This is a genomic window from Ignavibacteriota bacterium, from assembly GCA_013285405.1.
Taxonomy (GTDB): Bacteria; Bacteroidota; Ignavibacteria; order Ignavibacteriales; family Ignavibacteriaceae; genus IGN2.
In genome coordinates, this window is the sequence record CP053446.1 from 2,731,714 (window position 1) to 2,962,399 (window position 230,686).

A 230,686-nucleotide genomic window follows, 5' to 3' on the forward strand; every position below is an offset into this window, starting at 1 on the left:
TGCTTACTGGCAATTGATAACTGATTACAGTACTTGGATTAAATGGATTCGGATAGTTTTGGAATAACTGAAAATCAGTTGGGTTATTTTCTTCATCCACTATTCCTGTAGTATTTGAATATTCATAGCATCCAATATCAAAACCATTTCCTTGCGGACGAATTATCCCATCTTTATCAACGGTTGGTGCAAGAACAGAACTTCCGGCATCAACAGCAGGACTTGTAATAATTAAATGATAATCTCCATTTCCTCCGGATGGATTTACAAAGTAATTCGAAGCATTATTCATTGTAATTTCTATATTATGATCTTCAGATACGCCACCTGAAAATGAAAAATCTGTAGAAATATTATTTCGCACAGTAACTCCTGATGAAGGCGTTCCATTTTTATGATCGGTAACCATAATCCATGGGTCAGGTGATGGTGTTAAATCATTATCCACAACAGTATTGTTTATTATTTTACAATCAATAGCGCCGTAAAAAGAAATTCCATGCCAGTGATCAGTTATAATCAGATTGTTTTCAACGAGCCAGTTCTCAAACATTCCATCGAACAAACCAATTCCCTGAAGGTTACTTCTGTATGGCTGGTTTGGATCTTCAAAATTTATAATTGTGTTTCCGCGCAAAATAATATTTTTAACAACACCAGTACCAACACCACCCGGACCAACTGACCAGGATTGAAATCCATCATCGTGATTGTCATCTACATCGTACGAATTTTTTATTAAGTTATATTCGTAATTCGCATCGTCACCCAAACCTCTTATCCCATCTCCACGAAAATTTGATATGATGTTTCCGGAAACCAATGTGTACTGAGCACCATTTGAAATTCCATGATCAACTACACTGACGAGATTATTTTTGACGGTTATATTTGTTCCATCCATTGTAATACCATTACCTGCCTGGGAAACCCAATCAGAATCTGTCCAGCCAGAAATATCATCTGAATAATTTATGTTACAATTTTCGGCAGTGAGATAATTACCGTCTAACCTCAATGCATTTTTACCGTCTGCACCGCTGGTGTATCTTGGTTTGATATAAACGCCGGATAATTTCCAATAGCTGCAATTGCTAATATTAATACTTGAAAAAATTGCTGTAGCTCCTGTATTTGATCTGATAACAACAAAAGAGATGTTATTCTTTCCGGAGATTGTGAGGTTATCATAATTACCACTCAGTAGGCTGATTGTATCTCCACCTTGAACATTGTTAATAGCGTTTTGTAATTCCGTTGAATTGGATACTATAAATTCAGCAGCTCTAATCGATTGAATATTGTAAAATGATACAATTCCAAAAAGCAAACCAAGTAAAGATATTTTCATTATACATTCTCCTATTTAATCAGCAACATAGATTTAGTTTGAATAAAATCATCAGCAATCATTCTGTAATAATAAACACCGCTTGATAGACCTGTGGAGTTAAAAGTAACTTTATAAATGCCGGCAGATTTTTCCTCATCGACTAATGTTGAAATTTCATTTCCTAAAATGTCATAAACTTTTAAGATAACATATTGCCGACTGCTGATTGCATACTGAAGATTGGTCGAGGGATTAAATGGATTGGGATAGTTCTGATAAAGAATAAAATCATCAGGAATATTTCTTGGTGAAATTACTTCACTAGTACTACAAGGATCATGTCCATAAATAAACCGATAACCAGCCGGGATTCGACTAATATTAACATCATTAATTTCTCCCGGGGGAGAGGACGGATCAAATGGAGGCCATTGCAAAGAACAAAAATATTCTGGCTTGGTGCTTCTGAAATAACTTACCGGAATATTGTGATCAGTAATTGAAGGATCCCAAATAATTAAATTGTTTTTATAATCATAGTTACCATGTCTTATCATTGATGTTTTTACATTATGATCAAGTTCCTGCAAACCATTTCCTGTTGCGTATTGACCGATATAGCTTGGAGGAGATGTTGGTCCCCAGGTCCCGGTAAAACCATTGTTACCCATGTTTGGGAAACCTAATTTATAAATTACTTCATCTGAGTAACTGAATGGAGTTTCTGGTTGATACAAACCGTTCGGATCGAACGTACTTGTCCCTAAAATATTCCCAACGAGATTAAAATAATTATTCCATCTTCCAATATTAACTGCGATGAGATTTTCATTTGCTGTTGAATGAGTGGCTGTAAACCAGTTTCTTAAAACAGTAATGTGACTTGTTGAACCAAAGTAACCATCACTGCCCATTCCTCCTGCAATATTTCCTTCTACTAAGTTCATCAGGTTATGAGGTCCATGACTCACGCTGATATCCATTCCAGCCATATCCGAAGAGCCCGTATTTGCGTTATAAGAAAAATTATATGCAATTACGTTTCCGGCACACCCACCTCTTGAATCACCTAAAATAATTCCCGGAAATCCTCCGTTGTATGTGATGTTATCTTCAATAAGATTGAATGAGCAATCTTCATATAAATCTATTCCTTCGTGATTTGGACCACCACCGATCACCGAATGAGTATAGTTATGTCTTATCTCTCCGGAAACAAAACAGTACAAAAACATTTGACGGTTTGTTGAATTTTTTATCTCAACATTTTTTATCCAGCATCCCCAGGCTTGATCAAACTGAATTCCAACACCACTTTGAGAATTACAGTCAATTGTTAAATCTTCAACACCAGTACTTACCAAAGGAGAAATTGCATATTGAACAAGAGTTGGAGAGTCAGTAAAAGTAAATGGTATTGGAGGTGTTAGTGTAACAGTCGTTGCAGTTTTTGAAACAACTCTGAATGTTGCAGATAATAATCTGTCATTTGTAGTTGGAGTTGAAACATCAATTACAAATGGCAAATCATCCTGTTCAATTCTTACAAGGTTTCCAACAATTATTGATGAAGTATTTGAAACAGTAACGACACTGCTTCCTGCAAATGCACCGGCAGTTATTGCTAATCCATTTGCAGGTCTTGGCCAATCAGCAGTACCTAAGAGAAGCATTTGACTAACTGACGTTCCGGCGATTAAAATTGTATTCCCAACTCCGGCACCACGAATCGTGATGTTATCAGCATAAGCCCGATAAACACGATTATCCAATCGATAAATTCCTGATGGAATATAAACGACTTGTCCTTCCGGACATTGATCGATCGCTGTTGCAATTGCAGATGAAGCATCAACATTTCCATTTCCATAAAGAACGGAATCTATAACTGCACCAATAATTGTTCTGTTTGGAATTCCTTCGGGAACTCCAACATTATTTTCCCAATCATACAACCGTTCTGAAGGAATTATTTGAGGAATTAATGTGTCGATTGAAATTAAAAAAAATAGACACAAATGAATTTTTAATATAGAATATTGTCTCAACATTTTCATTCTAAACTTTTTTTAAATTTGAATTATTGCTATTTGAGTAACGTCATTTTTATTGTCTGAATAAAAGAATCTTGCTGTAGTCTGACAAAGTAAATTCCACTCGATAATTCTGAAGCGTCAAACCGAACTTCATATTTACCTGATGATTTAAATTCATTTATGATCGTTGCAACTTCGTTTCCTAATACATTATAAACTGTTAATGATACAAATCCTGAATTTTCTAATTGGAATTTAATTGTGGTTGAAGGATTGAATGGGTTTGGAAAGTTTTGGAACAACTGAAATTCATTTGGAATATTTTCGTTAGCCACTTCAGTTGTTGAGGTGTATTCATAACTACCAATATCAAAACCACTTCCCTGTGGACGCGAAACATTATCGAGATCTTCAAATACTGTTGGAAGAACTAAATTTGTTCCTGCATCAACAGCTTGTGAATTTTGAAGCAGATGATAATTTGCATTTGAATAATCAACAAAAATTTGATTTTCAGGATCAGCAATCATTGAGTGAGTATCATATCCCATCGTTTGCCATTGAGACAATGTCATATTCGAATTGCCATCATCATCACTTAATCTGTTTACAAGAATATTGTAATCACTAACAAATCCTGTAACAGATGCAGCATCAATCGAAATACTTCCTCTGAAACTGTGATGATTAATCAGAATATTATTATAAAGTGTATTACCGGTTGATCCATCGACAGCAATCACACACCAACGTCCATCGGAGGGCTGGATGATCGTGTTGTTATAAACTTTATTATTCTTCGAAGCATCTCCACCATCTATCTGATACATCGCAATACCAGTTGCGTGATTGTTGTAAATAAGATTATTAAATATTTCAGAACTTTGGACTCCATCCATATTTATTGCAGAACCGCCTCCATAACCGTTATCATGTAAAATATTTCCTTCAACTATTGCATCACTTATGATACCATCACCACCCATTGAGATATCGCCATTCATATGAATTCCGCAACCGTTATTATTGAATGAATGATTGTTCCTGATGATTGGTCTGTCACTGCTGTTAGAAACATAAATTCCGTGTTCATCTTCGCTGAATGAGCAAGTATTATTTTCAATTAGAATATCATCCGTAAATCCTGTAAAAATACCCCAGCGATAATTGTTGTGACAATAATTATTTTTTATTGTAATAAAATCAGAAACAGCAGCACGAATTCCGGCACGTGGCTGATCGAGAATTTCAAAACCATCAATTACAATCCAGGAAGCATTTTCAATATTAATTCCATCGGGAGTAACAGAATTTGGTTGATCAATAATTACATTATCTTCTGTTGCTTTAAATGTGATAGGATTATTTTGAGTTCCATTCGATCTGATATCAAATCCAGTATAATTTCCTTCAAGAACTAAAACCATATCTCCTGCAGCAACTAAATCAGCAGCATATTGAAGAGTTGCAAAAGCTGTTTGAGGTGTTAATCCGTTGTTGCCGTTGCTGCCATTCTCTGAAACGTAATAAGTGGTTTGCGAATAAATAATGTTCCAGCTCAACATCATTAAAAAAGTTAGTGAAATTCCAAATCTGATAATCATTGTTAACTCCGTTTGTTATTTTATTGATTCGAACAGACAATAAGAATACCAGATGATTGTTATCTGAGAATTTCCTTGAGAGTGATTTTCAGCAAATAATTGATTTCTTAAAACGACAATTATTACATTTTGACCGTCTTCTGTGGTAATTTTACGATGTTTTTATAGTAATGCTTTTGACAGCAATTTAATGTTTTTATTGGAGTAAAAGATGAATTTTAACCTTATTAAAAAATCTGAATTCGATAAAGTAAGATCGATTACAGCCGATTGGGAAACGAAGATACAGCTCTTTGCTGATATGTGCAGATACAACACATTGGTTGCCGTGAAGAAAGCTGGTTCTGGTCATCTTGGTTCATCACTCAGTGCAATGGATATCACAACTTATCTTTATTTAAATGAGTTGAATGTTTTAGAAGTTGGTCTCGATTCGCCCGATCGTGATATTTATTTTTCTTCAAAAGGTCACGATGTACCCGGATTGTATTCTCTCTTTTATGCACTCGGAATTATTCCCGAAGAAAAATTATTATTGTTAAGAAGACTTCACGGACTCGATGGTCATCCAGAAGTTCGTCAACCGGGAATCGAAGCAAGCACTGGTTCACTTGGAATGGGAATTTCAAAAGCAAAAGGAATGGCATGGGCAAAAAATTACAATAAGAATAAAGGTCACGTTTTCGTTTTAACTGGTGATGGAGAATTCCAGGAAGGACAGATTTGGGAATCGTTACAGGCAACAGCTCACCAAAAAATTAATGATGTGATTGCAATAATGGATCACAACAAATACCAGACAGATATGTTAGTAAAAGATGTTAATAATATTGAAGATGTTGTTGAAAAAGTGAAAGCATTTGGATGGTATGTTGTTCGAATTGATGGACACAATTACAAAATGCTGAAACATACTTTCGATGCAATGAAAAAGTTAGTTGATAAACCAAAAATGATTATTGCTGATACCATTAAGGGAAGGGGAGTTTCTTTTATGGAAAAACCTCTCACTGAAACTTTCCAGGGAAAAACACTTTACAAATGGCATTCAGGTGCACCAGATGACGAAAGTTATGAGAAAGGATTAACTGAATTAACTGAAACGATTAATAAACTTGCAGAAAAACTTGGTGTCGGGAAAATTCAAATTCCAGAAAACAAATCTGAGGGGAAACAAATTACAAAACTCGATAAAGAATTTGTTACTGTAGCTTACGGCGAGGCATTAGTTGAACTTGCAAAGACAATTAAAAATTTTGTTGTTCTGGATGGAGATCTTTCGGCTGATTGCAAACTTCGTAACTTTGAGAAAACTTATCCTGACAGATTCATTGAAAACGGAATAGCAGAACAGGATATGGTTTCAATGGCTGGTGGAATTGCGAGAATGGGATTGATACCAATCGTAAATACATTTTCAAGTTTTCTTTCTGCAAGAGCGAATGAACAGATTTATAACAATGCCGGTGAGAAAACAAAAATAATTTATACCTGTCATTTTTCAGGAATGATTCCGGCGGGACCCGGAAAGTCACATCAAAGTGTTCGTGATATTTCTTTGTTCGGTGCATTACCAAATGTTACAATTATTCAACCTTGCAATGCAGAGGAAACAAAATGGGCAACAGATTATTGTATAAACGAAGCTAAAGAAAATTGTGTTTTAAGATTAGTAATTGGACCTTCTCCTGAAAGAATTCAGCTTCCGAAAGATTATAAATTCAAAATTGGGGTTGGAGTAGAACTCACTCAAGGCAGTGATGCAATTTTATTTGGCTACGGACCAGTAATGCTTCACGAAGCTTTAGTTGCAGCAGAATATTTGAAAAAAATCGGTTTCGGTTTGAAGGTTATTAATTTGCCATGGTTAAACAAGATAGATAAAGATTGGTTGAGGAATATAGTATCAGATCAGAAAAAAATATTTGTGTTGGAAGATCACTCAGCTATCGGTGGATTAGGTGACAGGTTATTAAATCAATTCGTGTCGATTAGTGCAAACTTGCCTGACGGCAGTCAGGTTGGTGGCCTAGAATTTAAAAACTTTGGATTAACCGAATATCCAGAATGCGGAACACCACTTGAAGTACTTGAATTTCATAAGCTGGATGGAAAATCTTTAGCTCAAAGAATTTCTGGAGTAACTAATATTGGAACCGCAGAAGCAGTTGAGCAAAATTACACTACAGATGCGCCGCAGTAATCAAATTAATTTACTCAAACAACTCATTCAAATTGTGAACATATAACGCAAGCCCGGTCATCTTTGTTTCAGTCCAGTCATATTCAAAGTAATTGGTATTATAATATATAATATCTATATGATCACGGAGAAAATCTGTTATTGAATTTTTTGCCCATAACGCTGATAACTTAAATAATCCCTTTGCTCTCAATTCGTATCCATTTGTAATTTCCGAATAAAAACCACGTCCGGAGAAGTGACCAAAATAAAGTGCAACCGATTCAACGAATTCCAGTTTCGTGCCTGCTCGTGAGACAATTTTTTGAGTTCCTTCAATTTTGATAATGTTTTTCCAGAATTGTAAATCGCTTAAAGTTGGTTCATATTCGGAATTGCCTGTAGAGTCACGCGAAACCAAAAGATCTTCTGCTTCAACTGTAAAAGATAAATTAAATGCATTGATGGAAAAGTTATCAGAAATCAAATCAAATCCTGCTGACAATCCATAACCTGTTCTGTCTGTTCTTGGAAGAGGATCTGACTGAACAGGATCAACATAATATATTTCGTCACCAATATTTGATTTTGAATAGCCTAATGAGAAATCGAAAGTTGGTTTGCCATTTAATTTTCCATCGATGGGTAATAACAGGTTTTTATTAATCAACTTAATTACAGGAACATTCAGAAGAATACCAAAATCATTAACTGTGGTTTCAGCAGAAAATTCATTTGATAAAACTGATTTTACATTTTTAATTGTGTATCCGATGCTTAATTGAACATAATAATCCATCCCTAATCCAAATGAGTATGCATTGTAATAATCTTTAGCTTCAAATTCACCAATTTTATTTCCATTTTCATCATTCCTATTAAAAGTACCAAAATTTAATTCCGGATTTGAATAACCAAAACCAAAACTCAGCGGAAATCCAATTAAATCTTTAAAATTATAACCTGCGTTAAACGCTAAAGCACTTAGTTCACGATCAAGATTAAAAGATGGAATCCAGTCAACCGGTGTTGGATAAAAAATGAAAGTTAAATTATTTGTCTGGCTAGTATATCCTAATTGTGCCGGGTTCCATAGAAATCCAAACGGATCATTTGTTGGAAGCGCTGAACCAGTTGCGCCCATTGCACTTAGTGAAGGTGAAGGATTCAATAATAAAAATGGAACAGCAGCTTCACCTTGTGCGTACGATTTGACTGCAAAATTTAGCAGAAAAACAATAGCGGTTAGAAAGGATGTAGTTTTCATCAAGCTTCTCCGATAATATTGAGGATAAACATAGATTAATTCTACTGAACAAACATACACGAAACTATTGATTGAGCAAGGGTATTTTTTAGTGACAGATTAGATAGTGATTGAAGATCGAAAAGCCAGATGCCCTCTGTTGATGAGGGAAAATTATAAAATCAGATTATCTATAGAAATAAGGATCCAGCACACTGACTTCTATAATATTATCCACCGGTAATCCATTTGCTTCAGCAGATTTTCTTATTGCTTCAGGTGATGGTGCATCGTAGATACAGAATGTTTTCTTGTGATCCATTGTAACATAAGAATGAACCCACGATACATTATCTTCTGCATTAACCGAAACAACATTCAAACACATTTTGCTTCCTTCCATATTTACAGGAATTTCCAAACCATCAGGAAATGTTCTTTCAACAAGATAACGATGCATTACAATTTTTTTACTGCTATTATCCTGTGCAAGAGAATTATTTGTCATCACTGTGACAACAAGAAATGCAACAAAGGAAATGACTAACGCTTTCATCGGGCCTCCGAAAGTTTTTTAAATTATTAGTTAATTATTGAAGTTACATTACAATTCTTTGTATAAATTGTATTAGAAACTTGCTGCACAATAATAGAATAAAATTATTAGCTTGTCGTAAAAATTTAGTTCAATAAATAGTAAAATTGATTCATCCGGTTTGAAATTAAATCAAACGAGGAAGTTGATTGATAGGTTATGTTATCGAGTTAGCATATTCAGAAGGAAGAATGCCGAATCTTTTTTGAAAACATTTTGAAAAATATGCTGGGGTACTGAATCCTGTTTCAAATGCAATTTCGGAAATATTGCCGTGTTTATTTGAAAGTAATTTTAATGCTCTATTCAATCGATAATTCTTTATGAAGTCATTTGGAGATTGTCCGGTTAGTGCGATAATCTTTCTATATAGTTGTGCTTTGCTTAAACCAATTTTTTTACCGAAATCAACAACATTAAAATCTTCATCATTCCAGACTTTCTCAATTAACTCCATTAATGAATTTAAAAATTTTTCTTCAACCGGATTTGTTATCCTCACCAAATTCTTTTTGGACATTGTTTCTTTTCGAACAAATTCATTTTTAAAATCATTTGATAATACAATATTATTTTCCTTTGCAATTTCACTTAATCTTTTTGCAAGTAACACCGTTTCGCCAAAAAAATCATTTCCATTTGTAAATGGATAACCACTGCTTAAACCAATTGATGCCAAAACTTCACAGCCTTTCAACTTGTTGTTTATTTCACTGATTCTTTTTTGAATTTTCAATGCGCAGTTGATAGATTTTGAAATTGAAGTGAAGGAAGCCATAATTCCATCGTGATTAATTTTCACTTCGGTGCCATCAAACTCATTTAAAGCTGGTCTGATTACATTATTCAGTATCGCACTTATTTCGGTTTTTTCATTTGTCGATAATTTTGATTTTGTAATTATTCTTTTACAGTCTATAAATAAAATGATGCGGAATGCAGTTTCGTTTATGAATTGTTCAGTATGATTAACCTTTGCAGGATCGGCAATTCTGCCAAGAAAAAATTCAACTACATTACTTTGAACCTCGATGATCTGATTTGGAATAAGTCCATGAGAATTTCTGTGCATTTCCTCAACTGCTTCTTTATTCGGAGCTTCTATCAGGCAGAATGCAATTCGCTTTCCTTCTTCGTACCAATAGGTTAGTGCCTTACACTTGAATTGTTTCTGAATTTTTAGATCCATTTGATGTGCTTCAGCAACCGACTTGGCAGTTGCATTCAGTCCGATGTGACGATCCATAAATAACGGCATTAAACCTTCCAGCATTTTATAGTAATCAGAATAATACTTGTGTCCTCAGAATGGTTAGTTAAACTATAAAAAAGGAATTGAATGAAAACTAAAAATTTATTTTAATATCGGCAAATGCAGTTAGATAGTAACAAACTAAAACTTCCCAATAAATCAACTGCTATGGTTGAGTATTTGTTCGTTTTAGTTTTCTTACAATTTTTTTACTCAGAAAGATTAGTAAAACGATTGCAATTAATCCTGCAATCACCGGAAGAATTATTGCAAGTAAAGACAATCCGAATGAAGATCCTGCTTCTATCGTAGAGACAATCGGATTTGCTAAACCACCCGTTGTTACGGTAGAAGTCGCACGAGTCAATGTTGTTCCGCTTTGAACAATTCCTGCAGCACCGCTTCCTGCAATTATGGCTAACGCCCATTTTGCTAATGGTGGTAATCCACTTACAACAGCTATCATTAAAATTGCACCAGCAATAAATGCTGCTGGTGTTGCAATTGAATCCAGCAAATTGTCAAACCACGGAATGTAGTAAGCAGCTATTTCGAAAATAGTCGCAGCGCCGAATGCAAAAAGAGCAGGATATGTTCCTATCCATTCAAATGAAGGTGATAGTGGTAAGTAACCGGAAATTGAAGCTATGCTTGCAACAAAAAACGGAACAAAAATTCTGAATCCTGTTGCAGCGCTAAGTCCGATTCCTAAAAGTATTGAGGCGATTGTTTCCAAATAGTCAATTGTGTTAAAAGTTTTACAAAAATTACATTTATTATTTAAGAATGGTTTTGAGCTTTTCAACCTGGTATTTCCCGTAAACAGGCTGTACTATTTGTAACCCTTTCTCAAATGGCTTTCCGATTTTGAAACCTAAATCTTTCAGAAGTGATTGAATTTTCTTCAGTTCAATTTTACCTTTTACAACCAATCGAATCTCGTAACCTTGTTTATATGCTTGTCCCTCTTTCTTGCGACGAGTTTTATCAGGCAAACGGAAATAGTATCTTCCATTAATTAATTTTATAAAGTCATTTTTCAGCGAAGATTTCATTATTGCAATACCTTTAATTTTTTTTAAATGACTATGTAAAAGATAACCATTCTATGAAATATTCAAACAGTCAATCAAGTTTGAATTTTGTTAATCCTCTTTCAACAGAAATGTAAAAAATAATCAAATATTTTATTTTACAATATTTACATCGTGAAGTACAGGAGCTCTACCATGTATTAAAGGATTTATATATTCAATTTTGCAATTCAAAATAAACATCGACAACCATCCAAATATTTAACAATTAAATCTTTTATCTTTGTATCAGAATTAAATTATTATTCTTTGGACATAAATTGAAAATACACAGTAACCATCCAGTAATCAGCGTAGATGAAATTGTTCGTCCAACAAGAGTTGAAGTGGATCTGAAAATTCTTGCAGAAAATTTCAAAGCAATTAAAACTCATGTAGGAAATACTAAAGTTATGCCCGTTCTTAAAGCAAATGCTTACGGACATGGTCTTGTTCGAATTGCACAACTTTATGAAGAACTTAAAGCTGATTATCTTGGAGTTGCTGTTGTTGAAGAGGGAATTTTGCTTCGTGAGATAGGAATTAAAATTCCAATTCTCGTTTTAGGTGGTGTGTGGGGAAATCAGATTCCATTATTTTTAAAAAACAATCTTGCAATAACAGCCTCTTCAATAGATAAGTTGAAACAGATTGATGAAACTTCTGCTCAGATGAAAACCAAAGCTGTTGTTCATTTGAAAATTGATACTGGAATGGAAAGAGTTGGAGTTCATTATTACAATGCAGAAAAATTTTTAGAAACAGCTCATTCATTAAAAAATATTATTGTTGAGGGAATTTACTCCCACTTTGCAACTGCTGAATCTGATGACCTGACTTTCGCAAAACTTCAGTTCGAAAGATTTAGTGAAGTGCTAAATTATTTTAATAAGCATTCCATTGAACCAACAATCAAACATATTTCAAACTCAGGTGCAATTCTGCAATTGCCAAACGCGAATCTTGATATGGTTCGACCGGGAATAATGTTGTTTGGTGTTTATCCATCGAAGAATATTCAAAAAACAATTTCTGTAAAACCTGCACTTACCTGGAAATCATTAGTTGTTTATTTCAAAGTGATAAAAGCGGGAAATTCTGTTGGTTATGGTTTAACATTCAAATCAAACCATAACATTCGCGCAGTTACTGTTCCTGTTGGATATGGTGATGGATATTTCAGAAGTATGTCACACAAAGCAAAAGTTTTATTGAACGGAAAACTTTATCCTGTGATTGGAAATATTTCAATGGATCAGATTGTTGTGAATATTGAAAATGATTCTGCGTACAATGGTGATGAAGTTATTCTACTTGGAAGCGATGGAAAAAATTTAATCACTGCTGAATACCTTGCTGAATGGGCGGGAACAATTCCTTATGAAATTCTTACCAACATTAACACTCGAGTTCCAAGAATTTATTTGGAGTAAGATAAAATTTATAGAAAGCAGATGACACAGACCTGCCTTGCCGTCAAGCAGGTTGAATCGATCTGCGCTGATCAGCTAAATCGACGATATCAGTGTACAATTCTTTTATACTTTCCCGATCACAACTGTCCACGATCTGATTTCCCACTTTGTTATCAATCCATTTTTAACATACGGATCTTTCCTGATGAATTCTTCAATTAAAGATTTATCATCAACTTTAAAAATTAACAATGCCTTATCCGGTGGATCACTGAAAGCACCCGCAAGAATCAATTCACCTTTTTCGTTTGATTCACTTGCAAGTTTCAGATGCTCTTCACGGAATTGTGTTCGTCTTGTCAAATAATCATCAACAAGATGATAGATGAGTGCGTAATAGTTCATAAAATTTTTCCTTTTATTTTTTGAATATAAAGTTAACTGATGCATGTTTTGAATTCAAATATTTGATCAAGTATAACTTTGTGTCTTCGAGACTTTGTGACAAAATTTTCTCTTATGCCACAAAGACACAAAGTCACGAATTTTTTTTTAATTCTATAGTGATACCCCTATTTTTACAACCAAAATTATTAGTCATCGGAGGGAAAATTGAAGTCACTTGCTTCACGTATATTCAACAAATCACTTGATTACATCGAAAGAACTGGGAACAAGCTACCCCATCCTGCAACGTTGTTTGCATTGATAGCAGTCATTGTTGCAATCGCCTCGATGATCGGAAGTTGGGTAGGACTCACTGCTATTCATCCCGCTGATGGATCTGTTATTAAAGTTCAAAACTTACTTAACGGAGATGGACTCAGATGGATTTATGAAAATGTAGTTCACAACTTCGTAAACTTTCCTCCGCTTGGATATGTGCTTGCAGTAATGATTGGAATTGGTGTATGTGAAGGTTCAGGACTTTTTAATGCGGGGATTCGCGCTCTTGTTTTGAAAGCTCCGAAAAGATTAATAACAATGTCAGTCGTTTTAGCCGGAGTTTTATCCCACGTTGCTTCCGAAGCCGGATATGTAATTCTTATTCCTCTTGGTGCTATAATATTTTATGCGTTGGGAAGACATCCGATGGCAGGGCTTGCAGCAGCTTTCTGTGGTGTAAGTGGTGGATTCGGTGCAAACTTTTTAATTGGTTCAATCGATCCTGTTCTTGCAGGACTTTCTCAATCTGCTGCTCAGATAATTGATCCATCGATGAAAATAAATGCTGCAGTAACTTTTTATTTCAGTTTCGTATCCGGTTTTTTGATTGTGATACTTGGAACACTAGTGACAGAAAAAATTGTCGAACCGCGTTTGAAAAAGTATGAAGGTAGTGCAGAAAAAATTCCTGTTGAAGAAATTACTCCTCTCGAAAAGAAAGGATTGATGTGGGCTGGGATCTGGTTATTTGTTCTTCTTGCTGCATTAGCATTTACTGTCATTCCTGAAAATGGGCTGTTCAGAAATCCTGAGACGAAAGAAGTTCTCCACTCACCATTCTTTGATGGAATTATTACAGGCATAATTATTTTCTTTTTTATCCCGGGACTTGTTTATGGAATCGTTACCAAAACAATAAAGAACGATACTGAAATGATGAAACACATCATCAAGTCAATGAGCACTCTGGCAACTTATGTTGTGCTTGTATTTTTTGCAGCACAGTTTGTTTACTTCTTCCGTTACAGCAACCTCGGACTCATCATTGCAATTGACGGTGCAGAATTTTTAAAGAGCATTGGCTTTACAGGAATTACTTTGATCGTTTCTTTCGTGATTGTTTCTGCATTTATAAATTTGTTCATGGGAAGCGCGTCTGCAAAGTGGGCAATTATGGCTCCGGTTTTTGTGCCGATGTTTATGCTTCTCGATTATCATCCTGCATTAACACAGGCAGCTTTCAGAATAGGGGATTCGGTTACAAATCTAATCACACCGATGATGAGCTACTTTGCACTCATTGTTGCTTTTGCACAGAAGTATGATGAAAAATACGGAATAGGCACAATCATTTCTACGATGATTCCTTACACTGTTGTCTTCCTGGTATTCTGGATTGTGCTTTTAATTATCTGGATGCTTCTCGGTTTGCCTTTAGGTCCGGATGGACCGTTGTATTTGGTGAAATAAGTGTAGTGTTTTGTCCAATTACAATTTTATAAATAATTGAACTCACCCTCATCCCTCTCTTAAAAAGAGAGGGACTTCTTCCAGGTAAATCTTTAGATTAAAATTTCCGACAGAATATTTGTTGGAACGAAATCACTAACAATAATCCCTTCTCTGATTAAGAGAAGGGTAGGGATGAGTTTAAACTACCTTTATTACCTGATGGACCGCTGTATTTGGTGAAGTGAATGAATTATTAAATGCCAGGTTATTAATCAAGAATGAAATCTTTATAATATTTTTTAATCTCTAGTATGCACTCCTCCATTCTTAATTTATAGTAAGGACGAGTTTTCTTTTTTAATCTTGCACCAGCACAAAGCAGTTTATAGACAATGTGAAATTCAGGATTCCTCAAAGCAATCTCTAATGGTCCGAAATCATCATAGTAGGATGCATTTACGTCCACGCCATTTTGAATCAGATAGTCAATTATCTCCAATTTTGATGTTCTGATTGCTTCACTCAATGCTGACCCAAACTGCTGATCAAGATAATTTATATCTCCACCGGCTTTAATTCTTTCCTTTAATAGTTCAAGATTACCGGAACGCGCTGCAAAGATTGTTAATTGATGTATTGAAAACTCTGTCATAATTTAAAAAATTGTTTGACTTACGAGTAATATAATAAACTCCATCATTTTCAAATATGGATGCTTCTCGGTTTGCCATTAGGACCGGATGGACCGTTGTACTTGGTGAAATAAGTGTAGTGTTTTGTCTAATTATAATTTTATAAATAATTGAACTCACCCTAATCCCTCCCTGCCTTTGCCGGCAGGCAGGTCTTACAAAGAGAGGGACTTCTTTTAAGAATATCTTTAATAAAAAAATCCTGTCAGAATATTTGTTGGAACGAAATCACTAACAATAATCCCTTCTCTGATTAAGAGAAGGGTACGGGATGAGTTTAAACTACCTTTATTACCGGATGGACCGTTGTATTTGGTGAAGTGAGTATGCGTTTATCTACGACTTATCACATCGTTAAACTTTATAAAGAATTATTAATTGATCACGGTTAGGACAAGGATACAGGATCCTTAACTATCTTTATCAGATGATTTATTAATTCCCCCAGCACTCTCCTCATCGCTCTCAGCGATAATATCCTCAATTCTTCTCGTTTGCTTAGATTTAATTGTGAAAAGTTCCTTTTGAAGAGCTAAGTTTTTATTCCCTGCCCTTAACTTTTGTTCTCGAAGCAATGCTATTTGTTTGTCAAGGCGAACGTTTTTTCTTTTAAGTATTTTAATCTCTGCTTCAAGGCGATTACACTTTTCGTTAAGAGATTCTTTTGCTCTTTTATTCATAAAAATCCTAATGAGAATTATTAAAAATTAAGAAATTCGTAGAATTTATTGCTTGTTAAAATTGGCTTTATTGTCTCGACGTATGAGTCTAACAATAATGAACTATCTATGTTCACATCCATAAATTTTTTATGTTTTTCACGTTCCAAAAAACTTGCCTGAAAAAGTGTTTTGATCGGTACGAACCCAATGAATAGTTTAAATATCTTTATACCATCTTTCGATTGGGATACTAAAATTTTCAATCCATCATCAAACTTCATTTGGCAAAAGCACTGATTTGGATTCCCAGACGAAAGATTATTGTACTTAATTATTTCAGCCATCGCACTCCCAGTTAAATTTAGTTATATTGAAATTATTAATGCTTCTTAAAAGGAGCCATTAAAATATTACCAACGATTTCTAATACAGGTAAAACTTTCAAAATGAATCTAATGATAAAAACCATTATCGCATATTTCCAATTCAATAGAATTAATGAAAGAGCTAGTAACCAGTTTAACCAGTATAAATATGCAACCCATTTCGGCAAAGATCGTTCATTTATTCCTTCTCTTTGTGCTTGGATAATCCTTATATCAAAAGTTTCTATTGCCGAAGTAAAAAAATAAATAATCGTGATGACAATTATGTAAAGTGAATCAATGGGAGTATTGAACCATTCCATTTTATATAAACAATCTTAAATTTAAAATATATAAACCTAATTAGTTAAGAATCATTCAAATACGCTTAAAGCATTATTTCAAAATTTGTTTTTGTAGAATAATTCATTTATCAACATTTAAAACTTAAGCCAAATTTACAAAAGCTTCAATTGACCCGTCTATTTCCATTGTATTCGGCTTTAAATAACACCATATTTGTGCCTCATTTTTTAAGGATTAAAAAGAAGAAAACCATTGAAAAAGATAAGAAACATAGCCATAATAGCCCACGTTGACCACGGTAAGACTACTTTAGTTGACCAGCTTCTTAAGCAAAGCAACGTATTCAGAAAAAACCAGGTCGTGCAGGACTGCTTCCTCGATTCAAACGACCTCGAACGTGAAAGAGGAATTACAATCCTAGCAAAGAACATCAGCATTCCCTACAAAGATGTAAAAATTAATTTGATTGATACACCGGGACACGCAGACTTCGGTGGTGAAGTTGAACGTGTTCTTAAAATGGCAGACGGAGTTCTGCTTTTAGTAGATGCATTTGAAGGACCAATGCCTCAGACAAGATTCGTACTTGAAAAAGCTCTTCATCTTCATTTAAAACCGATTGTTGTGATAAACAAAATTGACAGACCGGATAACCGTCCTCAGGAAGTGCTGAATGAAATTTATGATCTATTCATTGATCTCGGTGCTGATGAAACACAGCTTGAATTTCCTGTAATTTATGCGAGCGGAAGAAACGGCTGGGCTGTAAAAAATCTGAAAGATGAAAGAAAAGATCTTGTTCCTCTTCTTGAAAAGATTGTTAAAAAAATTCCTTCACCGAAGGTTGAAGACGGAACTGTTCAGATGCAGATAACTTCACTTGATTACAATGACTATGTTGGACGAATTGGTGTTGGAAGAGTTTTTCGCGGAACACTTAGGAAAACAGATCAGCTTTGCATTATAAAAAGAAATGGTGACATTCATCCAATCAGCATCAAACAGCTTTTTGTGTTTGAAGGAATTGAACGAACAGAAGTTGACGAAGTTATTTCGGGAGATATTTGTGCAATTGTTGGTGTTGAAGATATTGATATCGGTGATACAATTTCAGATGCAGAAAATCCTGATCCACTTTCAATCATCGATATTGATGAACCAACAATCAGTATGAACTTCACCGTAAATAATTCTCCTTTTTACGGAAAGGAAGGGAAGTATGTTACATCACGACATCTTCGTGACAGACTTTTCAAAGAGCTCGAGAAAAATGTTGCCATGCGTTTGGAAGAAACCGGTTCACCGGATACTCACAAAGTTTCAGGAAGAGGCTTGCTTCATCTTTCAATTCTTATCGAAAATATGAGACGTGAAGGATATGAGTTTGCTGTTGGTCCGCCGAAAGTTATTTATAAAGAAATTGATGGAAAGAAAGCTGAGCCAATTGAAATTCTTGTTGTTGATGTTCCAAACGATATGACAGGAAAAGTTATTGAACTTGTCGGACAAAGACGAGGAGTGATGACAAAGATGGAACAGAAGGGAAGTCTGACAACTCTTGAATTCCATATTCCTTCAAGAGGATTAATGGGATTGAGAAACCGATTGCTGACCGTTACTTCCGGTGAAGGAATTATGCATCATCGTTTTTACCAGTATGAATTTTTTAAAGGATCAATTACTCAAAGATCTAATGGAGTTTTGATATCAATGCATGAAGGACAATCAACTTCGTACGCAATTGATTCGCTACAAGATCGTGGAGAATTTTTTATCAATCCGGGAGATGTTGTTTATCGCGGACAAATTGTCGGCGAATATAATAAAGACAATGATATTGAGGTTCATGTTCAAAGAGGAAAGAAGCTTACGAATATGAGAGCTTCAGGTTCTGACAAAGCTGCGAAGATTGCACCCGCAATAAAATTTTCATTGGAAGAATCGCTTGAGTATATAAAAGATGATGAGCTTGTTGAAGTAACACCAAAATCAATCCGGATGCGAAAACTTCATCTCGATCCTAATGAAAGGAGAAGATATAATCTAAAGGATGCGTGATTATTCGTACAACTGCCCGGTGTTGGAGGATTCGTGGCTGATGCAATTTTTGTTTGCTACTAATTCAGGAATATAGATGTATAACTGTTCAAATTATTGTTCGATGAGACCAAATGAAAATATCATTCGGGCAGAAATTCCATAAAAAACAGAAATCTCTTCATTGATTAAGTCTTTAGAAATAAAAGGTGAGAGAACCAGAATAAATCTTGGGAGTATGGTGGAACCCAGATTAAATCCAACAGAAATCATTCTCGTATCGATAGGTTTTGAATTCTGAGGTACGTTTGCTGGCGCAACTGAATTAAATCCATATAACAGTTCTATTGCACCCATCCAAAAGAATGATTGCGACTTAATAAAAGTTGGGTAGAACCCCGCACCAACTAAAAAACCAGAAGAATTCATTTTTGCGTTATTATAGTTTTCCTCTATACTCCCTGCTTGATAACCTAGCAAAAATTTTATATTGAGGGTAGGATTGTGTCTCTTCAAATTAAAGGCAAAATGAAATGTAGTTGATGATGATTTAGTTTTACCATTTATATCAACTGTTCCAGTCGAGAATTGCAAACTTAAATCTATTGTACCAATAAAGGTAATAACTCCTTCAACGCTTGAAGATTTAGATATATCGTTAGCAGAATATGTATACGCCGCACCGATACCCAAGTTATTACCAGTCATAAATTCACTTTGACTATAAGTAAGAGAATAAAATATTAAAAGCATGAAGATAGATTTCATTTTAATACCCGCTAAATAAAAAATTAATTTAATCAGAATTATAATTAATTTATTGTGCGGTTCCTCAACTTCATTAAGGAATTATTCGTGAATTCGAGGCTAGTTATTGTCTGCCAAGAATGCACGAATTATTTTCTAATTCTTTTTCCATTCAGGAAATCTTCCCGGTGTAAATGGTGCACCAGATTGCTCGAGCACATCTTCAACTTGTTTTATACTCAAATCAATTGACAGTAATGAAGCTGAAATTTCATCGAACTTACTGGCTGCAATATCATAAGAAGTAATAAATGTATTTGTCGGAGCCGCAGTTGTACTCCACAAAGCACCTGTAATTAATTCTACTCTTTGTTTTACTGAAGTTGGTGTTGCACCTTCATATCTTGTCCTCAACTGATCTCCGTTTAATTCGCGATTTAATTCTCTCAAATCAGATTCAATATTAATTATAGTTGTATAAGTATCTTCAGGAACTCCGGATGTTTCAATTGAAGCTTTTTTCAGATATACAAGTTTATCAACAAGTTCTTGTCGATAAGCATCCAATCCTGCTATTGCTCTCGTAAGTTCTGCAACTTTTTTATTGAAAACATCAAGAGCTTGTTTATCCTGAGCTGGAATGGAAGTATTATTCAATGGTACACAATTAAATTCTTTTGCAGAAACAAGCTCAGTAAATTTTCCATCCTGAAATTTAGAAAGTGAAACAAAATATTTCCCGGGAACTACCATAAATCCTTTATCCGGTTCAGACCACGGAACAGAGTCATCAAATGGTTCTAATGATATTGGAGTTACCGGAGAATATCTGAAATTCCAGACGATTCTGTTTACGCCTTTGTTAGCATCAGTTTTTATTTTATGAACAACATTGCCAGTTGCATCTGTAATTGTGAAGAGCAGATAAGATGCCGGTTCTTCCTGTTCATTCATCAAAGTTGTATATGATGGATATTTTACATCTTCACCTTTTTTCTGTTTTTCTTTTTCTTCATCTCTTCTTTTTTCTTTAAGCGATTTGAATTCATCTTTTAAATAATATGTGAACACTGCACCAACTTCTGGATTCGGTGCCGAATAAAAACTCGCACCCATAAATGCTACGCCTCTGAAACCTAGTGGGTTTGATTGAATGAACATCAATGCGTCTTTGATTGGAAAAATTTCTGCTTCCTTTTGTAAAGTTTCTTTTGACATATATCTGAGTGGTGAATAATCATCAAGAATATAAACTCCTCTTCCGAAAGTTGAAACAACAAGATCACTTTCCCTTTTTTGAATTTGAAGATCCATCACGCAAGCCGGAGGCATTCCATTATCAAATTTTATCCATTCATTTCCACCATCATTTGAAAAGTAAACTCCGAAGAGTGTTCCAAGAAATAATAAATTTTTATCAGCGTGATCTTCAGCAATTGAAAATGTACTGCCGGGTTCCGGAAGATTATTACTAATCGCAAACCAACTCTTTCCACCATCATTTGTCTTATAGATATATGGTTTATAATCACCACCGATATAATTATGACAAGCTGCGTAAGCAACATTCACATCAAAATTTGATGCGATGATGTGATGAATTCTTGTGTATTCAGGTAAACCTGGTGTTGATGCTGTCGTCCAGTTTGTTCCTCCATTTGTAGTGAAGTGAATTAGTCCATCCGCAGAACCTACAAATAAAATTTTTTCATCAATCGGCGATTCTGCGATAGTTACAATCTGTGCCAAAGAACTTTTTTTTGCAAGCTGGTCAATGCTCCAGCTTTGTCCCATCAACTTTTGCATTTCTTCCGGAACTCCTCTTGTTAAGTCAGGACTAATTTCTTTCCAAGTATTTCCCTGATCATCACTTCGTAAAAGTTTGTTTCCGCCAAAATATAATCTGTGATTATCGTGACTTGAAATTACAAACCCTGCATCCCAATCGAATCGGTAGGCTGAATCAGCAAAATCCTGAGGCTGTATAAAAAGATTTTCTCCACTTCGTTTATCGAATCGAACGAGTCCGCCAAATTGTGATTGCGAATAAATTATATTCGGATCTTTCCAGTCAACCTGAGTTTCAAAACCATCACCGGCATTTGTGAACAACCAATCGCTATTCACTATTCCTGCTGAGCTAATTGTTCGTGATGGTCCACCAAGACTATTATTATCCTGAGTCCCGATATAAACATTATAAAATGGTTCTGCGTTGTCTGTTGTTACTTTGTAAATTTCTGCAATTGGAATATTGGGTTTAAAATCCCAATTTTTTGCTCTATCGAAAGTTTCATAAACCCCTCCATCGCAACCGGCAAGAATGTGTTTATTATTTTGTGGATCAATCCAGAGTGCATGATTATCAACATGCTTTTTATCATCGCCGAGATTTTTCCAAGTTTTACCACCATCGATTGTAACCTGGAGGAAAGTATCATTGCTATAAACTCTTTCCAATTCAATCGGATCACAAATTAATTCATGATAATAAAATGGTGCACTTGCATTGTAGCTGCTTTGTTTTGTCCAACTTGCACCACGATCAGTACTTTTGTAAACACCTTTATCTTTGTCAGTTGCTTCAATTATTGCACAAAGATAATCAGGATTAACAGGAGATATCGCCATTCCGATTCTTCCAACATCTAATGAAGGCAATCCGCTTTTTAATTTTTCCCAGGTCATACCGAAATCAATACTGCGATAAATTCCACTTTCAGGACCACCATAAACTCCAGTGTATAAATTTCTCATTCGTTGATGAGCAACTGCATACAAAATATTTGAGAATCGTGGATCCATGTGAACCTGATAACAACCGGTGTACTCACTAATGTTTAAAACTTTTGCCCACGCTTTTCCACCATCAACAGTTTTATAAATTCCTCTTTGTCCGCCAGAATTTCTTGATGAACCATAAGCTGCAACGTAAACTATTTGTGAATTATTCGGATCGATTACAATTCCTCCGATCTGGTCAGAACTATCGAGTCCCATATTCTTCCAGCTTTTTCCACCGTCTTCACTTTTATAAACTCCATCACCAAAAATCACATTATTCTGATTATTGTTTTCACCGGTTCCAACCCAAACAACATTTGGATTTGTTGGATCGATTGTAACACACCCGATTGCATAAGATTTATTAGCATCGAAGATTGGTGAAAAAGTTATTCCACTGTTTGTAGTTTTCCATAAAGAACCATGACCGGAAGCAACATAATATTCACTGTGATTAAATGGGTTCACAGCAATATCAACAACTCTTCCACCTGTCACAGCAGGTCCGATACTTCTAAACGAAAGTCCTGCAAGAGAAATATTTTTTAGTGAATCTGGTTCAGATTTTTCCTGACCGAAAGTGATTGATGAAAGTGTGAATAGAATTGTCAGGACAAAAATGGTTAATGATTTTTGCATTATAATACTCCAACAATATGCTTGAATGGTTGTATGAATGTATGATTGTATGAAAATTTGTTAAATAAACTGCGATAAATTAAGGGATAATGTAGTTGAATTACAATCTTTTGAAGAAAGATTTTGATGGGTGGGGATTTATGTCTGTCAAACGAACAAATACTTCTTTCACCCTTTTAAGTTGCGAATGTTATTACTGAATTAATAAGAAATGCTCAACATTATAATTTCTTGCGGATTGAAATTTATCATATTATCATAATCGGAGTGCGAACCAATCCAGAACCAGATTATTTCATCTTTTTGAACTACTCCTAATGCCCGATAACTTCTTGAAATTCTAATAGAAAAAATTTGTTGTTTGGAATGAATTTGTTTAAAGTGTAAACTTGGATGAGATGATTCTATCTGGAATAATTTAAATACTCTCTTTGCCTTCTTCTTAACATCAACTGGAAGTAAATCATAACTCTTCCAGAAATTTTCATTCGTCCTCGAAATCAAAGCTTTTTTGTGTCTAGTTGATTTGTTTTCCCATTTTCATATTGTTCAATTGTTTCTTTAACAAGGATATCCAAAACATCTTCAGATTCAGAAAAACTTTTTTTCCATTTTCTTTCGCTCTCAAGTTCTTCCAAAAGCCATTTAGCTATAATATTTTGTTGATCTTCAGAAAGTTCAGCAGCTTTTCGAAATGCCTTTTCTAATAATTTTGTCATTTTATTTTCTTAATAATTTTCCTTTTATAAATATAACTTTATGCTTTCTTTTATGCAATCAACTAATATTGAAGATAGTTAATTTGTCCAAAAAGCTATGATTGAGGTTTTGCGGATTGGGGAGGAAGGTTTCAGATTCCGGATCAATCCGGCAGTTGCCGGATCGTCCGGAATGACATTTTTTATTTAATTATTTTCTTTTCTCTTAAAACAGTTTCAATTGTATTCTGACCAATTTCCTGCAGTTCGTAATTAACTCGTGTGTATGGTTTATTAATTTTTATATATCTGCTCAAATCAATCGGAGTTCCAATCACGACTGAATCACATTCGGTTCTGTTAATTGTGGTTTCCAGATCTTTCATCTGTGCTTTCCCATATCCCATCGCCGGCAGAAGTGTTCCGATATTAGGATATTTTTTGAAAGTATCCGAAATCGTTTTAACAGTATAAGGTCGAGGATCTACAATTTCCATCGCACCAAGTTTTTGTGCTGCGATTGTTCCGGCACCGTATTTCATTTCTCCGTGAGTTAACGTCGGACCATCTTCAACTACAAGAACTTTCTTTCCTTTGATTACAGATGGCTTATCTACAGTAATTGGTGAAGCTGCTTCAATAATTGTTGCGTTCGGATTTATCATCTTTGTGTTTGCGATTACTTCGAGTATGTCATCGTTATCAGCCGAATCAATTTTATTTATTACCGCAGCATCAGCCATTCTTAATGAAGTGTTACCGGGATAATAATAAAGTTCATGTCCCGGTCTGTGAGGATCTACAACAGTGAAGGTTACATCAGCTTTGTAAAATGAGAAATCATTATTTCCACCATCCCAAAGAATTACATCTGCTTCCTTTTCTGCTTCACGAAGAATTGCTTCATAGTCAACTCCTGCATAAATAACCCCACCACGAGCTACGTGTGGTTCATATTCTTCAATTTCTTCGATTGTACATTTATGTTTTTTCAGATCTGCGTAAGTTGCAAAACGTTGAACTTTTTGAGTTGCGAGATCACCGTAAGGCATTGGGTGCCGGATTGCTACAACTTTTTTTCCGGCTTCAGTTAAAACATTAACCACTTTTCTTGAAGTCTGAGATTTCCCGGCACCGGTTCTTACTGCTAAAACAGCAACAACTGGTTTCTTACTTTTTACCTGAGTTTCTGCTGCACCAAGAAGTCTGAAGGAAACTCCGGCAGCATTTACGACTGATGCCTTTGCCATTACATAATCGAATGGAACATCTGAATATGAAAAAACAACTTCATCTACTTTCAAATCTTTAATTAATTTTTCAAGATATTTTTCTTCATAAATTTTTATCCCTTTCGGATAAAGTTTTCCTGAAAGTTGTCTCGGATAAGTCCTTCCTTCGATATTTGGAATTTGAGTTGCAGTGAAAGCAACAACGTTGTATGATCTGTTGTTTCTGAAAAACACATTAAAGTTGTGGAAGTCGCGACCAGCCGCACCCATAATCAGAACATTTTTGCGGGCCATAAAAATTCTCCTTCGGTTTGTTGATTTGATTAAATCTTATAAAATCATTGTCAAATTTAAGGCTTTTTAGCGAGAAAATAAGCTTTTTTTAAGTAACTTGAATAAAGAACTACTCATCACTAATTGAGTATTTTTGAATTAAATGTGGTTTCGGTTTATTTTCAAACTGATTTTCTTAAACCAGTTTCACACCACACCAGAAAATTGATTATTATTTAGAGATATTATTTAATCCCGGAAACCGATATCTGAATTAGTGAATCTATCATTCAGTCTGTTTAAAAATCAATATCTTTGTATCTGTAAAATCGAATTATCAATGAGAGAGGAACAACAATGAAAAAGTTTGCTATTATTACTTTCTTTACTACACTTCTAACTTCATCAGCAATAAGTCAGGAATTCGAAAATTTCAACAAATATTTCCTTGATGAAACAATGAGAATAGATTATTTCCATGTTGGTGAAGCAAAAGATGAATTTATTACACTTGATCAGATTTATAAATACGGTATATGGGCTGGAAGCAGGGTTCATCTTATTGATAACATGAATCTTGGCAGATATTGTGTTAAGATTTATGATGCCGCTTCTGGTGAATTAATTTATTCAAAAGGATTTGACAGTTACTTTGGCGAATATAAAACCAGCAGTGATGGAATGGCAGGAATTAAAAAAACCTTTCAGGAATCTGCTGTCATTCCTTATCCAAAGAGTAAAATAATTTTTTCTATTGAAAGAAGAGATAAGGAACAGAATTTGTTTGAATTTTTCAGAAGAGAAATTGATCCTGCTGATATAATGATAGTCAGAGATAAAATAAAAGATAAGATGGTAAAAGTTTATAGCGCTGATTCAAACGGTGATCCGCATAGTCGGGTTGATGTTGTGATACTTGGTGAAGGTTATACTCAGGACGAGAAAAGTAAATTTGAAAAGGATCTAAAATATTTTACTGATGTTTTTTTTAAGATGGAACCTTATAAATCGAACCAGGATAAATTTAATATTCATGGGGTTTACAAACCTTCGGAAGACAGCGGAATTGATGAACCACCAGCAGATCAATATGCGAATACAGTACTTAGTTGTACATTTAATTCGATGGGTTCCGAAAGATATATCCTGACTGAGGACAATAAAGCTGTTAGAGATTTAGCAGCTCACGCTCCGTACGATGCAATTTATATAATGGTAAATCATCCCCGTTACGGCGGTGGTGGAATTTATAATTTCTTCTGTACGTTTACCACTGACAATCAATTCAGAGATTATTTGTTCCTCCACGAGTTTGGTCATTCATTTTCGGGACTTGCTGATGAGTATTATACTTCGGATGTTCAGTATAATGATTTTTATCCGCTGGCAATTGAACCTCTCGAACCGAATGTAACTGCATTACTCAATCCACCATCTGTGAAGTGGAATGAATTTCTTTCACCCGGAATCGAAATTCCGACCCCATGGGACAAAGCCAAATACGACTCTATGGATTACAAATGGCAGGCAGAGCGAAGAGAGATGAACAAACGAACCGCTCAATTGAAAAGAGAACGGCAGTCACCCGAAATAATAAAAGCAGCAGAGGATGCCTACGCGAGAAAGGACAAAGAGCATTCGCAACTTGTTGATTCGTATTTAAAGAAAAATTCATACTATGGTAAAGTTGGCGCTTTTGAAGGAGCCGGATATGTTGCATCCGGAATGTACCGCCCGATGCTGGATTGTATTATGTTTTCAAAAGGTGAACGACCATTCTGTAAAGTTTGTGAAGCGCATATTATTAAAGTAATTGAGCAGTACACCGAATGAGAAACTCAGATTAAGATTATGAGTAAGAGAAAGAGCAAGATTTAGTTTCAATCTTACTCTTACTCGTAATCTTTCTCTTACTCTATCTTATCAATACCATCCCTGCCTGCCGGCAGGTTCTTTGTGCTTAATCATTTGAGTAGAATCATTTTCTTCGTCTCCGAAGACTCGCCAGCTTTTAGTTGATAAAAATAAATTCCATCGGAAAGCCTCACCCCGTCCCTCTCCGAAGGAGAGGGCAGAACGATTTTTCAAACTTCATTTTATTAAAACTAATTTCTTAGTATCACTAAATCTCTGTCCTGAGCCTGTCGAAGGATCACGTGCAGTTAATCTGTAAAAGTAAACTCCACCAGAAAGACTGCTACCATCAAATTCTATTTCATATACACCAGATTGCTTTTCTTCATTTACAAGTACTTTCACTTCCCTTCCTAAAATATCGTAAACTCGTAATTGCACTAAAGTCCCTCCTTTGGAGGGATTTAGGGATGCCGGTATTGTATATTTTATTTTTGTGCTTGGATTAAAAGGGTTGGGGTAGTTTTGAAAAAGAGCAAAGTTTGAGGGTAACTTATTAGTCTCATTTATAAAGACCGGACTATCAACTTCATCGGCTCCTTTATAGGGTGAAATGAGATGCCTTAATTCACCATCTATATCAGTTGTAATTCCACTAATAGGAATTCCAATTAACAAACTGTCTCCAATAGAACCGCCAGTTAAATGCAAATCGGTATCAGAAACAAAATTTACATCCGTACTCACTGAATTCGGATCTCGATTACTCAAAATTTTCCATTCCTCGATATTTGAAGCATAAGTGTTTATCCACTTCCCGATATAATTATTTGGCGGAGTTACATAGTGATTATTGTAGTCATAATCTGCTGAATAATAAGGATCATTAGAATCAATAGCCAAATGTATTCCATTACCTGATGTATTCACTCTATTATTTACAAGAATGTTATTGAGTAAATACCATGGTGGGTACAAAGAAGGATTTTCAGTCAAAGTCCAATCCCTTTTAAGGCAACTACTACCCTCAGAACTTTCACAATTTCCAAAAATATTAATTGAATTATAATAGAAAAAATAACCAATAAATAATTCTCCCTTTAAATAAATTCCAGTAATAGATGATTGTTCATTACCTGAAAGAGAAATAAAATTATTGTCAACAACTCCGCCCCAACCTCTCGGAATCTTTATCCCATATACATCATTTGAATTTAATTCACTTGAAATCAAATTATAGATTTTACACTTACTTATTGTCACATGCCTAGCGTAGCAATTAATTCCCGATAATGAATTACTTGATACTTCAAATTCATTGTGTATAATATTCCCGATTAGCGACGAATTATCTGCAATGTGAATTTCTATTCCGGCTTTTTTGAAATTTTTAATTTCACAATTTATTACAGTATGATGAGAACCACCCTGACCACTTTGGAAATCATTAAAAATTTTTATCCCAAACGAAGGTAAGTTATTATCATAATTTGCAATTAGACAATTTGCTAAAGTGTTATTAGTATTATTGTAAGGTTTAAATGAAACTACACCATCTGTTGAACTTGTATCGCTGCCAAGAATGTTACAATACATAATAGTATTAAAATGAGTGCTATCAAGGAAAAGAATTGTACTGGAACTTAAAGATGTATTTATAAGTGATATTTCCTTTTCTTCACCAATTCCACCCGGCCTGCCATCAATTGTTGTAAAAGTAGCATTCTGAAAAGTAAAGATTATTGTATTGCTGATGAGATTAATATTTGTTGCATTTTGAGCTGGACGAATAGTAATAATATTATTCTGTGAACTTCCATTTATAAAAGGAATCTCTATAGGAAAAATTTCATTTGTGGCATTGTATGTATTTAATAATTCTAAAATTGTAGGAGAGCTAATCGATTGATTCTCTAATGATTGAATCGCTTCTGTTATAGTAAGAAAATCACCACTTAATCCAATTGATAAATTGGTCGGAAATGTATTTTCAATGATAACTAATTTCGGATCTGTGAGTAAAGAATCTGGATATATAGGTGGTCCGGTTAAATCAATTTTATAACAATTCCCGTCAACCAAGTTGCCAGCAGTTGCTTCAGCAGAAATATCATAAGCTAACCAGTAATAATTGGTTGCATTATTAATCAGATAAGCACCTGTTATATTATTGATTTCAAATAATCCTGATGGGTTTGTGTATGTTTCTCCTATTTGATGATTGTTGCTAAAATAAGGTGATGAACCCGTGGAAAATAATTTGACATTTACAATATCATTTAGATTGGTAGTCCCGTAAGTATTGAAATAAAATTTTAATACTTGTGGTGGAGTCAAAGCTCCTCCATCATGACTTGGAATTATAATAGCAATAATTTTCTGATTTTGATTTCCAACAAAAACACTATCTGGAGTTTGGTACAATTTTGACCCATAATAGTGATATTGTTGAGGTACAAAGCTAAGAGTCAGATTTTCCGGTAAAAGAGAAAGGTCGTAGTTATAATTGTTGGCAGTTGTAGTTGATACTGTAAAATTATAAATAAACTGCATCGGCGTAACACTAATGAAATTTCCGGTACCGCCAATATGATTATTCATTCCAACTGAAAATTGAGAACCAGACGAAGTTCCAGGCCCATACATGAAATCGATTGTTCCATCCAATTCCCAAATCCTCACCTGAAAACTTTTCCTTAATGGGCTACCATCATACCAAGTTAAGTCTTTCCATTGAATGACAAATATTCTTGCAGGATATTCTCCGATGGTTTCATATCTTATCTCACTTTGTGAGTCAGCATACAAATCACTCCATAAGGGGCAAATCAAGGGTTTCTTTACAGTACTCTCAAGTTCATTAAATGCACCAGGACCGGTGTAAGTTTGTCCCATCTCAATCCAACCATTAACAGAAATTCTAGCAGTTGAATACGTAATCCCCATGTATTCAAAAGGAAATGGAAGATTTATATTCTCCGCTCCATCGTTTCCAATTGCAGTACTAATTGTGCCGTCTGTAAGCTCAGAATAATTACCATACGCAGTAGGAATAAACATGTAACCTAAATAGGTGGCTTGCGCGATTGACTCTGAATTAATTATACCTATTATGAATACTGATAGATAGTTTAAAGTTCTCATTTCTATCGCCGTTTTTTTACAAACTAAATAATTATTCTTTTTAAAGATTTTCGTTTACTCTATCTTATCAATACCATCTTTCTTGTTTGAACAAAAGTGCCTGCTTGAAATTGATAAAAATAAATTCCATCGGAAAGCCTCACCCCCGTCCCTCTCCGAAGGAGAGGGCAGAACGATTTTTCAAACTTCATTTTATTAAAACTAATTTCTTAGTTTCACTAAATCTCTGTCCTGAGCCTGTCGAAGGATCACGTGCAGTTAATCTGTAAAAGTAAACTCCACCAGAAAGACTGCTGCCATCAAATTCTATTTCATATACACCAGATTGCTTTTCTTCATTTACAAGTACTTTCACTTCCCTTCCTAAAATATCGTAAACTCGTAATTGCACTAAAGTCCCTCCTTTGAAGGGATTTAGGGAGGCCGGTATTGTAAATTTTATTTTTGTTGTTGGATTAAACGGATTGGGATAATTTTGAGATAGAGAAAACTCAGTCGGCAAATCCATTTCGTCTTCAACATTATTCGGAATTGTGATAGTGAAAAAATTATTAGATTCATCATACGCACAAGGAAAATATCCTACTCTGATTAAACAACTATCTGAATCTATTTGAGGAACTTGCCAGCTAAAACTATTATAAGGGGATGGTAAGTTATCGCTAATAACTGACCAGTTCATTCCTGCATCAGATGAATACCACAATTTTCCTGGAGGTAAAAAACTATTTGTCCATGTAATTAGAAAATTTTCACCGCTAATTAATGTTTCTCCACCGTTAGGTGATACAACTTGATATGTTGGCCAGGAGAGAGGTCCGTCATATTGAACACCTAAGATAATTTTATCAAGCGAGTCGATGTAATAAGTTGCCGGATTCCCGAAATCAATTGTTTGCAAAGTGTGTCCTGAATATGGATTAATAAATGTTACAGAATATATCATTTGCCAATCCCAAATAATTTCTATCGAGTAACCTGATTCAATATCAACTAAATATTCATGATAATCAGGTCGTCCACAACCAAACCGAAAATCTTTCTTCGTATAAATGGAAGTATCTGAAGGCAATTGAAATCGAACTCCAAAAGTTCCTGGAACCTGAGGAACGATCACTTCACCAAGTGTAGGATCCAGACTATCAGTTGCAAAAGAATCATAACCCAAAATTAACGTATCGGGTGTGATTCCCAATTCTAAAAAAATGAATGGTGATTCAAAATGTACAGGATTTTGCGAAAGTATTTTTGTCGAAATAAAAATTACAATCAGGATAATCTTTTTCATTATCAATCTCTGGATTTTTTCTGCAAACTAAATAATTATTTCAACCAAAAGCAAGGATTAGAGTAATTTTGTTTATTTTTCGCCCAGAATGAAAACAAAACTTGACATCGCAAAAAGCTGGCTTCACAGATACACCGGAACGAAGATAGATGAGTTTGGCGATTATATGCTGCTCACAAACTTTGCAGACTATGTTGAAAAATTTGCAAAAAAATTTAATACAGAAATCAAAGGCACCGGGAGACCTATGCAGACAGCTACAAACTCAGATGGTCTTTCAATAATTAATTTTGGTATTGGGTCAGCAAATGCTGCAACAATAATGGATCTGCTTTCTGCCCGCGCACCTAAAGGTGTTTTGTTTCTTGGTAAATGCGGCGGACTTAAAAGATCAACTGAGCTTGGACATTTTATTCTTCCAACTGCAGCAATCAGAGGCGAAGGAACAAGCAACGATTACAAACCACCAGAGGTTCCTGCACTTCCATCTTTTAAGCTGCATAAATTTGTTTCTGATAAAATTGTTCAAAGAGGTTTTGAATACAGAACCGGTGTTGTTTATACAACCAACCGGCGGCTTTGGGAATGGGATGATGAGTTTAAAAATTATTTGCGCAAACTTTCCACAATTGCAATTGATATGGAAACTGCAACTCTCTTTATTGTCGGATTGGTAAATGAAATTCCACGCGGTGCTTTGCTTTTAGTATCTGATATTCCAATGCTTCCCGAAGGTGTGAAAACTGAAGAATCAGATAAAGAGGTAACTCTAAAATATTCTGACGTTCATCTTGAAATTGGTATCGAAGCAATGACAGAAATCGGCGAAAAGGGTGAACACATTAAACATTTTACATTTTAAGTTACAGTACCTGCTGAGATCTTTTCTGCAGATCGCTCGCTTTTTTAATGTATCGTTCAACAAACCAGCATAAACATAACCATACTAATCCCAAAGACCATCCGGCAACTACATCTTTTAGTGAATGAATTCCTGGTAGTATTCTGCTGATTCCAATTAAAATTATTAGAACAACCCCTGATATAATAGTCAATCTTTTTGTTTTACTTGAATGTTGTCTTCTGGAAATCGTAACAGCGAGTGTCAGATAGAAGATTGTTCCCATCATTGCATGCCCGCTTGGCAATTTATATTCAGTTGCATTGAAAAAATCGAATTGCTCTGACTGAACATCCGGGGCAAAAAAATATTTCGCAATGAGCAAAATCAAGCCGCCTCCAACTATAATAAAAACTAACCTCCATAATCTTTTTGATTGTTTGCGCAGGTTGTAGTAGATAAGAATAATTGTCATGAATGTTAATAAGACTGGTAATCCTGCGAGTGCAGCTACATCACGATTTATACCGATGAACCATTCGGGACCATACCAGAGGCTCCATTTATTTGTATATCCAAGCTGTCTCAAAAGATAATGTGATACGTAAGTTGAAAGCGTATCTAAAAAACCTAATGCAGTTAAAACAAAAATTATTAGGCTGAGTGCAAATATGAATAAGGCTTTAAAACTGGTTTGTTTCTCAGGTTTTTCGTCGAATGCGCGCAAATTTTCGAGATATGATTGATTTTCAAGATTCATTTTTTAAGTTGATTTTTTGGAACTCAAAAATAAAAAAATAACAGTAATAATCTCAGATAATTCTTCAATTAAAGTTGGTAAATATTTGTTGATGTATCGAATGAAATTCAAGAAGAATATTCCGTGATTTATGGTAATTAAAAAGGTACATTATTTAATAAAATTATTTTTAAAGTTTGTTAAGTTGTAATCTGAGATATAATGAAATCAGTATTAAGATGAATATTTATATCGCTTTTACAACTTTTTATGTTATGAATTATCTGAAAGGAAAAAAAATGTTACGAATGCTCATCCCTTTATTAATGATATTAATATTATTTATCAGTTGTTCTACAGAACCAAAATTATCAGATGGATTTGGCTATTTACCGGAAACGGTTTCACCGGGAGAAGAAGTTACAATTTTTTATAATCCGGATAGCACAATACTTGCCGGAGAAGATAGTATTCAATGTTTAGCTTACCTTTTTAACAAAGATCTGATTAATACCGTTGATGTAACTTTAAAAGCTGAAAAAAAATATCTGAAAGGTACAGTTCAAACAAATGACAGCACATTTGGATTGATATTAAAATTTAAATCAGATGATCTGACCGATAATAATCAAAAAGCTGGTTATGTTATTTATTTGACAGACAAAAACGGGAAGCAGCTTCCTGGAAGTTTAGCCGGCTATGCAGTGGCAATTAACAGTTGGGGTGCGTACTATCTTGATTTAGACAGGAATAAGGATAAAGCACTTCAATTATTTGATGAAGAATTTAAAAATAATCCTGATCAGAAAAATAATTTCCTCCAGCCATATTTTAATGTTGTTTATGCTGTAAAGAATAAAGATAGTGATGTAATTATTAACGATGATTTAGCTAATCTGGGAAAAAAAGAAAATAAAACTGAAGAAGATTATACTGTATTAGCTGCATGGTATTCAAAACTTGGCGAAGATAAAAAAGCAATAGAATATGAAAAAATTATTTCGGAAAAATATCCGCTGTCTGAATATATTCAGTCAAAGAAATATTCTGAATTCAGACAACTCGTTGATGTAAATGATAAAATAAATTTTCTAAAAGAATTCGAAAAAAATTATCCTGAAAGTCAATACATAGAACCGATGTATGATATAATTACAAACTATTACAGGGATACAAAAGATTACAAAAAAGCTTTTGATTTTCTTACCGAAAATCAAAATAAAGTCAGCACATTCAGATTTTATTCAGTTGCTGATCGAATGTTAAAAGAAGATGCTGATTATGATCTCGCTTTTCAAATAATTAATCTTGGTGAGCTTAGGAACAGAGAAGAAGTTACATCACCAAAAGGTGAAAAACCGAAATACTATTCTGAATCTGAGTGGCTTCAGGATAGGAGATATATGCTCGGACTGACACTTTTTGTTGAAGCGCAACTGCTTAACAAAATGGGCGATGAACACAATGAATGTCTTGCTTTATCTGAAGAAGCTGTAAATCTTACAAGAGGAAGAGAAACTGATATCAATATATTCTATGCAAAGATATTGGTTAAAGATGGCGAGTATGATAAAGCTATTTCGAAGATTGGTGAGTTTTATAAAACTGGTTTTTCATCTCCGAAGATGAAAGAGTATTTACTCGAAGCATATATTGGTCAAAAGGGAAGTGATGCCGGCTTTGAAGATTTTGCAGCAAAGTTTGAAAGCGCTGGTAATGAAAAGCTGAATCAAAAATTAAAAAAAGATTTGATATCTGAACCAGCACCAGACTTCACTTTGCTTGATGTGGATGGCAGAAAAATTTCACTTTCTGAATTGAAAGGAAAAGTTGTTGTGTTAGATTTTTGGGCAACGTGGTGTGGACCTTGTCTTGCAAGTTTTCCTGGAATGAAAAAAGCTGTTGAGATTTATCAGGATGATTCAAACGTAAAATTTTTATTTGTTAATACCTGGGAAAGAGTAGATAACGTAAAACAAAATGCGATTGATTTCATTAAAAAAAATAATTATCCATTTCATGTTTTACTCGATGATAAAAACGAGGTGATAGAAAAATATAAAGTAAGTGGAATCCCGACGAAGTTTATTATCGATAAAAATAGTAACATAAGATTTATGAATGTTGGATTCGAAGGTTCGGATGATCAATTAGTTTCAGAATTGTCAGCAATGATTTCGATGGTTCAGTAGGAATTAAAAACAGAAGATTAAAGTGTTAAATTCTTCTTCTGAATCCTTCACCTAAAACTTCGAAAACATTATTTACGGTGACGAAAGCGTGCGGATCTATTTGCTTTATTATACTGGTAAGTTTTCCTAATTCTCTTAAAGCAACAACTGTAACAAGAATTTCCCGTTCAGTATTTCTGTACAATCCTCTTGCTTTAATTGCTGTTGCACCTCTGCTGAAATCATTCATAATTATTTTTGCAATCTCATCATTCTTATCAGAAATAATATAAGCAGCACGTGCATAATCAAAACCATCGATAATAGCATCGATCAATCTTGCGGAAACGAAAAGCAGGAATAGTGCATAAAGTGTAAGAGTCATTGCACTTCTGTCTCCTGCCAGATCTTTGAACTCAATTATAAAACCAGCGATAAGAATAACAAAAAAATCGATTATCATAATTGCCATCCCGGGTTTAACTCCAAACCGTTTTTGCATGATTGCTGCAACAATATCACTTCCTGCTGTTGAACCACGGAATTTGAATATCAGCCCCAAACCAATTCCCAGCAATGCAGCACCGAGTAAAATCAAAAAAAGAAAATCATCCTGACGGAGTTTTAAAATTGTTTCTGTGTTTTGAAGCTGGATAAAACTGAAACCGGGAGTTTCACCTCTGAAAAAATCGATGAAGAAAGAATTGAGTGTAAATCCAAAAAAAGTTCTCGCACCAAATTGAGTCCCGAGCTCTTTTACACCCCATATAAACAATGGAATATTAAAAAGCCAGATAGTTATACCAATCGGGAATGCGCCACCGGTGAGATAATAAATCGCCATTGATAAACCGCTTACACCACCTGGAACCACTTTAGCATCAACTAAAAAAATACCGATGCCGATTGCCATAATTGCAGCACCTATAGTTATAAAAATATAATCACGGATAGCTTTTTTGTTGAATTGGATTTTCTTTGTGTTCATCACAAACATTTTATTCCTTTCTAAGTAATAATATTTTGTTGGATGCAAATATCAGTAATAATTCAATAAAGAAATATTGTTTTGGACTCAGATTGTACTAGATAAGAAAGCGGGTCGGGACGAATCAGAAATAAAAACCGAACCAGGTACCTTGTGATGAAAAACGGATTGTTGGCAAAGGAAGACGTAAAAAGTTTACTTCACTCTTTAAAAACTTTAAGAAATCTACTTCATCAAGTATGGGAAGTTTTCTAAGATCAACATCTAAACCAACAAAATATTCTTTGTAACCGCCCCAGGGATAAATTCCAATATCTTTTGCGCTGATACCGAAAGCAATTCCAAGTGGTGCAAGCCATTCAGGATAAGTTTTCTTCCAGCTTTTAGGAAAGTAATGATGTGGATTTACTGTAACCCAAAAAGTCATTCCTTCATAATCTTCGATTAATGCTTTTGGATCATGATTATATCTCATTTCTTTCCAAGCATCGGATTTGTGCCAGCTAAATTTGGGATGAATTCCACCAAGCAAATCGTAATTAAATTGTTGAAGCACATAAAATGTTGAACCAGCGGTATTAGCAAGCATATCACCCCAGCTAAATCCCCAATCTGCCATGAATGCATCATTTAATTCTATTTCCAACATCCACAGCCAGCCTGTTAAAGCACCCAGCCAGACTGAAGTGTTGCCAGAAATTCCGGACCAACGATATACTTTTCCTGAAAGATCACTTGTGAAATATGCATCCATGAAATGACCGAATTTATCCATCTGCTGATATTTTCCCCAATCCTTACTAAAATCAAGTGAGTGAAAAGTATTTGTTTCTTCAGTGTACCAGATATCCATCTGATAATCTAATGCAATTATATTTGCAGTAAGCATCAGTCCAGCCATCGAACTCAATCTCAAATAGTCAACATCAGATTTTTCTCTCCAGAGCGTTCCATCGATCAAAGGTCTTTCACTGTTTACAAATATTGGCTGACTGGCAGCCCCGAGCCTGAGTTGAGGTGAACGAATTATTTTATTATTTGATGATATAGTTTGTAAATATTCTGCAGGTATTTGTTCTGAAGAAGAGACTAAATTGTCCGCACGAATGTGTACTATGGCTGAATCCTGTGCAAATAATTGTGAACAGAATAGAGAGAATGCAAGGAATATGTTTATTGTTAATCTCACAATATTGAATATTTATTTCTTAAAACATATTTGAAATAAAATATAAATGCAAGATTTATTCCACTGAAACCATAAGAATATCAGTCGTTTCTAAGTTCATTGGTTATATACTGATACATTTGACCTAAAAAGATAGTAATTTTCGTATAAGAATTTTACAAATATTCTAAAAGACTCAATCACTTAATCAAATATGAAAAAATTGTTGCCATTTTTCAGTTCAGCTTTTCATAACCCGATTATCATTTACCAAAGATCAAAAAGAAAATGTTTCAGCTTAAACAATACATTTAATGATGTTACAGTAGAATCAAAATAAATTTCAAGAGGAAATAGAATGAAAAAATATATTCAAATCATTATAAGCCTTGTGTTACTTTTCTCGGTAAATATCCTGGGGCAGTATCCAAATATTTTGGTGGATAATAATGGAAGTCCGGAAGAAGTGACCATCGCAATAAATCCTCTCAATCCAAATATTTTAGCTGGCGGAGCAAATATTGACCACTTCTATCGTTCGACGAACGGTGGATTAACATGGATTGAGTCTCAATTGGTTTCAAATAACCTTGGCGTTTGGGGAGATCCCGTAGTTCTTTTTGACAGCTCTGGTATTCTTTATTACGCACATCTTTCCAACCCGGTATCAGGTTGGTGGATTGATAGAATTGTTGTCCAAAGATCAACTGATAATGGAATTAGCTGGAACGATGGAGTTGGAGTCGGCTGGAATTCTTATCCAAAAGCTCAGGACAAAGAATGGATGGCAGTTGATCATTCACAGTCACCGTATCGAGGTCATATATATATGACATGGACAGAGTTTGATGATTATGGAAGTTCTAACCCGAATGACAGTTCACGGATCAGGTTTTCAAAATCAACTGATCAGGGATTAAGCTGGAGTGATGCAGTCGTAATCAGTGATGTAAGCGGAGATTGCATTGACAGCGATAACACAACTGAAGGGGCTGTACCTTGTGTCGGACCAAACGGTGAAGTTTATGTTTCCTGGGCTGGTCCCCTTGGAATTGTTCTCGATAAATCTTTCGATGGCGGACAAACCTGGGGTCAGGATATTTTTGTTTCTGATATGCCCGGTGGTTGGGATTATGAAGTTTCAGGAATTTACCGATGCAACGGACTTCCAATTACAATGTGCGATATCAGCAATTCACCTTATAGAGGAAATGTTTATGTGGTTTGGTCAGATCAAAGAAACGGTGCAACTGACACAGATATTTTTATGGCACGATCTACTAATAGTGGAAATACCTGGACTGCGCCGATAAAAGTAAATGATGACAACACTGCTCGTCACCAGTTTTTTGTATGGTCAACAATAGATCCATCATCAGGTCATCTTTGGTTTGTTTTTTATGACAGAAGAAATACAACCGGTGCTGCTACCGATGTTTTTGTAGCTAAATCAACCGATGGTGGAAATACATTTGAAAATTTTAAAGTGAGCGAATCATCTTTCACACCAAATTCCGGAGTGTTCTTTGGTGATTACAGCAACATTGCTGCATGGAATGGAAAGATTTATCCTTTCTGGATGAGACTTCAGAGTGGGCAGTTGAGTGTCTGGATTTCTGCTATCGAAGATTCAGTAACAATCCCGGTTGAACTTAATAATTTTACAGCAAGCACAGATGACGGAAAAGTCTTTTTATCTTGGCAGACTGCGAGTGAACTAAATAATCTCGGATTCTATATTGAAAGAAAAGATATGAATCAAACAGAAGAAGAAAGCGGATGGATGGAAGTTGGATTTGTTGAAGGGCACGGTAATTCTACCGAAAGAAATTATTATCAGTTTGAAGATGATCCTTTTTATGATGGAACTTATCACTACCGGTTGAAGCAGGTTGATTATAATGGCACAGTAAATTACACAAATGAAGTTGAAGTAAATTTATTTATAGTGAAAGAATTTGAACTTAGTCAGAATTATCCAAATCCGTTCAATCCAAAAACTACAATAGGTTTTCAACTGCCCGAAGCTTCTTTTATCACTTTGAAAGTGTTTGATGCAATCGGAACAGAAGTAGAAACTATTGCAGAAGGAAAATATCCCGCAGGAGTCCACGAAGTAGTCTTTGATGCAGAAAAATTAAGCAGCGGACTGTATATGTATAGAATTATTTCCGGAACGAAAGAATTAACAAGGAAGATGATGCTGGTTAAGTAAGTTGAGAGCAAGTGTAAGTTAAAGAGAAAAGAATAATACTCAGACATAGAAAGCAGTATCGTGTATTGCTGAAATGATTTTGGTACTTTATTTAATAGTTACGAACTAAGTTTGAACAGTCGGCGTTATTTAAATCTTCAGACTAATGAGATTTCAAATTAAAAAATTTTGTTATGTCTGTTTTTGTGGAATTCTGCAATTCAGTATAATTTGCAATACAAACACCAAGATCCTGAAGCAATCCATCTTTTATATCATAAATCCAACCATGAATAGTCAAAGGTTGATTTCGTTTCCAGGCGTTCAATACAATATTTGTACTGCAAACATTATAGACTTGCTCAATCACATTTAACTCACAAAGTTTACTTATCTGCGAAGAGTCATCAGGATTTTGCTCAAGTAAAGTTGAGTATTTTTCTTTTATCAGTTTCAAATTTGAAAGCCAGTCATCGGTAAGTCCTAATTTCGAATTTTCAAGGACTGCTTTTACTCCTCCGCATCCGTAATGACCACAAACAATAATATGTTTTACCTTTAATACATCAACGGCAAACTGAATTACAGATAAACAATTTAAATCATTTTCCACAACAAGGTTTGCAACATTTCGATGAACAAAAAGTTCGCCCGGTAGAAGTCCAACAATTTCATTTGCCGGAACTCTGCTGTCAGAACATCCGATCCACAAGTGCTCAGGTTTTTGCTGAAGAACTAGCTTGTTAAAAAAATCCGGATCAGATTTTTTTCTGTTATCAGCCCATTTTCGGTTGTTGTCGAATAAATGTTTTAAAACTTTCATCTGTTCTACGATTAAAAATAAAAATTAGATTACAAATATTGTTATGCAGTTTGATCTTCCCTGCCACAAATTTAAAATGAATCCTGATAAATTTATTCAGTACTCATCAGGATTTAGGAGATCTTTTTAAAAAATAATCTTCAGCTTTTAATGCTGCGATTGAAAACAAATATCCAAATCCTGCACCGATTAATGCACCACCAACTACATCTGAAGGATAATGAACACCAAGATAAATTCTTGACATAGAAACTAAAGTTGCGACTATCAGGAAAACCCATTTGTAATTGGGAAACAATCGTAATAAAAAAACGGCTGCAGCAAAATTATTTAGTGCATGGTTTGAAGGAAAAGAAAAACCTCCGGAACAACCGATGGGAGTCAGGACATCACTTAGTGCGTTACAAGGTCTGACTCTTTCAATAGTTTCTTTCAACAATCTGTAACCGGTTTGATCAGTTACGATAATTAAAAGTATTAATCCAATCACAGCAATCTTACCTCTTCTTCCGCCTTTAAAAAATGCAATTCCTAAAAGTATTGCATAAGCGATATACCACTTAGTAACATCAGTAATTATAGAAAAGAATTTATCCAGAAATCCTGTAGAAATGGTATGATTGAAAAAGTAAAATATTGCTAAATCAAATGAATACAATAAGTCCATAATGGCATTAAATGTGAAGTTTCATTTTGATAATTTTAATGATTTATCGATTTATTCCGGCGAAATAAGGTGATAATTGAACTCAATAAATATAAATAAAGGCTCTCAATTTACCTCAGCTATCAGCGCTTCGATTTTTGAATTTATTTTTCAGAATAAATTCCCCCTTTCAAAAGAAAAATATAAAGAACTGATTGAACAACTGGAAAAACTTCTTTATGTACCGCTGCGTATTATGTCCGTGCTGGTAGCTTTATTCGGATCATTCGCAATGATACTGGAAATAAAATATTTTCCGGATTATTCACTGGAAATATATTTCATTCGACTCACCTCTACTCTTATTGCTTTTCTAATACTTGCAACTTCCAGTGCTGGAACATCAGTAAAAAGATCAATAATTTTAATTCATATTCTCTTACTCAGCATAATTATTTCATCAGGTCTGATGATTTATATGATACCTTCGACTATACTTGTAAATTCAAGTATTGTTGGTTTGATGATATTTTCATCTGCACTTTTTTTGAGCTGGGAAATTAAACATCAGATAATTGTCGCAATTTATTATAACTTAACTTTTGCCGCTTCAATACTATTCAATAATCACAGCATATATTTTCTTCCAAACATGAAAGAATCAGTGATTTTCGTTTTATGTCTGAGTGTGGTTTCGATAATTGCGTGTGCAGTGAATTTCAGGATGCGGTTTTTTCTTGCCGAACGAAATCTGCAAATAGAACAATCAGATATAAAATACAGATCAATCATTGACAACTCACTGGAGGGAATCTTTCAATCAACTCCCGATGGTAAACTGCTTACTATAAATCAGACATTCACAAACGTGCTCGGATACTCTAGCAGCGTTGAGTTAATGGATTTGAATACTAAGGATTTATATGTTGATGAAGAGGATAGAAAGAACCTTATAAAAGAGATGTTGGAGAAAAATAAAGTTGAGAACTATAGGGTTAGGTTAAGAAAGAAAGACGGTTCAATTGCTGTTGTAAGGTTAAATGACCGTGTTGTTAAGGATGATAATGGAAACATTTATTTCGAAGGAAATATTTATGATATCACTGAGCAGGTAAAAATAGAAGAAGAACGAAAACTCGTTGCAAAAATGTTGAAGGAGGAAAAAGAAAAGAATGAGAAACTGGCACAGGAAGCTATCAGAATTAGCGGAACAAAAAGTAAATTTCTTGCAAACCTAAGTCACGAAATCAGAACTCCAATAAATGGAATTTTAGGGTTTCTTTCTTTGATAGAAGCAGGTGCTTATTCAAATGAAGAGGAATTAAAATTCTTCTCAACAAACGCCCGTCAGTCAGCGGAATCATTGCTCGACATAATAAATTCGATTCTTGATCTTTCAAAGATTGAAGCCGGAAAAGCAAAAGTTGAAAATGTTCGCTTCAATTTAATCAACGTAATAGATCAATCTATCTCTGTAATATCACTCAAAGCGAGTGAAAAAAATGTCAGGATCATAAAAGAAATTCCTGAATCAATTGATTCTCAATTAGTCGGTGATATAGTTAAGCTAAGACAAATATTGACTAATCTGTTGACAAATGCTGTTAAATTTACATCAGATGGTGAAATCACAATCGCTGTAAAAACTAAAAAGATAAATAATTCTGACGCTGAAGTTTCTGTATCTGTCTCTGATACCGGAATTGGAATTCCTGAATCAAAGATTAAAGAATTATTCAAACCTTACTCACAATTAGGTGATTTCTATGAATCATTTGCGCACGGAACGGGTTTAGGTTTGGTGATTAGTAAAGAATACGTTGAATTGCTCGGTGGAAAAATAATTGTAAAAAGTATTGAAGGTGAAGGAAGTTCATTTAGTTTTACTATCGTTTGTAAAGTTCAGACTGAGCGTGATGCATTAACTGAGAGCCAAACTGAAAAAGAAACATTTGAGACACAGTTCCTCGGCAGTGTTGAAAATTTTCGTGGAAATGGATTCAAGAAAAAACGAGGGAAATATAAAATACTTCTCGCTGAAGATAATCTGATAAATCAAAAAGTAACGATTAAAATTCTAAACACTTTTGGTTTTAATGTTTCGGCAGTTTGTGATGGTCTTGAAGCAGTAAATGCTGTATCAAAAGAAAACTATGATCTGATACTTATGGATTTGCAGATGCCAAATGTTGATGGATTTGCAGCGACTGAAAAAATTCGTTCTTTCACAAGTTCCAAAAGAGATATTCCAATTATTGCATTAACAGCACATGCTCTGATGGGGGATAAAGAAAAATGTCTGAACGCAGGTATGACAGATTATATTTCAAAACCGGTGTCTGGTCAGGAACTCGTAAAAAAAATAGATGTTTTGCTTGATATTCGGCGAGATGAAGGTGTTGTAAATGAAGTTCAACAAAAGCAAAGCCCGCTTCTTGATACGGATAGATTAAAAAATGTTAGTCTCGGAGATAAAGAATTTGAAAAAGATCTACTTACATCCTTTCTCTCTGATCTTGATGATAAATACATTCATCTTACTGACCTTTTAACTAATCATGATCTGGCAAAGATAGTCGAAACTGTTCACTCCATTAAAGGCTCGAGCTATTCAATCGGTGCAGTAAAAGTTGGTGATGAAGCTTATGCTATCGAACTATCAGGAAAGAACAATGATTGGGTGAGCGTAAATGCAAGAATAGAAAAGTTCAATAAGATTATTGAAGAAACGAATAAAGAAATAAAAAATTATATCAACCAAAACTAAAAAAGCCCTCGTAATGAGGGCTTCATAATTAAGCTTCAACCGCAGTCATTTCGTGTTCAAATTTCATTAAAACTTTTCTGATTGTATTGATTGCAAAATCAATTTCATCTTTAGTTATAACGAGCGGAGGTGCAAAGCGGATAATATCTCCGTGAGTTGGTTTGGCAAGCAAACCATTTTCTTTAAACTCAACACAAACATCCCAAGCAGTTTTTCCTGATTTAGTTGGTTTAATTATTATCGCATTCAACAAACCTTTTCCTCTTACCATCGAAACAATTTCAAGTTCGTCAACTATCTTTTGCATTTCCTGTCTGAAATATTTTCCAAGCTTATCAGCATGTTCAGCAAGATTTTCTTCTTTAAGAACCTTCAGTGCTGCAATAGCAACTTTAGCGGCTAATGGATTTCCACCAAAAGTTGATCCGTGCTGACCGGGTTTAATTGTAAGCATTATTTCGTCGTCTGCAAGAACAGCAGATATTGGCATTGCCCCGCCTGATAATGCTTTACCAAGTATTAAAATATCCGGTCTTACATTTTCATGATCACAAGCGAGAAGTTTTCCTGTTCTGCATAATCCTGTTTGAACTTCATCAGCGATGAATAAAACATTTTTAGATTTACAGAGATCGTAAGCTTTTTTCAGATATCCATCATCCGGAACCATAACTCCTGCTTCTCCCTGAATTGGTTCAACAAGAAATGCACATACATTTGGATCCTGAAGTGCTTTTTCCAAAGCAGCAATATTGTTGTAAAGAATTAATTCAATTCCGGGAAGATAGGGTCCGTATCCTTCTTTACAATCAGGATCATTGGATGCAGAAACAGCCATCATTGTTCTTCCATGAAAATTTCCTTCACAGAAAATAATTTTCGCTTTATTTTCCGGAATACCTTTTACTGTGTAAGCCCATTTTCTTGCAAGTTTGAAAGCAGTTTCATCACCTTCAACTCCGGTATTCATCGGAAGAACTTTGTCATAACCGAAATATTCAGTGATGTATTTTTCGAATTCTCCGAGGCAACTGTTATAGAATGCACGTGAAGTTAATGTTAACTTTTGTGCCTGTTCAATCATGGCATTAATTATTTTCGGGTGACAGTGTCCCTGATTTACTGCTGAATACGCTGAGAGAAAGTCTAAATATTTTTTCCCTTCAACATCCCAGACCCAAACACCCTTACCTTTATCAATTACAACATCTATCGGATGATAGTTATGTGCGCCATATTTTTCTTCCAGTTTTATAAAATCTTGTGATGTCATGTCGTTCCTCTTTTTAATTTTGAAATAGGTTTACAAATTTAACCTTACGCACTAAGACTTCCAATGAAAATAGGAGTGTACAAACAATCAGACATAAAAATTTGTAACTTTATGCAGTTAAAACTTTGTTAGTTTGGAAAGTAATACATGGAATTAGAAACCTATTCAATTAACATTTCTACTAAAGGAAATTGTGATATAACCGATATAACAGACCAGGTCAGCGATCTTATTTTAAAAAATAATTTTATTGAAGGAAACGTTCTTGTTTTTGCTGGTGGTTCGACTGCGGGAATTACAACAATTGAGTTTGAACCTGGTTTGCTGAAAGATTATCCAAAATTTTTTGATCGGATAGCTCCTGAGAATATCAATTACGAACACGATAATACCTGGCATGATGGTAATGGACATTCGCACATAAGATCATCAATTCAAGGAGCTTCATTGACAATTCCATTTTCAAAAGGTATATTATTATTAGGTACATGGCAGCAAATAATTTTTGTAGATTTTGACAACCGGTCAAGAAGAAGAGAGATAGTTATTCAAATTACCGGCAGGAAAAAATAAAATTTAAAAGAGGAATGAATGAAAAGTTTAATGACGATTTTACTTGTAGTTTTTTTTATTTCTACAATAAATGCGCAGATTGTTGTAACAACTCCGGAGTATCCAACTCAATCAGACAGTATTATAGTTTTGTTTGATGCAGCTCAGCCTGGTGCAGAAGAACTCTTGAATTATACAGGAACAGTATATGCGCACACAGGAGTTAATACAAACTATGGTGATTGGCAGCACGTAATTGGTGACTGGGGGAATAATCAGAATCAGCCAGCACTTACAAGATTGGGAACTAACCTTTACAAATTGACGATAGGATTTCCAAGACAATTTTATAGCGTTACCAATCAATCAGAACAAATCCAGGAAGTTGCAATTGTTTTCAGAAGTTCTGATGCAGCCAAACAAACTCGTCCGGATATTTTCATTCCGCTCTTTGAGCCCGGGCTTAGTATAGTATTTAAAAATCCGGTTGTCTCAAATAATTTTGGGGATCCGCTGAGATCACCTGCATTTGTTAGAAAAGATTCTTCAGTGCTGATTGATGTCAGGGCAGTTGAGATCGGGACAGAGTTATCTCAATTAAGTTTATTTATTGATGGGTCATTAGTAACTCAAACTTCAGCAGACTCAATAATTTTTCTTTTCAGTTATGGTAATTACACTCCCGGTCCACACGATGTTATAGCTATTGGGCTCGATACATCTGGTCAGGCTGATAGTGCTCACATTGTGATGTTTGTTAATCCGCTGGTCATTAATCAATCTCCACCGCCGGGAATTATACAGGGAATCAATTATAACAGCGGAACCAGCGTGACGTTAATGTTATTTGCACCATACAAAGAATTTATTTACCTGATTGGTGATTTTAATGATTGGAAAGTTGAGACAAATTATTTCCTTAACCGATACGAATACGATAGCAATAAAGTTGTTTGGTGGATAACTCTTGATAACCTTACAATAGGGTTTGAGTACGCATTTCAATATTTAGTTGATGGAGAAATACGAATTGGCGATCCATACACAAAAAAAATTCTTGATCCATGGAATGATGAATTTATTTCTTCACAGACTTATCCAAACTTAAAACCTTATCCTCAAGGAAAAACTGCAGAGCTTGTTTCATTATTCCAAACCGATCAAGCTGAATATCAATGGCAAAATCCAAATTTCCAAAAACCGGATGAAGAAAAACTGATTATTTATGAATTACTGTTGAGGGACTTCATCGCAGAACATGATTATCAGGCATTAAAAGACACATTAAATTATTTAAAACAATTAGGAGTAAATGCAATTGAGCTGATGCCAGTGATGGAATTTGAAGGCAATCTGAGTTGGGGATATAATCCGTCATATCATTATGCGCTTGATAAATATTATGGTCCCGCCGATAAGTTTAAAGAGTTCATTGATCAGGCTCACGGAATGGGAATAGCTGTTATTATGGATATGGTTTTAAATCATGCTTTTGGTCAATCACCGATGGTCAGGTTGTATTGGGATAAAGTTAATAATCGTCCCGCTGCAAACAGTCCGTGGTTTAATCCAATTCCACGTCATCCTTATAATGTTGGTTATGATTTCAACCACGAGAGTGCAGCAACAAAATATTATGTGGATCGGGTGAACAGACAATGGCTCTCCGAATTTAAAATTGATGGATTCAGATTTGATCTCTCCAAAGGGTTTACACAAACTTTTAGTGGTAACGATGTTAATCTTTGGGGACAGTATGATCAATCCAGAATTAATATTTTAGAGAGAATGGCGGATTCAATCTGGGCAGCATTTCCGGATGCTTATGTAATATTGGAACACTTTGCAGTCAACAGCGAAGAAACTGTTCTTTCAAATTATGGGATGATGTTATGGGGAAACATGAATTATGAATACAATGAAGCAACAATGGGTTATTCATCAAATCTTACAGGTGCAACTCACAAATCACGAAACTGGAGTGATATGCATCTTGTATCGTATATGGAAAGTCACGATGAAGAACGGCTTATGTATAAGAATTTATTGTATGGTAATTCGAACAGCAACTATAATATTAAATCTTTCCCGACAGCTATTCAGAGAATGAAATTAGCTGGTGCATTTTACTTAACCATACCCGGACCAAAAATGATCTGGCAATTTGGTGAACTTGGATATGACTATTCAATAAACTATCCTTGCGGAACTCCTGATTGCAGGTTAGATCCAAAACCCATACGCTGGGATTATTTTAATGATGGTAACCGAAAGAATCTATATTTAGTGTGGCAAGCATTAATAAAATTAAAAAACTATCAGGCTTTCAACAGTGATGATTATTCGTACAGTCTTTCCGATTATGCAAAAAGATTAACTATACTTGATTCCACGATGAATGTGAATATTGTAGGAAATTTTAATATAAGCCAATTAAATATTAATCCTCAATTTCCAAATACAGGTTGGTGGTATGATTACTTTAGCGGAGATAGCATATTAATCACTAATACACAAACGGAAATTTCATTAGCTGCAGGCGAGTTTCATATTTACACTACTGTGAAATTGCCAACTCCGGAAATTGGTTTAGTATTAGCAACTGACGATATTCAAAATTTAAAATTGCCGACTGAATATTATTTAGAACAAAATTTCCCGAATCCATTTAATCCAACAACCAAAATCCAGTATGCAATTGGCAGTAGGCAATTTGTAACACTAAAAGTTTATGATGTTTTGGGAAATAAAATTGCTACACTTGTTAACGAAGAAAAACCTGCCGGCACTTATGAAGTTGAATTCAGAAGTCATTCTGACGAAGGTCAGAATCTCACGAGTGGTGTGTACTTTTATCAGTTGAGAGTTGGAGATCCTGAGACAAGTTCCCAAAATGGGCAGGCACGACAAGATTTTGTTGAAACAAAGAAGATGTTGATGCTTAAGTGATATCACTTAACCTGCTGGTTGGCAGACAGGTCAGAAATCCCGCATTGCGGGGATTTAGTTAAATTGAAAAGTTGCTTAAGAGTAATGAACAACCCTCTTCATATAGAAGGGGGTTTTTTATTTTAAAACATTCTTGCCTTTTAACATTCTTCATCATTAAATTTATAATATGATTATTGCAGGTAAGAACGGAAAAATTTATCTGGCATTTCTCTTATTTATAAATTTCTCTGCAAATCTTTTTTCTCAGGATTTAAATTTTAAAAATCTTTCTGTGAAAAATGGTTTGTCAAATAATAAGATCAATGCAATCCTTCAGGATAAAACCGGATTTATCTGGTTTGGCACTGAGGATGGCTTAAACCGTTTCGATGGTTACAACTTTAAAGTTTATCGTAATGATCCCACCGATTCAAATTCAATTTCACACAATAATATCTGGGCAATTTTTGCAGATGAAAATGACAATATCTGGATCGGTACTAAAAGCGGTGTGTTGAATCTTTATGATCGTAGATATGATTCATTCAGACACTGGACGATTAAATCAAAGTTTGTAAAGGAAAATAGCATCACTGCAATTTATAAAGATAGAAACAACTCGCTCTGGATTGGCACTTATCAATCAGGACTTTTTAAATTTAATCCCGAAACCGGTGAATCAAAAAGTTGGAATTATAATCCTGAAGATCGGAACAGCCTTTCTAATAATTTCATCACTTCAATTATTGAAGATGCAGCAGGGAATTTATGGATCAGCACTTACAATGGTTTGAATAAATTCATACCGTCAGCCAATGAAAATTATTTTTTCAGATATGAGTATAATCCGTTAAATCAAAATAGTCTGAATAACAATCTTGTTTGGTCAGTTCAACAATCACATTTCGATGAAAAGAAATTGTGGCTCGGAACAGCAAACGGTTTGGCATCTTTAGATATTCGAACAAATGTAATTACAAGAATAAATTTACCGATAGCACAAGGTTTACAATTCAGCAACAGTGTTTCATCAGTCGTCGAAGAAGATAATGATGGCGAAAAGATTTTATGGATGTCAACTTACGCCGGAGTGATAAGAATGAACTTAAATACTTCAGAAATCGTCAGGTATTTCAGCGATGAGAGAAATCCCTCAAGTATAATTAATAATCAGGTAAATGAAATTATTAAAGATAAATCAGGTGTCATTTGGTGTGCAACCGAAGGTGGAATTAGTTATATATCCCCAAAGGCATTGAAGTTTAATAATCCTTTCAGTTCAGGATTTAGTTCAAAAATGCTTAATGATTTGAAAGCTAAAAATGTGAGATCTGTAATAACCGATTCACATAGTGATATGTTCTTTGGCACAGACGATGGAGTTTATCAATTAATAAATTCAACTTCTAAATCTGAACCGATAAAAATTTCATCAACCAATCAATTCAATGTTTGGTCTTTAGAACCCGGCAATAATCATGACTTATGGATCGGAACCTATGGACAAGGATTGAAACAGCTTTCATTAAATAACGGAGAAATTAAAAGCTGGAAAATCGAGAGTCCAACTTTTAAAACCACTGCCTTTGATTATATAAAATCATTGCGACTGGATGAAAATAATATTCTCTGGATTGGTTTCTGGGGTGGTGGATTTTCAAAACTTAATACGATCAATGGAGAATACGAAATCTGGATTAGTGAAAGTAAAAAACCTCAAAGCATCAGTCATAATGATGTCTGGGATATCCATCGCGACCGCAAAGGAAGATTATGGCTCGCAACAAACGGCGGCGGATTAAATTTATTTGATCCCGAAGATGAAGGAAAGTTTCTCCAACTAATTGATCTTAAAAATTCTGAATTAAAACTTAGCAGTAATAGTTTGTTCACGATTTGTGAAAAGAAATTTTCGAGTGGAACAAATACAAATGATGAAACAGTGCTTTGGATTGGAAGCAGTAACGGTCTGAATAAGCTTTCAATTAAAAATTTAACTTTCAGGGGAGATTACAAATCACTTGAATGTGATGTTGAAGTATTTAATTCAGCAAATGGTTTAGCTGATAACTCAGTAAAAAGTATTGTTGAAGATAACAGAGGTAATCTATGGATAGGAACAAATGCTGGCATTTCCTATTTCGATAGTGAGAAAAAATTATTCAGGAACTATTCAACTTCAGATGGATTAATCGGCAGCGAAATGAATTCAGGTTCAGCAGCTAATTCATCAAACGGATTTATGTTCTTTGGCAGTAGTGATGGATTAAATATTTTCGATCCTGAAAAAATAACCCAATCAACTTACAGACCGTCCGTAGTAGTTTCTGATTTTCAGATTTTCAATCAACTGGTAAAAATCGGTGATGATTCTCCTTTGTCTGAATCAATTTTAACTGCTAAAATAATAAACCTTGCTTACTCTCAAAATGTGTTTTCATTTCAGTTCTCTGCTTTGGATTACAATGATCCTGAATCAATTCAATATACATACAAGATGGAAGGTTTTGATAACGATTGGATAATTTCAGGAAATCGGAGATTTATTACTTACACGAACCTCAATCCTGGCAAATATATTTTTAAAGTGAAAGCCACGAATAGTGATGGTATCTGGACAGGAAACGAAAAAAGTATTTTTGTTAACATCGGAGCCCCATGGTGGCGAACCGGCTGGGCTTATGCAATGTATGTAATTATAATTTTCGCAGGAATATTTTCTATTAGAAAAATCGAAATGAATCGTTCAAAACTTCGAAACGAATTAAAGATGCGCGAATTTGAAGCTAAGAAACAACGTGAACTCGAAAATATAAAATCAAGATTTTTTGCAAACCTTTCGCACGAATTCAGGACTCCGCTTACTCTTATCCGCGGACCAATAGAAGAACTGATAAACGGAGACACAGTAGATAATAAAGAAGAGTACTATGAATTAATTAAGCGTAACAGCGAAAAACTTCAGGAACTGATTGACCAGCTTTTGGAACTGACTCAACTGGAAAATGCTGCAATTCCGTTAAAAGCAAAAAAGGAAAATCTTGTAAGTCTTGCAAGAGGATTGCTTTTTGCATTTGAAGCGCTCGCGAAACAAAAAGAAATTAAACTTTCATTTTCATCTTCTTCAGAAAAATTTATTTGCTGGATTGACAGAGACAAACTTGAAAAGATAATTAATAATCTTTTATCAAATGCGATTAAGTTTACACCGGCAAACGGAGATGTGTCAATAAATATTCAGTACGCGAAAGTAGATGGAAATAAATTTGCTGTTGTGGAAGTATCCGATTCAGGTATTGGAATTCCTGAAGACAAGCTTGAAAATATTTTTAATCGCTTCTTTCAGGTGGATGATTCTTCACGGAAAAAATATAAAGGATCCGGGATCGGTCTTGCTCTGGTTAAGGAACTTACTGATTTACACAAATGGAATATTAGTGTTGTCAGCGAATTGGGAAAAGGAACAATCTTCACTCTTCGGATTCCACTATCGGATCATTATTTAAGTGAAGATGAAAAAGTAATTGGCTCGGAAGTTTATGCTAATGAAGAAACTTATCAGTCAGAAATATCAGAAGAAAAGAAATCAGATGAGTTAGATAAAGAAATCGAACAGGAACTTATAGAAAAGAAAAAGAAACTCGAAGCTAAACCAACTATTCTGATTGTAGAAGACTCAGAAGATGTTAGAACTTACTTAACAAGTCTGTTGAAAAATGAATTTCAAATGAACGAAGCAGTTGATGGTGAAGATGGAATAAAAAAAGCAGCCGAGTTTTTGCCCGATCTGATTATCAGCGATGTTATGATGCCCGCGATGGATGGTTTTGAGTTCTGCAAAAAAATAAAAACTGATTGGCTTACAAGTCACATACCTGTAATTCTTCTTACTGCAAAAGCAAATGTTGAAAGTAAAATTGCCGGACTTGAAACAGGTGCAGATGATTATCTGACTAAACCATTCAGCTCCAAAGAATTATTTGCACGAGTTAAAAATCTCCTCGAACAAAGAAAAATACTACGTGAGAGATTCAGCAAAGAAATCAAAGTTGAACCAGCTTCAATAGCTGTTAATTCTATTGATAATGAATTCCTCGAAAAAGCTTTTGCAGTTGCTGAAAAAAATCTTTCAAATACTGAATTCAATTCTGAATATTTTGCTAAAGAGATGTTTCTGAGCAGAAGCCAATTACACCGTAAAATATTAGCAGTTATCGGGCAGGCTCCGGGTGAATTTATCAGAACATTCCGATTAAAAAAAGCCGCCTCATTAATTCTTGAAAAAAGATTAAGCATAACCCAGATTGCATTTGAAGTCGGATTTAGCAGTCCGTCTCATTTTACAAAAGCCTTCCGGCAGCAATTTAATTGCCTCCCAACAGAGTTTACAGAGCGAACTAAATTTTAAGTTCGTTTAACTCCAAATACATACTTTTCGCAACAAATCCGCTATTTATTGACACACCTGCGACAGCAGCCGTCTGCTGGAGAAACTAACTTTACCCAATCAATTAATAATAATTTTTTAAGAAGAGGTTTATGATGAATCGTTTTTTACTAAAGAGGAATATTAGTCAATTTCTGCTACTCGTTGCGACAATAACTTTGTTGTTCTTTTTTGATGTCCTATCTCAGCAGCCTCAATTGATCTGGTTAGGTACGCTTGGAGGAGATGATAGCGAAGCTCGTGCAGTTTCAGATAATGGTTCGGTTGTGGTTGGTGTTTCACAAGATGCGAATGGAAATCCACGGGCATTCAGATGGACTATACAAACTGGAATTCAGGATTTAGGTACGTTGGGCGGAAATGGGAGTGTAGCGGCTGATGTTTCTGCTGATGGTTCAATTATCGTTGGATGGTCTGATGATGCTAATAATATTTATCGTGCCTTTAAATGGACCGAGTCAACAGGAATGCAGGATTTAGGCGCTGGTGATTACAGCACAGCTCATGGAATCTCTGCAGATGGAACAGCTATTATTGTTGATATATATCCAAATGCTTATCGCTGGACTCAAGCCGGAGGTCTTCAAGACTTAGGAACTCTAGGAGGCAGTTCCTCTGGTGCAAATGATATATCGGCTGATGGTTCAATGATTTGTGGTTATTCTTATGTCAGTGCAGGTGATCCATACGCTTTTCGTTGGGTTGATACACTTGGAATGGAACAGATTGGCACTTTCTACAGTTTTGCATTAGGAATATCTGGAGATGGAAATACAATCACTGGATTTGAAACAGGCAGTGCAGGGTTATACAAAGCTTTTCGCTGGACACAGAGTGGTGGTTTTGAATTTGATATTGCTGGAAATTTCAGTCAGGGAAATGCTGTCTCGGAAGATGGAAGTATTATTGTTGGTTCATTTGGCAATGGTGCATTTCGGCTTTCAAATGTAGGCGGGCTGGAAGAATTAAATCAAACCTATTCAAGTTTATTAACATCAGGCTCTGAATTATCAAATGCATTGGGAATTTCTTTAGATGGTCAGTTTATTGTTGGAGAAGGAACTAATGGCATAACCTCTCAGAATGAAGGATTTCTTTTAGCTGTAAACGGAATAAACTCTGTCGATGAATTATCGGATTATCCATCGGGATTTCATTTAAATCAAAACTATCCAAACCCATTTAATCCTTCAACAACAATTTCGTTTTTAGTACCGAATGAAGAATTTGTTTCACTAAAAGTTTATAACTCATTAGGCGAAGAAGTTGCAGAATTAGTGAATGAAACAAAACCTGCAGGTAATTATTCGGTTACATTTGATGCAAGCGAACTAACAAGCGGAATCTATTTTTATAAACTTTCTGCAGGCGATTTCACACAAACGAAAAAAATGATTTATCTCAAATAAAAATTTTCAGGAGGATAAAAAATGAAACTCAAATCTCAATTAATATTTACGTTGATAATATTTATCACAATTTCAATTCGGATTAATTCACAATCGTTTACCTGGTTGGGTACATTGGGCGGTGATGAAAGTGAAGCCTTTGCTGTTTCGAATGACGGTTCTATTGTAGTTGGTGAAAGTAAAAACAGCAATGATGAAGATAGAGCATTTCGTTGGACTGTTAGTGGAGGAATGCAGACACTGAGTGGAACATCGAATATTGAAAGCATGGCAAGTTCGATTTCGTCAGACGGAACAATAATAGTAGGAACAACCGAAGACGAATTTGGAACCGAGAAAGCTTTTCGTTGGACTGAGACAAATTCACTTGAATATTTAACGCAATTAGGCGGTGATCCATTCATAGAAAGTGATGCACAGGGTATTTCTGCTGATGGCTCAAGAATAGTTGGTCAGATACAAAATACTTCTGGCGAATACAGAGGGTTTATATGGGCTGAATCTTTTGGTATGAAAGAACTGGATGTGTTAATTGGTGGAGATTCAACATCACTAGTTAATTCCATTGATGGTGATGGCAGTTTATTAGTTGGATGGTCGTCAGATGAAAATTATAATCAGAGACCTGTTGATTGGAGAGATTACATTAGTAATGCAATGCCTATTCCCGTAATATCGGGTAATGGTGTAGCAGAGGCGATTTCTGAAAATGGAACCTACGCAGTTGGCAGAATTATAATGAACGGAAACGAAATGCACGGATTCAGATGGCACAAAGTACCACCTGGATATTGGGATCCCGAGGTCGATCTTGGATTTTTGTCAGGTATTACCAACCCGGAAGTTTGTTATGCTCTCGATGTTTCAGATGATGGTCTTGTTGTTGGTTTTACTACAGGGCAAAATCCTAATGGAATAGTTGCATTTTTATGGGGACAAATAAACACTTTAACCAATGTGATGTACGATCTGAATGTTGTTTATTCAAATCTAATAAACCAATCAGGATATTTACTGCAAGCAAACACGATCACACCGGATGGAAGATTTATAGTTGGACAGGGCTATCGTCCGTCTTTACAGAGGTATGAAGCTTTTTTACTCGATAGGGGAGAGCCGACATCTGTTAATGAATCAAATTTAGCTTTAGATAAATATTCTCTAGAACAAAATTATCCCAACCCATTTAATCCTTCAACAACAATATCATTTTCAATTCCAAATGAAAGTTTCGTTTCTCTAAAAATTTTCAATTCATTGGGAGAAGAAGTGGAGGAGTTAGTGAATGAGACTAAACCAGCTGGTAAGTATTCAATAGACTTTAATGCAAGTGAGTTGACTAGTGGAGTGTACTTTTATCGATTGAGGACGAAAGGTCCTGAAATAAATTCAGAACAAGGAATAATCCAGACAAGGAAGATGATTCTTGTTAAATAATAAAAGAAACAAAACAGCAGGGGAGAAAACTCTTGAAGAAATTCAAAGCAGAGAAAAAAAAGCGAGACTTATTATGATGATAATTTTTTTCATCATTGGGCTGGCTGCTATGATGATAATACTTGGTATTTTAAGTTCATTATGAAACTGCTGCAAAAACATATTTCGAAAATCATTTATCTTTTAACTCTTGTAATTCTCATTCTATTTCTTGAAAGGATCATTTAATATGAAAAACATTCTCTCAACAATTACAATAATATTTTTAATTATGAGTGTTGTATCCAAAGCACAGGATATAACCAATACACTCGCACCAAATGGAAATTTCAAAGTCAAAGACAGTTCAACAGATTATCTAAACCTTGATCAGACAACTGGCAATCTTTCATTATTTAGAAACTTTATTTTATCTGAAAACAGCGGAGGTTTACAATTAGGATTTGTATTTAAAGGATATAATAAATTTATACATACGTATTACGGCAATGGCACTGCCGGTCTAAATACTTTTATTGGAATGAATTCCGGAAATTTTACAATGGGAGGTACAGTTACTTCTGGCAGCTATAACACTGGTGTTGGGTATGAGTCACTTACATTTAATACAACAGGTTCATGGAATTCTGCTTTCGGAACATTCTCACTTTCCAACAACACAACAGGATACAATAACTCGGCATTCGGTTATCAGTCCCTTGGCTCAAATTCAACAGGAAGTAATAATTCAGCTTTCGGAGTCCATTCACTGTATAACAACAACGCAAATGAAAATACTGCATTCGGAAATAACAGTTTATATTCAAACACGACAGGTGTAAACAACACTGCAGTTGGGTTCAACGCCTTATACGATAATGAAACCGGTTGGAATAACACTGCAGTTGGTCATCATTCGTTAGAAAATAATACTGGCAACTACAACACAGCAATTGGTTATAATGCTGGTTCAAGTGTAACTACTGGTCTTAATCTAACTTTGATTGGTATTGATGCAAATCCATCTTCACCAACAGCAACAGACCAGGTAACGCTTGGAAATCAATTCGTTAGTTCTCTGCGCTGTAATGTTCAGACTATTACAAGTCTTTCAGATGCAAGAGACAAGAAAAATATAACTGACTTAACTCTTGGGCTTGACTTTATCACAAAACTAAAACCAAGACAATTCAACTGGGACAGGAGAGAATGGTATGAAGGAGGAATATCAGACGGAAGCAAAATACAGGAAACACCAACAGCAGGATTCATAGCGCAGGAATTCGATGAAATTCAAAAATCTGAAAATGCAGAATGGCTAAATCTTGTATTAAAAGATAATCCTGACAAATGGGAAGCAACTTATGGAAATCTACTGCCTGTGATAGTTAAAGCAGTTCAGGAGTTGAAAGCTGAGAAAGACGAGGAGATAGCTGAATTAAAAATTGAAAATGAAAAATTGATTGAACGGTTAAATAAATCTGAGGAAGCTCAATTAGTACTTATAAAAAAGTTGGAGCAGATCGAAACAAAAGAAGAACTATTCAAAACTGAATTTGTAAACCACGAAAATAATAAACAATAAAACTTTTCAGGAGAAAAATGAAAACCATCGCATTAAAAATTATTTTCTCAGTACTTGTTGTGTCATCAATTATTTCGGCACAAAACATTACCAACACACTTGGAACTAATGGTTCATTTAAGATTAAAGACGGAACCACAGACTATCTAAATCTTGATCAGACAACTGGAAATATTTCTCTGCTTAGAAATATTGAGATTGGTGGCGTAATTAATAGTACAAGCACGAGGGGAGTGATTACAAAAAACGGACAAAGATTTATTCATAACTACCAGGCTCCCGGTACACTTGGTTATAATACGTTTATCGGAGTAGCTTCGGGAAATTTCACTCTTAGCGGTAGTGGAGGCGCAAGCAGTTACAATACGTCTGTTGGTTATCAAAGTCTATCTTCATTAACAACCGGAAGTCAAAACTCATCTTTTGGCGCTTTTTCACTTGCCATAAACAATTCTGGTAATAATAATTCGGCGTTCGGCTACTCTTCGATGTTCAATAACAATACTGGGTCGGATAATTCATCATTCGGACGATATTCGCTTTACAATAACACCGGCGGCAACAATAATTCTGCATTCGGATTTCAATCGCTAAATCAAAATTCTATTGGAAACAACAATTCAGCTTTTGGATCCAGTTCATTGTTTATGAATACTGGTAATAATAATTCAGCTTTCGGATATGGTGCACTTACAAATAATACCGCTGATGATAATTCAGCATTCGGTTATCGTTCATTATTCGTAAACACTACAGGAATTTGGAACTCATCGTTCGGAAGTTCTGCTCTGTCCTTTAATTCAACGGGGTCAGGAAATTCTGCATTCGGATTTTTTTCACTATATAATAACAATACAGGTTTCCAGAATGCTGCATTTGGGAGCTTATCGCTTCGGCAAAACACCACAGGTGCAAATAATTCAGCGTTTGGTCATTCTGCACTTTATAATAATTCTATTGGTTCGGGTAATTCAGCATTTGGCTCGCTTGCACTTTCCTCTAATACGTCAGATTATAATTCAGCATTTGGCTTTAGTGCTCTTTATACTAACACAAATGGCTACTCAAATTCTGCATTCGGTTGGAATGCACTACGTAATAGCAATGGAATTGGTAACACAGCGGTTGGCACAGAGGCTCTTTTCACCAAAACCGCCGGTGATCAAAACACATCTATTGGCTACTTCTCTGGGTACAATATTACCACAGGAAGTAACAATATAACTATTGGATATAATGCACAGGTGCCGAACAATGCTGGTAGCAACCAAGTTCGCATTGGTGATGTTTCAATAAATTATGCTGGTATCCAGGTAGCATGGACAATAACAAGCGACAGAAGATGGAAAGAAAATATACAGCCATTAAATCTTGGGCTCAACTTTATATCAGAACTCAATCCCGTTTCTTACACAAGAACGAATGATGAAAGTCATAAGAATGAATTTGGATTAATAGCTCAGGAGATAGAAGAAGTTCTTGATGAGTACGGAATTGAAAACACAGGTATGCTGACCAAAACAGAAGAAGGAATGTATGAATTACGTTATAACGATTTGCTCGCACCGATGATAAAAGCGATACAAGAACTTAAACTTGAAAATGATAAACTCAGATCAGAATTAGAATCACTAACAGGTTTAAAAGAAGAATTGGTAGAAATAAAAAATGGAATAGCTCAGTTAATAGTTCATCAAACTATTAAAGATGAAACTGGCCGATTTTCTACTCTAAATCAAAAGATGAGTGAAGAATGAAAAATTTTGTTTTTATTGCACTCATACTCAGTATATCAAAATTTTTGACAGCACAAAGTTCGATGATTTATGAACCAGGAAGTTCAATTGAAGTAACTACGGGTGCTGATATTTGTGCAGACAATGTGATGATTCAAGGGACTTATACTGGTTCAGGGACCTTGTGTAATGGTCCACTACCTGTTGAATTAACTTTATTTACGGCAGCACTGAATAAAAATGAGATTAATCTTTTCTGGAAAACAGAAACGGAAGTTGACAATTTTGGTTTCAATGTCGAACGAAGAGTAAAGGAAAGTGAATGGACCAAAATTTCATTCATCGAAGGACACGGTAACTCAAATTCACCAAAGGAGTACAACTACACGGATAAAGACCTGTTTGCTAACGGAAGTAAATTTCAATACAGGCTGAAGCAAATAGATACAGATGGTCAATTTGAATATTCCGATATTGTTGAAGTCGAGGTAGTCCCGACACAATATGATCTGTCACAAAACTATCCAAATCCATTTAACCCAACTACTACAATCAGATTTTCATTGCCGCAGGCAGAGCAGCTAAAAATTAATTTATACAATATGCTCGGTGAACTGGTAAAAACTTTAGCTGATGGAACTTATGAAATTGGATATCACAAAATTTTAGTTGATGCAGCAAGTCTTCCGAGTGGAACTTATGTCTACAGAATAGAAAGCCCAGGCTTTGTTCAGGTAAAAAAGATGGTATTGTTAAAATAAAAAAGAAGTAAAGCTGATATGAATAATACCTTTAAAGAAATTAGAAGCAGTGAAAAGAGTGGAAAGCTTGTGATGATGGTAATCTTCTTAATTATTGACTTTGCAACTATGATGATAGTGCTTGGCATTGTTAGCTCATTCTGAAAGCAAGAATAAAATTAATATTAATTATTCTGAATTAAACGGAGGTAAAATGAAAAACATTCTTTCAACAGTCGTAATAATTTTTGTGCTTGTAAACTTTATATCCAACGCACAGGACATAACAAACACACTTGCACCAAATGGAAATTTTAAAGTCAAAGACAGTTCAACAGATTATTTAAATCTTAATCAGGCAACAGGTAATCTCTCTTTGTTCAGAAATTTTGAGCTTGGTGGTTATCCGAATTCAGGAATTAATTATGGTGTAATTACAAAAGGCGGGATAAGATTCATACACAATTACCAGGCATTTGGAAGCGATGGATATAATACTTTTATAGGTCTGAATGCAGGAAACTTTACTATGAGCGGTACCGCTGGGGAGTCAAGTTACAACACTGCAGTTGGTAATGAAGCACTTCAAAATTTGACAACAGGCTATTGGAATACAACAGTTGGTACTTATTCGCTCTATAATAATACAAGTGGGTATGGTAACTCTGCATTGGGATTAAATGCATTATTTTCAAATACTACCGGAGTTTTCAATACCGCAGTTGGTCAAGGAGCTTTATTAAATAACACAACAGCTAACGATAATACTGCAATTGGGTCTAATTCTTTAGCATATAATACAACAGGAGAACATAATACATCTGTTGGAGCTGCTTCTCTATATTTAAATAGTACTGGCAGTGAAAACTCAGCGTTTGGTTTTAATACATTAGCGTCAAATACAACAGGTTCATTTAATTCTGCTTTTGGTTCATCATCACTTCTTACAAATTCAACTGGTGCAAGTAATTCTGCTTTTGGATTTGAGTCTTTGAAACTGAATACAACCGGTATTGGAAATTCAGCTTTCGGTTATTTATCGCTTTTAAGTAATACAACCGGTAATGGAAATTCAGCTTTCGGATATATTGCACTTCAATCAAATTCAACTGGGTTTTTTAATACTGCCATTGGGCAAGGAGCCTTAGCAAACAATACTACTGCAAATGATAATACTGCGGTTGGTTCTAACTCCCTTTTCACAAACTCAAGTGGTAATAATAACTCTGCCTTTGGAGGCGCTTCTTTGTATTCAAACACCACTGGAATAGGCAATTCTGCATTTGGATTTAATTCTTTGGTTTCAAATGCAATTGGTCACAATAATTCGGCATTTGGAACTTTTGCACTACAAAATAATTTGAGTGATTATAACTCAGCATTCGGATTTAACGCTTTGTATGCAAATACAAGTGGATATTCTAATTCAGCTTTTGGATGGAATTCTCTAAGATTCAGTGAAGGCGTAGGAAATACAGCGGTCGGTACAGAGTCATTGTTCAATAAAACAACTGGTGATGGAAATACTTCCGTTGGTTATTTTGCCGGTTATAATATCACATCTGGTAACAACAATATAACAATCGGCTATGATGCTCAAGTTCCGAGCAATACCGGAAGTAATCAGGTTCGGATTGGTAACTCTTCAATAAATTATGCTGGTATCCAGGTATCTTGGACCGTGACAAGTGACAGAAGATGGAAGGAGAATGTTCAACCAACAAACCTAGGACTCAACTTCATATCAGAACTCAATCCTGTTTCCTACACAAGAAAGAATGATGAAAATCAAAAAACTGAATATGGTTTGATCGCTCAGGAAGTAGAGCAGATTTTAGAAGAGGAAGGAATTGAAAATACAGGTTTGTTGAATGTCACTGATGAAGGAATGTATGAATTACGTTATAACGATTTGCTTGCACCGATGATAAAAGCCATACAGGAATTGAAAGAAGAAAAGGATTTTGAGATAGCAAAGCTTAATGAAGAAAATGAAATATTAAAATCAGAAGTTGAAAATCTTCAATCATTAAAGAAAGAATTTACTGATTTACAAGAGCTGAAATCTGAACTTATCAATCAGATAAATATTCTTAGAGAAAAAAATTCTGAAGAAAAAATAAAATTTAGTTCAATAGAAAGTGAAAAGTGAATAAAATGAAAACAATACATTATTTAATCATAGCGTTGTTTTTAACAGAAATAGTTTTTGCTCAGAGCATAGTAATAGGTACCGGGTCGGTATTAGACATTGGCACTGGCTCTGATGTTTGTGCAGGTGTTTATGGAAATATTCAAGGCACAGTTACAGGAAATGGAACGCAGTGTGGTCAATCCCTTCAGCAAACATTTCAATTGACTGTTGCTGTTTCAAATGGCTGGAATATGGTATCTGTACCAGGTTTGCATCCGATTAACCAGAACGTGGATACCTGGTGGGCATTCAGAGATTTGTCTGCAAACGTATTTAAGTACGCAACTGGTTATCAAACAGTAACAGACGTAACACCGGGAATTGGATACTGGATGAAACACGCAGGAAACAGAACATACAACACAGGAGATGAATGGCCTGCAGGAGGAATACAAATAGTTACACACGATCCTGTAACAGCAGCAGCAGGATGGAATATGATTGGCGGATATGAATTGAGTGTAACAGCTTCACTTGTGTCAACCAATCCACCTGGATTACAGAGCGGACCAATTTATAAATATTCAAGTGGATATTCAGTTGCAACAACACTCGATCCGGGATATGGTTACTGGATAAAGCTGACGGGTGCAGGTCAGATAATAATACCTGAGTCATTGTCAAAAGAGGACAAACAAAAAGAATTTTTCCCTGATAGCTGGGGAAAGATACTTCTGACAGATGCGGAAGGCAGGCATTATACTTTGTATGCAATTAAAGAAGACTCACCAGATAAAGGGAATAGAGTTGACTTAGCGCAATATGAACTTCCGCCATCACCGCCATCGGGAATGTTTGACATAAGATATGGAAGCGGAAGAATAGCAGAAGATATAAACAGTTCAACGAAAACAATAGATATGTCCGGAGTAACATATCCTTTAACGGTAAGAGTAGAAAACATTGATTTAAGATTTCAGGATGAAACTGGAAAAAATATCAACTCTGTATTGAAATCGGGCGAAAGTTTGGAGATAACAAATCCGCTGGTAAATAAATTGAATGTAACAAAAGATATATTACCCAAAGAATATACTCTTGAACAGAACTATCCTAATCCGTTTAATCCAACTACAACGATTCAGTTTTCAGTACCCAAACAAACTCAATTAAAAATAAACATATACAATACACTTGGTGAACTTGTTGCAACAATAGCAGATGGAATGTATCAAGCCGGATATTATAAAATAATGTTCGATGCAAGTAAACTCTCAAGCGGAACTTACATTTATCGTCTGGAAAGCAGCGACTTCGTTGAGGTTAAAAAAATGATTCTTATCAAATAGAAAGGAATAAATAAAAATGGAAAAAACGTATAATCAAATAAAGAAGAGAGAGAATTGTCTCATTTGTCGCAACCATTATCGTGTTTATTGTCGGCTTATCAGTTATGATGATAACGCTTGAAATAATCAGTTCACTCTAATCAAATATAAATATATAGGAGAAAAGAAGAATGAAATTAAGATTTACAATTCCTGTTGTTCTAATCTTTATAGCCGGATTATCTTTTGCACAGCAAAAATCTTATAAAGATAAACAGATGATAATTACACCTGATGGTAAATTACTATTACGCGCAGACGGAAGTATTATTTCTCAGGATTATAAAAAAGAAATTACCAACCAAATTCAATCGTTTAATGATGCCCCAATCGGTACACCTTTTAGCTGGGATGGAAATCTTGGTTTTTCTGCAGCCGGTCCGGATTATAATGTTCGGGCAATTGCAGTATCGGGTTCTGATGTTTTTGTTGGAGGAAGTTTCGTTGATGCGATAGCAGATGCAAATGCTGACCATATTGTTCGTTATAATCAGAAAAACAATACATGGCAATCACTTGGAACAGGATTAAACAACACCGTGCACGCAATAGCAGTTTCAGGAAATGATGTTTATGTTGGAGGCGAATTTACTGATGCAGGCGGAAATTTAAATGCAGATTATATCGCCCGCTGGGACGGAAGTAGTTGGAATGCACTTGGAACCGGATTAAATGATGTTGTTTATGCAATAGCAATTAGCAATAATAACGTTTTCGTTGGTGGAGATTTTACAAGTGCCGGAGGAAATTTTGAAGCAGATTATATTGTCGAATGGAACGGCACTTCCTGGGATCCAATGGGGCAATTAGATGGTTCTGTTTATGCGCTTTGTCCTTACGGATCCTCAGTTTTTGTGGGAGGAGCTTTCACTTCTTCCAGCGATGCAACAGCTGATTATTTTGCAATGTATGATGGCACTGATTGGGGCAGCCTTGGAGGTAGTTTAAATAACAAAGTATATGCAATTGCCGTTTCAGATAATAATTTATATATAGGCGGTGCTTTCACAAATGCTGATGGGCATCCAAATGCTGATGCGATTGCGCGTTTTGATTTGTCGAGTTTTTCCGGTTGGGATGCATTAGGCACTGGCTTAATAACAAATGAGTATCCGGATTTTTCGGTAAGATCATTAGCAGTCTCAGGTGATGATTTATATGCTGGTGGATACTTTTACAGCCCATACAATTCAACTTTTACATATACTGCTCAATGGAACGGAACGACTTGGAATTCTCTCAGCAGTAATGTTGGGAGGTGTGAAGCCCTTGCACTTTCCGGTACAGATTTATTTGTTGGTACCGTGTACGGTCTTATGAGATGGTTCGGTGCTTACGCTGAAGGTTTGTACAGTGGTGTTCAAAGTCCTCATACTCATGGGACAGGGTTTTTAGAATTCAATACCTTAAATGATTCAACATCAATTAGTATTGAACTTAATTCTGGTAGTGGTCTTACAGGTGTATTTAATGTTTTTTGTTATGAAAATAAACCGGTAAACGCTGATGGTTCGATACTTCCAATTGCTAATCATCGCTGGATAATTCAACAAAAGGGAATTCCAGACGATCAGATTGCAGGCAACATAAGAATTAAAATTGTTGATTTGCCGGATAGCAGTGGAATAATATATCCGGGTAACAGTGGTATAGGTATTTTTCATCGCCTTACACCTGGTCGTGGTCAATTTACTGATTTAACGCCCTGGACGGACTATGATTATAATACTGGTGAGTACGTTACTTCTTTTTCAGGTACAGGTGAATTTTCAATTGGTTTACAAAGTACCATTGATGGATTAATTGATAACGATGAGTATGGTTTTCATATCGAAGGACAGAATATGATTACAAGTGATGGCAAAACATGGTATATGAAATCTGATGATTATTTTTTCTATATCGGTATTAGTAATTATACAAACAGTTCTGAGGCTATAAATTTTTATCTGGATAATTCAGGCATTTACCCGGTTAATTACCCTGACAATGATTTAGGAACGATTACCGGTTCACCTGAAGAAGGAATTAACTCCAATCTTCCTTTCAGAGCTGATTTTTTTGCGTATATAAAACCAAGTTATGATGAATATAAATATGCTAATCAGTTTGGAGGATGGGGCCTAATTAATAGTGCTACTAATAGTTTTGTAAAAAATTACAGCGATCCAAATAATGTTTTTGAATTTGCAATCCCATTATCGAGCTTACCTGTTTCAACAAATCAGTCTAATATTCCTTTAGAATATTATAATTGGCTTGGATTCATCACAAACACTGTTTCAATTTCTTCACGAGTTCCATCGAATATTAATCCTTCGGGGATTGCAAACGATCTGGTATGGTATTATCAATCTTCAATCTATAATTCTTCTCCATTTACTGATAATAGCTATACACATATAGGTCCTTCAATACCAGCAATGGGAAGCTTTAATTGCAAGGATTTTACTTTTTACTCACCAGGGAAAGCTATTGACAGAACAAGCGGTGTGTGGAATATAGATGGTGATTTATGGATGTATGATGGAATACTGACATTTCAGAACAGTGATTCAGTGAATACTGCTTCATTTATGATGGGAGGTGGAACAACAAACTTCTCTTACGGTTCCTCCGATGCACCGTTATTTATAGAATATAATCTTTGGCAGTGGGAATTGGGAGGTACAATTAATATAAACAGCGGGCATTATCTGACATTTGTTACACCACCATTTGGAGGTAGTGGTATTTTCGATAGTCGGGAGGTTTTTCAGAATATTAGAATTAATAATCCCGGCGGAGTGCATCTCCAGAACGATATGAAAATAAAAGAATCTCTCAATTTGTTGAACGGAAATATTCAGACAATTACGTATGATACCTTTTATGTTATTTTAGATACGAATGCTGTTTTCAACAGCAGTGGTGGATTTATCAATGGTGGATTAGTTAAATATATACCGCTTTCACCAGGTCCAAATGGAGGAGATTCACCGGATAATCTCATAACCACTTTCTCGATGGGAACTCAGAACGGTCCTTCGCCGGTTACAATTGATTTCAGTAGTGTAACTTCACCCGGCAAATTAATAGTTGAAGTTTATCAGAATAACCACCCAAACACAGTTGATTCTTCTGAAGCATTGAATCGTTTCTGGAGGATTACCAAAGATAATAGTCTTACATTTACAACTGCGAACATAACTTTTGGTTATCAGCCTGAAGATTTTAATGGTGTTACTTTTGTTGAAGCAAATGATGAAGCAGCTATGGTTGTAGGTAAGTATGATGCTGGCAGCTGGTCGTTCCCAAATATTTCTTCACGCGTACCAGGCGGCAGTAATGATGGTGGATCAATATCTGTTTCCGGTATTACTTCCTTTTCGGATTTTACTTTCGCAAAAGATCCATCTGCTTTGCCTGTTGAACTTGAGTCGTTCACTGCAAAAGCTTCGGGGAAAACAATTCTTTTAAATTGGCAAACCAAAACTGAAGTAAATAATTTTGGTTTCAATGTCGAACGAAGAATAAATGAAGGAGAATGGAATTTCATTAAATTCATCGAAGGACACGGTAACTCAAATTCACCAAAGGAGTACAACTACACGGATAAAGACCTGTTTGCTAACGGAAGTAAATTTCAATACAGGCTGAAGCAAATAGATACAGATGGTCAATTTGAATATTCAGATATTGTTGAAGTCGAGGTAGTCCCGACACAATATGATCTGTCACAAAACTATCCAAATCCATTTAACCCAACTACTACAATCAGATTTTCATTGCCGCAGGCAGCGCAGCTAAAAATTAATTTATACAATATGCTCGGTGAACTGGTAAAAACTTTAGCTAACGGGACTTTTGAAATCGGATATCATAAAATCGTAGTTGATGCGTCAGACCTTCCGAGCGGAACTTACATTTATCGTTTAGAGAGCAGTGAGTTCGTTCAGGTGAAAAAGATGATACTGCTCAAATAACAAAAATGACGGAAAATTTTTAATTAAAATAAATTCGTGGAAATGTATATGAAGAGAACATATCAACAGATAAAGAAGAAAGAAAAAATATTAAACATTACTTATAGTACGATATTTTTCCTTGTTGGTTTTGCCATTATGATTGCCATAATGAGCTTTATCACTTCAATCTGATAAAATCAGAAATCGTAAACTGAGTTGAGCAAACAATTCCTCAGGTCTGGAGACCTGAGTTACGAGTTGAGAAATGAATTCTCGCGCAGCAGAGTTCTCCTGAACTGTGCAAACGTTACAGAGGACTTGAGTCGTGTGTAATGAGAGGTAAAATATTAGAAGTAAAATATTAAAGGAGTCTTTTCGGATAAAGGCGGTCATCGATCGCCTTTTTTATTTTGTCAACTGGGCGAGCAGTACAGCAGATGCTGAAGCAACATTCAGCGATTCTGCGTCCCCGATTTTTGGGATACAGATTTTTTTATCACTGATTTTCTCAAACTCTTTTGATGGTCCGTGAGATTCACTCGAAAGTATTAAAATTTTTTGTCTATCACTTTTGTAAGTAAAAACATTTTCGCCTTCAATATCCGCGCACAAAATTTCACACCCTGCTGCTTTAAGTGAAGTCAGATGATCGGCTAAAATATTTTCAAAAATATTAACGTGAAAAACAGAACCCATTGATGAGCGGATAACTTTTGGATTTGTGAAGTCAACTATGTTGTCACTTAACAAAATATTTTTTACTCCGAACCAATCACAAGTTCTCAAAATTGTTCCAAGATTGCCGGGGTCGGAAATATTATCGAGCATCACAATTAATTTTTCATTTGAAAGTAATTCCGGTGAAAATTCCAGTTCAGATTTTGCAAATACCGCTGCAATCCCTTGTGGAGTTTTTGTATCCGAAATTTTTTCAAACTCTTTTTGTTTTAACGAAATAATTTTCGTTCTGACATTGCTTAATTCTGAAATTACATCGTCATCCTCATCAGCAAACTTGTGAGTGATGAAAATGATTTCACAATTATAACTGCTGTTTAATCCTTCTGATACAGATTTCTTTCCTTCAACAATAAATTTCTTTTCAGATTTGCGATGCTTTTTTGTCAGAAGCGAAGAATAATATTGGAGTTCATTTTTGGAGATCATAGAAGAGTATCATAGTCCTGCTTCTTTTCGGATGCCTGACCTTTGTCTAATTCCTGTAAATATTCATAAGTATAAATACCTGTATTATGTCCGTCTTTCCATGTAATCTGGATAGCGTACTCACCGACCACCTCAATATTCTTAATCAAATACATTTCGGGTGTTATCATTTTTTTTACCGGTGAACGATATGTTTTAAGAAGCACTGTTTCGCCTTTACAGGTTGCACATGGACATTCATCTCTTAAATATTTAAGATCAATCAAGCTAATGCTTTCATCTTCCCACAATATTTCAAGAAAGGATTTATCTTTCAGTTTAATTGTTCTTGGTATCATTATTTCTCCGAAACTATCATTTTTGAACAATCAATTTTAACCAAATAGAGATTAGCATTCAATTAGTCTTATATTATTAATCACAGCTTATTTATCTTTAACCGTGAAAAATGAATATATTCTAATCTTCATTGAAGATGATCATCATCCCGATTCGATAAAAAAATGAGTTTATACATAGTTGAATTAGTCGTTTTTATCATTTCAGTTTTCTTTGCCGGATTGATTACAGCCGGAGAGATTGCGCTGTCATCTTTCGGTGAGAACAAAATAGATGAACTTAAAGAAAGAGGAGATAATATCTGGCAAAAATTCCAGATAGTTCACAAAAACCCCGAACCTTATTACGGAACAATTCACTTATTGTATTTAATATTTATTATTTCATCAGTAGTATTTGGATTTCTTCTTAGTGCTAAACTGATTAACCCCGATATTACGGAGCCAACAGTAGGTTTTTATGATAATTCATTTCGTTTAATTATTTCTTTTGTTTTAACGATTGTAACGATTGCTTCTCTGCTGACAATATTCAGCTATCTGATTCCAAAAGCACTAGGATTCAAGTATTCGAATTTTTTGGGAAGAATATTTGTAGTTACACTTATCCCGGTGTCGAAGTTATTCATTGTTCCTGCAAGACTTTTGAATAAAATTAGTGATATCATTCTTCTTCCTTTCAAAGAAAGAACAAACTTTGCGCAGACAAAACCATCTGAAGATGAAATACTGGATATAATTGCTGACGGAGTTAAATCGGGAGCGATAGATGAGAAGGAGGAAGAAATAATTCAGAACATAATCGAATTTAATGATTTGAAAGCCGGTGAAGTAATGGTTCCCCGTACTGAAATGATTTCAATAGATATTAATGAATCTGATGAAACATTATTGAAAGGAATAATTTTAAAAGGTCACACACTAATTCCGGTTTATGAAGATTCAATTGACAATATTGTTGGAATACTACATAGTAAAGATGTAATAAAACTTCTGATTGAATCAGGTTCAATCTCTTCCATAAAAAATTTAATACGACCGGCTTATTTTATTCCTGAAACAAAATTGATCTCTGAAATTCTTACAGAGATGCAGCAGCGCGGCGAAAGACTTGCAATTGTATCTGATGAATATGGCGGAACTGAAGGTGTTATTACCATTGAAGATATTCTTGAAGAAATAGTCGGCGAAATAAAGAACGATTCAATCACAGAACAAAAAGAATATTATAAATTTCCTGATAACAAATATTTTGTTCTTGGTTCAATGCAGATTACAGATTTTAATGAAGTGTTTAATCTTTCTCTTCCTGAGTCTGACGAGTACAATACAATTGCCGGATTTATTGCAGAGCAATCAGGTAAAATTTTAAGCTTGAACGAAACAGTTGAATACGAAAATGTAAAATTTGAATTGATAAAAAAGATCAGGCAGAAGATGGTGCAGTTCAAAATTTATTCTGAAGTCAAAGAGTTCAAAGAAAAATAAATTGATAAATAATATTCGATGAAAAAATTTCTTATACTGACAGTATTAATAGTTTCGGTTCTTGTATTCGTATTCTATCCGGAAAAAACTATTACCTATCCGGCAGGTATTACAGCACCGGATCAGCCACAGCAGGTTAATTTTCTTGAAGCAAAAGTGTGGAGTAAAGATGGATTCAATTTTAAAGCCTTAGCAGAGTACAAATTAAAAGCCCGGGTACTTAGCCGGAATAATTTTTCTACAGGCAAAGAAAGCGAAATATCTCCATTCGACTTAGCACTTGGTTGGGGCTCAATGTCTGATCAAAAAATAATTGATGAAATTGATATTTCACAAAGCAATAGATGGTATCATTGGAATGCTGAAGCTTTACCGATTCCGTCAAGAGAAATTAGTTTGAATAGTGCAAACGTTCACATTATTCCGAAAGATGAAATTGTTGAAGAAAAATTTGATAATGTTTACAAGGGAAGTTTAATTGAAATGAAAGGATTTCTTGTTGAGATAACAACAACTGATGGCTGGCGATGGAAAAGTTCGATGAAAAGAGATGATACAGGTGGTGGAAGCTGCGAGTTGTTCTGGGTCGAAGAACTAACTGTTCTCGATAAATAAAAAATATTACAGAGATTTATTCTTGTTTAGATTAGTAGAAAATGATATTTTTGGCACACAAAAAATAAGCTGGTGTAGCTCAGCTGGTAGAGCAGCTGATTTGTAATCAGCCGGTCGGCGGTTCGAATCCGTTCACCAGCTCTCAAAACCTCGAAAATAAAAAAAGTTTTCGAGGTTATTTTTTTTAAATTGTAAACGAAATCTCTTGGCGGTTCTTCCGGAGGAATCCCTTTGGGAGAATCCGTTCACCAGCTCCCAAAACCTCGAAAACAAAAAAGTTTTCGGGGTTTTTTATTTTAATTGGTAAATATAACCAGTCGGCGGTTCTTCCGAAGGAATCCCTATGGGAGAATCCGTTCACCAGCTCTCAAAACCTCGAAAATAAAAAAAGTTTTCGGGGTTTTTATTTTAATTGGTAAACATAACCATTCGGCGGTTCTTCCGAAGGAATCCCTATGGGAGAATCCGTTCACCAGCTCTCAAAACCTCGAAAATAAAAAAAGTTTTCGAGGTTATTTTTTTTAAATTGTAAACGAAATCTCTTGGCGGTTCTTCCGGAGGAATCCCTTTGGGAGAATCCGTTCACCAGCTCCCAAAACCTCGAAAATAAAAAAAGTTTTCGAGGTTATTTTTTTTAAATTGTAAACGAAATCTCTTGGCGGTTCTTCCGGAGGAATCCCTTTGGGAGAATCCGTTCACCAGCTCCCAAAACCTCGAAAATAAAAAAAGTTTTCGGGGTTTTTATTTTAATTGGTAAACATAACCATTCGGCGGTTCTTCCGAAGGAATCCCTTTGGGAGAATCCGTTCACCAGCTCTCAAAACCTCGAAAATAAAAAAAGTTTTCGAGGTTATTTTTTTTTAAATTGTAAACGAAATCTCTTGGCGGTTCTTCCGAAGGAATCCCTTTGGGAGATTCCGTTCACCAGCTCTCAAAACCTCGAAAATAAAAAAAGTTTTCGGGGTTATTTTTTTTAAATTGTAAACGAAATCTCTTGGCGGTTCTTCCGGAGGAATCCCTTTGGGAGAATCCGTTCACCAGCTCCCAAAACCTCGAAAATAAAAAAAGTTTTCGAGGTTATTTTTTAAATTGTAAACGAAATCTCTTGGCGGTTCTTCCGAAGGAATCCCTTTGGGAGAATCCGTTCACCAGCTCCCAAAACCTCGAAAATAAAAAAAGTTTTCGAGGTTATTTTTTTTTAAATTGTAAACGAAATCTCTTGGCGGTTCTTCCGAAGGAATCCCTTTGGGAGATTCCGTTCACCAGCTCTCAAAACCTCGAAAATAAAAAAAGTTTTCGGGGTTATTTTTTTTAAATTGTAAACGAAATCTCTTGGCGGTTCTTCCGGAGGAATCCCTTTGGGAGAATCCGTTCACCAGCTCTTAGAAACCCTCTCAGGACGAGAGGGTTTTTTAATTTCAAATTAGAAAATACCAGAAATTGTTTTATGAATAATTGGTTTGTGTCTTCTCCCGGCTTAATCCATACCTGGGAAATAAATTAAAAGGAGGTGAACTATTTGATCTGAGTGAATCTCCACTTGCCTATAAAAATATTGATGAAGTCATTGAAGCGGAATTAGATCTATTCAAACCACTTGTTAAATTGAGACCGCAGGGTGTTGTTAAAAGATAATGCTTTGATGCAGTTTATTAGTGTTTGTAGATTATTTGCAATGAAATACCGACCACAAAAACTGATAAAGTTTTTGGTGGTCGGATATTAATATCTTAAGTATTTTTTAGCTTAATGCAAAAATGATTAGGCTTGCACCCACACCGGAACCAACATAAGTTGTTTCCAGAAATACTAAGCAAAGAATCATAGCAAGTTTCATTTATACTCCAATCTTAATTTGCCTCACTTGGAATGATAAAAGAAAGTGCTCCTCTTTTAAGAGCAAATTGAATTATTTATTTGCGAGGGAATTATCAGGAAGTTTATGACACACTTTCAAAAATTTGCCCTCTTGCTGTCAGCTAATTAAAAAAATATTTTTAGATTGTCAAGTAGAAAATTGAATAAAATTAAAAAAAATCCTTCACCAGGACCACTTGCTCATTGACTATCCCAGATTTGTTTCCCAGTAAAACTTGTCGTCAAATTAGATAATTTTGCTTACAATTAGCTTAATGATTAATTTTGAATTGGTAAAAAAGTAGTTAAAATTTGAAGAATAACTGAATAAATATATCTTTAGTAATGGCATTTTAATTGTCATAAACACATTTTCTAAATAATCTCATAAAATATGGTGGTATAATGAAAAGCATATTTAATAATACAAATTGGACAGTGTTCATCATTCTTGTCCTGTTTTTTTCATCAATGTCTTTTGCCCAGTTTAATGATTACACAGCAAAAATCGGATTACAATTTAATGGGCTTCTTTCTGACACAGAATTTGACAAGGATCTTAAACCAGCCGACGCCGATTTCAAATTCTCATATCTTGCAAGAGCTTTTTGCAGATTTGAATTCTTTACACCTGTACTGGAAACTGAAATAGGTGCTGGATTTGGTCAATTGAGAGGAGTTGATTTTAATAATCAGGAATGGAATACAAATGTAATTCCAATAGATCTTAGATTTATTTTATCGCCATTTGATATGGATGTTTGGGATCCGTTTATTTATGGTGGTGCTGGTGGATTATATTTTGATAATGATAAAAAGCCTACTACTGTTGAACCAGAAAATATGCCAGAAAAAGAAAAAGCCTGGACAGCATTCTTCCCCGTTGGTGGTGGTTTTGATGTGGCTGTCTCGGATGCAGTTCTTCTGGATTTTTCTGCAGGCTACACTTTCACACGTAACGATGATATAAACGGCTACAACAATAAACAAAATAACAAAGAAGAAGCTTATGATGGTTACTACAATGCAGGTATCGGATTAATTTTTGTAAGTGGAAGCGGTTCATCCGATAAAGATGGTGATGGACTTACAAAAAGTGAGGAAAAAGAACTTGGAACAGATCCAAATAATCCGGATACAGACGGTGATGGTTTAAAAGATGGTGAAGAAGTTAGAACCTATATGACGAACCCGCTCAATACAGATACAGATGGTGATGGTTTACTTGATGGTGAAGAGGTTAGAACCTATTCGACGAGCCCTGTTAAAGCTGATACAGATGGTGATGGTTTGTCTGATAATTTAGAAATTAAAACATACAATACAGATCCTCTGAAAGCTGATACAGATGGTGATGGTTTATCAGATGGTGACGAAATTAGTAAATATAAAACTGACCCTCTGAAAGTTGATACTGATAATGATACTCTTTCTGATAGTGATGAAATTAATCTTTACAAGACCGATCCGTTAAATCCAGATACTGACTCTGACGGATTAAAAGATGGTGAAGAAGTTAATATGTACAGGACTGATCCTCTCAAAGCAGATACAGATGGCGGAACAATTGATGATTTCACTGAGGTTAACAGAGGTACTAATCCATTAAATCCTGATGATGATGTTGTGAAGATTAACGTACCAATTGTTCTTGAAGGAATTACCTTTGAAACAGGTAAAGCAGACATTACACCAGAATCGGAATCTGTTCTGCAAGGTGCACTGAAAACATTACAAACTTATCCTGATATTATAGTTGAAATAAGTGGTCATACAGATAATGTTGGAAGCAGTGCAAGCAATCAGACGTTATCACAGAGACGTGCTGATGCAGTGAGAGCATGGCTTATAATTAAAGGTATAAACCCTGACAGATTGATAGCAAAAGGATACGGTGAAGATAATCCTCGGGTACCAAATGACACTGCAGAAAATAGGAGACTGAACAGAAGGATCGAGTTCAAACGAATCAGATAAAAGAAGAAAATAACTAAGTAAAAACCCCTCAGTTGCGAGGGGTTTTTTATTTTAATAGTATTTTTAACTAAAATATTTTTGATTCACTGCTTGACTCTAATTATTTTTTTGTTATTTTATGTAATAAAATTTTCATTTCTAATAATAGATGTAATACTATTTTCAAATGAACACGGATTATCTCATAGATTTATTCATTCGCATCGCAAAAATTGATGCTCTTTCCGGAAATGAAAAACCCCTTGCTGAGTTCATAAAATCTTTTCTTTCTAAGTTTAATTACAACATATCTGAAGACGATTCAAAATTATTTTCAGGAAGCAATACCGGTAACCTGATTTGCAAAATTGGCGAAGGTGGCAGCTTTATTATGACTGCTCATCTGGATACTGCGCGACCAACTTTGAATATCAAACCAAAAATTCTGGAGGATAAAATTGTTTCTTCCGGAGATACAGTACTTGGAGTTGATAATAGAGCGGGTGTAACAGTGCTTTTATTTTTACTTGAAAAAATTGCAAAGGAAAAAATACCCGTCAAAGATTTTACAGTTGTTTTTACTACTTGTGAGGAGACTACACTATTTGGTTCAAAATATTTGGGGGTAAATGGAAATATTAAATACGGTTTTGTATTTGATTCAGGTTACAGACCCGGAAATTTCATTTATTCAGCTTGTGGTGCGATGGGATTTAAAATGAAAGTAATTGGCAAAGCTTCTCATTCCGGAATTTCACCTGAGAAAGGAATAAATTCATTATTAATTGCATCAAGAGCAATAAATAATCTTCCACTTGGTAGAATTGATGATGAATCAACAATGAATATAGGCATACTAAAGGGCGGAAGTGCTGTAAATGTAATTCCTGAAATCACTGAACTCAATGGTGAAATAAGATCTTTCGATTTGCAGAAAGTTGAACATTATTTAAACGTTACTATTGCCGCATTTAGAAAAGAAGCAGATATTCTTGGTGGAAAAATTGAAGTCGAATCGTTTTGGGATTTTAAACCATATACAATTCCAGAGAATTCATTTGTCTTCAAAGAGATTGTCAGAGTCATGAAGCAAGTTGGATTAAACCCAATTCCAAAAATTTCACTCGGCGGCAGTGATGCAAATTCATTAAATGAAAAAGGTATTCAATCTGTAAATCTTGGAATTGGCGCACAAAATCCACATTCAAATGATGAGTTTATTTTTATTGAAGACCTCGTTAAATCTGCTGAAATAGCTCTTGAATTGGTTAAAAAATAAGAGGATGCATGAAAAAAACTTTACTGTACACCTTCATTTTCATATCAATAATTAGTATAGTGGTTTGTTCACAGAACAAAGGTCACCTTGTAATAATTGGTGGCGGTGATAAACCATCCTATCTTATGCAAAAAATTGTTGATTTTGCTGGCGGAATAAATTCTAAAATTATTGTCATTCCTAATGCGAGTTCTGAACCTGAAGAATCAGCCAAATACAATGTAGAGGAATTTAAGAGTCTCGGTTGTTCAGATGTGCAGTACATCATGTTCAACAGGGAAGATGCAGATAATGATTCACTTGTTGATAAACTATCCGGAGCAACAGGAATATTTTTCTCCGGTGGTGATCAAAGTTTTTTAACGCGTGATATGCTTGGAACGAAGTTATTAGATAAAGTTTATGAGATCTACAACAATGGCGGTGTCATTAGCGGAACAAGCGCCGGTGCTGCTGTAATGAGTGAATTGATGATTACCGGTAATGAATTAATTAATAAAGATTCATCTGACATATTCATTTCAATTCAAAAAAATAATGTTGAAGTAAAAGAAGGATTTGGATTCATTAAGACTGCCTTTATCGATCAGCATTTTATAAAACGAAAAAGACTTAATCGTTCAATAAGTGTGGTACTTGAAAATCCGGATTTGCCAGGAATTTGCATTGATGAATCCACCTGCATCATTGTATATCCTGATGATACTTTTGAAGTTCTTGGTGAAAACCAGGTGATTGTTTTGGATGCAGCCGGATGTGAAAATATCAGAACTGACAAAAATGGAAATCTCGGAGCTGAGAATTTAAAGATGCATATACTTTTAAGCGGAGATAAATTCGATTTCAAAACGAAAGAAGTGATTGAATGAAATCCGCAGAAAAAAAATTCAGGCTGAAAGTCCCGAACACTTATTTGCTGATTTTTTCTCTGTTAGTTGTGATTGCTGCGATGACATGGATTATTCCTGGTGGTGAATATGAACGAACGATCGTAAACGGCAGGGAAGTAGTTGTTCAGAATTCATTCAAATATGTTGAGAACGAACCTCAGGGTTTATTTTCAATTTTTATCGCACCTTTAAAAGGATTTGTAGAAGCAGGAATGATTATTGGATTTATTCTTCTTGTAGGCGGTGCATTCAACGTACTTGCAAAAACAGATGCCATCAATTCCTTTATTAATAAGCTTGCAAAAGCGCACCGCAATTCGAATACACTCAGAAAACTTTTCGTACCGGTTTTAATTTTTATGTTCTCAATCGGAGGCGCAACATTTGGAATGAATGAGGAAATTATTCCGTTCGTTTTAATAATCGTTCCGATTTGTCTTGCACTTGGTTACGATTCGATTATCGGTGTGGCAATTCCTTTAGTTGGGGCTCATGTTGGTTTTGCAAGTGCTTTTCTCAATCCATTTAATGTTGGAATTGCACAGGGTATTGCTGATGTTCCAATCTTTTCAGGTATTGGTTATCGTGTTATTTGCTGGCTGATTTCAACTTTTGTCGCGATCTTATTTATACTTTATTATTTAAGGCGATTAGAGAAAAATCCAAAAGCAAGTCCGACTTATATTCAGGATGAAGAGCGAAGAAAGACAGAACACTTTGATCATATCTATAATAACACTTCTCATTTTTCTTTAAGACATAAAATAGTACTGCTGACATTTGTGTTATCTCTTATTATGCTCGTTGTTGGTGTTATTGAATTCAAATGGTTTATAGAAGAAATTTCTGCAATGTTTTTTATAATGGGAATTGCAGTCGGAATTATGGGCGGTTTGAAAAGCGATGATATCATTAAAGGTTTTCTTGATGGAGCAAAGGATTTAGTCGGAACTGCAATCATAGTTGCGCTAGCAAGAGCGACACTTGTAATTTCAAGAGATGGACAGATTATTGATACCATTTTGTACGGACTTTCGCCGTTTATAGAATCTTCATCTCCAATTTTTGCGTCACAAAAAATGTTTATAGTTCAGGCAATAATTAATTTCTTTGTACATTCAGGAAGCGGACAAGCTGCACTTACAATGCCCATTATGGCGCCGCTTGCTGATCTTGCAAATGTATCAAGACAAACAGCAATACTTGCTTTTCAATTCGGTGAATACACAAATATAATTATCCCTACTTCTGCTGTTACTATGGGTGCATTATCAATGGCTCGTGTTCCGTGGGAAAGATGGGCGAAGTGGGTTATACCTTTACAAATAATTTTAATGTTACTTGGACTTTTGCTTTTAATTCCGCCAAACTTAATGGGCTGGCAATGATCTTCTTAAATAATAAAATATTCAATCACAAATAAAAGAGGTGTGCTATGAAAAAAATGTTCCTAATCGGTGCATTGGTTTTATTAAGTCTAATTTGTTTTAATAAACCAACATACTCACAGGTTGATTTATATCTGGATGAGATAAATGTTTATGTTTCTACATACGGAAGGATTGCAGTGTATTCTTTACCAGATACAGTTCGTCAAATTTATCAGGCAACAATACTTGTTGGTACCGGTCCAACCACAGTTTTTGATTTGCAGAATGATGTTGAAGTCGAAGATCCTGTTCAATTATTATCAACTCCTTCATACGGAGATTATGAGATATATGGTAGTTTCAATAATGATTACTCTGCAAACCCTCCTAACGTACTGGAAAGGATAAATGTTTATTGCTGGCAGAATATGAATTCGTTTTTGATCAAATTTACAGTTATTAATCGGGAAGCAAACTCAATTGATGCGATTGTTGGTTACGAGTATGTTCCTGAAGTAGAAGGATCAAATGGCGGCGAAGATACGGTTACATTTTCTGTTCTCGATAATATTATACGAGTTAGGAAGCATGAATCAGTTGGTTTTCTACCTTTATCTGAAAATCTTAAATCGCTCGGTGCTTTTGTATGGTATGATGAATATTGGTTGGGGGACACAACGCTCTACAATTGGTTAAGCTATAGTTCTTTTGATTCATTATTTATTACCGATCCGAATGATCCTAACGTAGATAGTCCCACATTAATTCCTGCTTATAATTCCGTAAATATTGCACCTGGAGATTCAATAGTTCAATATGTTGCTATTTCATACGGTGTTAATGAGACAGCGATGTTAGCTAGCCTGCAACAAGCTCAGCAAAAATATTATGAATTAACTTCTGTTGAAGCAGACTATAAGACAATACCTGATGGATATGTACTCGAACAAAATTATCCGAATCCGTTTAATCCATCAACAAAAATAAAGTTCGGAGTTCCGGAAGCTTCTAACGTAACCTTGAAAATATTCAACACACTCGGTGAAAAAGTTGCAGAACTTGTAAATGAATATCTTGACGCAGGTACTTATACCTATAATTTCGATGCATCTCAGCTTCCATCTGGAATTTATGTTTATACATTGCAGACGGGTAAACAAGTAATTTCAAAGAAGATGACGTTAATCAAATAATCAGGAGTTAAAAAAATGAAAACTAAATATTTTTTATTAGTTATTTTTTTTGTTTCTATGCTTTGCATTGACCTTTCATCACAAAGTTTTTACACAGGAAATATTGGAGTGACTTTAAGTAATTTTGGAAGAATACGTGTTTTTTCTGATAATTTAGTCACCTGGCAAATTGATAGAGGTTCACTTCTAGTTGGTGTTAATCCAACCGCTGTGTTTGACTATACTCAGGATGCTGGAACAGTTACACCAGCGAGTACGGTTTCTTCACCATCATTAAGCGATTTTGAAGTAACAGGAACAATTGATAACTCTGATTCAAATTTACCACCTGAGATAACAGCTATAATTAATATATATGGATGGACGAACGGTGCGTACCTTTTGGTAAAAATGAATGTTAAAAATGATGATGTTTCAGGTGTCAGTGCTATTATGGGCGGGGAGATTATTTCTTCTGTCGATGATACATATGAAAACGATGTCATTCAATACAATGCTGGTTCTCAAACCGTATTGATGAATGAAACTAATTGGGTTGGATGGAAACTGTTTTCTCCAACCACAACGTCGTTTAATGTAATTGACTGGGTTTCTGGTTATGCAAACGATGCTTCATTTTATTCCTGGTTAACTCAAAATAGCTTCGATCCACCGTTAACTTCTACTGTAGATGGTGCAGTTGCTGTTCAGGGTTCTGCGCCGATTAATTTAGGACCAGGAGCATCATACAACTTTTATTTTGGAATATCTTTGGGAACAGATCAAACATCCTGCTTAAACAATATGAATGCTTGCGAAATCAAGTATAATCAAATTGTCCCGGTTGAATTAACATCTTTTAAAGCAACAGCAAATGGTAATTCAGTTCAGTTAGATTGGTCAACTGCAACTGAAATAAACAATGCCGGATTCGAAATTCAGAGAAAGACATCTTCTGATCCGGATTGGGCTGCGATTGGTTTTGAAGAAGGAAGAGGTACAATAACTGAAGTTCAATATTATTCTTATGTTGACGATATAACTCATCTTCAAAGTGGGAATGTAAGTTATCGACTGAAACAAATTGATTTCGGCGGCACATTTAGTTTCAGCGATGTAGTGAATGTTGAAATAGATCCTTTGCCAAACCAATTTGAACTTTTGCAGAATTACCCAAATCCTTTCAATCCAAATACAAAAATTACTTTCAGTGTACCTGAAAAATCCAATATCATACTGAAAGTATTCAATACATTAGGTGAGGAAGTTGCAGAATTGGTAAATGAAAATCTTGAGGCAGGGATCCACACTCAAAATTTCAATGCTTCAGAATTACCATCCGGTATTTATTTATATACCTTGCAAACAGGTGATCAATTAATTTCAAAAAAAATGACGTTAATTAAGTAGGAAAATTTCGTAGCACAGATTAAAAGTCTGTGCTACATTCTTGTTTATTTGTATGGAACGATATAAAGAAATAACCGAAAAAATAAAAAGTAAGTACAACTCACTTCCAAAAAATCATCGGAAGATTGCTGACTATTTTATCAACAATTTTGACAGGATTCCATTTTTAAATGTGCAGGAATTGTCAGAGTCAACCGGTGTAAGTGTCGCATCGATTGTAAGATTTGCTCAACGTTCTGGTTTTAAAGGGTTCAGCGAACTACGGGATTCGGTTGCAGAATCTTTTCAGGAAGGTTTGAAGAATAAAGAAATTTTTCCGCTTCTTAAAAAACGGAAAGATGAAGATGATTTACTGACTCAGGTAGCAAACCTCGATATAAAAAATATTAATGACACGCTTAACCTGATAGAGCAAAAATCTTTTAATTACATTATCGATAGAATTCTGTTTGCAGACAGAGTGATGACAGGTGGTCTTGGAATTTCATACTTGCTTGCAGAAATACTTGCTTACCAGTTAACACAAGTCGGAATTGATTCAAGCCCATTAAAGCATACGCATACACTTTTTCACGAAAGCGTACTTTTTCTTAAATCTAAAGATATCCTGATCCTGTTTTCATTTCCGCCATACTCAAAAGAAACGGTTGATCTTGCAAGATTTGCAGAAGAAAGAAAAATAGACGTAATTGCAATAACAAATAAACCAGCGTCTCCAATTACTTTTTATTCAAGAGCTAATCTGATTGTGGAAAGCCGTAACATGCTTTTTACAAATTCGTTTGCTGCTATTTCCGTTTTGATAAATGCTATCGCAACCGCATGTGCAGTTAAAGATAAAGTGCGTGCAAAGAAAATCTTAAAAGAATCGGGCGAAATTGCTATTAGCCAAAATCTGATTATTAGCGGGAGTTAAATATGAAAAAATTTTTACTATTACTATTAATCTCAGGCCATGTTATTTATGCTGGTACAACCGGTAAACTTTCAGGCTCAGTAAAAGATTCACAGACAGGAGAACCGTTAGTTGGTGCCAACATTATAATTGTAGGAACTGAATTTGGTGCCGCAACTAATCTGGATGGAAATTTTGTAATTCTCAACATTCCACCCGGCAGTTACTCAGTAAAAGTAAGTTACATCGGATATCAGGTAAGTCTTTTCAATGATTTACAAATAATAGTTGACCAGACAACACAATTACCTGCTGAGTTAACTCCTGAATCAATTCAAGTTGAAGAAGTTATTGTTACAGCAACTACACCCATGATTCAGAGAGATGTTACGAGCAGTGTTTCCGTTATCCGGAGAGATCAAATCGAAGCACTTCCCGTTTCCACTTTTACTGATCTACTTTCACTTCAGGCTGGAGTTGTTGAAACCGGAAGTAATAATTTACACATAAGAGGAGGTCGATCTAATGAAGTTGCATATCTCGTTGATGGAGTCTATGTGAAAGATCCACTTCTTGGCGGATTAAGTCTTGAGATTAGTAATGATGCTATTCAGGAAATGAGTTTACTTAGCGGAACATTTAATGCTGAATATGGTAATGCACTCAGTGGCGTAGTCAACATAGTAACAAGAGATGGCGATGAGAATTTCTCAGCAAAGGTCGAAGCAAGAACCAGTGAGTTTGGAATTGACAGATATTCTGAACTTCATGAATCAAGAGTTAACGGAAGTCTCAGCGGTCCGTTCTTTCTGAATAAATTAACTTTTTTTGTTTCAGGTGAAATGGATAATCGCGGAAGTTATCTGCCTTTTGGCTATAACAAATTAAGTTCAATTTTTACTAAGTTAACATTAACCTCAATACCTCTTGTTAAAATCTCAGTACAAAACAGAGGAAGCAAAGGAAACAATCAAAACTATAGTCACTCTTATAAATATATTCCTGAACGATATCTGAAAGTTAATACTGATAGCTGGCAAAGCTCGCTAACTTTTACTCATACAGCAGCTAACAATTTTTTCTACGATATAAGAGCTTCATATTTTAACCAGGGATACTATTCAGGACTTCATAAGGACACATCAGATTATTTACCTACTGGTCAATGGGAATATTTCAGTGAGTATGGAGATGGATTTGAATTTTACAAAAAAGCAGATCCAGTTGAACTATGGGATAGCCGGACAGTAACTGCAGATACTAAAATTGATGCAGTCTGGCAGATCGATGAAATAAATGAAGTTAAAGCCGGTGCTCAGTTCCAGCAGCATTGGCTGGATTTGTTCTATGTTTACGATCCGCAAAGAAATTTCCCTTATTATAATGATTACAATACTGAACCTTTCGAACTTGCTGCCTATTTACAGGATAAAATCGAATTACCATATCTTGTACTGAACCTGGGATTGAGGTGGGATTATTCAAATGCTAATGTAACATTCAGAAAAGACCCGCTTAATCCAAACACAATTATTACCGCAGATTCAAGATCACAGTTCTCTCCGAGAATCGGAATTGCACATCCAATTTCAGACAGAACAAAACTTCATTTTGCATACGGTCATTTTTTCCAGATTCCTGAATTTCAATATCTCTTTGAAAATAATCAATATGATTTAAATGTGAGAGAGCCCTTGTTCGGTCAGCCTGATCTTGATGCGGAAAGAACAATCTCTTACGAAGTTGGAGTTTCTCATCAGTTCTCCGATCGGGTTGCAGCACACATCAGTGCATATTATAAAGATATTACCGGATTAATAGGAACACGGTACTATTTTCCATTTGTTGATGGAAGATACACTGGTTACACTCTTTATGTGAATGACGATTATGCAAACGTTAAAGGATTTGAATTTACTCTTGACGTGAGACCTGACAGATATTTCTCGGCAGGACTGACTTACACATATATGGTTGCAAAAGGCAGTGCATCTTCTGAACAGGAACAATACCCGGGAACCTCGGAATCCACACAATTATATTATCTTGATTTTGACAGAACTCACGTACTCAATGCCTCAGCTACTTATCAAATCCCGGATGAGGAAGGACCGAAAGTTTTCGGTGTCCCGATTTTTGAGAATATTGATCTAAGTCTGATTATCAAAGCAAGTTCCGGCGCACCTTACACTCCATCAGGAAGAGATGTTGGATATGTTGAAAAAAATTCTCTTCGGCAACCGGGCGTTTACAGTATTGATATGATTCTTGGCAAATCATTCTTCATTTATGAAAAACTCGAGATGAGAATATTTACTGAAATTTATAATCTGACCGATCATAGAAATATTCGATATATTTATCCTGATACAGGCGATCCGGATTTTACATTTGAAGGTGGTTATTCTACTGAGTATATGCAGGATCCTTCTAATTATGGTCCGCCGAGAGTAATTCGGTTGGGTGCTTCAATCAGGTTTTAATTGTTTATCAATGGAATTGGAATTAATATGAAAACAAGTGTATTATTTTTTTTGCTGATAATCTCTTCAGTAATTATCAATGCTCAGGTCGGAAGAGATGGAACTGAATTAAATTATGATGACTTCCAAAAAGTATTGGGAATTGAAGATCGTGCTGCTGGAATACACAATGCCAGCAACATTGGATTATTCTTTGAGAATAGAGGAAAACTTTATCCGAGAAGAATAACTCAGGGACCTTCGGGTGAATTCCCAATTAACAGTACCAAACACTATATCTATCGTATCAATCAATTCGCAGGAATTCCGGGTAATGTTGTTCAGGGAAGATATACAACTAACGAAGAATGGGAAGCTGTTGGTGGTTATCATCTTCGTGATTCCGCAAAAATTGCTTTCAGCGATAATCCAATTTACTGGAACCCAACTCTTGGCTGGCCTGTAAAAGATGCAAACGGAAACAATTTAATTTTATCTGATCAGGATAGTTACTGTGTTTATAATGACAGCAACAATACAGTTTCCATTTTAGGTATTCAGATCGCTCAGACAGGTTATGCTTACGGAGTAACCTTTGCAAAAAATATTCTCTTCTATAAATATGAAATTACTAATCATGGAGAGCAAGACCTGAACGACTTCTACTTCAGTTTGTATGTGGATATAGATGTTGGTAATGTTGAAGGCGGGGCTCCTGAATACGGTGATGACAAATTGAATATCATTAAGGACCAAAACCTTGTCTATTTTTTTGATGATGGAATCTCATCAGAATGGCCGGGCGGTAAAACAGGATTTTTTGGAGTTATGTTTGTCAAATCTCCTGAAGTAAATGGTAATGAACTGGGCGTCACTGATATGCATTACAATATTTATGATGATGATTTTGATATTGATACAGTTCAATATGGGATTATGTCCAGTGATCCTGATCTTTATAACTCTACTCTCGGTCCAAAATTTTTTCACATAGGCGGAAACCCGGATTTACATTTCGATGATCCGGCAACTATCCCGGCTTCAGGTCTGGATTTACTTGCAAATATGAGCTCCGGACCTTATACACTCGGAAGAAATGATACTTTGGTTTTTATAACTGCAATAGTCGCCGGAGAAACTGAAGAAGAGATGCTGCTATCTGCAGCCACAGCAAAATCAACAGTAGAAGCAAACTTCCATTTGCCAAAACCTCCGGTGCGTCCAAACCTGTCAGGAATTTCAGGAAACAAGCAAGCAACTTTATACTGGGATGATATTGCAGAGTACACTCTGGATGAGTTCAGTGGTAATTATGATTTTGAAGGTTACCGGTTGTACAGAAGCAATGACAAAGGAATTAATTGGACAAAGCTTTCTGATTATGATTTAAGCAATTCAATTGGTGATAATACCGGACTGCAATACAGTTACACCGACACTACTATAATAAATGGGTTTGAATACTGGTATTCGATCACATCTTATGACAGAGGTGACACTCTTGTCGAAAGTCTTGAATGTCCGTTAGGAACAAATATCGATGCAATAAATCTTGTATCACTAATTCCAAGAAGTGATGCAATCGGAAGAACTCCGGTTTCTGTTGCTCAGACTCAATACATCGGTTCGGGAGAATCAAATTATCTGCTCAACATTGAACCAATTGATGATCAATCTCTTGCAGGAAATGAGTACAGAACTGCTTTCGGGTTCATATCAAAAAAGGAAAATGGAAATCTGACAACCGCAGTAAATATCATTATTACAGATTCTGCATCAACTCAGCCTTACAAATATGGACTCAAGTTTAACAGCTCCTCTAATTTCGATGTAATAAATCTCAGCACTAACGAAGTGATAAGAGCTGGATTCAACTATCCGGTGGGAGGAAGGGAAGTGAATATAACAGGTCATGGTTTAAGAATCGGGATGGTTGATGACCCAAATGCTACTGAAGATGAACGTCCGCAAACTGGAGATTTAATAGTAATAAATTTTTCGATAACGGTTAATCGAAATAATGAGTTGAATGTAATTGAGAATCGTGGTTTTATGATTGATCAGACTCAATCAACAAGTGATGGTGTTATTTTTTCTTTAACACCTCCGGAAATTATTCAGTCAGTATCTAGGATCGGCGGTAACGATAATGTTGAAATGACTTTTGAAGTAGTGGATGAAACATTAGTAAAGGAAGCTCTTTATATTATTTCCATTGATAATAGTGGTACAGATACATTAAAGAAAGGCTATGCAGTTATTTCAGTTTCAGGAACACCTATCGTTGCTGATACACTTTATTCATTAGATACTTTTGAATTTGATGGTATTCAGGGAACAATCGAATTTCCAACATCAAGACCGCCATCTCCCGGAAATAAATTTTCTGTTCAGACAGTAAAACCGAAACTACCTGACATAAGAGATAAATTTTATTTCCGTTTGGACGGAGCGAAAGTTAATAATGCTGAGATATCGCAGAGTATGAATAAAATAAGAGTTGTTCCGAATCCCTACGTTGTTGCTTCACTTTGGGAACCTGAATTCGGTGAACTTAGAAGAGAGCCTCTAAGACAAATTCAGTTTATTAACCTTCCGCCGGAATGTACAATTTACATTTTTACAGTTGACGCAGATTTAATTAAAACAATTTATCATAACTCAACAAACGGAACGGAAGTTTGGGATTTACGTGCAGAAGGCGGCAGAGAAATATCTGCTGGAGTTTATATTTATCTTGTGAAGACACAGGATACCGAACATCTCGAACGATTCGCTGTAATAAAATAGTTACACGAAATTATTCAGGAGAATTTTATGAAAAAGTTTTTACCGGTTCTATTCAGTTTAATAATTGCGTGCTTCACTTATGCTCAGAATCCAAATCTTGGTACTGGTGGTGCACAGTTTCTTCAAATTCCAATTGGTGCAAGAGCAGAATCAATGGCTGGTGCAGTAGTCGGATATATTGATGATGCTTCAGCAGTTTTCTGGAATCCTGCCGGAATTGTTAAGGTCAGAAACGTTGAAGTTTTCTTTTCTTATATGGATTGGCTGACGTTATTTGATCACAGCGCTGCATCGATTGTATATAATGTTGAAGATGTCGGTGCGTTTGGTGCCAGCTTAATTATGTTTAACACAAATGAAATGGAAATTACTACGGAGTTGGAACCAAATGGAACAGGCAGATTTTTTGACGCAGGTGATATGGCAATTGGTGTCAGCTTTGCGAGATACCTGACTGATAGATTCAGTGTTGGTGTAACTGCTAAATATGTTTATCAGCAAATATGGAATGAAACAGCGAGCGGGTTGGCTTTCGATATCGGGACTCAATACAAACTTGATTTTCAGAATCTTGTTATCGCGATGAGCATGTCTAATTTTGGCGGTGATTTGAGATTCGATGGTCCTGATCTTGATATTAACTATGAGCGGACAGATATTAATCCACAGTCACGCATAGTCCCCGGTAGAATGCAAACTGAAGATAATCCTCTTCCACTACATTTCCAGGTAGGAATCGGCTTCGATGTTTTTGAATATGATTTTGTTAAAATGAGAGGCGCTATTGATGCTACGCATCCAAATGATAACAGTGAACGTGTGTTAGTAGGAACTGAGTTTTCATTCTTTGACAGATTCTATCTTCGTGGAGGTTATAAATTTAATTTTGATGACCAGAAAATTGCTTTCGGTGCAGGTGCAAATGTTCCGGTTTCATCCTCAGCGGTTTATTTTGATTATGCGTATTCTGTTTATGATTTATTACCGAGCGTTCACCGGATTTCAATAAAGCTATTATTCTGATGTGATTAAAATTATTTTCACAATTTTAACAATCTTCACTTCGCTGATTTACTCACAAGGTTATGTTTGTGCTATTGGTGGTGGTTCAGAAGATTATAATAGCTGGAGCGATGAACCTTATAGCTGGGTAGTTCAAAAAGCTGACAGCGGAAAAATTATAATCCTTGGAGTCAGCAGTGCAACGTCCTGGCTTCCAAATTATTTCATGTCTTTTGGTGCTGACACTGCTTACAACAAAACAATTTCTTCCCGCAACTCTGCAAATCTTCAGGAAACATACGATGAAATAATAACAGCCAAAGCAATTTTCATTCGCGGCGGTGATCAATGGGATTATATTAATTTATGGAAAGGTACCAAGCTCGATACTGCAATCAACTTTGTTTTTCAGAATGGGGGAGTCGTTTCTGGAACCAGTGCCGGACTTGCAGTTCTCGGTGATGTTGATTTCAGTGCACAGAATGGTTCTGTCTATCCTGATGAATCTTTACTCAATCCATTCAATTCATATATGAAATTTGAAGATAATTTTTTGAATCTTGTTCCCGATGTGTTATTTGATTCCCATTTCATTGAACGGGCAAGACACGGAAGATTAATTGCAATGCTTTACAATCGATATTTTCAAACAGGCAGAGAGTTGATTGGAGTTGGTGTTGATGATAGAACAGCTATCTGTATTACTCCGGATGGAATTGGTGAAGTAATGGGTAGTGGTGCTGTTGCAATTTTCACTATTGATAATGAAACAGTTTTTGAGCAAATCAACTCTGGTAATTACACAATTGAAAAACTGAAGTGTGAGCAGCTCACAAATAACTGGAAGTATGATCTGACTAACAAAGAAATAGTTTATATACCTCCATCAGCAAAAGCTGTTGATACTCAGCGAGTCACTGAATTTCCATTGACAAACTTATGGCTTACAGGTTCTGAAAATATTTCACAGCATATTCAAACTAACTTTGTCAGTTACATTTCAAATAATAACTCAGACAAAACAATTATTATTTCTCATCCGGGATTTACTTCTCAAATAACACCCATCACAAATTATTTAGATCAATCTTCGTTAGACTATGAAGTAGTTTATCTAACTTCATCAATTTTAAATGATGCATCAATTGTTCAGAAAATAAATTCAGGGACTAATTTTGTTTTTGCCGGTGACTCGTTGAATGTACTTGCAATGTTAAATGATTCTTCAACATTGGCTGGTGAAGTATTCAGAGAGAAGACTGTATTCTTTAAAACACCAGTTTTCTTCTTTGGTAAATCAGGGAAGACAGCCGGACAATTTTATACAGATAGACTTTATACAGACATTTATGCAGCATATCGTGGTAAGATGACTAATAATTCCGGTCTAAATTTAGTCGGAGATATGTTATTCGAACCAACTTTATTTGACGATAGTGATTTATATGAGAACAGGATGTGTTCTGTTTTGTGGGGATTGATGAGAAACCGAAAACGTTTTGGAATTTATCTTGATGGAAATGCAATGGCAGTTTTTAATCACGACCAAAAAACAGTAAAAGCTTTTGGAAGTATGCCTCCAATTTACATTGATGCAACACAAACAAGCTGGGTGGACTCATCAACTTTTATTGGGAACGGTGGTATCGGACCTCGTCAGGTTGTCGCAATGGATAATCTCCGGTACAACATTACAACTTATAATGACTATGCTTATAATATTGAACAAGGAAAATTTGAAGGCAGTGTCTCAGTTGATGCTAATTTCAAAATAACTGCAAAAGATTTTGAATTATACCAAAACTATCCGAACCCATTTAATCCGAGTACTGTGATCGGTTATCAGTTACCAGTAAGCAGTGATGTAACATTAACAATTTACGATGTGCTCGGTAATGAAGTTGTCACATTAGTGAATGAATACAGACCTGCAGGAAGTTATGAGGTTGAGTTTAACACATCAGAATTACCAAGCCGATCAGGCTCGGCCTTGACGAGTGGAGTTTATTTTTATCGTCTGTCAGCCGGAAATTATTCTGAAACAAAATCAATGATCCTTTTAAAATAATATTATGAAAATCATTTTATATTTTTTACTCTTTTTAATCCCCCTTGCTGCACAGCAAACACCTCTTGAAAAAAATAATTATCAAGAACTAACTAATTACGATGAACTTACAAACTTTGTATATCAATTAGACGAACAATCAGATTATTTGAATGTTGAAGTTATCGGAAAATCAGTTCATGGAAGAAATATTTATGGAATGTTTTTTTCTGATTCTGAATTTGGGAAAGATACTTCCAAAATAAAAGTTTTGATATTTGCTCAACAGCATGGTGATGAACAATCCGGAAAAGAAGGAGCTTTAATCTTTTCAAGAGAATTACTCAGACCAGAGAGAAAATATCTATTAGAAAAAATAGATCTGGCTTTAATCCCTCAAATGAATCCGGATGGTTCAGAGATAGATACAAGGTTTAATTCGAATCAAATGGATTTAAACCGCAACCATCTTATTCTTACTGAACCAGAAGTAATTGCACTTCATAAATTGTTCGATAAATATTTATTCGAAGCAACGATGGACGTGCATGAATACTATCCTTATACTGAAGATTATTTGCAGTATGGCTACATCAAATATTTTGATGAACAAATTGGCACATTAACGAATCCAAACGTTTCAGAGAGGATAAGAAATTTTAGTAATAAAGAATATCTTCCATTTTTTAAATCATATTTGAAAGAAAAAAAATTTACTTCGCACAATTACATTCCGGGTGGACCACCTGAAATAAATTTAATTAGGTACAGTACTTATGACATAAATGATGGAAGACAAAGTCTTGGGATACTGAATTCATTTTCTTTTATTCAGGAAGGGAAAAACGGAATAGATTCAATTGAAAATATTCAAAAAAGATCTGAAGGTCAGGCAACAGGAATGCTTGGATTTCTGGAATTTGTTTTTTCATATAAAAATAAAATTAAAGCATTAGTGAATGAAGAGCGAAGTAATTTAATTTCTGGTAAGGTAAGTGACTCCGTTGCAATTCAGATGGAACACGTAAGTAACGGGGAAAAATTAATAGTTCCATTAAGATCAATTTATACAAACACGGATTCTATAATTACTGTTACTGATTTTCGGCCGGTTGTAAAATCTATTTATAATGTTGAACGTCCTTTGGGATATTTGATCCCTAAAGATCTTCCTGAACTTTATGATTGGGCAGTACAACAGAATTTAATTATTTCAGAATTAACGCTATCACAGGATCGTCTCATTCAGGAATATTTTATTAGCGAGATAGACTCGATTGATTTTGAAGGCGATATCGTTGTTAATCCTACTGTTGAATTAAAAGATGCAAGATATAAGATCAAACCAGAGGACTTTTATTTTATTCCAACAAACCAATTAAAAAATAATTTAATCGTGACAGCTCTTGAACCGAAATCAATTTTAGGTTTGGTAACTTATAACCAATATGCACATTTACTCAAAGCAAATGAATTCTTTCCGGTTTTGAGAGTTGTAATTAAAAAATAAATAAAAAGATTACCTGTAGTCCAGATTAGTAATCTGTGCTGCCATAGAGAATGAGACAACGTGTTAGAAAAAATTCCCCGAATAAAACTGTCAAATCTTCCCACACCTTTAGATGAGCTAAAAGAACTCAGCAAAAAATACGGTTTCAAAAAATTATTAATCAAACGTGATGACCTGACTGGATTTGCCGGAGGTGGAAACAAAGCAAGAAAACTTGAATACGATTTTGCTGAAATTATTAAAAGTGATCATGATGTTGTTTTAACTGCTGGCGGAATACAATCGAATCATGCGAGAATGACTGCTGCGGCTGCGCGAAAACTTGGGATCGATGTAAAGGTTGTTCTTGGAGGACCGGACTTCAAAAAATTTAAAGGTAATTTGTTGCTCGATGTTTTATTCAGTGCAGAAATTAGATATTTAGTTAATGACGATTCAAACGATCATCTTACTTCTGAAATGAATAAGTGGGCGGATGAATTGAAACGTGAAGGACGGAAACCATTTGTTCTTCCAATCGGCGGAAGTACTGGCTTAGGTGCTTTGGGTTATGTGAAAGCAATGCATGAAATTTCTCAGCAATTGGCTGATAAAAAAGTTCAGATAGTTATGGCTGTTGGTTCGTGCGGTACTTTTGCAGGCTCGATACTTGGTGCAAAAATGTTTTTTAATGATGCAAGAATAATCGGCATTAGTGTTTCAAGAACTTCGCAAGCAATAATTGAAAGAACGAAAGAAATTATTTTGGAATCATCTGAAATTATGAAACAAAAAATAAATATGAATGAAATTAAGATTGAATGTTACGATCAATATTATGTTGAGTACGGACTTATCACAAAAGAGGGGAAGAATGCAATTTTAGAATGTGCGAATCTTGAAGGTATTATTCTCGACCCGATTTATACGGGTAAAGTAATGGCTGGTATGATTGATCTTGCACAAAAAAATATTATTGACAAAAAATTAACGACAATTTTTCTTCACACAGGCGGTTTACCAATTTTATTTTCATTCGAAGATGAGTTTGATGAGCTGGCAAAATGCAATAAAATTTATAAAAAAGTTCAGTGATGCATTCAATTGAAATATTTTCAGTATAAGATGATGTAAAAAATGAAATTCATTACATTGTCTCTTATTCTACTTTTTCTTTCAGTACTAAATTTATTTTCACAGGAAAAGAATATCAAAGTTGAAAAAGATATTCTTATGATAATCAATGAGTTCGACGATGAAGATCCATATCTGAATGGTGAAGCAGTAAATGAAATTGTAAAGTATGGTAACGATGCGGTTGATTTTCTGATTGAATCTTTACAAAGTCAAAACAGTAATGTAAGATGGTGTTCAGCGATTGCACTTGGTAAAATTGCACCTGAGGGCGAAAAAGCAATTCCTTATTTAACTCAAGCTTTATCGGATAGTGATTCAAATGTCCGATGGTGTTCAGTTATTGCACTTGGAAATTTTGGTCAATCCGCTGAAGGAGCTATTGCTCAATTGGTAAATCTCTTAAATGATAAAGATGAAAATGTAAGATGGGCTATGTTTATTGCGATAAAAAAAATTGATCCTGAATATAACTTCCAACCACCAAAATTATCAGATGTAATTTCAATAATTGATAATGATCTTCCTTCTTTAATGAAGGATTACATAGTTCCGGGAGTTTCAATTGTTTTGATAGAAGATCGGGAAATTGTTTTCAATAAAAGTTTTGGAGTTAAAGATGTTAGAACATCTGAACCAGTAAATGAAAACACAATGTTCGAAGCTTGTTCGATGACAAAGCCAGTTTTTGCGTTCATCGTTTTTCAACTTGTCGAACAAAATAAACTTGATCTTGATGAACCACTTTCCAATTATCTTGATGAAAAAATTTTTGGAGAAGATTCAATTTATAAAGAGATAACCGCACGAATGATTCTATCACACACAAGTGGTTTACCAAATTGGCGAAAAGGAGAAGAAGAAAGAAACGGACCACTGCCGGTTTACTCTGCTCCGGGTGAAAGATTCAGCTATTCGGGTGAAGGATATTTCTATTTGCAAAGAGTAATTGAAAAAATAACAGGAAAATCTCTTGAACAAATTGCTAAAGAGAATTTATTTATTCCATTAGAGTTGAACCATAGTAGCTTTTTATGGACTGAAGAATGCGATTCACAAATTTCTTGTGGTCATGATACTTCAGGGAACTTTCTGGCGAAGTCAAAATATGTTCACCCGAATTCCGCATATTCGCTCTACATCACAGCGGAAGATTATGCTAAATTTATAATTGAGATATTGAATTCAGGTCAATCACAATCTGCATTATTAACTGAAAACTTTAAATCAATAATGTTAGAACCACAAGTTGATGTATTAGTTCGTGATCCAATTGAAAGACCGGGAAGGGCATTAGGATTTTTTACATATTGGTCTCTTGGCTGGGCGATTGATTCAACTGCGTACGGAAATATTTATTATCACAGCGGTGCGAACAGAACCGGATTCCGATGTTATTCTCAATTCAACCTTGAAGAAGGAAACGGAATCGTGATTATGACAAACAGTTTAAATGGATCCGAACTGTGGATGAGATTAATAAAGAGGATTGGTGATTTCTGAAAAGTTACTGAAGCGTGTAACTACTGTCAACAAAAACATCTTTTCCTTCAAATAAAGTCATAAGCACTTTTGCTTTATAAATGTCTGTTACCGGAATCTCAAATAAATTTTTATCAAGCACAATTAAATCTGCTTTCTTTCCAACTTCAATTGAACCTGTTTCCTTTTCGAGAAAATTTGCATAAGCTCCATTGATAGTAAAGCTTCGTATCATTTGTTCGAGAGTAACTCTTTCTTCAGGCCAGAGAACTTCGCTTGAATCTGTTGTATTAAATTCACTTCTTGTTATTCCAAATTGGATCGCTTCCAAAGGATTGCAGGGAATCGTAACAGGATAATCACTCGAACTTGCAGCAATAACTCCTTCGTCAAAAAAACTTTTCATTGGATATTCTTCGTCTGCACGTTTTTGACCGAGATAAGGAACCTGAATATTATAATAGTAATCATCTTTGCTGAACCAATATGGCTGAGGTACAGCGATCACACCAAGTTCTTTGAATTTTTTAATATCTGATTCGTCAACTAACTGAAGATGCGTAATAGAATTTCTTGAATCTCTTTTCCCGTTCTGAAATTCTGCGGAAGCAAAAGCATAAAGTGTTACAGATGTTGCAGCATCGCCAATTGCGTGCACGTGAATCTGAAAATGTTCTTTATCCAAAGCCGAACAGATTTTATTAAGGGAATCAATTTTCCAAAATATTTCCCCATAATTTTTTGGTTGATGCTTGTAAGGTTCTTTCAGATATGCTGTACTTCCTTCAACAACGCCATCAATAAAAATCTTTGCAGAATTTGTCTGAAATAATTCACCTGAATTCTTTTTTCGCTCTTCAATCAGCGATTTGATTTGCTCAACACTTTTTTCAGGATCAATGTAAAGTGAAGCACGAAATCTCATTTTTAATTTATTATTTTTCTCCAGATTTCTGAACGCATCAGTTTCATTACTTCCAGCATCGAGATATGCATCGTGGACAGTTGTTATTCCAAATGCTGAAACCATTCGTTGATATGCTTCAAGTCCATCCATTAAATTTTCTACTGTATAAGCCGGGAAAATATCCGCAACAAGATCTGCAGCATTTTCGCGAAGCGTGCCGTTAGGTTCATTCGTTCCGGGATATCGTTCAATATTTCCGCCTTTTGGATTTTTTGTTGAATTATTTATTCCAGCCAGTTCAAGTGTTTTTGAGTTAACCCATTTTGAATGTCCCCCATCTGAAGAAAAAGAAACAGGAATATCTTTTACAATTTCATCGATTATTTTTTTATCAGGACCAATCCCGGGAAAATCTGTATCGCTCCAGCCTCTGCCTTTAATATATTTTGCATCAGGATGTTCGGATAAATATTTCTTAATTGCATTTTGGATATTTTCTTTCGATTTGAGTCCGTAAAGATTCAACTCATTGAAATAACGGTAAGAACTTATTGAATGACAATGCGCATCAACAAATCCGGGAAGAACCATTTTGCCATTTAGATTTATAACTTTTGTCTTCTCGCCAATATATTTTTGAACACTGTCATTATCTCCAATGAAGATGATCGATTTGTCTTTAATGGCAACTGCTTCAGCTTTTGAATTTATACTATCAACAGTGTAAACAAATCCGTTTGTAAAAACAGTGTCAGCTTTTTCATTCTGGTTTGTGCTGCAACCAACAATGAAATAAAATAAAATAATTATTGTAACTAATGATTTCATCTTATTTGTTCGGATTAAATTCTTTTTTTCTGATTGTTACTTTTTCAAGTTTTTCCAGATTTACTTCAACACCAATTCCCGGTTTTGTTGGAACATCCATCGTTCCATCTTTATTAACTGTGAATTCAGGTTCAACAATATCTTCTTTATAATATCTTTTGCTTGCTGAAATATCTCCCGGTAAAGTAAAGTTTGGGAGTGATGCAAGAGCAACATTTCCTGCGCGACCAATTCCTGATTCGAGCATTCCACCATGCCAAACCGGAATATTTTTTGAAGAGCAATAATCGTGAATTAATATTGACTCGGTGAATCCTCCGACTCTTCCGGGTTTAATATTGATTACTCTGCAGCTATCAAGTTCGATTGCAGCACGGGTATCATCGAGTGAATGAATACTTTCATCGAGACAAATTGGAGTTTTCAATTCCCGCTGAAGTTTTGAATGATCATAAATATCTTCGTACCCCAGTGGTTGTTCAATAAGGAGCAGATTATAATTATCCATCTCTTTAAATAAATTAATGTGTTTTAATTCATAAGCTGAATTCGCATCAACCTGCAAAAGAACATCAGGAAATTCTTTTCTCAATGCTTTTACAAATTGGATGTCATATCCGGGAGAAATTTTTATTTTAATTCGTTTATAACCTTCTTTCAAATAATTATTCACTGTTTTTATCAAATCAGATTCAGATTTTTGAATTCCTATACTCACACCAACATCAACTTTACTTCTCGTTCCACCAAGCAATTTTGAAAGAGATATTTTTTTTGATTTTGCAAAAACATCCCAAAGCGCTGCTTCAAGTCCGGCTTTTGCCATCATATGTCCGCGAACTTTGGAGTAAAGAGAAATTGCTTCATCAATTGAAGAAAGATTTTTACCCAATATCGATGGGATTAAAAAATCTTCGAGTATATGCCAGGCTGTTTGAACGGTTTCGTAAGAATAAAAAGGTGTTCCTTCAGCAACCGATTCACCCCAACCGGTAAGACCTTCAGCATCAACCCTAACCATTATATGTTCTTCATCGTATTCAGTTCCCATTGACGTGGTGAATGGTGAAACGAGTTCCATTTTTGTGTGATAAAGTTCTACTCTTTTAATTTGCATTTTTTTACCTGACTAAATATTTATTAAAGTTTCGGAGTTGCAATGAAGTTAACACCAGCGGGAATTGTTTTCAGATCAATATTTTCTGCTTCACATTGGTAACCAAACTCTTTTAAAATTTTTAATGATTCAATTGAAGATTCAAAATGATCTCCACCCAGTTCTAAATATATTGTTGGTTTATGTTTTTTAATTGTCTCTTTAGCACCTCGTAACACTTGAGGTTCATATCCTTCGGTATCAATTTTTATAAAAGAAATTCGTTCCGAGATATTATTCGAAAATTTATCAAGAGTTGTAATCTTAATTTCTTCAACAATAAAATCATTTTTATCCTGTGTGACTATCGAACTTAAACCGGACTGTTTTGGATTGAAGTAGAGCGAAGTAGCGCCTTCCTGTTCACCTAGAGCAAGATTAATGATCTCAACATTTTTAAGATTATTTATTTTTACAGTAGATGACAATTTTTTACTGAGTCTCCCTGATGGTTCGAATGAATAGATTTTTCCCGAATCATTCATCAAATTGTTGAGGATCAACACAAAAAATCCCATATTGCCGCCAACATCAATAACTGTATCACCCTTCTTAATATATTTTTCAATTTTATCTCGCTCTTCATTGAACATTCTATCCCAGCAGGCGTGATATAATATTTCACCCCGGTCTCTTCGATTATAAAAATTGAAATAATAATTACCATGATTGACTGTTATGCTTTCATTACCAATTCCTTTTTTCAATTCTAGTTTAATACCGGTAAAAAAACATTTTGATTCAAAGCTAATCGTATTAAAGATTGCATTTAACGTATTCGACAAACCCCTTTTCTTAATACTGGAATTAATTTTTTTTATTGCATTTATCATCTATAAAACAGCTCATCTTGAACAGAAAATTATTAGAACTAAATTTAAGCTATGTAAAATTAACGAATTTTAGATTGCCGGGTTAATTTTGAAGTAAGTTTTTTGATATTCTTACTTGAATCAGATTACTGTTAAGCTAAGGTAATTTCTGAAAAAGTTTTTGACGAATGCAATTAAAAGATAAAAACAAAGGATGATAAACTCTTCGGCGAATATTTCCTTGCCTGTCTGCACCAATAAGTTTAATTTTTCGTATAAATAATTTCATTTTTTGTAAAGCTATCATCAAACGAGAGTATCATGTCCGAAAAGCTTATCGAATGTGTCCCTAATTTCTCAGAAGGGCAGCGACCTGAAATAATAAAACAAATCACAGACGAAATTGAAAATGTTGAAGGTGTAAAACTGCTTGATGTAGATCCCGGTTTCGATATGAACCGCACTGTTGTAACTTTTATTGGTTCGCCAGAAGCAGTTAAAAAAGCTGCATTCAATTCCATTAAAAAAGCAGCTGAGCTGATTGATATGAGCAAGCACAAAGGATCACATCCGCGAATGGGTGCGACTGATGTTTGTCCATTTGTTCCTGTAACCGGAGTTACAACTGAAGAATGCATTGAACTTTCTAAAGAAGTTGCAAAAAAAGTTGGTGAAGAACTTAGTATCCCTGTTTATCTTTATGAAAAATCTGCAAGCAAACCTGAAAGAGAAAATCTTGCAAAAATTCGTCAGGGTGAGTATGAAGCGCTTGAAGAAAAATTAAAAAAACCAGAATGGAAACCTGATTTTGGCCCGACAAAGTTTAATGCAAAAGCAGGTGGGACAGTAATAGGAGTTAGAGAATTTCTGATTGCTTACAATATTAATCTGAATACCCGCGAAGTTAATCACGCAACTGACATAGCTTTTGAAATCAGAGAAAAGGGAAGATCAGCACGCAGAATTAACAATGGAAATTTTTACTATAAAAGTGATGACATTCTGAAATATGAAAAGGGAAATTATCCTTGCGGTGATTGTGATTTTGTTGGAAAGACAATAAAAGAAACTATTGATCATTGTAAAATAAAACACAATTATGATCTTGCTGATATTCTTGAGCAGCATGGAATTGATCCTGCAAAACCTGAAGGTCAGTCAGTTAAAAAACCAGGTAAGTTTAAACACTGTAAAGCCATTGGCTGGATGGTTCCGAAATATGATCGAGCACAGATTTCAATTAATCTCACCAATTATAAAGTGACTTCGATGCATCATGTTCTTGAAGAGACAAGAAAACTTGCTTTTGAAAGAGGACTTGTAGTTACCGGAAGTGAAGTGGTTGGAATGGTTCCTTATCCGGCATTACTTGAAACAGGAAAATTTTATCTGAAGCAGCAGCATCGTTCGGTTGGAATTCCGGTAAAAGATATTTTGAATACTGCTGTTCAGTCACTGGGTTTGAATGATGTCTCTGAATTTAAAATTGAAGAACGAGTTCTCGGACTTCCCAAAAATCTTGAAACAGCATTAGCAGAAATGAAGCTGACAGATTTTATTGACGAAGTCTCACGTGAATCTCCTGCGCCAGGTGGTGGATCGATTGCTGCATTAGCTGGAGCTTTAGGCGCATCATTATCATCAATGGTCAGCAATCTTACAGCAAATAAACGAGGAAGTGATACTGTTGATAAAATTCTAAATGATACTGCAGAACAATGTCAGCAAATTAAAGAAGCACTTGTTAAAGCAATCGATGAAGATACAAATGCGTTTAATTCATATATGAATGCTCGTCGTCTTCCAAATAAATCCGCTGAAGAAAAGAAAATCAGAGAAGAAGCAATGCAGGCTGGATTAAAACAAGCAGTTATGGTTCCATTAAATACTGCAAAACAAAGTCTAAGAGCAATTGAAATTGCAGAAGTTGTTGCAAAGAACGGCAATCCAAATTCAATTACCGATGTTGGTGTTGGCGCACACATCGCTTACACCGGAGTTCTTGGTGGTATTTACAACGTACTGATCAATCTTAAAGATATTAAGGATCAAAAGTTTGTTGATGAGATGAGAAAGACTTGTGCTGAGTTGAAGGAAAAAGCGCAGAAGAAATTAAATGAAGTCTTAAGTTTTGTAGAGAGTAAATTATAAGAAAATATTGTTTTTCCCTTTTATTTATTGACATTTCCGCTTAAGGAATATCAGATCGGAATCTTCCCAAACTTCTAAAATTTTATAATTAATACCTTATAATCAGATGGAGTTATAAATGAAAAAGTATTTTTCTGTTTTTATATTTTTTGTTTTTTCAATCAGCTTATTTTGTCAGTCGGAGGAACTAACCCGTCTTCTTCGCTTCCCTGATATCAGCAAGGATAAAATTGCTTTTGTTTATGCTGGAGATATCTGGATTGTTGATGCAAACGGTGGAACAGCAAGACAACTTACTTCACACAAAGGTATTGAACTCTTTCCAAAATTTTCTCCCGATGGAAAATGGATTGCTTTCTCTGCTGAGTATTCAGGAAACAGACAGGTTTATATTATTTCCGTTGATGGCGGAACTCCGACTCAGTTAACTTACTACAATGATGTTGGAATAATGCCACCACGTGGTGGATTTGATTACCAGGTTCTTGGCTGGACACCAGACGGGAAAAATGTACTCTTCAGAGGAAACAGACTTCCGTGGGGAGAAAGAATGGGAAAATATTTTCTCGTTCCAATTGCTGGTGGATTTGAAACTCCTCTGCAAATTCCTGAAGGCGGCGGTGGAATGTTATCTCCTGATGGAACAAAAATGGTTTACACTCCGATAGAACGCGAATGGAGAACCTGGAAAAGATATCGCGGTGGTCGTGCACAGGATGTCTGGATTTATGATTTAAAAAATAATACCACTGAAAAAATTACAGATTGGCTTGGAACAGATAATCAACCAATGTGGATTGGAGAAAAAATTTATTTCACTTCTGACAGAACCGGAACTCTTAATCTTTATTCTTACGATCTCACTTCAAAACAAACTTCTTCTCTAACTGATTTTGATAATTATGATGTTCTCTGGCCATCAGCAGGTGATGATAAAATTGTTTATGAGAATGGCGGATACATTTATAAATATGATATCACAACAAATAAATATGAATTAGTGCCAATAAAAGTATTTGGTGATTTTCCGGGAACATTTCCTTATATAAAAAATTTAAAAGACCACGTCAATTGGTTTGAAATTTCTCCAACAGGAAAAAGAGCATTGCTTGAAGCAAGAGGAGATGTTTTTACAGTACCTGCTGAGAATGGTGAAATAATTAATATAACTCAAACTCCGGGGATAAGAGAAATAGATCCAGTCTGGTCACCCGATGGAAAATGGATTGCATATCTATCTGATAGAACTGGTGAGTATGAAATCTATACAAAATCTTCTGATGGAAGTGGTGAGGAAAAACAAATTACTAATGACGGAACTATCTGGAGGTTTTCTCCCGTCTGGTCACCTGATAGTAAGCAAATTGCTTTCGCTGATAAAAATCAAAAACTATGGTATGTAAATGTTGATGATGGAAATCAAATCGAAGTTGATCATAGTAATTATAATGATATAACAGATTATAAATGGTCACCGGATAGTAAATGGTTAACCTATACTAAAAGTGATGAATCAAGGATGGGTTCAATCTGGATTTATTCACTTGATAAAAAAGAAATTACAAAACTGACAAGCAGTCTAACTGATGAATTCAATCCGGTTTTCAGTAAAGACGGAAAGTATATTTATTTCTTTTCAAATCGTGATTTCAATCTGGAGTTCAGCAGTTGGGAATTTAATTACGTTTACACAAATCCAACAAGAGTTTATTGCGCTGCATTAAACAATGATGTCCCAGCTTTATTTCAACCCAAAAATGATGAAGAAATCACGAACAATGAATCAAAAGAGAATAATGATACTGGCGAGGTTGTAGTCAAAATTGATCCTGAAAATTTTGAAAACAGAATTAACGTCCTACCGGGGAAATCAGGAAATTATTCTTCACTTTATCCAACAGAAAAAGGAGTCGCATATATTTTTCAAAATGACTCAGGTTCCAGATTAAAATTATTCAATCAAAAAGACGAGAAAGAAACAGCTATCCTTGAAGATATCGGAAATTATTTGGTCTCATCTGATGGAAAGAAAATAATTTATAGTAAAGGTTCTGATTACGGAATAATTGATATAAAAGAAAATCAGAAAAACACTGATGGAAGAATTGATCTTAGCAAATTGGATGTAAAAATATTTCCGAAAGCAGAATGGGAAGAAATTTTTGTTGATGGCTGGCGGCTTTTACGTGATTGGTTCTACGATGCAAATATGCATGGGGTTGATTGGAATGAAATGAAGGAAAAATATGGTCAACTCGTTCCTTATGTTTCTCACCGAATGGATCTAGATTATATCTTTGGTGAACTCGGCGGTGAGCTAAACTCAGGTCATGTTTATGTTGACTGGGGAGATTTTGAAAGAGTGAAGAGAATAGATAGTGGTTTACTTGGCTGTGAACTCGAAGCTGATCCATCAGGTTTTTTTAAGATTACAAAAATTTATAAAGGGGAAAACTGGCATTCAGATTTTCGTTCTCCGCTGACAGAACATGGTGTTGATGTAAAGGAAGGTGATTTCATTATTGCTATTAATGGGCAGGAAGTGAAGACAAATGAAAATCCATATAAATTTCTTGAGAATAAAGCTGGTATTGTAATTACACTTCTGGTTAATAGTAAACCTTCAAAGGATGGTGCAAGAGAAGAAAAAGTAAAACCAATTAGCAATGAAGGAAATCTTCGTTATCTCGATTGGGTGAATTCAAGAATGAAAATAGTTGATGAATTATCTGGTGGTAAAATTGGATACATTCATATTCCTAACACTGCAGTCGAAGGCAACAGGGAATTATTTAAATATTTTTATCCACAGACAAATAAAGAAGCATTGATTATTGACGATCGTTACAATGGCGGCGGATTTGTTCCTGACAGGATGATAGAACTTGTTTCCAGAAAAACTTTGAATTACTGGGTAAGACGCGGAACCGAACCAACTCCTGTTCCGGGATTTGTAATGGATGGACCTAAAGTTTGTTTGATAAATGGTTATTCAAGTTCGGGTGGTGATGCTTTCCCATATTACTTCAGAGAAAAAAATCTCGGTAAAATTATCGGTACACGTACCTGGGGTGGGTTAATTGGTCTTTCAGGTAATCCAAATTTAATGGATGGAGGCTCGATTAGTATTCCGACTTTCAGGTTTTTAGATACAAATGGAAACTGGGCAGTTGAGAACGAAGGTGTTTATCCAGATATAGAAGTTCTTGATCGTGCTGATCTGGTAGTGAAAGGAGAAGATCCATCTTTGGAAAAAGCAGTTGAAGTTTTATTAGAGGAATTGAAAAATAATCCTCCGAAGAAATTGGTTGTTCCGCCTCCACCGGATGAATCGAAGAAATAAATGGCCCCACTCCTCCGAAGGAGTCCTATGGACCGTCCTCTCCCCAAAGGGGAGAGGTGGAACCTTTTCAAGAAATTATAGCCCCGTGCTTCAGCACGGGGATAGAATAATACAAAACGGATTTGGCTTTAGCCAAACCAACTAAAATTAGTTTAAATTCTCAAATCCATATTTCTTCTTAAACTCATCAAGTTCTTCAAGAAAACTTTTTATACGATGATGTTCTTCCTGATTATCGATATGCTTTCTAACTTTATCAAGAATGGATTTACTTACAGAAAGTGCAATGTAGTCATCCTGCCATCCGAACTTACCTTTTATCACTTGACTTTTATTTACCCATTGTGATGATTCACCTTTAATCAACTGAACTATTTTACTGATTGTTTGATCGGTTCCAAGAGATATTAATAAATGAATGTGATCATCTGTGCAATTGATACTATCAATAAATATTTCTTTTTCTTTTGCATTAGATTTTATATGCTGAATCAGAATTAGTTTAAGTCCTTTTGCTATGATTTTTGACCTGTTTTTTGTTGACCAAATAACATGAAGATAAATGTTTATAAAACGCATTGTGTATAGACTATTTGATATTAAAATATTGGATAATTTAGGAATAGAAATCTTAAATAGAAAGTTTTGGCTAAAGCCATAAGTGCCGGTGTGCTATTTTATTTTTAACCCCGACTTGAAAGTCGGGGCTATTATTCTATTCATCACTCTCAACTTCGAACTTAACAATCACGTAACCTTTCCAGGTTTCATAAGCTGCGAAGAGAACTCCAACTAAAACAGAAATCATTCCTAAGAGAAATAGAATTGTGATGAAACTATTTATTTTTGTTACTTCAAATAAGTATCCGAATCCAATAAGTAAAGAAGTCAATACAAATAATGCAACAGCAAGAGTATATGACAGAACTGCATTTCTCACCAGACCGACCCGATAAGTCAGCTTTTCAAGCTGCTTGGTAATACTTTCAAATCTTACGTTTTCCTGGAAACTGAATTCTTTATCACCAAGTTTGTGAAGCGCTCGTCTTCGTTCTTCATTCAAAAGACGAATTCTGTTTACCACCAAAGAATATTTATTATTCATTGCGAGAAGAAGAAGTCCGCACGCAGAGATCATTAATCCCGGTGCAAGCATTAGCTGAATTATTTCAACGATGGATGATACGTCTGGCATTGTTCTTAAAATTTGTTGAAGTAAATATAATGAAAAGTGAAAGATGCATTTGATCTGAGTCATCACGAGTTCCATCAGAGTTGAAACGAAGTGATCTCAAATTTAGTTTAGATTGTTTCGCTAATCACTCGCAATGACAGACTGAAAAGCCATCACGATGAGTATTTTTCTATATAGAGTCATCCCGAACTCGGTTCGGGATCTCTTATACTTATGAGATGCTGTCCAAAGGACTCCTTTGGAGAAACAAGTTCAGCATGACTAAATAATTATCGTTCAAATTCAAAATTCTTCTTTGAAGCCTGTTCTTTAATAAGCTTCAACATTGCTGCATCAAGCGTATTATCCTGAATGTTTTCTTTTTGTTGTTTTGCAATGAAGTCTCTTCTTTGCTGATCAAGTTCATTAATTTCTTTTTGAATTTTTTCTCGTTCATTTGCTTTTTGATCAACATATTCTTTTTGTTCTTCCTTCGTCATATTCTGCATTTCTTCCGGTAACTGATCTTTTGGAATATCATCAATATCAACTCCTTCTTTTTCTGCATCAACAAGATCCCACGATTCATTTTTGTACTGACCGCTTCCTTTTGTAATTGATCTCTCAACCATTACACTTGGAGAAAGATTACTTGCGTTATCATCCTGTGTTGATTGTCTTTGCTTCAATGTTTCGCCCTCGTAACCATAAGCTATGTAAGTAGAATTTAATTTTTGTCCAAGCTCAACAAGTCTGTCATCGTACGGAGTCGGGATATGAGCGATGTGACAGTCGCTGTCAATATTTAAATATTTTCCATTTGCAAGATCAGCACCATTTTTCCAAAAAGTTTGAACTCCTTCATTATAGTTACCACAAAAAATTGTATTTACTATTATATCTTTATTGCGAGCTGATTTGCATGCATCCTTGTAATCCTTTTCTCCCTGGTCGAATGGTTCATTTCCTGCAATGAATATTACTTTATAATTATTATCATCTTTATTCCATTTTAAATCTCGTAGAGCTTCTGAAATTACGGTTCCACAATATTCACTTCCTCCGTTTGTTTTGAGATTGAATAATTCTTCCGAGATTTTATCAAGATCATTTGTAAAGGGAGTGATAAGTCTTACATAACCTTCCATTGATGAAAGTCCGTCATTCCCGTATTCATACAATGCAACTGAAAGATTTGTTTTTTTACCATTGCATTTTGAACGGGACATTTCATTTACAATTTTCCAGAGTTGAGTTTTAGCCTGGTCAATTAATCCATCCATACTGTTACTTGTGTCCAGAAGAATGGCAAGCTGAATATTGCTGCTGGTTGGGTTTGAGTTTGATTTTGCAACATCCCCGAAAAGTGTGAAACTGATAAGAAAGCAAATGAACATAATTAATGAGCTTTTCATTTTTAACTCCTTAATGAGTGATGAAATTTATTTTGTTGAGGGTTTAACTATTCAGGAAGGGAAAAGTTCCATGATGAGTTGGAATGAAAAGACGAAATATTTTTATATTAAATTTATGAAAATTAGAGAGGTTAAAAAGTATCAATAGCGCTTGGATAATTAAATTACTGATATACCAATGGTAATATAGAATAATAAGGGCCATCCAAAAGTGGTGTGTATCCCACTTTCTAATTCCAATGATAATTTGTTATTCAATTCAAAAAGATAAAAACCATTTAAGCCTAAGAAGGGTGCAGGTGCAAAATTTAAATCATAAGTAGCTAAGGCTAACCCTGCACAACCAGCTATAAATAAATTCCTGTATAATCTGATTTCGGGTCCAAATTTTGCGTATGGAAGGAAATATACATTATAATCATCAGAATGTTTATAAGTAATAATTAAAGTATTTATTCCTAGCTCAAATGCTAAGTCAACCTTAACGTTGTATGATGAACGATCAAAACCACTTGAACGGTAACTTAAATTTATAAATGGATATCTAAATTCATCATAATTGCTTAAGAGATCTACATAACCAAGAGACAATCGAAACCTGGATAATCTTTGATAACTATCTTTTTCTATACAAGTATTCTCCTGAGCGAAAGTAATGCTCAAACAACTTAAAATGAAAAATATTTCGATATGATACTTTATATATCCCCCAGTTAGAAAATTATTTTGTATTTACCCTTCATACTCCTTCGACATCTAAGTCTCATTCCTATTCTTTGCATATATAACGGATATAATAGGCAGTTCAAGTTTCTATTTTTTACTACTTACTATTTTTTTATAGTTTTTAAAATAGTCCTGCTGCTTTTCTCGTGCGTGACAATTAACGCAATCTTGTTCGATGAAAGATTCTTCAAGCTGAATAGGATGAATAAATTCTATTCCGTTAATAGAAACATTTTCTTTACCATCGGGCGTTACCTGCGAAATAATCGTATGGCAAAGGTTGCAATCTTTTCTGATCACTCTTCCTTCTTCACTTACATGTTTATTATCGTGGCAGCGGAAACATCCTGTATCGTATAAATGCGAAATATGGTTCGGGAATCCTCGCCAGCTCACGTTCATTGTAGGAAAATAATTCCGGCTGTAAATTTTTTGTATCTCTTCAATACTTTTTTCAATAGAAGGCAATTGAGTTTTATAAACTTCCGGATAATTGTATTGATAAAAATTATGCATAGAAATTCTGATACTATCCAGAGCAATCTCCTTTTTGGAATACCTGGTCTCCAAGATATCAACTGCAACACTTTTAATAAATGGTAGAGTTTTATCAATCCGATCCAGAGACAATGAAAGATTTACAGATTTATCCGCTGGATTATATATATGCGATGGTCTGTTATGGCAATCTATACAATCCATAGTTCTGCGGTTTTCTTCAGGGACATCTTTCTCATTGAAATCAATTTCAGTGCTTCGGTAAATTATTTCTTTACCTTCGCTATTAATTTGTTTTACCCAGGGAATTACATTTCGTTTTTCGTCAAGGTGAATATATTCAATTTTGTTAGCAATGTTCATATGCCAGTGAATTCCCTCTGCACGACCAAGTTCAGAATTTCCACCGCCAATTTTAAGAAGCATTGCTATCGAAGATTTTGTATTTGCTTCATCATACAAAAAATAATCTGACTTATATTTTATTTCTGAGAAAAAATGACCAGGCGAATGGCATTGTTCGCAAGTTCCCTCAGCGGGTCTCAATTCGTGAACCGGTGTTGGAATCGGACGTGAATATTTATTGAACAATACTGAATAAACCTGATAAGCACCGGAGATTTTTGATTTTACAAACCAATCTGCACCTGAACCAATATGACAGCCGACGCAGCCAACTCTTGAGTGAGGAGAGGAAAGATATGCTGTGTATTCTGGTTCCATAACTTCATGACAAATCGTACCGCAGAATTCATCCGATTCAGAATATTCGAATGCTTTATAACTACCAAATGCAGAAAAGAAAATCAGAAGCAATGTTCCAACCGTAAAGAATGTAACAGCTCTTCTTTGTTTAATATCGTTAAGATCTATAACTAAAAATTTTCCGCTTCGTTCAAGTCCTCTTTTTATTCTTCTTCTTTCACGGATGATTCCATAAGCAATAAGCAGCAATCCGAAAATCAGTATTGCTGGTAAAATGATAAAGGTTATTATTCCAAGATATGGATTTGATTCACCGCTGAATATATCCAGGATGAAAAGAAAAATTATAAGTCCAAAGCTTATTGCGGCAATACCTGCACCGGTGAGTGTTACCGGATTGTAAACTACGGGAGGGAATAATTTTTTCATACAAACAACCTGAAATATTTTTTGTTATGAAAAGAAAAAATAATTATGACTTTTCCCCGGAATCTTCTGATTCTGCTTTAAGTTTTTCTTCTTCTGCTTTTGCAATTTTTTCCAGTTCAAGAGCATGTTCTTCAGCCATTTCACCTTCGGTCAACGTTCCTTTCCACCAGGCAAGACTCATTGGGTAAACATCAGGATTAAATATTACGAAGTAGAAATGCCAGATAACTATGGCAAGGAATGCAAGCCATGCTTCATAATAATGAATTGTTCTTGCAATATCCCATCCAAGTTTCGTAATCAAACCCATAAAATAATTATTGAACCACATAATTATTCCGGTAGCTGACATTACAATAGTTCCCCAGATCAATGCCCAGTACTCAGCTTTTTCAACATAGCTAAATCTATCCAGCTTTGGTTTTATTTTTGAAATTCCGAGATTAAATCTGGCAACGTCAATAGCATCTCGGATATCCTGGTATTTTGGAAGAAGATCTTTAATGAGCTGTCTGCCTCGTGTTGTAAAAGAAATGTAATAGATATGATATAAGCTGATACCAACCATTACACAAGCAGAAATTCTGTGTATGAGGCTTCTGTATTCAAATGCATCACTGCTGAAATCTCTGATATGCCTTGCCCACCAGGCATTCGGATAACTTAACATAAATCCGGTTACTACGAGCAGCATAAAACTAATCGCCATAGTCGCGTGCTGCAATCTTTCATTAACAGTCATTCGAAGATATAATCTGTGACTGTGTCTTTCTTCTCTTATCAAACCTCTTTGCTTCATCTTTTTAATTTTTGATTTTCTGAAGAAGTCAAAGGTGTTATGAACAAACATCAATCCAATAACAACGAATATCAAAGTAATGTACATCCGCGCAATGAAGAAGATTATCGGTTCACTTTCTTCTTGTCTTGTAATGTGAATTTTTCCTACTGTAAATCTTTCATTCGCACCAGGATGACAACCGCCGCAAGTCTTAACTAAATTAGCTTTGTTTACAGTAGATGTCGGATCTGAAGATGGTTTAATATTGTGAGCACCATGACAACTTGCACAATTAGCTGCCGAGACTGATCCACCTTCAACAGCTAATCCATGATAGCTGTCAGTAAAAGTTTCAAACCTGTCGCTTGATAATCCATATTTATCAGACAGCCTGACTGAATTGTGACAAGGTGAACAGACTTCTCTGGAAAGATTTAGAAATGCAACAGGAGATTTTGGATCATCTTTTTTTAGGATATTGTGTTCTCCATGACAATCAGTACAAACCGGTGCATCTTTTACTCCTTTCATCGCTACAATACCATGTATGCTTTGCGAATACTCTTTCGCAATTTCGGTATGACATTTACCGCAGGTTGAAGGTATATTTTGTTTGAAAGTTGGAGAGCTATTGTTTGTACTTTTAAGTACTTCATGCGAGTTATGACAATCAATACAAGTTGCGGCATCAGGATTGCCTGAATTCAATGCGGAACCATGAACACTCTTTTCGTACATTGTTATAAATCCGGCAGTAACAGATGTTCTTGCTCTAACTTCCGGCGAATCCAGATGACAGGATAAACATAATTTTTCCTGAGCAATTTTTATATCTACAAGGTTCTCTCCATCATGAACTTTTGCAATCGGGTTTTTATGACAGGTTAAACAATTTGGTGCACCCTGCATTCCATCTTTGAAAGACTTGAAATGCTCTGATGCTAGATATTTATTTTCTACTTTTGAGTGACATTGACCGCAGGATTTAGGCAGATTTTCCGTACTCCATTTAGCGCCAGGTTTAGTCGGGTTCTGAGCATAATGATAGTCGTGACAGGACAAACAATTTACATCTTTTCCTTTTTCATTTCCGGTTGCTTTTAACAAACGCGGATGGAATAAATGTTTTACAATTTCTTTCTGATGACAGCTTGTACAATTTTTTGGTGTTAGATTATCGCTGTGTGGTATTTCTTCGGCATCAAAATTTGTATGGCACGAAATACATTTCAATTTAGAATGGCTTGCAGAATTGAATTTATCACCGCTTACAAAAATTGAAACCTCTTTATCATTTTTCTCCATAGTAAATGTGTCATCATCGTGACACATCAGGCAGTCATCATTGGATTGTGCAAATCCATTCAAGAATAAAAAAAGAAAAACACCCATTGTTAATATGAGTGTTCTTTGCTTACATAAAGGTTTGTTCATCAAATTTATAAATTGATTGAGAAGTTGATCAGCTATCTTTTACAGTTTTCAAAGTAAAAAGCCAATTGACAAGATTATTTAGTTCCTCTTCTGTTCCTTTGAATTTTGTTTTATGTTCTTTATCGTTAATCTTTGCTTCTTTCAATAAATATGATTTTATAAGATGTGCATCGCCAACAGTACCAACGTTTGAAAGATCAGTAGCATCATCCTTCTTTGAAGTAATATCCATTGAAGTTACTGTATGGCAGTTATTACATTTTGCGTCAATGAATATATTCTTTCCATCAATTTCCTTATCCTGTGCAAACGAGAAAGCGATTGCAAATAAACCAATGATTGCTGATATAAACAACATGAAGAAAAATGTATTTTTCATTTTATTATCCCTTTGTTTTTTGCTTTTTTAATTAAGAAAATTAGTTGCCAATTGCTAACAAAGACAATACCACTGCAAAGCTTAAAGAAAATAGGGCGTGTTAAGTTACTTCCTCAATCAAACTTCTCGTTAATGAGAAGTTCAAACACCAATATTTTGCATATTTTAGAAAGAAATATACACTACTTAGACTAATAATTTGTGCTTACTACTTTCTCCATCAAGTGTTCAGGTTTTTTATTATGTTCAATAAGAATGGGTGAAAAAGTATGAATCAGTTCAATATCCGGTTTTGATTTTTCGTCAGTGATTATTACTTCATTCATTAAATATACTTTTCAGGATTTCACTTATTAAATCTGAATGTCAAGTTCTTTCATCTTCCTGTAAAGAGTGGAAAGACCAACCTGTAGTGTCTCTGCAGTTTTTTCTTTATTGAATTCATTTGCTTCAAGCGCGCGGATAATAATCTCTTTTTCAAATCTTTTTACTGAATCATCAAGTGAGCCGGAAGGTGAGTAATCAGAATGATCTGAAGGAGATTGAAATTGTACTGGCAGATGATTCATAGCAATAAAATCCTCATTACAAAAAATTACAGCTCTTTCGATTACGTTTTCTAGTTCACGAATTTCACCTTTCCATTCGTGATTCATCAATGCTCTCATTGCGTCATTAGATATTCCTTTGATATTCTTATTCATCTGTTTTCTGTATTTATTCAAGAAATGATCAGCGAGCAGCGGAATATCTCCATCACGTTCTTTTAAAGATGGTAAGTGAATATCAACTACATTAAGTCTGTAAAATAAATCTTCTCTGAATTTTCCCTGTACAACATATTCCTGGAGGTTTCTATTTGTTGATGCAATGAATCTTACATTTACAGGAAGAGAAACAGTTGTACCTACGGGAGTATATTCTTTCTCCTGAATTGCTCTTAAAAGTTTTACCTGAAGTTGCGGCGGCATTTCACTAATCTCATCGAGGAATAAGGTTCCAGCCTCTGCTGCTTTTATAAAGCCTTCTTTATCGCTGATCGCACCTGTGAAAGCACCTTTCTTGTGACCAAATAATTCACTCTCGATAAGGTTTTCAGAAATCGCTCCACAATTTAAAGCGATAAATGGTTTGTTAGATCTTTTTGAATTGTAATGAAGAGCTTTGGCAACGAGTTCTTTTCCGGTACCGCTGTTACCCGAAATCAGAACGGTACTATCTGTGTCAGCTACTGCTTTTATCATTTCAAAAATCTGCTGTATAGCCGGACTCTTCCCGATAATATTTGTGTAATCATATTCACGCTGTAATTCTTTCCGGAGAATTCTGTTTTCAAGATGCAGATCGCGCATCTCAAATAATTTTTTAACTTTAATCAGGAGTTCATCAAATTCAACTGGCTTTAAAATGTAATCGCTGGCACCACCTCTGAGAGCAGCAATAGCAGTTTCCATAGAGCCGTATGCTGTAATCACAATCGTACTTGTCTGTAAATTCATTTTTTTAATCTCATCAAGCAATTCGATGCCCTTCATTTCAGGCATTTCTAAATCTGTGATTACCAGATCGAATGATGTTTCTTTGAGCATATCAAAAGCAACTTTACCATTCGCTGCTTCAGTTACTTCATATTTTTCTTTCGTCAGGATGTAAGAGAGAGATTCACGGATGATATCTTCATCATCAACTACTAAAATTTTTTCAGCCATCTTAAAATCCTCGTTTTAATTTCCTATAGGAAGCTTAATTGTAAACTTAGTCCCAATCTCTGGTTTGCTGTCAACTTCAATATTACCTTGAAAACTTTTAATAATTCCATAACTAACCCACAATCCAAGACCTGTACCTTTTCCCTGCGTCTTTGTTGTAAAAAATGGTTCAAAGATTTTATTTAGATTTTCTTCTTTAATCCCGCTACCTGAATCAATAAATGTAATAACCGCTTCATCATCAACCAACGCAGATTCGATGCTTATTCTTTTTTCTTGTTTATCGTTTTTGCTTTCATTAATTGCATCAATTGCATTCAATACAATATTTACGAAAACCTGCTCAAGTTGATCAGCAACAAGCGGGAGAGTAGGTAATTCTCGGCTTAATTTAACATCGAAAATTACATTTTTGGCTTTTGTACCAACTCTGGTAATTTCAACAGCTTCCTTCAAACAATCATTAATATTTACTCTCTGAAGTTCAAAATTTGAAGGACGTGAAAAATCAACTAAGTCTTTAATTATTTTTGAAATACGTGTTACCTGATTTTTAACGAGTGCTAATTTTTCTTTTATGAACACATCTTCGGTATTTCTTTCTGCAACCTGAACTAATGCTGAAATGGATGCTAATGGATTACCAACTTCGTGAGCAACTCCGGCAGCTAAGGTACCGATGCTTTCCATTTTTTGAGTGTGAATTAATTGTTTTTCGAGTGTTCTTTTTTCACTCAAGTCGCGGTGAATTCCGAAATAGCCGGTAACATTTTGATCTTTGTCGAAGATAGGTGATATAAGTAGTTGTGTGAAGAATGGTTCGCCATTTTTCTTCTTATCTTCAACTTCACCAAACCAAACCTTGCCGCCGGAAATAGTTTGCCACATTTTATCCCAGAATTTTTTTGGTAATTTACCGCTTCCAAAAATTCTTGGATTTCTTCCGAGCAATTCTTGCTTTGAATAACCACTCGTTTTGATGAACGCCGGATTCACATAAATCATTTTACCATTTAAATCTGTAATCAGGATCGGGTTTAAACTGCTTTCTACAATATTGAAGAATCGCTGCAGTTCTATATCCTTTACTTTATCTTTGGTGATATCTTTAACAATAGCAAAAACTAATTCTCTTGTTTGTATTTCTGTAGAAAACTTGTAATAGGTAAATGAGATTTGAACATCAATGTCTTTATCTCCATTTATTATTTTAGTCTCAATTTCACCGACTTTACCAAAACTTATACTTTGGAAGAAAACGTTATTAACACTTTCACGATTGAAAATATCAATTAAGTCAAGAAAATTTGTTGGCTTCGGTTTAATAGATGATTTTATGTATTCGTCAGCCTTTGCGTTCATTCTTAGTATCTCGCCACGAATATCAAGAAGAAAATACATATCAGGTAGCGAATCAAAAATTTCGAAACCGAACATCGGATTTGAATCGGTCCGTCCTGATACTCCGGAGTCAGTTAGAACAGATTTGTTTTTAAAATTTCCAGATGAGTGCATAATTGATTAATAAAAATTATGTTAAGCACTTTTGAAAGTTATATTCAATTAACTTGTCCATCTACAAAATATCCTTAGCTTTCATTAATTCTGCACAAAGAATTGCACCACCTGCTGCACCTCTTACAATATTATGAGAGAGTATCACAAAACTGTAATCAAATATTTTGTCTTCACGCAATCTTCCAATTGACACAGCCATACCTTTATCCAAATTCCGTTGATGTATTCCGAGAGGTGGAATGTGAAATGGATTTTTTTTCCTATAATTTTTTTAATCTCTCAACTTCATTTTTGATTTCATCAATAATTTCTTTATTAACAATATCTTTCATCCCATTAATCTTAGTGGAGAATATATAAAATACTTTACCGCCAAAAACATCCGTAAATTTTAGATGGGTTTCTTCTTGGATTGCTCGTTCTTTGAAAATTTCTGGCAACTGAATCCCTTCATTAACTGGTTTAATTTGAAGTCCAATATATTTTTCATTTATTTTAATAAAAAAGTCAACATTGAATAATCTATCCCAGTCGTCAGGAGCTGGTTCAATTTTTATTTCCAATATTTTCTCAAGTTGGCCATAGATTGTTTCTATTTCAGTCATGTAACCATCGAAAGTTCTATTGATTACAAGATTAATCATATAATCAATACAGTCTTGCTCTGTTATATCTTCAAGTTCAGCCTGGACAACTTCCGATATTTTAGTGTAAAGTTTCTTGCCTAACTCAGCAATATGCTCTTTACTTTTTACATTCTTAAAATAGTATTTTTCCCAATCATCAATAGTTTTAGGTGAGCATTTACGGATGGATTCAGAGGTTGGTCCTACATTTCTTTTAAAATTTAATTGAAAGCGATTCATCACACTATTTAAAATCCATTCTTTAGCCATTCTGGTTTGTAACTAAATGGAGAAATTTAGTTTTGTATTTGAAATTAATCGATGTGTCAACCGTTACGAGTTTTTCTTTAATGAGATGAGCGTTTATAAAAGTTTTATTCTGTAGGTAGAGATAACAGAGTAATTGATTCTTTTCGTCATACTTTTGTTCATCAAATTTTAAAAATACTTTTTGACCTTTCGTTTTTGAAATCAAGTACTCTTTTGCCTTGCCATTGATTTCTGTCTTTTCTTTAACACCAATCAATCTTATAGTTAAATCGTTATCCAGCTTAACTAATTCAGGACTTAAAACTTCTTTTATAGAAAAATATTCTTCTCTTTTGCTTCCATTCTTATCCAACTTAGATCCAAATTGAAATTTTTTTGGATCAACTTTCTTGTTAAAATTATGTGGATCAATATACTTATATGGAAGATTTTCTAATTCCTTAACAAAATTAATTTTTTGTTTTTTTTGTGTAATGAAGTCGTATGCATTTTCATCAAAAATATCTTTGTGATTTATAGATAATTTTTCTTTGATTAATGGTACAAATTCTGAATTAATTTCGTAACCAACCGAATTTCTATCAAGATTTTTTGCTGCAAGAGTTGTTGTACCGCTACCAAGGAATGGGTCTAGAATATTATCACCTACAAATGAAAACATTTTTATTAATCTTTTTGGTAATTCTTCAGGAAACATTGCTAAATGATTATCTTGTCGAACTCCAGGAAAATTCCAATGACCTTGAAAATATGTGTTCCATTCCTCAATAGTCATTGCTGATCTTTTTTTAAAGTCATTATTTGGCTTTGGAGAATTACCGGGTTTTTTAAATAAAAGAATAAATTCATAATCAATTTTCAGAATTCCATTTCTTGGGTAAGGAAAAGAACCCATTATAGTTGCACCGCCTGTTGTATTGGAAGTGGTAACTTTTTGCCAAATAATTGCACCCATATAGTCAAAACCTCGTATCTCACAAAACTTGATAATTTCCGTTCGAATTGGAATCACTTTGTATCTTCCATAGTAAATGGCTCGAGCAAACTGATCGCCAATATTCACACAAAGTCGACAACCTTTATGTAATACACGAAACGATTCATCCCATACTAGATTTAAGTTGTTAATATAATTTTCGTAGCTATCATTATATCCGACTTGGTTTTCAGATCCATAGTCTTTCAATTGCCAATATGGGGGAGATGTGATAATTTGATGAATTGATTCATTCTCCAACTCTTGCATTTTTCTTGAATCGCCAATAATTATTTGGTGATTTGTTTTCATATAATCATAAAATTGTTTAAAACTGTTATTAAAATAACAAATCTTACTTATATAGTCTTGTAACTACCTTAAATAATTCCTTTTGCTTTCATTAGATCAGCACAATTGCCAAATGCGAAAAAATAGTCAACTTGAGGCACTTGTTAGACAAATAAATTTATTTTTTAAGTTTATTTTGTAGCTCATCTAACACACCTTTAATAGCATCTTCTGTAACTTCTTTGATATTTGGTGGAAGAAAATATGAATTACCTAAATAAGTATCGTGAGAGGCAAAAAATATAACTTTTTCATCGGAAGGTTCAACAAACTTTAATACTAATTTTGCATTTATTTCTCCAAATGAACCATTGAAGTAAGTAATTTCTCCAAGTAAAAAAGCGCCTTGAGAAAAAAATCTATTTTTTAAATCCTCATTTAATTCTGAACGATTGACTATTTGGAATAAATTTCTTGAATTCAGTTCTTTCTTAAAGTGGCTATTAATTGTATCAGCTTCTGGTACATTAATATTATTATTTTCTGTTTTAATAATTAAAGGTAAAATATCAACATATTTCAAATTGAAAACATAATTCTGATCAATAATTTCACTTTTACTTCCTATCATTGAAGTGCCAATGCAACCACTTAAACTTATTAATGACACAAATAAAAAACACAAAATAACGCATTTTGAATGACTCATATTTTTGTATCTCCAGAATTGCCTAACTATTACTTTTTCCGAATTCTCAACTAAATAATTCCTTTTGCTTTCATTAGATCAGCACAATTGCCAAATGCGAAAAAAGCAGTCGGGTTGAGTTGCTGGTAATATGGCATTTTTATTTATATACTAATTTTGCGGATATAATTTTGTTATTAACACTGTGAATAATATAAAATTGATTTTCCTTTAATATTGTTTCTATATCTTTATTGTCTTTAAGATTTCCTTCGATTGAAATTTCGTAATCTGTCTCTAAAACATATTCTAGTATATCTTTCTCGAACAGTATTTCTGCTCCATCAAACTTAACTCTCGGAATAGAATCATTTTTAACATATTCGACAAAAGCTTGAAGTTCTTTTTCATTTGCTTTTAAGGTTATCACTGTATTTTGAAGAGTAACTTTTATATTGTCATAATATTTTGAGAGATACTCATAGTAGTAAAGACTATCTTTTTCTTTATTTATATCTAAACTATCTAAAATCTCAAAGTAATGATTATCTCCCTCCATAAAAAACCTTCTCTTACTTTCAGTTAATTCAATCCCTAAGTTAATTGCCTTGAAAGCAGAAGATGATACTAACCTATTTTGAAAGTCATTTATTTGAGAAGTAATATCAATTTTAGCACACCCATTTAAAAGGAATAATGATATTACAAAAGTTTTAATGTTTGAAAACACTTTTATCCAACGATTAAATATTATGCCATATAAGTATTTCTTATACCTAATTGTCAATACGCTTCAGCAGATATTCAGGGATTATTTTCTTATCAATCAACCAATTCCCAACTAAATAATTCCTTTTGCCTTCATTAGTTCTGCACAAAGAATTGCCCCGCCGGCTGCACCTCTTACAGTATTATGAGAGAGTATCACAAAACTGTAATCAAATATTTTGTCTTCACGCAATCTTCCAATTGACACAGCCATACCTTTATCCAAATTCCGTTGATGTTTTGGTTGAGGAAAAGTCTGATCATTACTGTAGTAAATCGGCTGGTTTGGAGCAAGCGGAAGATTCAATCGCTGAGGTTCAGCTTTAAATTCTTTCCAGACTTTAATTATTTCCTCAGTAGTCGCTTTATTTTTAAGTTTCACCTGAACACACTCAGTATGTCCGTCTGTAACATTAACGCGGTTGCACTGCGCACTAATTATAAAATTATTAAATACTATTTCCTGACTATTTAAAGTTCCCAATATTTTCAGAGGTTCAGATTCAACCTTCGATTCTTCTCCACTGATAAATGGAATCACATTATCTTCGATATCAAGGTTAACTACTCTAGGATGTCCGGCGCCCGAAATTGCCTGCATAGTTACTACGCTAACTGCATCTAATCCAAAACTATCGAGAAGTGGTTTCAGTGCAATAGTAAGTCCGATAACGGAGCAATTTGGATTTGTTACAATGCAACCTTTACCAAATTTTTGAATTTTGATTAATCCGAGATGTTCAGGATTTACTTCAGGAATCAGAAGAGGAACATCATTATCCATTCTATGATTTTTGGAGTTTGAAATTACTTTGTATCCTGCCTGAGCAAAATCTGTTTCGATTATGCCAGCAACTGATGAATCCAATCCTGAAAAAACAATTTTTGACTTTAACACCGGTTCACATTTTTGAACGACAATGTTTCCAACTTTTTCGGGCAGGGCAGAAGATAAAAACCAGTCAACGGCAGCTTTATATTGTTTTCCTGCAGATTTATCCGAAGCACAAAGTTCAGCTATTTCGAACCATGGATGGTCAGCTAAAAGTTCAATAAATTTTTGACCAACACTGCCTGTTGCTCCAAGTATGGCAACTGGAATTTTGTTTGATAATTTGTTCAATTTCTATCGGAGATAATTTATTATTTTAACGGTGCGTAAGATAATAAATATTGTTAACTATCGATATGAAATTAGCATTAGTCCAATACAATCCTGTCTGGGAAGACAAAGAGGCGAATAGAAAAAAAATCCTTTCTTTATTAAAAGGAATTAACGGAGTTGAGCTTTTTATCTTTCCTGAAATGACTCTCACAGGCTTTACCATGATGTCGGAGCAGATGTCAGAGACAATTCAAGCCGACTCATTCAGATTTTTTTCAAAGATTGCAATCGAAAAGTCAACCAATATTTTTGCGGGAATAATCGAAAGAAGAGATAAGAGATTATATAACACGCTTATTCATATTAAACAGGATGGAAATCTCACAAAATTATATCGAAAAATTCATCCGTTCTCATATTCAGAAGAAAATAAACACTATAATGCTGGTGTAAAACCAGCCTACACAAAAATTAGAAAATGGAAAATAGGTTTAACCATCTGTTATGATTTACGCTTCCCAGAACTTTTTAGAAAATACGGAAAGAAAAAAGTTCACCTGATAACTAATATTGCAAACTGGCCTGATACCAGAATTGATCATTGGCGATCATTGTTAAAAGCAAGAGCGATTGAGAATCAATGTTACGTTGCAGGTGTCAACAGAGTTGGGAACGATCCGAAATTGAGTTATCCGGGTTTCAGCAGTGTATTTGATCCGATGGGAAAAGAAATAGTTTCAGTTGAGAATGAAGAAAAAGTGATTCAAGTTGAGTTAGATAAAAATTATGTTAACGAAGTGAGAGAGAAGTTTCCTTTTTTGGATGATATTAAACTAATTTAATTCTTCCTGGTTTTTACAAGTACCAGATGAATTGTTACACCAACCGCGATTAAAAACAGGAGTAAACGTATATACCATAATTCAGTGAATAAAAATGCTGAAACAGATATCATTAACCACAATAATGAAATGTTGATAATCTTCGATTTAATTGTTAACCCGGTACCATCTTGATAATTCTTAATATACATTCCTAAAACTTTATGATTCCGCAACCATTCATTCGCTTGAGGAGAACTCTTTATGAAGCATGCAGAAGCAAGAATCAGAAAAATTGTTGTCGGAAGAACCGGAAGAAATATTCCAATAACTCCGATTGTTACAAGCAGAAATCCGGAAACAAGATAAAAGTATTTCATCGCCGATGAAAGTGTTTTTACCTGAATTTTTTGCTTTGAAGCCATGCTTAAATTCTGATGATTAATTAAGTTAAAAAATAATTAATGGACCATTTACTATATATGATCTTGATCTGCAATATAGAAAATATTCCTTTCGAACCGTATATTTCAATATAATAAAATTAATTTTTTGATACGATAGCAGACGTGCAATGTTAATCAAAAATACAAATAACCAAACGAAATAAATCATCTGTTATGTTTACAATAAAAAGAAAAATAAATTTTTACGAATGCGACCCCGCAGGTATTTTATTTTATGCAAAGCTTTTTGAAATCAGTCATTCTGTGTATGAAGAGATGATAAACAGCTTTAATTTAAAAAAGAATTATTGGGTTAACGATGAGTTCGTAGTGCCAATCATTAAAACTGACGGTGCATACTTCAAACCACTAAAATCGGGAGATACTATTTCAATAAATCTTACCGTTACGCATCGTAAAGAAAACTCATTTGAATTGACGTATGAATGGATCAATGATTCAGGTGAACTTTCAGCGAAGGCAAGAACGGTTCACGTTTTTGTTGATAAAAAAAGATGGCTGAAGATACCGATTTACGCTGAAATTGCTGATGGTCTTGAAGCACATCAGAGAGACGTTAATCTGTAACGGTTAATCAATTTATCTTTTTCTGTTTTACCAAGTTCTGTTTTGGGGATCCGATCTGTAAAGAAAAATATTTTTGGAATTTTGAATGATGATATTTTATCCTGTAAGAATATCTGAAACTCATCGGAAGAAATTTCAGGCGATTTATCTTTTGTTACAATGGCTGCTGCAATAATCTCCCCCCACTGCTGATCTTTTAACGGGAACACTGCTGCTTCAGTAATTTGCGGATGTTGTAGTAATACTTTTTCAACTTCCGCCGGATTTACATTTTCTCCTCCCGTTGAAATCAAAAAGTTCTTTCTTCCTTCAATGAATAAATAATCATCTTCATCAAGATATCCGATATCTCCTGTGAGGTAAAATCCGTTTCTAAATGTTTGTTTACTTTCATCTTCGTTAAGATAACCTGACATTAAAGCATTTGATTGAACTGCAACTTCTCCAATCTCAAATGGTTTTAATTCGATACCATTCTGATCAACAACAACGATTCTATTAGTCGGAATTGCTCTGCCAACAGAATTAGATTTCATTAAAAATTCATCCTTTAAAAGAGCAGAGACAAATGAAGAAGTTTCGGTAGCACCATAAACCACATTTATTGGCCATCCGAGTTCGTAAGCGTTTCGAATCAACTCTGAATCGGAAAATCCACCGCCTATGAGACAATTTTTCATTTCCTGATTTGGTGTCATTCTTTCGTCAACTACTTTTTTTAGCTGGGCAGAAACAAGAGAAAGAAAAGTTGGCTGATAATTATTTATTGAATTAATTAAATGATCAATAGAAAGTGAATCAGGAATAATTAATGGAATTCCGAATATCAGTGATCTTGTAATAGTTGAAAAACCTCCAATATGGTAAAACGGAAGACTTGCAAGCCATCGATCACTTTGAGTATATCGCAATAATTTATTGCTGTTAAGAGCACTATTGTAAAGGCTGTTAAATGAGAGAATTATTCCCTTTGATTTATTTGTTGAACCGGAACTAAAAATAATAACTGCAGAATCACTCAATTTTAGTTCATCTCTTCCGATAAAATTTTGTCCAGCTTCGCTCAGGTGATTGTTGATAAATTTTTTGTCTCTGCCATTAAATAATTCTTTGAATTCCTCCTGAACGATTATTGATTTACAATCTGCAAGTTTTAATTGTTCATCAATCTCTGATTCATTGAGCCTGGTATTGATGAGGACAGGTACCGCAGAGATTTGCCAAAGCGCTAAAGTATCAATCACATAATAAATATTGTTCTTACTAACGATTGCAACATTTTCTCCGGAGCAAATATTTTGTGATTTCAAACTTGATGCTCTGTTTAATACTATTTGTTTCAATTCATCAAACGTGTAAGTAACTGATGAAGATATTATTGCTTTAGAATTGGTTGATTGTTTGAGCAGCAGAAATTTTTCGGGATTGAGATTCTTCATTGTAAGTTAAAGAATCAAACCAAGTGAAAACAGAAGACCAAAAAGTCCGGCAAATTTAGCAGAAAGCTCGAGTGTTTTATTTAGTTCCTCACCTTTAAATGTATTCAGCATTTTAATTAAAACGAAAGTTAAAGGTAGTGTAATAAAGGGAAGAAATATCCAATGACTGAAATTAAAATGCAAAAATAAAATGATTGATGTTAGATAAGAGATTATAATCAGGAATATAAACTGCCATCGGGAAAACTCTCTGCCCAAAATTACAGCTAAAGTTTTTTTGTTTGCTTCCCGATCTTCTTCAATATCACGGAAATTATTGACTACCAGAATATTCGTGATTAACGCACCAACCGGAATTGAAACTAAAAATGCCAGATAAGAAATTTCCTGAGTGTGGAGATAAAAAGTCCCCATCGTACCAACTATACCAAAAAATATAAATACGAAAATATCGCCAAGTCCATTGTATGCCAGAGGGAAAGGACCCGCAGTGTAAATTATTCCGGCTAAAATTGAAAAGATACCAACCCAGAGAATTAATAATCCGGTTGAATAAACAAGATATAATCCAAGAATGAATGTCAGACCAAACACAAGTACGATAGCAATTTTCATTGCTTTGACTGTTATCAATCCGGAAGCAAGAACCCGCCGTGGACCTTTTCGTTTTACTGTATCAGATCCTTTTAAATAGTCGTAAAGATCATTTGTGAAGTTCGTTCCAACCTGAATCAGAATTGAGCAGAGCAGAGCAACTATAGAGTAAGAAAGAAAAAACTTTTTCATTGAGATTGCAAGCGCAGAACCAACCATTACAGGTACAACTGCTGCCAGCAAAGTTTTTGGTCTGCTGGCAAGCAGCCAGCTTTTAAATTTAGAGACATTATTTTTTAAGATGTCATTCATATAGTAATTTGAACAATAGAACGCTGATCTCGCTGATTAAGCAGATCTACTCAGATTTAAAATCAGCGTTAATCAGTTTGATCTGCGTCACCTGCGTTCTATTAAGGAAGTTTAGGAAATTTTTTAAAATCAGGTTTCCGTTTTTCAAGATAAGCTTTCTTTCCTTCCTGAGCTTCTTCACTCATATAGTATAAAAGAGTTGCATTACCAGCCAATTCCTGAATACCTGCCTGACCATCAAGAGATGCATTGAATCCGGATTTTAAAACTCTGATTGCCATTGGACTGTGCTGCAGAATTTCTTTAGCCCATCTGATTCCTTCTGCCTCAAGCTTTTTTAATGGAACCACAGCATTCACTAAACCCATCTTTAAAGCTTCATTCGCATTATATTGTCGGCAGAGATACCATATTTCTCTTGCTTTCTTTTGTCCGACTATACTTGCAAGAAAACTTGAGCCAAACCCTCCATCAAAACTTCCAACTTTTGGTCCTGTTTGTCCGAAGACAGCATTATCGGCAGCAATAGTTAAATCACACATTACATGAAGTACGTGACCGCCGCCGATTGCATAACCGGCAACAAGTGCAATAACAACTTTAGGAATACTTCTGATTAATTTTTGGAGATCTAAAACATTCAACCTCGGAACGCCATCTTTGCCAACATATCCTTTATCACCGCGTATTCGTTGATCGCCGCCTGAACAGAATGCGTACTTTCCATCTTTTGCGGGACCAGCACCGGTTAAGAGTATTACACCAATAGTTTGATCCTCTCTTGAATCAGAAAATGCATCATACATTTCAATGACAGTTTCAGGTCGAAAAGCATTTCTTACCTCGGGGCGGTTGATTGTAATTCTGGCAATCCCATCTATCTGTCCAGCCGGATCTTCGATTTTTTCATAGATGATGTCTTTATAAACACCGAAATCGGTTTTAACTTTTTTCCAATTATGTTTCATGGCAATCCTCATTTACTTTTAGGTTAGCGAGACTAAAATATTGAAAAAGACGTTCAGTTAGAACTTGCTTAAAAATCCATTAACCGCTTCGATGAATTTTTTTGGCTCTTCGAGATGAGTATTGTGTCCCGCAGTAGTAATAATTTTATGTTTAGCGACCGGAAATAATTTTTTAATATTTTTATTGATATTCGTGAACTTTTCATCCAGTCCTCCGGAAATCAATAAAACCGGACAATTAATTTTAGCTAATTCCTGACCGATGTACGGCATCACACCGGTTCCAAAACCTCTGAGCGAATTTGCTAAACCAGTTTTTGATCTTTTTGCTCTTTCTTCTTTCAGATTTTTTATTCGTTCATTTGAAAATCTTCTGAGTGTTCCAAATAATTCCTGATCCATCCACATAGTTAAAAAATCCTCAATAGAATTGTTTTCTAAGAAAGCAGCTTTTTCTTCATCATTTCTAATTCTTGTATTTCTTTCTTTTTCATTTTTAATTCCGGCAGTGGCACTTTCAAGAATAAGACCTTTAACTGAGGATGGATTTTTAGCTGCAAATTGCAATGCAAGTCTTCCACCCATCGAATATCCGCAAAGAACAATATCATTTAAATTAAGTTTATCCAAGAGAAACTCAATCTGATTTATAAGCGAATTGGTCAGATAATAATTCAATGAAGAAGGAGAACTGCTTTTTCCATGACCGGGTAAGTCAGGAGCAATTTTATTAAATCGCTTATCAATTTTTTGTGCTATATCATTCCAATCCTCACAAGAACCTGTGAATCCATGAAGGAAGAAAACTGTTTTTTTTGTTGAGTCAAACTCTGATAAATTCTCAACATTAAGTTTTATGTTTTCAAAGGTAATTATCATTTTGAAAATTCTTTATTTAATTTTTTCTTTACTTCGCTAAAATATTTTTCTCGCTGAATGACAGCTTTTTGTGCATCTGTTTTAATTTCGAGAACCAGTGGCAAATTTTTAATTGTCATTTCACTTAAAGCTTTATTAAATTTTTTCGGGTTGGTTATTAATTGATAATCAATACCAAACGAATTTGTGATTTCCTTTAAATCCATATTGTGAGGGGTCAGAAAATATTCTTTGAAGCCTTTAACTTTATTTGCAATCGGAAGCGATGCAAATATACCACCACCATCGTTATTTATTACAATTATTACAAATTTGATGTCATATTTATTCATTGTAATCAATGCAGAAAGATCGTGCAGGAATGATAAATCTCCTGTTATCAGAATTGTTGAAGTTTTCAATGATGCAACTCCGAGTGCTGTTGAAGTTATCCCATCAATTCCGCTGGCACCTCTGTTAAAATGAAAAGTAATTTTTTTTGAATTTTTACTCACAAAATTATCAAGATCTCTTACCGGAAGACTGTTGCCTATGAACAAGTTGGAGCCCGAAGGAAGTGCGTGTGTGATAAGTGAAATTAAAGCTGCTTCATTCGGAAATCCTGACTGATTAATAAAACCATGTTTAATTTTTTCACAAATAGTATCGGCTTTAATAAAACTTTTAATATAATTTGAACTCCGTCGAAATATTTTTTTATGTTTTAATTTCTCAGTAATCATTTCACAAAATACTTCAGGTTCAACAGATAATATTGCTTTTGCATTTCCTGCTGGATCAAACCTATCGCCAAAAGAATTCACTAAATATCTATCAGCATTTGTTTCAGCAATAAATTCTTCAATTACAGCAGAAGTCGGAGTTCTTCCGAATTGCAATATTATTTCGGGTTCAAAAGCTTGCTTGAAATTCTCTGATTTCAGTAATGAATTAAAATTTGCTATAATATTCTTTTCATTTTTCTTAACGCTGAATCGTAACTGGGACAATCCGTCCGCAATAACCGGATAGTTTAACAATCCGGATAATTTTTTTATCCCATCCAATGCTTTACGATTATATTCCATCGGACCAACAATAATCAACCCATTTTCAAATTTGATTAAGTCATCCGATATCTTATTTATTAATCTGCTGTTGAAATTATGATTTGATGAGTGAGTTTTCTTTGATAAAAAATTAATCGGTTTGATGCTGAGTATCTTCTTGTTCACTACATCAGTATATGATTCAGGTTCGAGCGGTTTTCTAAATGGAAAATTCAGATGTACCGGACCTTTGTCTTCGATCAAACTAACTTGATAAGCTTCGAATGCAATTTTTTGCAAATGATTTAAACCGATTTCACTAATTGCAGGCAAACCTAAATCTCTGAACCATCTTATATGATTTGCAAACAGATTATACTGATTAATCGTTTGATTTGCCCCGGAACCAATCAACTCAGGCGGACGATCCGCTGTACAGATAATTAATGGAGCTCTTTGCTGATATGCTTCAATAATTGCAGGATATAATTCAGCAACAGCAGTTCCGGAAGTTGTAACAACAATAACTGGTTTCCCACTTGCTTTTGCCAGACCAAGAGCAAAAAAAGCCGAGCTTCTCTCATCAATATGAACAAATGATTTTATCTTTTTGTTTTTTGATAGCACGTAAGTAAGCGATGTGCTTCTTGATCCCGGTGAGATACAAGCATACTTCACTCCAATTGATACAAGCTGATCAAAAAAAACTTTTGACCAAATGATATTTCTATTAACTTTTACTTTCATTTTCGAACAACGACAATATAGGGTTAAGCTTTAATTCGGTTTCGAGTAATTCTTCTTCGGGAATGGAATTTTTTAATAAGCCGGCGCCAGCAAATGCAATTACCTGGTTTCCTTTCACAAGTGCAGATCGAATTGAAACAGCGAGTTCACAATTTCCGTAAAAATCCAGAACACCAACCAATCCGGAATATAATCCACGGTCATGATTCTCCAATTCTCTTATCAGATTCATAGAATAATCTTTTGGAACTCCGCATACTGCCGGTGTTGGGAATAGTGAATCAATCAGTTCAAATAAATTTTCTTTAGAATTTAGCACAGCAGAAATCTTAGTTATTAAATGCTGAATGTTATCGAGTTTCCGGATTTGTTTTTCTTCAATGATGCGAACGTCATTAGAATATTTGATAAGGATATCAGAGATAAAATCACTCACTAACAAGTGTTCCTGATGATTTTTTTCACTCGACCTTAAAAATTTTTCCATCTCATAATCCGATTCTGTTTTTTCACCTCTCGGTGCAGAACCTGCAACTGATTCGACTTCTGCTGTTCGATCTTTAACTTTTAAGAACATTTCAGGTGAAGAACCAAAAAAGATTGAACTATTTTTTTTGAGAAAGAATAAATAGCAATCGGGGAACCTTCCGTACAGTTTTTGTAAAAGTTCATCCCAGTTTATCTCGGCATTCAAAAAAAAGTTGTGTGCTCTCGAAAGTACTATTTTCTGTAACGGTTCATTCTTTAGTGCTTCCAGTGCTTTTATTACATTATCATTCCAACTTTTTAATTGAATCTTGTTCTGTTCAATATCAACTGAGATTGCTTTTTTGGATGAATCAGGCGTCCGTGATTTTTCGCTGAATAAAACCATTAAATAATTTGTGAGATCATTAATCTTGCTGTTAAGATTAATTTCATTCTCACAGCAAAAATTGAAATACACATTCACATCATTTTGGTGTATAGAAAAAATAAGTTCAGGAATATATATTCTTAACGAATTAAAATCTTTCCAGATGAAATGTGTTTTTGACGGATCAAATTTAGCCCAACAGCAAATAGCCGTGTCAATTGGTCGTGAAATTTCGTCCTCGTTGCTCATGGAGTTATTTTTCCAGTAAGCATACTGATTTAATGCATCAGAAAAATTTTCAGCATATTCATTTATAAGTTCAACTGCGGAATTAATACCAATAAATGTTCTTTTGTTATTAGGGCTGGTGAAAATGAAAACGTCATCAAAATTTTGATTTATTTTTCCCACTAATAATAATGGATTAAAATATTCAAGCTTAAAGAAAAAGCTTATCAGTTTCCGTCCCCGGACATTATTTAGCGTATGTGTAAAATCAGCAAAATCTTTCTGGATTTTTTCAAAATTAAGATTCATCTAAAAATTTATATCATCCTCAATTGTGTCAAGAAGTCTTAAATAACTGTCATATCTTTCAACTGAAATTAAATTTGCTTCAACTGCTTTAATCACTGAACAACCAGGTTCATGATGGTGTGTACAGGTGCTAAATTTACACTCATTTATATATTTACTGAATTCAATAAAGTAATGTCCCAGATCTGATTTTCTGATTCCATAAGGATCAACTTCTCTTAAACCGGGTGTGTCAATGATAAAAGTACCGGGATTAACTTTTCGCATCACAGTAGTTACAGTAGTGTGAGTTCCTTTTGAAGTGGAATGGCTAACTTCACCAGTTCTGAATTTTAAATTCGGGAACATTTGATTAAGCAATGAAGATTTACCAACTCCTGAATGTCCCCAAAATAAATTCTTCGCATCGAATAATTCATCTATTAGTTTTTGAATTCCGAAACCAGACTCGACACTTGTAAGCAAAAATTTATAACCGATACTCTCATAAAGATTCTTCCATTTTTCAGCATTGCCTGATTCATCGAGGTCAATTTTGTTGAGAACAATAATCAGATTTAATTTTGAACTCTCAGCAGCAACCAAAAATCTGTCAAGTACACGATTATTAAAATCAGGGCGATGAATGCTTGTAACGACAACAACATTATCAATATTTGCGGCAACAACCTGTTCAAGACGTTCACCTCTGTAACTGGCTCCGCGAACTTTGGGAAGTTTTCTTGAAATGTAATTTATCCGCTTCTCAATTTTACTTATTACTCCGCTTCCATCCTTATTAAAATCGAATTGAACGGTATCGCCCACAGCAATGAAATCTGTAAAAAAAAGTTTGTCTTTTTTAAATTCGTAATCCTTTTTGAATTTACCTTTGAGTGAACATAGTATTTCCTGATCCTGACCTTCGGGTATCAGATAATATTGTTTGCTCTCTATTTTAGTTACTGTGCCTTTTATTACTTACTCAAGCTTTAAAATATGAGTACAAAAAATATGATGTTCAGATGTTCATATCAAATAAGTCATAAACCTGAATGTGAAGAAAAAAGAAAGGGAAGGCGAATAACTCCTTCCCATAATAAAAGTGTCGTTTGTCTGATCAGAAACTTGCTGAAAGGGTTACAATTACATTTTCAACAGTTATATCCTGGTATGTTCTTGAAACATTTGTGCCATAGTTATCACTGAAAGCTGTCCACCAGCCGTATGAGTAAGCTGCCTCGATTTTAAAAACATCTTCGAATATAATTCCTCCACCGAGAGTGATATATTTTTTGTCGAAGTCAGCAGGATCATCAATATAAGGTGATTGTAAATACATTACACCAGCACGTCCATAAATCGGTAAGAATGGAAGTTTAATTTCACCGCCTGCGTAGTAATTAATAGTTGCTCGAAACAACTCATCAATTTCTTTCTCTCTTTCTATTCTGTAATTAGAGTCAAATCCTTTTGTGAATTCCATCTGAGTATAGTCAATAACTTTAACATCACCGGAGAAAGTAAAGAGTAGAAAACTTGTTGAAGCACCCACAGCATATTCAAAAGGAGTTTTTACTTCATACTCGATTGGATCATTTATTGGTGTCTCCATCGAATATTCGTATCCGGTTCCGAATTTACTTTTTGCATTTACATAATACGTTTCCTTTACAGTGTAATAACTTGGAAACTTAACTGACGCGCCGAATCTGAAAAAATCTTTCCAGTTATAAAGCAGTCCAAGCTGAGCATCCCAGCCTGAAAGATCCCAATCAACTATATCATTGAAATAGAAAGACTGGAAATCTCTGGTTGTATTATCGCCGGGAACAAGTTGAAGGTCTGATGTATAAATATTTTGAGCATCATCTTCCCAATAATCTCTGTTGCTTGTATAACTTCCTGAAAGGATATTAAAAGTTCCACCCAGAAAAAATCCTTTGGCAAATTCCATTGAGCTTGCGAATGACCATTTACCAATATTGCCTTCTCTTTTTAATCTTTCTGACTGATTGAGAAGTCCACTGATGAAGGTAGTATCATAAAGATAATTATTAGTTAATGGATCTCTGACTTCATAAGCCAATTTTACTTCATTTGTAATTGGAACCTGATCGTTGTATTCTCCGGTTAAAGTCTGAATCATTGAATTATTTGCTGAATTGAATCCTGAGAATTCAAGTGTACTGTTGAAATCTTTAGTGTTATTGTATCCGAGGGCAAATACCCAGCTTCCTTTTGTTGTTGGAACCGGATAAACAAGACCAAACTGATTAAACGAGACAGATGATTTATTTATTCCGGTTGCAGAATTTAGAAAAGTAGCCTGATTACTTAGCGAGTTTAAATTCATTGCAACTGAGAGTTCGGATTTTTTTATCAGACCAAGACCAGCAGGATTAAAAAGTACGCCGGAAAAATCATTACTCAAAGATGTGAAACTGTTACCCAACGAAAGAGGTTTGGCACCCAGGTAAACTCCTGGTTCACTTAAAAGCAAAGCATCATTATAATTCTGCGACCAACTAAATTGAGTAATTAAAACTATAAGTAAAAACGCAATACTTTTTTTATTCATTGTGAATTTCTGTCCTTTTGCACAGGAGTTCTTACTGGTGGAACTGTATTTATAGTACCATCTCCTCGGTTACTTCCACCTTGCAAAGGTTCTCTCTGTCCATAACTATCTTTTGGTTTTTCAGGCAGCCTGTCTCTTTGAGGATTTGTGTCACCTGATGGTGGATAATAAACAGGTGGACTGGGTGGAGGAGGTGGATAATCAATAATCGGATCCGGTGAATATGGTGGTTCAACAGGAATGTAATAAATGATTACTTCTTGCTGTGTATAGTGTCTTGGAACAGTATAACATCCTGTGAGACCAACGAACACTAATCCGATAAAAAATAATAAGACAACAGTTTTCATTTTATCTATCTCCTGCCTCTGGAACCAGAATTATTTGAACCGCTGTTCCCACTTGGTGGTGAATAAGATCTTGGAGTATTATTTCCACTCGGCGGAGAATAAGACCTAGGTGTATTGTTTCCACTTGGTGGAGTATAACTTCTTGGAGGATTAGTATTCTGTTTCGGTGGAGTATACTGCTTCGGTGGATTAGTTGTCTTATTATCTCTTGAAGTATTTGTTCTTGGAGTATAATCTTTCTTTGGAGTCTGGTTATTATTCTTGATTACATTCGGCTGTTTGTTATAATTTTTGTCCGAACTTTTTCTTTCATAGGTTTTATTGTTTCCTGTGTTGAATAACTTTTTAGTTTCGTTACCGATACGATTATTCTTATTTATTTTTTCGGATGTGTTCCGCGTATTTCCGGTTAATATTTCTTTTGAAAGATCATTTCGTTTTTCTATGCCAAGAGATTTCTTAGTGGTTAACTCTCTATCCATTCCAAGCTGTTTATTATCTCTTGAAATTACTTCTTTTGTATTATCTCTATTTCGTTCGATATTATTTATTCCTACCAATTCTTTTGTAAAATCTCTTGATTTCTTTTCGATTCCCAAAGTACGATCATTTATATTATCACTACTTAAAGTAATATCTTTTCCTCTTATAATTTCGTCTCTTGAACTACTAATAGAACGATCTCTCATAGTTACAAGTGGATCTCTTGTGGACATACCATAATTTCTTCCACCAGAGTTATTTCTAACTCCAGATAAATACTCTGTTCTGGTTTTATATCCATTATAAGATAGGTATCCGCCATATCCGTAGTAATTATAGTAGTACGGATCATAATAATAGTAGCTCGGGGAATAACAGTAATAATATGGTGATGGATAATACCAGCCGTAACCACACCATCCAGCATAGTAAGGCCAGTAAGTATAATATGGATAATAACCCCAATAACCCCATCCCCAGCTAAATCCAATTCCAATACTTATTGTTGGAAAATAATCAACGTAATAGCTGCGGTACGGGAAGGGATAATCATAATAGTAATTGTTAATAATTGTACTTCCATCCTCAGTCATTTCAGAATCTGATTCAGAGTAATAATTTGAATCTATTTCACTGTCATCTTCAGAATAATAATTTTCATTTTCTGAAATGGCTTCGTCTTCATAAAGATCGGAAGAATCGGATGTAGCAACTTGTGTATAACATCCGGAGAAGGATGAAAAAATTCCGATTATAAGCAGACTTAAAAATATTTTTTTCGTTTTCATTTTGACCCTCGTTAATTATTCTATAATAATTTAAACAATTATCGAGCCTTCGTAAAGAGTTAAATTGAGTTCGAAAAAAACAGTTTTTCAATCTTTTGAGATGAATATCGTACTTATTATTAAACGAGCGTGTATATGTTATAGTACAGTTAAGTAGAGGTGCTTAACTTTTTAAAAGATACTTTTGATGTATTCAATTTTGAATGATCTATCCGCAGCATTTTTGCTATCAGGTTTATTACTCAACAAGTCTCTTAAATCAAAACCTGCTGTGAATCCGGTACCAATGGACCATCTAAGTCCGGCATTAAGATAACCTTTACCACTACCAAAGTCAGTATTGTTATCATTAAAAGCAAAATCATATTCAACTAACAAAGAAAAACTTGAACCGAGCGTTTTTTCTAAACCTGCTCTCAAATCTATAAAATTATCTCCATCATTTCCTTCCAAAGAATAGTTAACAACACCATGAAAACTCATATAACCAAGAAAATCAAAATTTTTACTTACGGCTCCAAAAAAACCTGGTGACTTAATCGCAAATCTGTCCGTGTCTTCCTCATATATTCCTTTACCCTGTGAGTCGAAACCAATTGTTATCGCAGGGAAAAATGTTGCTTCATTAATAATCCGACCACGAATGCTCACACCTGGCCAGTTATACCAATCAACCTTTCCTGAACCAATAAGATTATCACCACCATAAGAGATTCCGATGCTGACATTTTCGAAAACTCCGGCTTCAATTGATGCAATCAGAACGCCATAAGGTAAAATTTCTGTAGTAACTCCGACAACTCCTCTTTCCAGAACACCGGCTGTTGGCATATCGATGAGATATCTGTATTCATATTTAGCCATATCACCAGCAGAACCCTGGCAGAGTGATTGAAAAAGTGGAAAGGAGAGAATCAATATTATTTTATAAAGAATTTTCATAGTAATTAATTTCTCGTGTTAAAATTTAATTACTCAGGATAAGAATTAAAAATATTACTTTCGATAATTACTATCTTTAAACTCAGAACGATATTTTTTATTATGTCTGGTTTAAATTCTTTAATGCTGACCAAAGACATTTCACTTGTTATTCAGCAACACCAGTAATATATTTTTTGTTAAAATAATTATGATTATGAAAAAATATCTTGGACTCTTCATTTTTATTCTAATTGTAGCCGGATGTTCCAGTTCAGAAGTTACAAAGACGAATACATCAGATGAATCAAACATTGTTGATCCTCAAATTCGAAAGCAAAAAGCTCTTGAACATGTTGTCAACGGATCTATCGCAGAATCAAAAGGGGATTATTCACAAGCGATTAATGAATTTAATATAGCTTTAGATTATGATACAGGCGCAGGAATATGTTATTCTCTTGCAAAAAATTATTATACAGTTAACAAGCTTGGCAGTGCATTAAAATTTGCGAAAATGTCGGTTCAACTTGATACAACTAATTCGGAATATAAATTGCTGCTTGCAGATATATTTATTGAAGCAAGAGAAATTGATTCGGCAGCAGTTGTCCTCGAAAAAATTCTGGCAACTGATTCAACCGATGTTGGTACTTATTATAAACTTGCTGGTATTTATGAAAATAGCAGACCTCTCGAAGCTATAAAAATTTATAACAAATTAACTGAAATTATTGGATTAGACTGGAATGTGTTGTTACGGGTTGCTGAGCTTTACGAAAAATTAGGATTTAAAGATAAAGCGGCTGAATCAGTTGAAGGGCTGCTTGAAATAGATCCGAGTAATGTAGCTCTGCAAAAACTTGCAATAGATTTCTATATACGGAATGGGTATAATGATAAAGCGTTGAACATGGTAGATGAATTAATTTCAGTTATGCCTGATGACATTGAAGCACGCGAAAAACGCGCTCAGATATTCATAATTCAAAATGATTGGGATAAAGCTTCGAAAGAATTCAAATACATTATTGAAAAACCAGACGTTCCACTCGAATCAAAAATTTCGATTGGTGCTACATATTTTGCCAAATCATTTTCTGATTCAACAACACTGCCGGTAGCTAAAGAATTTTTTGAATTAATTGATAAAGATACATCTTACTGGCAGGTTAAATTGTATTTAGGTGCTATTGCTTTAAATGAAGGAAATGATTCTCTTGCAATTGAAAATTTTAAATATGTGACTGAAAATGCAAGCTGGCATGTCGAATCATGGGTTAGATTAGGAGGTCTTTATTTCGATAACAGACGTTATGAAGATGCAGAAATAATTATGCGTAAAGCAATTGAATTATTTCCGAATGAGTTCGCTGTAAATCTGATCCTTGGACTATCACTTGCGCAGCAAAACAAAACTCTTGAATCGAAAGATTATTTAAAAAAAGCTGTTGAATTAAATCCATCGGATGTTAATGCATTATCTGCCTACGGTTTTACTTTGAGTCAGTTGAACGAAAGTGATGAAGCGATTGAGTACCTGAATCGTGCGCTAAAGATTGATCCAAATAATGTAAGTGTAATTGGGCAGCTTGGTCTTTTATACAATAATCTAAATATGATGGCAGAAAGCGATAGTCTGTATGAATTAGCTCTCCAGATAGATTCACAAAATGCATTGATTAATAATAATTATGCATACTCTCTTTCCGAAAGAAACTTACAGCTCGATCGGGCATTACAAATGATTGAAATTGCTATGGCTGCTGATTCTTCAAACTCATCTTATCTTGATACTTATGGATGGATTTATTTCAAGCTTGGTAATTATAACAAAGCGTACTACTATATTCAAAAAGCTATTGGTGTTGATGGAGAAGGAAATGCTGAGTTATTAGAACATTTAGGTGACGTTCTTTACATGCTTGATAGAAAGGAAGAAGCAATAGATTACTGGGAAAAAGCCTTAAAACTTGATTCTGCTAATGAATCGTTAAAGAAAAAAATATCAACGGGTATAATTTGAAAATTTTCAGACTACTATTCTTTCCTGTATTATTAATTATTCTCGCTTCAGAAGGCTGTGTTCCATCAAAACCAATCGAAGACGAAGAACTGTTATCATCAGAACGGTTGATCAACAAGCTCGAAGCAAACAGAAGAAAAATTAAAAACTTTGAAGGTGTGGGTGTATTTGAAATTGAATCGGAACAATTCAGTAATAGTGCAAGTTTCCAGATAATAATGCAGAAGCCAGATTCAATTTACTTTTCTGTGCTTGGTCCATTTGGGATTGAACTTGCGCAAGCTTTAATAACCAAAGAAAAGTATGTTTTCTATGATGCCTTACAAAATATTGCATATCACGGTAATGTGAATGATAATGTTCTTCATAATATCTTCAAAGTAAATTTAACCTTTTCTGATATTCTCGATGCATTTCTGGGATCAGTAAATCTAACTCCGAATTTGTATAAACAGCCAAGTAATTATTCAGTCGATGGTGAAGAATATGTTTTGACTTATACTGATGATGATAAAAAGCTGACTACAATTTATAGAGTAGATATTCTCCAGTTAGGAATTACAGATTACAAATTCGTTTCATCCGATGGCAGTATAAATCTTGAAGGTAATTATTCAAAATTTGAACTTATTGAAAACGTTGCTATTCCATTCAACATCGAAATAACAAATAAGGTTGAGAATCAGAAAGTTAAAATCAGGTATAATAATATTTACGCGAATGCAAAAGGATTAAAAGTAAAGTTTGATTTACCGGTTGATGCAGAAATAATAGAATGGTGAAATCAACTACATATATATTTCTGTCACTTATTTTCCTCTCAATCAAATCATTTCCGCAATCCGGCGAAATTCAGCATAAAGAATCAGAACTCTCTTCAATAAAATCCGAAATCGAGAATCTTGAAAAAGAGTTAGCCTCAAAATCGACTGCTCAGAAAAAAACTTTTGAAGCAGTTGAAAATCTTAGCAGACAGAATCACTTACTGAACAAGATATTAGCTGACCTTCGATCTGAAATTAAGAAGAAGGATTCAGAAATAAAATCTGTTGAAAATAAAATCAGCCAAACCGAAAGTGAAATAAAAGTGCTTCAGGATAATTATTCTAAATATGTCAATGCTATTTACAGAAAAGGGCAATACAATGAACTTGAGAGTTTGATTGACGCTGAATCTGTTCAACAAGCTTTGGTACGAACTTATTACCTTCAGGTTTTTGCAACTCAACGAAAGAAAGACTTAGAAGAATTAAGAATAAAAAAAGCTGAACTGGATAATGCAAAAGGGATTCTGAAAAAAGAAAAAGTTGCGCAAGTAAAGCTGTTAAATAACAGGGATTCAGAAAAAAAAATCTTAGATAGTAAATTAAAACAGAAAAGAACAACTCTTAAATCAATTGAAAAAAATAGTAAAGAGCTTAAAAAAATTTTAGCTGCTAAAAAAGAATCACAAAAGAAAATTGAACAGCTTATTACAAAATTGATGGAGCAAGAAGCAATTGATAACGAGCAGAAGATTGCTTCAATTAATAATTCCGACGTTAAATCTCAAAACATAAAAGATGAAAATATTGGTTATGAATATGACTTAAGCACTGTATCATTTGCATCATTTGCAGATTTAAAAGGAAAAATGATCTGGCCAATGCATAAAGGAAAAATAATCAGGAAGTTTGGTGAGAACAAACATAAGTCGTTAAATACTGTTACGTTGAATTACGGTGTTGATATAAAAGCTGATAAAGACAAAAATGTTCGTAGTGTTGGAGAGGGAGTTATTGCAGCAATAGATTGGCTGCCGGGTTATGGAAATGTGATTATAGTATCACATAAAAATGATTATCGAACTGTGTATGGTCACGTTTCGGAGATATTTGTTTCGGAAGGTGATAAAGTTAAATCAGGATCAGTGATTGCACTTGTTGATGAAGGTATTGACGGATATGTTTTACATTTTGAAATCTGGAAGGGAAGAGATAAGCAAAATCCGGAACTTTGGCTGGGGAAGAAGTAATTGCTATGTCAGATCAAGACAGTAAATCCTTTCCTATAATTTATTAGATTGTTTACTGGAAATGAAAATTGTATTGATTGGAAGATTTGGAGATGGGGAAATCTTATCAGGTCCTGAAAGAATTGCAAGAGAACTTTTTTATGAACTGAAAAACAAAAACTATCAAGTTACATTCATCGAATATTTTTTTAGTGATTATAAAAATTCTTCACTGCTTACAAAACTTTTCGGCAAAAAATATTTCATAGAAAATTCTATCCTGAGACTCGGTGTATTTCCAATCTTAGTTACTATTATTAAAAGCAGATTCGACATGATTCATATCGTCAATGCTCAGAGATTTCAATTATTTTTACTTTTAATCAGTAGATTAGTACCAGGAAAAATAGTAACGACATTACACGGCTCGATACAAAATGAATTCAAGCAAATGAAAAAACTTCCCAGAAGACACTACGTTGATATCTGGGTTGAGAAGTTGATTACGAAAAAATCCTCTTTATTGATTTTTCCTTCGAAATTATTATTTGGAATTTTAAATGAACAATATCAGTTCTCAAGAAATAAATATCAGGTAATTCCAAATGGAATAAGCAGGAGATTTGAAATCAGGAATTCTGCTCCGATAAAATTTGAGAATACTTTGAGAATAGTTTTTTATAATGGACCTGATTCTACTTTTAACAGAGGATTGCAGAAATTAATTTATTTGTTAGAAAATGTTCAGGTTAATATTAAGTTATTTGTTCTTGGTGCAGAAGAGTTCGTAACAAATAATAATCGAAATGTACAAATTTCATTTTCCAATCTTTTGGGACACGATGCTATGATTCAATTTTTGTCCGATAAACAATTTGTTATTAAGTCAACCCAGGCAGATACATTCCCGGGTTTTGTTGCTGAATGTATGTGTTTAGGTTTGATCCCAATTATAAATAAAAATATTGGAATGAGTGAGTTTATTGAAGACAGGGAGAATGGATTTTTATATAAGATAAATTCTACAGATGATTTATCAAAATTGCTTGAAGATATCGTAATTGCAAAATATGATTTAAACTCAATTTCACTCAATGCAAAAAAAATATTTGAAAAACTTAACTGGTCTGTTATTTCTTATAAATACATAGATGCATATAAATCAGTATTATGATTAAAGTTTGTCATATTGTTAACTTGATTACGGGTAAGGCAGATGGAGTTTATGCTCATCTGAAAATGATATTTCAAAATTCAGATAAGACAATGTTTCAGCATTATCTGATTTTTCAGGGTGATGAAAAAATTGAACGTGAATTGACCGAAATGGGGGTAAAAGTTTTTATATCCGGTTCACTCAAAAAAAAAGTGTCTGTAAAAGCACTGGTTGATATTTATAGTTTTTTAAAAGAAAATAATATTGACATAATCCATACTCATCTTGTTAAACCCTATGCAATTGCCGGTCTCGACAACATACTTCTAAAGAAGAAATTCATATTTAACTATCACGGAATATTTTTAAAAAATAATCCTTATTATAATTTTCTTGAGAAAAGTATTTATTCTTTAATTCATTATCTAATTAATATATTTGGTAAAGTTGATATGGTTCTTGTTCCATCGAAAAGAAGCGAGCAATTAGTGATGGAGGAAACAAAATTATTTCCTGAACCGGTTGTTTATTATAACGGATATTCACCGATGGCAGCAGTATTTATCGAGGACAATGAAACTTCCAAAAGAATCGAAGAACTGAAGAAAAATAAAAAAATTATTGCTGTTGTTGGAAGACTTGAAATCCAAAAAAGAGTTGATAATGCTTTACTATTATTTAAAATGATTAAAGAGAAAAGAGACAATGTATTTCTCATGGTTTTTGGTGATGGTAGTTTAAAAAATGAACTGAATTCTTTTTGTAATGAATTGGAAATTAATTCAGATGTAATATTTTTTGATTATGTACAGACTGTTTCTCAGTATTTCAATTTTTTTGATGTTTTATTATTTACTTCAGATTGGGAAGGAATGCCATTAACGATGTGGGAAGCGATGGCAAATCAGCTTCCGGTTGTTGCACCGGATGTTGGAGGATTCAAAGAAATTCTTGAAGAATATAATTGTGGGATTGTTTATGAGCCGGGAAATCTAAAACAAGCGGAAGAAAAAATACTTGAAATAATTGATGATAACAATTTCAGATTAAAATTAGGTGCTAATGGTAAGTTAGCCATCGAAAAAAAATTCAATGAAAAACAATTTATTGATCAAATTGAAAAAATATATCTGGATTTATTGAGTTCATGATTAAGATTCTGCACATTACACCGGATTTTAATTATTGCTGTGGAAGAAGCAAGTTAGTCTTTCAGTATCTGAAGTATTTTAGCAATCAAGAAGATTATCAAGTGCATTTCATTACAAACGGAGGAGATTCATTAGAAAGACTAAATTCAGTGCCTCGAGTGAATTATCAAATTATCAAATTCGCTACTGGGTATAAAAATATTTTTTACAAAAAAAAATTTTATGATTCATTAAAGAATTTTGTAAACAAAAATAATATTTCTCTAATACATAGTCATCATAGGTTCCCTGAAACAACTGCCTGTCAATTCTCTCGTGAACTCAACGTACGAACAGTAACTTCTGCTCATAGTTTTGTTAAAGGTTTTAAAGGACGAGGATTTAATTCTGATAAAGTGATTGCAGTGAGCAACTCTATTAAAAATTTTATAGTTGATAATTTTAAAGTTTCTGCAGAAAAAATACTAACTCTACATAATCCGGTTGAAAAATCTCAGGCAAAAGATGAATTTTCATTCGATTCATTTAAATCTGAAAAAAATATAACCAATGAAAATAAAATTATTCTGTTTGTTGGAAGATTATGCCATGAAAAAGGATTTGATAAACTCATAAAAGCGTTTGAATTACTAAGATCAAAAAACAAAAATATTATTCTGATAGCAGCAGGACAGCTGATAGGGAATAAAAATGATTTCGGATTATTTTTAAATAGTGAAGGTGTTGTTTACATAACTCCTCGAAGTAGCATTAATTACTTTTATGAAATTTCTAATTTAGTAATTCTTCCTTCACGAGTTGATCCATTTCCTTTTGTAATGCTTGAATCTGGTTCTTTCAAAAAACCATTCATTGGTGGTAACACAGGTGGTATTGCCGAATTCATTGAAGATGGAAAAAACGGATTGCTGGTTGATCCTGAAAATCCTGAAGAGCTTGCTGATAAAATATTCTTTCTCCTGAACAATCCTGAATTCGGTAAAACATTAGGTGAAAATTTATACGAAAAAGTCACTCGTCTTTGTGATTATAATAATTATTTTAAAGAAGTAGAAAATATTTATAAATCACTTTTAACAGTTTAATGATCTTCAAGAAACTTTTATCCTCACAGGAAGCGGTTGCAGAAAAAGTTTTTGACTCTGTAACTTTAAATAAGTCACTCCTGCTAACTTATTTCAATCAACATTGTTTCAATGTTTATTATGACGATGAATCTTACAGAAATTTAATCCAGAAAAAATTTGACGCTTACCAGGCAGATTTGGGAGTTTATCTTGCAGCAAAATTTCTTAACCATTCTGATCCGAATCGCATCGAATCAACAGCAATGAATGAAAATATTTTGAAAAAATTTATTACGCAAAAGATTCCGGTTGCAATTATAGGTGGAAGTTTTAAAGAAAGTTTTATAATGGCAGAAGCAAAAAATCGTGGAATCAATTTGACTTATTACAAAAACGGTTTCTTTGATGAACATGAGTATAAAAATATTATTACACAATTGAATGGTCTTGATGTAAAGGTGATATTTGTTGGAATGGGTGTTCCTAAGCAGGAATTATTTGCTGAAAAATTGTCGATGTCATTACAGAATAAAATTATAATTTGCGTAGGGATATTCTTTGAATATTACTTCGGAACAACCAAAAGAGCCCCATTATTTTTCCGGAAAATTGGATTTGAGTGGATGTTCAGATTGTTTGCTGAACCCCGGAGACTATGGAAAAGATATATTCTTGGAATTCCACTTTTCATTTACAGAGTTTTTAAAATTAAATTTGGTTTAACGAAATGATAAAAACCAAAGACAATGAATTGAAAAAATTCAAAAGAATTTTAATTATTTTATTTGTTTCAAACGTTGTTTTATTGATTACATATAAAACCTATCTTTTCCCGATCCTTATAAAAATCACCTCCGCTAAAGTTGATAATATAGACGTTCAATATTATAGTAAGATATTCAATAATTTACATTTTGTTATTATAGCTTTTATAATTCTTATCACCCTAGTTCTTGTTTATTATGAAAAAATTAAAAGATATTTACTAAATGTTTTATTAAATAATAATCTATTAATCTTTTGCATCGCTTTTAATATCTTTTTTCAACTTCTTCTTTTAATTTTTGTAACAACCCAACCTATATCAGACAGTAAACATCATATAGATAATGCTAACCGCTTGTATGAAACTGGTTCATATATAAATTCATATGGTAATTTAACAGCATTTTGGACAATAGGATTACCCGCATATTTAGTTTTTCTAAAAATAATTTCATCAGATTTTATTACTTCGGCAAAACTAATTAACATTTTAATCTCATCAGGATTGATTATTGTTTGCTACAATATATTTAGAAGGTATTTGGATCTTAAGTCTTTGAACATTTTTTTAATTTTATTTACACTTTTTCCGAATAATCTTTTCTCTTCGAATGTTATTCTTACGGATTATCCTTTTACTCTATTATTATGGTCGAGTATTTTTTTGTTGTTGAAAATGAAGCAAAGTTCTCGCCTGATATATCCAATATTGACAGGGATTTTGCTTGCTTGTGCTTCCTATCTTAGACCAGCTGGAATTATTCTCCCTTTAGTCTTTGCTGGCATTCTGATTTTCTACTTGTATCCAGCAAGAATTAGAAATGCGTTCCTAATGTTGATTATATTTATCCTGTTTTTGCTACCATGGGGGGTAAGAAATTTTAATATATTTCATACGATAGTTCCTATTTCAACAAATGGTGGCTATATTTTTTTAATGGGTAATCACGAAGCATCCAGTGGTGGGGTGAATTTTGATTTCGAATATAATCTGTCTAATCCAAACGAAGCAGAGGAAAGTAAGAAAGCCTATATTAAGGCATTCAATGATATAATAAATAATCCGATTGAATCCATAGTTCGTATTCCAAAAAAATTGATTCAAACATATTATAGAGGAGATAGCTCTATTACTTGGGCATTTAAACTATTTGAGAAAGATATTCCTTCAGTTATAATCAGCGCTATATTTTATTTGACAAATTTATTTTTCTACTCAATAATATTAATAAATATTTTGGTGTTCTTTATACACAGAAAAAAGATTAATCTTACCAAATATGTTGAACTGTTTATTATCACAATATATATTTTTTTAATTTTGATCGTTTATGTAGGTTCAGAAAGATACCATATTCCTCTAATTCCGATTCATATATTTTTAGTGGCTAAGTATTTTGAAAGTAAATCAATGTCGATTGTTTGATATTTAATTCAGTTGGGAGTCATTTTATTGATATACATCATGATAGTTGTAATAAGTTACAATGACTTATTTATCGGCTCATTAAACTTAAGATTTAAGAGTTTGAATTGAGCAAATTACCAATATATTTTCAATTAATTAATAAAATTTCTAAATGAAAATTTTATTTAGTTTTCAAATTTTGATATTTCTTTCCATACTATCTTTCGGTCAGAATGAAATCAGCAAAATAATTGAAAGAGAAAATGGACTTGATATTGAAATCACTTTTGAACCAGAACCATATTCAACAAAGCTGGAGCAAAATAAATCCATAATAGAATTTTATAATTCAATTAATGAAGCATTACCTGGCTCACCAATCCTGCCTTCAAAAACTTACTTTGTTGCTATTCCTCCGTTCAGCCAAGTTACTGCTCAACTCAGCAATCAAAAATATAATGCGATCACTAATTCAGAAGTTGCAATAAATCCAGAAGTGGTATCCTCATCCGATTCAGTTTTGATGTATCGTGAATCGAAACCCAACCTATCAATATTTTCAACCGATCAATATCCGGCACATGCAATTGAAGTAATTGATTACACCTGGCTGCGGGATTATTACTGTGCAGTGATCCGTGTTAATACTCATATATTCAACTGGAAGAAGAAAGAAATCAGTGAATTACTTTCCGCAAGAATAAAAATTGAATTCGAAAATTTGCACGCATTTACTCAAAGGAACACTCCTCCGGGTGAGTTTGATAAAATTCTTGAAGATGTAATTATAAATTATTCGTCAGCTTCAAAGTTTCGATCAGATAAAAACGATTTCATTATTTCAGATTCTTCCGGCAACTGGATTGATTATTCTAAAGAATACGTAAAACTTAAAATTCCAGATGATGAAATTTATAGGATTGACTATAATCAGATAACAAATTATGGTATCAATCCACAAAGCATCAATCCAAAAACATTTAAGATTTATTTAAAAGGCGAAGAAATTCCGTTATTTGTTTTTGGTGAGAATGATCTTTCGTTCGATCAGGGAGACTATATTGAATTCTGGGCTGAAAGAAATTATGGTTCGAATGACTACAGGGAGATTGTGAATTTAGGTGAGGACTATCTAAATTATTTTGATCGCTACTCAGATACATCAATTGTCTGGTTAAGCTGGGATGGTAATGATGGCAAAAGAATTTTTGAACAGAACACTTCAATAAGTGGTATTACTGATACGCTGCAAACTCACAAAGCTTTCTATCATCTTGAAGAGGATGTCAGACTTTGGTACTACGATGCTGTTCAACCTCGTGTTCAACTTCCTTTCTGGCAGGAGAATAAAGTCTGGACGTGGCAATTCCTTGGTAATGGAGGCAGTATTGATTTCAATTTTAATGCAACTGATTTTGTAATTAATTCTGATGTAAATGTTATTGCCAGAATGATAAGCAATGCGACTGATCAATTATTTGTTAACAATCATCGCTTCGGATTAAGTTTGAACTCAACTTCACCACAGGATACAATTGTATTCAGTTACAAACAAACTGTAAACTTTAACAGTGATTATAATTCAAATCAATTAACAATTGGAAATAATGTAGTTCGGATTTTCGGAATGCAAAACGATTCTCTCAGATGGCATCAGGCATTGATTGATTGGGTTGATATCGAATATCCGCGATACAATATTGCTGCAAACGATTCATTGTTGATTCGTGTAAATGAAAATACTTCTGCAGCTGTGAGAGTAATTAAAGTCTCGAATATTATGCAACAAACCGGAGAAATGATTGTTTATAAAATCAAACCAACTTTTAAGAAAATTACTTCGTTTAATATTGCTAATTCAGTTTTGATATTTACAGATACAGCAGCAGCAAATGATGAATACATAGTTATCAAGCAGAGTCTCACCAAAGCTCCTGTCTTCCAAAAGAAAAAATATTTTGTGAATCTGCGTGATGTAAATCGTGGGGCAGACTATATTGCAATTACAAACAGAGTTTTGCAATCATCAGCCAGTCAGTATATCAATTTCATTAATAATAATTATGAAACACGAAATGAATTAATTTATGTTGACGATATCTACGATGAATTTTCATTTGGATACGCTAAACCAGAAGCTATAAAAGATTTTCTTTTTTATGCGAATCAGAATTGGATTGCTCCCGCACCATCATATCTGATACTGCTTGGTGATGCAAATTATGATTATAAAAATATAATTATCCCACCTTCAACTGCAGTAAGAAAAAATCTTGTCCCATCATACGGTAATCCTGTGAGTGATGTGTGGTTTACAATGTGGGATACTTCAAATGTAAATCTTCCGCAGATGTTTGTCGGAAGAATTCCGGCAACCAATGATGCTGAGGTGCAACTTTATTTAAATAAGTATCAGAATTATTTGAACAGAAGGTCAGATGACTTTAACAAGCGATATCTTTTTTTCAGTGGTGGTGATGCAAACAATCCGGGACAACTTGAGTTATTAAAATCCGCAAACAATTACGTTCTGAATAATTTTGTAAAACCCGCACCGGTTGGAGGAGAAGGAATTCATTTCTATAAAACGATTAATCCTCCGACTAATTTAGGTCCTTACACCCGTGAACAAATTGACAATGCAATTGACAGCAGTGGATTGTTTATATCTTACATAGGTCACAGCGGAACAGAAACCTGGGATAATGGAATAACCGAAGTAACTGATTTACAACCTGCTTTCAGTGATCGTCATTCGTTGATTTCAGATTTCGGATGTTCAACCGGAAAATTTGCAGAACCTGACGTAGACGCTTTTAGTGAATTATTTATTTCAGCATCAGGCGATGGACAGGCAATTGCATACCTCGGAAATTCAAGCTGGGGATATGTTTCTACATCGGTTAATTTCCCCCCGCTATTTTATGAACAATTACTGCTGGACTCATCAAAGACAATTTCTGAAGCTCATTATTTAGCAAAAGTTGATTTACTTAATCAGTATGGAACCGGCGATGTTAACAGAGTATTCAACTATTGTAATATTCTTTTTGGAGATCCATTGATAGGATTCAAACTTCCATCAAAGCCAAACTTTTCAGTTACCAACGAATCTTTTTCTCAGGCAAAAGATTTTCCACTTGATAGTGATGATTCTTTACAAGTAAAAATTGAGTTGAGTAATTATGGAAAAGTATTGCCGGATTCAGTTCTGGTGACCATCAAAGATTTTTATCTTGGAAATCAAATCTTCCTGAGCGAGTTTAGAATTCCCATTCCTCTCTACAAAAAATATTTATTTGTTAATGTTCCAATATTCGGACTTGTAGGAGAACATAATCTTCAAATCACAATTGACAGGGATAATGTATTCGATGAAATTTATGAAGATGATAATTCAGCAGATTATAGTTTCATCGTTTATTCTTCTTCAGTGCGACCAATTGAAGCAGAGCGTTTTTACAATTCTGCAATCAGTGATTTTCAATTTTTAAATCCCGTTCTGTTATTTGATCAAAATATTTCATCAATTGAAATTGCCTTCGCTGATAATCCTGATTATGCGAATTCATTTCAGGTTGTAACACCAATGGATAGCGTGAAAACTATTTACCGTAACAATTCTTTTCAGCAGAATACAAGATATTGGTGGCGGGCACGATTAAATCTTCCACAATCAAGCTGGTCCGAGCCATACTCTTTTTTTAATAAAGAAGCAGATCTCGATTGGTATTTTAATCACTCGTTTGATTATTCGGATATTCAGTTCAATAATCTCGCATTTGATTCAACTATAGGTAATTGGAAATTAACAAATTATGAAAACTTACTGAAGATTAGCTCGGCAGGTTCCGATGATGGCGAGTTTGGCTCAATTAAACTTAACGGCGATGAAAAACTTCCCAATACTTATTACTGGGGAATTGCAACTGCTGTAATTGATTCCATTACTCTTGAACCATCCGATTTTAAATATTTTCTGTATTGGGATCCTGCACCTGCGGATTCATTGATCAGCTATATTAACTCAACTCCCACAGGAAAATTATTAGCAATGACAATTTGTGCTGATGGTGCTCAGTCTGTTCTTGGATGGAGTTCAGGAACTCCGGTAAGAAGAGCTATTGAAACACTCGGCAGTCTTTATATCGACAGCGTTTTATACAGAGATTCCTGGTGTATGATTGGTAAAAAAGGAGCGCTGCAAGGAACGGTTCTTGAGTCATTCAAAAAAAGATATTCAGGTCCTGCAGAAATTGAAACTAACAAAACAGTTACGAATCAAAACGGCTGGATAGAATTTCCTTTAATAAAAAATTCTGCTGAATGGTTGAGTGTTACAAAATCCGATTCGCTCCCTACAGGTTCTGATATTTCATTCAAACCTATTGGAATAAGACAGGATAATTCCGTGGATACACTTAGTACGGTAATTTTTCTGGGCAACACAGGCAGTTTATCTTTTATTGATGCTGATCTATATCCAGTAATAAAATTGTTGGCAGAGTTCAATGCTAATCAAAACTTTGAATCTCCCGCGCTCAAAACTCTTGGTGTTAATTTTGTCCCAGTTCCCGATCTTGCAACCAATTACCAGGTTGTTTCCATTGCTTCAGATACTATTTTGATTGGTAAGGATGCAGTGCTTTCGTTTTCAATTACTAACGTAGTTGAAACTAAAGCTGATAGTTTTTATGTAGTGGTTGAAGTAATCAATGATGATAATTCAAGACAAACAATTTTAAACCAAAAAGTTGATTCGCTCAACTATGATGAATGGAAAAACTTCAATGTAATCTTCAACACTTCTTCCGGAAGCGGAGCCAAAACTTTCCAGATAACTATTGATCCTCAGAATCAAATCCGTGAATTGTTTGAAGATAATAACTTTTATAGCATTCAGTTCTATGTAAAGCCGGACACTTCTAAACCAACTTTGAACTTGACTTTTGACGGAAATGAGATTCTCGATGGAGAGTACATTTCTCCTGAACCGGTTATTCATATTGAATTAAACGATCAATCGTTATTGCCGATAACTGACCGGAATTCTGTTATGATTTATTTGAATGATGAGTTAATTCCATCTGATACTTCAATTATCAGCTACACATTTTCCGAAACTAATCCGAAAGTATTAGTTGATTTTACTCCGGTTTTAGAAGATGGTGAATACAGTCTCAGAGTTTTATGGCGGGATTATGAAGGAAATATTGTTGACTCAAGCGGAGTGGAAAAGTATTTTCTTGTTTCGAATGAGACGAAGATTCTTAATGTTTACAACTATCCAAATCCAACAAGTGGTGAAACTCATTTTACATTTAAACTCACACAAATTCCTGAGGAAATAAATATTAAAATATTTACCATCGCAGGAAGATTAGTTCGTGAAATAAAACTATCTTCTTCTGAACTTAAATATGACTTTAATAAAATTTATTGGGATGGCAGAGACGAAGACGGAGACATATTGGGCAATGGAATCTATCTCTACAAAGTGATCATGAGAGCAGGGGATAGATCAGAAGAAGTGACGCAAAAACTCGCTATAGTTAAGTAGTTAAAAATTTGATTCCTGTTTGTTGAGAATCCCGCCTTTAATTTGAAAAAATTGATTTAAGATTAACAACAGGCAATTTATGATTTACACATTTCTATTCATAAATCGTGATTCCATAATCTGAGACCACAATATTTTGAATAATCTTATTACTTTATCAACAACATTTCTCTCGTCTTACTAAAACTTCCTGCAGTCAGTCTATAAAAATAAATTCCGCTGCTTAGTTTGCTTCCATCAAAAGTTACTTGATAACTTCCTGCAGACTGAAAAGCATTAACAAGAATTTCTAGTTCTTCCCCTTCAACAGAATAAACACCAAGCTTAACTTTTACTTCTTCAGGGATGGTGTATTTTATTTTTGTTGTTGGGTTGAATGGATTAGGATAATTCTGTTCAAGTTTAAATCCTTGCGGATTCAGATCAGTTTCAGTAACACCGGTCGGTGAGTTTATTCCGATAATATAAGTTCCATCATAACCACCATTTCCGTTTTCAACTACATCCATCATAAGAAATTCAGGTTTTGAAGTTCCGAAAATCAGATCTTCTTCATTAGAAGTAGGATTTGGACCTCTGCCAACATATAAAGGAGTTGCATAAACTGCTTCGTTAGCTGCATCAGGAAACGCAAATTGTGATGTAGCGAATGTCGTTGAGTCTAATCTTACTTTGAAATGAATGTGAGTAGCTCTTCCAGGATACCATCCGGGATAACTTGTGATAAAAGAACATTGTCCGTTAGCATCAGTTACTTGAATCCCTCTCATAAAATCTTGACCGACAGTGTTTCCACCAGGCTGAACATATCCGGAATAAACTCCATCTTTATCGCAATGCCAAATATCAACCAGTACATTTGGAATAATATTACAATTAGCATCAATTATGGTAAATAGCATATTTAGCTGAAGACCGTCGTGAAATTCTCCAGTATCAAAATCGGTTCTTATATCCTGTCTAAAAAGATTTGCATTGAAATAGTAAGGTCCCTCCATTAATTCCGGAGTAAGCCAGCATCCTGCAGGTGTTGTTAATCCTTTTTTGTGTAATGGGCTTACGCTGCCAATTACTTTATGAAATGGAAGAACACTTCCAACACTAATTACTCCGATACTCTTCAGCAGTTTTCGTCTATTCATAGAAAATCTCCCGGTAGTTTTTTTTGTTAAATGAATATTTAAGAATTGTCACTGGATGGGCTGATGCATCAAGGCAACGAATAGTATTTCCGTATGTGAAATTAAGAATTTTTCAGAAGAAAATCAGTTAATTCCTTAACGCTATGAAAATAATAATCGCTTTGCATTTTTCGGACTATTTCGTGAGCATAACTATCCCAGAGTACCGAAGCTATTTTTACTCCGGCTTCTTTTGAGGCTTTTACATCTCCATCAGAATCACCAATCATTAAAACTCTTTCTGGTTTTAGCTTAAAGTGATTTACAAACTTTAGAATTCCTTCTGGTGAAGGTTTGTGGTTTTCAACATCATCACCCGTAATTATTAAATCAAAAAATTGATCGATACCAAGTTTATTAAGTGTTATCAAAGATGCGTTTCTGCCTTTGCCGGTAAAAATTCCCACAGGATATTTTTTATTTTTTAGATACCCAAGAATTTCTTTTATCCCTGAATAAAGTTCAGCCTTCCAATGATTCTCGCTGTAATAATCAAAGTAATCTTTTCTGGCTGACTCGAAATTATCTACGCACAAGTCCCTTAAAATTTTATTTTCAGGTGGTCCGAACATTGCGATTATTTCTTCATCAGTAAAAGTCTTGCCCAGATATTTTCTTGCAATGAAGTTGAATGAATCAAAAATGAGTTGGTTTGTTGATGTTAATGTTCCATCAATATCAAAAATAAATCCATCAAAAAGTTTTTTCATTTTATTTTTTGGAAAGATTCAGGAGTGTAAAATTGCCATCATAATCAGTTACAAGACAATTGCCATTTAATTCGTCTATTGAAATAACAGGAGCGTAGGATGCACGAAAAAATTTCTCAACTTTTTGTTTCGGAATTACTTTATAAACCCAGCCATTACTTAATCCGACAAATAATTTAGTCCCAATATTTACTACATCGTTGATTGTTTCATCTTTAAGCTCAAACGGCAGTTCAAATTCTGATGCTACTTTTCTAAGAGTTGTTGAGACAACAACGACAGAATTTTTTGTTGTTGGTAGTATCAGATTATTCAGGTTATCCAATCTTATCAGACCATTTGCATTTAAGTTTTTTATATTCCACTTAACGGTGCCGAGAAGTACATCAATACAAAACAAATTGCCTGCTTCATCAACAAGCAGTAAATCTTTATTAATTATTATAAGATTATTTTTGTTTAACCGAAACGATGATTGATTTTTAATTGTCCATCCACCGGTTGCTGCATCAATTTGCCAGATTAACATTCCGTTAGCGGCGCTCCGGCAATAAAGAGTGCCACGATCATCATAAAAATAAATTTTACTATCCGAAGAAATAATATCAGAGCAAACTTTTAATTCTGAATTCACATCAGAGATTTGATCTGTCCATATAGGATCAAGTGTATTCAGCTCGTAACAATAGAGATTACCATATTCGGTCCCTGCGATAACACTTTTCAGGATTGTCCCATAATCATCAACATCAGAGACAGAAATTCCTGAGGTAATTCTTTCACCAATCCCTATTATTTGTTGAGATGTTCCCGTCTTTGAATTCAGAGTATGGATTTCGCCATCATCGGAAACGATCACAAGCAAATCGTTTTCAATTAAGGGAGGAATGCTGATTTTTTTATTCGTCTCGATATGCCATATTTCCTTGCCCGAAGCATTGACACAATTAATTAATCCATTTCCGAATACACTGTAAATATTTTCTTCATCACTTACAGATGAAGTGATTTTAACATGGTTAAAACTTACTGACCAGATTTTCGTCCCTGCAGATATAAATGAAGTCTGCTTGTTTTTAGGAAGTTCACTCAATTTGGCAAAAGTAGTTTTTATGATTTCCGGTTTTATTTTCTTCTTAATTTCCTCGCCAAGAATTTTTTTTATGAAGACTGAATCATTCTTTGTTGAAACTAATAAATATCCCCATCCATCTTTTCTGTTTAAATAAAATCCTTCAAAAATTGATTTACCTGAATTTGTATTATCCATTTTACCAACAAAGGAAAAATATTTTTTACCAAAAACCACTTCCGAAAACTGATCGCTGTTTTCGGTGTTGTTCAATGGATAAAATGAAAATGTAAACAATCTGGTAATTTGAGATGATGTAATTTTATTTTCGAGCCGGTGTAAAGTTTCACTATCAATATATTTTCTGGAAGGAAGTATTGACTGAAATGTATTTATCCCAACAAAGGAAAAGTTCTCTGCGTTGATAAATTGTTTATCATCTCCCCATAGTAAAGAAATTTCCGACCCTTTTCCTTCACTGAACAGATAATCTTTTTCACCTCCGACAACAAAATATGGAACGGTCAATTGATTAAGTATTTCCTGAGCCCAGATGAATTCATCAAATTTCCCATTAGCGGTAATGTTACCAATTACAACAAGACCGGATATATTCTGTCTTTTATTAATATCCTCAACAACTTCATTCAAATTCACAGCGTTTTGTTTTAGACCAATCTCAGGATTAGTGATAACAACAATATTATCACTCTGCGGAAAAGTCTGTTGCAAACACAATAGCATTATGAGAAAAAGAAGTTTCATAGATGCAAATTTAGTCATATTCGAAATTAGAGACGCTTTTAAAAATGGTGATTGCATATTGATCTTCCGGGAGAAGCAGGTCATTAATTATTGGTCATATTCAATTTTCTTGATTAAAAAACGCAACATATATAAGTTTGCAGCCGTCTAATCTTATTTTATATTCCAAAAATTTATTAAAGTTTTTAACTATTAAAAGAGGTTTACAGTGGATATTGCACAGTTAAACGAAAAAATAAAACAGGAAAGTGCTTTTATTGATTTGCTTTTTTCTGAAATCGGGAAAGTAATCGTTGGTCAAAAGGAGATGGTGGAACGACTTGTTGTGGGATTATTAGGCAATGGACACATTCTGCTCGAAGGTGTTCCCGGACTTGCAAAAACTCTTGCAATCAAAACACTTGCAGCAGCGATGAAAGCAAAATTTCAGAGAATCCAATTCACTCCTGACCTGCTGCCAGCAGACTTGATAGGTACACAAATTTATAATCAGCGTGATGGAAATTTCTTCATACGCAAAGGACCTGTTTTCTCAAATTTTATTCTTGCTGATGAAATAAACCGTGCGCCCGCTAAAGTTCAGAGTGCGCTTCTTGAAGCGATGCAGGAAAGACAGGTAACAATTGGTGAGCAGACTTTTAAACTTGATGAACCATTTCTTGTACTTGCAACTCAAAATCCAATTGAACAAGAAGGAACATATCCGCTGCCTGAAGCACAGATTGACAGGTTTATGCTGAAAGTGAAAATCACTTATCCAAACAGAAAAGATGAACTTGAAATAATGAGACACAATATTAATGAAACAATTGGAACACCGAATCCTGTTGTTTCACCATCTGATATTATTAAAGGCAGACAGCTTATCCACGAAGTTTATATTGATGAAAAAATTGAGAAATATATTCTTGATATTGTTTTTGCAACTCGCAAACCAAAAGAATTTGGTCTTGATAAGTTAACTGATTTAATTAGTTATGGTGCTTCACCAAGAGCGTCAATAAATCTTGCGCTTGGTGCTAAAGCGATGGCATTTATTAAACGAAGAGGTTATGTAATTCCTGAAGATGTCAGAGCTATTTGTTATGATGTAATGAGACACAGAGTTGCTGTTACTTATGAAGCTGAAGCAGAAGAAATCACTTCTGAAAAAATTATAAGTGAGATTTTAAATAAAGTTGAAGTACCGTAAGAATGGAAAATGTATGAAGGAAAATGTAAAATGGAAAATGGAAGATGTATGATGGGAAATGTAAAATGGAAAATGGAAGATGAGCGATGGAAATATTTCATATTTAGTATTAGTGAGATAAACGAAATGAGATCAAATGCTAACTAAAGAAATATTAAAACAAGTTAGACAAATTGAAATCCGGACTAAAGGACTTGTCAATCAGGTCTTTTCCGGCGAATATCATTCTGTGTTTAAAGGAAGAGGAATGGAATTCTCTGAAGTTCGTGAATATCAGTTTGGAGATGACATACGAAATATTGATTGGAATGTTACAGCAAGGTTTGGTCATCCATTCGTGAAAATATTTGAGGAAGAAAGAGAACTAACTGTAATTTTATTGGTTGATCTCAGCGGTTCACAGATGTTTGGTTCACTTTCAAAAACAAAGCAACGTGTTGCAGCGGAACTTAGTGCAATTCTTGCTTTCTCAGCTTTGAAAAATAATGATAAAGTAGGATTGATTCTTTTCACAGATAAAGTTGAAAAATTCGTTCCTCCGAGAAAAGGTAACTCTCACGTACTAAGAATAGTTCGTGATGTTCTTTCATTCGAACCTGAAGGGAAAAAAACGAGCCTGCGTTCTGCACTTGAATTTATGAATGGAGCGATTAAAAAGAGATCGATCGTTTTTCTGCTGTCAGATTTTATGGATGATGGATATGAAAAAATCCTCCGTGTTGTTGGGAAAAAACATGATTTGATTGGAATAGTTTTAGATGACAGACGAGAATCTGAAATGCCTGAAATTGGATTGATAAAATTAACGGATGCAGAAACAAATGAAGAACGCTGGATTGATACCAGCAGTGCTCGCGTTCAAAAAGCTTTAACCAGAAGAAGAGACGAGATACAATCAAAACGAAGATCATTATTTATTGCGAGCAGGTTAGATAGTGTTTATGTTCAGGCTGGTGAGAATTACATTGTTCCACTGATAAATTTTTTCAGAATGCGCGAGAGAAGATGGTAAAAGTTCTGTTGAAATTATTTATTCTTTCATTTTTCCTCGCTGTAAAGATATTTTGTCAATCAATTTCCGTTCTCGCTTCGGTTGATTCCAGTGATTACCTTGTTGGAGATTATATCAATTATACTCTGGAAATAAGAGCGGATAAAGGTATTGAAATAATCAATCCATTTTTCAGAGATTCACTCAAGCACGTTGAGATTATAGAAGAAATTCCTTCGGAAAAAAAAGAAGTTGATAAAATTAACTCATCAACTTTTGGCTACGTTATTTCATTTTACGATTCTGCTGTTGTGACCATTCCACCTATTGCAGTTCAATACAAAATTAAAGGAAGTAATGATGTTAAATCTGTGTTGTCAAATCCTGTAATATTTACTGTTCGTACGCTTCCAGTTGATAAGCAGGCAGAAATTAAAGATGTTAAAGAACCATTAACAATACCGCTTGATTGGAAAATTTTATTACTGATTATTTTAATTGTAATAATTGTATCAGCTCTTGCTTTCTATTTTTACAGAAAATACAAAAAGAAAAAAACTGAACAGCCTGTAATTAAAAAGATAATAAGAATTCCAGCGCATGTCAGGGCACTGACAGCATTGGATAATCTTGAAAGAGAGCAATTATGGCAGAAAGGACGAGTAAAGGAATATCATTCAAATATCACCGGGATAGTTCGAGGATATTTTGAAGAACGTTATAAACTTCCCGCAATGGAATTAACAACTTCTGAGCAGATGCAAAAACTAAAAATGGTACATTCGGCAGAAAATATTCTCGTAATCACAAACGAGTTTTTAAATAATGCTGACCTTGTAAAGTTCGCAAAATTCCAGCCGCTGCCTTCGGTTAATGAAACGATGATGAAACAAGCGAAGGAGATTATTACTCAGACAATTCCAAAAGAAACTGTAGTGGTAGAGGAAGAGATAAAAAATGTTTAACGGAATTACTTTTGCTTATCCATGGGTTCTTTACTTTCTTTTAATCATACCGTTTGTGATTGTGTGGTATTGGTTGAGAGGAATGAAAGTACAATCATCTGTCAAATACTCATCACTAAAAATATTTAAAGATGTTCCTTTTACAATTCGGGAAAAATTAAGACATATTCCTTTTGCTTTAAGACTAATTGCAATAGGTTTATTAATAGTTGCACTTGCCCGTCCACAAAGTTTTTCTTCAGGTGAAAATGTAACTACTGAAGGAATTGACATTGCAATGGTTCTGGATATTTCAGGAAGTATGCTTGCCGAGGATTTCAAACCAAACCGTTTGGAAGCTGCAAAGGACGTAATTGATAACTTTATTCAGGGAAGAACTTCGGACAGAATTGGTTTGGTGATTTTTTCAAGAGAAGCATTCACACAATGTCCGTTGACAATTGATTATAGCGTTTTGAGAAATCTGCTCCACGATATACGAACCGGAATGATTGAAGACGGAACTGCAATTGGTAATGGAATTGCTAACGGAGTAAATAGGTTAAAGGAAAGTAATGCCAAAAGCAGAATTATAATTTTGCTGACAGATGGAGTTAATAATGCTGGTGAAGTTGATCCGCGAAGTGCTGCAGAAATCGCCAAAGCATTTGGAATCAGAATTTATACTATTGGTGTTGGAACAAGAGGTGAGGCTCCATATCCGGTTCAAACTCCTTTTGGTACGAGGTATCAAATGGTGCCCGTTGAAATTGATGAAACCCTTTTGAAAGAGATAGCCGGCATCACGGGTGGTGAATACTTCCGGGCAACAAATAATCGTGCGCTCGAAGAGATTTATGAAAAAATAGATAAGATGGAAAAAACTAAAATCGAAATTACTTCTTACAAAAATGCAAGTGAAAAATATCATAGCTGGCTTTGGGGAGGATTATTGCTTCTTCTGGTTGAGCTTGGATTGTCGAGAACAATCTTACGCAAATTACCGTGAGAAGAGCGTTCTTACGCATGCATGATTGCATGGCTGTATGAATGTATGATAGATTAGAGAAAAGAAATCTAATTAAAAACTATAAAATGGATGAAGAACTTTTAAATAGAAATAAAAATATAAATAGAGGCTTTCGAAAACTTGAGGTTTGGAAAGAAGCAGTGGAATTATATGTTTTTGTTACAAAAAAAATCAGATCTCTTGATGCTGTTCCATACAAAGTAAAGGCACAAATTGAAGATTCGATATTCTCTGTACATTCCAATATTGCAGAAGGATATAGTAGAAGGTCTTTGAAAGAAAACATTCAGTTTATAAATGTATCTCTTTCTTCACTTGCAGAAAATTATTCACAAATTATTGCATTACATTCAGCAGGAGATATTGAAAAAGAATGGTTTGATGCATATGATAAAAAGCATTATTCATTGGAGAATAAATTGATTCAATTTAACAAAACAATGATCGAAAAATTAGATAAGAACAATTGGAAGAACGATTACATAATCAGAGAATTAATTGAAAAATATGAATCATAGTCATTTAATCATGCATCCATACAACCATGCAACCATGCAACCACGCAACCATGCAACCATGCAACCATGCATTCATGCACTCATACTTTGGTTAATACGAAAATAATTTTAATAGTGATAAACTGAATTAAATGAAAAATTAAAATGACGATTTATGTTTCGATTTGCAAATCCTGAATATTTAAATTTACTTTACCTTCTTCCGATTCTGATCGCAGTTTTCTGGTATCTCGGAAGAAGAAGAACAAAACTTCTGCAGAATTTTGCTGATAAAGAATTACACAAAACTTTACTTCCTACAGATAGTAATTTAAAACATTGGACGAAATTTGTTCTGATTCTTCTCGCATTGGCTTGCCTGATATTTGCAGCGGCTAATCCTCAGGTAGGAACAAAAATGCAGGAGGTGAAACAAACCGGTATTGATGTTTTTATTTTACTTGATGTTTCAAATAGTATGATGGCTGAGGATATAAAACCAAACAGACTTGAAAAAGCAAAGTATCAAATTTCAAATCTGATAAATAAACTTCGCGGTGATAGAATTGGATTAATAATTTTTGCGGGTCAGGCTTATGTTCAGATTCCATTAACAACTGATTACTCTGCTGCGAATCTTTTTCTTTCAGCGGTTGATGTGAATTCTGTCCCTTCTCAGGGAACAGCTATCGCATCAGCGATTAATCTTGCAACAGCATCTTTCGATACTCTAAGCACACAAAAAGTTATAATTGCTATTACCGATGGTGAAGATCACGAAGGTGATGTTGAAAAAGCTGTTGAGAATGCAGTTGATCGAGATATTAAAATTTATACTATCGGACTCGGATCGCAGGATGGAGTTCCTATTCCAGTTTACAATAACAGAAATCAGTTAGTCGGATTTAAGAAAGATGGCAATGGCAATACAGTACTTACCAGACTTGATGAAGCAATTTTGAAAAAAATTGCCAACGATGGAAAAGGCAAATATTATCGCGGGAATAATTATGAAGACTATCTTGATAAAATTTACACTGAACTTTCTGAACTTGAACAAACAGAGTTTGGGGTAAAAAAAGTAACTGATTACGAGGATCGTTTCTATTATTTTATTATTCCGGCTTTGATTCTGTTACTTTTAGAATTATTTGTTTCGGATAAGAAGTCACCATTGTACGCAAGAATAAATAAAAAGTTAGGATTGGAACAATGAAATATGAATTATTAAAATGTCATTACGATTCTGACGAAAGTCAGAAGAAGCAATCTGATTTATCGGATTTAAAGCTGAGATTGATTCGTCCTTTCATTTCTCGCAATGACAGCATATCATCATTTTTAGTTTTAATTAGTTTTATAATTTTATTTAGTGGCATTCAAATTAATGCACAATCAACCAGAGGTTTGGTAAATGATGGAGTTGATTTATACAAAGAAAAAAAATTTGCTGATGCAGAAGTTAATTTCAAAAAAGGAACTGAGAAATCTCCGGAAAGTTTTGAAGCGAAGTTCAATCTTGGTGATGCTTATTACAAGCAGGAAAGATACGATGATGCGATCAAGTCGTTCCAATCTGCGCTTGTGAACACAAAAAATGACAAGCAGCGCGCAAAAATATTTCATAACATTGGTAACTCTTTGCTTAAATCACAAAAAATTAAGGAAAGCATCGGGGCTTACAAGGAATCACTGAAACTTAATCCTGATGATCAGGAAACGAAGTATAATCTTTCTTATGCATTGGAAATGTTAAAAAACCAGCAAAATCAGCAGCAGAAAAACGATAAGAATCAGGATCAAAACAAAAATCAAAATAAAGATCAGCAGCAAAACCAGGATCAGCAGAAACAAGATCAACAGCAGAATAAAGATCAGCAAAACAAAGATCAGCAGCAGCAAAATCAGGATCAGCAACAACAGCAGCAATCGCAGCAGCAGAAAGAACAGGAACTGACAAAAAAAGAAGCTGAGAAAATTCTTAATGCTTTAAAAGAAAACGAGAAAGATTTGCAGAAACAGTTGAGAAAAGTAAAAGGTCAAAAGGTAAAAACTGAGAAAGATTGGTGATTTAGTGAAGCACCAGTTGACAAATCCCAAATTACAAAAAATTAAGAACCAATTATCAAATTGTATTTGATTTTTGTTGATTGAAATTTAGGATTTATTACTTCAGAGTCAAATAATCTATGAGAAAGATTCTAGTATACATTATTTTATTTTTATCAATAACTGTGACAGTTATCGCACAGGAATTATCTGCATCGGTTAATGAAACAACTGTAGCTGATAATGAAAGATTCCAGGTAACGTTTACTTTTTCAGGAAAGAGCATTAATAATCTTTCAAAGTTTTCACCACCTTCATTCGAAAACTTTTTGATCCTTTCCGGACCAAATCAATCAACAAGTATTCAGATCATTAATGGTGCTCAATCAGCTCAATTGAGCTATACTTTTGTAGTTCAGCCAAAAAGTCTCGGTAATTTTACAATTGGTTCTGCAAGCATAATGCAGGACGGTAACACTTATAAATCCGAACCGATTAAAATATCAGTTGTTAAAGGACAGAATAAACCAAAGCAGCAGCAAAATAATGACTCGCAAATCTCTGATTCTGAAATTTCAAAAAACCTTTACATCCGTGCGAATGTTGATAAAACAAGAGCTTTCAAAGGAGAACAAATCACAATTGTATATAAGTTATACACACGCCTGAGTATTGCTTCACAAATGGGTGTGAATAAACTTCCTCAATATCAGAATTTCTGGGCAGAAGAATTAGAGACTTCCAATAATATAAATTTTTCAACTGAAGTTATTAATGGTAAACAATTTCGTGTAGGTGTGTTAAAAAGAGTCGCACTGTTTCCAACACAAACAGGTACGCTTGAAGTTACTCCGCTTGAATTAACAGTGCCGATTCAAATCCAGAAACAAAGAAACGGAAAAAGTATCTGGGATGATTTTTTTGGAGATCCTTTCGGAAGATCGGAGATTTACGAATATGATGCGAAGTCAAATGTTGTGAAAATTCAGGTTGATCCACTTCCAACTGGTCAACCGGATTCATTCAAAGGTGCTGTTGGTGATTTTAATTTTGATGCGAAGCTAAATACTACAACTGTAAAATCGAATGAACCGATAACATTAAAAATTGATATTTCAGGCACAGGAAATATCAAACTTCTTGAATTGCCTGAAGTTAAACTTCCAAATGGATTCGAAAAGTATGAACCAAAAGTAAATGAGCAAATAAATCGAAGTGGTACGATTTCCGGGAGTAAATCTGCTGAATATTTATTGGTACCTCGCGTCGTTGGAATAAGAGAGATACCTCCTGTTGAATTTTCATATTTCAATCCTGACACAAAGAAATACGTGACTTTAAAATCTGAATCATTTTCAATCGACATAAAACCAGGCGATAAACAAGCACCAATAGAAATAGCAGGAAAGGAAGATATCAAAGAACTTGGGACTGATATTCGATTTATTAAAACTTCTTTTGATGATATAGAAAAAAGAGAAGATTATTTTTTTAATTCGACAGGATTTGTGATAGCAAGCATTTTACCTTTCATCTTTGCTGTTGGGATTATCGGATGGAAACGAAAGCACGATAAACTTCATGGAAATGTTGTTCTTCTTCGTTATCAGAAAGCGCAAAAGATTGCGAAAAATCGTTTGAAATCTGCAATGAAATTAATGGAGAATAAAAATCATACAGCATTTTATACAGAACTTTCAACAGCGCTGTTTGGATATCTTGAAGATAAATTACACATTCCAAAATCTGAATTTACAATTGAGAGAGCTTCTGCTGATTTAAGAAAATTAAAAGTATCTGATGAGTTGATAAGTAATCTTAAAACCGGAGCTGAAAAATGTGAATTTGTCAGATTTGCACCCGGTGCTGAAAATTCCGCTGCGATGCAGGATATGTATGATGAAATTGCGGAAGTAATCATTAATATTGAAAAAAATATTTTAGCTGCATAAACTGTATATGTTTAAGTGTACAAACATAAAAATAATAGTTATTATCACTCTAAGTCTGTCAGGAATTATTTTTAATTCATCCGCTCAGGATGTCGGTGAATTAATGAAACAAGCAAATGACTATTACAGAGATGGTGAATTTGATAAAGCAATAATTATTTATGACAGCCTTGTTAATGCTGGCTATCAGGGAACATCACTTTACTATAATCTGGCTAATTCATATTATCGGGTTGGTAAACTTGGTTTTGCAATTCTAAATTATGAAAGAGCATTAAAACTATCTCCGTCAGATGATGATGTAAAACATAATCTTGCGTTCGCAAATCTCAGTACCGTTGATAGAATCCAACCACTGCCGACATTTTTCCTTTTTAACTGGTGGGAATCTATTCTTGCTTCACTTACAATAAATGGATGGACTTATCTGACTTATTTCATTTTCATACTGCTGCTTATTTCTATAGTATTTTATTTTTTTGCGAAAACAATTTTCCAGCAGAAGCTAATTCTCTTTTCAGGATTGGGCATATTGGTTGTGCTGCTTATTAGTCTTTCACTTTTAATTGTAAAAATTAACAGAGAAGAAAGAGTAATCGGTGGAGTTATTGTTGAACAATCTATAACTGTAAAAACTTCTCCTGATCAGGGGAGTACGGATGCTTTCGTTATTCACGAAGGATTAAAAGTAAATCTTGAAGATAAAATTGATAACTGGGTTAAGATAAAACTTGCAGACGGTAAAGTTGGTTGGGTTGAGAACGAAGCGGTTGAAAAGATTTAATCAGTATAAAAGTGTTTGTGAAGTTTTTCTTCAGGGACATATTTTATAGCTTGCCTGTAGATTGATTTTAATGTTCCGATATCGATTTCAGAATGATTTGGATTATTAGAGTCTGCTTCTCTTTGTGTTCGCTGAACTTTTTAAGTTTGACATGACTACCTTTTTGGTTTTGTATTTCGAAGCCAAATACATTGAGTATTTTTATAACTTCGGCGCCACTGAGGACTTTTAATTTAGGCATAGAAGAGATTATTCAATTCAAAGTTAGCTATAATAGTAGGATTTGAGTCAAAATCATATATTGATAAATCTTCATCTTCAAGAAAAAGTTCAATTGCTTCTTTTAGATTCGCCATCAGATCATCATAATTTTTTCCCTGAGTCACAATAGGAACATTCATCCCTTCAGCAACTAAATACTTTTCACCTTTATAAATACTGATGTTTATTACTTTCCTCATTTAGTTTTCCTTTTTTTGTAAAAATAGTAAAATATTTTTGAAAAATCATTTAGCTATATTCGATTGACCAAATATATTACTTCCCTAAAATTCAATAACTATTTTTGCTTACGTGGATAATGCTAAAAGATACAACAACATCAAACTTGCAATTGGGATAGGCGAGGGGATTGCAGGTTTTGTTCTGCTTCTGCTTTCAATTCATATCTCAAATCATTCATTGCAAAATAGAAATATTAGATTATTTTTGTAAGGAATAACTTACATATGTTAGGAAAACCTTACAAACTTTAAGGACAATTAAAATGATAATTCACAAAGTATTAGACAATGTATTTGCTACCTGGTCAAATATTGCAGTTCTGAGGGTGATCAGTAAAGTCAGGATAGGATTATCAGGAAGAGAAATTGCTAAACAATCAGGTATGAGTGCACCATCTTGTCTTGAATCACTCTCATCGCTTGAAAATCTTAATATTGTAACGCGTCAAAGAGGCGGCAGAGAACATTTCTTTTTTCTTAATCGCGAACACTATATCGTAAATAAAATTATAATTCCGATACTTAATGCAGAAAACAAATTTACAACCTCAATTTATACAGATACAAAAGCAAAGTTGGGAAAACAAACTATAAGTTTGATTGTATTTGGCAGCACAGCTAGAAAAGAAGCTGGAGTTGAAAGCGATCTTGATCTTTGTATTGTTTTTCAAAACTCCATAAAGAAAAGAAACATTGAAAAGATAATAACTGAGCATAGTTTATATTTATTTAATAAATATGGAGTTTCATTGTCTCCATTCTATATTAGCGGAAAGGAATTTATTAAAAAGGCCAGATTAAAGAAGCCGCCGGTTAACGAAATAATTAAAGACGGTATTGTCATTTCAGGAAAGTCTATACCGGAGCTTATAATTGGGTAGAAAGACATTAAGGAAAAAAGTCGATAGCGATAGGTGTAAGGATTATCAAAAAGTGGCTGAAAGTTTTTATGGTGGAGCAGAAGCTGCGATTGAATTTGAATATTGGAATGCTGCCGGTGTATTGATCGTTCATTCTGCTATCGCGTATGCAGATTCCGTATCAATTAAATATGCTGGAGTAAAGTGCCAGGGCGAAGATCATAATCAGACAGCTACACTTCTAAAAGAAATACTTCCAATCTCTGATGAAAACAAAAAAGCATTTATTCAACTGGAAAGAATTATTGCACATAAAACTTCAGTTTCATACAGTGGTGATGTTTATAATAAAAAGGATATTGATAGTCTCTGGAAAAACTTCGAAAGATTTAAAAGTTGGGCTGAACTTTTAATAAAAACTTAATATTGGAATCGTTTGTCTTACACCTGTTTGATTCTTGATATCATTGCTTCCCTAAAATTCAATAACTATTTTTGCTCCCGTGGATAATGCTAAAAGATATAATAATATCAAGCTTGCTGTAGGAATAAGTGAAGGAATAATTTCCTTCATTTTAATTTTACTTTTTGTGTGGCTTGGTTACAGCAAACTACTTGAGGATTTTCTTTCAAACTATTTTTCAAATCAATATTTACTTCTACTGGCATTTTTATTATTCGTTGGAATAGTTGGGTCGGTAATTTCATTTCCAATAACTTATTACACAGGTTTTTATCTTGAGCATAAATACAATCTTTCCAATCAAACTTTTTGGAAATGGATTTGGGAAAATTTCAAAGGTTTACTTGTATCACTTGCAATTGGAGTTCCAATTCTCCTTACTTTCTACTACATACTACATACTTTCTACTCATTCTGGTGGCTTCCGTTTGCAATTATAATGTTTTTTATTTCGGTAGTTCTATCGCAGATTTTTCCGGTTCTTATCTTCCCGATATTTTACAAAGTCACTCCGGTTGAGAATGAAAGTTTGAAAGAACGAATACAAAAGCTTGCCTTGAATGCGAAGTTGAAAGTAGAGAATGTTTACAAATTCAATATGAGCAAGAATACAAAAAAGGCAAACGCTGCTTTTACAGGATTGGGAAAAACAAAAAGAATAATCCTTGGCGACACTCTTCTTGAAAATTATTCCGAAGATGAAATCGAAACAGTAATCGCTCACGAACTTGGTCACTATAAAAAGAAACACATCATTAAAAATATTTTCATCGGTACTGTATCAAGTTTTCTTACTTTATTTATAATCGCATTTTTATATGAATCCTCATTAAGCTGGTTTGGGTTTGAATCTTTAACGCAGATATCAGCAATTCCTATTTTAGCACTTTGGTCAATGTTGATCGGACTTATCCAATCACCACTCGGCAATATTTTAAGCAGAAAATTTGAGTATGAAGCTGATGAGTATGCAGTGATTGAAACAAAGAATCCTTCTGCATTCAAAAGAACTCTGGAAAAATTAACTGATCAAAATCTTGGCGATAAAGAACCGCATCCGTTTGTTGAATGGTTTTTTTATAGTCATCCTTCTATTAAGAACCGGATAAAAGCGATCGAACTCTTGTCACCAATGTCAGAATCGTCAGTGCCAAGCTGAAATAACAAATCACAAATAACAAAACAATTTTGAAGCACCAAAGAACAAATCACAAATTCCAAAAAATCAAATGACAAATAGTAGTTTATATATTTTCCGGATTACTTCTTTTGAGATTTGAAAATTGATATTTAGTTGAAGTTTGGATATTGAGATTTGTTTGGAGATTGTATTTTGGAAATTGGTATTTAATCTAAGATTTGGGATTTGAATATTGATATTTATCTAAAGTCCGGAGATTGAATATTGGAAATTAGTATTTAATTTGAGATTCGAAAAATGATATTTAATTGGAAATTGAATTTTGTCGTTTCGAAATTCTAATCCATTTTAATCTATAGATTAATCTCCTGATATGTTAACTGCACTAAAACTTTTTTTGATATTCATCCATACTTTCATCTGCTCAATTTTTGCAATGATATTTTCGATTATTGACAGAAGTCACACTCTTTATTTCAAATTATCAAAATATTTTTCTGGCGGAGTTCTTTGGTTAAGTGGAATAAAATTAGATATTACCGGCTTAGAAAATCTCGATAAGAAAAAAACTTATGTTTTCGTTTCAAACCATTCCAGTCAATATGATATTGTTGTTTTGCAGAAAACTATCCCGAACAGAATGGCAATAATATTTAAAAAAGAATTAGCAAAAATTCCATTCTTCGGATGGCAGCTTGTGATGGGTCCGTATGTGATGATCGATAGACAAAATTATGAGAAAGCATTGAAAAGTATTGATGAAGCTAAATTGAAAATGCAGAAACAAAATATTTCAATCACTGTGTTTGCTGAAGGAACAAGAAGCGAAACAGGTGAGATTCAACCATTCAAAAGAGGCGCTTTCAGATTGGCAACTCAAGTAAGTTATCCGATTATTCCTACAACAATTGTTGGTTCAAATAAAATTATGCAGAAAGGAACTTTTAAAATTAAAAAGGGTACAATAAAAGTTCACTTTGATAAACCAATTGAAACAGGTGATAACGTAACCCGTCAACAGGAAATTGAATTGATGAACAGGGTGAGAGAAATCATTGTTCAGAATCATAAATAACTTATGCAAATTACAAATCACAAAAATCAAATAACAAACAACTGGTAGAAATCTCAATTTACAAATTTCAAAAAACAATCAAATCCCAATGAACGATTCTTTAATTCCCAAACCAAAATATGATCTCGAGGAGAGAACATTTCATTTTGCTAAAGATGTAAGGATATTTATTCAGAGTTTACCAAAATCAATTGCAAACTTTGAAGATAAGAAACAATTGATTAGAGCATCAGGATCTGTCGGAGCAAATTATATTGAGGCGAATGAATCTCTTGGCAAAAAAGATTTCTTAATGAGAATTAAAATAAGTCGTAAAGAAGCAAAAGAAAGTGAATATTTTTTGAAGCTGATTAATGAAACTAATACTTTAACAAATGAAGATGAAGCTAAAAAATTAATTCAAGAAGCTAATGAATTGAAAAGAATATTTTCATCAATTTTAGAAAAATCAAAATGATATTAATTGCGATTTGTATTTTGAATTTTGGAATTTGGGATTCCTTTGTGTATTGTAATTTGAGATTTGAGATTTCACAATGATTATTGGAATTATACCAGCACGTTTTGCTTCAACAAGATTAATGGGAAAACCATTAGCTGCTATCGGTGATAAACCGATGATTCAGCACACTTACGAAAGTGCCAAAAAATCAAAACTATTAGAGAAAGTAATTCTTGCAGTTGATGATGCAAAAGTTGCCTCAGTTGCAAGAGGATTTGGTGCAGATGTAATTGAAACTCCGCAGGATATTGCAAGTGGATCGGACAGAATTGCTTTCGTAGCGAAAATTTATAAAGAAGCAGATATAGTAGTAAACATTCAGGGTGATGAACCATTTATCCGCGGCGAAATGATTGATCAGGCAATAGAACCATTATTGTTCGATAAATCAATTGAAGTTGCAACGTTAATTAAACAGATTAAAACTCTTAAAGAACTAAAATCACCCGATATTGTAAAAGTAGTTTTTGATTACAACAATTTTGCTCTCTACTTTTCACGCTCACCAATTCCGTTTACAAGAAAAGCGGTTTCAGATTCTGCTGCTCTTGAAATAACTGATTATTACAAACATATAGGTTTGTATGTGTTCAGAAGAAAATCTCTTTTGAAATTTATATCGTTGAAACAAACAGATCTCGAAAAAACTGAAATGCTCGAACAGCTTCGTATGCTGGAAAACGGAATAAGGATAAAAGTTGTCGAAACTGAATTCGAAAGTATCAGTGTTGATACACAGGAAGATTTGAAACGAGCGAGGACTTTTTACAAATGGCTTCAGAAAAGAGAAAAAGAAAAATGAAGATACCGCAGAAAATAAATTTAGCTCATCTTCCAACTCCGCTTGAAAAAATAAAATTCAGGGATTGGGAATTCTTAATTAAACGAGATGATTATACGGGCTCAGATTTCCTAGGGAATAAAATCCGCAAACTTGAATACTTACTATTTGAAGCAAAAAAAATAAAAGCTGAATATATTTTTACTTGCGGAGGAGATCAATCAAATCACGCTCGTGCAACTGCTTCAGCAGCAGCAAAAATAGGGATCAGAACAAAATTATTTTTATGGGGAAAAGAAAAGAACATTGCTGATGGAAATCTATTCCTTGATAAAATGTATGGTGCTGATATTTTTTACCTGAATAAAAATGATTTCGATAATGTTGATGAAATAATGACAGAAGAAAGAATGAAGTTGGTTAAAAAAGGTAAACGGGTTTATGTAATTCCAGCGGGAGGTTCTACCACTTTAGGAATTTGGGGTTACGTTTCCTTTGTAAATGAATTGAAAAAACAAATCAATTTAAAAAAGATTGAAGGTATTTTTTCAGCTTGTGGTTCTGGCGGAACTGCGGCTGGTCTCTTAGTTGGTGCAGCGTTAAATAAAGTTAATTTAAAAGTTTACGCTGTAAATGTTTTGCTTCCCGAAAATGTAATCAGAAAAAGAATTCTTCAATTGGCAGCAGGTGCGGTTCTGGATTTTAGATTACCGGTTAAAATTGATGAAAACCAACTTGAAATTATTGGAGGATATTCAACCGAAGGATACAAAAATATTGCAAATGATAAGTTAAAATGTATTTCAGAATTCACACGTGCTTCCGGAATCATACTTGATCCGGCATATACCGGAAAAGCTTTCTGCGCATATAATGAACTTGTGTTGAGAAGAAATAAAAGCAAAAAAATTATTTTTTTGCATACTGGTGGTATTTTTGGGGCATTCATCAAACGAAAAGAATATTTAGAATTCTCTTGTTAAATAGCAATTATAATTGTCTTCAAATTCAATAAGCAGTATTTTTGAATGTATGGAATGTATCTTTTGTAATATTAAGAACCAGAAAGCTGAAGCGGAAATTATTTTTGAAGATGAAAACATCTTAGCTTTTCTGGATATTCAACCTGTTAATTTTGGTCACACCCTGGTAATACCTAAAAATCATTATGATAATTTTTTAACGGTTCCTAAGGATGAACTTCATAAATTAATCCACGCAACTCAGTTCATTGCGGGAATAATTAAACGAAGTTTAAATGCCGATGGTTTTAATGTGATTTCGAATAATGGAAATTCTGCCGGACAATCAGTCTTTCATTTTCATTTTCATATCATTCCAAGATTCAATCAAGATTTTACCTTAAAACCTGCGCTCAAATCGTACGGTGGTGGATCAATGCAGGAATATGGTAATCAAATTCGTTCATTCATAAGTAAATACAAGGATATCTACAATGGATAATAAAGCATCCCGGTCTAATCATGGAAAAATAAGAGTACTTGTTGCAAAAGCTGGATTGGACGGACACGATCGCGGTGCTAAAGTGATTGCTGCAGCATTACGAGATGCCGGAATGGAAGTAATTTACACCGGGTTACGCCAGACACCCGAAATGATAGTTGAAGCTGCAATCCAGGAAGATGTTGATGTAATAGGAATCAGTATTCTTTCCGGTGCTCACATGACAATACTTCCTAAAATAAAAACTTTGATGAATGAAAAAGGACTCGATGATGTACTGCTTACCGGAGGCGGAATTATTCCTGAAGAAGATATTAGTAAGTTAAAAGAAATGGGTGTTGGTGAATTATTTACTCCCGGCGCATCAACAAAAAATATTGCCGAGTACATTAAAGAGTGGAGAAAACTAAATCCTCGTAAGAATTAGTTTACTCTAAAACTATTTCATAAATAAAAATCGTGAGGTTTACTATGAAAAAGTATTTACTTTTCTATTTTATTTTATTGTCATGTCTTATTTATCCTCAAACACTTCTGGAAACTGTTGACCTGCCATCAGGAACTTTTTATGAATACAGTTATGGAATGACGTTCACGAATGGAAAATACTGGATCTCATCAAATTCATCTACTGTTGGTAAAGGAATAATCTATGCAGTAAACAGTTCCGGAGTTCAGGTTGATATGCTGGATTTTGATCTCAACTGGATTCGCGAATCACAAGGTCTTGCTTTTGACGGAACTGATTTTTGGTATGTTGAAAGAAAAACTGCAAGATGTGATCTTTATAAAGTCAGCAGTACCGGAATTGTGATTGACTCGATTCCAACAGCAGAATTATTCAGTTCTTCAAGCATTTATCTCGGCGGTGCTGCGTGGGATGGTGATGGATTGTGGATTTCGGTTTATTCTCCCGATTCAAGAGCCGCCTTATACAAAGTAAATGTTGCTGCAAGAACGATTGTTGATACAATCTCGGTAATTGGACTTCAGCCACAAGGAATAACAGTAAAAGGAGATACTCTCTTTTATGTTATGGATGGATTTCAGGGTGATGATGAAAAAATTTATGCAATTGATCTAAATACTGAAACAGAACTTTTTTCATTTCACGTTCCGGAAACTCCTGGCATCAAGCAAAGTCCAAGAGGACTTGCCTGGGATGGTACATATTTCTGGCTAATGGCTGAACCGGTTGGTGCAATTTCTGGGCGGCAATTATTTAAATATAATCTTGCTGGCAGCGGAACCCCTGAAATAACTTTATCAACGACGACAATAAATTTTCCGAATACAACTGTTGGTAATACTTTCAACTACAATCTTACAATTTACAATACAGGAACAGCAACACTAATAATAGACTCGATTACAATTAGTGGAAATGGTTATTCATTTAATCCATTAACATTCCCAATAAACATTATAGCAGGGAGTTCACAGAATGTAGTCGTTAATTTTACTCCACAGCAGTATGCTTTTTATTCAGGTCTTCTTAAAATATACTGCAACGATCCCGTTTCTTTAATTAATAATGTTAACCTGATTGGACAAGGAGTATTAAGTGGTGCGCGAATAGCACTATCTGCTAATTCATATAACTTTGGAAATGTTTGGGTTGGTGAAGAAGGTATTGCTTTCTGGAAATTCAAAATAATTAGTGTTGGTGATCAAAGTTTACAAGTATCAGATTTGCACTTTAACTTACCTGAATATACTTATAGTTCACCTGCGCTTCCTTTCACGATTCTCTCTACTGATACAGTAGAATTGACGGTATATTTCTATCCGACACAGATTGGGACTTTTCTTGATACATTAAAAATTACAAATACAGATTTAACAAATCCTTTGGCAAAAATATTTATCCAGGGAACCGGAAATTTCAGTGCATATAATTATGGATATATGTTCTGGCAGTTTCAAGTTCCGCCGCATCCTAGTTCACCCAGTGCAAGTCCGAGGATAGAAGGATTAAAATATATAAACGATATTACTGGTGATGGAATTGCAGATGTGATCATTTCAACTGAAAATTACTGGACAATGTGTCTTGATGGTGCTGCTTCCGGCAACACTTTTCCAATCTGGATTTTTACAACTTATATGAGTAGTAGTAATGCAGGATCAATCGGCGCAAACTTCGAATATGGAGTTCAGGATGCAATACAGATTGCTAATGATTTAAATGGTGATGGATTTAATGACGTTGTTCTTGCAATCGGTGGTGGCAATGAGCATGTATATGTTCTTAATGGAAAAACAGGACAGATTCTCTGGCAATTTGGCGATGATAATAATTGGGACCTTGGTGATTTTGAAGCTATTGATGTCCAGAGAGATTTTAATGGTGATGGCGGAGCTGATGTTCTTGCAATCGCTGATGGAAACCAACAGGGAACAGGTTATAAAAAAGCATTTTTATTTAATGGCAGAGACGGAACAATAATCTGGGAACATCCTATTCCTGGTCCAAATCCTTCATTCGGAAAAACAATTATTTCTATTGATGACCTGAATGGAGATAATCATCCTGATGTAGTAATCGCTTATGGCAACAACGGAACAACTGATTTAGCAGTAAGAGCTTTAAATGGAATAAATGGTCAGACACTATGGACAAGACCGATGATGTCTTATGAACCCAAAGAATTGCTTGAACTTCCTCTTCCAAACGGAAATTCTGATATCATAGCCGCTGAATATTTTAACAGAATTCATAGATTGAATGGATCTGATGGAAGCATCATCTGGACATATCCGCTGGGTACAACGGCTGGAGTTATTCAAATTGCTCTGATTAACGACATAAACAATGATCAGATCCCGGATGTATTAATTGCTTCCTTTGCCAACAATGGATTAAATTGTTTGAGTGGTGCTAATGGTGCCCAATTATGGTCCTGGCAGATGGACTATCAGTTTGGTGTTGCGACAATACCTGACATCAATGATGACGGCTCCGAAGATGTTTTAGCAGCAGCACGTTATGGAAATTTTTATTGTATAAGCGGGAAAGGTGATTCTTTGATTTACCTTCATTCTTTTCCCGGAGATTGGATGTACTCAGTGAATAAAATTCCATCTGTCGATGGAAACTTCAGTTATGAAATGTTAGCAGGTACTCGTGATGGTAAAGTTGTCTGCTTCTCAGGCGGTACGGTTGCTGTTCCCGTTGAACTGACATCCTTTGCCGGATATTTTTCTGACAATAAAGTTAATTTAACCTGGACAACAGCAACTGAAACTAATAATTCTGGTTTTGATGTGGAGAGGAAAACTTCAAATAACTGGGAGAAAATAGGATTTGTGGCTGGCTCAGGTACGACAACAGAATTTCGTACGTATTCATTCATTGATGAAAACATTTCATCAGGAAATTATAGTTACAGATTGAAACAGATTGATTTTAATGGCACTTCTGAATATTCGGATGCAATTGAAATTGAAGTTACTTCTCCCGTAACGTATGCTTTGGAGCAGAACTATCCGAATCCATTTAATCCTTCAACAACAATATCGTATTCTCTCGGTGATAAAGTTTTTGTTAATCTTAAAGTCTTTGATATACTCGGGAATGAAGTAAGCACACTCGTGAATGAAGAACAGGAAGCAGGGAAATACTCTTTTGAGTTTAATACTTTGTTGTTTGCAAACCGTCAAGGTTCAGCTCTGTCGAGCGGAGTCTATTTCTATTCTTTAAAGGCTGGAGATTTTGTATCAACTAAAAAAATGATTCTGCTTCGATAAAAGAATTATTAACTAAGATTTCAAAATTATTTTAGCTTCTTGAAGTTTCTCTTCAGGGATAAGAATTTTTTCTTTCCCTGAAGATGATTTTTTGGACTTTATTCCCCCCGATTCAAGTAGATCAATAGCTTTGTCAGCAATCATCTCATTTTCAAATTGAAGTTCTATCAGAGCGACTTTACTAATAGATAAACTATTTGATAGACTTATACCGCAAATAGGACAGTTTTCAGAATCAAATTTTAGAGATGAATTAAACTCGGATAAATAATCCTCAAACTCTTTTAGATCGATAGCCGGCATCACTAACTTTCATAAGCGGATTATTGTACCCCAAACCTTCCACTAAATTTAAATACATCTGCGTTGTTATGATTGCTAACTTTGATGACATAATGATTTGAGAGAGGAATGTTCAAAGGTATTATCCACATGTAATTACCTGTATTAGAAATCTCATTTGCTATAACAAATTTAAATTCACTCTTTCTATAAAGTTCCAGATCAATTTTTTTTATTGTAGGAGCAACCCACTTTATTTTTATTGTATCACCGGGATTCCAGATTTTTCCATGAATCGGTTCGGTTACAATTAAATTAGAACCTTCCTCTGGTGGTTGTATTATAGATTCCGGTTCTGTACGGTCTCCAAAAATATCTCTGCACCCAAACAGTATGAATAAAGTGAAAAATAAAGTGTATAAAAAAAATGTTAAAGTTTTCATAATCTATCTGCTGACAAAAAAAGCAAATTAAATTCTAAATATCAAGTGTCGCCAATATGTAATTGCAAACTTTTTTTTGTTTTAATTTCAATTCAGGTTCTCATTATTAATCATTTTTCAAATTGACTGATAAAAAATCATTGAAATTTTAGTTATAAATGCAGCTAATCAATGGCACATTAGTTGGGAATTCTATAATGCATCATATGTTCTCTCCTTATAACCCCTGCAACTCTTAAGTAGTTGAGGGGTTTTTTATTGGATAATACTGACCGAAAATACGAAGATTTCTTTCCGTTTATTTGAGAATAATTCTATTGATTGGAGAATTTAGAATTTTCTGCAAGATACTACTGATAATTATATGTTATCAAGAATATGACCGTATTAACGACTTTCCAATCGGAATTCGTTTATTTATATTTGCTTCCAATTTTTCAAAAAATTATCGGGACAAATGATCGATTTAAAGAAACTTAATCCTGACCAGCAAAAAGCTGTTGAATTCACCGGACCAGCACAAATGATTGTTGCCGGAGCTGGTTCCGGAAAAACAAAAGTACTCACCTATAAAGTTGCCTATTTATTGAAACATGGCTATTCACCAGAATCAATCCTGGCATTAACATTCACAAATAAATCGGCAAATGAAATGAAATCCAGGATCGTCGAGCTTGTAGGTAAAAAAGCTGAGTCCATCTGGATGGGTACCTTCCATTCCATTTTTGCACGAATTTTAAGAGTCGAAGCAAAGTACATTGATTATAAACCGAATTTCTCTATTTATGACACTGAAGACTCGTACTCTCTTGTAAGCAATATAATGACCAATTTTAATATAGAGATTGAAGGACTTACTGTTAATTCTGTTAGGCATAGAATCAGTTTTCTAAAAAACCATATGATTATGCCTTCTGAGTACCGAAAAAAATTTGTTAAAACTTTCAGGGATGAAAAAATAGCTGAGATTTATGAAGAATATCAACTGAGACTTGTTGCAAACAACGCAATGGATTTCGAAGATCTTCTTCTGAAACCTATTCAGTTATTTAACTCAAACGAAAAAATTCTTCATAAATATAAAAGCAGATTTAACTATATCCTCGTAGATGAATTTCAGGACACAAATAAATCCCAGTACGAGTTATTAAAATTATTGGTTTCAAGATCTTGCAAAATTGCTGTTGTTGGTGATGATGCACAAAGCATTTATAGCTGGAGAGGTGCTAATCTTGGAAATATGCAGGACTTCAGAAAAGATTTTAAAAATCATAAACTATTTAAGCTCGAGCAGAATTACCGTTCAACAAAAACCATCCTGACTGCAGCAGATTCTGTTATAAAGTACAATAAAAACCAGGTTAGTAAAACATTATGGACTGAAAACAGTGATGGCGAACCGCTCACATTAATTCGCTGCGCTGATGAAAAGGATGAAGCATTTCAACTTGCAAAAGCTATTAAAAAAGAAATCAGCAAGAAAAAACTTTCATATAAAGATTTCGCAATCCTGTACAGAACAAATGCTCAAAGCAGAGTACTCGAGGATATATTTTACAAAGAAAAAATACCGTATATCATAATCGGCGGAGTAGAATTCTACAGACGTAAAGAAGTAAAAGACGTTATTGCATATTTACATGTCATTGCAAATACGAATGATGAAGAAAGTATATTGAGGATTATGAACTTTCCTCAACGTGGTATCGGAAATACGACAGTTACAAGAATGATTGCTTTTGCCAGAAAGCACGACCTTACACTTTTTCAAACAATGAACAGAGTATTTGAAGTAATAGATATCAAAGAAAGAATCCAGAAGAATGTTAAAGGGTTCAGGGTTTTACTTGAAAAATATATAAAGTTAAAAGATACTTTATCAGTTGGTGAACTTTCTCTTGCATTAATTGATGAGCTTGGTTTAGTAAAAATGTTCAAGTCTGAAAATACACCCGAATCTCAATCAAGACTCGAAAATATTAATCAGCTAATGGCTGCGATTTCAGAATATTCGAAAGAACATAAAGACGCAAAACTGGATCAGTTCCTGGAGGATGTATCGTTAATCTCTGATATCGACATGAAAGATGATAAGAAGAATGCCGTTACTTTGCTTACCGTACATAGTGCAAAAGGACTTGAGTTTCCAACCGTTTTCATATCAGGATTGGAAGAAGAAATTTTTCCTTTGGCAAACAGATTTAGTGAAGATGCAAGCGTTGAAGAGGAAAGAAGACTTTTTTATGTTGCTGTAACCAGAGCACAGAAAAAAGTTTATCTGTCTCATGCAAGAAGTCGTTATCGTTTTGGAGAGGTTGCTTATCAGAGTCGTTCAAGATTTATTGATGAAATAGAACCATCAACAGTTCAGGAAATTAACGGCGGAATTGGCAGGAAGGCAAACAGAAAAACGAAGAAAGAACTCTTTTATGAGTACTTCAACTCAGTTGATTATGATGATTTTGATCAGGAAAATAAAGTTGTTAGAGTTGGTAGCAGAGTTATGCACGAAAAATTTGGTCTCGGTAAAGTGATTGATGTAACCGGCGCTGGTGATATGGTGAAAGCAACTGTCACATTTGAAGGAAATAATGTTCGTCAACTTATGCTCAAGTTTGCCCGATTGAAAATATTGCATTAAAAAAAAATCGAAAGGAATTGTAAAAATTTATTTTAAGGATAGAACAGAACTATGTCAATTGCACCTAAGAAATTAGCAATACTTGTTAGTGGTGGTCCTGCACCCGGAATTAATAGTGTAATCGGTGCTGCAACGATCAGAGCAGAAGTGGAAGGTATTGAGGTACTCGGAATAAAAGATGGATTTAAGTGGATAATGGAAGGGGACACATCTCACGTTAAAGAACTTACAATTCACAATGTAAGCAGGATTCATTTTCGCGGGGGTTCTTACATAGGAATTTCAAGGGCGAATCCTACAAAAAATGAACAGCATTTGGAAAATACAGTTACATCATTGCTTCGTCTTGACGTTGATAAGTTAATAACAATTGGCGGTGATGATACAGCTTTTAGTGCATTGAAAGTTAATGAGATGGCTGCCGGGAGAATTAAAGTAGTGCATGTTCCCAAAACTATTGATAATGATCTTGACCTGCCGCATGGTATTCCAACTTTTGGATTTCAAACTGCAAGACATATTGGTGTTGAAATTGTAAAAAGCATCATGGTTGATGCGCAGACAACTTCCAGATGGTATTTTATAGTTACAATGGGAAGGAAAGCCGGTCATCTTGCACTTGGAATTGGAAAAGCTACAGGAGCTACTATAACACTTATTCCCGAAGAGTTTCCGGGTGAAAAAATTAGTTTGAATCATGTTGTAGATGTTCTCGTTGGTTCAATCATTAAAAGAATGAGTTATGGCAGATCTGATGGTGTTGCAATTCTGGCTGAAGGAATAGTAGAAAGATTGAAAATTGAAGACCTTGATCAGTTAGTTGATATTGAACGAGATGCTCATGATAATATCAGGATCGCAGAAATTAATTTTGGTGAGATACTGAAATCCAAAGTACAACAGAAGCTAAAAGAATTTGGAATCAAAATAACAGTCGTTGCGAAAAATATCGGTTACGAATTACGCTGTGCAGATCCGATTCCTTTCGATATGGAATATACCAGAGATCTTGGTTTCTCTGCCTCACAATTTATTCTGGATGGCGGCAGTGGAGCGATGATCTCAATTCAGAATGGAAGATTTGTTCCACTTTATTTCAGCGATATTCTTGATCCAACTACAAAACGAACCAGAGTAAGGATGGTTGACCCCAGTTCAGAATCATTCTATATCGCGAGAAAGTATATGCTCAGATTAAATAAAACCGATTTTGAAGATCCGCACGAATTAGCAAAACTTGCAGCGACAGCACACATTTCCATTGATGAATTTAAAAAAAGATTTTATTATTTGATTGAAAATGATTTGATGTATAAACATCTTGAGGAGGGAACCATTTCTTTCCTGACGGCTGATAGTAATGTTGCATTTAAAACTCTTTCAACTCCAAGGCAGAACGGCGATGCAATAGAATAATTATACGAAGACCTATTACATTTCTGTAAGAAGTCTGGTTTCAATTTGAATGACAATTCTTCCCACACATTTTATTACTGCATAATCAATTCAATGAAAATCATTTTAGTTAATATCTCTCATCAATTGTTAAAAGATTATACTTCGTTAATAAAATTTAAAATGCAAAATTGATAATGAAACTCAATTACTACCCATATACGATCAGATTAAAAGATCAGTTTGCGATTGCATCAGGTTCAAGAGTTACAACACCAGCAGTGATGGTTGAAATTAAATTTGAAGGGATAACTGGATACGGCGAAGCTTCACTCCCGCCATATCTTTCAGAAAATCAATCAAGTGTTTTTGACTTTCTGAATAAAATTAACTTAGAATCCTATAATGACATATCTGATATCAACAATATTCTGAATTATGTTGAAAGTGTTGAAAATGGTAACAATGCTGCTAAAGCTTCAGTTGATATCGCATTGCATGATATCTGGGCAAAAATAAATAATCTGCCTTTGCATAAACTTCTTGGAATCGAACACAAAGAGAATTTATTCACATCTTTTACCATCGGAATTTCCGAACCTGAAGAATTAGAACGTAAAATTTTAGCTGCTTCAGAATATAAATTTCTGAAGATAAAATTAGGATCTGATAATGATTACGAAACGATAACTTTAATAAGAAGATATACTGATAAGCCATTGTATGTTGATGTGAACCAGGGATGGACTGATAAATTTTTTGCTCTTGATATGATTAACTGGTTAAGTGAACAAAATGTTATTCTGATTGAACAGCCATTACCAAAAGATAATTTTGATGATGCAAAGTGGCTGCTTGAAAGATCTTCTCTTCCAATAATTGCTGATGAAGCAGTGCAAATTCTTTCTGACCTGAAAAAAAATAAAGATAATTATTCCGGAGTGAATATTAAGCTTATGAAAGCCGGCGGACTAAGGAACGCACTACAGATGATCAAATTGGCAAGACAACTAAACCTGAAAATTATGCTGGGCTGTATGACCGAAACTTCTTGTGCAATTACTGCAGCTTCACATTTGGCTCCATTGGCTGACTGGATTGACTTAGATGGGGCAAAATTAATTTCAAATGATCTGTTTGATGGAATGCAGATAAAGAATGGTGAAATTGATATTCCGGCAGATTCTGGTTTAGGAATTAGTAAAAAGTTGACGTAAAAGTGCCAAAAAAGTGGTGTTTACTATTTAATAAATATGATTAAATTTCGATTGTTAAAAATTAACAATTAAGGAATGTAAATGGCTAAAAATTTTGTCTCCAATAAAGATGAAACTGTAAGAATGTTCAAAAGTGATTTCATGGAATTTTTTTCAAGAGTACATTACACAGTTCCATTGTTTGTGTATGTCCCTGTGATTCTGGCTTTTATGTATTTATCTTTTTTCACATATAACATATCGATATTGAATATCACGGTTCTTTTTATTGGTGGAGTTGCTGCGTGGACACTCGCTGAGTATTTATTACACAGATTCGTATTTCATTTCAAGGCTAAAAGTGAATTTGGGAAAAAGATACATTTCATTTTCCACGGAGTTCATCATGATTATCCAAGTGATTCAAAAAGATTAGTAATGCCTCCTTCAGTCAGTATTCCTCTGGCTGTATTATTCTTTTTTATTTTTAGATTGATTTTTGGTCCCTTCCTGATGCTGCCTTTCTTTTCAGGTTTTATTCTTGGCTATTTGTTTTATGACATTACACATTATGCTATTCATCATTTTAATATGCATAGTAAATTCTGGCTTTCAATAAAAAATCACCATATGCTGCATCATTACCAGGATGAATACAAAGGTTATGGCGTTAGTACACCTTTCTGGGATTTGATATTTGGAACAACTTTCGGTAAGAAAAAAGACTGAACATTTTCAAGAATTTATGAATGGGGAAAATAGTTCTCTACTTATTGTAGAAGATAATCACGAATCTCAGTTAATTATAAAAACACTGCTTCGAAACAAGTATCGGACAAGTATTGCATCAACAGTTTCGGACGCAATGACTCAAATTTCTCGTGATCACTTCGATCTCATTTTACTTGACCTGAATCTTAACAGTGGAGGCAATGGTAAAACCCTGCTTCAACAAATGAAAATGGATGAGCGAAGCAAAAATATTCCTGTAATTATCACTACTGCTTATGATTTAAATCCCGAAGAGGAAAAGTTCTTCCAAAAGAATGCAAATGGATTTTTACAAAAACCGATTGATAAAAAAAAACTAATTCAAGCGATTGAAAAGGTGCTTAACTCAATTCAGCCCGCTAAATTATAATAAATCCGGAACAAGACTTAGAATTAATTTAAAACGAATTACAAGATTTCCATCAGCCATTTTTGCAAGGTCAGAAATTCAATAATGGTAAAGAAATTATATAAATCGGCTAATTTTACTACCATTAATTTTACTTAATACCGATTCAAAGTTGAAATGTACTCGGGTATTTAATTGTTAGTTAAAATATTTTGATAGGATTTGCTTTAATCATTGTTCTTGAGGCTTGAGTAATCTGGCAAAATAATCGATATTCTAACTAAAACAGGTTGAATTTTCATCTTTCAGAAATTTAATTCTGTGTTAATTTTATTCATAAAGAATGTTTGAAAATGTATCCTAATGGCATAATTGTTGAAATATTCATAGGTTAGAAAAGACTAATTAAACAGAATAATAAAAATTGATTTGAAAATGTCCGAACAGTTAATAATAAATAATCCACAGCCAATTTATGTTTATGATAAAGAAAGTCTTCGGTTCATTACTGCAAATAAAGCGGCTCTTGATCTTTATGGTTACTCTCTCGATGAATTTCTTCAACTCGATCTGACAGATTTATACACTTCAGAAGATATTCAATATCTTCTTGGATCATCACAAGAAATTTTTAAAGATGGTCAATTCAGCAAACCGTTTAAACAACGAATGAAAGATGGTAACTATATTTATGTAAGAATGAGCCGGATTGATTTTCAATACGAAGGTACGGATTCGTATTTGAATATTCTTGAGAATGTTTCAAACCTCACTGAGAATGAGAATAAAAAGCAAATCTTCAAAGCTGCTTTTGATAATACAAGTGACATGATTTTTGTGACAGATCCCAATGGAAAAATTACTTTTGTGAACGATTCGGTCTGCAGATTATTAGGGGTTGCAAAGAATGAAATTCTGAATACCGACATTACTCTTAATTGTGGAGAAGAAGACAAGGTATTTATCAATGATTCTGTATTTCATTCTCATATAAAGGAAACAGTGAATTTTACTGTCGAACTGATTACATCGGAAGGCAGACTTTTAGAAAGTGAAGTGATTTCGACACCGGTATTTGACACAGAAAATAATATTGATTCGTTTACATTAATTGCAAAACCTACACTTGAACCCAAGATTTCAACTTCAAAGGTTACGACTGAGCGAGGTGAATCTAATACTCAGAAAGGACCTGTTTTAACACCACAACCAGATCAGGAAAAAAATTTCATTGATAGTACTTTTCTTTCCGGTTTATTCCATGAAATTTTAACTCCAATGAATGTTATACTGGGATTCACACAAGAGTTGGTTGAAAGTATTGATTCACCATCACCGGAACAGAAGGAAGCACTTGATATAATTAACCAGAATCGTGCATCAATACTTGGGCTAATGAACACAATAATCGAATTTGCTGATACACAGTATAATAAAGATGCTGCTGAAATTTCGGAAATACCAGTTACAGAAATAATTGAAAATTATGAAAAGAATTTAAATGAAATTACCGGTATCAGAGACATTGAATTTGCTTATGGGAAAATTTCATCATCTTTACGATTTGGAATTGATAAAAAGAAATTAGTAAATCTTCTAAACATAATTTTTCGTTTCATTGGAAGGATTTCTTCACAGAAAAAATTGTATTTCTCTGCTTACCCTGCTGAGAGTGACAGTTTTAATATCTCGATCTCAGACAATTTTGGTAAATCTACACCACATCTTGTTGATACGCTCAAATCATTGTTTTTGGAAAAACAAGATCCAAAAACTTTTAATCTTTCAAAATTGACGATGCAGATAGTTTATACCCTGTTAGAGAGGTTAAATGGGAAATTTATTATTGTGAATGATAATACTGAAAAGCGGGATATTGCATTTAACTTCCCTATAAATATGTCACAAAAGAATGAATCTCCTGTAGCACATGAACCTGAAAAATTTATTGTACATTCAAATGAAAATAAAAATTTCGATGATAGTAAAAACACTCATGAAAATAAATTTGAAACAGAACCTCAGTTTGCGTCAGAAGATTCTGAATCACAATTATTAAATCTTGGCGAAGAAATAATAATTGAAGAAGAATCAATATCTGAAAGAGATAGAAAACATACTAAACAAACTGTTCCTGTTGCAGCAGCAATTGAATCAAAGGAGTATGTGAAGAAGAACGTAGGAAAATTAGAAAAGCAACCGGAAGAGAGTGCTGAAGAATTAGTCATTACCGAACAAAAGCAGTTTATAAATGAAAATCCTGACTTCAAGAAAAGCAAGAATGGTATTTCTTCCTTAAGATGTCTCTACATAGAAGATCAGGTAGATTCTCAGATACTCTTTAAAGTTCAAATGAAAGACTTAAAGAATATTCAATTTGCAGCCAGCTTTGAAGAAGCGTTACCTTTACTCGATTCAAATGAATTTGATTTTATTATAATGGATATCAATCTCCAGGGTGAATACAATGGACTTGATGCATTAAAAGTAATCCACCAAATTCCTAAGTTTCAAAAAATTCCTGTAATTGCAGTTACGGCTTATGTATTACCTGGTGATAAAGAAAAATTTATTGCTACTGGTTTTACAGATTTTATCTCCAAGCCAATTTTCAGAGATAAATTGGTCGAATCTCTGAACAAAATTTTCGTTAACTGATTCCTTATTCTCTTCTAAAAAATTTTCACCTACTGAATTATTCCCTATTGACTTATTTTATAGAATAATTTATATTGCCATACAAATGTATGGTATTCTATAAATTAGATTAAGACAATGAATAGGAGAAAGAAAATTGGTTTTTGAAGTCGTCTATCTTACTCTTACTCTTACTTTTACTCCAATAAATGGATTATAATGAAAAAGGAATTGACCGAAACTCAGAAAGATATTCTTAATTTTTTAATTGATCAGATAAAAGGAAAGGGAATTCCTCCAACTTTAGCTGAAGTTGCATCACACTTTGGCTATAAAAACAGAGCTACGGTACAGCAGCATTTTGGAGCAATAGAGAAAAAAGGATTTATCAAAAAAAATCCAAAGTTATCTCGTGGTATTGAACTAACTCTTGAAGATAAATTTTTTGTTCCCAAACCTGTTCTCGGTGAAGTAGCTGCAGGAAATCCACTAACTATTTATCCTGATGCAATTGATACAATTGAACTGCCCACTATTGCTAAAATGCCAAAAGATTCATTTCTACTTCGGGTTAAAGGAGATAGTTTAAAGGAAGCTTATATTTTTAATGGTGATATTGTAATAGTAAACCCAAATCTGGAACCAAAAAACGGACAAATCATTGCTGCTATTCTTGATGATGCTGCAGTGGTCAAAAGATTTTATAAAAAGAAAAATGAAATAGAACTCGTTTCAGAAAATCCAGATTACAAACCAATAATTATTGAAAAAAAATATTTATCGTTTAAACTGGTGGGAATTGTAGTTGGTGTTTATAGGAGTATGGAAAAGAAAAAAGTGGGGTAAAGAAGTTAATTTGTAAAAATATTATGTCTGATCTTATTTAGGAAAGTTTATGTTTTTTATTAATTCTTCTTTAAGAAGTTTGAATTTATTCTCGAGGTAAAATTTTCTGTCTTTTTCTTCGAGTATGGAACCAAGTGTTACTTTATATTCTTGTTCTTTGAAATTATTTATGATTTGAAGAGCTTTTGAAAGTTTATCTTTGTTATCCGGTAAATCTACACCACGCATTAGAAGGAATTCAAGATCAAATGCATCACGGATAAGTTTTCTTGATATCAGTGCTTCTATTTTATTTTTCATCATTTGATTTAACGAAAGAGATTTAACCATTACCTGTTTGTTAGTGTATCTGGAAAAGGCAATTCTTCTTTCCCAGTCAATATCTGTTTGTTCTTTACGGATTTCGATTTTCATACTTCTTGATACAGAAGGTGCTTTAAGTTCAAACAAGAGAGTAAATTTTTTGTTTGCTGAATCAGTTAACCTGTAAGCGGCGGATAACTGTTCTCTACACTTTGCATAAATTGATTTTGAATCCGATTTCTTATCCAGCCAAAAATTCAAGTCGGTTGAATAACGGTTGAGATTATGACAAAGCCGCAACATAGTTCCTCCACCAAAGTAAAGATAATCAAGGACTTTGATGCTGTTTAGTAACTCAAGTATTTCAATTTCCAGCTTCTCTAAATCTTGTAGCGTTTGCATAAAATATCCCAGTATATTTTTGTTCTTTGATTGATTTTTCTGATGTATCCTGTAATTTTACTTTTGTTAAGTTTATTAAAATTAACAGCATCAAAATCACAATTGTATCTGCCCAGAGATGAGAGATAAACAATATCCGCTATTGCTTTTTCAGGCTGAGCAATAAATATATCTTCTTCAAATTTAAAGCCTGTGTAAAAATCTTTCTTAATAAGTATAAAGTTAAAACTGACTTCTTTCACTCTGATTAAATTTGTTTTTTTAGTTGTGATAGATTCAATTATTCCTCGAAGCTGTTGGGTTGAGATGTTATAATAACTCAATGCGCTTGTAAGAGAAATGTATGATGGCAACTGAATAGTATTAGCTATTCGAAAGAGTTCTTTCTCATTTAACTTTTCGTATTTGTTTGCAGTTATGTAATAATCCCTTTTGATTCTAAAAAGCGAGCCATTTTTAACGTAACGGTTAGCAGTTACTTTTGCTGATTCTTTATTTATTGAAAGCACTTTTGCAATGTCTTCTGTACTTATAATCAGTTTATTTATTTTATTTAGTTCGGTTGCTCTCATTATTGTCAAATATAGATAATTAACACTTTTGTTAACTTAGTGTATTTAGTGATAAAATACAATTTAGATTAAATTATGCCAAAATATTTTATCGGAACAGCAGGATGGTCTTATAAAGACTGGGTGCCGTCATTTTATCCAAAACAGCAATCTGGAAAATTTGATTGGCTTCAGTTCTATTCGCATTATTTTAATTGTGTAGAGGTGAACTCAACATATTATACTTATCTCAGTCCAAAAATAGTTGAAGGATGGATTAAGAAAGTAACTGACAGTGAAGATTTCATTTTCCACATAAAGCTTCATCAGGATTTTACACATAAAAGAAAATTTGATGAACAAAGTATTAAAGCTGTAAGATACAATCTGGATATTCTGTCGAATGCAGAAAGACTTGGTGGATTGCTGATTCAATTTCCATATTCATTCTCATATAATAATACTGCTACTCAGTTCATTCAGGAACTGAAAGATATTTTTAACAACTATAAATGTTTTGTTGAAGTGAGACATTTATCCTGGCAAAACCAGAAAGCTTTTGAATTTTTCAAAGAAAATGATCTTACTTATTGCACAATTGATCAACCGCAGATAGGACAGGCAATTCCATTTGAACCAATAATTACAAATGAAAGAGCTTACATCCGTTTTCACGGAAGAAATGTTGAAGCATGGAAGAGATCAATAAATAGTTTTGGTAAAGAACAGTCTTATGAAGAACGAAGCGAACGATACAAATATCTTTATTCTCCAGGTGAGCTGATTGAAATTGAGCAGAAGATAAAATCAATTCAATCAAAAGTAAAAGAAGTTCATGTTATAATGAACAACCATCCACAGGGAGATGCAGTTGCAAATGCATTTGAGCTTATTCATCTGCTGGAAGAAAAAGATAAAGTTGAAATGCCGGGAACGGTAATTAAGGCTTATCCAAGGTTGGAGGAATTGTTTGTTAACTGAAATGTCATCCTTCGACTTCGCTCAGTATGACGGTTCTGTGTTTTAATTAGTTAGTAGGTATTAGTCACCCTGAGCGGAGTCGAAGGGCGACAAAATCAAGTTGGTAATATGAAACAGAGTTGGGTTTATATATTAAAATGTTCCGATGGAAGTTATTATACAGGATGTACAACTAATCTTGAAAAAAGAGTCGAAGAGCATAACTTCAAAAAGTATGATAGCTATACATCAATCAGATTGCCTGTTAAGTTAGTATATTCTCAACAGTTTATGAACATTCATGAAGCTATTGCAGCTGAAAGACAAATTAAAGGCTGGAATAGACGAAAGAAGGAAGTTTTAATAAAGGGTAATTTCGATTTGTTACATAATCTATCCGAATGTAAAAACGAAACTAGTCATAAAAATAAATCAAGATAGATGCGTCATACTTCGACTTCGCTCAGTATGACAGTTTCGGGTTAGATATAATTAAATGGTAATAAGTCACCCTGAGCGGAGTCGAAGGGTGATGAAAGTAATTTATGCGCACAATTTTCCACTTAGATCTCGATGCATTCTTTGTTTCAGTTGAAAGGATTCTTGATCCTTCACAGAAAGGAAAACCAGTAATAGTTGGTGGTGATCCAAAGATTGGAAGGGGAGTTGTTGCAGCCTGTTCGTATGAAGCAAGAGTTTACGGACTTCATTCAGCTATGCCGATCAGAACTGCATACAAACTTTGTCCACACGGAATTTATATTCACGGAAGTCATGGTGAGTATTCACATTTCTCAAAAGCTGTAAAAAATATTCTTCTGCAATACGCACCCATTGTTCAGCAGGCATCTATCGATGAATTCTATATGGACTTTACCGGATGCAGGAATGTTTACGGTTCATTGTTTTCGTTTGCTTCTTTTCTTCAAAAAGAAATTTGGGAAAGAATATCACTTCCTTGCTCGATTGGGATTGGCAGCAACAAAACTATCGCAAAGATTGGTTCAGATTGTATGAAGCCGAATGGAATAACATATATTTTTTCCGGAATGGAAAAAGAATTTCTTGCTCCAATGCCTGTTGAAGCAATTCCCGGTGTTGGAAAAGTTACTTTGCAGGATTTTCATTCAAAAGGAATTTACAGAATAGGTGATATAACAAAACTTCCACAGGATTATTTTGCTGCAGCTTATGGTAAATATGGAATTGATCTTTACAAAAAAGCTTGTGGTGAAGGAAACGAGTACCTGATAGTTGACAACTATGAACAAAAAAGTATTTCACACGAAAGAACTTTCGCTGATGTTACAAGCAAACAATTTCTTAAAGAAAAACTATTTAAACTCACAGGAAAAGTCTGCCAGGAACTCAGAGATATGGATTGGCTGGCTTCAAATGTTCATATAAAATTGCGTTACTCTGACTTTAATACATTAACGCGTTCTAGAATGATAAAACCAACAGATGATGATAAAACGATATTTGAAGAAGCATGGAAAATGTTGATAAAGGCACTTACAAGAAGAGTTGCAGTAAGATTGATTGGTATTGGATTGAGCAAGTTTTCAAAATTTTCTGAACAGCAGGAACTCTTTGAATGGGAAGAAATAAAAAGAAGACGAATGTTGAGAGCAGTTACAAAAATTCGGGATAAATATGGCTACGGAATGATAAATATAGGTTTTCAATAAAAATAAATTGTCGATATATTTAGTTATAGAAAAAAGGTAAGATAATGGAAACGAACAAAATAAAAACAATTGAGATTCAAAAACCTTCTGTAATCATATCTAAAGAAGAATACGAAGGATTACAGGAGACATTAGAAATTTTGTCAGATAATGAACTCGTTAAGGAAATATTCGAAGCTTTATCTGAAAAAAAAGAGATACGAGTAAATCACGAAGATTTATTCGGAGATAAATAGTGTGGAAGATTCAGTACACTCAGAAGGCAATAAAGTCTTTTGAAAAAGTAAATCCTGATGTAATAAAAAATCTACGAGTTGCAATTGAGAAATTAAAATCGCAACCGGATTTAGGAAAACAATTAACAGGTCCATTAAAGGGATTAAGATCATTAAGAATCGGTGATTACCGTATAATTTATAAGAAGGAAAAAGAAGTATTTGTTATTTTAGTAATAACAATTGGACATAGAAAAGAAGTTTATAAAACATAAACGCTTCAATCTTAATCAGAAATTAAAATTCATAAATAGCTTTGAATAATAGCCTTTCAACCCGGAGGCCACTGCATATGTCTTCCACCAAGAAGATGCATATGAAGATGATAAACTTCCTGACCACCATCATTACCGCAATTCAACACAAGTCTGAAACCTCTTTCTGAAATTCCCATATCTTTAGCAAGTTTATTTGCTGCATCAAACATCTCTCCGAGTAGAGTTGAATGTGTTTTACCATTGATATCTGTTACTTTTGGGATTTCTATCTTTGGAATAATCAGAATGTGAATCGGTGCTTGAGGTTTGATATCTTTGAACGCCAGAACATTGTCAGTTTCAAAAACAATTTCAGCGGGAATCTCTCTATTAATTATTTTAGAAAAAATTGTAGCCACGTTATTCACCTTTCTCTATTCCATACTTTTTCATTTTATTATAAAGATGACTTCGTTGAATATCAAGAAGCTCAGCAGTTTTACTGATATTCCATCCGTTTTCATTTAATTGTTTTAAAATAAAAGCCCGTTCAGCCTTCTCTTTAAATTCCTGGAATGAATTTGATTCATCGATAATATCATCCATAGTTGCTTGGCCGGGTTTAAGCAGAAATTCAATATCTGATCTTGAAACTTCTTTTTTATCAATAATAATTATAATTCTCTCAACAATATTTTTAAGTTCACGAACATTACCTGTCCATTGCATTTCCTGAAGATATCTCACTGCATCATCCAAAAATTTTACTGGTAATTTTTTATACTTTGTAGTAATATCTCTCGAAAAAGCTTCTACAAGAATTGGAATATCATCTTTCCGATCACGAAGTGGAGGAATGTTTATAGGAATCACATTCAATCTGTGGTAAAGATCTTCTCTGAATTTTTCCTTTACTATCTCTTCCGGTAAATCCTTATTTGTCGCAGAGATGATTCGAACATCAACATCAATTTTTTTCCCGCCGCCAACACGTTCAATCTTTCCATCTTCTATTGCTCTGAGTACTTTTGCCTGAGCCTGAGGACTCATGTCACCAACTTCATCTAAAAATATCGTGCCTTTATTTGCTAATTCAAATCTCCCAATTCGTTGAGAAACTGCACCAGTAAATGAACCTTTTTCGTGTCCGAATAATTCAGATTCAATTAATTCATTCGGAATAGCCGCACAATTTACTTCGACAAATGGTTTATCTTTTCTTTGACTTTTCTTGTGGATTGCTCTGGCAACCAATTCTTTACCAGTTCCATTTTCGCCTGTAATTAAAACTCTTGTATCAAGCGGTGCAACCTTTTCGATCAGCTCAAGTATTGACTTAATTTGTTTGCTCTGTCCAAGAATTTCTCCACTTCCTTCAAGAGTTTTTTTGATTTCAATATTTTCAGTGAGTAATTTAACCTGTTCAACAGCGTTACGAACACTTATCAGAAGCTTATCACGGTCGATAGGTTTCTGAATAAAATCAAATGCACCAAGTCTTGTTGCTTTGATCGCATTCTCAATACTTCCATGTGCAGAAATAATAATGACAGATATTGATGGATTTGATTCCTTGACTTTTTTCAATACTTCAAAGCCACTCATTTCAGGCATCTGAATATCAAGCAAAATACAGGATGGCAAATATTCTTCAACAAATTTTAACCCTTGAATTGCAGATGTTGACAACTGAGCGTCATATCCTTCATAATCGAGGATCATTTTTATGCTTTCGCAAATTTCCTTTTCGTCGTCAATAATTAATATTTTATTCATAAAGTTATAATGAAATATCTGAGTGATCGTAAAGTCATTATTTGTGATGGCAGAATTTTTTTATTCAATTCAAGCATATCTCCAAAGAGAACGCCATACCAATTAACATCAACATCCCTAAAATCAACTTCCGACTGAGCTTTAAAATCTTCTTCAAATGCCTCTACAAAATAACCAAATACATCGGCTAATTTCAACACGTTCTCTGCATAACCTATGAAGGCATTTCCAAAGAAATGTGCCAGTTTATCTTTATCTCCACCACTATCATCAGGTGTATCATAAAATAATTTTGCCGGAAGATTTTGATTTTTAAGATTCGAAATGGAATCATTTGCTGAAATTAAAGGGTAATAAATTCTCACATTAATAAAAGGAATAACTAATGGCACTTTCCGGAAGGGGATAGTTGCAAATGTTAATGCTAATAAGGCTTCCTCGTAATCGTAATCATAGAATTCTAATGCCCGGATATAGATCGAATCAACTAAATCAAGATCAGAATAGTTTTTTTTTAAGATCAAGAAAATAATCTGAAGCTATAAATTCAGAAAGATAATTTACTCCTTTTGATAATGAACTTTGCTGCGAAAATAAATATGTGGATAGGGCAGAAGCCAAAATGAAAGCCATTAAAAAAAATAATTTAAACCTCATTTAGGTTTGAATTACTCCAGTATTGAATTTTGGAATTTCCGGATTATGATTTGCTGCTTCGATTCCCATTGAGATATATTTTCTTGTTTCTGCGGGATCTATTATTTCATCAATCCATAATCTTGCTGCTGCATAATATGGATTATTTTTTTCATCATAAGCTGCGGTTATTTCATCAAGAAGTTTTTGCTTTTCCTGTTGGGAAACTTTATTGCCGTTCTTTTCTGCCTGCTTAAGTTTGATGTCGAGCAAAACACTGCTTGCCTGTGAACTTCCCATTACTGCAATTTTTGCATTCGGGAATGCATAAATAAATCTTGGATCATAAGCTTTACCGCACATTGCATAATTTCCTGCACCAAAGCTGTTGCCGATTATTATTGTGATTTTTGGAACAACAGAATTTGCTACTGCATTAACCATCTTTGCACCATCTTTGATGATTCCTCCGTGTTCAGCACGACTGCCAACCATAAATCCTGTTACATCCTGCAAGAATACTAAAGGAATTTTTTTCTGGTTGCAGTTCATAATAAATCTTGTTGCTTTATCTGCGCTGTCAGAATAAATTACACCTCCAACCTGCATCTCGCTTGAACCTTTAACGGATTCTGTTTTTACAACACTTCTTTGATTTGCAATAATTCCAACAGCCCATCCATCAATTCTTGTATAAGCTGTTATTAAAGTTTTTCCATAGCCAGCTTTGTATTCATCAATCTCAGAATTATCCACTATCCTTGAAATCAATTCGTACATATCATAAGGTTTGATAGTGTCCTCAGGTAATATTCCATAAATTTCTCTTGGAGAAAACTTCGGCGGTTGTGATTCAATTCTATTAAATCCGGCTTTATCACGTTTTCCAAATTTGTCAACAAGACTTCTGATTTGTTTCAAACATTCTTCATCATTTTTCATCACATAATCTGTAACACCAGAAATGTTTGATTGAACTCTTGCACCGCCAAGAGTTTCATTATCAATTTTTTCTCCGATTGCTGCACGAACAAGATGTGAACCTGCAAGAAAAACTGATCCTTCACCTTCAACTATTAGTGCTTCATCACTCATTATTGGTAAATAAGCACCACCGGCAACACATGGACCCATTATCGCGGCAATTTGTGGAATTCCTTTTGAAGACATCACTGCATTATTTCTAAAAACTCTTCCGAAGTGTTCTTTGTCTGGAAAAATTTCATCTTGAAGCGGAAGGAAAACTCCGGCACTGTCAACGAGATAAATTATCGGAAGATTATTTTCCATCGCAATTTCCTGTGCACGTAGATTTTTCTTTGCAGTTATCGGAAACCATGCACCTGCTTTTACGGTAGCATCGTTTGCAACGATTACACATTGTCTTCCGCTGATTTTACCAATTCCATAAATTGTCCCGGAAGATGGTGCACCGCCGTGCTCTTCATACATTTCAAAAGCAGCGAATGTACTAAGCTCAAGAAATTCCTTCCCGGCTTCGCCAGAGTGCTTCTGGCTACGGCTTGCGTCTTCGCCAAGACGAGTCGCCGTGGCAGTTGTATTATCAACAAGAAGACTTATTCTTTCTCTTGCTGAAAGTTTTCCTTTTGCTTTGTGTTTTTCATGTGACTTTTTCCCACCACCGAGTTTTATTTTTTCTTTTTCAGCAGAAAGTTTTCTTACCAGTTCTTTCTGAAAGTCTGTTCGTTTTAGGAAAACTTCATCTTCTTTTATTTGTGTGCCGATTGATTTCATTTCAACAATTCTCTTGCAATAACAATTCTTTGAATTTCTGAAGTTCCTTCACCGATTGTGCAGAGTTTTACATCTCTGAAATATTTTTCGACAGGATAATCTTTTGTAAATCCATAACCGCCGTGAATTTGTACAGCCTCACTTGCAGCTTTTTCTGCAATTTCACTTGCAAAAAGTTTTGCCATTGCTGCTTCTTTAATATTTGGAAGACCATCATCTTTCATTTTTGCAGCACGCATTGTTAACAATTTTGCAGCCTCGATATTTGTTTTCATTTCAGCAAGCTTGAATTGTGTTGCCTGGAATGACGAGATAGGTTTTCCGAATTGATGTCTTTCCTGAGAATATTTTAATGATTCATTCAAACAGCCTTGAGCTAATCCAAGACTAACAGCCGCAATCGAAATTCTGCCTCCTTCAAGTATTTGCATTGCATTGATGAAACCCATTCCTTCTTCACCAAGTAAATTTTCTGCCGGTACTTCACAATTTTCAAAAGTAAGCTGAACAGTTTCACTTGCACGCATTCCCAATTTGTTTTCTTTTTTCCCGACTATCAATCCAGGAAATCCTTTTTCAAGTATGAAAGCTGAAATACCTTTTTTACCGGCATCTTTATTTGTTATCGCAATAACGACAAGTGTTTTTGCTGACGAACCGTGAGTTGTAAATGTTTTGCTTCCATTCAAAACATATTTGTTACCTTTTTTTTCAGCAATTGATTTGAGTCCGGCAGCATCACTTCCCGACTCAGATTCAGTTAAACCCCACGCACCAATACTTTTCCCCGAAACCAAATCTGGTAAATATTTTTTTCTCTGAGTTTCATTTCCGAAACGGTAAATGTGGTTAGTACAAAGCCCATTGTGTGCGGCAACAGAAAGTGCAACAGATGGATCAACTATTCCAAGTTCTTCGAGGATAATTACAAATTCAACATAACCTAAACCAGCGCCTCCATATTCTTCCGGAAAAATAATTCCCATAAAACCAAGTTCGCCAAGTTCACGAAATATTTCCATTGGGAAAATTTGTGGCTCATCCCATTCCATTATCTTAGGTTTAATTTTTTTCTGAGCGAAGTCACGAATTGTATCTCTTATGAGAATTTGATTTTCGGATAGGTCTGTTACAAATCTGCTTTCCGTGATTTGGTTTGTATCTGACATAGAATTAGCCCGTAAAGTAGTTTTTAAAATATATTAACTAATTATTTGAGACTTCTGAATTATTGTCGATGTGTCACTCTGAATCCGGCAGCTACCGGATTTATCAATTTAAAAACAAGATATTTCACTCCTGCCTTGCCGGCAGGCAGGTCGTTCAATACGACAAATTAGAATTTTTCAGAAGTCTCTATTTTTTATTGATGAAATTTGAAATAATTTCTTCAGCAATAACGTAGGGTGATAAATTGCCGAGTATAACTTTTTCTAAAGCAGAATTTAAAGATTTTTCGCCACTTTCACTCCACAATTCTTCCTTTATTTTACTCTCAACAATTTCTTTAATCCTGTTCTTCGCCTGTAATTCTCTTTTATGCTGAAATAATTTTTTATCCTTTAAATATTTGTTGTGTCTTTGCACTTCATCAAAGACCTCCTTGATACCTTTGTTCTCAGATGCAACGGTTTTGATAATACCGGGCATCCATGAATTTTCATCGTGATCTTTCATCATTAATGTGGTCTGCAGGGAAGCAACCGCTTGATCCGCTCCCGGTCTATCGCTCTTATTGAGAACAAAGAAGTCTGCAATTTCCATTAAGCCGGCTTTCATTGCCTGAACTGAATCTCCTGATTCAGGAACGAGTACAACTATTGTTGTATCTGCAGCCTGAACAATATCAAGCTCAGACTGACCTACGCCCACTGTTTCAAGAATTATATAATCATATCCGGCAGCATCAAGAACATCTGCTGCATCGATTGCTTTTTTACTTAACCCGCCAAGACTACCACGCGTTGCCATACTCCGGATAAAAACTCCATCATCATTTCCGATTTCATTCATACGAATTCTGTCACCAAGTAAAGCTCCGCCAGTGAACGGGCTTGTTGGATCAACAGCAATAATTCCAACTTTTTTACCTTCGCTGCGAAATAATTTTGTTAATTGATTTGTAATGGTACTTTTTCCGGCTCCCGGCGGTCCCGTAATTCCAATTCTGTATGCTTTTCCAACTCTTTTATAAATATTTTTTAGAAGTTCCGATGCTTCAGAATTGTGATCTTCAACAATGGAGATCGCTCTTGCAACTTTTCTCCTGTCATTGTGAAATACTTTTTCTGTTAATTCTTGATATGGCAAATTCATCATCTAATTTATCGAGCTAAAGAAATTGAAAGTTTTTTGTAATCCTTCATCAATTTTAATAGAAGGCTTCCACTTAAATCTGTTAAATAATTTTGCTGATGAAATTACACTTCTTAATTGTTCACCTTTTGGAGCGGGACCATGCTTCTCTTCAGCTTTATTTCCTGCAACTTTATTAAGCTTTAGAAATAATTCATTGACGCTGGTTTCAGTTCCGGTACCGACATTATATATTTCCGATGAATTATCATTAAGCGCAATAACATTTGCTTTAACAACGTCTTCAACAAAAACATAATCACGGGTTTGCTTACCATTTCCATTTATGACAGGGTTTTCATTTCTTAATAGTTTATTTGTAAATATTGCAACAACTCCAGCCTCACCAAACGGGTTTTGTCTTGGTCCGTAAACATTTGCATAGCGCAGAATAGAATATTTTAATCCGTATTCGTTCCTATAAAAATATAAATATTTTTCTATCGTCAGTTTTGTTATTCCGTAAGGTGAAACAGGATTTGTCGGATGCTTTTCATCAGCGGGGAAATATTCCTGTTCACCATAAATAGCACCTCCGGTGGAAGCAAATATGAATTTCTTCACGCCGGTTTTTATGCTTGCCTGCAGGAGATTTATTGTTCCGAGAATATTTGTATTTGCATCGAACACAGGATCATTAACAGATTTTCTGACATCAATTTGCGCAGCATGATGATTGACTACATCAAACTTTTCTTTTTCAAAAAGGCTGATGATTGCTGATGAACAAATATCTTCTCTTATAAACTGAGCTTTGAGATTAATATTTTTTTCAAATCCTGTTGTTAGGTTATCAAGTATAAAAATCTGATGACCTTCATTGATGTATTCATCGGCAATTTGTGAAGCGATAAATCCAGCACCGCCTGTAACTAAAATCTTCATTTATGCAATGTATAATTTATGATTGTAAATATATTCCAATACTTTAGGTGGAACAAGAAAATTGATTGGTAATGCTCGTTTTACCCGTTCACGAATATCAGTTGCACTGATTTCGATTCCCCTCGTTTGAACAAATACAGCCTGACGATAATATTTATCTTCAAACTGCGGAGGATGCGAAGATTTTCTCTTTAAAACTATTACATCAGCGAGTTTGAATATTTCATCCGGCTCTTTCCAAGTGTGGAATGTGAAAATGTTATCATAACCTATTATGAACTCTATTTTATCATAACTTTTTTTAAGTTCTCTGAGAGTATCAATTGTAAATGATATTCCACCTTTTTTAATCTCAATATCTGAATAATCAAAAAAAGGAATATTGTCCACGGCTATTTTTATCATATTTAATCGGTCTTCAGGTAAACTAGGTTTTGCATCGGTTTTATGCGGAGAAATGTAAGCCGGAATAAAAATGATTTTATCGAGATTTCTGATTTCTTTAACAGACTGAGCTGTTATCAAGTGTCCAAGATGTATTGGATCAAATGTTCCTCCAAAAATACCAACTTTAGACATTCAATAGCTCTTTGTATTCAATAAATAAATCGTTAAAACTCTCATGCATTTTCTGACTGCAGTATGATAGACTTTCTTTTTTTGATAGCTCAATATATAATTTTTTAATGTCTTCGAACTCATCAATTGATAAAAAGTTTCTTATCGGATGGAGGAAGTAATCCTTGTAACTTATCAGCCCAAGATATTTATCATAACATCTTTTTGATTTGATGAGCAAGCTGAAAAGTTCGTTCTCGATATTTTTAGCACAAACACAATTAATTTTATGACTGTCAGATTTTCCAATAACCAGCGATGGTTCATCTGTCGTTACCAGGCTGAATGCTCTGAATATTTCATTCAATTTCAATCCAATTGAATTAAAATATACAATTATAGTTTTTGAATCTAAGTGTGATGAATGATTGTATATTATTTCCGTAAGATTAACATCGATATCTTCTTTGTAAAAAACAGAATTTGCTCCTGTGGGTAGAAGATATTTTGGCAAATATTCTTTATCACGTTCATTTAATAAGGTAAATAATTCAACCTGATTGTCCGATTCAGATAAAAGATCAATCCAGTTTGAGAACAGTAAAGTATTAAGATAAACAGAATAGTTAGTTGATAGATTATGATAAGGTACAATTTCCTTTGGATTTAGAATTGGAGAATCTGCAAGAAGTAAAATTGAATCTTTTATCATTTGATCGTTAAATAGATTTCATTACTAATCTTTAATCCAGCTAATTAATTCCTTCAAACCTGGACGGTTACTGTAGGATAATATTCCAACTTTAAAAATTTTTGCACTGATTTTTGTGACAATTAAAGTTGAGATTATTAAAATTCCAATAGTTGCAATTATTTCAATTGTTGATACATCTTCGATGTTGAGCCGAAGAATCATAACTGTTGGAATTGTAAGCGGGAAGTATGAAAAAATTTTTGTGAGTAAAAAATCCGGATTCTGTATAGCTGGCAATGCAATTACAACCGGAAGCATTAAAATTAAACTTAGATAAGTTGTGATATGCTGAGCTTCCTGTTCTGTATTTACAGATGACCCGATACCTACGAAAAGACTCGCATAAAATAAGTAACCCAGAATAAAATACAGAAGCATTGGTAATAAATTTCTAAAAGCTGCTGCTGGTATCAAGGCACTTGCTGCAAGACTTATCCCGATTAAAATCCAGATCAGCATTTGTGTAAGTCCAAGCATGCTTAAACCCAGAATTTTACCTGTTAGAAGTTCATCAGGAGTACTGCTGGAAATAAGCATTTCTATGAGTCTGCTTGATTTTTCTTCTATTAAACTACGAACCATCATTTGACCTGAATAAACTACCATCATCATTAGCAATAAAATAAAAATCACTGAAAGAAAAAAAGTAGAGAAGAAATCCTGTTCGGATATTTTACCATCCTCCGAAATTTTTTTCTGCTGAACAACAGTTCTATTCTGAATATGATTCAAAAGGGCTATGTTCACACCGGCTTTTTCCAAGACTTGCTCCATCTGAAATTTATTTAATGCTTCTTCCAGTCTTTCAGCTACTCTCAGGCTGCCAATTACGTTAGTTCTGAACTCAGCAGTTAATGAATCATTACTATTAGTACTGAGGATCAAATAACCCTTGATTAAATTATCGAAAACTTTTACATCAGCATTATTGATTAATTCATTGAACGATTTACCGGATTCTGTCAGATTGAGTGGAACATAATTTTTTTGTCCATCCGGCAGTTCATATTTCTGAAGTTCTTCTGCAATAAAGTCAAAATAAATTCCGGAAGTATCTATAATACCAATCACTTCAACATTCGGGTGCTCTTCACTAAAAATTATAGATGGTAAAATAGTTATTGAAACAATGATGATAGGTGTAATTATTAATGAAATAAGAAATGCTTTTGTTTTAAGCTTCTCCAAAAATTCCCATTTTGCAATTGCGGCTATTTTCTTAATCATTAGTTTAGCTTATGCTTTATTAAATCGATAAATATTTTATTCAGCGAAGGTTCAACGATTGAAAAATGATTAACATCATTTCGTTCAATAATTTTCTTAAGGAAATGTGATGGCTCGACGTCATCTTTCAATTGAATATCAGAATAGTTGTTGTAAATATCAATTTTTAAAATTTCCGGATATTGTTTAAGTGCAGTATAATCTCCACTGATACTCAACCTGATATTATTTCCTCCAAAATTTTTCTTTATGTCTGAAAGGTTGCCAAAACTTATAGCTTTTCCTTTGTCTATTAATAAAATTTCTTCGCATAGTTTTTCTGCGAGATCCATTTGATGAGTAGATAGAATTATCGTTTTTCCCTCAGACACAAAAGAAAAAATCAAATCTTTAACTTCCTGCTGATTAATCGGATCAAAACCGGTAAACGGTTCATCGAGTATAAGTAGTTTTGGATTATGAATTATCGCAGCAATCAATTGAACTTTCTGCTGATTGCCTTTTGATAGCTGCTCAATTTTCTTTTCTCTATATTCACTGATATATAGTTTATTCAACCAGATATCTGAAAGTTTTACTGCGTCTTTTTTCCTGATATTCTTCAATGCGGCAAAATATATTAACACATCAATTACTTTACTTTTTCTGTAAAGACCTCTTTCTTCGGGTAAATAACCTATGAGGTTATAATATTCATAGCCGACAGGATTATTATCGAATAATATTTCGCCTGAAGTTGGTTTTATTATATTCAGAATCGTTCTCAGAGTTGTAGTTTTTCCAGCACCATTAGGACCCAGCATACCGAATATTTTTCCGGGATGAACCTGAAATGAAAGATTATCAACAACTCTTTTGTCGTTATATGATTTTACAAGATTTTTGACAACAAGCATTCGATGTGAAAATTAAAAATAGAAATTTGACAGGCTAAAATAGTAAATAAAGAAAAAATGTGATGAATGCACTTATAATTATCTTGAATAGCTCATTGATACACTTTAAAGATAAATGTTACAGAATTGATGATTAAATAAGCAAAGTATATAAAACAAGATCAACCTGTATATAACTGTTTAGCTTGTATATCTTTCATCCAATAAATATATTTGTAGCCATTTTTCATTCGAATTTATAAGAAAATGATTAAGATTAAGGTTTCAAATCTGACTAATGGCAGTTACGATTTCAATTTTGAAGGTAAAGCGAGCGAGTTAGATATTTCCGAACCATATATTGGTAATTTTAGAACTTCTGTTGCTCTTACAAAATTTGATAATCAGATAATTCTGGATGCTGAGACACGCATAACAGGTAATTTTAACTGTGATAGGTGTGCCAAAGAATTTCAGTCTGAAATAAATAGTAATTACAAAACTGTTTATTTGTTTCGGTCGAATACCGAATCCGATGAAAATGAGAGAGAAGAAGTAGTTTTCATTCATCCGGATACTGATAAAATTGAACTGGATAAAGATATACGTGATTTTGCTTTGCTTGCTATTCCAATGAAAAAATTATGTTCCGAAGATTGTAAAGGATTATGTCCGAAATGTGGGAAGAATCTTAACGAAGGAACTTGTGATTGTAAAGACGAAAACATCGATCCCAGGTGGGATGTATTGAGAAAATTGAAAACAAATAATAATTAAAAACTAAAGTCTGAGATAAAATGCCAAATCCAAAACGTAAAATGTCTAAGAGCAGACGGGATAAAAGAAGAACTCATTACAAAGCAACAGCGCCATCAATGGGTGTTTGCTCAAATTGCGGAGAAATTAAACTAACACACAGAGCTTGTCCGTCGTGTGGGTATTATAGCGGTCGTTCGATGTTCATTCCGAAAAGCTGATTTTAAAAATTTATATAAATGAAAGATTCCGGCGACAATTCTTCACGCTGCAGAATTGTAGTAGATGCAATGGGTGGAGATTTTGCTCCTGTTAATGCTGTGCTTGGAGCTGTTGAAGCATATTCTGAAAACAGAGGTTTCGATCTTTACCTTGTCGGGAAACAATCAAAAATAAAAGAAGTACTTTCCTCAAATAATATTACGTTCCCTGAAGAGTTTGTCGTCAATGCCGATGAAGTAATTGAGATGGCAGATAGTCCGGCTTCATCGTTAAAAGCAAAACCAAATTCTTCAATTGTTATTGGTGCTCAATTAGTGAGGGATAAAAAGGCGGATGCTTTTGTAAGTGCGGGAAATACTGGTGCAATGATGGCAGCATCCACATTGATTATCGGAAGAATTTCTGGTTTAGGCAGACCTACTATTGGTGCGGAAATGCCAAATGTAAACGGAATTTGTTATCTCTATGATGTCGGTGCAAGTAAAGATTCAAAACCAATTCATCTTTTTGAATATGCTGTAATGGGAACTATCTTTGCAAAAGAAATGGGTGGTGTTACTAATCCTAAAGTTGGTGTGCTGAGTATGGGTGAAGAAGAAGGAAAAGGAAATGAAGTCAGTGAAGCTGCAGCTAAAATGTTAAGGCAATCTAAACTGAATTTTATCGGGAATGTTGAAGGTCGCGATATTCTTACCGGAAATGTTGATGTTGTTGTTTGTGATGGTTATGTTGGAAACATAATTTTAAAATTTGGTGAGTCAGTACCAAAACTTCTGAAGTATCTTTTAGCAAAGACTGCTGAAAAAAGTTTTCTTGATAAAATATTGATTGGTCTCTCAAAAAGTACTCTCAAAAAAGCATTAAAAAGTCTTGATTACCAGGAATATGGTGGAGTGCCGTTACTTGGTGTAAACGGAATCAGTATTATTGGTCACGGTTCGAGTAGTATTAGAGCAATAAAGAATATGGTGCTGAGGGCAAATGAAATGCACCAAAAACAATTAGTTCAAAAAATGACTACGGCTATATCAGAATATTCAGTTTTAAATTAATCGATGGAATAAAATGGCTCAGGAAAAAAAATATAATGCAATTGTGTCCGCAGTTGGTATGTACTTCCCTGAAAAGGTGTACGATAATAAATACTTTGAATCAATTATTGAAACAACCGAAGAGTGGATTTTAACGCGCACGGGGATTAAAGAAAGAAGAATTCTGGAAAAAGGTGCAACCAGCGATCTGGCAACAAATGCAGCACTTGATTTAATCAAAAAACATAAAATTAATCCTGAAGAGATTGACTGTATTATCGTCGCCACCGTTACACCTGATATGTTCTTTCCTGCGACTGCATGTCTTGTACAGAAAAGAATAGGTGCGATAAATGCATGGGGTTTTGATCTGGAAGCTGCGTGTTCAGGTTTCTTATTTGCATTTCAAACCGGATGCGCTTTAGTTGAAAGCGGACAGTATAAAAAAGTAATGGTAATCGGTGCTGATAAAATGAGTTCTATTGTTGATTACACAGATAGGAATAATTGTATCCTTTTTGGTGATGGTGCTTCCGCAGTTTTACTTGAACCATCCGAGGATAAACGAATTGGATTACAGGATTCCATTTTGCGCGTCGATGGTAGTGGTGAAGCTGCACTTCACATGAAAGGTGGCGGGAGTTTAAATCCTCCAACTCATAATACTGTTGATAGCAAATTACATTATCTGTATCAGGACGGGAAAGCAGTATTCAAAGTAGCTGTAAAAGGAATGGCTGATGTATCGTATGAGTTGATGCAGCAAAACAAACTTAAGTCTGAAGACATCGCATATCTTGTTCCTCACCAGGCTAATTTGAGAATTATTGATGCAACAGCAGAACGAATGGGATTAAGTAAAGATAAAGTTATGATTAACATTGATAGATATGGAAACACAACGGCTGCTACAATTCCATCCTGTCTGACTGAATACTACAGGAATGGGAAAATTAAAAAAGGTGATAAACTTATCTTAGCAGCATTTGGTGCCGGATATACCTGGGGAGCCTGTTATATCGTTTGGGCAATTGATTAATTAATTTCATTTCTGCGAAATAACTATGAGTAAAAAAGCTTTCATTTTCCCGGGACAAGGTTCTCAATACGTTGGTATGGCAAAAGATCTTTTTGAGAAGTCAGTTGAAGCAAAAGAGATGATTAAAACAGCCGATGATATTCTTGGTATAAATCTATCTTATATAATGTTCAATGGTCCGGAAGATGAACTGAAACAGACTCAATTTACTCAACCGGCTATTTTTCTCCACAGTGTAATCCTTGCCGGCATAATCAGGACTATTGATGCTGATGCTGCAGCAGGGCATTCTCTTGGTGAATATTCTGCTTATGTTGCTTCAGGAACAATTCAGTTTCACGAAGCCATCAAACTTGTAAGAGCACGTGGAGTCGCAATGCAGGAAGCTGGAAATGAAAATAAAGGTACTATGGCTGCAGTGATTGGTCTGGATTCAGGAAAGGTTGAATCATTATGCAATGATGCATCCTCAGAAGGAATAGTTCAATGTGCAAATTTTAATTCACCTGGACAAATTGTAATATCCGGCTCGGTTGATGGAGTCAAAAAAGCTATGGAACTTTGCAAAACTGCCGGAGCTAAAATGGTAAAAGAACTTGTTGTCAGCGCTGCATTCCATTCACCATTAATGCTTTCTGCAAAAGAAAAATTGAATTCTGCACTCAGCAGCACAAATTTTTACAATCCAAAATTTCCTGTATTTACAAATGTCACTGCAAAACAGGTTGAAGGTATTTCAGAAATAAAATCCAAATTGTATGAACAGATTACAGCTCCTGTTCGTTGGGAAGAAACAATAATGAATATGATTAAAGATGGTGTTGAAGAATTTTACGAAATTGGTCCCGGAAATGTGCTCCAGGGTCTGGTTAAAAGAATTAATCCTGATGTCAAGAGATTCGGTATTGATAAATTTGAAGATGTGGAGAAGTATTTGTAATGCAGAATGATCTGAATAATTCTATCGAAAAGTTTTCCAAAAAGATAAATGGTTGGTTTATCGATCCGCAAATCTTTACTTATAAATTTATTTGCAATTGTCCGGGTGAATGTTGTTACTATGGAGTTTATGCCGATTATAAAGAATATGAAACTATTCTTTCCATTAAGGATAAAATAATTGATAATATGGATGAGACACAAACTAAAGATGTAAGCAAATGGTTTGAACCTCCCGAAAAAGATGATGACTTTGAATCCGGTATTGCAGTTGGTACAGAGATAGTCAATGGAAAATGTACCTTCCTGGATAAAAATGGTCGCTGCACTCTGCAAAAAATAGCATTGCAGGAAGGTGAATACAAATGGAAATATAAACCAGTTTATTGTGTTCTTTTTCCACTGACCACTTTTGAAGGTGCGCTTACAATCGACACAGAACATATTGAAAGACTACCCAATTGTAATACGGAATCGTGTAACAAGTTAACAATGTTTGAAGCGTGCCGGGAAGAATTAGCACATTTTCTTGGTGAAGAAGGATTTGAGGAGTTGAAAAATTATCGTGAAGAATATCTGAACGAAATTAATATCGGAGTAAAAGAAGATGTCACAAAATAAAAGAGCTATTGTAACAGGTGGAACTCGTGGAATCGGAAGAGCAATTGTTAAAGAACTTGCATCAAAAAGCTGCTGCGGTGTTTTATTTTCAGATGTTGCTTTTATTTACAACAGTTGCGATGAATGTGCCGAAGAACTGCAGGCTGAAATTCATAATCCGGCTACAAAAATTTTAGCGTTTAAAGCTGATGCAACTTCACTTGAACAGGCTGAAGCAACAGTTCAGGAAGCTGCTGAAAAATTAGGCGGTGTTGATATCCTGATCAATAATGCTGGTATAACTCGTGATAATCTTCTCCTGAGAATGACTGAAAAAGAGTTTGATGATGTAATTAACGCAAACCTGAAAAGTGTTTTCAATTATACAAAAGCTGTAATCAGGCATATGATTAAGCAGCGTTATGGAAGAATTATTAATATTGCTTCCGTAGTTGGAATAATAGGAAATCCTGGTCAGGCAAATTATGCAGCATCAAAAGCCGGAGTAATCGGGTTTACTAAATCTATGGCAAGAGAACTTGCGTCAAGAAATATTACCGTGAATGCTGTTGCCCCGGGTTATATCGAAACTGATATGACTGCAAAATTATCTGAAGAACAAAGAAAGAAATTAACAGATATGATTCCGATGGGACGGATGGGGAAACCTGAAGACATAGCAAAAGTAGTTGGTTTTCTTTGCAGCCCTGAAGCTGATTATATTACCGGGCAGGTAATTGCAGTTGATGGCGGAATGACAATGTAACATCTTAACAGATTATCGATTGTTAAATAAATCCTGTTTTGCTTAAATTTGAACAATAATTAACAATTATTAGATAAAACATACTCTAAACATAAACTAATTTAGGAGAGTTAAAATGGACGTTGAAGCTAAAGTAAAAGAGATAATAATGGATAAGCTGGGTGTTGAAGAATCTCAGATTACACCTACAGCTTCATTCATTAACGATTTGGGAGCTGATTCGTTGGATATCGTTGAACTTGTAATGGGCTTCGAAAGTGCATTTTCAGTTTCCATCCCGGATGAGGATGCTGAAAAAATCGGAACAGTCGGCGATGCTGTTAAATATTTAACTGAAAAGTTAAGCTAATCTTTATAGTTTTACTATTTTATCATTTCTTTCGATTTAAGATGAAATCTATTCGTTTCCCGGGAGAATTATATGTATAAAAAAAGGCGTGTCGTAATTACTGGTATGGGTGTAGTTTCGCCTATTGGAATTGGTTTGCAGGAATATTGGCAGGCTTTGATTGAAGGGAGAAACGGAGTAGATCTCATAACTCATTTCGACACTACAAAATTCGATACGAAATTTGCTGCTGAAGTAAAGAACTTCAAACCAGAAGATTATTTTGATAAAAAAGCTGCAAGACGGATGGATCGGTTTTGCCAGTTTGCTGTGGCAACTTCTGATATGGCAATGAAAGATTCAGGACTTGACCTTGATAAAATTGACAGAGACCGCTTTGGTGTTATTTATGGAAGTGGGATTGGTGGAATGAAAACATTGCAGGAACAGCATTTTAATTTCTTCAATGGGCTGGATCCCCATAAGATCAGCCCTTTCTTTATCCCTATGATGATCTCTGATATCGCTGCCGGACAAATTTCCATCAGGTTTGGTTTGAAAGGACCAAACTATGCTACAACTTCTGCCTGTGCTACTGCTTCACACGCAATTGCTGATGCTTTCTTTCTAATTCAGAGAGGTAGTGTTGATTTAATGATGTGCGGCGGTTCAGAAGCTGCAATTACCGAAGTTTCAATCGGCGGATTCAATTCTATGCAGGCTTTGTCAGAATGGAATGATCGTTATAAAGAAGCTTCCCGTCCTTTTGATAAAGACAGGAATGGTTTTGTTATGGGCGAAGGAGCCGGAACTCTTATATTAGAAGATTATGATCATGCTGTAAGTCGCGGTGCAAAAATTCACGGTGAAATTATTGGTGTCGGACTTACAGGCGATGCTCATCATATAACCGCACCAGCTCCTGAAGGTGAAGGTGCTTTCAGATCTATGAGAGAAGCAATCAGAGATGCAGGTATTGCTAAAGAGGAAATAGATTTCATAAATGCTCACGGAACTTCTACTGAACTAAATGATCTTAACGAATCAAAAGCAATAAAAAATTTGTTTGGTGATCATGCATATAAATTGATCGTTGATTCCACTAAATCTATGACAGGGCATTTACTTGGTGCAGCAGGCGGAATAGAAGCTATTGCAACTGTTTTGGCAATTGAAAATAGTTTAGTTCCTCCAACAATTAACCTTACTAATCCTGACCCTGTATGTGATTTGAATTATAGTCCGCTTAGTGCTACTAAAAAGGAAATTAAGTACGCAATAAGCAACACATTTGGGTTTGGTGGTCATAATGCTTCTCTATTGTTCAAAAAATTTGAGAAATAAATTTGACTTCTGGCTTCTCGCGATTTTTCGAATTTTTTAAGCCGCAAAAAAAAGAGTTCACTTCATCGGAAACTCAATTCTCATTTCCACAGGAAAAATTTAATCAGCTTGAAAAAATGATCGGGACAACAATTGGTAATAAGAAGATTTACGTTGAAGCACTTATTCACCGCTCTTTCCTTGAGGAAAATGAACAATTCTCTTTTTCTAATGAACGGCTTGAGTTTTTGGGGGATTCTGTTCTGAATCTCATTATCGGTGAATACTTATTCAACAAATTTCCGAATGAAGAAGAAGGATTTCTCACTAAAGTAAGAGCAAAGCTGGTTAACAGGAATGCATTAAGCCTTGTTGCCGAAGATATGGATCTTGCTGAATTATTAATCTTGAGCAGTAGTCTTCCAAAGTCAATTACGCACAATTCCAAATCAATGCTATCAGATGCACTTGAAGCTTTAATTGGTGCAATCTATCTAGATAAAGGAATTGAGACCTGCAAGCAGTTCATTCAGAAGAAAATTCTTGAACCTGCACTAAAGAACGGCGATCATCTCATAGATGAAAATTATAAAAGTCAGCTTCTTGAATATGCACAGGCGAATAAACTTGCAATACCAGTTTACCAGATAGTGAGTGAAGATGGACCTCACCACGATAAAACCTTCACCGCTGAAGTGATCATTGGAGAAAAAGTTCTTGGTGAAGGTAAAGGCAAAAGCAAAAAAGAAGCTGAGCAGAATGCTGCACAGGTTGCGCTGAAGAGAATTTGAATTTCTGATTCACTGCATATCCTCCAATTTCTGCTTCAATTAATTTCACTTATTTCCTTAAATTTATCATACAAAAATTTTTCTGTTCTTAATACTCACATATTATTCAAAGAAAGCAGCCAATGAAAGAATTCGATAACCCCGATAAATTTGTTGACAGGCATATCGGTCCAAATCAATATGAAAGAAACGAAATGGCAAAAGCCTGTGGTGTCAGTTCAGTAGATGATTTAATTGATCAAACAGTACCTGAAAATATCAGACTTAAAGAACCGTCAGCATTAAATCCTCCTGTAAATGAACATATCTTTTTGGAGGACTTAAAAAATATTTCACTCAAGAATAAAGTGTATAAATCATACATCGGAATGGGATATTATCCTTCAATACTTCCAACAGTAATTCAAAGAAATATTCTTGAAAATCCCGGCTGGTACACTCAATATACACCGTATCAGGCAGAAATTGCGCAGGGCAGACTTGAAGCATTATTGAATTTTCAAACTGTTATTTCAGATTTGACAGCAATGGAAATTGCAAATGCTTCTTTGCTTGATGAGGGAACAGCCGCTGCTGAAGCAATGCATATGTTTTATTCGCTTCGTCCGAAAGAAAAAAAGAATGCAAATGTATTTTTTGTCTCCGAAGAAGTCTATCCTCAAACTCTGGATGTTCTAAAGACGAGATCAAATCCACTTGGAATTGAAATTAGAATTGGTCGTACACAAGATGCTCTGCTTACTGATGATATTTTTGGAATATTAGTCCAGTATCCGGCGGGTTATGGTGAAGTAAAAGATTACACTTCAATGTTTCAACAAGCAAGTGAAAAGAAAATATTTAAGATAGTTGCTGCTGATTTATTGAGTCTGACAATATTAAAACCACCGGGAGAATTTGGTGCTGATTGTGTCGTAGGCAATTCACAAAGGTTTGGAATTCCAATGGGGCTTGGCGGACCACACGCTGCGTACTTTGCAACAAGAGAAGAATATAAACGAAATATTCCCGGAAGAATTATCGGAGTTTCGATTGATGCAGATAACAATCGTGCATTGAGGATGGCTTTGCAAACAAGAGAACAACACATAAAACGTGAAAGAGCAACTAGTAATATTTGTACTGCTCAGGTGCTGCTCGCAGTTATAGCCGGGTTTTATGCTGTTTATCACGGCGCTGAAGGATTGAAAGCGATTGCTCTCAGAATTAATAAGTTTGCAAAGATGTTCAATCTTGCGTTAAAGTATTTTGGGTTCAAACAATTAAATAAATCTTTCTTTGATACTCTTCTGATTGAAACTGATAAAGTTATGCTCGAAAAAATCAAAGCAGAAGCATTAAAACGCCAGGTTAATTTCAGATACATCAACGATACTCATATAGGAATTTCATTTGCTGAAACGGTTGAAGAGAGAGATATCAAAAAACTATTTGAAATATTTGGAAAGATTACAGGTAAATCGTTCGATGATAAATTATTGAGAGAATATTTTGCTGCTGCGGATAAGGGTAACGAAATTCTTCTGCCAAGAACTTCTTCATATCTTACTCATCCGGTTTTCAAAATGTACAGAACGGAAACCGAACTCCTTCGATATATGAAGAAACTGGAAAATAAAGATTTATCACTCGCACATTCCATGATTCCGCTTGGTTCGTGTACTATGAAATTAAATGCAACAACTGAAATGACTGCAATTACATGGGATGAGTTTGCGCATATTCATCCGTTTGTTCCGAAAGATCAGGCGGAAGGTTATCACGAAATATTTAATGAACTTGAAAAAGATCTTGCTGAAATTACTGGTCTCGAAGCTGTTTCATTGCAGCCAAATTCAGGTGCACAGGGTGAATATGCTGGCTTGATGGTTATCAGGGCATATCAGAAAGATCAGGGACAATCAAACAGGAATGTTGTTCTGATTCCTTCATCAGCTCACGGGACAAATCCAGCAAGTGCAGTTATGGCAGGAATGAAAGTAGTTGTTGTGAAATGCGATGATCGAGGAAATATTGATGTAAGTGATTTGAAAGCAAGAGCAGAAGAGCACAAACAAAATCTTTCTGCTTTGATGATTACTTATCCATCAACTCATGGTGTGTTTGAAGAAAGCGTTATCGAAATTTGTAAAACCATTCACAACAATGGCGGACAGGTCTATATGGATGGTGCAAATCTGAATGCGCAGCTTGGTCTTACTAATCCCGGATTAATTGGTGCTGATGTTTGTCATCTAAATCTGCATAAAACTTTCTGTATTCCTCACGGCGGGGGTGGACCCGGAGCCGGACCGATAGCTGTTGCCAAACATCTTGTTCCTTTTTTACCTGGACATCCGGTAGTAAATATTAATCGGGATAAATCAATTACTGCCGTTTCTGCTGCTCCTTGGGGAAGTGCACTTATCACTCTTATCTCCTATGCGTATATTAAATTGATGGGTACAGAAGGATTAACTTTAACTTCCAAAGCAGCAATTCTGAATGCGAATTATATGATGGCAAAACTAAAAGATACTTTCAAAGTTCTTTATACAGGATTAAACGGAAGAGTTGGACACGAATTAATTTTTGATATGCGCGAGTTTAAACATTCCTGTAATATTGAAGTCGAAGACATTGCAAAACGATTAATGGATTATGGATTCCACGCACCAACAGTTTCATTTCCGGTTCCTGGAACATTGATGGTTGAACCGACTGAAAGCGAATCAAAAGCAGAAATTGACCGGTATTGCGAAGCACTTCTTTCTATCAGAGAAGAAATTCGTGAAATCGAGGAAGGTAAATACAGCAAAGAAGATAATGTGCTGAAAAATTCTCCTCATACAATGAACTCTGTTATTTCTGATGATTGGAAATATTCATACAAAAGAGAAAAGGCTGCTTATCCATTACCTTTTACACGAGATGGAAAGTTCTGGCCAACTGTTCGACGAGTTGACAACGCTTATGGAGACAGAAATCTTGTATGCAGTTGTTTACCAATTGAAGAATACATACAGGAAACAGTTACTCAATAGAAAAATAAATTAACTTGAATGTTTCAGTATGATGATTATTTTGTTTACGTATAATTAAAAAAATAAGCTGAAACAATCATTTAAATATATATTGAATCTTTTTCTGCAAAGGAAGATGAAATCTTTCACATTAATGAAAATGATCTTCCTTTTTTTTACTCCCATCTTTCTCCAGGCTCAATCCGATACTTTGTTTTATGAAGGTGAATATTCTATTATCGTTGATTCTATATTAATCACCGGTAATGATATCACTGAAGATTTTATAATCCTGAGAGAATTAACATTCGGTATCGGCGATACGCTTAATTACCATCTTGCATCATACAATCGTGAACGTATTTATAGTTTAAGAATATTTAATGAAGTTAAACTTGTGCCATTCTTATATAACGGAAAAAACTTTTTACGAATTGAAATTGAAGAAAGCTGGTATATTTATCCGCTGCCATTTGTTAATCTAAAAGATAAAGACTGGAATAAAATTTCTTACGGTCTTGCTGTTTCGTTATTGAACTTCAGAGGCAGGAATGAAACTTTAAGCGGTTACGCAGCATTTGGTTATGATCCATCGTTTGGGTTCTCATATTTCAATCCGAATATATCCTACAATCATAATTTGAATTTTCAAGTAAAGCTTGGTTTTAGTACATCTACAAATAAAAGTTCTCAGGCTGAACAACTTTATGGTAAACAATTCGAGCAGAAGAATTTTAGTTCCAGAGTTCAATTGGGCAAAAGATTTGGGAATTATCATTGGGCATATCTCAGAACAGGTTTTGATTATGTAGAAACTCCTTTTTACATACATGGAGTTAATGCATCTGAAAGTAGCATTGACAGAACAGTTGTTGCCGGAGTAAGTTATGTTTATGATACAAGAGATTTATCACTATATGCTGCTGATGGAATTTATGCACTTGCAAGTTTAGAATTTAAAGGATTGGGTATCAACGGAATTAATTACCGGGTTGCAGATTTAGATTTCAGAGAGTACAGAAAAATTATAGAAAAATTCACTGCAAAGTGGCGTGTTTCCTTAAGACATACTGCGGGTAAAACTGTACCGTATTATGATTATTCTTTCCTCGGTTATTCAGAACGTGTCCGCGGCTATTTTCATAATACTGAAAGTGAGGGTAACGATAGATTTTTGGGCTCAGTTGAAATAAACTATCCAATTATTGAAGAGACGAGAATTAATCTCTATTGGATCCCACTCTTACCGAATTCGTTATTATCGTATCGTGTTGCAATAATCGCAGGATTATTTGGTGATACGGGTGTAACACGAAACAATGGCGATCCATTTATGATTAAAAATTTTTATACCGGATATGGGACAGGTATATCATTTCTGCTTCTTCCTTATTTTATTTTCAGACTCGAATTTGCGATAAACGATAATGGTCACACAGAATGGATTTTCGATCTTGGCGCATCTTTCTGATATAGAATTGTATTATACACCAGCAGAATTAATCCGAGATGATAAATTAATCCTTTCAGGAGATGAATTCCATCATTCAACAAATGTGATGAGAAACAAGATTGGTGATACACTATATGTTACCGATGGTCAGGGAATAATATATACTTCAAAAATTATTTCAATTCAAAAAAGTGAATTAAGTGCACTGATTGTTGACAGCAAAAAGCAGCTAAATGAATCAGGAAATATTTGGTTTTGCATCCCTTCGTTAAAAAAACCTGATCGCCTTAAATTTGCTTTTGAAAAATGCGTCGAACTTGGAATAATTAATTTCATACTTTTCACTTCGAGGAATGCAGTCTCGACAAAAGTTATTCCTCATAAATTTCAGAAAACTGTTCTTGCAGCAATGAAGCAATCACTTAGAGCTTTCATTCCACAGATTTTATCTTCATCTTTTGGTGAGATAATGAATCTTGATGGTAATAAGTTTTTATTCGATCAGAGTGCAGGTAAAAAATACGATGGAACAGTAAACAATAAAGAAACTACCTACTTTTTATTTGGACCTGAAGCGTGGATTTCATAAATCTGAAATAGAAAAAGTAAATTCTGAAAATCAATTCACTTTATCTCCGCACCGGCTTAGAAGCGAAACTGCTGTTGTAAAGTGTGCATCTTTGCTAAATCTTACCTAAAAAATTATTCTTTATCACCTAAAAGTTCATCAATTTATAACTTTAAAAACGACCCAGTGTTGGGGTAACACTGGGCGCCGACCCTTTTTGCTTCAAAGGGCAGGGGAGAACCCTTCGAAAGGGTCAAAATTTATTCTTGTGGAACTAAAATAGTCCGAGGGCAGATATTCGTAATTGTTAATTCAAAATATTCTAAAGGTCTATTTCAACAATAATCCCCCGTTTAAATTCTATTCGCTCCCGGCTGTCATTACTAAACTCCACCAATCTTTTTCAAGAACGTCATATTTCATTTTCTGCTTTGAATCAAGAAGAGATTCAATCTTAGTATTAATTGAAGAGATAAGATCTTGTTTATCCTTGTATCTGATCTCACCTGAACCGGCAGTTATTTTTTGTAGTTCACTCCCGTAAGTTTTAAGCAAGTCTGTTACTGCAGTTTTCTGTGAATCATTTAGTAAGAGTTTCATCCCAAGTTTATTTGTGAGATCAGCAATTTCTTTATCTGTTAATTTCGGACTCATATCGGTTTGTGCGAACATAGTAACGCAAACAAAAAACATTATGCAAAAAATTGCTATCCTTTTCATAATTACTCGCTGTTTGTTGTTGAATAATCAATAATTTCTACAGGCTAAACTACAATATGCTATGACGATTGTCAATGCATACAATTAATATTATTTGAAAAGAAATCTAATTTGCGGATATTCACATTCAATATTTTGTTATTGTTACAAATTTTCTAATCGAGCTAATCATTAATTGAATTCTAAAGAAGAAACTGCCTTAAGTATATTATCCCGATATATTCGAATTCTCACTCAGGAAAATTTTAAAGTATCTGAACCCATTAAAAATGAATATTCGTATCAGGTTTTCATAAGTAAAAGAAATGAAAAAATTTCTCTCCTCGTTTTCTTCGGAAAGAAGGGAAACAAAATTGTAATTCAGGGAAATAAAGATCTGAAAATTTATAGAGAAGTGAATGATTTAATTTTTGGAGAACGATTGATTCGGGAAGATAAATTAGATGTTGAACCAGCTTATCCGTACATCGGTACTTGATGAATCTGGTAAAGGTGATTTCTTCGGTCCCTTGGTAATTGCCGGAGTTTATGTTACGCCGACAGCCGGAATTGAATTAAAACAATTGGGGATCAGGGATAGTAAAGAGTTGAGCGATCCTCAAATAAAATTTCTTGCTTCTCATTTAGTTAAATTTGATGAGGTCGTTTATGATTTAGTGATTATAAGTCCTGAAAAGTATAATCAATTATATGAAAAGATGGGAAATCTGAATTTGATTATGGGCTGGGCTCATGCAAAAGTTATTGAAAATTTGCTCAACAAATGCAAAGCTGAATATGCTATCAGTGATAAATTTGGAAGCGAAAAAATAATATTTGATTCATTGCAGCAGAAGGGGAGGCAAATCAATCTCAATCAAGTTACAAAAGCTGAGAAATTTATTGCTGTTGCTGCTGCATCCGTTCTCGCTCGTGATGCTGTAATAAATTGGTTTAAGATTCACAGCAAAAAATTTAATTTTGAAATTCCTAAAGGAGCATCTAACGAAGTTGAACTCTCAGCAGCAAAGCTTCGGGCTAAATTTGGGGAAGAAATAGTAAAGAAGCTGGTTAAGCTTCATTTCAAAACTTCACGTAAAGTTTTTAATCAGTAAGGAAAAATAATGGACAGCAATTCGGAAGTAAGAAAAATAGGAATATTAACCGGTGGCGGCGATTGTCCCGGTCTAAATGCAGTGATTCGTGGTGTTACGAAACCAGCTCATGATCATGGTATGACGGTTTTTGGAATACTTGATGGTTTTGAAGGATTTGTAGAAGGAAAAACTATTGAGTTACGAAATGAGGATGTTTCAGGAATACTTTCACACGGTGGAACTATTCTCGGTTCATCGAATAAAGGAGACCCATTTCACTGGCCTGTTGAGAAGGATGGTAAAATAGAAATTGTAGATAAATCTCAGAAAGTTTTGCGCAATTACAAAGCATTGGATCTCGATGCAGTGATTGCTATCGGTGGAGATGGAACCATGCACATCTGTAAGAAATTAATGGAATTGGGAATCAACATAGTTGGAGTTCCTAAAACTATCGACAATGATCTGGAAGCTACTGACATGACTTTCGGTCATGATTCAGCAGTTTATGTTGTATCAGAAGCCTTGGACAGATTGCATACAACTGCATCTGCACATCATCGCGTAATAGTCGTTGAAGTTATGGGAAGATATGCTGGATGGATTGCTCTTCATGGTGGTTTGGCAGGCGGTGCAGATTTAATACTAATTCCTGAGTTTCCATTCTCTTGGGAATGTGTTTATGATAAAATTCATAAACGGGATCTTCAGGGAAAAAGATTTAGTCTGGTCTGTGTTGCTGAAGGAGCAAAACCAATTGGAGGAGAATTAGTAACAAAAGGAACAGATCCTAAACGAACTGACCCTATTCAACTCGGCGGAATTGGAAAAGTAGTTGCAGACAACATCGAAAAGAATACAGGCAGAGAAACTCGTGTAACAGTTCTTGGTCATTTGCAAAGAGGGGGAAGTCCTACTCCTTACGATAGAATATTAGCTACAAAGTTTGGTGCTTTTGCGATTAGTCTTGCAGCAAAGAAAAAATTCGGAAAGATGGCTGCGCTGCGCGGTGACGAAATAGTTGGAGTTGATATTTCTGAAGCTATATCGAAACAAAAATTAGTAAAACCAGATAATCAAGCTGTGTTAACAGCACGTGCAATTGGAATTAGTTTCGGTGATGAAAAATGAATAATTCTTCAATGAGTATTTATTGATTTTGGGGTTGTAAGGCTATATATTTGGGCTGCTTTTTTCAAACGTTAATGTTTGAAATTTATTGGTTGTTGTTAGAATTTTAAACACGGGGTCGTAGTTCAGTTTGGTTAGAACGCCTGCCTGTCACGCAGGAGGTCGCGAGTTCGAGTCTCGTCGGCCCCGCAAAAACTCATCATAATCGGTGAGTTTTTTTATTTATGTATTATACGTACATCATATATTCATCTTCAATTGATAAATATTATATCGGTTACACATCCGATTTAAAATTACGTATCGAAAGACATAATTCTGGTTGGGGTAAATTCAGTTCCCGAGGAATTCCGTGGAAGTTGGTTTATAGAGAAGAATTCTACACTAAGTCCGAAGCTATGAAAAGAGAAAAGGAAATAAAACGAAAGAAAAGTAGAGTTTATATTGAAGAATTAATTCACTCAGGAGGTCGTCCCGACTAGTCGGGAAGTCTCGTCGCCCCGCAAAAACTCATCATAATCGGTGAGTTTTTTTTATTTATGTATTATACGTACATCATATATTCATCTTCAATTGATAAATATTATATCGGTTACACATCCGATTTAAAATTACGTATCGAAAGACATAATTCTGGTTGGGGTAAATTCAGTTCCCGAGGAATTCCGTGGAAGTTGGTTTATAGAGAAGAATTCTACACTAAGTCCGAAGCTATGAAAAGAGAAAAGGAAATAAAACGAAAGAAAAGTAGAGTTTATATTGAAGAATTAATTCACTCAGGAGGTCGTCCCGACTAGTCGGGAAGTCTCGTCGGCCCCGCAAAAACTCATCATAATCGGTGAGTTTTTTTATTTATGTATTATACGTACATCATATATTCATCTTCAATTGATAAATATTATATCGGTTACACATCCGATTTAAAATTACGTATCGAAAGACATAATTCTGGTTGGGGTAAATTCAGTTCCCGAGGAATTCCGTGGAAGTTGGTTTATAGAGAAGAATTCTACACTAAGTCCGAAGCTATGAAAAGAGAAAAGGAAATAAAACGAAAGAAAAGTAGAGTTTATATTGAAGAATTAATTCACTCAGGAGGTCGTCCCGACTAGTCGGGAAGTCTCGTCGGCCCCGCAAAAACTCATCATAATCGGTGAGTTTTTTTATTTATGTATTATACGTACATCATATATTCATCTTCAATTGATAAATATTATATCGGTTACACATCCGATTTAAAATTACGTATCGAAAGACATAATTCTGGTTGGGGTAAATTCAGTTCCCGAGGAATTCCGTGGAAGTTGGTTTATAGAGAAGAATTCTACACTAAGTCCGAAGCTATGAAAAGAGAAAAGGAAATAAAACGAAAGAAAAGTAGAGTTTATATTGAAGAATTAATTCACTCAGGAGGTCGTCCCGACTAGTCGGGAAGTCTCGTCGGCCCCGCAAAAACTCATCATAATCGGTGAGTTTTTTTATTTATGTATTATACGTACATCATATATTCATCTTCAATTGATAAATATTATATCGGTTACACATCCGATTTAAAATTACGTATCGAAAGACATAATTCTGGTTGGGGTAAATTCAGTTCCCGAGGAATTCCGTGGAAGTTGGTTTATAGAGAAGAATTCTACACTAAGTCCGAAGCTATGAAAAGAGAAAAGGAAATAAAACGAAAGAAAAGTAGAGTTTATATTGAAGAATTAATTCACGCAGGAGGTTGTCCCGACTAGTCGGGAAGTCTCGTCTGTTTCATTGATACGAAGTGGAGACAGATCGGTTTCGTTGATAAATTCACACATTGCTGACCTTTCAAGATTTTGATAGAATTTTATCCCGCCAGATTTTGCACCTCAGAATATTTTTTTAATTAATTCAACTGCAAGTGATGATTTATTTACTTATCAAACGGAAACTTTTACGAAATCTGTTCAATAAGATTTAATGAGGATACCATTTTACTGGCACTTAAATGGAAAAGTTTTTGGTGAAATAATATTTATATATTCAACAAAAATTAACTTTTCTCAAGTAATCAACAATGGATCAAAAAATTCTTTTCTTGGATATTGATGGGGTTTTGAATTCAAAAATTTATTACAAGTATATCTACAAACCAGAAGAGGGTCATAGCCGGTTCGATCCATATTGTGTTGTACTTATAAAAAGATTAGTAGAAGAATTTTCTCTGCAGATAGTAATTACATCTACCTGGCGAAATGGTATAATTGATCGACTTAAAAAGGAGCTTCAAGAAAGTAACCTCAGCCCCTATTTACATTCTGATTGGCACACACCAATTCTGCGTCCTGTTAGCCGTGGTAAAGAAATTAAATTATGGCTAGACAATCATCCTGAAATTCAGAACTATTTAATAATCGATGACAGTGAAAATCTACTCGAATATCAGATGAACAAATTAGTGAAGACAGACAATTACGCTGGTATGGCACAACTGCAATATAATCAGGCAAGATATTTACTTTTACCAAAACCAGAATTTATTCAAGCACCTTTCATAGATATTGAAGATAGATAACTGCAATTTTTCTTAAGTGATGCTATTTAATTTCTTCTGTTTCGAAAAATCTCTCATCTAAAAGATAAATCTCATTTTCCTTTATCCTCATTTTATAAAAATTCTTTATTACTCATTCAAAAACTGTATTACTATATTTAATGGTAATAATTATATCAATACGTATTAAATATGAGAACATTTATAATATTAACATTACTTGCCTTCTTTTTTATTGGAAATGAAATATCCGCTCAGATAGAAAACGTTCCACTGACACATCCGGTATATATATTCCTTAAAGAAATGAAAGTAAAAAAAATTATTCCATATATAAATGAAGATGTTCCTAATCTTTCAAGATTTCAGGTGAAGATATATTTACAAATTGTTGAAGAAAAACTGGAAAGTTTAAGCGCCACAGAAATAAAATTATTGAATAGATATAAAGCGGAGTTCTACGAATTAACAGATATTAACAACTCAACTTATTTTTTTCATCCTGAAAATAATTTTTTAACAAGCCTTTCGGAAACATTTTCTGATAAGGTGAAATATATTTATGCTTACTCCGGAGAAAATGCTAATGTATTTCTAAACTTGCTCGGACATTATTATTATGGCCAGCAATTTCGACCATCAATTAATAATGCCCATTTGTTTGATATTGGTTTCAGATTTCATGGTACATTATTTAATCATTTAGGTTACAACATGGCAGTAATAAAAGGAGGAGCTGCTGGTAACAAACAAGTTGCTGAATTAATAGATCCAAGAATTAAACAAACTTTTAAATGGGTTGAAGATGCTGAAAACATTGGTAATTATGAATTCGTTGACGGATACATTAAATACCTTACAAATCCAGTTGATGATATGAATCTTTTCATTGAAATAGGTAGAGAGTATAAAACTGTAGGCTATGGATATGGAAGCAAACTGGTATTATCTGGCGACAGCCCGCCTCTTGATTTTATTGAGTTCGGATTGAATTATGGGATTGCAAGTTTTTCATCAATACATGGTTCAACCGTTGGTGATTTCTCCTACAATATGGATGAAAGATATACTAAATATTGGGCATTCAACAGATTAAAATTTTCATTCGAAAACTTATTTGATATAGGAATTGGTGAGAATATAATCTATTCCGGACGGGGTTTCGAATTGGGTTATGCTTCGCCTCTGGCATTTTACAAATTTGTTGAAATGGAACTGCAGGATCGTGATAACGCAAATTTGTATTTTGATATTCAGACGAGCTTCATTCCGAATTTAGAACTACAAGGCACGTTTTTTCTGGATGAAAACATTCTGTCAAATCTTCAAAACTTCGATAGCTATAAAAATAAAACAGCTTATCAATTGGGAATTTTCTGGTATGAAGCACTTTCACTGAATGATCTCTCTATGAAACTTGAATATACAAAAATCCGTCCGTTCGTATATACACATGTGAATGCACAAAATACATACTCGTCGTGGGGAACAAATTTGGGTCATCCTATTGGACCAAATGCTGATGAAATATTTAGTGAACTTGCATATAATCTTAATGATTGGATGAGAGTAACGCTAAACTACCGGTTTGTTAGAAAAGGTGAGAATCTTTATGATGAACAAGGAAATCTAATTAAAAATGTAGGTGGAGATATCAATGTTTCAACCGGACCTAATCCGGAATTTGAAAACGCTTATTTTCTCGATGGTGAACGATTCAACCAAAATATTTTTCAGGTTGGTTTCAGAATTGAACCCATTCGGGATTTTATTTTTTATTTAATATACAATTACGATCAGGAAAACAATTTAGCTACAGGAAATAAATTAATAACGAACTACGGTTTATTTAAATTCCAGATTGGTTATTAGAAGTATTATAATGGAGTTAGCTATGACCGCAAATCCATTGAACTTTTAAGAAGTTATATTCATGAACCATATCGGATTTGTGGGAGCTATAGGATTCTTCCATAGGAATGCCTTTGGCAGAACCTTTGACACTCTGATTTTTGTTATTGAAAACAATGGATTAGTATATTTAGAAAACGAATGAGTGAATAGATTTGTAATGATAAATGAAGATGGTTAAATGAAGATCGTGAAGTTTGTGGGGGCTAAAGGATTCTTCCATAGGAATGCCTTTGGCAGAACCTTTGACACTCTGATTTTTGTTATTGAAAACAATGGATTAGTATATTTAGAAAACGAATGAGTGAATAGATTTGTAATGATAAATGAAGATTATGGATTTTGTGGGAGCTATAGGATTCGAACCTATGACCCCCTGCTTGTAAGGCAGGTGCTCTGAACCAGCTGAGCTAAGCTCCCTTTAATTGTGGGCACAAATATCAAACTAATAGACTAAAAAAGCAAACGATTTTACATTATGAGCGGGCGACGGGGTTCGAACCCGCGACATCCAGCTTGGGAAGCTGACACTCTACCAACTGAGTTACGCCCGCAGAATTTTGAGCAATTATTATTCACTCCTGAAAAATAATTTGATTCACTTTACTTTCAAAAATATTTCTTTCCTGGTTAATATTTAATGTTTCATTTTGTTAATGAATTAGAGTTTTAGTTTCAAAATAATAAATAACTCATTTCAATATGTTGAATCCACTTTAATTTAATTCTAATTAGTAGTACGAATACGGTATATTTATTGCAGTATAATAACGTCATTCGCAAGAATACTATTTCATGGAGCGAGGGCAAAAAGCTCCTGTGTCATAAATAAATAATTTAATTACTGGTGAATTGTATTCATCAATGAGTTTCAGAGGATATCTATGCTAATCGGAATTATCATCTTTTCAATTGTTACTTTAGTGACGGTTTATATTTTAATTGGTGCTCATCAATCCTGAACTAACCTGCTCTTAAAGAACATGATTAATCTAAATAAGATTAGATCTGATCATGCTTTTTATCAATCCTAAGATTATAAAATAGAGATTAAGTTCAACAATTTCGGTAATGTGACTATTCGCCGGAAAGTTCAGTGAATGATTAATGCGAGATAGGATCTTATTTTAAATTGATTTTGAAATGAATTTTATTTTCCTACGCGGGAGAGGTAGAACTTGCTAATGCTTCCAGTACTGAATCATATTTTTCGAATATCTCAATCGCACCTGTGAGATGAAGGACTGAGTGATTAAAATTTCCCGGTTTAACCAGTTTTAAAGAACCACCTTTTACTTTCACTTTTCTCCAAATTACAACAAGTACACCAATGAATGCAGAGTCCAAAAAATCGCACTCATTTAATGATATAACAATATTGTGATATCCTTTATCTAATTCATCATCAATTAAACTCTTGAATTCTATTGCTTCTTGAAACGTAGCTTTATCAAGATTGATGGATGCAATCACGTAATCGTTTTGATGTCTTAATTCAAAGTTATTCATTTTGCCCTCGAAAAGAGATTTTCTATGGTGCTTTTTGCCAATAAATGTGCCAACAGTTTTTTAGAAAAAAAAGAATATGTGAGTATGATTTTGACGGTTTGAATATTTATAATCAATTTTACTGTATCATTATTGAGTAACTCATTACGTATCGTATCAGAACAAAACAAATAAATAATCCATCTGACAATTTTCATCACGGCAGCCAGATTCTCGCTGGAACAATCCTTGCTAATCAACGATAGCGTTTATTAGGTAATAATTCAGCCTCATGTTAAACTATTTCAATCGTGCACTTAAACATTAAGGGCTACTTGTTAATGAATAAAATAAAATTATTTTCGGCTATTATTGCTGTTGAAATAGTAGTGATACTATTCTTGGCTATGATTTTAATTCATGAATCTTTTACAACCCCATCTAACCAAAATAAAACTTCATTTGAGAACGAGATGATTTATACGCAGGATACAGATATTCCATTCACAGGTAAGATGCTTGATACTCTTGATAATAAATTAATAGTCGAGTTTAATGTCGTCAACGGATTCAAACAAGGTGAGTTTCATCTTTTAAAGATGGATGGAACTTATGCAGTAAAAGGATATATGAATAAAAATAAAAACGATGGTAACTGGAAATATTATTATGAAAATGGCGGGTTAGAATGTTCAGGTAATTTTGATGATGACGAACCTACAGGCGAATGGGTATGGTATCACGGAAACGGTTTGATAAGTTGTAAAGGAATTTTCTTAAATGGGAAACCAGATGGTCAATGGATTAAATATAATCAGGATGGCAGTCCATCCGTAATAATCAATTATCGATTCGGAAAAGTGATCAATTATATTTCACTTGATACTCCAACCATCAGCTAAAAAGTCTGTTTAGTTAAACGAATCCTTCACAAGTTTCTTCTGCTGCTGCATTGAAATTTTATATGAACCTACTGCAGGGCTTGCACTTTCAGGTCTGCCTGAATAACCTAATTCACATTCTTTTGGTAAATCATTTCGCAATCGATTAAACAAAAAATTCCAGGCACCCATATTCATTGGCTCTTCCTGAACCCATTTGATTTTCTTAACAGATGAATATCTTTCAATAATTTTTCTGATCTTTTTAGATGCGTAAGGATAAAATTGTTCAATCCTGATGATAGCAGTATTTGAAATTTTATTATCAGCTCTGTATTTCAACAGATCATAATAAATCTTACCGCTGGTTAAAATAAGATGATCAATTTTTTCAGGAGTTTGAATTGAATCATCATCGAGTACTTCTTCAAATTTCCCATTTAAAAATTCTTCTTTTGACGATTTAGCTTCGGGTGCTCTCAACAAACTTTTTGGTGTCATAATAACTAAAGGTATCTTCATACCCGATTTTATCTGTCTTCTTAAAAGATGAAAATATTGAGCGGGTGTTGTTACATTACAAACTTGTATATTGTTCTCAGCACTAAGTATTAAAAATCTTTCAAGTCTAGCACTTGAGTGTTCGGGTCCTTGTCCTTCAAATCCATGTGGAAGTAGCATTACAAGATTATTTGGCATTTGCCATTTAGTGTAAGCAGCTACTATAAAGTTATCAATAATAACCTGAGCTGCATTAGCAAAATCACCAAACTGTGCTTCCCAAATTACAAGAGTTAATGGATCAACAGCACTATACCCGAATTCAAATCCTAAAACAGCCGCTTCCGATAATGAGCTATCCAATGCTTCAAGATAAGCCTGTTTGTCATTTAAATGATTTAATGGGAAATATAATGATCCGGTTTTTACATCAGTGAAGGCAAGATGTCTTTGGCTGAATGTACCACGAACACTATCCTGACCACTCAAGCGTACAGGCGTTCCTTCAAGAAGTAAACTTCCGAATGCAAGTGATTCTGCGAACGCCCATTCGGCTTTTCCTGTTCCATCAATTATTTTTTTCCGACTTTCGAGAAATTTTGAAAGTTTTGGGTGACCATTAAAGTTAGCTGGTATTTTTGTTATTCCATCAACTATTGTCTTTAATGTATCCTCACTAATGGATGTTTTTTTCTCTGATTGAATAATCTCAATTTCTTTTTTAGGTACAGCAAGTATGAGATCGCCTTCAAATTTCTTACTCTCTTGTCTTATCCTTTCTACGGAGGCATTCATTTTACTATTCAGGTTATCAGCGAACGTCTTTATTTCATTTTCAGAAATAATTTTTTCTTCAATTAATTTGTCCTGGTAAATCTGCCTGACAGATGGATGTTCTTTTATTTTTGCATATAAAATTGGTTGAGTATATCCTGGCTCATCACCTTCATTGTGTCCATGTCGTCTGTATCCGAATAAATCAATCACTACATCTTTATTAAATATCTGTCTGTAATCAGAAACAAGTTTAGCAACCCACAATGCAGCTTCAGGGTCATCGCCATTAACGTGAAAGATTGGCGCCTGAATCATTTTTGCTATGTCAGTTGCATATTGTGAAGATCTGGCATCTTCAGGAGTTGTAGTAAAACCAATCTGGTTATTTACAACTATATGAATAGTTCCACCGGTTCTGTATCCGCTCAATTGTGATAGGTTCAAAGTTTCTGCAACAATACCTTGTCCGGCAAAAGCTGCATCTCCATGAATTAATAAAGACATCACTTTGACATGACTTTTATTATCGCCCATTCGTGTTTGCTTTGCCCGAACAATTCCTTCAACAACAGGATCAACCCATTCGAGGTGACTTGGATTTGCAGCAACAGAAACTGAAATATTTTTTCCTCTAATTGTTTTATAGTTTCCTGTAGCGCCTAAATGATACTTTACATCACCAGAACCTTCAAAGGAATTCGGATCTCTGATATCTTCGAACTCAACAAAAATAGAATCATAAGATTTCCCTATGATGTTTGCTAACACATTCAGTCTTCCTCTGTGTGCCATTCCCATCACTACTTCTTTAATATTATGGTCGGCAGCTTCAGTCAGTATAAAATCCAACAGCGGAATTAATGTTTCACTTCCTTCCAATGAAAATCTTTTATGTCCAATAAATTTGCTATGAATGAAGTGTTCAAATGCTTCTGCTGCGATTAATTTTTTTAGAATATTTATCCTGGTTTGATTATCAAATTCAGGGGTATTTCTAACCGGTTCCATTTTTTTCTGAAGCCAGGTTTTCTCAGCAGGATTCTGGATATGCATATATTCAACACCAATTTTATCACAGTAAGTTTTTTCCAGAATGTTAAGTATGTTACGAAGTGTTGCTGTGTTTAGATTTCCAAAACCACCTGTAATAAATTGACGATCTAAGTCCCATATAGTCAAGTTATAACTTGCCGGATCCAGTTCAGCATGATATTGTGTTTTTGAACCCAGCGGATCAAGGTCAGCAATAAGATGTCCTCTTACTCTGTATAAATTAATTAGTTGGAGAACTTTAGCTTGTTTTACAATCTCTTCTGTATTTGCAGTTGTTTCGAAAATTCCCGGCTGATAGTCTGTTTGCCATCTCAAAGGTTTGAAAGGAAGTTTTAATGAATCGAATATATCATCATAAAAATCATTCTGACCTAAAAGCAGATCATTGATCTCTTTAAGAAACATTCCGGATTCTGCACCTTGAATTATTCTGTGATCATAAGTGCTGGAAATATTCATTACTTTACTGATGCCCAATGTTGAAATTGTTGTCTGAGACATTGCTTGATATTCAGCACTATATTGAATAGCTCCTGCAGCTATAATCGCTCCCTGACCAACCATAAGTCTGGGAACAGACGCAACCGTACCGATCGTTCCAGGATTAGTTAATGTAATTGTTGTACCTAGAAATTCATTTGGATCAATAGCACCTTTTCTTGATCTGTTTATCAGGTCTTCATAAGCATTCCAGAATTCACTAAAGTTTAATTTATTTGCACTTTTTATATTTGGAACAATCAAAGATCTTGAACCATCTTTGCGTTCGATGTCGATAGCAAGACCAAGATTCACGTCTTTTCTATTTATAACGTGAGGTTTTCCTTCTATTATTGTGAAAGCACTGTTCATCACCGGCATTGATTGAACAGCTTTTAGTATGGCCCAGCTAATAAGATGAGTAAAAGATATTTTTTTCTTATTGATTCTTTGAAGGTGATTGTTTATGAGTGTTCTGTTTTCTTCAAGTAATTTCACCGGCATAGTTCTTTGCGAAGTTGCAACAGGGACAGATAAACTATTTACCATGTTTGCAAGAATTTTTTCCGAACTTCCTGCTATTATCTGAACTTCGTCGTTTTCACCAGGCTGTGGAAGCGGAATATTCAATTGCTGCAAAGATGATTTACCGGAATTTTTCCCATTGCCTCCATCAGTACCAGAAATATCACCAAAAAATTTTCTCCATTGGTCGGGTACTTTTTCAGGACTTTTGGAAAATTGATCATGCAGATATTCAACGAACCAGGTGTTAGCACCAAATTTTTCCAGTTCTTCTTGTTGCTTTTTACTGAGATTTTTCGACTTCATAAATCCAAATCTGATTTTTATTACTTTTAAGTAACTTATTAAAGATTTTTATAATTAAATAGATAAACTTTGAGAAACATGCCTAATAAAAAATATAATCGATCCATTATTACATTAAACAATTTACGTCACGAATATAACCTAAATAAACTATCTGAGGAAACTATCAGGAAGAATCCATTCAGGCAATTTGAATTCTGGTTTAGACAAGTTATAAAACTAAAACTGACTGAACCAAACGCTATGGTTCTGGCAACTACAGATAAAAAAGCAAAACCTTCTGCCAGAATTGTATTGTTAAAAGATTTAAGCAAGGATGGATTTGTTTTCTTCACTAACTATAAAAGTTCAAAAGGAAGAAGTCTTACTGAAAATCCAGAAGCATCACTTTTATTTTATTGGGCTGAACTAGAAAGACAAATAAGAGTTGAAGGAAAAGTAAAAAAAATATCCAGAGCTGAATCACAAAAATATTTTAATACACGACCTCTCGAAAGCCGAATAGCAGCTTGGGCTTCCGAACAGAGTGAAGTAATTCCAGACAGAGAATACCTCGAGCAAAAATTTTTATATTTTAAAGAAAAGTTCAGAGGGAAAAAAATTCCTATCCCACCATATTGGGGAGGTTTTGTTTTAGTTCCGGATTATTTTGAATTCTGGCAGGGAAGAGAAAACCGACTGCATGATAGAATATGTTTTAAAAAAATGAAAAGCGGTTGGAAAATTTTCAGGCGGGCACCATAACTAAAAACTGAATTTACTCTTAATCGATGTTTGTGTAATCAAGCTTCTTACTACAATCGCAGTCAAGATAATCAAACCTCCGATTATTGCTGTAATTGAAGGAGTCTCTCCATACCCAATAAAAACCCAAACAGGATTTAACACAGGTTCAACCATCGAAATTATTGATGCTTCAACTGCAATCACTCTTTTTAATCCTGATGCAAAAAATGCATAAGCTGTTGCAATCTGAAAAACGCCGAGAAAACTAACCATCCACAAATCTGAAAAGCTGATTAATTCAATTGAAGTAAGAAAAGGAATGCATATCATAGCAACGAGTACATTTCCCCAAAAAATACTGCTCTGCTGATACTTATGATCATTTTGTTTCATTCCTAAAAAGAATGCTGCGAAGGTTATTCCGGAAATGAGAGCAACAAAATTTCCTTCAAGATGTCCAGGTTCAAGTTTTCCAACGAAAAATAAAATCATTCCGAGAACACATACTGCAACTGTTATGATATTAATTCTTTCATATTTTGTTTTATTAAATATTGGTTCAAAAATTAAAACGTAAATTGGTGCAGTGGATTGCAAGAAGATGGCGTTTGCAGCCGTTGTAGTTTTTGTAGCAATTACAAATGTTATAAGAACAATTGCGTAAATAAATGAATTGATGAGACTCAGTTTGTTGAATAACAGTATTCTTTTTTTGAAAATGATTGCAAAAGTAATTGCAGCAATCGAACACCGGAAAAAAGATAATTGCATGGCGTTCAGCGAAATCAGCTTGATAAATAAACCGCCACTGCTCCACAATAATGCAGCAGTGAATACGTATAGGATTCCTTTCTGATGTTCGGAAAGATTTTTCATTTCAATTGTAAATATAACTAGCATAAAATCAGTTTTATTTAAAGTTCTTTTTTACAAAATCATCATTAAATTGAACCCAACAAATCGGATATTTTTATTTTATGAGCGGCATTTACAAGTTTGTAGATCATACAGCAGATATTGCAGCAGAATTGAAAGGCAGCAGTCTTCAGGACATATTTGAAGCTGGCGGAAAAGCATGGTTTTCTGCTATAACCGATGACGAATCAATTGCAGCCGATGACACTATGGAGATAGAACTTTCTGCAAATTCACAGGAAGAACTTCTGGTTACTTTCTTAAATGAATTAAATTATCTGTTGCTTTCGCAAAGATGGTTGTGCGTGTCAGTTAATTCTTTTAAATTATTTGATGACAATGAAGGTTTTGAACTTTCAGCGGAACTTGAAGGAACAAAAGTATCAATTGATTTTCCAATGAAACACGAAATAAAATCCGTTACATATCATCAGGTTGAGATTGTAGTGGAAGACGGTAAGTTTTCAACTCTTGTTGTTTTCGATATTTAACAATTTCATTGAAGTGTAAGAATATGAATGTTAGTGGAATTGAATTAACAAAAATAAGAGAAAATTTATGGGAGATACCTGCTTCCGGAGAAATGAATGTTCCAGGAAGAGTTTATATCTCGCAGCGAATGATCGAAAAAGGATTGGATGATGGCGAAGCCCTCAAGCAAGTAGTTAATGTTGCTCATCTTCCCGGAATTGAAAAATATTCGCTCGCTATGCCTGATATACATTGGGGTTACGGTTTTCCAATTGGTGGTGTTGCAGCTACAAACCTGGATGAAGGAGTTATTTCACCAGGTGGTGTTGGTTATGATATTAATTGCGGAGTAAGACTGGCTAAAACTAATCTGGAATACGAACCAATAAAAAATAAAATTGATAGTCTTGTTTCAAAATTATTTCAAGCGGTTCCTACCGGTGTGGGTGCAAGCGGTGCAATAAAAAAATTATCTTCCGTTGATATAAAAAAAGTTTTAACCAAAGGCAGCGTTTGGGCGCTTGAAAATGGTCTCGGTGTTCCCTCTGACATTGAATTTACTGAAGAGAACGGAACATTAAAAAATGCTGATATCGCTGTTGTCAGTCAACGTGCATTAGAACGTGGTGCAGATCAGCTTGGAACACTCGGTTCAGGAAATCATTTTCTGGAAGTTGATGTTGTTGATGAGATTTTTGATAACAAAACTGCAGATGTATTTGGATTATTTCCCGGACAAATTGTAATTCAGATTCATACCGGTTCACGCGGGCTCGGTTATCAGGTGTGTGATGATTATCTGAAAATTTTGCTTAACGCTAGCGGGAAATATGGGTTCAAATTACCTGACCGACAGCTCGCTTGTGCACCAATTCAATCGCAGGAAGGTCAGGATTACTTCGCAGCAATGCAAGCTGCAGCTAACTTTGCCTGGAGTAATCGTCAGGTAATAATGAATCTTGCCAAAGAAGTGTTAAAAGAAACTTTCTCAATAAGTGAATCAGAATTGGGATTCAAACTTTTATATGATGTTTGTCATAATATTGCAAAGATTGAAAAGCACACTGTTGGAAATGAAATAAAAGAAGTATGCGTTCATCGGAAAGGTGCGACGCGTGCATTTCCTCCCGGCAGTAAATTGATTCCTGAAAAATATAAGAATGTTGGTCAGCCGGTTTTAATCCCAGGAGATATGGGAAGGTATTCTTACATTTTAGTCGGAACAGAAAACGCAATGGAAGAAACTTTCGGAAGTTCATGCCACGGCGCTGGGAGAAATTTAAGTCGCACTAAAGCATTGAAAAGTGCAAAAGGACGAGATCTGGTTGCTGAACTTAATAAAAAGGGAATATCAATCCAGGCAAAAGGATATAAAACAATTGCCGAAGAAATGTCAGATGCTTATAAAGATGTTTCCGATGTGGTTGACGTGATGCATAAAGAAGGCATAACGCGTAAAGTCGCAAAGATAAAACCTGTTGGAGTAATTAAAGGATGATCAAATAGAAGATGGTTGACGGTAAAATTAATTATATTAACTTAAAATTATTGGGTTATGGATAAAGACTTCGTTGAAAATATTCTTTTTGAATTACTAAACCAGTGTCATGAAAAGTATGGCGATGCAGTTGAGAAAATCTGGTTTTACGAAGACGAATTGTGCCCAAGTTGTAATAAACGAAAAATTGACGCTGTATCTATGGGTGATGAATCAGCATTGTCATTAAATGCTTTTATGTACCACGATTTGAATACTCTGATAGGTTATTTTCTTTGTAGTTATTGTGTGACAAATTTGTTTGGTAAAGGTAATAAGCAAAAATTATTATATAAAAAACTGGAAGAAAATTTAAAAACTGCTTATCACGAGCATATAAAATCTCAAGTTTCCTGATGCAGGTAGTGGATGTTTAATTTATCTGGAATTTTTATTTGAAATATTTTACTCCACCTGTTTTGATACAAAAAATTTTTAATAGTTTCATCTGGGAAACTTCAAATAATAAAATTCTTTTAACATTTGATGATGGTCCGACTGAAGTAGCAACATTAAAAATTTTAGATGTTCTCAAATCAATTAAGATAAGAGCGGTTTTCTTTTGTGTCGGGAATAATATTAAAAATCATCCTGGTTTAACTGAAAAAATTCTGGAAAGTCAACACACAATTGCCAACCACACGATGAATCATGAATTACTTTTAAAAATGGGTGTAAAGAAATCAATTTCTGCAATCGAGCCGTTCAATATATTATTAAAGAAAAATTTCAATTATGATGTAAAATACTTCCGACCGCCTCACGGGCTTTTTAATTTCTCAACGAAGAAAGTTTTGGCTGAATTAAATTTGAAATGTGTAATGTGGAATCCATTGACGTACGATTTTAAAAACAATTTTAAATTAGTTGAACATTCAATAACCAATTATTTAAATAAAAATTCCATTTTAGTATTTCATGACAGCATAAAATCCTGCAAAATTATTGAACGAAGTTTAAACTTTACCGTTGAGCAAATAGCAAAAAAGGGATTTGAATTTGGAGTACCTGAAGATTGCTTGAAATAATATTTCTGATACTTGTTTCGGGATATTTTATTATTTCAGCGACTCTGATAACCGGAGCGAAAAAAATATTTCCTCAGGTAACTGAAGATAAATTACCTTCGATTTCAGTAGTGGTTGCGGCAAGAAATGAAGCTGAAAATATTTTACTCTGCCTGGAATCTTTGAACAATTTGATTTATCCGGAAGGGAAACTTGAAATAATAATCATTGATGATACATCCACAGATAACACTTTAAAAATTGCTGCTGACTTTATTCATGGTAAAAAGCAGTTCAGAATTATTCATCTGCAGGAAAATGAACAATCAGTTTTAAAAGGCAAAGTTAGAGCAATGTCCGAAGGAATCAAGCTCACCAAAGGAGAAATAATAATCACGACAGATGCTGATTGCCAGGTTACTCCGCTTTGGGCAAAAACTATCGCTTCATATTATACTGATAGTATTGGAGTAGTTAACGGATTTACTTCACAAAAAGTTGAAGGTGCATTCACTGGAATGCAGGCAATTGATTTTATTTATCTTTTATTTATTTCTTCAGGGACGATCAACCTGGGAAAACCAGTTAGCTGCATCGGCAACAATATGTCCTTTCGAAAAAAAGCTTATGATGATATCGGTGGATTTGAAAATTTGTCATTCAGTGTTACTGAAGATTTTCTTTTACTCAACTCCATCCACAAGTTGGGAAAGTATAAGACCATTTATCCACTCGACAAAAATTCATTGGTTATCTCAAAACCAGCAGCTAACCTGAAAGAGTTATTCAGGCAGAAAAAACGCTGGGCTGTCGGTGGAATTGATGCTCCACTGCTTGGTTTATTCTTAATGTCCTGGGCTTTTCTGACAAATGCTTTTATTCTTTTAACTCCGGTTTTCTTCAGCTCAGTTTGGATTTATTTGGTTGTATTCAAAATATCAATTGATTTATTTGTACTGTATCCAATACATCAAAGATTAGGTCTTCAGAAAAATTTGAAATATTTTTTGTTATGGGAAATTTATTATATGATATATGTCGTCGTTCTTCCTTTGACAGTTTTATTCAACAAAAAAGTAAAATGGAAAGATAGAACTTACTGATGCTTCTTCTTTGTAATTATTATGTAACATATCGGTGCAATGCTTTTTGTGAGTTCTGCCATTTTGGTGATCATAAAAATTTTAAGGAGACACCGTATGCTGACTTAAATGATTTTAAATCGAATGTTGAACAGCTTGCAAAACTTGGAGTAAAATTTATTGATTTGACCGGAGGTGAACCCCTTCTTCATAAAGATATTCACCTGATGGCGGAGTTTGCACGCAATTTTAAAATGCAGACCAGTATCACAACCAATACACTTCTTTATCCGAAGTTTGCTGAAAAACTTGCTGAAAAAATTAATCTGCTTCACTTCTCACTCGATTCTCCTGATGAAGACGAGCATAACAGGATTCGGAAAGTGGATTGCTACAAGTCTGTTTTTAATAGCATTGAGATTGCAAAATCATTTAGTGAGTTTCCTGATATTCTTTTCACTGTAACAAATGAAACTTATAAAAAATTACCGCGAATGCACGAATTGGCTGCTAAACATGATTTGGTCTTACTTGTTAATCCGGTTTTCTCTTACTTTGGTAATCCCGGATTATCTGAGGATGCAGTTGATTTTATTGATGAATATTGTGATGGGAAAATGAACGTCTATCTTAATAAAGCGTTCATGAAACTTCGCAGAGATGGTGGAAATGATATTAGTAATCCAAGTTGTAAAGCAGTCTCACGTGTGATAGTTATATCACCTTACAATGAAATTATTCTGCCTTGTTATCATTTTGCAAATGATAAAATCAATATTGACAGACCGATAGGTGAAATCAGAAAGTCGGACAAGATAAAGCATTTCTTGGATATGGAAGGAC

At 34.3% G+C, this 230,686-nt stretch carries 193 protein-coding genes, 4 tRNA genes and 2 pseudogenes (2 of these 199 running past the window's edge); 115 read left to right on the forward strand and 84 right to left on the reverse strand.

Annotated features, from left to right (window positions below; translation table 11 throughout):
• The 3 genes in view from HND39_12000 to HND39_12010 are tightly spaced (at most 29 nt apart) and all read right to left on the reverse strand, a layout consistent with a single transcriptional unit that may run on beyond the window.
• Positions 1–1,351 carry the 5' portion of a T9SS type A sorting domain-containing protein gene (locus HND39_12000; protein QKJ96942.1) on the reverse strand. The gene continues 209 nt to the left of window position 1, outside the view, so 1,351 of the gene's 1,560 nt are visible here — the first part of the coding sequence; the start codon lies at positions 1,349–1,351; the stop codon falls past the left edge of the window.
• Between the two features lie 11 nt (positions 1,352–1,362).
• Positions 1,363–3,390 (reverse strand): T9SS type A sorting domain-containing protein, encoded by a 2,028-nt coding sequence (locus HND39_12005; protein ID QKJ96943.1) that lies wholly within the window; start codon positions 3,388–3,390, stop codon positions 1,363–1,365.
• A 29-nt stretch (positions 3,391–3,419) separates the two neighbouring features.
• Complete coding sequence (locus HND39_12010; protein ID QKJ96944.1) at positions 3,420–4,973, reverse strand: T9SS type A sorting domain-containing protein; 1,554 nt, start codon at positions 4,971–4,973, stop codon at positions 3,420–3,422.
• 211 nt (positions 4,974–5,184) lie between these two features.
• Here HND39_12010 and HND39_12015 point away from each other — a divergent pair, with 211 nt between their 5' ends.
• On the forward strand, positions 5,185–7,176 hold the full coding sequence (locus tag HND39_12015) for a 1-deoxy-D-xylulose-5-phosphate synthase (protein QKJ96945.1): 1,992 nt from the start codon (positions 5,185–5,187) through the stop codon (positions 7,174–7,176).
• Positions 7,177–7,186: 10 nt separating this feature from the next.
• Here the strand turns inward: HND39_12015 and HND39_12020 are convergent, their stop codons facing one another.
• From HND39_12020 to HND39_12040, 5 genes are all read right to left on the reverse strand, one after another.
• Entirely contained in the window at positions 7,187–8,422 is a 1,236-nt protein-coding gene (locus tag HND39_12020; protein QKJ96946.1) for a hypothetical protein, read from the reverse strand.
• 166 nt (positions 8,423–8,588) lie between these two features.
• The gene (locus HND39_12025) at positions 8,589–8,861 is read right to left on the reverse strand and encodes a DUF4242 domain-containing protein (protein QKJ97991.1); all 273 of its coding nucleotides are present in this window, start codon (positions 8,859–8,861) and stop codon (positions 8,589–8,591) included.
• A 292-nt stretch (positions 8,862–9,153) separates the two neighbouring features.
• On the reverse strand, positions 9,154–10,254 hold the full coding sequence (locus HND39_12030; GenBank protein ID QKJ96947.1) for a DUF4242 domain-containing protein: 1,101 nt from the start codon (positions 10,252–10,254) through the stop codon (positions 9,154–9,156).
• A gap of 160 nt (positions 10,255–10,414) precedes the next feature.
• Complete coding sequence (locus tag HND39_12035; protein ID QKJ97992.1) at positions 10,415–10,984, reverse strand: DUF4126 domain-containing protein; 570 nt, start codon at positions 10,982–10,984, stop codon at positions 10,415–10,417.
• A 40-nt stretch (positions 10,985–11,024) separates the two neighbouring features.
• A complete protein-coding gene (locus HND39_12040) occupies positions 11,025–11,303 on the reverse strand; it encodes a hypothetical protein (protein ID QKJ96948.1) in 279 nt (92 codons plus the stop codon).
• Between the two features lie 299 nt (positions 11,304–11,602).
• Between HND39_12040 and alr the strand changes: the two genes are divergently transcribed.
• Positions 11,603–12,754 carry an alanine racemase gene (alr, locus tag HND39_12045; GenBank protein QKJ96949.1) on the forward strand — a complete coding sequence of 384 codons (1,152 nt, stop codon included), beginning with the start codon at positions 11,603–11,605 and terminating at the stop codon, positions 12,752–12,754.
• Positions 12,755–12,859: 105 nt separating this feature from the next.
• On the opposite strand, the gene HND39_12050 is transcribed toward alr, so the two are convergent.
• Positions 12,860–13,141 (reverse strand): YciI family protein, encoded by a 282-nt coding sequence (locus tag HND39_12050; protein ID QKJ96950.1) that lies wholly within the window; start codon positions 13,139–13,141, stop codon positions 12,860–12,862.
• Positions 13,142–13,348: 207 nt separating this feature from the next.
• Here HND39_12050 and HND39_12055 point away from each other — a divergent pair, with 207 nt between their 5' ends.
• The gene (locus HND39_12055) at positions 13,349–14,872 is read left to right on the forward strand and encodes an AbgT family transporter (GenBank protein QKJ96951.1); all 1,524 of its coding nucleotides are present in this window, start codon (positions 13,349–13,351) and stop codon (positions 14,870–14,872) included.
• Positions 14,873–15,122: 250 nt separating this feature from the next.
• Here HND39_12055 and HND39_12060 read toward each other — a convergent pair whose 3' ends face one another.
• The 4 genes from HND39_12060 to HND39_12075 form a co-directional block, all read right to left on the reverse strand.
• Positions 15,123–15,506: a hypothetical protein gene (locus tag HND39_12060; GenBank protein ID QKJ96952.1), complete on the reverse strand. Its 384-nt coding sequence runs from the start codon at positions 15,504–15,506 to the stop codon at positions 15,123–15,125.
• A 450-nt stretch (positions 15,507–15,956) separates the two neighbouring features.
• Positions 15,957–16,226, reverse strand: a complete 270-nt coding sequence (locus HND39_12065; GenBank protein ID QKJ96953.1) for a hypothetical protein — start codon at positions 16,224–16,226, stop codon at positions 15,957–15,959.
• Between the two features lie 20 nt (positions 16,227–16,246).
• Positions 16,247–16,552 carry a hypothetical protein gene (locus HND39_12070; protein ID QKJ96954.1) on the reverse strand — a complete coding sequence of 102 codons (306 nt, stop codon included), beginning with the start codon at positions 16,550–16,552 and terminating at the stop codon, positions 16,247–16,249.
• Between the two features lie 35 nt (positions 16,553–16,587).
• Positions 16,588–16,896 (reverse strand): hypothetical protein, encoded by a 309-nt coding sequence (locus HND39_12075; GenBank protein QKJ96955.1) that lies wholly within the window; start codon positions 16,894–16,896, stop codon positions 16,588–16,590.
• A gap of 235 nt (positions 16,897–17,131) precedes the next feature.
• Between HND39_12075 and typA the strand changes: the two genes are divergently transcribed.
• Positions 17,132–18,937, forward strand: coding sequence for a translational GTPase TypA (gene typA, locus HND39_12080; protein ID QKJ96956.1), 1,806 nt, complete (start codon positions 17,132–17,134; stop codon positions 18,935–18,937).
• A gap of 93 nt (positions 18,938–19,030) precedes the next feature.
• Here typA and HND39_12085 read toward each other — a convergent pair whose 3' ends face one another.
• The 5 genes from HND39_12085 to HND39_12105 all read right to left on the reverse strand — a co-directional run bounded on the left by HND39_12085 (position 19,031) and on the right by HND39_12105 (position 25,310).
• Positions 19,031–19,684 carry a hypothetical protein gene (locus HND39_12085; protein ID QKJ96957.1) on the reverse strand — a complete coding sequence of 218 codons (654 nt, stop codon included), beginning with the start codon at positions 19,682–19,684 and terminating at the stop codon, positions 19,031–19,033.
• A 135-nt stretch (positions 19,685–19,819) separates the two neighbouring features.
• Positions 19,820–23,086: a glycosyl hydrolase gene (locus HND39_12090; protein QKJ96958.1), complete on the reverse strand. Its 3,267-nt coding sequence runs from the start codon at positions 23,084–23,086 to the stop codon at positions 19,820–19,822.
• Positions 23,087–23,287: 201 nt separating this feature from the next.
• Entirely contained in the window at positions 23,288–23,590 is a 303-nt protein-coding gene (locus HND39_12095) for a hypothetical protein (GenBank protein QKJ96959.1), read from the reverse strand.
• Entirely contained in the window at positions 23,587–23,805 is a 219-nt protein-coding gene (locus HND39_12100) for a hypothetical protein (protein ID QKJ96960.1), read from the reverse strand. The genes HND39_12095 and HND39_12100 overlap by 4 nt, the downstream gene beginning before the upstream one ends.
• A gap of 182 nt (positions 23,806–23,987) precedes the next feature.
• Complete coding sequence (locus HND39_12105) at positions 23,988–25,310, reverse strand: GTPase (protein QKJ96961.1); 1,323 nt, start codon at positions 25,308–25,310, stop codon at positions 23,988–23,990.
• Positions 25,311–25,646: 336 nt separating this feature from the next.
• Between HND39_12105 and HND39_12110 the strand changes: the two genes are divergently transcribed.
• Positions 25,647–27,122, forward strand: a complete 1,476-nt coding sequence (locus HND39_12110; protein QKJ96962.1) for a peptidase M64 — start codon at positions 25,647–25,649, stop codon at positions 27,120–27,122.
• 258 nt (positions 27,123–27,380) lie between these two features.
• Here the strand turns inward: HND39_12110 and HND39_12115 are convergent, their stop codons facing one another.
• Together HND39_12115 and HND39_12120 are read right to left on the reverse strand one after the other, a co-directional pair.
• Entirely contained in the window at positions 27,381–30,287 is a 2,907-nt protein-coding gene (locus HND39_12115) for a T9SS type A sorting domain-containing protein (GenBank protein ID QKJ96963.1), read from the reverse strand.
• A 187-nt stretch (positions 30,288–30,474) separates the two neighbouring features.
• Positions 30,475–30,969 (reverse strand): T9SS type A sorting domain-containing protein, encoded by a 495-nt coding sequence (locus HND39_12120; protein QKJ97993.1) that lies wholly within the window; start codon positions 30,967–30,969, stop codon positions 30,475–30,477.
• Between the two features lie 694 nt (positions 30,970–31,663).
• Here HND39_12120 and HND39_12125 point away from each other — a divergent pair.
• Positions 31,664–32,437, forward strand: a complete 774-nt coding sequence (locus HND39_12125; GenBank protein ID QKJ96964.1) for an AMP nucleosidase — start codon at positions 31,664–31,666, stop codon at positions 32,435–32,437.
• Position 32,438: 1 nt separating this feature from the next.
• On the opposite strand, the gene HND39_12130 is transcribed toward HND39_12125, so the two are convergent.
• Positions 32,439–33,176, reverse strand: coding sequence for a phosphatase PAP2 family protein (locus HND39_12130; protein QKJ96965.1), 738 nt, complete (start codon positions 33,174–33,176; stop codon positions 32,439–32,441).
• A gap of 218 nt (positions 33,177–33,394) precedes the next feature.
• Here HND39_12130 and HND39_12135 point away from each other — a divergent pair, with 218 nt between their 5' ends.
• Positions 33,395–35,347, forward strand: a complete 1,953-nt coding sequence (locus HND39_12135) for a TlpA family protein disulfide reductase (GenBank protein ID QKJ96966.1) — start codon at positions 33,395–33,397, stop codon at positions 35,345–35,347.
• A gap of 25 nt (positions 35,348–35,372) precedes the next feature.
• Here HND39_12135 and HND39_12140 read toward each other — a convergent pair whose 3' ends face one another.
• Together HND39_12140 and HND39_12145 are read right to left on the reverse strand one after the other, a co-directional pair.
• Positions 35,373–36,314: a YitT family protein gene (locus HND39_12140; protein ID QKJ96967.1), complete on the reverse strand. Its 942-nt coding sequence runs from the start codon at positions 36,312–36,314 to the stop codon at positions 35,373–35,375.
• A gap of 124 nt (positions 36,315–36,438) precedes the next feature.
• Positions 36,439–37,503: a DUF2279 domain-containing protein gene (locus tag HND39_12145; GenBank protein ID QKJ96968.1), complete on the reverse strand. Its 1,065-nt coding sequence runs from the start codon at positions 37,501–37,503 to the stop codon at positions 36,439–36,441.
• A 337-nt stretch (positions 37,504–37,840) separates the two neighbouring features.
• On the opposite strand from HND39_12145, the gene HND39_12150 reads away from it, so the two are divergent.
• Entirely contained in the window at positions 37,841–39,697 is a 1,857-nt protein-coding gene (locus HND39_12150; protein ID QKJ96969.1) for a T9SS type A sorting domain-containing protein, read from the forward strand.
• Positions 39,698–39,839: 142 nt separating this feature from the next.
• Here the strand turns inward: HND39_12150 and can are convergent, their stop codons facing one another.
• A complete protein-coding gene (gene can / locus HND39_12155) occupies positions 39,840–40,499 on the reverse strand; it encodes a carbonate dehydratase (protein ID QKJ96970.1) in 660 nt (219 codons plus the stop codon).
• Positions 40,500–40,605: 106 nt separating this feature from the next.
• Positions 40,606–41,169, reverse strand: coding sequence for a phosphatase PAP2 family protein (locus HND39_12160; protein QKJ97994.1), 564 nt, complete (start codon positions 41,167–41,169; stop codon positions 40,606–40,608).
• A gap of 73 nt (positions 41,170–41,242) precedes the next feature.
• Here HND39_12160 and HND39_12165 point away from each other — a divergent pair, with 73 nt between their 5' ends.
• Entirely contained in the window at positions 41,243–43,912 is a 2,670-nt protein-coding gene (locus tag HND39_12165) for a response regulator (protein QKJ96971.1), read from the forward strand.
• A 28-nt stretch (positions 43,913–43,940) separates the two neighbouring features.
• Here HND39_12165 and rocD read toward each other — a convergent pair whose 3' ends face one another.
• Positions 43,941–45,185, reverse strand: a complete 1,245-nt coding sequence (gene rocD / locus HND39_12170) for an ornithine--oxo-acid transaminase (GenBank protein QKJ96972.1) — start codon at positions 45,183–45,185, stop codon at positions 43,941–43,943.
• Between the two features lie 147 nt (positions 45,186–45,332).
• Here rocD and HND39_12175 point away from each other — a divergent pair, with 147 nt between their 5' ends.
• The 12 genes from HND39_12175 to HND39_12230 all read left to right on the forward strand — a co-directional run bounded on the left by HND39_12175 (position 45,333) and on the right by HND39_12230 (position 67,488).
• Positions 45,333–45,758, forward strand: coding sequence for a YjbQ family protein (locus tag HND39_12175; GenBank protein QKJ96973.1), 426 nt, complete (start codon positions 45,333–45,335; stop codon positions 45,756–45,758).
• 18 nt (positions 45,759–45,776) lie between these two features.
• On the forward strand, positions 45,777–48,686 hold the full coding sequence (locus HND39_12180) for a T9SS type A sorting domain-containing protein (protein QKJ96974.1): 2,910 nt from the start codon (positions 45,777–45,779) through the stop codon (positions 48,684–48,686).
• 169 nt (positions 48,687–48,855) lie between these two features.
• The gene (locus HND39_12185; GenBank protein QKJ96975.1) at positions 48,856–53,076 is read left to right on the forward strand and encodes a response regulator; all 4,221 of its coding nucleotides are present in this window, start codon (positions 48,856–48,858) and stop codon (positions 53,074–53,076) included.
• Positions 53,077–53,210: 134 nt separating this feature from the next.
• Positions 53,211–54,524: a T9SS type A sorting domain-containing protein gene (locus HND39_12190; GenBank protein QKJ96976.1), complete on the forward strand. Its 1,314-nt coding sequence runs from the start codon at positions 53,211–53,213 to the stop codon at positions 54,522–54,524.
• Positions 54,525–54,545: 21 nt separating this feature from the next.
• Positions 54,546–55,961 (forward strand): T9SS type A sorting domain-containing protein, encoded by a 1,416-nt coding sequence (locus HND39_12195; GenBank protein ID QKJ96977.1) that lies wholly within the window; start codon positions 54,546–54,548, stop codon positions 55,959–55,961.
• Entirely contained in the window at positions 55,951–56,106 is a 156-nt protein-coding gene (locus HND39_12200) for a hypothetical protein (protein QKJ96978.1), read from the forward strand. The genes HND39_12195 and HND39_12200 overlap by 11 nt, the downstream gene beginning before the upstream one ends.
• Before the next feature lie 84 nt (positions 56,107–56,190).
• Entirely contained in the window at positions 56,191–57,525 is a 1,335-nt protein-coding gene (locus tag HND39_12205; protein ID QKJ96979.1) for a hypothetical protein, read from the forward strand.
• A gap of 17 nt (positions 57,526–57,542) precedes the next feature.
• The gene (locus tag HND39_12210; GenBank protein QKJ96980.1) at positions 57,543–59,282 is read left to right on the forward strand and encodes a hypothetical protein; all 1,740 of its coding nucleotides are present in this window, start codon (positions 57,543–57,545) and stop codon (positions 59,280–59,282) included.
• On the forward strand, positions 59,279–60,022 hold the full coding sequence (locus tag HND39_12215; GenBank protein ID QKJ96981.1) for a T9SS type A sorting domain-containing protein: 744 nt from the start codon (positions 59,279–59,281) through the stop codon (positions 60,020–60,022). The genes HND39_12210 and HND39_12215 overlap by 4 nt, the downstream gene beginning before the upstream one ends.
• A 193-nt stretch (positions 60,023–60,215) precedes the next feature.
• Complete coding sequence (locus HND39_12220) at positions 60,216–62,153, forward strand: hypothetical protein (GenBank protein ID QKJ96982.1); 1,938 nt, start codon at positions 60,216–60,218, stop codon at positions 62,151–62,153.
• A gap of 5 nt (positions 62,154–62,158) precedes the next feature.
• On the forward strand, positions 62,159–63,484 hold the full coding sequence (locus HND39_12225) for a T9SS type A sorting domain-containing protein (GenBank protein ID QKJ96983.1): 1,326 nt from the start codon (positions 62,159–62,161) through the stop codon (positions 63,482–63,484).
• Between the two features lie 170 nt (positions 63,485–63,654).
• Positions 63,655–67,488, forward strand: coding sequence for a T9SS type A sorting domain-containing protein (locus HND39_12230; GenBank protein QKJ96984.1), 3,834 nt, complete (start codon positions 63,655–63,657; stop codon positions 67,486–67,488).
• 387 nt (positions 67,489–67,875) lie between these two features.
• Here HND39_12230 and HND39_12235 read toward each other — a convergent pair whose 3' ends face one another.
• Complete coding sequence (locus HND39_12235; protein QKJ96985.1) at positions 67,876–68,637, reverse strand: RNA methyltransferase; 762 nt, start codon at positions 68,635–68,637, stop codon at positions 67,876–67,878.
• Positions 68,634–68,975, reverse strand: a complete 342-nt coding sequence (locus tag HND39_12240; protein QKJ96986.1) for a DUF971 domain-containing protein — start codon at positions 68,973–68,975, stop codon at positions 68,634–68,636. The genes HND39_12235 and HND39_12240 overlap by 4 nt, the downstream gene beginning before the upstream one ends.
• A 165-nt stretch (positions 68,976–69,140) precedes the next feature.
• Between HND39_12240 and HND39_12245 the strand changes: the two genes are divergently transcribed.
• The 18 genes from HND39_12245 (at position 69,141) to HND39_12330 (ending at position 94,334) form a co-directional block, all read left to right on the forward strand.
• A complete protein-coding gene (locus HND39_12245; protein QKJ96987.1) occupies positions 69,141–70,463 on the forward strand; it encodes an HlyC/CorC family transporter in 1,323 nt (440 codons plus the stop codon).
• 18 nt (positions 70,464–70,481) lie between these two features.
• A complete protein-coding gene (locus HND39_12250; GenBank protein ID QKJ96988.1) occupies positions 70,482–71,078 on the forward strand; it encodes a hypothetical protein in 597 nt (198 codons plus the stop codon).
• Positions 71,079–71,146: 68 nt separating this feature from the next.
• Positions 71,147–71,219, forward strand: a tRNA-Thr gene (locus tag HND39_12255).
• 1,314 nt (positions 71,220–72,533) lie between these two features.
• Positions 72,534–72,713, forward strand: coding sequence for a hypothetical protein (locus HND39_12260; protein ID QKJ96989.1), 180 nt, complete (start codon positions 72,534–72,536; stop codon positions 72,711–72,713).
• Positions 72,714–73,340: 627 nt separating this feature from the next.
• Entirely contained in the window at positions 73,341–74,912 is a 1,572-nt protein-coding gene (locus HND39_12265; GenBank protein QKJ96990.1) for an OmpA family protein, read from the forward strand.
• A gap of 166 nt (positions 74,913–75,078) precedes the next feature.
• Positions 75,079–76,170 carry a M20/M25/M40 family metallo-hydrolase gene (locus HND39_12270; protein QKJ96991.1) on the forward strand — a complete coding sequence of 364 codons (1,092 nt, stop codon included), beginning with the start codon at positions 75,079–75,081 and terminating at the stop codon, positions 76,168–76,170.
• A gap of 8 nt (positions 76,171–76,178) precedes the next feature.
• Positions 76,179–77,039 carry a cyanophycinase gene (locus HND39_12275; protein QKJ96992.1) on the forward strand — a complete coding sequence of 287 codons (861 nt, stop codon included), beginning with the start codon at positions 76,179–76,181 and terminating at the stop codon, positions 77,037–77,039.
• A complete protein-coding gene (yfcC, locus tag HND39_12280; protein ID QKJ96993.1) occupies positions 77,036–78,448 on the forward strand; it encodes a putative basic amino acid antiporter YfcC in 1,413 nt (470 codons plus the stop codon). Before HND39_12275 ends, yfcC begins: the two co-directional genes overlap by 4 nt.
• 47 nt (positions 78,449–78,495) lie before the next feature.
• Entirely contained in the window at positions 78,496–79,623 is a 1,128-nt protein-coding gene (locus HND39_12285) for a T9SS type A sorting domain-containing protein (GenBank protein ID QKJ96994.1), read from the forward strand.
• A 15-nt stretch (positions 79,624–79,638) separates the two neighbouring features.
• Positions 79,639–81,012, forward strand: coding sequence for a T9SS type A sorting domain-containing protein (locus tag HND39_12290; GenBank protein ID QKJ96995.1), 1,374 nt, complete (start codon positions 79,639–79,641; stop codon positions 81,010–81,012).
• 52 nt (positions 81,013–81,064) lie between these two features.
• Positions 81,065–81,928 carry a MurR/RpiR family transcriptional regulator gene (locus HND39_12295; protein ID QKJ96996.1) on the forward strand — a complete coding sequence of 288 codons (864 nt, stop codon included), beginning with the start codon at positions 81,065–81,067 and terminating at the stop codon, positions 81,926–81,928.
• Positions 81,929–81,930: 2 nt separating this feature from the next.
• Entirely contained in the window at positions 81,931–84,390 is a 2,460-nt protein-coding gene (locus HND39_12300) for a TonB-dependent receptor (GenBank protein ID QKJ96997.1), read from the forward strand.
• A 27-nt stretch (positions 84,391–84,417) separates the two neighbouring features.
• On the forward strand, positions 84,418–87,159 hold the full coding sequence (locus tag HND39_12305) for a hypothetical protein (protein QKJ96998.1): 2,742 nt from the start codon (positions 84,418–84,420) through the stop codon (positions 87,157–87,159).
• Positions 87,160–87,186: 27 nt separating this feature from the next.
• On the forward strand, positions 87,187–88,182 hold the full coding sequence (locus tag HND39_12310; protein ID QKJ96999.1) for a PorV/PorQ family protein: 996 nt from the start codon (positions 87,187–87,189) through the stop codon (positions 88,180–88,182).
• A 1-nt stretch (position 88,183) separates the two neighbouring features.
• Positions 88,184–90,229: a type 1 glutamine amidotransferase-like domain-containing protein gene (locus HND39_12315; GenBank protein QKJ97000.1), complete on the forward strand. Its 2,046-nt coding sequence runs from the start codon at positions 88,184–88,186 to the stop codon at positions 90,227–90,229.
• 4 nt (positions 90,230–90,233) lie between these two features.
• The gene (locus HND39_12320; protein QKJ97001.1) at positions 90,234–91,718 is read left to right on the forward strand and encodes a hypothetical protein; all 1,485 of its coding nucleotides are present in this window, start codon (positions 90,234–90,236) and stop codon (positions 91,716–91,718) included.
• A gap of 60 nt (positions 91,719–91,778) precedes the next feature.
• Positions 91,779–92,792, forward strand: coding sequence for a D-cysteine desulfhydrase family protein (locus tag HND39_12325; protein QKJ97002.1), 1,014 nt, complete (start codon positions 91,779–91,781; stop codon positions 92,790–92,792).
• A gap of 42 nt (positions 92,793–92,834) precedes the next feature.
• The gene (locus HND39_12330) at positions 92,835–94,334 is read left to right on the forward strand and encodes a serine hydrolase (protein QKJ97003.1); all 1,500 of its coding nucleotides are present in this window, start codon (positions 92,835–92,837) and stop codon (positions 94,332–94,334) included.
• A gap of 4 nt (positions 94,335–94,338) precedes the next feature.
• Here HND39_12330 and HND39_12335 read toward each other — a convergent pair whose 3' ends face one another.
• The 3 genes from HND39_12335 to HND39_12345 are packed head-to-tail and all read right to left on the reverse strand — an operon-like array spanning position 94,339 to position 97,911.
• Positions 94,339–96,048 (reverse strand): amidohydrolase, encoded by a 1,710-nt coding sequence (locus HND39_12335; protein QKJ97004.1) that lies wholly within the window; start codon positions 96,046–96,048, stop codon positions 94,339–94,341.
• Position 96,049: 1 nt separating this feature from the next.
• Complete coding sequence (menC, locus tag HND39_12340) at positions 96,050–97,165, reverse strand: o-succinylbenzoate synthase (protein QKJ97005.1); 1,116 nt, start codon at positions 97,163–97,165, stop codon at positions 96,050–96,052.
• 23 nt (positions 97,166–97,188) lie between these two features.
• Positions 97,189–97,911: an FkbM family methyltransferase gene (locus HND39_12345; GenBank protein QKJ97006.1), complete on the reverse strand. Its 723-nt coding sequence runs from the start codon at positions 97,909–97,911 to the stop codon at positions 97,189–97,191.
• Positions 97,912–98,337: 426 nt separating this feature from the next.
• Here HND39_12345 and ftcD point away from each other — a divergent pair, with 426 nt between their 5' ends.
• Positions 98,338–100,167 carry a glutamate formimidoyltransferase gene (gene ftcD / locus HND39_12350; protein ID QKJ97007.1) on the forward strand — a complete coding sequence of 610 codons (1,830 nt, stop codon included), beginning with the start codon at positions 98,338–98,340 and terminating at the stop codon, positions 100,165–100,167.
• 118 nt (positions 100,168–100,285) lie between these two features.
• Positions 100,286–103,510, forward strand: a complete 3,225-nt coding sequence (locus HND39_12355; GenBank protein QKJ97008.1) for an acetyl-CoA synthetase — start codon at positions 100,286–100,288, stop codon at positions 103,508–103,510.
• 147 nt (positions 103,511–103,657) lie between these two features.
• Here HND39_12355 and tnpA read toward each other — a convergent pair whose 3' ends face one another.
• From tnpA to asd, 15 genes and pseudogenes are all read right to left on the reverse strand, one after another.
• Positions 103,658–104,089, reverse strand: a complete 432-nt coding sequence (tnpA, locus tag HND39_12360) for an IS200/IS605 family transposase (protein ID QKJ97009.1) — start codon at positions 104,087–104,089, stop codon at positions 103,658–103,660.
• Positions 104,090–104,225: 136 nt separating this feature from the next.
• Complete coding sequence (locus HND39_12365) at positions 104,226–104,666, reverse strand: DUF2721 domain-containing protein (protein QKJ97995.1); 441 nt, start codon at positions 104,664–104,666, stop codon at positions 104,226–104,228.
• A 308-nt stretch (positions 104,667–104,974) separates the two neighbouring features.
• A complete protein-coding gene (locus tag HND39_12370; protein ID QKJ97010.1) occupies positions 104,975–106,099 on the reverse strand; it encodes a VWA domain-containing protein in 1,125 nt (374 codons plus the stop codon).
• Positions 106,100–106,258: 159 nt separating this feature from the next.
• Positions 106,259–106,690 (reverse strand): hypothetical protein, encoded by a 432-nt coding sequence (locus HND39_12375; protein ID QKJ97011.1) that lies wholly within the window; start codon positions 106,688–106,690, stop codon positions 106,259–106,261.
• A 222-nt stretch (positions 106,691–106,912) separates the two neighbouring features.
• Entirely contained in the window at positions 106,913–108,457 is a 1,545-nt protein-coding gene (locus HND39_12380; GenBank protein ID QKJ97012.1) for a cytochrome C, read from the reverse strand.
• A gap of 43 nt (positions 108,458–108,500) precedes the next feature.
• Positions 108,501–110,672: a cytochrome B gene (locus tag HND39_12385; GenBank protein QKJ97013.1), complete on the reverse strand. Its 2,172-nt coding sequence runs from the start codon at positions 110,670–110,672 to the stop codon at positions 108,501–108,503.
• Between the two features lie 28 nt (positions 110,673–110,700).
• The gene (locus HND39_12390; protein ID QKJ97014.1) at positions 110,701–111,051 is read right to left on the reverse strand and encodes a c-type cytochrome; all 351 of its coding nucleotides are present in this window, start codon (positions 111,049–111,051) and stop codon (positions 110,701–110,703) included.
• 353 nt (positions 111,052–111,404) lie between these two features.
• Positions 111,405–112,760, reverse strand: a complete 1,356-nt coding sequence (locus HND39_12395; protein QKJ97015.1) for a sigma-54-dependent Fis family transcriptional regulator — start codon at positions 112,758–112,760, stop codon at positions 111,405–111,407.
• Positions 112,761–112,775: 15 nt separating this feature from the next.
• Complete coding sequence (locus HND39_12400) at positions 112,776–114,275, reverse strand: PAS domain S-box protein (protein ID QKJ97016.1); 1,500 nt, start codon at positions 114,273–114,275, stop codon at positions 112,776–112,778.
• A 61-nt stretch (positions 114,276–114,336) separates the two neighbouring features.
• A pseudogene (locus HND39_12405) lies at positions 114,337–114,495 on the reverse strand (aspartate-semialdehyde dehydrogenase).
• Between the two features lie 43 nt (positions 114,496–114,538).
• Positions 114,539–115,174, reverse strand: coding sequence for an MjaI family restriction endonuclease (locus HND39_12410; GenBank protein ID QKJ97017.1), 636 nt, complete (start codon positions 115,172–115,174; stop codon positions 114,539–114,541).
• Positions 115,167–116,462, reverse strand: a complete 1,296-nt coding sequence (locus tag HND39_12415; protein ID QKJ97018.1) for a site-specific DNA-methyltransferase — start codon at positions 116,460–116,462, stop codon at positions 115,167–115,169. The genes HND39_12410 and HND39_12415 overlap by 8 nt, the downstream gene beginning before the upstream one ends.
• 157 nt (positions 116,463–116,619) lie before the next feature.
• The gene (locus HND39_12420) at positions 116,620–117,150 is read right to left on the reverse strand and encodes a hypothetical protein (GenBank protein ID QKJ97019.1); all 531 of its coding nucleotides are present in this window, start codon (positions 117,148–117,150) and stop codon (positions 116,620–116,622) included.
• A gap of 139 nt (positions 117,151–117,289) precedes the next feature.
• Positions 117,290–117,859 (reverse strand): hypothetical protein, encoded by a 570-nt coding sequence (locus HND39_12425; protein QKJ97020.1) that lies wholly within the window; start codon positions 117,857–117,859, stop codon positions 117,290–117,292.
• A 111-nt stretch (positions 117,860–117,970) separates the two neighbouring features.
• Positions 117,971–119,020, reverse strand: a complete 1,050-nt coding sequence (gene asd / locus HND39_12430; protein ID QKJ97021.1) for an aspartate-semialdehyde dehydrogenase — start codon at positions 119,018–119,020, stop codon at positions 117,971–117,973.
• 50 nt (positions 119,021–119,070) lie between these two features.
• Between asd and HND39_12435 the strand changes: the two genes are divergently transcribed.
• A complete protein-coding gene (locus tag HND39_12435) occupies positions 119,071–119,844 on the forward strand; it encodes a hypothetical protein (GenBank protein ID QKJ97022.1) in 774 nt (257 codons plus the stop codon).
• Here HND39_12435 and HND39_12440 read toward each other — a convergent pair.
• Positions 119,841–120,248 carry a YbaN family protein gene (locus HND39_12440; protein QKJ97023.1) on the reverse strand — a complete coding sequence of 136 codons (408 nt, stop codon included), beginning with the start codon at positions 120,246–120,248 and terminating at the stop codon, positions 119,841–119,843. The genes HND39_12435 and HND39_12440 overlap by 4 nt on opposite strands.
• Before the next feature lie 195 nt (positions 120,249–120,443).
• Between HND39_12440 and HND39_12445 the strand changes: the two genes are divergently transcribed.
• Positions 120,444–120,857: an acyl-CoA thioesterase gene (locus tag HND39_12445; GenBank protein QKJ97024.1), complete on the forward strand. Its 414-nt coding sequence runs from the start codon at positions 120,444–120,446 to the stop codon at positions 120,855–120,857.
• On the opposite strand, the gene menE is transcribed toward HND39_12445, so the two are convergent.
• The 11 genes from menE to HND39_12500 all read right to left on the reverse strand — a co-directional run bounded on the left by menE (position 120,836) and on the right by HND39_12500 (position 133,340).
• On the reverse strand, positions 120,836–122,296 hold the full coding sequence (gene menE, locus HND39_12450) for an o-succinylbenzoate--CoA ligase (GenBank protein ID QKJ97025.1): 1,461 nt from the start codon (positions 122,294–122,296) through the stop codon (positions 120,836–120,838). The genes HND39_12445 and menE overlap by 22 nt on opposite strands.
• A gap of 6 nt (positions 122,297–122,302) precedes the next feature.
• Entirely contained in the window at positions 122,303–123,202 is a 900-nt protein-coding gene (locus HND39_12455) for a 1,4-dihydroxy-2-naphthoate polyprenyltransferase (GenBank protein QKJ97026.1), read from the reverse strand.
• Between the two features lie 101 nt (positions 123,203–123,303).
• Positions 123,304–124,170: a 1,4-dihydroxy-2-naphthoyl-CoA synthase gene (gene menB / locus HND39_12460; GenBank protein QKJ97027.1), complete on the reverse strand. Its 867-nt coding sequence runs from the start codon at positions 124,168–124,170 to the stop codon at positions 123,304–123,306.
• Positions 124,171–124,227: 57 nt separating this feature from the next.
• Positions 124,228–125,049 (reverse strand): 2-succinyl-6-hydroxy-2,4-cyclohexadiene-1-carboxylate synthase, encoded by an 822-nt coding sequence (gene menH, locus HND39_12465; protein ID QKJ97028.1) that lies wholly within the window; start codon positions 125,047–125,049, stop codon positions 124,228–124,230.
• Positions 125,046–126,824 carry a 2-succinyl-5-enolpyruvyl-6-hydroxy-3-cyclohexene-1-carboxylic-acid synthase gene (gene menD / locus HND39_12470; protein QKJ97029.1) on the reverse strand — a complete coding sequence of 593 codons (1,779 nt, stop codon included), beginning with the start codon at positions 126,822–126,824 and terminating at the stop codon, positions 125,046–125,048. Before menD ends, menH begins: the two co-directional genes overlap by 4 nt.
• Positions 126,808–128,217, reverse strand: a complete 1,410-nt coding sequence (locus HND39_12475) for a chorismate-binding protein (protein QKJ97030.1) — start codon at positions 128,215–128,217, stop codon at positions 126,808–126,810. The genes menD and HND39_12475 overlap by 17 nt, the downstream gene beginning before the upstream one ends.
• On the reverse strand, positions 128,218–129,129 hold the full coding sequence (gene rsgA, locus HND39_12480; protein QKJ97996.1) for a ribosome small subunit-dependent GTPase A: 912 nt from the start codon (positions 129,127–129,129) through the stop codon (positions 128,218–128,220).
• A 187-nt stretch (positions 129,130–129,316) separates the two neighbouring features.
• Positions 129,317–130,777 (reverse strand): hypothetical protein, encoded by a 1,461-nt coding sequence (locus HND39_12485; GenBank protein ID QKJ97031.1) that lies wholly within the window; start codon positions 130,775–130,777, stop codon positions 129,317–129,319.
• Positions 130,774–131,127 (reverse strand): hypothetical protein, encoded by a 354-nt coding sequence (locus tag HND39_12490; GenBank protein QKJ97032.1) that lies wholly within the window; start codon positions 131,125–131,127, stop codon positions 130,774–130,776. The genes HND39_12485 and HND39_12490 overlap by 4 nt, the downstream gene beginning before the upstream one ends.
• 5 nt (positions 131,128–131,132) lie before the next feature.
• Positions 131,133–132,398: a hypothetical protein gene (locus HND39_12495; GenBank protein ID QKJ97033.1), complete on the reverse strand. Its 1,266-nt coding sequence runs from the start codon at positions 132,396–132,398 to the stop codon at positions 131,133–131,135.
• 171 nt (positions 132,399–132,569) lie between these two features.
• The gene (locus HND39_12500; protein ID QKJ97034.1) at positions 132,570–133,340 is read right to left on the reverse strand and encodes a hypothetical protein; all 771 of its coding nucleotides are present in this window, start codon (positions 133,338–133,340) and stop codon (positions 132,570–132,572) included.
• Between the two features lie 196 nt (positions 133,341–133,536).
• Between HND39_12500 and HND39_12505 the strand changes: the two genes are divergently transcribed.
• The 9 genes from HND39_12505 (at position 133,537) to HND39_12545 (ending at position 148,445) form a co-directional block, all read left to right on the forward strand.
• Positions 133,537–135,345, forward strand: a complete 1,809-nt coding sequence (locus HND39_12505) for a tetratricopeptide repeat protein (GenBank protein ID QKJ97035.1) — start codon at positions 133,537–133,539, stop codon at positions 135,343–135,345.
• Complete coding sequence (locus HND39_12510) at positions 135,342–136,127, forward strand: DUF4292 domain-containing protein (GenBank protein QKJ97036.1); 786 nt, start codon at positions 135,342–135,344, stop codon at positions 136,125–136,127. The genes HND39_12505 and HND39_12510 overlap by 4 nt, the downstream gene beginning before the upstream one ends.
• Positions 136,121–137,359 carry a peptidoglycan DD-metalloendopeptidase family protein gene (locus HND39_12515; protein ID QKJ97037.1) on the forward strand — a complete coding sequence of 413 codons (1,239 nt, stop codon included), beginning with the start codon at positions 136,121–136,123 and terminating at the stop codon, positions 137,357–137,359. The genes HND39_12510 and HND39_12515 overlap by 7 nt, the downstream gene beginning before the upstream one ends.
• Before the next feature lie 61 nt (positions 137,360–137,420).
• Positions 137,421–138,512: a glycosyltransferase gene (locus HND39_12520; GenBank protein ID QKJ97038.1), complete on the forward strand. Its 1,092-nt coding sequence runs from the start codon at positions 137,421–137,423 to the stop codon at positions 138,510–138,512.
• Positions 138,509–139,645 carry a glycosyltransferase family 4 protein gene (locus HND39_12525; GenBank protein ID QKJ97039.1) on the forward strand — a complete coding sequence of 379 codons (1,137 nt, stop codon included), beginning with the start codon at positions 138,509–138,511 and terminating at the stop codon, positions 139,643–139,645. The genes HND39_12520 and HND39_12525 overlap by 4 nt, the downstream gene beginning before the upstream one ends.
• Positions 139,642–140,730 carry a glycosyltransferase family 4 protein gene (locus HND39_12530; GenBank protein QKJ97040.1) on the forward strand — a complete coding sequence of 363 codons (1,089 nt, stop codon included), beginning with the start codon at positions 139,642–139,644 and terminating at the stop codon, positions 140,728–140,730. The genes HND39_12525 and HND39_12530 overlap by 4 nt, the downstream gene beginning before the upstream one ends.
• Positions 140,730–141,443, forward strand: coding sequence for a WecB/TagA/CpsF family glycosyltransferase (locus HND39_12535; protein QKJ97041.1), 714 nt, complete (start codon positions 140,730–140,732; stop codon positions 141,441–141,443). Before HND39_12530 ends, HND39_12535 begins: the two co-directional genes overlap by 1 nt.
• Entirely contained in the window at positions 141,440–142,903 is a 1,464-nt protein-coding gene (locus HND39_12540) for a hypothetical protein (GenBank protein ID QKJ97042.1), read from the forward strand. The genes HND39_12535 and HND39_12540 overlap by 4 nt, the downstream gene beginning before the upstream one ends.
• Positions 142,904–143,057: 154 nt before the next feature.
• Positions 143,058–148,445, forward strand: a complete 5,388-nt coding sequence (locus tag HND39_12545) for a hypothetical protein (protein QKJ97043.1) — start codon at positions 143,058–143,060, stop codon at positions 148,443–148,445.
• Positions 148,446–148,594: 149 nt separating this feature from the next.
• Here HND39_12545 and HND39_12550 read toward each other — a convergent pair whose 3' ends face one another.
• The 3 genes from HND39_12550 to HND39_12560 all read right to left on the reverse strand — a co-directional run bounded on the left by HND39_12550 (position 148,595) and on the right by HND39_12560 (position 152,140).
• The gene (locus HND39_12550) at positions 148,595–149,215 is read right to left on the reverse strand and encodes a T9SS type A sorting domain-containing protein (GenBank protein QKJ97997.1); all 621 of its coding nucleotides are present in this window, start codon (positions 149,213–149,215) and stop codon (positions 148,595–148,597) included.
• A gap of 473 nt (positions 149,216–149,688) precedes the next feature.
• Positions 149,689–150,336, reverse strand: a complete 648-nt coding sequence (locus tag HND39_12555; GenBank protein ID QKJ97044.1) for an HAD-IA family hydrolase — start codon at positions 150,334–150,336, stop codon at positions 149,689–149,691.
• A 1-nt stretch (position 150,337) separates the two neighbouring features.
• Positions 150,338–152,140 (reverse strand): PQQ-like beta-propeller repeat protein, encoded by a 1,803-nt coding sequence (locus tag HND39_12560; protein QKJ97045.1) that lies wholly within the window; start codon positions 152,138–152,140, stop codon positions 150,338–150,340.
• 241 nt (positions 152,141–152,381) lie between these two features.
• Here HND39_12560 and HND39_12565 point away from each other — a divergent pair, with 241 nt between their 5' ends.
• The 9 genes from HND39_12565 to HND39_12605 all read left to right on the forward strand — a co-directional run bounded on the left by HND39_12565 (position 152,382) and on the right by HND39_12605 (position 161,612).
• Positions 152,382–153,365 carry a MoxR family ATPase gene (locus HND39_12565; protein QKJ97046.1) on the forward strand — a complete coding sequence of 328 codons (984 nt, stop codon included), beginning with the start codon at positions 152,382–152,384 and terminating at the stop codon, positions 153,363–153,365.
• Positions 153,366–153,501: 136 nt separating this feature from the next.
• Positions 153,502–154,377: a DUF58 domain-containing protein gene (locus HND39_12570; GenBank protein ID QKJ97047.1), complete on the forward strand. Its 876-nt coding sequence runs from the start codon at positions 153,502–153,504 to the stop codon at positions 154,375–154,377.
• Entirely contained in the window at positions 154,371–155,321 is a 951-nt protein-coding gene (locus tag HND39_12575; protein ID QKJ97048.1) for a hypothetical protein, read from the forward strand. Before HND39_12570 ends, HND39_12575 begins: the two co-directional genes overlap by 7 nt.
• A gap of 4 nt (positions 155,322–155,325) precedes the next feature.
• Positions 155,326–156,309, forward strand: a complete 984-nt coding sequence (locus tag HND39_12580; protein ID QKJ97998.1) for a VWA domain-containing protein — start codon at positions 155,326–155,328, stop codon at positions 156,307–156,309.
• A gap of 86 nt (positions 156,310–156,395) precedes the next feature.
• The gene (locus HND39_12585) at positions 156,396–156,848 is read left to right on the forward strand and encodes a four helix bundle protein (GenBank protein ID QKJ97049.1); all 453 of its coding nucleotides are present in this window, start codon (positions 156,396–156,398) and stop codon (positions 156,846–156,848) included.
• Positions 156,849–157,002: 154 nt separating this feature from the next.
• A complete protein-coding gene (locus HND39_12590; protein ID QKJ97050.1) occupies positions 157,003–158,043 on the forward strand; it encodes a VWA domain-containing protein in 1,041 nt (346 codons plus the stop codon).
• Positions 158,040–158,897: a tetratricopeptide repeat protein gene (locus tag HND39_12595; GenBank protein QKJ97051.1), complete on the forward strand. Its 858-nt coding sequence runs from the start codon at positions 158,040–158,042 to the stop codon at positions 158,895–158,897. The genes HND39_12590 and HND39_12595 overlap by 4 nt, the downstream gene beginning before the upstream one ends.
• Positions 158,898–159,016: 119 nt before the next feature.
• On the forward strand, positions 159,017–160,828 hold the full coding sequence (locus tag HND39_12600) for a protein BatD (protein ID QKJ97052.1): 1,812 nt from the start codon (positions 159,017–159,019) through the stop codon (positions 160,826–160,828).
• Positions 160,829–160,835: 7 nt separating this feature from the next.
• Entirely contained in the window at positions 160,836–161,612 is a 777-nt protein-coding gene (locus HND39_12605) for a tetratricopeptide repeat protein (protein ID QKJ97053.1), read from the forward strand.
• Here the strand turns inward: HND39_12605 and HND39_12610 are convergent.
• Together HND39_12610 and HND39_12615 are read right to left on the reverse strand one after the other, a co-directional pair.
• Positions 161,609–161,853, reverse strand: a pseudogene (locus HND39_12610) (type II toxin-antitoxin system HicA family toxin). The gene HND39_12605 and the pseudogene HND39_12610 sit on opposite strands and share 4 nt — an antisense overlap.
• Positions 161,846–162,073, reverse strand: a complete 228-nt coding sequence (locus tag HND39_12615) for a type II toxin-antitoxin system HicB family antitoxin (GenBank protein QKJ97054.1) — start codon at positions 162,071–162,073, stop codon at positions 161,846–161,848. Before HND39_12615 ends, HND39_12610 begins: the two are co-directional and overlap by 8 nt.
• Positions 162,074–162,378: 305 nt before the next feature.
• Here HND39_12615 and HND39_12620 point away from each other — a divergent pair, with 305 nt between their 5' ends.
• From HND39_12620 to HND39_12665, 10 genes are all read left to right on the forward strand, one after another.
• Positions 162,379–162,996, forward strand: coding sequence for a hypothetical protein (locus tag HND39_12620; GenBank protein ID QKJ97055.1), 618 nt, complete (start codon positions 162,379–162,381; stop codon positions 162,994–162,996).
• Positions 162,989–163,399: a hypothetical protein gene (locus tag HND39_12625; GenBank protein QKJ97056.1), complete on the forward strand. Its 411-nt coding sequence runs from the start codon at positions 162,989–162,991 to the stop codon at positions 163,397–163,399. The genes HND39_12620 and HND39_12625 overlap by 8 nt, the downstream gene beginning before the upstream one ends.
• A gap of 79 nt (positions 163,400–163,478) precedes the next feature.
• Positions 163,479–164,597: a M48 family metallopeptidase gene (locus HND39_12630; protein ID QKJ97057.1), complete on the forward strand. Its 1,119-nt coding sequence runs from the start codon at positions 163,479–163,481 to the stop codon at positions 164,595–164,597.
• A 355-nt stretch (positions 164,598–164,952) separates the two neighbouring features.
• Entirely contained in the window at positions 164,953–165,654 is a 702-nt protein-coding gene (locus HND39_12635; protein QKJ97058.1) for a 1-acyl-sn-glycerol-3-phosphate acyltransferase, read from the forward strand.
• 88 nt (positions 165,655–165,742) lie between these two features.
• Positions 165,743–166,111 (forward strand): four helix bundle protein, encoded by a 369-nt coding sequence (locus HND39_12640; protein ID QKJ97059.1) that lies wholly within the window; start codon positions 165,743–165,745, stop codon positions 166,109–166,111.
• A gap of 79 nt (positions 166,112–166,190) precedes the next feature.
• Positions 166,191–166,958: a 3-deoxy-manno-octulosonate cytidylyltransferase gene (gene kdsB, locus HND39_12645; protein ID QKJ97060.1), complete on the forward strand. Its 768-nt coding sequence runs from the start codon at positions 166,191–166,193 to the stop codon at positions 166,956–166,958.
• Entirely contained in the window at positions 166,928–167,920 is a 993-nt protein-coding gene (locus HND39_12650; GenBank protein QKJ97061.1) for a pyridoxal-phosphate dependent enzyme, read from the forward strand. Before kdsB ends, HND39_12650 begins: the two co-directional genes overlap by 31 nt.
• A gap of 13 nt (positions 167,921–167,933) precedes the next feature.
• Positions 167,934–168,401, forward strand: coding sequence for an HIT family protein (locus tag HND39_12655; GenBank protein ID QKJ97062.1), 468 nt, complete (start codon positions 167,934–167,936; stop codon positions 168,399–168,401).
• Positions 168,394–168,828 carry a cobalamin B12-binding domain-containing protein gene (locus HND39_12660; protein ID QKJ97063.1) on the forward strand — a complete coding sequence of 145 codons (435 nt, stop codon included), beginning with the start codon at positions 168,394–168,396 and terminating at the stop codon, positions 168,826–168,828. The genes HND39_12655 and HND39_12660 overlap by 8 nt, the downstream gene beginning before the upstream one ends.
• Before the next feature lie 44 nt (positions 168,829–168,872).
• The gene (locus HND39_12665) at positions 168,873–172,151 is read left to right on the forward strand and encodes a choice-of-anchor D domain-containing protein (protein QKJ97064.1); all 3,279 of its coding nucleotides are present in this window, start codon (positions 168,873–168,875) and stop codon (positions 172,149–172,151) included.
• A 12-nt stretch (positions 172,152–172,163) separates the two neighbouring features.
• Here HND39_12665 and HND39_12670 read toward each other — a convergent pair whose 3' ends face one another.
• Both HND39_12670 and HND39_12675 read right to left on the reverse strand, forming a co-directional pair.
• Complete coding sequence (locus HND39_12670; protein QKJ97065.1) at positions 172,164–172,454, reverse strand: hypothetical protein; 291 nt, start codon at positions 172,452–172,454, stop codon at positions 172,164–172,166.
• A 20-nt stretch (positions 172,455–172,474) separates the two neighbouring features.
• Entirely contained in the window at positions 172,475–172,876 is a 402-nt protein-coding gene (locus HND39_12675) for a hypothetical protein (protein QKJ97066.1), read from the reverse strand.
• Between the two features lie 457 nt (positions 172,877–173,333).
• On the opposite strand from HND39_12675, the gene HND39_12680 reads away from it, so the two are divergent.
• The 7 genes from HND39_12680 (at position 173,334) to lexA (ending at position 182,711) form a co-directional block, all read left to right on the forward strand.
• Positions 173,334–175,517 carry a UvrD-helicase domain-containing protein gene (locus tag HND39_12680; protein ID QKJ97067.1) on the forward strand — a complete coding sequence of 728 codons (2,184 nt, stop codon included), beginning with the start codon at positions 173,334–173,336 and terminating at the stop codon, positions 175,515–175,517.
• Positions 175,518–175,568: 51 nt separating this feature from the next.
• Positions 175,569–176,933 (forward strand): 6-phosphofructokinase, encoded by a 1,365-nt coding sequence (locus HND39_12685; GenBank protein QKJ97068.1) that lies wholly within the window; start codon positions 175,569–175,571, stop codon positions 176,931–176,933.
• 176 nt (positions 176,934–177,109) lie between these two features.
• A complete protein-coding gene (locus HND39_12690; GenBank protein ID QKJ97069.1) occupies positions 177,110–178,129 on the forward strand; it encodes a dipeptide epimerase in 1,020 nt (339 codons plus the stop codon).
• 81 nt (positions 178,130–178,210) lie between these two features.
• Positions 178,211–178,837, forward strand: a complete 627-nt coding sequence (locus tag HND39_12695) for a fatty acid hydroxylase (protein QKJ97070.1) — start codon at positions 178,211–178,213, stop codon at positions 178,835–178,837.
• A 16-nt stretch (positions 178,838–178,853) separates the two neighbouring features.
• On the forward strand, positions 178,854–179,249 hold the full coding sequence (locus tag HND39_12700) for a response regulator (protein QKJ97071.1): 396 nt from the start codon (positions 178,854–178,856) through the stop codon (positions 179,247–179,249).
• Positions 179,250–179,663: 414 nt separating this feature from the next.
• A complete protein-coding gene (locus HND39_12705) occupies positions 179,664–181,886 on the forward strand; it encodes a PAS domain S-box protein (GenBank protein ID QKJ97072.1) in 2,223 nt (740 codons plus the stop codon).
• A 198-nt stretch (positions 181,887–182,084) separates the two neighbouring features.
• Positions 182,085–182,711, forward strand: a complete 627-nt coding sequence (gene lexA, locus HND39_12710; GenBank protein QKJ97073.1) for a transcriptional repressor LexA — start codon at positions 182,085–182,087, stop codon at positions 182,709–182,711.
• Positions 182,712–182,744: 33 nt separating this feature from the next.
• On the opposite strand, the gene HND39_12715 is transcribed toward lexA, so the two are convergent.
• Both HND39_12715 and HND39_12720 read right to left on the reverse strand, forming a co-directional pair.
• On the reverse strand, positions 182,745–183,416 hold the full coding sequence (locus HND39_12715) for a nucleotidyl transferase AbiEii/AbiGii toxin family protein (protein QKJ97074.1): 672 nt from the start codon (positions 183,414–183,416) through the stop codon (positions 182,745–182,747).
• Entirely contained in the window at positions 183,395–183,988 is a 594-nt protein-coding gene (locus HND39_12720; GenBank protein ID QKJ97075.1) for a hypothetical protein, read from the reverse strand. The genes HND39_12715 and HND39_12720 overlap by 22 nt, the downstream gene beginning before the upstream one ends.
• 75 nt (positions 183,989–184,063) lie before the next feature.
• Here HND39_12720 and HND39_12725 point away from each other — a divergent pair, with 75 nt between their 5' ends.
• The 5 genes from HND39_12725 to HND39_12745 all read left to right on the forward strand — a co-directional run bounded on the left by HND39_12725 (position 184,064) and on the right by HND39_12745 (position 187,108).
• Positions 184,064–184,948: a DUF72 domain-containing protein gene (locus HND39_12725; GenBank protein ID QKJ97076.1), complete on the forward strand. Its 885-nt coding sequence runs from the start codon at positions 184,064–184,066 to the stop codon at positions 184,946–184,948.
• Positions 184,949–185,056: 108 nt separating this feature from the next.
• Complete coding sequence (locus HND39_12730; protein QKJ97077.1) at positions 185,057–185,368, forward strand: GIY-YIG nuclease family protein; 312 nt, start codon at positions 185,057–185,059, stop codon at positions 185,366–185,368.
• 104 nt (positions 185,369–185,472) lie between these two features.
• Positions 185,473–186,618, forward strand: coding sequence for a DNA polymerase IV (gene dinB / locus HND39_12735; protein ID QKJ97078.1), 1,146 nt, complete (start codon positions 185,473–185,475; stop codon positions 186,616–186,618).
• Positions 186,619–186,662: 44 nt separating this feature from the next.
• Positions 186,663–186,854 (forward strand): hypothetical protein, encoded by a 192-nt coding sequence (locus HND39_12740; GenBank protein QKJ97079.1) that lies wholly within the window; start codon positions 186,663–186,665, stop codon positions 186,852–186,854.
• Positions 186,854–187,108, forward strand: a complete 255-nt coding sequence (locus tag HND39_12745; protein QKJ97080.1) for a type II toxin-antitoxin system RelE/ParE family toxin — start codon at positions 186,854–186,856, stop codon at positions 187,106–187,108. The genes HND39_12740 and HND39_12745 overlap by 1 nt, the downstream gene beginning before the upstream one ends.
• Before the next feature lie 56 nt (positions 187,109–187,164).
• Here the strand turns inward: HND39_12745 and HND39_12750 are convergent, their stop codons facing one another.
• The 11 genes from HND39_12750 to HND39_12800 form a co-directional block, all read right to left on the reverse strand.
• Positions 187,165–187,509: a histidine triad nucleotide-binding protein gene (locus HND39_12750; protein QKJ97081.1), complete on the reverse strand. Its 345-nt coding sequence runs from the start codon at positions 187,507–187,509 to the stop codon at positions 187,165–187,167.
• A 1-nt stretch (position 187,510) separates the two neighbouring features.
• Positions 187,511–188,866, reverse strand: a complete 1,356-nt coding sequence (locus HND39_12755; protein QKJ97082.1) for a sigma-54-dependent Fis family transcriptional regulator — start codon at positions 188,864–188,866, stop codon at positions 187,511–187,513.
• Complete coding sequence (locus HND39_12760; GenBank protein ID QKJ97083.1) at positions 188,863–189,390, reverse strand: hypothetical protein; 528 nt, start codon at positions 189,388–189,390, stop codon at positions 188,863–188,865. Before HND39_12760 ends, HND39_12755 begins: the two co-directional genes overlap by 4 nt.
• 133 nt (positions 189,391–189,523) lie before the next feature.
• A complete protein-coding gene (locus HND39_12765; GenBank protein QKJ97084.1) occupies positions 189,524–191,257 on the reverse strand; it encodes an acyl-CoA carboxylase subunit beta in 1,734 nt (577 codons plus the stop codon).
• The gene (locus HND39_12770; protein QKJ97085.1) at positions 191,254–192,426 is read right to left on the reverse strand and encodes an acyl-CoA dehydrogenase; all 1,173 of its coding nucleotides are present in this window, start codon (positions 192,424–192,426) and stop codon (positions 191,254–191,256) included. Before HND39_12770 ends, HND39_12765 begins: the two co-directional genes overlap by 4 nt.
• Positions 192,427–192,613: 187 nt before the next feature.
• Positions 192,614–193,576 carry a methylmalonyl Co-A mutase-associated GTPase MeaB gene (gene meaB / locus HND39_12775; protein ID QKJ97086.1) on the reverse strand — a complete coding sequence of 321 codons (963 nt, stop codon included), beginning with the start codon at positions 193,574–193,576 and terminating at the stop codon, positions 192,614–192,616.
• A complete protein-coding gene (locus HND39_12780) occupies positions 193,577–194,497 on the reverse strand; it encodes an NAD-dependent epimerase/dehydratase family protein (protein QKJ97087.1) in 921 nt (306 codons plus the stop codon).
• Entirely contained in the window at positions 194,498–195,076 is a 579-nt protein-coding gene (nadD, locus tag HND39_12785) for a nicotinate (nicotinamide) nucleotide adenylyltransferase (protein ID QKJ97088.1), read from the reverse strand.
• A complete protein-coding gene (locus HND39_12790; protein QKJ97089.1) occupies positions 195,069–195,767 on the reverse strand; it encodes a hypothetical protein in 699 nt (232 codons plus the stop codon). The genes nadD and HND39_12790 overlap by 8 nt, the downstream gene beginning before the upstream one ends.
• A 24-nt stretch (positions 195,768–195,791) precedes the next feature.
• A complete protein-coding gene (locus HND39_12795) occupies positions 195,792–197,036 on the reverse strand; it encodes an ABC transporter permease (protein ID QKJ97090.1) in 1,245 nt (414 codons plus the stop codon).
• Complete coding sequence (locus HND39_12800; protein QKJ97091.1) at positions 197,036–197,932, reverse strand: ATP-binding cassette domain-containing protein; 897 nt, start codon at positions 197,930–197,932, stop codon at positions 197,036–197,038. The genes HND39_12795 and HND39_12800 overlap by 1 nt, the downstream gene beginning before the upstream one ends.
• A 246-nt stretch (positions 197,933–198,178) precedes the next feature.
• Between HND39_12800 and HND39_12805 the strand changes: the two genes are divergently transcribed.
• The 13 genes from HND39_12805 (at position 198,179) to HND39_12865 (ending at position 210,750) form a co-directional block, all read left to right on the forward strand.
• Complete coding sequence (locus HND39_12805; protein QKJ97092.1) at positions 198,179–198,688, forward strand: DUF177 domain-containing protein; 510 nt, start codon at positions 198,179–198,181, stop codon at positions 198,686–198,688.
• 20 nt (positions 198,689–198,708) lie between these two features.
• Positions 198,709–198,888: a 50S ribosomal protein L32 gene (gene rpmF / locus HND39_12810; protein ID QKJ97093.1), complete on the forward strand. Its 180-nt coding sequence runs from the start codon at positions 198,709–198,711 to the stop codon at positions 198,886–198,888.
• Positions 198,889–198,906: 18 nt separating this feature from the next.
• Complete coding sequence (gene plsX / locus HND39_12815) at positions 198,907–199,941, forward strand: phosphate acyltransferase PlsX (protein ID QKJ97094.1); 1,035 nt, start codon at positions 198,907–198,909, stop codon at positions 199,939–199,941.
• Between the two features lie 13 nt (positions 199,942–199,954).
• The gene (locus HND39_12820; GenBank protein ID QKJ97095.1) at positions 199,955–200,959 is read left to right on the forward strand and encodes a ketoacyl-ACP synthase III; all 1,005 of its coding nucleotides are present in this window, start codon (positions 199,955–199,957) and stop codon (positions 200,957–200,959) included.
• A 25-nt stretch (positions 200,960–200,984) separates the two neighbouring features.
• On the forward strand, positions 200,985–201,899 hold the full coding sequence (gene fabD, locus HND39_12825; GenBank protein QKJ97096.1) for an ACP S-malonyltransferase: 915 nt from the start codon (positions 200,985–200,987) through the stop codon (positions 201,897–201,899).
• Between the two features lie 23 nt (positions 201,900–201,922).
• Positions 201,923–202,519, forward strand: coding sequence for a DUF3109 family protein (locus HND39_12830; GenBank protein ID QKJ97999.1), 597 nt, complete (start codon positions 201,923–201,925; stop codon positions 202,517–202,519).
• Positions 202,506–203,264, forward strand: coding sequence for a 3-oxoacyl-[acyl-carrier-protein] reductase (gene fabG / locus HND39_12835; protein ID QKJ97097.1), 759 nt, complete (start codon positions 202,506–202,508; stop codon positions 203,262–203,264). The genes HND39_12830 and fabG overlap by 14 nt, the downstream gene beginning before the upstream one ends.
• Before the next feature lie 115 nt (positions 203,265–203,379).
• Complete coding sequence (locus HND39_12840; GenBank protein QKJ97098.1) at positions 203,380–203,613, forward strand: acyl carrier protein; 234 nt, start codon at positions 203,380–203,382, stop codon at positions 203,611–203,613.
• Positions 203,614–203,685: 72 nt separating this feature from the next.
• A complete protein-coding gene (fabF, locus tag HND39_12845; GenBank protein ID QKJ97099.1) occupies positions 203,686–204,936 on the forward strand; it encodes a beta-ketoacyl-ACP synthase II in 1,251 nt (416 codons plus the stop codon).
• A gap of 116 nt (positions 204,937–205,052) precedes the next feature.
• Entirely contained in the window at positions 205,053–205,706 is a 654-nt protein-coding gene (gene rnc / locus HND39_12850; protein QKJ97100.1) for a ribonuclease III, read from the forward strand.
• Positions 205,707–205,828: 122 nt separating this feature from the next.
• Positions 205,829–208,729, forward strand: coding sequence for an aminomethyl-transferring glycine dehydrogenase (gene gcvP / locus HND39_12855; GenBank protein ID QKJ97101.1), 2,901 nt, complete (start codon positions 205,829–205,831; stop codon positions 208,727–208,729).
• 139 nt (positions 208,730–208,868) lie between these two features.
• A complete protein-coding gene (locus tag HND39_12860) occupies positions 208,869–210,179 on the forward strand; it encodes a BamA/TamA family outer membrane protein (GenBank protein ID QKJ97102.1) in 1,311 nt (436 codons plus the stop codon).
• The gene (locus HND39_12865) at positions 210,163–210,750 is read left to right on the forward strand and encodes an RsmE family RNA methyltransferase (protein ID QKJ97103.1); all 588 of its coding nucleotides are present in this window, start codon (positions 210,163–210,165) and stop codon (positions 210,748–210,750) included. The genes HND39_12860 and HND39_12865 overlap by 17 nt, the downstream gene beginning before the upstream one ends.
• Before the next feature lie 339 nt (positions 210,751–211,089).
• On the opposite strand, the gene HND39_12870 is transcribed toward HND39_12865, so the two are convergent.
• Positions 211,090–211,449, reverse strand: coding sequence for a hypothetical protein (locus tag HND39_12870; protein QKJ97104.1), 360 nt, complete (start codon positions 211,447–211,449; stop codon positions 211,090–211,092).
• A 175-nt stretch (positions 211,450–211,624) separates the two neighbouring features.
• Between HND39_12870 and HND39_12875 the strand changes: the two genes are divergently transcribed.
• The 11 genes from HND39_12875 to HND39_12925 all read left to right on the forward strand — a co-directional run bounded on the left by HND39_12875 (position 211,625) and on the right by HND39_12925 (position 218,055).
• Positions 211,625–211,927, forward strand: a complete 303-nt coding sequence (locus HND39_12875) for a hypothetical protein (protein QKJ97105.1) — start codon at positions 211,625–211,627, stop codon at positions 211,925–211,927.
• On the forward strand, positions 211,893–212,543 hold the full coding sequence (gene rnhC, locus HND39_12880) for a ribonuclease HIII (GenBank protein QKJ97106.1): 651 nt from the start codon (positions 211,893–211,895) through the stop codon (positions 212,541–212,543). Before HND39_12875 ends, rnhC begins: the two co-directional genes overlap by 35 nt.
• 9 nt (positions 212,544–212,552) lie before the next feature.
• Positions 212,553–213,656, forward strand: coding sequence for an ATP-dependent 6-phosphofructokinase (locus tag HND39_12885; protein ID QKJ97107.1), 1,104 nt, complete (start codon positions 212,553–212,555; stop codon positions 213,654–213,656).
• A 114-nt stretch (positions 213,657–213,770) separates the two neighbouring features.
• A tRNA-Asp gene (locus HND39_12890) sits at positions 213,771–213,845 on the forward strand.
• Between the two features lie 35 nt (positions 213,846–213,880).
• Positions 213,881–214,138 (forward strand): GIY-YIG nuclease family protein, encoded by a 258-nt coding sequence (locus HND39_12895; protein ID QKJ97108.1) that lies wholly within the window; start codon positions 213,881–213,883, stop codon positions 214,136–214,138.
• A gap of 57 nt (positions 214,139–214,195) precedes the next feature.
• A complete protein-coding gene (locus HND39_12900; protein ID QKJ97109.1) occupies positions 214,196–214,453 on the forward strand; it encodes a GIY-YIG nuclease family protein in 258 nt (85 codons plus the stop codon).
• A 57-nt stretch (positions 214,454–214,510) separates the two neighbouring features.
• Positions 214,511–214,768, forward strand: a complete 258-nt coding sequence (locus tag HND39_12905; protein ID QKJ97110.1) for a GIY-YIG nuclease family protein — start codon at positions 214,511–214,513, stop codon at positions 214,766–214,768.
• 57 nt (positions 214,769–214,825) lie between these two features.
• Positions 214,826–215,083: a GIY-YIG nuclease family protein gene (locus HND39_12910; GenBank protein ID QKJ97111.1), complete on the forward strand. Its 258-nt coding sequence runs from the start codon at positions 214,826–214,828 to the stop codon at positions 215,081–215,083.
• A gap of 57 nt (positions 215,084–215,140) precedes the next feature.
• A complete protein-coding gene (locus HND39_12915; GenBank protein ID QKJ97112.1) occupies positions 215,141–215,398 on the forward strand; it encodes a GIY-YIG nuclease family protein in 258 nt (85 codons plus the stop codon).
• Between the two features lie 347 nt (positions 215,399–215,745).
• Positions 215,746–216,204, forward strand: coding sequence for a hypothetical protein (locus HND39_12920; GenBank protein QKJ97113.1), 459 nt, complete (start codon positions 215,746–215,748; stop codon positions 216,202–216,204).
• A 171-nt stretch (positions 216,205–216,375) separates the two neighbouring features.
• Positions 216,376–218,055 carry a hypothetical protein gene (locus HND39_12925; GenBank protein ID QKJ97114.1) on the forward strand — a complete coding sequence of 560 codons (1,680 nt, stop codon included), beginning with the start codon at positions 216,376–216,378 and terminating at the stop codon, positions 218,053–218,055.
• 384 nt (positions 218,056–218,439) lie between these two features.
• Here HND39_12925 and HND39_12930 read toward each other — a convergent pair.
• The 3 genes from HND39_12930 to HND39_12940 all read right to left on the reverse strand — a co-directional run bounded on the left by HND39_12930 (position 218,440) and on the right by HND39_12940 (position 219,603).
• A tRNA-Val gene (locus HND39_12930) sits at positions 218,440–218,514 on the reverse strand.
• A 61-nt stretch (positions 218,515–218,575) separates the two neighbouring features.
• Positions 218,576–218,648 (reverse strand) — tRNA-Gly (locus HND39_12935).
• Positions 218,649–219,252: 604 nt separating this feature from the next.
• Positions 219,253–219,603: an STAS domain-containing protein gene (locus HND39_12940; GenBank protein ID QKJ97115.1), complete on the reverse strand. Its 351-nt coding sequence runs from the start codon at positions 219,601–219,603 to the stop codon at positions 219,253–219,255.
• Between the two features lie 320 nt (positions 219,604–219,923).
• On the opposite strand from HND39_12940, the gene HND39_12945 reads away from it, so the two are divergent.
• Entirely contained in the window at positions 219,924–220,484 is a 561-nt protein-coding gene (locus HND39_12945; GenBank protein QKJ97116.1) for a hypothetical protein, read from the forward strand.
• Between the two features lie 9 nt (positions 220,485–220,493).
• Here HND39_12945 and HND39_12950 read toward each other — a convergent pair whose 3' ends face one another.
• Positions 220,494–224,066, reverse strand: coding sequence for a multifunctional oxoglutarate decarboxylase/oxoglutarate dehydrogenase thiamine pyrophosphate-binding subunit/dihydrolipoyllysine-residue succinyltransferase subunit (locus tag HND39_12950; protein QKJ98000.1), 3,573 nt, complete (start codon positions 224,064–224,066; stop codon positions 220,494–220,496).
• Between the two features lie 117 nt (positions 224,067–224,183).
• Here HND39_12950 and pdxH point away from each other — a divergent pair, with 117 nt between their 5' ends.
• Positions 224,184–224,849 carry a pyridoxamine 5'-phosphate oxidase gene (pdxH, locus tag HND39_12955; protein ID QKJ97117.1) on the forward strand — a complete coding sequence of 222 codons (666 nt, stop codon included), beginning with the start codon at positions 224,184–224,186 and terminating at the stop codon, positions 224,847–224,849.
• Here the strand turns inward: pdxH and HND39_12960 are convergent, their stop codons facing one another.
• Entirely contained in the window at positions 224,850–225,731 is an 882-nt protein-coding gene (locus HND39_12960; protein QKJ97118.1) for an EamA family transporter, read from the reverse strand. It lies immediately after the preceding gene.
• Positions 225,732–225,808: 77 nt separating this feature from the next.
• On the opposite strand from HND39_12960, the gene HND39_12965 reads away from it, so the two are divergent.
• The 6 genes in view from HND39_12965 to HND39_12990 are tightly spaced (at most 57 nt apart) and all read left to right on the forward strand, a layout consistent with a single transcriptional unit that may run on beyond the window.
• On the forward strand, positions 225,809–226,237 hold the full coding sequence (locus HND39_12965; protein QKJ97119.1) for an archease: 429 nt from the start codon (positions 225,809–225,811) through the stop codon (positions 226,235–226,237).
• A 23-nt stretch (positions 226,238–226,260) separates the two neighbouring features.
• On the forward strand, positions 226,261–227,715 hold the full coding sequence (locus HND39_12970) for an RtcB family protein (protein QKJ97120.1): 1,455 nt from the start codon (positions 226,261–226,263) through the stop codon (positions 227,713–227,715).
• A 57-nt stretch (positions 227,716–227,772) separates the two neighbouring features.
• Positions 227,773–228,111 carry a hypothetical protein gene (locus tag HND39_12975; GenBank protein ID QKJ97121.1) on the forward strand — a complete coding sequence of 113 codons (339 nt, stop codon included), beginning with the start codon at positions 227,773–227,775 and terminating at the stop codon, positions 228,109–228,111.
• 38 nt (positions 228,112–228,149) lie between these two features.
• The gene (locus HND39_12980) at positions 228,150–228,782 is read left to right on the forward strand and encodes a polysaccharide deacetylase family protein (protein ID QKJ97122.1); all 633 of its coding nucleotides are present in this window, start codon (positions 228,150–228,152) and stop codon (positions 228,780–228,782) included.
• Positions 228,770–229,864, forward strand: a complete 1,095-nt coding sequence (locus HND39_12985) for a glycosyltransferase (protein ID QKJ97123.1) — start codon at positions 228,770–228,772, stop codon at positions 229,862–229,864. Before HND39_12980 ends, HND39_12985 begins: the two co-directional genes overlap by 13 nt.
• Positions 229,864–230,686, forward strand: the 5' portion of a protein-coding gene (locus tag HND39_12990) for a radical SAM protein (GenBank protein ID QKJ97124.1). It continues 197 nt past the right edge of the window; the window shows 823 of its 1,020 coding nt (coding positions 1–823); its start codon is at positions 229,864–229,866; its stop codon lies beyond the right edge, outside the window. The genes HND39_12985 and HND39_12990 overlap by 1 nt, the downstream gene beginning before the upstream one ends.

Coding starts and splice junctions, on each gene's coding strand:
- HND39_12005 (QKJ96943.1), bottom strand. CDS start 3,390: ATGAAAATGTTGAGACAATATTCTATATTAAAAATTCATTTGTGTCTA.
- HND39_12010 (QKJ96944.1), bottom strand. CDS start 4,973: ATGATTATCAGATTTGGAATTTCACTAACTTTTTTAATGATGTTGAGC.
- HND39_12015 (QKJ96945.1), top strand. CDS start 5,185: ATGAATTTTAACCTTATTAAAAAATCTGAATTCGATAAAGTAAGATCG.
- HND39_12020 (QKJ96946.1), bottom strand. CDS start 8,422: ATGAAAACTACATCCTTTCTAACCGCTATTGTTTTTCTGCTAAATTTT.
- HND39_12025 (QKJ97991.1), bottom strand. CDS start 8,861: ATGCATCGTTATCTTGTTGAAAGAACATTTCCTGATGGTTTGGAAATT.
- HND39_12030 (QKJ96947.1), bottom strand. CDS start 10,254: ATGCCGTTATTTATGGATCGTCACATCGGACTGAATGCAACTGCCAAG.
- HND39_12040 (QKJ96948.1), bottom strand. CDS start 11,303: ATGAAATCTTCGCTGAAAAATGACTTTATAAAATTAATTAATGGAAGA.
- HND39_12050 (QKJ96950.1), bottom strand. CDS start 13,141: ATGAACTATTACGCACTCATCTATCATCTTGTTGATGATTATTTGACA.
- HND39_12060 (QKJ96952.1), bottom strand. CDS start 15,506: ATGACAGAGTTTTCAATACATCAATTAACAATCTTTGCAGCGCGTTCC.
- HND39_12065 (QKJ96953.1), bottom strand. CDS start 16,226: ATGAATAAAAGAGCAAAAGAATCTCTTAACGAAAAGTGTAATCGCCTT.
- HND39_12070 (QKJ96954.1), bottom strand. CDS start 16,552: ATGGCTGAAATAATTAAGTACAATAATCTTTCGTCTGGGAATCCAAAT.
- HND39_12075 (QKJ96955.1), bottom strand. CDS start 16,896: ATGGAATGGTTCAATACTCCCATTGATTCACTTTACATAATTGTCATC.
- HND39_12085 (QKJ96957.1), bottom strand. CDS start 19,684: ATGAAATCTATCTTCATGCTTTTAATATTTTATTCTCTTACTTATAGT.
- HND39_12090 (QKJ96958.1), bottom strand. CDS start 23,086: ATGCAAAAATCATTAACCATTTTTGTCCTGACAATTCTATTCACACTT.
- HND39_12100 (QKJ96960.1), bottom strand. CDS start 23,805: ATGACAAAATTATTAGAAAAGGCATTTCGAAAAGCTGCTGAACTTTCT.
- HND39_12105 (QKJ96961.1), bottom strand. CDS start 25,310: ATGGCCCGCAAAAATGTTCTGATTATGGGTGCGGCTGGTCGCGACTTC.
- HND39_12110 (QKJ96962.1), top strand. CDS start 25,647: ATGAAAAAGTTTGCTATTATTACTTTCTTTACTACACTTCTAACTTCA.
- HND39_12115 (QKJ96963.1), bottom strand. CDS start 30,287: ATGAGAACTTTAAACTATCTATCAGTATTCATAATAGGTATAATTAAT.
- HND39_12120 (QKJ97993.1), bottom strand. CDS start 30,969: ATGAACTGGTCAGTTATTAGCGATAACTTACCATCCCCTTATAATAGT.
- HND39_12125 (QKJ96964.1), top strand. CDS start 31,664: ATGAAAACAAAACTTGACATCGCAAAAAGCTGGCTTCACAGATACACC.
- HND39_12130 (QKJ96965.1), bottom strand. CDS start 33,176: ATGAATCTTGAAAATCAATCATATCTCGAAAATTTGCGCGCATTCGAC.
- HND39_12135 (QKJ96966.1), top strand. CDS start 33,395: ATGAATATTTATATCGCTTTTACAACTTTTTATGTTATGAATTATCTG.
- HND39_12140 (QKJ96967.1), bottom strand. CDS start 36,314: ATGAACACAAAGAAAATCCAATTCAACAAAAAAGCTATCCGTGATTAT.
- HND39_12150 (QKJ96969.1), top strand. CDS start 37,841: ATGAAAAAATATATTCAAATCATTATAAGCCTTGTGTTACTTTTCTCG.
- can (QKJ96970.1), bottom strand. CDS start 40,499: ATGAAAGTTTTAAAACATTTATTCGACAACAACCGAAAATGGGCTGAT.
- rocD (QKJ96972.1), bottom strand. CDS start 45,185: ATGACATCACAAGATTTTATAAAACTGGAAGAAAAATATGGCGCACAT.
- HND39_12175 (QKJ96973.1), top strand. CDS start 45,333: ATGGAATTAGAAACCTATTCAATTAACATTTCTACTAAAGGAAATTGT.
- HND39_12180 (QKJ96974.1), top strand. CDS start 45,777: ATGAAAAGTTTAATGACGATTTTACTTGTAGTTTTTTTTATTTCTACA.
- HND39_12185 (QKJ96975.1), top strand. CDS start 48,856: ATGATTATTGCAGGTAAGAACGGAAAAATTTATCTGGCATTTCTCTTA.
- HND39_12190 (QKJ96976.1), top strand. CDS start 53,211: ATGAATCGTTTTTTACTAAAGAGGAATATTAGTCAATTTCTGCTACTC.
- HND39_12195 (QKJ96977.1), top strand. CDS start 54,546: ATGAAACTCAAATCTCAATTAATATTTACGTTGATAATATTTATCACA.
- HND39_12205 (QKJ96979.1), top strand. CDS start 56,191: ATGAAAAACATTCTCTCAACAATTACAATAATATTTTTAATTATGAGT.
- HND39_12210 (QKJ96980.1), top strand. CDS start 57,543: ATGAAAACCATCGCATTAAAAATTATTTTCTCAGTACTTGTTGTGTCA.
- HND39_12215 (QKJ96981.1), top strand. CDS start 59,279: ATGAAAAATTTTGTTTTTATTGCACTCATACTCAGTATATCAAAATTT.
- HND39_12220 (QKJ96982.1), top strand. CDS start 60,216: ATGAAAAACATTCTTTCAACAGTCGTAATAATTTTTGTGCTTGTAAAC.
- HND39_12225 (QKJ96983.1), top strand. CDS start 62,159: ATGAAAACAATACATTATTTAATCATAGCGTTGTTTTTAACAGAAATA.
- HND39_12230 (QKJ96984.1), top strand. CDS start 63,655: ATGAAATTAAGATTTACAATTCCTGTTGTTCTAATCTTTATAGCCGGA.
- HND39_12235 (QKJ96985.1), bottom strand. CDS start 68,637: ATGATCTCCAAAAATGAACTCCAATATTATTCTTCGCTTCTGACAAAA.
- HND39_12240 (QKJ96986.1), bottom strand. CDS start 68,975: ATGATACCAAGAACAATTAAACTGAAAGATAAATCCTTTCTTGAAATA.
- HND39_12245 (QKJ96987.1), top strand. CDS start 69,141: ATGAGTTTATACATAGTTGAATTAGTCGTTTTTATCATTTCAGTTTTC.
- HND39_12250 (QKJ96988.1), top strand. CDS start 70,482: ATGAAAAAATTTCTTATACTGACAGTATTAATAGTTTCGGTTCTTGTA.
- HND39_12265 (QKJ96990.1), top strand. CDS start 73,341: ATGAAAAGCATATTTAATAATACAAATTGGACAGTGTTCATCATTCTT.
- HND39_12270 (QKJ96991.1), top strand. CDS start 75,079: ATGAACACGGATTATCTCATAGATTTATTCATTCGCATCGCAAAAATT.
- HND39_12275 (QKJ96992.1), top strand. CDS start 76,179: ATGAAAAAAACTTTACTGTACACCTTCATTTTCATATCAATAATTAGT.
- yfcC (QKJ96993.1), top strand. CDS start 77,036: ATGAAATCCGCAGAAAAAAAATTCAGGCTGAAAGTCCCGAACACTTAT.
- HND39_12285 (QKJ96994.1), top strand. CDS start 78,496: ATGAAAAAAATGTTCCTAATCGGTGCATTGGTTTTATTAAGTCTAATT.
- HND39_12290 (QKJ96995.1), top strand. CDS start 79,639: ATGAAAACTAAATATTTTTTATTAGTTATTTTTTTTGTTTCTATGCTT.
- HND39_12295 (QKJ96996.1), top strand. CDS start 81,065: ATGGAACGATATAAAGAAATAACCGAAAAAATAAAAAGTAAGTACAAC.
- HND39_12300 (QKJ96997.1), top strand. CDS start 81,931: ATGAAAAAATTTTTACTATTACTATTAATCTCAGGCCATGTTATTTAT.
- HND39_12305 (QKJ96998.1), top strand. CDS start 84,418: ATGAAAACAAGTGTATTATTTTTTTTGCTGATAATCTCTTCAGTAATT.
- HND39_12310 (QKJ96999.1), top strand. CDS start 87,187: ATGAAAAAGTTTTTACCGGTTCTATTCAGTTTAATAATTGCGTGCTTC.
- HND39_12320 (QKJ97001.1), top strand. CDS start 90,234: ATGAAAATCATTTTATATTTTTTACTCTTTTTAATCCCCCTTGCTGCA.
- HND39_12330 (QKJ97003.1), top strand. CDS start 92,835: ATGAAATTCATTACATTGTCTCTTATTCTACTTTTTCTTTCAGTACTA.
- HND39_12335 (QKJ97004.1), bottom strand. CDS start 96,048: ATGAAATCATTAGTTACAATAATTATTTTATTTTATTTCATTGTTGGT.
- menC (QKJ97005.1), bottom strand. CDS start 97,165: ATGCAAATTAAAAGAGTAGAACTTTATCACACAAAAATGGAACTCGTT.
- ftcD (QKJ97007.1), top strand. CDS start 98,338: ATGTCCGAAAAGCTTATCGAATGTGTCCCTAATTTCTCAGAAGGGCAG.
- HND39_12355 (QKJ97008.1), top strand. CDS start 100,286: ATGAAAAAGTATTTTTCTGTTTTTATATTTTTTGTTTTTTCAATCAGC.
- tnpA (QKJ97009.1), bottom strand. CDS start 104,089: ATGCGTTTTATAAACATTTATCTTCATGTTATTTGGTCAACAAAAAAC.
- HND39_12365 (QKJ97995.1), bottom strand. CDS start 104,666: ATGCTTGCACCGGGATTAATGATCTCTGCGTGCGGACTTCTTCTTCTC.
- HND39_12370 (QKJ97010.1), bottom strand. CDS start 106,099: ATGAAAAGCTCATTAATTATGTTCATTTGCTTTCTTATCAGTTTCACA.
- HND39_12380 (QKJ97012.1), bottom strand. CDS start 108,457: ATGAAAAAATTATTCCCTCCCGTAGTTTACAATCCGGTAACACTCACC.
- HND39_12385 (QKJ97013.1), bottom strand. CDS start 110,672: ATGAACAAACCTTTATGTAAGCAAAGAACACTCATATTAACAATGGGT.
- HND39_12390 (QKJ97014.1), bottom strand. CDS start 111,051: ATGAAAAATACATTTTTCTTCATGTTGTTTATATCAGCAATCATTGGT.
- HND39_12395 (QKJ97015.1), bottom strand. CDS start 112,760: ATGGCTGAAAAAATTTTAGTAGTTGATGATGAAGATATCATCCGTGAA.
- HND39_12400 (QKJ97016.1), bottom strand. CDS start 114,275: ATGCACTCATCTGGAAATTTTAAAAACAAATCTGTTCTAACTGACTCC.
- HND39_12410 (QKJ97017.1), bottom strand. CDS start 115,174: ATGGCTAAAGAATGGATTTTAAATAGTGTGATGAATCGCTTTCAATTA.
- HND39_12415 (QKJ97018.1), bottom strand. CDS start 116,462: ATGAAAACAAATCACCAAATAATTATTGGCGATTCAAGAAAAATGCAA.
- HND39_12420 (QKJ97019.1), bottom strand. CDS start 117,150: ATGAGTCATTCAAAATGCGTTATTTTGTGTTTTTTATTTGTGTCATTA.
- HND39_12440 (QKJ97023.1), bottom strand. CDS start 120,248: ATGGCTTCAAAGCAAAAAATTCAGGTAAAAACACTTTCATCGGCGATG.
- HND39_12445 (QKJ97024.1), top strand. CDS start 120,444: ATGTTTACAATAAAAAGAAAAATAAATTTTTACGAATGCGACCCCGCA.
- menE (QKJ97025.1), bottom strand. CDS start 122,296: ATGAAGAATCTCAATCCCGAAAAATTTCTGCTGCTCAAACAATCAACC.
- HND39_12455 (QKJ97026.1), bottom strand. CDS start 123,202: ATGAATGACATCTTAAAAAATAATGTCTCTAAATTTAAAAGCTGGCTG.
- menB (QKJ97027.1), bottom strand. CDS start 124,170: ATGAAACATAATTGGAAAAAAGTTAAAACCGATTTCGGTGTTTATAAA.
- menH (QKJ97028.1), bottom strand. CDS start 125,049: ATGATAATTACCTTTGAAAACATAAAACTTAATGTTGAGAATTTATCA.
- menD (QKJ97029.1), bottom strand. CDS start 126,824: ATGAAAGTAAAAGTTAATAGAAATATCATTTGGTCAAAAGTTTTTTTT.
- HND39_12475 (QKJ97030.1), bottom strand. CDS start 128,217: ATGAATCTTAATTTTGAAAAAATCCAGAAAGATTTTGCTGATTTTACA.
- HND39_12485 (QKJ97031.1), bottom strand. CDS start 130,777: ATGAATAAAAAAAGTATTGCGTTTTTACTTATAGTTTTAATTACTCAA.
- HND39_12490 (QKJ97032.1), bottom strand. CDS start 131,127: ATGAAAACTGTTGTCTTATTATTTTTTATCGGATTAGTGTTCGTTGGT.
- HND39_12495 (QKJ97033.1), bottom strand. CDS start 132,398: ATGAAAACGAAAAAAATATTTTTAAGTCTGCTTATAATCGGAATTTTT.
- HND39_12500 (QKJ97034.1), bottom strand. CDS start 133,340: ATGAAAATTCTTTATAAAATAATATTGATTCTCTCCTTTCCACTTTTT.
- HND39_12505 (QKJ97035.1), top strand. CDS start 133,537: ATGAAAAAATATCTTGGACTCTTCATTTTTATTCTAATTGTAGCCGGA.
- HND39_12515 (QKJ97037.1), top strand. CDS start 136,121: ATGGTGAAATCAACTACATATATATTTCTGTCACTTATTTTCCTCTCA.
- HND39_12520 (QKJ97038.1), top strand. CDS start 137,421: ATGAAAATTGTATTGATTGGAAGATTTGGAGATGGGGAAATCTTATCA.
- HND39_12525 (QKJ97039.1), top strand. CDS start 138,509: ATGATTAAAGTTTGTCATATTGTTAACTTGATTACGGGTAAGGCAGAT.
- HND39_12530 (QKJ97040.1), top strand. CDS start 139,642: ATGATTAAGATTCTGCACATTACACCGGATTTTAATTATTGCTGTGGA.
- HND39_12535 (QKJ97041.1), top strand. CDS start 140,730: ATGATCTTCAAGAAACTTTTATCCTCACAGGAAGCGGTTGCAGAAAAA.
- HND39_12540 (QKJ97042.1), top strand. CDS start 141,440: ATGATAAAAACCAAAGACAATGAATTGAAAAAATTCAAAAGAATTTTA.
- HND39_12545 (QKJ97043.1), top strand. CDS start 143,058: ATGAAAATTTTATTTAGTTTTCAAATTTTGATATTTCTTTCCATACTA.
- HND39_12550 (QKJ97997.1), bottom strand. CDS start 149,215: ATGAGAGGGATTCAAGTAACTGATGCTAACGGACAATGTTCTTTTATC.
- HND39_12555 (QKJ97044.1), bottom strand. CDS start 150,336: ATGAAAAAACTTTTTGATGGATTTATTTTTGATATTGATGGAACATTA.
- HND39_12570 (QKJ97047.1), top strand. CDS start 153,502: ATGCTAACTAAAGAAATATTAAAACAAGTTAGACAAATTGAAATCCGG.
- HND39_12575 (QKJ97048.1), top strand. CDS start 154,371: ATGGTAAAAGTTCTGTTGAAATTATTTATTCTTTCATTTTTCCTCGCT.
- HND39_12585 (QKJ97049.1), top strand. CDS start 156,396: ATGGATGAAGAACTTTTAAATAGAAATAAAAATATAAATAGAGGCTTT.
- HND39_12590 (QKJ97050.1), top strand. CDS start 157,003: ATGTTTCGATTTGCAAATCCTGAATATTTAAATTTACTTTACCTTCTT.
- HND39_12595 (QKJ97051.1), top strand. CDS start 158,040: ATGAAATATGAATTATTAAAATGTCATTACGATTCTGACGAAAGTCAG.
- HND39_12600 (QKJ97052.1), top strand. CDS start 159,017: ATGAGAAAGATTCTAGTATACATTATTTTATTTTTATCAATAACTGTG.
- HND39_12605 (QKJ97053.1), top strand. CDS start 160,836: ATGTTTAAGTGTACAAACATAAAAATAATAGTTATTATCACTCTAAGT.
- HND39_12615 (QKJ97054.1), bottom strand. CDS start 162,073: ATGAGGAAAGTAATAAACATCAGTATTTATAAAGGTGAAAAGTATTTA.
- HND39_12620 (QKJ97055.1), top strand. CDS start 162,379: ATGATAATTCACAAAGTATTAGACAATGTATTTGCTACCTGGTCAAAT.
- HND39_12635 (QKJ97058.1), top strand. CDS start 164,953: ATGTTAACTGCACTAAAACTTTTTTTGATATTCATCCATACTTTCATC.
- HND39_12640 (QKJ97059.1), top strand. CDS start 165,743: ATGAACGATTCTTTAATTCCCAAACCAAAATATGATCTCGAGGAGAGA.
- kdsB (QKJ97060.1), top strand. CDS start 166,191: ATGATTATTGGAATTATACCAGCACGTTTTGCTTCAACAAGATTAATG.
- HND39_12650 (QKJ97061.1), top strand. CDS start 166,928: ATGGCTTCAGAAAAGAGAAAAAGAAAAATGAAGATACCGCAGAAAATA.
- HND39_12660 (QKJ97063.1), top strand. CDS start 168,394: ATGGATAATAAAGCATCCCGGTCTAATCATGGAAAAATAAGAGTACTT.
- HND39_12665 (QKJ97064.1), top strand. CDS start 168,873: ATGAAAAAGTATTTACTTTTCTATTTTATTTTATTGTCATGTCTTATT.
- HND39_12670 (QKJ97065.1), bottom strand. CDS start 172,454: ATGCCGGCTATCGATCTAAAAGAGTTTGAGGATTATTTATCCGAGTTT.
- HND39_12675 (QKJ97066.1), bottom strand. CDS start 172,876: ATGAAAACTTTAACATTTTTTTTATACACTTTATTTTTCACTTTATTC.
- HND39_12680 (QKJ97067.1), top strand. CDS start 173,334: ATGATCGATTTAAAGAAACTTAATCCTGACCAGCAAAAAGCTGTTGAA.
- HND39_12685 (QKJ97068.1), top strand. CDS start 175,569: ATGTCAATTGCACCTAAGAAATTAGCAATACTTGTTAGTGGTGGTCCT.
- HND39_12690 (QKJ97069.1), top strand. CDS start 177,110: ATGAAACTCAATTACTACCCATATACGATCAGATTAAAAGATCAGTTT.
- HND39_12695 (QKJ97070.1), top strand. CDS start 178,211: ATGGCTAAAAATTTTGTCTCCAATAAAGATGAAACTGTAAGAATGTTC.
- HND39_12700 (QKJ97071.1), top strand. CDS start 178,854: ATGAATGGGGAAAATAGTTCTCTACTTATTGTAGAAGATAATCACGAA.
- HND39_12705 (QKJ97072.1), top strand. CDS start 179,664: ATGTCCGAACAGTTAATAATAAATAATCCACAGCCAATTTATGTTTAT.
- lexA (QKJ97073.1), top strand. CDS start 182,085: ATGAAAAAGGAATTGACCGAAACTCAGAAAGATATTCTTAATTTTTTA.
- HND39_12715 (QKJ97074.1), bottom strand. CDS start 183,416: ATGCAAACGCTACAAGATTTAGAGAAGCTGGAAATTGAAATACTTGAG.
- HND39_12720 (QKJ97075.1), bottom strand. CDS start 183,988: ATGAGAGCAACCGAACTAAATAAAATAAATAAACTGATTATAAGTACA.
- HND39_12725 (QKJ97076.1), top strand. CDS start 184,064: ATGCCAAAATATTTTATCGGAACAGCAGGATGGTCTTATAAAGACTGG.
- HND39_12730 (QKJ97077.1), top strand. CDS start 185,057: ATGAAACAGAGTTGGGTTTATATATTAAAATGTTCCGATGGAAGTTAT.
- dinB (QKJ97078.1), top strand. CDS start 185,473: ATGCGCACAATTTTCCACTTAGATCTCGATGCATTCTTTGTTTCAGTT.
- HND39_12740 (QKJ97079.1), top strand. CDS start 186,663: ATGGAAACGAACAAAATAAAAACAATTGAGATTCAAAAACCTTCTGTA.
- HND39_12755 (QKJ97082.1), bottom strand. CDS start 188,866: ATGAATAAAATATTAATTATTGACGACGAAAAGGAAATTTGCGAAAGC.
- HND39_12765 (QKJ97084.1), bottom strand. CDS start 191,257: ATGAAATCAATCGGCACACAAATAAAAGAAGATGAAGTTTTCCTAAAA.
- HND39_12770 (QKJ97085.1), bottom strand. CDS start 192,426: ATGTCAGATACAAACCAAATCACGGAAAGCAGATTTGTAACAGACCTA.
- meaB (QKJ97086.1), bottom strand. CDS start 193,576: ATGATGAATTTGCCATATCAAGAATTAACAGAAAAAGTATTTCACAAT.
- HND39_12780 (QKJ97087.1), bottom strand. CDS start 194,497: ATGAAGATTTTAGTTACAGGCGGTGCTGGATTTATCGCTTCACAAATT.
- nadD (QKJ97088.1), bottom strand. CDS start 195,076: ATGTCTAAAGTTGGTATTTTTGGAGGAACATTTGATCCAATACATCTT.
- HND39_12790 (QKJ97089.1), bottom strand. CDS start 195,767: ATGATAAAAGATTCAATTTTACTTCTTGCAGATTCTCCAATTCTAAAT.
- HND39_12795 (QKJ97090.1), bottom strand. CDS start 197,036: ATGATTAAGAAAATAGCCGCAATTGCAAAATGGGAATTTTTGGAGAAG.
- HND39_12800 (QKJ97091.1), bottom strand. CDS start 197,932: ATGCTTGTTGTCAAAAATCTTGTAAAATCATATAACGACAAAAGAGTT.
- HND39_12805 (QKJ97092.1), top strand. CDS start 198,179: ATGATTAAGATTAAGGTTTCAAATCTGACTAATGGCAGTTACGATTTC.
- rpmF (QKJ97093.1), top strand. CDS start 198,709: ATGCCAAATCCAAAACGTAAAATGTCTAAGAGCAGACGGGATAAAAGA.
- plsX (QKJ97094.1), top strand. CDS start 198,907: ATGAAAGATTCCGGCGACAATTCTTCACGCTGCAGAATTGTAGTAGAT.
- HND39_12820 (QKJ97095.1), top strand. CDS start 199,955: ATGGCTCAGGAAAAAAAATATAATGCAATTGTGTCCGCAGTTGGTATG.
- fabD (QKJ97096.1), top strand. CDS start 200,985: ATGAGTAAAAAAGCTTTCATTTTCCCGGGACAAGGTTCTCAATACGTT.
- fabG (QKJ97097.1), top strand. CDS start 202,506: ATGTCACAAAATAAAAGAGCTATTGTAACAGGTGGAACTCGTGGAATC.
- HND39_12840 (QKJ97098.1), top strand. CDS start 203,380: ATGGACGTTGAAGCTAAAGTAAAAGAGATAATAATGGATAAGCTGGGT.
- fabF (QKJ97099.1), top strand. CDS start 203,686: ATGTATAAAAAAAGGCGTGTCGTAATTACTGGTATGGGTGTAGTTTCG.
- rnc (QKJ97100.1), top strand. CDS start 205,053: ATGATCGGGACAACAATTGGTAATAAGAAGATTTACGTTGAAGCACTT.
- gcvP (QKJ97101.1), top strand. CDS start 205,829: ATGAAAGAATTCGATAACCCCGATAAATTTGTTGACAGGCATATCGGT.
- HND39_12860 (QKJ97102.1), top strand. CDS start 208,869: ATGATCTTCCTTTTTTTTACTCCCATCTTTCTCCAGGCTCAATCCGAT.
- HND39_12870 (QKJ97104.1), bottom strand. CDS start 211,449: ATGAAAAGGATAGCAATTTTTTGCATAATGTTTTTTGTTTGCGTTACT.
- rnhC (QKJ97106.1), top strand. CDS start 211,893: ATGTTGAACCAGCTTATCCGTACATCGGTACTTGATGAATCTGGTAAA.
- HND39_12885 (QKJ97107.1), top strand. CDS start 212,553: ATGGACAGCAATTCGGAAGTAAGAAAAATAGGAATATTAACCGGTGGC.
- HND39_12895 (QKJ97108.1), top strand. CDS start 213,881: ATGTATTATACGTACATCATATATTCATCTTCAATTGATAAATATTAT.
- HND39_12900 (QKJ97109.1), top strand. CDS start 214,196: ATGTATTATACGTACATCATATATTCATCTTCAATTGATAAATATTAT.
- HND39_12905 (QKJ97110.1), top strand. CDS start 214,511: ATGTATTATACGTACATCATATATTCATCTTCAATTGATAAATATTAT.
- HND39_12910 (QKJ97111.1), top strand. CDS start 214,826: ATGTATTATACGTACATCATATATTCATCTTCAATTGATAAATATTAT.
- HND39_12915 (QKJ97112.1), top strand. CDS start 215,141: ATGTATTATACGTACATCATATATTCATCTTCAATTGATAAATATTAT.
- HND39_12925 (QKJ97114.1), top strand. CDS start 216,376: ATGAGAACATTTATAATATTAACATTACTTGCCTTCTTTTTTATTGGA.
- HND39_12940 (QKJ97115.1), bottom strand. CDS start 219,603: ATGAATAACTTTGAATTAAGACATCAAAACGATTACGTGATTGCATCC.
- HND39_12945 (QKJ97116.1), top strand. CDS start 219,924: ATGAATAAAATAAAATTATTTTCGGCTATTATTGCTGTTGAAATAGTA.
- pdxH (QKJ97117.1), top strand. CDS start 224,184: ATGCCTAATAAAAAATATAATCGATCCATTATTACATTAAACAATTTA.
- HND39_12960 (QKJ97118.1), bottom strand. CDS start 225,731: ATGCTAGTTATATTTACAATTGAAATGAAAAATCTTTCCGAACATCAG.
- HND39_12965 (QKJ97119.1), top strand. CDS start 225,809: ATGAGCGGCATTTACAAGTTTGTAGATCATACAGCAGATATTGCAGCA.
- HND39_12970 (QKJ97120.1), top strand. CDS start 226,261: ATGAATGTTAGTGGAATTGAATTAACAAAAATAAGAGAAAATTTATGG.
- HND39_12975 (QKJ97121.1), top strand. CDS start 227,773: ATGGATAAAGACTTCGTTGAAAATATTCTTTTTGAATTACTAAACCAG.